General features: G+C 61.5%; 210 protein-coding genes and 1 tRNA gene (2 of these 211 running past the window's edge). 134 read left to right on the top strand and 77 right to left on the bottom strand.

Features of this window, described 5'->3' with window-relative positions:
* A protein-coding gene (locus tag QCE79_RS23945; RefSeq protein ID WP_250494370.1) for an ROK family transcriptional regulator crosses the window boundary here: on the bottom strand, positions 1-824 show its 5' portion. The gene continues 418 nt to the left of window position 1, outside the view; only the first 824 of its 1,242 coding nucleotides appear in the window; its start codon is at positions 822-824; its stop codon lies off the left edge, out of view.
* 328 nt (positions 825-1,152) lie between these two features.
* On the opposite strand from QCE79_RS23945, the gene QCE79_RS23940 reads away from it, so the two are divergent.
* On the top strand, positions 1,153-1,659 hold the full coding sequence (locus QCE79_RS23940; RefSeq protein WP_309848233.1) for a GAF domain-containing protein: 507 nt from the start codon (positions 1,153-1,155) through the stop codon (positions 1,657-1,659).
* A gap of 309 nt (positions 1,660-1,968) precedes the next feature.
* Positions 1,969-2,952 (top strand): substrate-binding domain-containing protein, encoded by a 984-nt coding sequence (locus tag QCE79_RS23935; protein WP_309848232.1) that lies wholly within the window; start codon positions 1,969-1,971, stop codon positions 2,950-2,952.
* Between the two features lie 79 nt (positions 2,953-3,031).
* On the opposite strand, the gene QCE79_RS23930 is transcribed toward QCE79_RS23935, so the two are convergent.
* Positions 3,032-4,219: a fumarylacetoacetate hydrolase family protein gene (locus QCE79_RS23930; RefSeq protein WP_250468881.1), complete on the bottom strand. Its 1,188-nt coding sequence runs from the start codon at positions 4,217-4,219 to the stop codon at positions 3,032-3,034.
* A gap of 147 nt (positions 4,220-4,366) precedes the next feature.
* Here QCE79_RS23930 and QCE79_RS23925 point away from each other — a divergent pair, with 147 nt between their 5' ends.
* On the top strand, positions 4,367-5,113 hold the full coding sequence (locus QCE79_RS23925; protein WP_309848231.1) for an IclR family transcriptional regulator: 747 nt from the start codon (positions 4,367-4,369) through the stop codon (positions 5,111-5,113).
* Here the strand turns inward: QCE79_RS23925 and QCE79_RS23920 are convergent.
* Positions 5,080-5,613, bottom strand: a complete 534-nt coding sequence (locus QCE79_RS23920) for a universal stress protein (RefSeq protein ID WP_309848230.1) — start codon at positions 5,611-5,613, stop codon at positions 5,080-5,082. The two genes, QCE79_RS23925 and QCE79_RS23920, sit on opposite strands and share 34 nt — an antisense overlap.
* A 340-nt stretch (positions 5,614-5,953) precedes the next feature.
* On the opposite strand from QCE79_RS23920, the gene QCE79_RS23915 reads away from it, so the two are divergent.
* The 3 genes from QCE79_RS23915 to QCE79_RS23905 are packed head-to-tail and all read left to right on the top strand — an operon-like array spanning position 5,954 to position 10,293.
* Positions 5,954-7,141: an HlyD family secretion protein gene (locus tag QCE79_RS23915; RefSeq protein WP_309848229.1), complete on the top strand. Its 1,188-nt coding sequence runs from the start codon at positions 5,954-5,956 to the stop codon at positions 7,139-7,141.
* A 10-nt stretch (positions 7,142-7,151) separates the two neighbouring features.
* Entirely contained in the window at positions 7,152-8,735 is a 1,584-nt protein-coding gene (locus tag QCE79_RS23910; RefSeq protein WP_244829902.1) for a DHA2 family efflux MFS transporter permease subunit, read from the top strand.
* Positions 8,719-10,293, top strand: coding sequence for an efflux transporter outer membrane subunit (locus QCE79_RS23905; RefSeq protein ID WP_309848228.1), 1,575 nt, complete (start codon positions 8,719-8,721; stop codon positions 10,291-10,293). The genes QCE79_RS23910 and QCE79_RS23905 overlap by 17 nt, the downstream gene beginning before the upstream one ends.
* Positions 10,294-10,303: 10 nt before the next feature.
* Here QCE79_RS23905 and QCE79_RS23900 read toward each other — a convergent pair whose 3' ends face one another.
* Positions 10,304-10,546 carry a hypothetical protein gene (locus QCE79_RS23900; protein ID WP_250510831.1) on the bottom strand — a complete coding sequence of 81 codons (243 nt, stop codon included), beginning with the start codon at positions 10,544-10,546 and terminating at the stop codon, positions 10,304-10,306.
* A 228-nt stretch (positions 10,547-10,774) separates the two neighbouring features.
* Between QCE79_RS23900 and QCE79_RS23895 the strand changes: the two genes are divergently transcribed.
* A complete protein-coding gene (locus tag QCE79_RS23895) occupies positions 10,775-11,212 on the top strand; it encodes a response regulator (protein ID WP_309848227.1) in 438 nt (145 codons plus the stop codon).
* A 6-nt stretch (positions 11,213-11,218) separates the two neighbouring features.
* Here QCE79_RS23895 and QCE79_RS23890 read toward each other — a convergent pair whose 3' ends face one another.
* The 3 genes from QCE79_RS23890 to QCE79_RS23880 all read right to left on the bottom strand — a co-directional run bounded on the left by QCE79_RS23890 (position 11,219) and on the right by QCE79_RS23880 (position 13,152).
* Positions 11,219-11,629 carry a hypothetical protein gene (locus QCE79_RS23890; RefSeq protein ID WP_244829906.1) on the bottom strand — a complete coding sequence of 137 codons (411 nt, stop codon included), beginning with the start codon at positions 11,627-11,629 and terminating at the stop codon, positions 11,219-11,221.
* Positions 11,630-11,807: 178 nt separating this feature from the next.
* Entirely contained in the window at positions 11,808-12,218 is a 411-nt protein-coding gene (locus tag QCE79_RS23885; RefSeq protein WP_250468861.1) for a hypothetical protein, read from the bottom strand.
* A 541-nt stretch (positions 12,219-12,759) separates the two neighbouring features.
* Positions 12,760-13,152, bottom strand: coding sequence for a hypothetical protein (locus QCE79_RS23880; RefSeq protein ID WP_244829908.1), 393 nt, complete (start codon positions 13,150-13,152; stop codon positions 12,760-12,762).
* 493 nt (positions 13,153-13,645) lie between these two features.
* Here QCE79_RS23880 and QCE79_RS23875 point away from each other — a divergent pair, with 493 nt between their 5' ends.
* Entirely contained in the window at positions 13,646-14,983 is a 1,338-nt protein-coding gene (locus tag QCE79_RS23875; protein WP_250494359.1) for an AarF/UbiB family protein, read from the top strand.
* A 417-nt stretch (positions 14,984-15,400) separates the two neighbouring features.
* Entirely contained in the window at positions 15,401-20,428 is a 5,028-nt protein-coding gene (locus QCE79_RS23870; RefSeq protein WP_309848226.1) for an autotransporter outer membrane beta-barrel domain-containing protein, read from the top strand.
* Positions 20,429-20,439: 11 nt separating this feature from the next.
* On the opposite strand, the gene QCE79_RS23865 is transcribed toward QCE79_RS23870, so the two are convergent.
* The 8 genes from QCE79_RS23865 to cyoA all read right to left on the bottom strand — a co-directional run bounded on the left by QCE79_RS23865 (position 20,440) and on the right by cyoA (position 28,033).
* Complete coding sequence (locus QCE79_RS23865) at positions 20,440-21,249, bottom strand: IclR family transcriptional regulator (RefSeq protein WP_250510827.1); 810 nt, start codon at positions 21,247-21,249, stop codon at positions 20,440-20,442.
* 68 nt (positions 21,250-21,317) lie between these two features.
* Positions 21,318-22,046: an SDR family NAD(P)-dependent oxidoreductase gene (locus QCE79_RS23860; protein WP_250510826.1), complete on the bottom strand. Its 729-nt coding sequence runs from the start codon at positions 22,044-22,046 to the stop codon at positions 21,318-21,320.
* A gap of 15 nt (positions 22,047-22,061) precedes the next feature.
* On the bottom strand, positions 22,062-23,363 hold the full coding sequence (locus QCE79_RS23855; protein WP_250528023.1) for an MFS transporter: 1,302 nt from the start codon (positions 23,361-23,363) through the stop codon (positions 22,062-22,064).
* 109 nt (positions 23,364-23,472) lie between these two features.
* Positions 23,473-24,000 carry a 2,4'-dihydroxyacetophenone dioxygenase family protein gene (locus tag QCE79_RS23850; RefSeq protein ID WP_244829914.1) on the bottom strand — a complete coding sequence of 176 codons (528 nt, stop codon included), beginning with the start codon at positions 23,998-24,000 and terminating at the stop codon, positions 23,473-23,475.
* Between the two features lie 188 nt (positions 24,001-24,188).
* A complete protein-coding gene (gene cyoD / locus QCE79_RS23845) occupies positions 24,189-24,521 on the bottom strand; it encodes a cytochrome o ubiquinol oxidase subunit IV (protein WP_250468828.1) in 333 nt (110 codons plus the stop codon).
* Complete coding sequence (gene cyoC, locus QCE79_RS23840; protein WP_244829916.1) at positions 24,521-25,129, bottom strand: cytochrome o ubiquinol oxidase subunit III; 609 nt, start codon at positions 25,127-25,129, stop codon at positions 24,521-24,523. The genes cyoD and cyoC overlap by 1 nt, the downstream gene beginning before the upstream one ends.
* Positions 25,130-27,145 carry a cytochrome o ubiquinol oxidase subunit I gene (gene cyoB / locus QCE79_RS23835; protein WP_309848225.1) on the bottom strand — a complete coding sequence of 672 codons (2,016 nt, stop codon included), beginning with the start codon at positions 27,143-27,145 and terminating at the stop codon, positions 25,130-25,132.
* 3 nt (positions 27,146-27,148) lie between these two features.
* The gene (gene cyoA / locus QCE79_RS23830; protein ID WP_244829918.1) at positions 27,149-28,033 is read right to left on the bottom strand and encodes a ubiquinol oxidase subunit II; all 885 of its coding nucleotides are present in this window, start codon (positions 28,031-28,033) and stop codon (positions 27,149-27,151) included.
* A gap of 555 nt (positions 28,034-28,588) precedes the next feature.
* Here cyoA and QCE79_RS23825 point away from each other — a divergent pair.
* The 3 genes from QCE79_RS23825 (at position 28,589) to QCE79_RS23815 (ending at position 30,672) form a co-directional block, all read left to right on the top strand.
* Positions 28,589-29,794, top strand: coding sequence for a nitronate monooxygenase family protein (locus tag QCE79_RS23825; RefSeq protein WP_309848224.1), 1,206 nt, complete (start codon positions 28,589-28,591; stop codon positions 29,792-29,794).
* Positions 29,795-29,910: 116 nt separating this feature from the next.
* Positions 29,911-30,123, top strand: coding sequence for a DUF3079 domain-containing protein (locus tag QCE79_RS23820; protein ID WP_309848223.1), 213 nt, complete (start codon positions 29,911-29,913; stop codon positions 30,121-30,123).
* Between the two features lie 117 nt (positions 30,124-30,240).
* Positions 30,241-30,672, top strand: coding sequence for a hypothetical protein (locus QCE79_RS23815; protein ID WP_244829921.1), 432 nt, complete (start codon positions 30,241-30,243; stop codon positions 30,670-30,672).
* A 30-nt stretch (positions 30,673-30,702) separates the two neighbouring features.
* Here the strand turns inward: QCE79_RS23815 and QCE79_RS23810 are convergent, their stop codons facing one another.
* Positions 30,703-31,005 (bottom strand): hypothetical protein, encoded by a 303-nt coding sequence (locus QCE79_RS23810; RefSeq protein ID WP_244829922.1) that lies wholly within the window; start codon positions 31,003-31,005, stop codon positions 30,703-30,705.
* A 140-nt stretch (positions 31,006-31,145) separates the two neighbouring features.
* Here QCE79_RS23810 and QCE79_RS23805 point away from each other — a divergent pair, with 140 nt between their 5' ends.
* Positions 31,146-31,466: an HNH endonuclease gene (locus QCE79_RS23805; RefSeq protein ID WP_244829923.1), complete on the top strand. Its 321-nt coding sequence runs from the start codon at positions 31,146-31,148 to the stop codon at positions 31,464-31,466.
* Between the two features lie 17 nt (positions 31,467-31,483).
* On the opposite strand, the gene QCE79_RS23800 is transcribed toward QCE79_RS23805, so the two are convergent.
* Positions 31,484-31,762 (bottom strand): hypothetical protein, encoded by a 279-nt coding sequence (locus QCE79_RS23800; RefSeq protein WP_244829924.1) that lies wholly within the window; start codon positions 31,760-31,762, stop codon positions 31,484-31,486.
* Positions 31,763-32,175: 413 nt separating this feature from the next.
* Between QCE79_RS23800 and QCE79_RS23795 the strand changes: the two genes are divergently transcribed.
* Positions 32,176-33,234, top strand: a complete 1,059-nt coding sequence (locus QCE79_RS23795) for an NAD(P)-dependent alcohol dehydrogenase (RefSeq protein WP_244829925.1) — start codon at positions 32,176-32,178, stop codon at positions 33,232-33,234.
* A 56-nt stretch (positions 33,235-33,290) separates the two neighbouring features.
* Here QCE79_RS23795 and tssE read toward each other — a convergent pair whose 3' ends face one another.
* The 6 genes from tssE to tssK form a co-directional block, all read right to left on the bottom strand.
* Positions 33,291-33,716, bottom strand: coding sequence for a type VI secretion system baseplate subunit TssE (tssE, locus tag QCE79_RS23790; RefSeq protein WP_244831024.1), 426 nt, complete (start codon positions 33,714-33,716; stop codon positions 33,291-33,293).
* Between the two features lie 10 nt (positions 33,717-33,726).
* Positions 33,727-36,402 carry a type VI secretion system ATPase TssH gene (gene tssH / locus QCE79_RS23785; protein ID WP_309848222.1) on the bottom strand — a complete coding sequence of 892 codons (2,676 nt, stop codon included), beginning with the start codon at positions 36,400-36,402 and terminating at the stop codon, positions 33,727-33,729.
* A gap of 119 nt (positions 36,403-36,521) precedes the next feature.
* Positions 36,522-37,007, bottom strand: a complete 486-nt coding sequence (locus QCE79_RS23780; protein ID WP_244829927.1) for an Hcp family type VI secretion system effector — start codon at positions 37,005-37,007, stop codon at positions 36,522-36,524.
* Positions 37,008-37,100: 93 nt separating this feature from the next.
* Positions 37,101-38,774 (bottom strand): OmpA family protein, encoded by a 1,674-nt coding sequence (locus tag QCE79_RS23775; RefSeq protein ID WP_309848273.1) that lies wholly within the window; start codon positions 38,772-38,774, stop codon positions 37,101-37,103.
* A 5-nt stretch (positions 38,775-38,779) separates the two neighbouring features.
* A complete protein-coding gene (locus tag QCE79_RS23770; RefSeq protein WP_250468808.1) occupies positions 38,780-39,508 on the bottom strand; it encodes a DotU family type IV/VI secretion system protein in 729 nt (242 codons plus the stop codon).
* Positions 39,505-40,857, bottom strand: coding sequence for a type VI secretion system baseplate subunit TssK (tssK, locus tag QCE79_RS23765; RefSeq protein WP_250468806.1), 1,353 nt, complete (start codon positions 40,855-40,857; stop codon positions 39,505-39,507). The genes QCE79_RS23770 and tssK overlap by 4 nt, the downstream gene beginning before the upstream one ends.
* Positions 40,858-41,384: 527 nt before the next feature.
* Here tssK and tssB point away from each other — a divergent pair.
* The 13 genes from tssB to QCE79_RS23700 all read left to right on the top strand — a co-directional run bounded on the left by tssB (position 41,385) and on the right by QCE79_RS23700 (position 55,225).
* A complete protein-coding gene (tssB, locus tag QCE79_RS23760; protein WP_250468804.1) occupies positions 41,385-41,897 on the top strand; it encodes a type VI secretion system contractile sheath small subunit in 513 nt (170 codons plus the stop codon).
* 46 nt (positions 41,898-41,943) lie between these two features.
* Positions 41,944-43,497, top strand: a complete 1,554-nt coding sequence (gene tssC / locus QCE79_RS23755; RefSeq protein ID WP_250468795.1) for a type VI secretion system contractile sheath large subunit — start codon at positions 41,944-41,946, stop codon at positions 43,495-43,497.
* Between the two features lie 109 nt (positions 43,498-43,606).
* Complete coding sequence (locus QCE79_RS23750) at positions 43,607-45,949, top strand: type VI secretion system Vgr family protein (RefSeq protein ID WP_250468793.1); 2,343 nt, start codon at positions 43,607-43,609, stop codon at positions 45,947-45,949.
* Positions 45,950-46,146: 197 nt separating this feature from the next.
* Positions 46,147-47,175: a hypothetical protein gene (locus tag QCE79_RS23745; protein WP_309848221.1), complete on the top strand. Its 1,029-nt coding sequence runs from the start codon at positions 46,147-46,149 to the stop codon at positions 47,173-47,175.
* A 9-nt stretch (positions 47,176-47,184) separates the two neighbouring features.
* Positions 47,185-48,837: a hypothetical protein gene (locus tag QCE79_RS23740; protein ID WP_309848220.1), complete on the top strand. Its 1,653-nt coding sequence runs from the start codon at positions 47,185-47,187 to the stop codon at positions 48,835-48,837.
* 407 nt (positions 48,838-49,244) lie between these two features.
* Positions 49,245-49,796, top strand: a complete 552-nt coding sequence (locus tag QCE79_RS23735) for a hypothetical protein (RefSeq protein WP_309848219.1) — start codon at positions 49,245-49,247, stop codon at positions 49,794-49,796.
* A gap of 255 nt (positions 49,797-50,051) precedes the next feature.
* A complete protein-coding gene (locus QCE79_RS23730; RefSeq protein ID WP_309848218.1) occupies positions 50,052-50,408 on the top strand; it encodes a hypothetical protein in 357 nt (118 codons plus the stop codon).
* Positions 50,402-51,415 carry a hypothetical protein gene (locus QCE79_RS23725; RefSeq protein WP_309848217.1) on the top strand — a complete coding sequence of 338 codons (1,014 nt, stop codon included), beginning with the start codon at positions 50,402-50,404 and terminating at the stop codon, positions 51,413-51,415. Before QCE79_RS23730 ends, QCE79_RS23725 begins: the two co-directional genes overlap by 7 nt.
* A 183-nt stretch (positions 51,416-51,598) precedes the next feature.
* Positions 51,599-52,078 (top strand): hypothetical protein, encoded by a 480-nt coding sequence (locus QCE79_RS23720; RefSeq protein ID WP_309848216.1) that lies wholly within the window; start codon positions 51,599-51,601, stop codon positions 52,076-52,078.
* A 427-nt stretch (positions 52,079-52,505) separates the two neighbouring features.
* Positions 52,506-53,078, top strand: coding sequence for a hypothetical protein (locus tag QCE79_RS23715; RefSeq protein WP_309848215.1), 573 nt, complete (start codon positions 52,506-52,508; stop codon positions 53,076-53,078).
* 420 nt (positions 53,079-53,498) lie between these two features.
* Positions 53,499-53,636 carry a hypothetical protein gene (locus tag QCE79_RS23710; RefSeq protein WP_309848214.1) on the top strand — a complete coding sequence of 46 codons (138 nt, stop codon included), beginning with the start codon at positions 53,499-53,501 and terminating at the stop codon, positions 53,634-53,636.
* A gap of 92 nt (positions 53,637-53,728) precedes the next feature.
* Entirely contained in the window at positions 53,729-53,986 is a 258-nt protein-coding gene (locus QCE79_RS23705) for a PAAR domain-containing protein (protein WP_309848213.1), read from the top strand.
* 3 nt (positions 53,987-53,989) lie between these two features.
* The gene (locus QCE79_RS23700) at positions 53,990-55,225 is read left to right on the top strand and encodes a hypothetical protein (RefSeq protein WP_309848212.1); all 1,236 of its coding nucleotides are present in this window, start codon (positions 53,990-53,992) and stop codon (positions 55,223-55,225) included.
* A gap of 51 nt (positions 55,226-55,276) precedes the next feature.
* On the opposite strand, the gene QCE79_RS23695 is transcribed toward QCE79_RS23700, so the two are convergent.
* Complete coding sequence (locus tag QCE79_RS23695; RefSeq protein WP_250468767.1) at positions 55,277-55,456, bottom strand: hypothetical protein; 180 nt, start codon at positions 55,454-55,456, stop codon at positions 55,277-55,279.
* A 949-nt stretch (positions 55,457-56,405) separates the two neighbouring features.
* On the opposite strand from QCE79_RS23695, the gene QCE79_RS23690 reads away from it, so the two are divergent.
* The 11 genes from QCE79_RS23690 (at position 56,406) to QCE79_RS23640 (ending at position 76,415) form a co-directional block, all read left to right on the top strand.
* Positions 56,406-58,742 (top strand): ImcF-related family protein, encoded by a 2,337-nt coding sequence (locus tag QCE79_RS23690; RefSeq protein ID WP_250468765.1) that lies wholly within the window; start codon positions 56,406-56,408, stop codon positions 58,740-58,742.
* Positions 58,742-60,322, top strand: a complete 1,581-nt coding sequence (tssA, locus tag QCE79_RS23685; protein ID WP_250468763.1) for a type VI secretion system protein TssA — start codon at positions 58,742-58,744, stop codon at positions 60,320-60,322. The genes QCE79_RS23690 and tssA overlap by 1 nt, the downstream gene beginning before the upstream one ends.
* 8 nt (positions 60,323-60,330) lie before the next feature.
* Positions 60,331-62,178, top strand: a complete 1,848-nt coding sequence (tssF, locus tag QCE79_RS23680; RefSeq protein ID WP_250468755.1) for a type VI secretion system baseplate subunit TssF — start codon at positions 60,331-60,333, stop codon at positions 62,176-62,178.
* Positions 62,142-63,284, top strand: coding sequence for a type VI secretion system baseplate subunit TssG (gene tssG, locus QCE79_RS23675; RefSeq protein WP_309848211.1), 1,143 nt, complete (start codon positions 62,142-62,144; stop codon positions 63,282-63,284). Before tssF ends, tssG begins: the two co-directional genes overlap by 37 nt.
* Positions 63,285-63,305: 21 nt before the next feature.
* Positions 63,306-63,836 (top strand): type VI secretion system lipoprotein TssJ, encoded by a 531-nt coding sequence (tssJ, locus tag QCE79_RS23670; protein ID WP_309848210.1) that lies wholly within the window; start codon positions 63,306-63,308, stop codon positions 63,834-63,836.
* 466 nt (positions 63,837-64,302) lie between these two features.
* On the top strand, positions 64,303-65,502 hold the full coding sequence (gene wecB / locus QCE79_RS23665; RefSeq protein WP_309848209.1) for a non-hydrolyzing UDP-N-acetylglucosamine 2-epimerase: 1,200 nt from the start codon (positions 64,303-64,305) through the stop codon (positions 65,500-65,502).
* Positions 65,503-65,694: 192 nt separating this feature from the next.
* Complete coding sequence (locus QCE79_RS23660; protein WP_309848208.1) at positions 65,695-67,920, top strand: cellulose biosynthesis cyclic di-GMP-binding regulatory protein BcsB; 2,226 nt, start codon at positions 65,695-65,697, stop codon at positions 67,918-67,920.
* Positions 67,917-70,097, top strand: coding sequence for a glycosyl transferase family protein (locus QCE79_RS23655; protein ID WP_309848207.1), 2,181 nt, complete (start codon positions 67,917-67,919; stop codon positions 70,095-70,097). The genes QCE79_RS23660 and QCE79_RS23655 overlap by 4 nt, the downstream gene beginning before the upstream one ends.
* Before the next feature lie 98 nt (positions 70,098-70,195).
* Positions 70,196-73,162 (top strand): bacteriophage N4 adsorption protein A, encoded by a 2,967-nt coding sequence (locus QCE79_RS23650; RefSeq protein ID WP_309848206.1) that lies wholly within the window; start codon positions 70,196-70,198, stop codon positions 73,160-73,162.
* A 44-nt stretch (positions 73,163-73,206) separates the two neighbouring features.
* Positions 73,207-74,265 (top strand): hypothetical protein, encoded by a 1,059-nt coding sequence (locus QCE79_RS23645; RefSeq protein WP_309848205.1) that lies wholly within the window; start codon positions 73,207-73,209, stop codon positions 74,263-74,265.
* A gap of 341 nt (positions 74,266-74,606) precedes the next feature.
* Positions 74,607-76,415, top strand: coding sequence for a tetratricopeptide repeat protein (locus QCE79_RS23640; protein ID WP_309848204.1), 1,809 nt, complete (start codon positions 74,607-74,609; stop codon positions 76,413-76,415).
* A gap of 58 nt (positions 76,416-76,473) precedes the next feature.
* Here the strand turns inward: QCE79_RS23640 and QCE79_RS23635 are convergent, their stop codons facing one another.
* Entirely contained in the window at positions 76,474-77,865 is a 1,392-nt protein-coding gene (locus QCE79_RS23635) for a PLP-dependent aminotransferase family protein (protein ID WP_250494240.1), read from the bottom strand.
* Here QCE79_RS23635 and QCE79_RS23630 point away from each other — a divergent pair.
* The 9 genes from QCE79_RS23630 to QCE79_RS23590 all read left to right on the top strand — a co-directional run bounded on the left by QCE79_RS23630 (position 77,848) and on the right by QCE79_RS23590 (position 85,072).
* Positions 77,848-78,132 (top strand): hypothetical protein, encoded by a 285-nt coding sequence (locus QCE79_RS23630; RefSeq protein WP_309848203.1) that lies wholly within the window; start codon positions 77,848-77,850, stop codon positions 78,130-78,132. The genes QCE79_RS23635 and QCE79_RS23630 overlap by 18 nt on opposite strands.
* Before the next feature lie 103 nt (positions 78,133-78,235).
* Positions 78,236-78,718 (top strand): MSMEG_0572/Sll0783 family nitrogen starvation response protein, encoded by a 483-nt coding sequence (locus QCE79_RS23625; RefSeq protein WP_244829948.1) that lies wholly within the window; start codon positions 78,236-78,238, stop codon positions 78,716-78,718.
* Positions 78,719-78,723: 5 nt separating this feature from the next.
* Entirely contained in the window at positions 78,724-79,728 is a 1,005-nt protein-coding gene (locus QCE79_RS23620) for a Nit6803 family nitrilase (RefSeq protein WP_309848202.1), read from the top strand.
* Positions 79,721-80,791, top strand: a complete 1,071-nt coding sequence (locus QCE79_RS23615) for an MSMEG_0568 family radical SAM protein (RefSeq protein WP_309848272.1) — start codon at positions 79,721-79,723, stop codon at positions 80,789-80,791. Before QCE79_RS23620 ends, QCE79_RS23615 begins: the two co-directional genes overlap by 8 nt.
* A gap of 2 nt (positions 80,792-80,793) precedes the next feature.
* Positions 80,794-81,345, top strand: a complete 552-nt coding sequence (locus QCE79_RS23610) for an MSMEG_0567/Sll0786 family nitrogen starvation N-acetyltransferase (RefSeq protein ID WP_244829951.1) — start codon at positions 80,794-80,796, stop codon at positions 81,343-81,345.
* A complete protein-coding gene (locus tag QCE79_RS23605) occupies positions 81,342-82,313 on the top strand; it encodes a sll0787 family AIR synthase-like protein (protein ID WP_309848201.1) in 972 nt (323 codons plus the stop codon). Before QCE79_RS23610 ends, QCE79_RS23605 begins: the two co-directional genes overlap by 4 nt.
* Entirely contained in the window at positions 82,310-83,467 is a 1,158-nt protein-coding gene (locus tag QCE79_RS23600; RefSeq protein ID WP_309848200.1) for an MSMEG_0565 family glycosyltransferase, read from the top strand. Before QCE79_RS23605 ends, QCE79_RS23600 begins: the two co-directional genes overlap by 4 nt.
* Before the next feature lie 12 nt (positions 83,468-83,479).
* The gene (locus QCE79_RS23595; RefSeq protein WP_250468704.1) at positions 83,480-83,764 is read left to right on the top strand and encodes an MSMEG_0570 family nitrogen starvation response protein; all 285 of its coding nucleotides are present in this window, start codon (positions 83,480-83,482) and stop codon (positions 83,762-83,764) included.
* Between the two features lie 27 nt (positions 83,765-83,791).
* A complete protein-coding gene (locus QCE79_RS23590) occupies positions 83,792-85,072 on the top strand; it encodes an MSMEG_0569 family flavin-dependent oxidoreductase (RefSeq protein WP_309848199.1) in 1,281 nt (426 codons plus the stop codon).
* A 63-nt stretch (positions 85,073-85,135) separates the two neighbouring features.
* On the opposite strand, the gene QCE79_RS23585 is transcribed toward QCE79_RS23590, so the two are convergent.
* Positions 85,136-85,417: a hypothetical protein gene (locus QCE79_RS23585; RefSeq protein ID WP_250494233.1), complete on the bottom strand. Its 282-nt coding sequence runs from the start codon at positions 85,415-85,417 to the stop codon at positions 85,136-85,138.
* Between the two features lie 159 nt (positions 85,418-85,576).
* On the opposite strand from QCE79_RS23585, the gene QCE79_RS23580 reads away from it, so the two are divergent.
* On the top strand, positions 85,577-86,215 hold the full coding sequence (locus QCE79_RS23580) for a TetR/AcrR family transcriptional regulator (RefSeq protein ID WP_244829957.1): 639 nt from the start codon (positions 85,577-85,579) through the stop codon (positions 86,213-86,215).
* Positions 86,212-87,030, top strand: a complete 819-nt coding sequence (locus QCE79_RS23575; protein WP_309848198.1) for an AraC family transcriptional regulator — start codon at positions 86,212-86,214, stop codon at positions 87,028-87,030. The genes QCE79_RS23580 and QCE79_RS23575 overlap by 4 nt, the downstream gene beginning before the upstream one ends.
* Positions 87,031-87,042: 12 nt before the next feature.
* Here QCE79_RS23575 and QCE79_RS23570 read toward each other — a convergent pair whose 3' ends face one another.
* Positions 87,043-87,486, bottom strand: a complete 444-nt coding sequence (locus tag QCE79_RS23570) for a DUF2000 domain-containing protein (protein WP_244829959.1) — start codon at positions 87,484-87,486, stop codon at positions 87,043-87,045.
* A gap of 277 nt (positions 87,487-87,763) precedes the next feature.
* Here QCE79_RS23570 and QCE79_RS23565 point away from each other — a divergent pair, with 277 nt between their 5' ends.
* The 6 genes from QCE79_RS23565 to QCE79_RS23540 all read left to right on the top strand — a co-directional run bounded on the left by QCE79_RS23565 (position 87,764) and on the right by QCE79_RS23540 (position 92,765).
* Entirely contained in the window at positions 87,764-88,534 is a 771-nt protein-coding gene (locus QCE79_RS23565) for a flagellar brake protein (RefSeq protein WP_250468695.1), read from the top strand.
* A 76-nt stretch (positions 88,535-88,610) separates the two neighbouring features.
* A complete protein-coding gene (locus tag QCE79_RS23560; RefSeq protein ID WP_244829961.1) occupies positions 88,611-88,952 on the top strand; it encodes a hypothetical protein in 342 nt (113 codons plus the stop codon).
* Between the two features lie 53 nt (positions 88,953-89,005).
* On the top strand, positions 89,006-89,479 hold the full coding sequence (locus QCE79_RS23555) for a hypothetical protein (RefSeq protein ID WP_250494231.1): 474 nt from the start codon (positions 89,006-89,008) through the stop codon (positions 89,477-89,479).
* A 6-nt stretch (positions 89,480-89,485) separates the two neighbouring features.
* Positions 89,486-90,151 (top strand): MarC family protein, encoded by a 666-nt coding sequence (locus QCE79_RS23550; RefSeq protein ID WP_244829963.1) that lies wholly within the window; start codon positions 89,486-89,488, stop codon positions 90,149-90,151.
* Positions 90,152-90,271: 120 nt separating this feature from the next.
* Positions 90,272-92,026, top strand: coding sequence for an L-arabinonate dehydratase (gene araD, locus QCE79_RS23545; RefSeq protein WP_309848197.1), 1,755 nt, complete (start codon positions 90,272-90,274; stop codon positions 92,024-92,026).
* 4 nt (positions 92,027-92,030) lie between these two features.
* Positions 92,031-92,765 carry a ribonuclease activity regulator RraA gene (locus QCE79_RS23540; RefSeq protein WP_250527994.1) on the top strand — a complete coding sequence of 245 codons (735 nt, stop codon included), beginning with the start codon at positions 92,031-92,033 and terminating at the stop codon, positions 92,763-92,765.
* 3 nt (positions 92,766-92,768) lie between these two features.
* Here QCE79_RS23540 and nudC read toward each other — a convergent pair whose 3' ends face one another.
* On the bottom strand, positions 92,769-93,695 hold the full coding sequence (gene nudC, locus QCE79_RS23535) for an NAD(+) diphosphatase (RefSeq protein WP_250510798.1): 927 nt from the start codon (positions 93,693-93,695) through the stop codon (positions 92,769-92,771).
* Between the two features lie 215 nt (positions 93,696-93,910).
* Here nudC and QCE79_RS23530 point away from each other — a divergent pair, with 215 nt between their 5' ends.
* Complete coding sequence (locus QCE79_RS23530; protein WP_244829967.1) at positions 93,911-94,243, top strand: hypothetical protein; 333 nt, start codon at positions 93,911-93,913, stop codon at positions 94,241-94,243.
* A 27-nt stretch (positions 94,244-94,270) separates the two neighbouring features.
* On the opposite strand, the gene QCE79_RS23525 is transcribed toward QCE79_RS23530, so the two are convergent.
* A complete protein-coding gene (locus QCE79_RS23525; RefSeq protein WP_309848196.1) occupies positions 94,271-94,768 on the bottom strand; it encodes a response regulator transcription factor in 498 nt (165 codons plus the stop codon).
* A 201-nt stretch (positions 94,769-94,969) separates the two neighbouring features.
* On the opposite strand from QCE79_RS23525, the gene QCE79_RS23520 reads away from it, so the two are divergent.
* Together QCE79_RS23520 and QCE79_RS23515 are read left to right on the top strand one after the other, a co-directional pair.
* Entirely contained in the window at positions 94,970-95,629 is a 660-nt protein-coding gene (locus tag QCE79_RS23520; RefSeq protein WP_244829969.1) for a glutathione S-transferase family protein, read from the top strand.
* A gap of 23 nt (positions 95,630-95,652) precedes the next feature.
* Entirely contained in the window at positions 95,653-96,363 is a 711-nt protein-coding gene (locus QCE79_RS23515) for a DUF899 family protein (protein ID WP_250494226.1), read from the top strand.
* A gap of 79 nt (positions 96,364-96,442) precedes the next feature.
* On the opposite strand, the gene QCE79_RS23510 is transcribed toward QCE79_RS23515, so the two are convergent.
* Positions 96,443-97,582, bottom strand: coding sequence for an acyltransferase (locus tag QCE79_RS23510; RefSeq protein ID WP_309848195.1), 1,140 nt, complete (start codon positions 97,580-97,582; stop codon positions 96,443-96,445).
* Between the two features lie 62 nt (positions 97,583-97,644).
* Between QCE79_RS23510 and QCE79_RS23505 the strand changes: the two genes are divergently transcribed.
* Together QCE79_RS23505 and QCE79_RS23500 are read left to right on the top strand one after the other, a co-directional pair.
* A complete protein-coding gene (locus QCE79_RS23505) occupies positions 97,645-98,961 on the top strand; it encodes an acyltransferase (protein WP_309848194.1) in 1,317 nt (438 codons plus the stop codon).
* Between the two features lie 416 nt (positions 98,962-99,377).
* The gene (locus tag QCE79_RS23500) at positions 99,378-100,235 is read left to right on the top strand and encodes a transposase (RefSeq protein WP_250494223.1); all 858 of its coding nucleotides are present in this window, start codon (positions 99,378-99,380) and stop codon (positions 100,233-100,235) included.
* Between the two features lie 57 nt (positions 100,236-100,292).
* Here QCE79_RS23500 and QCE79_RS23495 read toward each other — a convergent pair whose 3' ends face one another.
* Positions 100,293-101,798: a mannose-1-phosphate guanylyltransferase/mannose-6-phosphate isomerase gene (locus QCE79_RS23495; RefSeq protein WP_309848193.1), complete on the bottom strand. Its 1,506-nt coding sequence runs from the start codon at positions 101,796-101,798 to the stop codon at positions 100,293-100,295.
* Positions 101,799-102,183: 385 nt separating this feature from the next.
* On the opposite strand from QCE79_RS23495, the gene QCE79_RS23490 reads away from it, so the two are divergent.
* Genes QCE79_RS23490 through QCE79_RS23445 form a run of 10 tightly spaced genes read left to right on the top strand, consistent with a single transcriptional unit; the run spans position 102,184 to position 114,967 of the window.
* Positions 102,184-103,575, top strand: a complete 1,392-nt coding sequence (locus QCE79_RS23490) for an undecaprenyl-phosphate glucose phosphotransferase (RefSeq protein ID WP_309848192.1) — start codon at positions 102,184-102,186, stop codon at positions 103,573-103,575.
* Positions 103,576-103,631: 56 nt separating this feature from the next.
* Positions 103,632-105,029: a UDP-glucose/GDP-mannose dehydrogenase family protein gene (locus QCE79_RS23485; protein ID WP_250468654.1), complete on the top strand. Its 1,398-nt coding sequence runs from the start codon at positions 103,632-103,634 to the stop codon at positions 105,027-105,029.
* Positions 105,030-105,038: 9 nt separating this feature from the next.
* Positions 105,039-105,482, top strand: coding sequence for a low molecular weight protein-tyrosine-phosphatase (locus tag QCE79_RS23480; protein ID WP_309848191.1), 444 nt, complete (start codon positions 105,039-105,041; stop codon positions 105,480-105,482).
* Positions 105,461-106,657: a polysaccharide biosynthesis/export family protein gene (locus QCE79_RS23475; RefSeq protein ID WP_404989402.1), complete on the top strand. Its 1,197-nt coding sequence runs from the start codon at positions 105,461-105,463 to the stop codon at positions 106,655-106,657. The genes QCE79_RS23480 and QCE79_RS23475 overlap by 22 nt, the downstream gene beginning before the upstream one ends.
* Before the next feature lie 32 nt (positions 106,658-106,689).
* Entirely contained in the window at positions 106,690-108,921 is a 2,232-nt protein-coding gene (locus tag QCE79_RS23470) for a polysaccharide biosynthesis tyrosine autokinase (protein WP_404989410.1), read from the top strand.
* Between the two features lie 29 nt (positions 108,922-108,950).
* Complete coding sequence (locus QCE79_RS23465) at positions 108,951-109,922, top strand: glycosyltransferase (RefSeq protein WP_309848270.1); 972 nt, start codon at positions 108,951-108,953, stop codon at positions 109,920-109,922.
* Positions 109,919-111,046 carry a glycosyltransferase gene (locus tag QCE79_RS23460; RefSeq protein ID WP_309848190.1) on the top strand — a complete coding sequence of 376 codons (1,128 nt, stop codon included), beginning with the start codon at positions 109,919-109,921 and terminating at the stop codon, positions 111,044-111,046. Before QCE79_RS23465 ends, QCE79_RS23460 begins: the two co-directional genes overlap by 4 nt.
* A 4-nt stretch (positions 111,047-111,050) precedes the next feature.
* Entirely contained in the window at positions 111,051-112,565 is a 1,515-nt protein-coding gene (locus tag QCE79_RS23455; RefSeq protein ID WP_309848189.1) for a glucose-6-phosphate isomerase, read from the top strand.
* Positions 112,562-113,740: a glycosyltransferase family 4 protein gene (locus QCE79_RS23450; RefSeq protein ID WP_309848188.1), complete on the top strand. Its 1,179-nt coding sequence runs from the start codon at positions 112,562-112,564 to the stop codon at positions 113,738-113,740. The genes QCE79_RS23455 and QCE79_RS23450 overlap by 4 nt, the downstream gene beginning before the upstream one ends.
* A gap of 60 nt (positions 113,741-113,800) precedes the next feature.
* Positions 113,801-114,967: a glycosyltransferase family 4 protein gene (locus QCE79_RS23445; RefSeq protein ID WP_250468645.1), complete on the top strand. Its 1,167-nt coding sequence runs from the start codon at positions 113,801-113,803 to the stop codon at positions 114,965-114,967.
* Between the two features lie 63 nt (positions 114,968-115,030).
* On the opposite strand, the gene QCE79_RS23440 is transcribed toward QCE79_RS23445, so the two are convergent.
* Positions 115,031-115,948 carry a GDP-mannose 4,6-dehydratase gene (locus tag QCE79_RS23440; protein WP_309848187.1) on the bottom strand — a complete coding sequence of 306 codons (918 nt, stop codon included), beginning with the start codon at positions 115,946-115,948 and terminating at the stop codon, positions 115,031-115,033.
* Between the two features lie 6 nt (positions 115,949-115,954).
* Positions 115,955-116,998 (bottom strand): GDP-mannose 4,6-dehydratase, encoded by a 1,044-nt coding sequence (gene gmd, locus QCE79_RS23435; RefSeq protein ID WP_244829983.1) that lies wholly within the window; start codon positions 116,996-116,998, stop codon positions 115,955-115,957.
* A 280-nt stretch (positions 116,999-117,278) separates the two neighbouring features.
* On the opposite strand from gmd, the gene QCE79_RS23430 reads away from it, so the two are divergent.
* The 3 genes from QCE79_RS23430 to QCE79_RS23420 are packed head-to-tail and all read left to right on the top strand — an operon-like array spanning position 117,279 to position 123,463.
* Positions 117,279-119,474 carry a hypothetical protein gene (locus QCE79_RS23430; protein WP_404989401.1) on the top strand — a complete coding sequence of 732 codons (2,196 nt, stop codon included), beginning with the start codon at positions 117,279-117,281 and terminating at the stop codon, positions 119,472-119,474.
* A gap of 15 nt (positions 119,475-119,489) precedes the next feature.
* Positions 119,490-121,001 carry an oligosaccharide flippase family protein gene (locus QCE79_RS23425; protein ID WP_309848186.1) on the top strand — a complete coding sequence of 504 codons (1,512 nt, stop codon included), beginning with the start codon at positions 119,490-119,492 and terminating at the stop codon, positions 120,999-121,001.
* A 23-nt stretch (positions 121,002-121,024) separates the two neighbouring features.
* Positions 121,025-123,463 (top strand): glycosyltransferase family 4 protein, encoded by a 2,439-nt coding sequence (locus tag QCE79_RS23420; protein ID WP_404989409.1) that lies wholly within the window; start codon positions 121,025-121,027, stop codon positions 123,461-123,463.
* Between the two features lie 57 nt (positions 123,464-123,520).
* Here QCE79_RS23420 and QCE79_RS23415 read toward each other — a convergent pair whose 3' ends face one another.
* Positions 123,521-124,657: an acyltransferase gene (locus tag QCE79_RS23415; RefSeq protein WP_309848268.1), complete on the bottom strand. Its 1,137-nt coding sequence runs from the start codon at positions 124,655-124,657 to the stop codon at positions 123,521-123,523.
* A gap of 217 nt (positions 124,658-124,874) precedes the next feature.
* On the opposite strand from QCE79_RS23415, the gene QCE79_RS23410 reads away from it, so the two are divergent.
* The 4 genes from QCE79_RS23410 to QCE79_RS23395 all read left to right on the top strand — a co-directional run bounded on the left by QCE79_RS23410 (position 124,875) and on the right by QCE79_RS23395 (position 127,858).
* Positions 124,875-125,027 (top strand): hypothetical protein, encoded by a 153-nt coding sequence (locus QCE79_RS23410; protein WP_244829986.1) that lies wholly within the window; start codon positions 124,875-124,877, stop codon positions 125,025-125,027.
* Positions 125,028-125,127: 100 nt separating this feature from the next.
* The gene (gene galU / locus QCE79_RS23405) at positions 125,128-126,060 is read left to right on the top strand and encodes a UTP--glucose-1-phosphate uridylyltransferase GalU (protein ID WP_244829987.1); all 933 of its coding nucleotides are present in this window, start codon (positions 125,128-125,130) and stop codon (positions 126,058-126,060) included.
* Between the two features lie 156 nt (positions 126,061-126,216).
* Positions 126,217-126,747 (top strand): septal ring lytic transglycosylase RlpA family protein, encoded by a 531-nt coding sequence (locus QCE79_RS23400; RefSeq protein WP_250527982.1) that lies wholly within the window; start codon positions 126,217-126,219, stop codon positions 126,745-126,747.
* Between the two features lie 49 nt (positions 126,748-126,796).
* On the top strand, positions 126,797-127,858 hold the full coding sequence (locus QCE79_RS23395) for a phytoene/squalene synthase family protein (protein WP_309848184.1): 1,062 nt from the start codon (positions 126,797-126,799) through the stop codon (positions 127,856-127,858).
* On the opposite strand, the gene QCE79_RS23390 is transcribed toward QCE79_RS23395, so the two are convergent.
* Positions 127,836-128,687, bottom strand: a complete 852-nt coding sequence (locus QCE79_RS23390) for a LysR substrate-binding domain-containing protein (RefSeq protein ID WP_250468621.1) — start codon at positions 128,685-128,687, stop codon at positions 127,836-127,838. The genes QCE79_RS23395 and QCE79_RS23390 overlap by 23 nt on opposite strands.
* A gap of 106 nt (positions 128,688-128,793) precedes the next feature.
* Here QCE79_RS23390 and QCE79_RS23385 point away from each other — a divergent pair, with 106 nt between their 5' ends.
* The 3 genes from QCE79_RS23385 to QCE79_RS23375 all read left to right on the top strand — a co-directional run bounded on the left by QCE79_RS23385 (position 128,794) and on the right by QCE79_RS23375 (position 131,364).
* Positions 128,794-129,663: an alpha/beta hydrolase gene (locus tag QCE79_RS23385; RefSeq protein WP_309848183.1), complete on the top strand. Its 870-nt coding sequence runs from the start codon at positions 128,794-128,796 to the stop codon at positions 129,661-129,663.
* A 204-nt stretch (positions 129,664-129,867) separates the two neighbouring features.
* A complete protein-coding gene (locus QCE79_RS23380; protein WP_309848267.1) occupies positions 129,868-130,278 on the top strand; it encodes a hypothetical protein in 411 nt (136 codons plus the stop codon).
* A gap of 189 nt (positions 130,279-130,467) precedes the next feature.
* Positions 130,468-131,364, top strand: a complete 897-nt coding sequence (locus tag QCE79_RS23375) for a fructose bisphosphate aldolase (protein WP_244829993.1) — start codon at positions 130,468-130,470, stop codon at positions 131,362-131,364.
* A 45-nt stretch (positions 131,365-131,409) separates the two neighbouring features.
* On the opposite strand, the gene QCE79_RS23370 is transcribed toward QCE79_RS23375, so the two are convergent.
* Positions 131,410-132,648 carry an FAD-dependent oxidoreductase gene (locus QCE79_RS23370; RefSeq protein ID WP_309848182.1) on the bottom strand — a complete coding sequence of 413 codons (1,239 nt, stop codon included), beginning with the start codon at positions 132,646-132,648 and terminating at the stop codon, positions 131,410-131,412.
* Positions 132,649-132,928: 280 nt separating this feature from the next.
* Between QCE79_RS23370 and QCE79_RS23365 the strand changes: the two genes are divergently transcribed.
* Entirely contained in the window at positions 132,929-133,228 is a 300-nt protein-coding gene (locus QCE79_RS23365) for a DUF4148 domain-containing protein (RefSeq protein WP_309848181.1), read from the top strand.
* An 82-nt stretch (positions 133,229-133,310) separates the two neighbouring features.
* Here the strand turns inward: QCE79_RS23365 and QCE79_RS23360 are convergent, their stop codons facing one another.
* Positions 133,311-134,252, bottom strand: a complete 942-nt coding sequence (locus tag QCE79_RS23360; RefSeq protein ID WP_244829996.1) for a LysR family transcriptional regulator — start codon at positions 134,250-134,252, stop codon at positions 133,311-133,313.
* A 108-nt stretch (positions 134,253-134,360) separates the two neighbouring features.
* On the opposite strand from QCE79_RS23360, the gene QCE79_RS23355 reads away from it, so the two are divergent.
* The 9 genes from QCE79_RS23355 (at position 134,361) to QCE79_RS23315 (ending at position 145,682) form a co-directional block, all read left to right on the top strand.
* Positions 134,361-135,872 (top strand): CoA-acylating methylmalonate-semialdehyde dehydrogenase, encoded by a 1,512-nt coding sequence (locus tag QCE79_RS23355; RefSeq protein ID WP_309848180.1) that lies wholly within the window; start codon positions 134,361-134,363, stop codon positions 135,870-135,872.
* A 137-nt stretch (positions 135,873-136,009) separates the two neighbouring features.
* Positions 136,010-137,101, top strand: a complete 1,092-nt coding sequence (locus QCE79_RS23350) for a nitronate monooxygenase (protein ID WP_309848179.1) — start codon at positions 136,010-136,012, stop codon at positions 137,099-137,101.
* A gap of 148 nt (positions 137,102-137,249) precedes the next feature.
* Positions 137,250-138,185, top strand: coding sequence for a TauD/TfdA family dioxygenase (locus QCE79_RS23345; RefSeq protein ID WP_309848178.1), 936 nt, complete (start codon positions 137,250-137,252; stop codon positions 138,183-138,185).
* A gap of 64 nt (positions 138,186-138,249) precedes the next feature.
* Entirely contained in the window at positions 138,250-139,311 is a 1,062-nt protein-coding gene (locus tag QCE79_RS23340; protein ID WP_309848177.1) for an ABC transporter substrate-binding protein, read from the top strand.
* Positions 139,312-139,340: 29 nt separating this feature from the next.
* Positions 139,341-140,171 carry an ABC transporter permease gene (locus tag QCE79_RS23335; protein ID WP_309848176.1) on the top strand — a complete coding sequence of 277 codons (831 nt, stop codon included), beginning with the start codon at positions 139,341-139,343 and terminating at the stop codon, positions 140,169-140,171.
* Positions 140,172-140,180: 9 nt separating this feature from the next.
* Positions 140,181-140,972 carry an ABC transporter permease subunit gene (locus tag QCE79_RS23330; RefSeq protein ID WP_309848175.1) on the top strand — a complete coding sequence of 264 codons (792 nt, stop codon included), beginning with the start codon at positions 140,181-140,183 and terminating at the stop codon, positions 140,970-140,972.
* A 20-nt stretch (positions 140,973-140,992) separates the two neighbouring features.
* Entirely contained in the window at positions 140,993-141,760 is a 768-nt protein-coding gene (locus QCE79_RS23325) for an ABC transporter ATP-binding protein (RefSeq protein WP_309848266.1), read from the top strand.
* 392 nt (positions 141,761-142,152) lie between these two features.
* Entirely contained in the window at positions 142,153-145,293 is a 3,141-nt protein-coding gene (locus QCE79_RS23320) for a CheR family methyltransferase (protein ID WP_250468603.1), read from the top strand.
* A gap of 11 nt (positions 145,294-145,304) precedes the next feature.
* Complete coding sequence (locus tag QCE79_RS23315; protein ID WP_309848174.1) at positions 145,305-145,682, top strand: response regulator; 378 nt, start codon at positions 145,305-145,307, stop codon at positions 145,680-145,682.
* 10 nt (positions 145,683-145,692) lie between these two features.
* Here the strand turns inward: QCE79_RS23315 and QCE79_RS23310 are convergent, their stop codons facing one another.
* From QCE79_RS23310 to QCE79_RS23300, 3 genes are all read right to left on the bottom strand, one after another.
* A complete protein-coding gene (locus tag QCE79_RS23310; RefSeq protein ID WP_309848173.1) occupies positions 145,693-146,457 on the bottom strand; it encodes an enoyl-CoA hydratase in 765 nt (254 codons plus the stop codon).
* Complete coding sequence (locus tag QCE79_RS23305; RefSeq protein ID WP_309848172.1) at positions 146,454-147,629, bottom strand: CoA transferase; 1,176 nt, start codon at positions 147,627-147,629, stop codon at positions 146,454-146,456. Before QCE79_RS23305 ends, QCE79_RS23310 begins: the two co-directional genes overlap by 4 nt.
* A gap of 146 nt (positions 147,630-147,775) precedes the next feature.
* Entirely contained in the window at positions 147,776-148,666 is an 891-nt protein-coding gene (locus QCE79_RS23300; protein ID WP_309848171.1) for a LysR family transcriptional regulator, read from the bottom strand.
* Positions 148,667-148,904: 238 nt separating this feature from the next.
* On the opposite strand from QCE79_RS23300, the gene kdgT reads away from it, so the two are divergent.
* Complete coding sequence (gene kdgT, locus QCE79_RS23295; RefSeq protein WP_244830008.1) at positions 148,905-149,921, top strand: 2-keto-3-deoxygluconate transporter; 1,017 nt, start codon at positions 148,905-148,907, stop codon at positions 149,919-149,921.
* 21 nt (positions 149,922-149,942) lie between these two features.
* On the opposite strand, the gene QCE79_RS23290 is transcribed toward kdgT, so the two are convergent.
* The 4 genes from QCE79_RS23290 to QCE79_RS23275 all read right to left on the bottom strand — a co-directional run bounded on the left by QCE79_RS23290 (position 149,943) and on the right by QCE79_RS23275 (position 152,296).
* Positions 149,943-150,176: a hypothetical protein gene (locus tag QCE79_RS23290; protein WP_244830009.1), complete on the bottom strand. Its 234-nt coding sequence runs from the start codon at positions 150,174-150,176 to the stop codon at positions 149,943-149,945.
* 122 nt (positions 150,177-150,298) lie between these two features.
* On the bottom strand, positions 150,299-150,517 hold the full coding sequence (locus QCE79_RS23285) for a hypothetical protein (RefSeq protein ID WP_244830010.1): 219 nt from the start codon (positions 150,515-150,517) through the stop codon (positions 150,299-150,301).
* Positions 150,518-150,875: 358 nt separating this feature from the next.
* Positions 150,876-151,562, bottom strand: coding sequence for a type 1 glutamine amidotransferase domain-containing protein (locus QCE79_RS23280; RefSeq protein WP_309848170.1), 687 nt, complete (start codon positions 151,560-151,562; stop codon positions 150,876-150,878).
* A gap of 128 nt (positions 151,563-151,690) precedes the next feature.
* Positions 151,691-152,296: a TetR/AcrR family transcriptional regulator gene (locus QCE79_RS23275; RefSeq protein WP_309848169.1), complete on the bottom strand. Its 606-nt coding sequence runs from the start codon at positions 152,294-152,296 to the stop codon at positions 151,691-151,693.
* A gap of 251 nt (positions 152,297-152,547) precedes the next feature.
* Between QCE79_RS23275 and flgM the strand changes: the two genes are divergently transcribed.
* Positions 152,548-152,853: a flagellar biosynthesis anti-sigma factor FlgM gene (gene flgM, locus QCE79_RS23270; protein WP_309848168.1), complete on the top strand. Its 306-nt coding sequence runs from the start codon at positions 152,548-152,550 to the stop codon at positions 152,851-152,853.
* Positions 152,854-153,205: 352 nt separating this feature from the next.
* Here the strand turns inward: flgM and QCE79_RS23265 are convergent, their stop codons facing one another.
* A complete protein-coding gene (locus QCE79_RS23265; RefSeq protein ID WP_250468590.1) occupies positions 153,206-153,982 on the bottom strand; it encodes an EAL domain-containing protein in 777 nt (258 codons plus the stop codon).
* Positions 153,983-154,071: 89 nt separating this feature from the next.
* On the bottom strand, positions 154,072-155,004 hold the full coding sequence (gcvA, locus tag QCE79_RS23260) for a transcriptional regulator GcvA (RefSeq protein ID WP_309848167.1): 933 nt from the start codon (positions 155,002-155,004) through the stop codon (positions 154,072-154,074).
* A 108-nt stretch (positions 155,005-155,112) separates the two neighbouring features.
* Here gcvA and QCE79_RS23255 point away from each other — a divergent pair, with 108 nt between their 5' ends.
* From QCE79_RS23255 to QCE79_RS23225, 7 genes are all read left to right on the top strand, one after another.
* Positions 155,113-156,318 carry an MFS transporter gene (locus QCE79_RS23255; RefSeq protein WP_309848166.1) on the top strand — a complete coding sequence of 402 codons (1,206 nt, stop codon included), beginning with the start codon at positions 155,113-155,115 and terminating at the stop codon, positions 156,316-156,318.
* Positions 156,319-156,622: 304 nt separating this feature from the next.
* Entirely contained in the window at positions 156,623-157,924 is a 1,302-nt protein-coding gene (locus QCE79_RS23250; protein ID WP_309848165.1) for a gallate dioxygenase, read from the top strand.
* Between the two features lie 30 nt (positions 157,925-157,954).
* Positions 157,955-159,307 carry an aromatic acid/H+ symport family MFS transporter gene (locus QCE79_RS23245; protein WP_250468578.1) on the top strand — a complete coding sequence of 451 codons (1,353 nt, stop codon included), beginning with the start codon at positions 157,955-157,957 and terminating at the stop codon, positions 159,305-159,307.
* Between the two features lie 15 nt (positions 159,308-159,322).
* Positions 159,323-160,348 carry an amidohydrolase family protein gene (locus QCE79_RS23240; protein ID WP_244830019.1) on the top strand — a complete coding sequence of 342 codons (1,026 nt, stop codon included), beginning with the start codon at positions 159,323-159,325 and terminating at the stop codon, positions 160,346-160,348.
* A 2-nt stretch (positions 160,349-160,350) separates the two neighbouring features.
* Positions 160,351-161,034, top strand: coding sequence for a 4-carboxy-4-hydroxy-2-oxoadipate aldolase/oxaloacetate decarboxylase (gene ligK, locus QCE79_RS23235; protein WP_244830020.1), 684 nt, complete (start codon positions 160,351-160,353; stop codon positions 161,032-161,034).
* Position 161,035: 1 nt separating this feature from the next.
* Positions 161,036-161,728: a substrate-binding domain-containing protein gene (locus QCE79_RS23230; RefSeq protein ID WP_309848164.1), complete on the top strand. Its 693-nt coding sequence runs from the start codon at positions 161,036-161,038 to the stop codon at positions 161,726-161,728.
* Positions 161,725-162,114 carry a hypothetical protein gene (locus QCE79_RS23225; protein WP_244830023.1) on the top strand — a complete coding sequence of 130 codons (390 nt, stop codon included), beginning with the start codon at positions 161,725-161,727 and terminating at the stop codon, positions 162,112-162,114. The genes QCE79_RS23230 and QCE79_RS23225 overlap by 4 nt, the downstream gene beginning before the upstream one ends.
* Positions 162,115-162,142: 28 nt before the next feature.
* On the opposite strand, the gene QCE79_RS23220 is transcribed toward QCE79_RS23225, so the two are convergent.
* From QCE79_RS23220 to QCE79_RS23200, 5 genes are read right to left on the bottom strand one after another with little or no spacing between them, the layout of a single operon-like run.
* A complete protein-coding gene (locus QCE79_RS23220) occupies positions 162,143-163,063 on the bottom strand; it encodes a dihydrodipicolinate synthase family protein (RefSeq protein ID WP_309848163.1) in 921 nt (306 codons plus the stop codon).
* A 19-nt stretch (positions 163,064-163,082) separates the two neighbouring features.
* Positions 163,083-164,039, bottom strand: a complete 957-nt coding sequence (locus QCE79_RS23215) for an amidohydrolase family protein (RefSeq protein ID WP_309848162.1) — start codon at positions 164,037-164,039, stop codon at positions 163,083-163,085.
* Between the two features lie 6 nt (positions 164,040-164,045).
* On the bottom strand, positions 164,046-165,047 hold the full coding sequence (locus QCE79_RS23210) for a 4-hydroxythreonine-4-phosphate dehydrogenase PdxA (RefSeq protein ID WP_309848161.1): 1,002 nt from the start codon (positions 165,045-165,047) through the stop codon (positions 164,046-164,048).
* Between the two features lie 22 nt (positions 165,048-165,069).
* Positions 165,070-166,356, bottom strand: coding sequence for an MFS transporter (locus QCE79_RS23205; RefSeq protein ID WP_309848160.1), 1,287 nt, complete (start codon positions 166,354-166,356; stop codon positions 165,070-165,072).
* 53 nt (positions 166,357-166,409) lie between these two features.
* Positions 166,410-167,585, bottom strand: a complete 1,176-nt coding sequence (locus tag QCE79_RS23200) for an L-rhamnonate dehydratase (RefSeq protein ID WP_309848159.1) — start codon at positions 167,583-167,585, stop codon at positions 166,410-166,412.
* A 169-nt stretch (positions 167,586-167,754) separates the two neighbouring features.
* Here QCE79_RS23200 and QCE79_RS23195 point away from each other — a divergent pair, with 169 nt between their 5' ends.
* Positions 167,755-168,678, top strand: coding sequence for a LysR family transcriptional regulator (locus tag QCE79_RS23195; protein ID WP_309848158.1), 924 nt, complete (start codon positions 167,755-167,757; stop codon positions 168,676-168,678).
* 58 nt (positions 168,679-168,736) lie between these two features.
* Here QCE79_RS23195 and QCE79_RS23190 read toward each other — a convergent pair whose 3' ends face one another.
* The 4 genes from QCE79_RS23190 to QCE79_RS23175 form a co-directional block, all read right to left on the bottom strand.
* Positions 168,737-170,053, bottom strand: coding sequence for an MFS transporter (locus QCE79_RS23190; protein ID WP_250494183.1), 1,317 nt, complete (start codon positions 170,051-170,053; stop codon positions 168,737-168,739).
* 225 nt (positions 170,054-170,278) lie between these two features.
* Positions 170,279-171,835, bottom strand: coding sequence for a methyl-accepting chemotaxis protein (locus QCE79_RS23185; RefSeq protein ID WP_284503442.1), 1,557 nt, complete (start codon positions 171,833-171,835; stop codon positions 170,279-170,281).
* A gap of 190 nt (positions 171,836-172,025) precedes the next feature.
* A complete protein-coding gene (locus tag QCE79_RS23180) occupies positions 172,026-173,000 on the bottom strand; it encodes a glycosyltransferase family 2 protein (RefSeq protein ID WP_244830034.1) in 975 nt (324 codons plus the stop codon).
* Between the two features lie 244 nt (positions 173,001-173,244).
* The gene (locus QCE79_RS23175; protein ID WP_309848265.1) at positions 173,245-174,006 is read right to left on the bottom strand and encodes a DUF899 domain-containing protein; all 762 of its coding nucleotides are present in this window, start codon (positions 174,004-174,006) and stop codon (positions 173,245-173,247) included.
* Positions 174,007-174,107: 101 nt separating this feature from the next.
* Between QCE79_RS23175 and QCE79_RS23170 the strand changes: the two genes are divergently transcribed.
* The 5 genes from QCE79_RS23170 (at position 174,108) to QCE79_RS23150 (ending at position 180,968) form a co-directional block, all read left to right on the top strand.
* Positions 174,108-175,328: a helix-turn-helix domain-containing protein gene (locus tag QCE79_RS23170; RefSeq protein ID WP_309848157.1), complete on the top strand. Its 1,221-nt coding sequence runs from the start codon at positions 174,108-174,110 to the stop codon at positions 175,326-175,328.
* Between the two features lie 39 nt (positions 175,329-175,367).
* Positions 175,368-176,006, top strand: a complete 639-nt coding sequence (locus QCE79_RS23165) for a DUF5074 domain-containing protein (RefSeq protein ID WP_244830040.1) — start codon at positions 175,368-175,370, stop codon at positions 176,004-176,006.
* A 160-nt stretch (positions 176,007-176,166) separates the two neighbouring features.
* On the top strand, positions 176,167-178,284 hold the full coding sequence (locus tag QCE79_RS23160; protein ID WP_250527957.1) for a hybrid sensor histidine kinase/response regulator: 2,118 nt from the start codon (positions 176,167-176,169) through the stop codon (positions 178,282-178,284).
* A 141-nt stretch (positions 178,285-178,425) separates the two neighbouring features.
* Positions 178,426-180,660 (top strand): EAL domain-containing protein, encoded by a 2,235-nt coding sequence (locus QCE79_RS23155; protein WP_309848156.1) that lies wholly within the window; start codon positions 178,426-178,428, stop codon positions 180,658-180,660.
* 89 nt (positions 180,661-180,749) lie between these two features.
* Positions 180,750-180,968, top strand: a complete 219-nt coding sequence (locus QCE79_RS23150; protein ID WP_244830044.1) for a hypothetical protein — start codon at positions 180,750-180,752, stop codon at positions 180,966-180,968.
* Positions 180,969-181,042: 74 nt separating this feature from the next.
* Here the strand turns inward: QCE79_RS23150 and QCE79_RS23145 are convergent.
* Positions 181,043-181,119: transfer RNA gene (locus tag QCE79_RS23145), tRNA-Val, on the bottom strand.
* A gap of 180 nt (positions 181,120-181,299) precedes the next feature.
* Here QCE79_RS23145 and QCE79_RS23140 point away from each other — a divergent pair.
* The 4 genes from QCE79_RS23140 (at position 181,300) to QCE79_RS23125 (ending at position 184,520) form a co-directional block, all read left to right on the top strand.
* Positions 181,300-181,698 carry a VOC family protein gene (locus QCE79_RS23140; RefSeq protein ID WP_244830045.1) on the top strand — a complete coding sequence of 133 codons (399 nt, stop codon included), beginning with the start codon at positions 181,300-181,302 and terminating at the stop codon, positions 181,696-181,698.
* A 62-nt stretch (positions 181,699-181,760) separates the two neighbouring features.
* Positions 181,761-182,408, top strand: coding sequence for a twin-arginine translocation signal domain-containing protein (locus QCE79_RS23135; protein WP_244830046.1), 648 nt, complete (start codon positions 181,761-181,763; stop codon positions 182,406-182,408).
* An 81-nt stretch (positions 182,409-182,489) separates the two neighbouring features.
* The gene (locus QCE79_RS23130; protein WP_309848155.1) at positions 182,490-184,073 is read left to right on the top strand and encodes a GMC family oxidoreductase; all 1,584 of its coding nucleotides are present in this window, start codon (positions 182,490-182,492) and stop codon (positions 184,071-184,073) included.
* Positions 184,074-184,172: 99 nt separating this feature from the next.
* Complete coding sequence (locus QCE79_RS23125) at positions 184,173-184,520, top strand: ribbon-helix-helix domain-containing protein (protein ID WP_250468531.1); 348 nt, start codon at positions 184,173-184,175, stop codon at positions 184,518-184,520.
* Positions 184,521-184,559: 39 nt separating this feature from the next.
* On the opposite strand, the gene QCE79_RS23120 is transcribed toward QCE79_RS23125, so the two are convergent.
* Positions 184,560-184,760 carry a hypothetical protein gene (locus QCE79_RS23120; protein ID WP_244830052.1) on the bottom strand — a complete coding sequence of 67 codons (201 nt, stop codon included), beginning with the start codon at positions 184,758-184,760 and terminating at the stop codon, positions 184,560-184,562.
* 352 nt (positions 184,761-185,112) lie between these two features.
* Here QCE79_RS23120 and QCE79_RS23115 point away from each other — a divergent pair, with 352 nt between their 5' ends.
* From QCE79_RS23115 to QCE79_RS23095, 5 genes are all read left to right on the top strand, one after another.
* On the top strand, positions 185,113-185,730 hold the full coding sequence (locus tag QCE79_RS23115; protein WP_244830053.1) for a curli production assembly/transport protein CsgE: 618 nt from the start codon (positions 185,113-185,115) through the stop codon (positions 185,728-185,730).
* 33 nt (positions 185,731-185,763) lie between these two features.
* Positions 185,764-186,204, top strand: coding sequence for a curli assembly protein CsgF (locus QCE79_RS23110; protein ID WP_250510755.1), 441 nt, complete (start codon positions 185,764-185,766; stop codon positions 186,202-186,204).
* Positions 186,205-186,218: 14 nt separating this feature from the next.
* On the top strand, positions 186,219-187,157 hold the full coding sequence (locus tag QCE79_RS23105) for a CsgG/HfaB family protein (protein ID WP_244830057.1): 939 nt from the start codon (positions 186,219-186,221) through the stop codon (positions 187,155-187,157).
* Positions 187,158-187,181: 24 nt separating this feature from the next.
* Positions 187,182-187,712 carry a hypothetical protein gene (locus QCE79_RS23100; protein WP_309848154.1) on the top strand — a complete coding sequence of 177 codons (531 nt, stop codon included), beginning with the start codon at positions 187,182-187,184 and terminating at the stop codon, positions 187,710-187,712.
* A 166-nt stretch (positions 187,713-187,878) separates the two neighbouring features.
* Positions 187,879-189,153, top strand: coding sequence for a hypothetical protein (locus QCE79_RS23095; RefSeq protein WP_250468526.1), 1,275 nt, complete (start codon positions 187,879-187,881; stop codon positions 189,151-189,153).
* Between the two features lie 76 nt (positions 189,154-189,229).
* Here QCE79_RS23095 and QCE79_RS23090 read toward each other — a convergent pair whose 3' ends face one another.
* Positions 189,230-191,251: a glycosyl hydrolase family 28 protein gene (locus QCE79_RS23090; protein WP_309848153.1), complete on the bottom strand. Its 2,022-nt coding sequence runs from the start codon at positions 191,249-191,251 to the stop codon at positions 189,230-189,232.
* Positions 191,252-191,518: 267 nt separating this feature from the next.
* Complete coding sequence (locus QCE79_RS23085; protein WP_244830063.1) at positions 191,519-192,154, bottom strand: TetR/AcrR family transcriptional regulator; 636 nt, start codon at positions 192,152-192,154, stop codon at positions 191,519-191,521.
* A 151-nt stretch (positions 192,155-192,305) separates the two neighbouring features.
* Here QCE79_RS23085 and QCE79_RS23080 point away from each other — a divergent pair, with 151 nt between their 5' ends.
* Positions 192,306-193,424 carry a porin gene (locus QCE79_RS23080; RefSeq protein ID WP_255784700.1) on the top strand — a complete coding sequence of 373 codons (1,119 nt, stop codon included), beginning with the start codon at positions 192,306-192,308 and terminating at the stop codon, positions 193,422-193,424.
* 1 nt (position 193,425) lies between these two features.
* Here the strand turns inward: QCE79_RS23080 and QCE79_RS23075 are convergent, their stop codons facing one another.
* Positions 193,426-194,172 carry an NAD(P)H-binding protein gene (locus QCE79_RS23075; RefSeq protein ID WP_309848152.1) on the bottom strand — a complete coding sequence of 249 codons (747 nt, stop codon included), beginning with the start codon at positions 194,170-194,172 and terminating at the stop codon, positions 193,426-193,428.
* Between the two features lie 117 nt (positions 194,173-194,289).
* Between QCE79_RS23075 and QCE79_RS23070 the strand changes: the two genes are divergently transcribed.
* On the top strand, positions 194,290-195,726 hold the full coding sequence (locus tag QCE79_RS23070) for a PLP-dependent aminotransferase family protein (RefSeq protein ID WP_309848151.1): 1,437 nt from the start codon (positions 194,290-194,292) through the stop codon (positions 195,724-195,726).
* Between the two features lie 18 nt (positions 195,727-195,744).
* Here QCE79_RS23070 and QCE79_RS23065 read toward each other — a convergent pair whose 3' ends face one another.
* The 6 genes from QCE79_RS23065 to QCE79_RS23040 all read right to left on the bottom strand — a co-directional run bounded on the left by QCE79_RS23065 (position 195,745) and on the right by QCE79_RS23040 (position 200,510).
* On the bottom strand, positions 195,745-196,362 hold the full coding sequence (locus QCE79_RS23065) for an NAD(P)H-dependent oxidoreductase (RefSeq protein WP_309848150.1): 618 nt from the start codon (positions 196,360-196,362) through the stop codon (positions 195,745-195,747).
* Positions 196,359-196,817: a GNAT family N-acetyltransferase gene (locus QCE79_RS23060; RefSeq protein ID WP_250494166.1), complete on the bottom strand. Its 459-nt coding sequence runs from the start codon at positions 196,815-196,817 to the stop codon at positions 196,359-196,361. The genes QCE79_RS23065 and QCE79_RS23060 overlap by 4 nt, the downstream gene beginning before the upstream one ends.
* Positions 196,818-196,909: 92 nt before the next feature.
* Entirely contained in the window at positions 196,910-197,761 is an 852-nt protein-coding gene (locus QCE79_RS23055; RefSeq protein WP_309848149.1) for a sugar phosphate isomerase/epimerase family protein, read from the bottom strand.
* A gap of 4 nt (positions 197,762-197,765) precedes the next feature.
* Positions 197,766-198,929, bottom strand: a complete 1,164-nt coding sequence (locus QCE79_RS23050) for a dihydrodipicolinate synthase family protein (RefSeq protein ID WP_309848148.1) — start codon at positions 198,927-198,929, stop codon at positions 197,766-197,768.
* 8 nt (positions 198,930-198,937) lie between these two features.
* A complete protein-coding gene (locus QCE79_RS23045) occupies positions 198,938-199,717 on the bottom strand; it encodes a 3-ketoacyl-ACP reductase (RefSeq protein ID WP_309848147.1) in 780 nt (259 codons plus the stop codon).
* 127 nt (positions 199,718-199,844) lie between these two features.
* Entirely contained in the window at positions 199,845-200,510 is a 666-nt protein-coding gene (locus QCE79_RS23040) for a TetR/AcrR family transcriptional regulator (RefSeq protein WP_244830074.1), read from the bottom strand.
* A gap of 196 nt (positions 200,511-200,706) precedes the next feature.
* On the opposite strand from QCE79_RS23040, the gene QCE79_RS23035 reads away from it, so the two are divergent.
* The 5 genes from QCE79_RS23035 to QCE79_RS23015 all read left to right on the top strand — a co-directional run bounded on the left by QCE79_RS23035 (position 200,707) and on the right by QCE79_RS23015 (position 205,315).
* On the top strand, positions 200,707-202,227 hold the full coding sequence (locus QCE79_RS23035; protein WP_309848146.1) for a CoA-transferase: 1,521 nt from the start codon (positions 200,707-200,709) through the stop codon (positions 202,225-202,227).
* Entirely contained in the window at positions 202,224-203,024 is an 801-nt protein-coding gene (locus QCE79_RS23030; RefSeq protein ID WP_309848145.1) for an enoyl-CoA hydratase/isomerase family protein, read from the top strand. The genes QCE79_RS23035 and QCE79_RS23030 overlap by 4 nt, the downstream gene beginning before the upstream one ends.
* Positions 203,025-203,095: 71 nt before the next feature.
* A complete protein-coding gene (locus tag QCE79_RS23025) occupies positions 203,096-204,394 on the top strand; it encodes an MFS transporter (protein WP_309848144.1) in 1,299 nt (432 codons plus the stop codon).
* A 48-nt stretch (positions 204,395-204,442) separates the two neighbouring features.
* Complete coding sequence (locus QCE79_RS23020) at positions 204,443-204,937, top strand: MOSC domain-containing protein (protein WP_309848143.1); 495 nt, start codon at positions 204,443-204,445, stop codon at positions 204,935-204,937.
* Between the two features lie 45 nt (positions 204,938-204,982).
* Positions 204,983-205,315 carry a DUF2322 family protein gene (locus QCE79_RS23015; RefSeq protein WP_309848142.1) on the top strand — a complete coding sequence of 111 codons (333 nt, stop codon included), beginning with the start codon at positions 204,983-204,985 and terminating at the stop codon, positions 205,313-205,315.
* 20 nt (positions 205,316-205,335) lie between these two features.
* Here QCE79_RS23015 and QCE79_RS23010 read toward each other — a convergent pair whose 3' ends face one another.
* The 3 genes from QCE79_RS23010 to kdgD all read right to left on the bottom strand — a co-directional run bounded on the left by QCE79_RS23010 (position 205,336) and on the right by kdgD (position 209,667).
* Complete coding sequence (locus QCE79_RS23010) at positions 205,336-206,691, bottom strand: hypothetical protein (protein WP_309848141.1); 1,356 nt, start codon at positions 206,689-206,691, stop codon at positions 205,336-205,338.
* A 603-nt stretch (positions 206,692-207,294) separates the two neighbouring features.
* Positions 207,295-208,659 (bottom strand): MFS transporter, encoded by a 1,365-nt coding sequence (locus QCE79_RS23005; RefSeq protein ID WP_309848140.1) that lies wholly within the window; start codon positions 208,657-208,659, stop codon positions 207,295-207,297.
* 90 nt (positions 208,660-208,749) lie between these two features.
* Complete coding sequence (kdgD, locus tag QCE79_RS23000; protein ID WP_309848139.1) at positions 208,750-209,667, bottom strand: 5-dehydro-4-deoxyglucarate dehydratase; 918 nt, start codon at positions 209,665-209,667, stop codon at positions 208,750-208,752.
* 194 nt (positions 209,668-209,861) lie between these two features.
* Between kdgD and garD the strand changes: the two genes are divergently transcribed.
* From garD to QCE79_RS22980, 4 genes are all read left to right on the top strand, one after another.
* Positions 209,862-211,454 (top strand): galactarate dehydratase, encoded by a 1,593-nt coding sequence (gene garD / locus QCE79_RS22995; protein ID WP_309848138.1) that lies wholly within the window; start codon positions 209,862-209,864, stop codon positions 211,452-211,454.
* A gap of 174 nt (positions 211,455-211,628) precedes the next feature.
* Positions 211,629-212,330, top strand: coding sequence for an ABC transporter ATP-binding protein (locus QCE79_RS22990; protein ID WP_309848137.1), 702 nt, complete (start codon positions 211,629-211,631; stop codon positions 212,328-212,330).
* A complete protein-coding gene (locus QCE79_RS22985) occupies positions 212,327-214,894 on the top strand; it encodes an FtsX-like permease family protein (protein ID WP_309848136.1) in 2,568 nt (855 codons plus the stop codon). Before QCE79_RS22990 ends, QCE79_RS22985 begins: the two co-directional genes overlap by 4 nt.
* The gene (locus QCE79_RS22980) at positions 214,894-216,075 is read left to right on the top strand and encodes a lipocalin-like domain-containing protein (RefSeq protein WP_309848135.1); all 1,182 of its coding nucleotides are present in this window, start codon (positions 214,894-214,896) and stop codon (positions 216,073-216,075) included. Before QCE79_RS22985 ends, QCE79_RS22980 begins: the two co-directional genes overlap by 1 nt.
* Before the next feature lie 6 nt (positions 216,076-216,081).
* Here QCE79_RS22980 and QCE79_RS22975 read toward each other — a convergent pair whose 3' ends face one another.
* Complete coding sequence (locus QCE79_RS22975; protein WP_309848134.1) at positions 216,082-216,816, bottom strand: DUF4148 domain-containing protein; 735 nt, start codon at positions 216,814-216,816, stop codon at positions 216,082-216,084.
* Between the two features lie 198 nt (positions 216,817-217,014).
* Positions 217,015-217,671, bottom strand: a complete 657-nt coding sequence (gene bluB, locus QCE79_RS22970) for a 5,6-dimethylbenzimidazole synthase (RefSeq protein ID WP_250494152.1) — start codon at positions 217,669-217,671, stop codon at positions 217,015-217,017.
* 248 nt (positions 217,672-217,919) lie between these two features.
* Here bluB and QCE79_RS22965 point away from each other — a divergent pair, with 248 nt between their 5' ends.
* From QCE79_RS22965 to QCE79_RS22955, 3 genes are all read left to right on the top strand, one after another.
* On the top strand, positions 217,920-219,143 hold the full coding sequence (locus QCE79_RS22965; protein ID WP_309848133.1) for a PepSY-associated TM helix domain-containing protein: 1,224 nt from the start codon (positions 217,920-217,922) through the stop codon (positions 219,141-219,143).
* Between the two features lie 172 nt (positions 219,144-219,315).
* Entirely contained in the window at positions 219,316-219,729 is a 414-nt protein-coding gene (locus QCE79_RS22960; protein WP_244830100.1) for a DUF1801 domain-containing protein, read from the top strand.
* Between the two features lie 113 nt (positions 219,730-219,842).
* Complete coding sequence (locus QCE79_RS22955; RefSeq protein ID WP_309848132.1) at positions 219,843-220,706, top strand: NmrA family NAD(P)-binding protein; 864 nt, start codon at positions 219,843-219,845, stop codon at positions 220,704-220,706.
* A 4-nt stretch (positions 220,707-220,710) separates the two neighbouring features.
* Here QCE79_RS22955 and QCE79_RS22950 read toward each other — a convergent pair whose 3' ends face one another.
* The 3 genes from QCE79_RS22950 to QCE79_RS22940 all read right to left on the bottom strand — a co-directional run bounded on the left by QCE79_RS22950 (position 220,711) and on the right by QCE79_RS22940 (position 222,455).
* Positions 220,711-221,088: a DUF1090 domain-containing protein gene (locus tag QCE79_RS22950; protein ID WP_250468453.1), complete on the bottom strand. Its 378-nt coding sequence runs from the start codon at positions 221,086-221,088 to the stop codon at positions 220,711-220,713.
* A 183-nt stretch (positions 221,089-221,271) separates the two neighbouring features.
* Positions 221,272-221,913, bottom strand: a complete 642-nt coding sequence (locus QCE79_RS22945) for a DUF1109 domain-containing protein (protein ID WP_250494149.1) — start codon at positions 221,911-221,913, stop codon at positions 221,272-221,274.
* Complete coding sequence (locus tag QCE79_RS22940; RefSeq protein WP_250469490.1) at positions 221,910-222,455, bottom strand: sigma-70 family RNA polymerase sigma factor; 546 nt, start codon at positions 222,453-222,455, stop codon at positions 221,910-221,912. The genes QCE79_RS22945 and QCE79_RS22940 overlap by 4 nt, the downstream gene beginning before the upstream one ends.
* 322 nt (positions 222,456-222,777) lie before the next feature.
* On the opposite strand from QCE79_RS22940, the gene QCE79_RS22935 reads away from it, so the two are divergent.
* From QCE79_RS22935 to QCE79_RS22925, 3 genes are all read left to right on the top strand, one after another.
* On the top strand, positions 222,778-223,392 hold the full coding sequence (locus tag QCE79_RS22935) for a cytochrome b/b6 domain-containing protein (RefSeq protein ID WP_244830104.1): 615 nt from the start codon (positions 222,778-222,780) through the stop codon (positions 223,390-223,392).
* A 19-nt stretch (positions 223,393-223,411) separates the two neighbouring features.
* Positions 223,412-224,188: a molybdopterin-dependent oxidoreductase gene (locus QCE79_RS22930; protein WP_244830105.1), complete on the top strand. Its 777-nt coding sequence runs from the start codon at positions 223,412-223,414 to the stop codon at positions 224,186-224,188.
* A gap of 70 nt (positions 224,189-224,258) precedes the next feature.
* The gene (locus tag QCE79_RS22925) at positions 224,259-224,492 is read left to right on the top strand and encodes a pentapeptide MXKDX repeat protein (RefSeq protein ID WP_309848131.1); all 234 of its coding nucleotides are present in this window, start codon (positions 224,259-224,261) and stop codon (positions 224,490-224,492) included.
* A gap of 94 nt (positions 224,493-224,586) precedes the next feature.
* On the opposite strand, the gene QCE79_RS22920 is transcribed toward QCE79_RS22925, so the two are convergent.
* Entirely contained in the window at positions 224,587-225,699 is a 1,113-nt protein-coding gene (locus QCE79_RS22920) for an MBL fold metallo-hydrolase (RefSeq protein ID WP_309848130.1), read from the bottom strand.
* A gap of 95 nt (positions 225,700-225,794) precedes the next feature.
* On the opposite strand from QCE79_RS22920, the gene QCE79_RS22915 reads away from it, so the two are divergent.
* Both QCE79_RS22915 and QCE79_RS22910 read left to right on the top strand, forming a co-directional pair.
* On the top strand, positions 225,795-226,433 hold the full coding sequence (locus tag QCE79_RS22915; protein ID WP_309848129.1) for a TetR/AcrR family transcriptional regulator: 639 nt from the start codon (positions 225,795-225,797) through the stop codon (positions 226,431-226,433).
* 34 nt (positions 226,434-226,467) lie between these two features.
* Positions 226,468-227,208 (top strand): beta-ketoacyl-ACP reductase, encoded by a 741-nt coding sequence (locus QCE79_RS22910; RefSeq protein WP_309848128.1) that lies wholly within the window; start codon positions 226,468-226,470, stop codon positions 227,206-227,208.
* Positions 227,209-227,218: 10 nt separating this feature from the next.
* Here QCE79_RS22910 and QCE79_RS22905 read toward each other — a convergent pair whose 3' ends face one another.
* Positions 227,219-228,628 (bottom strand): DUF308 domain-containing protein, encoded by a 1,410-nt coding sequence (locus QCE79_RS22905; protein ID WP_309848127.1) that lies wholly within the window; start codon positions 228,626-228,628, stop codon positions 227,219-227,221.
* Positions 228,629-228,741: 113 nt separating this feature from the next.
* Positions 228,742-229,614 carry a GNAT family N-acetyltransferase gene (locus QCE79_RS22900; RefSeq protein ID WP_309848126.1) on the bottom strand — a complete coding sequence of 291 codons (873 nt, stop codon included), beginning with the start codon at positions 229,612-229,614 and terminating at the stop codon, positions 228,742-228,744.
* Positions 229,615-229,851: 237 nt separating this feature from the next.
* Between QCE79_RS22900 and QCE79_RS22895 the strand changes: the two genes are divergently transcribed.
* A protein-coding gene (locus QCE79_RS22895; protein WP_250510729.1) for an aldehyde dehydrogenase crosses the window boundary here: on the top strand, positions 229,852-230,686 show its 5' portion. 644 nt of this gene lie beyond the right edge of the window; 835 of the gene's 1,479 nt are visible here — the first part of the coding sequence; its start codon is at positions 229,852-229,854; its stop codon lies beyond the right edge, outside the window.

Here is a 230,686-nt window from a genome sequence, read left to right as displayed (position 1 = left end):
GCGCGCGACAGCAAAATGTCCCACTGCCCAGCGGGTTGCGGGGCGGAGGGCAGGCGGCTTGGCGGCACGGGAATCACGCCGATATCGCCCGCGTTGCCGGATGCGCCGCGCAGACAATCGCCGTCGATGGCGATGCCGCCGCCAATCGCCGAGCCCAGGAACAGGTAGATGAAGTCGTCGCACGTGCGGCCGTGACCGTAGAACAGTTCGGCGGTGGCGGCGGCGTTGCCGTCGTTTTCGCTGAAGACGGGCAGGTTGAGCGCGCGCGAGAGGGCGTCGGGAAAATCGGTTTCGTCCCAGGCGCGGAAGTTTTCGGCGGGCAGGCCGAGTTCGCGCAGCCAGCTGCCGAGATTGAACGGCTGCGCGATGCCGATGCCCGCGAGCCGTTCACGTTCGGACGCGCTAAGCAGCGCGAGCATCCGTTCGACATCGCGCCGCACGATTTCGAGCACGACCGACGGATGCGGCAGCACCATGTCGATGGCGCTGCGCCCGAGCACGTCGCCCGCGAAATTGACGAGCACCGTCTCGATGCCGGTGCGGTCCAGCCGCACGCCGATACCGAACGCGCCGCGCGGATCGAGCCGGATGAGCGCGGCCGGCTGACCGCGCTGGCCTTCGATCCGGCGTCCGGTGTACTCGATGAGCCCGGCCTTGCCGAGCGATTCGATGATGCTGCCAACCGCCGTGCTCGTCAGATTCGCGTGACGCGCGAGATCGGCCTTCGATGCGGGCTCGGTGCGCCGCAGCGCCTGCAACAGCAGGCGTTCGTTGTAGCGCCGGACGTTCGCGGAGTTGCTGCCTCTGCCGCTTGCTGGTTTCACGCGCCTGTCTCCTGTCGAGTCAGCGCATGAAGCGCCGCTCGTTGTCTCGTGTCGCCCTCATGCGGGGCATTAATTAAATCAAGTTGATTTATTTAAAGACGGCGGCGCGTTCTTGTAAAGAGAGGGAATTCCCCAAGCCTGCTTTTAAGCAGCGAATGAAAACCATCCGTGGCATGCAATGCAAGCAACGCTCCCGACGAATGTGCGCCTTTCACACTAGGCGATAGACCCTTCAGTTCCAAGTTTCGGGCGTCCGTGCCTTTGCCTGCGTGGCGATGAGCGTTGTGCTATCGTCGGCGACACTTTTCGACATTGCGGTTGCGCCATCATGTTTTCGATCTCTCAGTCGGCCCACGCGAGTAAAACTGCCCAGTACGACGATCTGCTTCAACAGGTGCGCTCGCTGCTGGCGGACGAAAGCGATTTCATCGCCAACGCGGCGAACTTTTCGGCGCTGGTTTTTCACTCGCTGCCTGATCTGAACTGGGCGGGCTTTTATCTTTTCGACGGCGCCGAGCTCGTCGTCGGGCCGTTTCAAGGCAAGCCGGCGTGCGTGCGAATTGCGCTTGGACGCGGCGTGTGCGGCACGGCGGCACGCGACCGGCGCACGCAAGTCGTGCCGGATGTCGAGGCGTTTCCGGGTCATATCGCGTGCGACTCGGCGTCGCGTTCGGAGATCGTCGTGCCGCTCGTCGATGCCGCTGGCGCTCTGATAGGCGTATGGGATGTGGATAGCCCGGTTCCCGGCCGCTTCGACGATGAAGACGCCACGGGCATGGAAGCGCTGTGCACGGCGTTCGTAGCGATTGCGTGGAGCAAGCGCGCGAAGAGCTGATGGCCGTTTCTTTGAAGCGCGCGGTTTTGCAATCGGCGCGGTATGCGCTTGCAGTTCCCGTTTAGCTCGACGCGAGACACGCTCCGGTCGAGATCACGCGGTAGCTCGCTGGACGCTTGCGGCTCTACTCCGCTCAACGCATCTCACGCAGTGGGAGCGATCACGCAATAGTTCGCTGGGCGTGCGCGGCATCACTCCGCTCAACGCAATCCATCCGTCGAACGTGGCCACGCGGTAGTTCGCTGCGTTTCGGCAAGCGTCTTCCCCGCCTGCGGCTACAATGGGGCGACCTTAACGCCCTCCATTCCGATGCCGAGCCTTGCCCGCCGCCGTCTGCTTGCCGCGTGCGCCCTGAGCGCGAGCGGCCTGGTACGTGCTCGCGATGCGCGCGCCGCCGATGGCCGCGCTACCATCGCGCTCGTGATGAAGTCGGTGAACGATCCTTTCGTCGTGTCCATGATCGACGGCGCAAACAACTACCAGCGCCATTTCGCGTCGCAACTGGATCTGATCGCGCGCGGCACGCAGGGCGACAACGACGTCGCCGCGCAAATTCAAATCGTCGAGTCTTTGATCGATGCGAAGGTTCAGGCCATCGTGATCGCGCCGACGGATTCGAAAGCGCTGCTTCCCTCGGCCACGAAGGCGATACGCGCGGGCATCATCGTGATCGCCATCGACAACGCATTCGACGACGACGCCGACGACCCGGCGTTCACCATTCCCTTCGTTGGTCCGGACAGCCGCCGGGGCGCGCGGCTCGTCGGCAATTATCTCGGCTCGAAGCTGAAAGCAGGCGATGAAGTCGGCATCATCGGAGGACCGGCGAACGACCGCAACGCGCAGCAGCGCGCCATCGGCTTCAGGGATGCGATGAACGCGGCGAACGTGCGCGTCGCGGCCGCCGACGCGGGCGACTGGAGTCTCGCGAGCGGCAAGTCCATTGCGCTGCAGATGCTCTACACGCGCCCGACCTTGCGCGGCATGTTGTGCGCGAACGATACCCTCGCGATGGGCGCGATCGATGCCATCCGCATCGCCGGGAAAAAAGGCCGCGTGCTGGTCACGGGCTATAACAACATCGACGCTGTGCAACCGATGGTGGAAGACGGGCGCCTGCTTGCGACGGTCGAGCAGTTCGGTGCGCGTCAGGCGGTATTCGGCGTGGATGTCGCGGTGAAGGCGCTACTGGAGAAACGGCGACAGCGGGATTTGTCGCCGTACATGGAGACGCCGGTGCAGGTGGTGGCGAAGGGGATGAAGCGCCCGCCGAGGCTGGGCGCTTCTTCGTAATGCCTGCTGTCGCTCGATGACCTGCGCGTCGCCAGATGGGCCATGCGCGCAGGCTGAAGTTCAGCCGATCCTCTAACGCTCAACCCGCCGCCCCACCCAACAACCCACGCGCCGCCAGACTCCGATACAACGCCCGCACCCCAAACGTCCAGGGCTCGACTTCCGTCGAAAGCTGCACCGTGTTCACGAGTGCGCCCAGACTCGGCGTGGCAATCGTCACCACGTCGCCGAGATGATGCGTAAAGCCGCCGCCCGGCGTGTCGCGGTCCTTGATCGGCGAAAACATCGTCCCGAGGAACAGCATGAAGCCGTCCGGGTATTGGTGATGCGCGCCATGCGTCTGCTTGACGAGGTCGGCGGGATCGCGGCTGATCTCGCTCATATGGCTCACGCCTTCGAGCACGAAATCGTCGTCCGCGCCTTCGATGCGCAGCGACAAAGTCGTGCCGCGCACCGTGTCCAACGTGAAGCGCTCGTCGAACAGGCGCACGAACGGGCCGATCGCGCACGAAGCGTTATTGTCCTTCGCCTTGCCGAGCAACAACGCGCTACGGCCTTCGATATCGCGCAGATTCACGTCGTTGCCAAGCGTGGCGCCAACGATCTCTCCGCGCGCGTTCACCGCCAGCACGATCTCCGGCTCCGGGTTGTTCCATTGCGATGTCGGATAAAGCCCCACGTCCGCGCCAAAGCCCACCGACGACATCGGCTGCGACTTTGAAAACACTTCCGCGTCCGGCCCAATGCCGACTTCCATGTATTGAGACCACGCGCCGCGCCGCTCCAGCTCCGCCTTCAACTTGGCCGCGCTCTCCGAACCGGGCTTGATCTTCGAAAGATCCGCGCCGATCAACTTGTTGATGGTCTCGCGAACTTCCTTCGCCTTCGTCGCATCGCCGCCCGCCTGTTCCTCGATCACGCGTTCCAGCAAGCTCACCGCAAAGGTGACGCCGCACGCCTTCACCGCCTGCACGTCGCAGGGCGCGAGCAGGCGTGGACTGTCGGTTGCGGCATCGAGCGTGGCTTGCAGCAAATCTTCCACGGTGCCGAGGCGTTCGCCTTCAGCCGTGCGCGCGATGTTCACGGCGTCGGGATTGTCGAAGAGATCGGCTGTGGTCGGCGCGGCGCGCGTAATGTCGAACACTTCGCCCCGGCGCACGGCAACGACCGCTGGGCCGTTCACCGGCGCGGGACGCCATACGCGGCCGATCAGCAAGGCATCGGCAAAGTCTTCGGGCAGATACGCGGAAAGGGAAACGGGCTGCATGAGTGGGATCACCGTGCACGGGAAAAGGGAAAACGATCGTAGCCCGCAGGTGCGTTAGTGTCCATTGGGTTGCATGTTTATCCAACCTGTTGGAATATGCGCGGTCTCAATCTCGCTTCCGATTTAGTAATAACCGCGACCATCGACATGGATAAAGCCTACGACGTGCCCGCCCTGCGCCGCGCGAGCGACATTCTTCAGACGCTCGCCGACGCCTCCAAGCCCGTGCGCGCCGCCACGCTCGCCGAAACCACCGGGTTGTCGCGCAGCACGCTCTATCTGCTGCTGGAGACGCTTGCGCGCATGCAGTGGGTCGAAAAGCGCGACGATGGCTACGTGGTCGGCGTCGGCCTGTTCGAGCTCGGCAACGCGTACGTGCGTCACGACAAGCTGCAGGCGGCGTTTCGCGAGGGCGCGGGCGCGTTCATCAACACGCATAACGAGGTCGTGCAGCTTGCCGTGCTGGATGGCGTGCAGGTTGTGTATGTCGCGCGCGAGGACGCGCATCGGCCGGTGCGGCTCGTATCGGATCTCGGTTCGCGGCTGCCCGCGCATTGCTGCGCGCTCGGCAAGGCGCTGCTGGCCGGTCTCACAGACGATGCCATCAGCGAACGCCTGCCCGAGCGTCTCGAAGCGGTAACGCCGCGCACCATCACGCGGCGCGCGGCGCTGTTGCGCGAGCTCGCGTCCATTCGCACGAGCGGTCTCGCGCTCGAACGCGAGGAAGTGACGGAAGGGCTTGCGTGTTTCGCGGCTTATGTCGGCATGACGCCGGCGGGCAAGCGCGTGGCGGTATCGACGAGCGTGCCCATCGGAAGGCTCGATGCAAAGCGCGAAAAGCAGATTTCGATGGGCATCGTTCAGCTTGCGGCGTTGTTGCGCGGGGCGCTGTGAGCTTGTGTGAAGCGGGCTTCGATCGCCTGCATTTCGCCCGTATCGAACACGTGCCTCACGCCATGCGATGCAATCAGAACGTCGCATGCCGTATGCGTGCAGATCACGTCGCGCATGCGCGCTTCGCCAAATCTCCAGCCGGTTTCCGCTTCGCCGCCTAAAACGATGAGGTCTGCGCCGATCTCGCTTGCGACATCGGCAACTGCCTCGCCGATGCTCACGCCATGCGGCGGCAGCGTGATGCTACGCGCGACGCCATCGATGCCCGCGCGCTCGATCATCCGGGCGCTATAGCGCGTGACGGCGCGCGCGTGATCGTCGATGACCGCGGCGGTCTCCGTGAAATTGCACTCGGCGGTGACGACGGCCCACCACGGCGTCTGATCGACCACATGCAGCGCGGTGAGGCGCGCGTTGCAGTCGCGGGCGCGCGAGATGGCAGTGGTCAGGGCGCTTTCGCTGAGGCTCGTGCTGACCGCGACGAGAATGTGCTTGTACATGATGGCCTCCGTTGCAGGGTTTCGATTCGATGAAACGCATGATCGGCGCACAGAGTTAGGAGCGAATGAGCGGCGTGGAAACTTCTACAACGCGCATTTAAAATGCTTCCGGCCGTCGCACTTACGCGGCAAGCGCAAATTCATGCCAACCCGCCCGCACGTTCGCGCCAGGCCGACAAATGCCATCGCGGAACACGATTTGCTTGCTGCCTGCCCTCGGATGATTCCGCTCGGGCGCCCCGCATACGCGGCGTCGATTGCGCGTGGTCCATCCGCAGGTCCAGAACCCGAGGTTCCACCCGGCGCATCGTCCGGGTTTCAACCTGACAAGTGAGCGGCGATGCCAGATCAACACGACTCCGAAGCCCAAGACGACGACCGCGACGACGACCGCAAGCGCGACGACGACGGCGAGAAAGAAAAAGACAGCAAGGAAAGCAAGGACGGTAAAGACGGTAAAGACGGTAAGGACGATAAGGGCGAAAAGAAGGGGCCTGGCAAGAAACCCCTGATCATCCTTGGCGTCGTCGTGGTCGTGCTGGCTATCGGCGCCTTCGTCTGGTGGTTCATGACGCGCAACGAGATCAGCACGGACGACGCCTACACGGATGGCGACGCCGTGACCATCGCGCCGAAGGTGTCGGGCTACGTCGTGACGATGAACATCGACGACAACCGCTTCGTGCATAAGGACGATCTGCTCATCAAGATCGATCCGCGCGACTATCAGGCGCAACTCGATCAAGCCAACGCGCAGCTCGGGCTTGCCCAGGCGCAGTTGCATGCGCAGGAAACGCAGCTCGAAGTGGCGCGTGTGCAGTATCCGGCGCAGCTCGCGCAGGCACAGGCGCAGGAGCAGAACGCGCGGGCGAATCTCGCGCAGGCGAGCGCGGCGTATCAGCGTCAGCAATCAGTCGATATCCGCGCGACGTCGCAGCAAAACATCGATACCGCGACCGCGCAGCAAAAAAGCGCTGCGGCGAACGTCGCGCAGGCGCGTGCGCAAGTGCGCACGGCGAGCCTCGTGCCGCAACAAATAGCCACCGTGATCGCGGCCGTCGAAGAGAAGCGCCAGCAAGTGCGTCAGGCACAGGCGCAAGTCGAAGCCGCGCAACTGAATCTCTCGTACACGGAACTGCGCGCGCCCGCCGACGGCTGGATCACGCGGCGCAACGTGCAATACGGCACCTTCCTGCAAGCTGGAACGTCGATTCTCACGCTCGTCACCACGCGCGTCTGGGTCACGGCGAACTTCAAGGAGTCGCAACTCGACCGCATGCGTCCCGGCGACAAGGTGAAGCTCGAAGTCGATGCCTATCCGGGCCTCGACCTGCACGGTCACGTCGACAGCGTTCAACTCGGCAGCGGCTCGCGTTTCTCCGCGTTCCCGGCGGAGAACGCCACGGGCAACTTCGTGAAGATCGTGCAGCGCGTGCCCGTGAAAATCATCATCGACGATGGCATGAAGCCGGGCACGTCGCTGCCGCTCGGGCTGTCGGTCGTGCCGACCGTGATGCTCACGCACTGAGAACTGAGCCATGAGCGATACCGCCGCGCACGATCACAGCAACTGGAAGCCGAAGTCGAACCCGTGGCTGATCGCCGTCGTGGTGACGCTCGCGGCATTCATGGAAGTGCTCGATACGACCATCGTCAACGTCGCGCTGCCGCACATCTCCGGCACCATGTCCGCGAGCTACGACGAAGCCACGTGGACGCTCACGTCCTATCTCGTCGCGAACGGCATCGTGCTGCCGCTGTCCGCCTACTTCTCGAAGATCCTCGGGCGCAAGCGCTACTTCCTGATCTGCATCGCGGCGTTCACCGTGTGTTCGTTTCTGTGCGGCATCGCGACGAATCTCGGGCAGCTCATCATCTTCCGCATTCTGCAGGGCTTCTTCGGCGGCGGTTTGCAGCCGAGCCAGCAGTCGATCATTCTCGATACCTTCCCGCCCGAGCAGCGCGGCCGCGCGTTTTCGATCTCGGCGGTGGCGATCGTCGTGGCGCCCGTTCTCGGGCCGACGCTCGGCGGCTGGATCACCGACAACTTCACCTGGCGCTGGGTCTTTCTGCTCAACGTGCCGGTTGGCGTGCTGACGACCATCGCGGTCATGCAGTTCGTCGAAGATCCGCCGTGGGAAAAGAAGCAGAGCCACAAGGACGTGGGTATCGACGGCGTGGGCATCGGCCTGATCGCGCTCGGACTCGGCTGTCTGCAAGTGTTTCTCGATCGCGGCGAGGACGACGACTGGTTCCATTCGAACTTCATCATCACGTTCGCGGTGCTGGCGGCGGTCGGCATCGTCGGTGCGACATTCTGGCTGTTGTACGCGAAGCGACCCGTGGTCGATCTGCGCGTGCTCAAAGACCGCAACTTCGCGCTGGGGTCGGCGGCCATCGTCGGCTTCGCGTCGGTGCTGTATGGCAGCGCGGTGCTGATACCGCAACTCGCGCAGCAGCAGCTCGGTTACACGGCCACGCTTGCCGGTCTCGTGCTGTCGCCGGGCGCGTTGTTGATCGTGTTCCTGATACCAGTCGTCAGCAAGCTGATGAGCTACGTGCAGACGCGTTATCTGGTCGGCTTCGGCTTCTTTCTGATGGGCGTCGCGCTGCTCTACTCGCATCGACTGGTGCCGAACATCGACTATAGAACGTTGACGATGATGCGCAGCGCGCAGTCGGCCGCCATCGGTTTTCTGTTCGTGCCGGTGACGACGCTCGCCTATCTCTCGCTGCCGAAGTCGATGAACAACGACGCCTCCGCGCTCTTCACCATGTTTCGCAACGTGGCGGGTTCCATCGGCATCTCGCTTGCGACCGCGATGATCCGCGAGCGCACGCAGGCGAACATGGCGCATATGGTCGAGCATCTGACGCCGCTCAACCAGCCGTACAACGACGCGGTGCAGCGCATTGCGCGCACGCTGATGGACACGGGCCAGACCATGTCGCAGGCGATGACGGCCGCAACGGGTCAAATGTACAAGACGCTCGTTTCGCAAGCGACGATCCTCGCCTATCTCGATGTCTTCGCCGCATGCGCGATCTTTTCGTTCATGTTCATTCCGCTCACGTTTTTCTTCTCGCCGGTGAAAGCTGCTGGCGGTGCGGGAGGCCATTGAGATGAAGCCGCGTCTTTCCATTCTGATGCTCGCCTTGCTGACGAGCGCGTGTACCGTCGGACCCGATTACAAGGCGCCGAGCGCCGATGTCCCCGAGGTCTGGAGCGACACGCAGCGCTCGCAGAATCCGCAGAACGATGCGCGCGTGCCGCATGCGGATGCGCCATCGGTCGTGCAGACTGCCGCCGATCCCGATCCGCGCTGGTGGAAGCAGTTCGACGATCCGATGCTCGACTCGCTGATCGACCGCGCGGCGGCGGGCAACCTGAATTTGCAGCAAGCCGTGTTGCGGATAGCGCAGGCGCGCGAACAGAGCGTGTCGGCAGCGGCGCAGGGTTTGCCGCAGGTCAATGCGAGCGCCAGCGTGATGCGCGAGCAGCTCGGGCTCAAGGGCATCCTCCAGTCGCAAGGCGTCTATAACCAGATCGATCAGCTTGGCGCGCAAGGCGCGACGCTGCGTCAGGGTCTCGATTCGGCCACCGGGCCGGCGACGATCTATCAAGATGGCTTCGATGCATCGTGGGAACTCGATCTCTTCGGGCGCGTGCGACGTTCGGTGGAATCCGCCAATGCGCAGGCCGAGGCAGAGATGGAAAGCCGCAACGACGCGCTCGTCTCGCTCGAATCGGAAGTGGCGCGCACATATGCGCAGTTGCGCGGCGCACAGTCCATCAAGCAAATCACGCTCGCCGAGATCGACGCGGAGCAGCAAATTCTCGATCTCACGCGCGAGCAGGCGCGCGTGGGCCTGACGAGCCAGCAGGACGTGCAAAGCGCGAGTGCGCAAGTCGGCACGCTGCAGGCGCAACTGCCGACGCTCGACGCGCAAATCGCACAGGCGCTGAATGGGCTCGCCGTGCTGATAGGCAGTCCGCCCGGTACGCTCGATGCCGAGTTGTCCGATGCGCGCGCCGTGCCGCCCGTTCCACCGATGGTGCCGATCGGGCTTCCCTCGACGCTCGCGCGGCGTCGCCCCGACATCCGTCGCGCCGAAGCGCAGTTGCATGCCGCGACCGCGGAGGTAGGCGTGGCCGTCGCGCAGTTGTATCCGGATATCTCGCTGACGGGTCAGGTCGGCACGCGCGCGTTGAAGGCGAACTATCTCGCACGCTGGTCGAGTCTGTTCTGGTCGGTCGGGCCGAGTATCTCGCTGCCGATCTTCGAAGGCGGGGCGCTGCGCGCCAACATACGCATTTCGAAGGCCGAGGCCGCGCAAGCGGGGCTGGCTTATCGGCAGACCGTGCTCAATGCGTTGCAGGACGTGGATAACGCGCTGGTTTCGTATCGCACGGAACAGGACCGGCGTGCGGCGCTCGTGCGGACTGTCGATGCCAATGAGATCAGCCTGCAACTCGCGACCGATGCTTATCGCAAGGGCATCACCGCATTCGTTACGGTGCTCGACGCGGAGCGTCAGCTTGCGCAGACCCGTGAGCAGCTTGCGCAATCGACGGTGAATGTGACGACCGATCTCATCGCGGTCTATAAGTCACTGGGCGGCGGATGGCAGGACGACGATCCGAACGTGGCCCAGGCGCAGAAGGACGCACGTTCGTAACGCGCAAGGCTTAGCGTCGACGTTTCTTCCATGCGTAATCGGCGGGTGGATCGGCGACTCCGGCTTTGCCAACGGACTGCGGATTCTCGCTGCACAAAGTAACGAACGCGATGTCCTCGCCTTGCGCCTGTCGGCGGCGAAGTGCTTCGGCGTATTGCAGCGCATCCGCGAGCGCGGTGGGATCGAACCTTCGGTGTTCGGCCTGGGGCGTTGCCTCGTTCAATGTGCCGCTCAGCCAGTAGACGACGAACATCGTGTGAACCTCGGGTTGTGCGGCGACGTCATCGACGCGCCAATGTCGGGAGCGAAGGCGTCACGGCGGTGCAAAAAACGCTCGACGTGTCGCCTGACGGCGCGTGTCATTAGCATCGGGTATTCCCCGAGTGTAATCGCCGTGAGCCATATGCTGCCTGAGGACAGCCAACTGCTCCAAACAGGGAACGCGGGTTGCTTTCGTCCTTGCTTCCCTGAGGGCAACGACATGCAACGACTTGACCGTCTCACCGATGAAGCCGTTTGGCAGATGCCTGAACGCTCGGCCGACAGCGGCGAACCACGCGTGCTGATTGCCGACGACGACATGAACGCGACACGCGCCATTTGTCTCGCGCTCGAGGACGCCGATTTGACCGTGCGCGCCGCCCATACCGGGCTCGACGCCGTGACGGCCGTGCGCAAGTGGCGTCCTGGCGTAGTGCTGCTCGATCTGATGATGCCGCTCGGCGATGGCTGGGAAGTCGCCGAAGTCATCCGCGCTGCCGATCCCGCCATGCTGCTGATTGCGCACACGAGCCGCACGAGCCTGGAAGATCAAATGCGCGCGCGGCTGAAGGGCTTCAATGGATACTTCGTCAAGCCGACCGAACTCGATCGGCTGATCGCCGTGCTGCATGAGTATTATTCGATGCGCCAGGCATGAGCCTCTTCAATGCTCCAGAACCGTGTTGCGCAGTGCGTCCTGCCGCAGGCGCTTCGTTGCGATGCCCGAAGATTTGATCGGCCGTTCCACGGTCTCGGTCTGACGCGCCGGCAAGGTCCGTTGCAATCCCGCGCTATACCCTTTTCTGAAGGCACGGCGGTACGTCCTGCGATACGCTTCATCGGATGAAAACTCGCCTGCGTGGTCGCCGAGCGCAGCGGTCAGCGCGAGTTGCTCGTGCGTGAGCGTGCGCAAAAGCGCCATGAGCGACCGCTGTGTGGAACTGTCGGCGGCCGCGACGCTATCGGCGAGCGCGGCAATGGCCTGCGCGATATGGTTGCAGCGCTGTTCTATCGATTCCGAATGGCCGATGACGGGATGCCCGTCATTGTCGACCGTGACCTTTACTTCATCCATCGTTTGTTCCTTTACCTTGAAACTCGGGCTGAGCACGCCGATGCAGTGCGACGCGGCATGCCGTTCGAGCACGGCAAGGAAGCATTCCTCAAGGGTGATCGACTGCCGCGGGCGAGCGCGCGAGTGTGCCCGAGTTGCCCCTGCGCCGCAACCTGACGCTGTCGAGGCTCGCGGCGACTCACAGGTTCGCGCTCTTGCGCTGCAATCCATCGAGTTCGATGCTCAGTCTGTCGATGTCGCGCTGCACGTGCTGTTTGAGCACGTCTTCCCAGTACTGACAATAGCCGGCCCAGAAGGGCATCTGGGTTTTGGCGCAGGCATCCGCCGGTAGCGGATGCGGTAACAGACGGCTCAGACGTCCGATTTCCTCGTGCTTCCAGCGAAGCAGCGTGCGTCTCGAACCGCGTTGCGGCGGACACAATTCGTCCATGCGCGCCACCGCGAACCACAGACCTTCGGCGGGACGCGAGGCCATCTTGGTGAGGATGGATGTGTTGGGACGCGGCCCATGGTCGTGACAGATTACGGCACCGATCTGCCCGAGGATATACATGGCTTGCTCGACTGGTTGTTCGGCCTGGTTCTGCATGGCGCCTCTGTCTTTTGTGCGGATGGGAATGATATTGCTGGCGCTCAAAAGTGCCTCTCAGCATGATTTTTCGATGAAGTACGCGGCTTCGTCGTTCTTTATATTGCTAACGTGTTGCTAGCAGGGATTACGATACCGTATCGAAATTTATGTGCAGCATGTGCCGACAAAATAATACAAAGTAACGGTGCGCTGAAAACGGACGCGAAAATGAAAAAAGCCCCTGCTGGCTTAGGGCAGGGGCTCGGGTACTGCTGACTTTCTCGTACTGCGTTTTGCTACGGGTGCTGCTTTGCTTCTGATACTGCTTCACTTTCTCGTACGGCGGATACTGCGGGTGCTTCAGATGCTACTGGTACTGCGTTGCTACAGTTACTGCTCACTTCTCGTACTGCTGCTGCTTTACTTCCGACACTACTCGACTACCGCGTACTGCGGATGCGACCGGTGCTTCAAAATGCTAGTACCGGTTCACATCCGATGCCACCTCAACTGCTTCAACGATCCATCCTTCCATTTGCAACAGGACAACACTGCCTTATTAATGCCGAACTTCTTCGAAAGCCGGCATTGAAATGTGCGGGTAGTCCGTCGATTCGACCGGCGGCGGTTCAGCGATTTCCGCTTGTTGCTGACGACTGCGATGCTCGAGCGCCGCATTCACGCCCTTCTCGTAATAAACCTGCGCCGTGTGTTTTTCGAGCGCCTCGACGAGCGGCATTTGTTCTTCCGCAAGCGAGTGCATGAGATGCAGAAGATCGCGCTGCATGACGTCCGAAAACATTGCGAATTGCTCGTAGGCACCGGGCGCGGCAATCATCTCGACCAGCGATGCAAGCAAACGCACGCGGCTCTTGCAGTGCTCGCTGATAGGTGTCGAATGGGAAACAATCGTGTTGCCTTGCGCATCTACCGTGACTTGAGGGGCTTTCATCGCTGACCTTGTTTGCTTGGGATGAGTGTCATTAAACTCGATCGGGCTTAAGAATCTAATGAGACACATCCGAGTATCCGAATCGCTCGATGCAACGGAGCGAATTGTCGAAAGAGCGGGTGAAACATGCGCGATCCGGCTTCGACCAACGGACTGCTCATGATGTCGCCGTCGCTTCGACGCGTTCGACGAGGTTCGCGAATCCCTCGTACTAAATAAAATTAGCACATGAAAAACGGGACGGTAAGAAGCTGGCCATCGACTTTCGAGGCGACTAGCAACAAAGCCAAGCACACGCACGGCTGGCTGAAACGTGTTACACATGGAAGACAAAACGCGTTTCAAAAGCCTGCACCGAGGCATGTCTATTGCACGTTTGCGAACTTAAACCTTACTCAGCGAGCCCGACTCTGCCATGCGACGACTCGCCACCCTTTGGCGCCTAGGCCGTGCATTCATACGGGAAAGTCACCATAGCGAGGATGGTGCCTCGATGCAGCGCGTCGCCCGCTTCTTCGCGCTACATGGAGCGCGTGCCGCGCCGCTCGCGTCGAGCTTGCCCGTGCTGCGGCAGTTGCCGCGCGTCCTGAACGCGACGTCCGGCGCGCTCGCACGTCATCCCGCGCTGGCGGAAACGGCGGTGCGCGTTGCGCTGACCGAAATGGACGGGCTTTTCACGCCGTACGATGCCACGCAGTTCCGCGATGTGTCCGCCGCCGCTTTGCGCGCGCAAGGCGTTGCGCTGACGCAGGTGAGCGCCGCGCCGCTGCGCTCGGGCATCGCGGAGCAGACGCATGCGGCGCGCATCGGCGAAATGGCGGTGCGCGTAACGCTCCTGCGTCCGGATGCACGCCAGGAACTCGCGGATGATCTCGATCTCGCGCTCGCCGCCGCGCGTTTTGCGGAACGCCGTTCGGCCAAGGCGCGCGACATGCATCCGTCCGAATGGGTGCGTCGCGTCACCGAAACCGTCGACGCAATGATCGACCTACGCCAGCGCGCCGCCGACCAGAGCTTTTTGCGCTACCGGTTGCGTGACGATAACCGGCTCGCCGTGCCGGAAGTGCTCTGGGACTTTTGCAACGACGCCGTTCTGACCACGCGTTCCATCGCGACCATTTCTCTTTCGGACGCGCAAGCGCTCGCGCGTCACGGACTGGATCAGGCCGATCTCATTGCGACCCTCATCGAAGCGTTCTTCGAAATGGCGCTCGGCGCGGGCCTCTATCACGCCGGACTCGATGCCGCCGGCGCACGGGTGAGCATCGACACCGACACATTCGGCCAGATCGTCCTCGAAGCCGACAATCCGACGATGTTTTTCGCCGCGCACGAACGCGAGTTCATCGTCGGCGTGTCGGATGCGCTATTGCAAGGCGATCACAAGGCGGCTGCGCGCGTGCATCTGGAGCACGGACGGCCGGACACGCACTCCATCCATCACGAAGTACGTGTCGAGGCCACGTATCGGCGCGAGGCGGAACGTTTCTCCACGAAGCACACGCGGCATGGTGTGGGCGTGGCACATTTATTCGATGCCATCGGCAAGGCGCCCGTCGAGCACATGTACAGCGCGGCGCACGGGCGCATCGCGTCGCGGGCGATGCTGCTGTCGCGGACGATGGAAGCGGTCGAGCACATGGCGCATGACGTTGCGCCCGACATCGACGTGTGGAAGATCGCGCGCAAGGTCATCGCTCGGCTGGCGCGCGATCAGTTCGGCTGCCATAGTCTCGCGACGCGGCTCGCGCACGAAGCCACTCATTGGCCGCATATGCTGCCGCGTTTGCCCCGGCTTATCGCGCAGCGGGCGGGTGCGGAGCAGCGGTGAGCGAAGCAATTCGCGTGGCGCATGCGCGGGCCAGGCTGACGGTCATCGCAGGCTCGCGCGTATCGGCACGGTGTCGCTTTTCATCGAAACGGTCGGAGTGATTCGATCTACAGGCGTTCCGAGTATGCATGGCAAACATGACATCGAACGGTAAGACGTCTGCGATCATTAACAAAATAAGCGAAGCTAATTTCATAAGTGATCCTAGGTAACGAGAATTTTATCGGGAACTGTGTCCTAGAATGACACGGGTCGCTTACACCCCGGTAAAGCACCGGAGATTCGTAACGATAAGCCGAAGTATTACTTGTACAAACGCCGGCATGAACACGACGCACCGGGGCGAGGCCGATTCGCATGAAAACACGTCGCGCTCGAACACGTCATTGCGCATCGTTCAACACGAGACTGCGTCCATTGGCGGCCGCCGCCCTGATTGGGTTCGCGGCGCCCTCCCAAGCGGGACAGGTTGCGTCGAGCACGACGGGCGCTGTCTTATCGGATGACAGCTCTTATGTGGTTCCTCCGGGCACGACTATCACAACGCAGTCCGAGAACGCAATCGATGTCACGGCCATCGCGCCTGTCACGTTCAACAACGCGGGAGTCATCGTCAGTGCGGTCGACAACCAGGCGGCCGCGATCAAATTCTATGTGCCCGCCACGCTCACCAATAACGCGGGCGGCGCGCTGCTCGGCAATACGTTCGGCGTGCTTTTCGACGGCGGCGGAAATTCCAACGATCTGATCAACCGTGGCGACATAAGCGCACGAACCAGTCACGGTGTCGCGTATATCGACGCGTCGGGTGGGACGTTCGACAACTTCGGCACGATCAATGGCGCGGTCGCCGGGCCCATCAAGCAAACGCCCAATGGCGTCTATATCGGCTCGACCGGAACGGTGATCATCAACAATCACGCGAAGGCATCGATTGCTTCCGGCGTGGGCGATGCGACCTATGGCGACGGAATATTCGTCGAGACAGGCTCGGTCGTCATCAACAACGACGGATCGATAACCGGTTATCAGGCTGGCGTGGTCAACACGGGAACGCTTCCAATGTCGGTCGTGAACAGCTCGACCGGAAGCATCCAGAGCACCGTTGGCGCAGGTGTTCAACTTCAACAGGACAGCACGCTCGTCAATAACGGCAAAATCGCGAGTGCGGGATCGGCGGCGATTCTTCTCGTCGGTTCGAACAATCGCGTGACGCTGGGAACGGGGTCGTCGCTGCAAGGCGCGAATGACAATATCCTCGACATCGAAGGATTGGGAAACACGCTCGCGTTGACCGGCTCGGCCGTGCAGTCCGGGAACATCGCGACGGGCCGCGGGCCGGGATTGAGCCAGCTCACCTCCGGCGTGAAGAGCGTCTGGACGCTGACCGGCAACATCGCGATAGGTGGCACGACGCCGGACGCGCTCAACGTGATCGGCGATCTGACGCTCGGCGGCACGCTCACGCAGCATGGCGGGGCAAGCACGGTGCAGAACAGCGGCAGCCTCACGATCGGTACTGGCAGCGCGGGCGGCTCGCTCGACGGCGACGTCGTGAACAACGGCATGCTGCGCTTCAATCGCAATACGGTGGCGACATTCGCGGGGCAGATCGTCGGCAACGGCACACTCATTCAGGCTGGCAGTGGCGCCACTCACCTGACGAAAGCCGGCTCTAGCCAAGGCACGGTGGTTGTCGAAGCGGGCACGCTCGGCTTCGACCATCCGGGTGCCTTCAACGCCGGCGTATACACCACGCGCGTCGGTGGGACGACAAGCATCTCGGACAAGTCGAGTCTGCAAATCGCCACGAACTTCACGCAGGAAGTAGGCTCGGCGCTGAACGTGGGCATAGGAAAGGTGCAGCCGATCATCACGGCCAGCACGGCGACACTCAGGGGCGCGCTGACCGTGAGCGGTTTCGGAGCCGACGCGCCCAATACGGCCAGCGCGCTTACGAGCACGCAATTCAACATCATTCGGACGACAGGCGGGATCTCGGGCGATTTCGCCAGCGTCGGCTTCTCGGGCACGCAAGGCCCCGCCGATTACCTGACGCTCACCGGCGCGAAAAGCCCCGATGGCCTGAACTATAACGTTGGCTTCGGCCTGACGTGGCGCGCACCGGCCGCTATCGCCAACGGCACCTTCACTCTCGCCGATGCCGCGAGTACCTTCAACCTCGACGTGCCGCTGGCTGACCGGGTCGGTGTCTTCGCGAGCGGCTGGGACGGCCGCACCTTGACGAAGACAGGTCCGGGCCTGTTGATCGTATCGGCGCCGCTAATCCACACCGGCGGCACGCTGATCGACGGCGGCACGCTGAGAACCGATGTGACGGACTCGCTCGCGACCAGCAGCAATGTCAACATCGCGAGCGGCGCCACGCTCGACATGAACGGCTTCGCGCAGCAAATCAACCAGTTGAGCGGCGCGGGCGCAGTCGCGCTCGGCGGTGCGGCACTCACCGCCGTCAATCTCGCCGATACCGCTTTCAGCGGCACGATCGGCGGTAGCGGAAGCGTGGTGAAAACCGGCCCGGCGACCCTGAGCCTAAGTGGCGCGAGCACGTATAGCGGCGGCACGACCATCGCTACGGGCAAGCTGATCGCGGCAACCGGGACCGCGCTCGGCGCAGGCGCGGTGACGAATAACGCCATCCTGCAACTGGATTTCGCCAACGACGCCCTGATGCTCAACACACTGAGCGGCTCAGGCGCGCTCTTGAAAACGGGCGTCGGCGCGGCGAATCTCGCCGCCTCCGGTTCGACGCAAGGCGCGGTCAGCGTCGAAGCCGGCACATTACGGCTTTTGCAAACTGGCGCGTTCACGACTGCGGCCGACTGGACGACCGCGTCCGGCGCGACCACCGCGCTGTCGAGCCGCAGCCAGCTCGAAGTCGGCCGCGCCTTCACCATGACCGGCACACTGTCCAGCATTGCGGGGGTTGCCGAACCGGTGATCTCGGCGAGCACGGCATCGATCGGTCCTGGCGCGATCTTCAACCTCGCGGGTTACACGGCAGCGCCCGCGACGAGCGCCGCGCAACTGGCAGCGGGCGCATTCACGGAAATCCACGCGACCACGCCCGGCGGGCTTAGTGGAACGTTCGCATCGACGCGCATCGGCGGCACGGCCAGTTCCGTCGATTTCCTGACGCTCTCGTCCGCTTATACCGCCCAGAACTACAACGTGGGCGTCGGGCTCACGTGGTATGCCGCGCACGGGACGACGCCCGCGACGGCGAACGGCGTCTTCACGCTCGTGCAACCCGGCGATTCGTTCGACATGGACGTCGTTCTCGCCAATGAGACGGCCAATCAGACGACGGGCTGGGATGGCAAGACGCTCACCAAGGCAGGCGCGGGCACGTTGCAATTGTCAAAGGCGAACACGTACACCGGCGCGACGCTGATCGAGGGCGGGACGCTGCAAGCCGGAGCGGAGAATGTCATCGCGCCGAGTTCGCGCGTGATGTTGTCGCCGGGCACGACATTCGATTTGAACGGTTTCAATCAGCAGGTCACGAGCCTCGCAGGCGCGGGCAACGTCTCGCTCGGCACGGCAACGCTCACGGCAAATTACAGTACGAACACCGTGTTCGACGGTGTCATCAGCGGCTCGGGCGGCTTCACGAAAACCGGTGCCGGCCGGTTGATTCTGAGCGCGGACCACACTTACACGGCGCCGACCACCATTGACGCGGGCGTGCTACAGCTCGGAACGGGCGGCGCGTCGGGCAGCGTCGCGGGCGATATCGTCAACAACGGCGCGCTGGTGTTCAATCGCAGCGATCGCTACGTCTATGGCCACTCGATCAGCGGAACCGGCGCGTTGACGCAGCAAGGTTCTGGCGCGCTATTGCTGCCGGGCAGCCAGACATACAGCGGGACCACTCAAGTGAATTCGGGCGCGCTCATCCTGACCGACAACGCGCAATTGCCGAACACGCCCCAAGTATCGGTGGCGCAGGGCGCGACATTCGGCGGTTATGGCGGCGTGGGCGGCGCGGTGGTGAACAACGGATTGCTCGCGGTCGCGGATGCAGCGCCCGGTTTCGCGAATGCCGCGGCTGGCGCGTTCAGTATCGGCGGAACGTTGACGAACAACGGCGAAATCCGCATGAGCAGCCCGACGCCCACGAGTACGTTGACGGTCGCGGGCAACTACATCGGCAACAACGGATTGCTGACGTTGAGCACGGCGCTGGGCAGCGACGGTTCCGCGACAGATCGCCTGATCGTGCATGGCGACAGTGCCGGTCAGACCGCCGTGAAAGTGCGGAACGCAGGCGGCGCGGGGGCGATAACGAGCAACGGAATCCGCATCGTTCAGGTGGATGGTCAGTCGAACGGCCAGTTCACGCTCGATGGCCGCGTCGTCGCGGGTCCATACGAATACAACCTGTACAAAGGCGGCGCGAGTACACCCGCCGATGGCAACTGGTATTTGCGAACCTTGACGGACGGACCGTCGCCTACACCGACACCCGCGCCACGACCCGAACCGGGCGGCTATCTTGGCAATCAGGCAGCGGCGCGCGACATGTTCGTCATGACCTTGCACGACCGCGCGGGCTTCCCCGATCCCTTCGCCGTGGATGGCATGAGCGGCAACGAATCGACGGCCTGGGTGCGCACTCGCGCCGCGCACACCGACGGCAACGCGGCCGGCGGGCGGCTTGCCGAATCCACCGACACCGCGCTCTTTCAGGCGGGCATCGACTTGCTGCATCGCATGTCGAACGCGCAGCATTGGCAGGCGGGCATCATGGCGGGTTATGGTTCGTCGACAACCGATGCCACCGCGCGTAACAATCCCGCCACCGCGCGAGGCAATGTGAACGGCGCGAGCGCCGGCGTCTACGCGACCTGGCGCGCGAATGCGCTTTCGCCTGTCGGACCTTACGTGGATACGTGGCTGCAATATGCGCACTTCGACAACACGGTCAAGGGCGCGCAACTGAATGGCGAGAGCTACGCGAGCCATACGTGGGGCGGATCGGTCGAAGGCGGATGGGCGTTCGCGGTAGGTCAGACGTCGAGCGGCCCGGTGCTGATCGAGCCGCAAGCGCAAGTCATCTATTCGAACTATGCCGCCGACGATCACGTAGAGTCTGGGGGCACGATCGTCCATGGCGGCAATATCAATGCACTGACGACGCGCGTGGGCATGCGCGTTTTTCACGCGCCGGGATCGGCCGCGGCGCCGGGCTGGCTGCCGTATCTCGAAGTCAACTGGTGGCACGACACGAGCGGCAATTCCATCGCCTTCAATCAGATCGTGGTGTCGCAGGACGGCCCGAGAAATCGCCTCGAAGTAAAGGTCGGCGCGCAGGCGCAACTCGCGCGGAACTGGCGTCTGTGGGGCAACCTCGGCTACCAGCAAGGCGACGGCGGTTATCGCAGCTACCAAGGTTTGCTGGGCGCGCGGTACATCTGGTGAGCACGCGCGCGTCAGCGCGTACCCGGACTCATGCGCTCCCCGATCGCGCGGCACGCGGCCTTGAGCGGTTCGATATAAGTTTCGACAGGCGTCGCGCTCTTTCTGAACAGCGGAATGCTCACGCTTACGCAGCCGAGCGTCGTGCCGTTCGCCCCGACGATCGCGCTGCCATAACAAAAAATCTGCGCTTCGTTTTCCTCGCGGTCTTCCGCATAGCCGCGCGCGTGGCAGGCATCGAGTTCCGCATCGAGCGCGCGACGCTCGGTGATCGTATTCGACGTAAAGCGCTCGAACACCATGCCTTGCAACAACGCATCGCGCTCGGCACGACCGAGCGTCGACAGATACGCCTTGCCCACCGAACTCGAATAGAGCGTGACGCGCGTGCCGATGCGCGAAGCCATGCGCACCGCATGAGGACTTTCGAGCTTTTCGATATACACCATCTCCGCGCCGCTGCGCACGGCGAGATGCACGGTTTCCTGCGTACTGTCGCGCAGCGCCTGCAACGCGTCGGTGGCGGCGATGCGCAGATCGGAGCGCTCCCAGCTTCGGCTCGCAAGCGACATCAGACGCGGGCCGAGCGCATAACTTCCACCACGTGCGCTCTCGACCGCGAGCCCTTCGGCAATTAGCGCGCCGACGATGCGATACACCGTCGGACGCGGATAACCCGATCCCGCCGTGAGGCTGGCGACGGTCGGCGGTTCGTCGGCATCGGCGATGAGTTGCAGCACCACCATGAACTTCGAGAACGCGGCGGTGCCGTTGGCTTTCGCCGCGTCGAAGGAGGAGGAAGAGGAGTCGGAGGCTGCGGACATTTTTGGAAACCTGAGTGCGACGGCGCGCCGAGTATATCGGCACGCCGCGTGATCCGTCGATTGGCGCGTCAGGCGATCAGATAGCCGCCATCAACCGGCACGACCGTTCCCGTCATGAACGACGCCGCCGGCGACGCCAGAAACGCCACCACGCGCGCGACATCCTCCGGCAAGCCCCAGCGCTTCATGGGCGTGCGCTCGAGAATGGCTTGCGAGCGGCCGTCGTCCTCCTGCAGCGCCTGCGTAAGCGGCGTGGCAATCCAGCCGGGCGCGACCGCGTTCACGCGAATGCCTTCTGCCGCGTAAGCAATCGCGAGCGACTTCGTCAACTGCGCGACGCCGCCCTTGCTCGCGCTGTACGCGGGCACGAGACCGCCGCCGAAGAACGTCAGCATCGACGCCGTGTTGACGATCGATCCCCGGCTTTTCGCGAGTAACGGTCGCGCCGCCGAGCACATCCGCATGGTGCCGTTGAGATTCACGGCGATCACGCGCTCGAAGGTTTCGATGTCGTGCTCGTCGCCACGCTTGATCATGCCTGCGCAGTTGACGAGCACGTAGAGCGAATCGAGACGCGCGAAAAGATCGGCGGTGCTGGCGGCATCGGCGACATCGAGCGCGGCGACTTCGATTCCCGCGCCGAGCGCGTCCTTCTGCGCTGCCGTCGGCGCGATACCCGCCGCGATGACGCGCGCGCCGAGCGTCGCGAATTCCTGCGCGATGCCCGCGCCGATACCTTGCGTGCCGCCCGTCACGACGACGGTCTTGCCTTTGTACAGATCAGGTTGAAAGGTCATGAGTAGCTTGAATGGTCAGACGACGGGAACGGCGGCGGCTTTCGCCTCGGAATCCTGAATCGGCGAGCGCACGACGAACATGTACACGAGCGCGGCGGCGAACGCCACGCCCGCGCTGATCAGGAACGCGTTGACGAACGAATGCGTCTTGTCGACCACGAGCCCGGTAATGAACGGCGCGAACGAACCGCCGAAGTAACCGCCGAAGTTCTGGATGCTCCCGAGCGAGGCCACCATATGACGCGGAGCCGCGACCGAGACGAGCGCCCACGCCGCGCCGCTCGCCATGTTGACGAAGAACATTGCCGCCGACAAATACACGATAGCGAGCGTGAGATTCGGCGTGAACGCGGCCGGCACCGTGAAGAGCGCGCCGCCGATGAGACCCGAGCAGATCGGCCACTTGCGGCTGCGAATGGGTGCGACGCCGCGCGCCATCAGACCATCGGCGATAAAGCCCGACGACAGCATGCCGAGCGTGCCGGCAAGATAGGGGATGGTCACGACCCAGCCGGTCTTCGCAATCGTCAGATGGCGCTCGTGTTCGAGATACGCCGGCAGCCACGTGAGATACAGCCACACCATATAGATCACGCCCATGAAGCCGAAGATCATGCCCCAGGTCGTCGCCTTGCCGAAGAGACCGCGCCATTCCGCGAACGTCATATTGCGTTCGGCGCGCTGTGCGGGTTCGCCTTCGGTCAGATGCGCGACTTCCTGCGCATCGAGCGTGATGTCCTTGCGGTTCCGATACACCACATACCAGCCCACCGACACCATGATGCCGAGTACGCCCATGATGACGAACATGTTGCGCCAGCCGAAGTTGAGCAGCAGCACGGTGAGAATGGGCGGAGCGAGCGCCGGGCCAATGGTTGACGACGTCACGAAGATGCCGGTCGGCTTGCCGCGTTCGCGCTGCGCGAACCATTCGCTGACGACCTTGGCGCCCGCCGGAAATTGAGGCGCCTCGCCGATGCCGAGCGCGATGCGGGCCGCGAGAAACTGATGCAGCGTCGTGACGAGGCCGCCGAACAACTGCGCCACCGACCACACGAACATGCCGAGCCCGAGCATGATGCGCGCGCCGAAGCGATCGAGCATCACCCCGATGGGCAACTGCGAAAACGCGTACGCGAACGAGAATGCTGAGAGCAGCAAGCCCATCTGCGAAGCGGACAGGCCCAGCTCCTGTGTGACCGAATGATTCGCGATGGAAAGCGTGCTGCGGTCGAGATAGTTCACGATCCCGGCAAGCGTCAGGAACGTGAGCGCGACCCACTGTATGCGCTTCAGGCGCGGCGATTTACTCTGCATGTTGTCTCCTCCGAAAGCCTTGTTTTTATGCTTCGGTTCGGTTGGCGAAAGGTGCTGCGGGAATTGCGTTGCTTCAGACCGTGCTTCAAGCCGTTGCTTCAAGCGTTATTCAGCGAATGAACTGATCGGCGAAATCCGCGCCCAGTCCAACGGCTTCGTAATGCTTGCGGCACATGTCCACCTTCGTGAACACGTCTTCATAACCGGTGTAGTTGCCGTATGGATCGCAATAGAACATCACGCCGTTCACCTGGAAGTAGGTGATCATTTCCTCGACGTCTTCGGGCACGTAAAGCGTGTGCGTTTCGCCGGGCGGCTCGAACACGTAGCTGCCTTCTGTTGCAACCCAGTCATGCTCCAGATAGCGCCAGCGCCCCTTGAGCACCATGCCATGCACGGCTTGCGGATGACGGTGACGCGACAGCACGCCCGACTTGCGCACGCGCAGCAGGTTCATCCAGTAACCGGTCGACACATTGAGGCACAGCGGACGAAACCAGACGTTCTCGGCTTGCGGGACCCACTCGCGCTCGTCGGTTGGAATCGCGTGACTCACGACGATTTCCTTCTGCGCTTCCTTGGGATTGGGATATTGATACGGCGTGAGGGCATCCGCCGAATTCTTGGGCGCGGGCATTCGCGTCTCCTTGTCCATATTGTGGATGATTAAGCCAAATTATGGACAGATATTCACGCGGCTGCGACAAATTGTCAAGATCATCACGCGCTTAAAAATAGGGATTCGCACCGACGAAAAAAAAGCGGACCTGCGAGGCAGGTCCGCTTTGACGCAGCAATACGGTTCCTTGGGAAGGACCGATGGGCTTAACGCGCCATCATCAGCATGTGGACGTTATGCATGACCCATACCGTTCCGACGACAACGACGAGTGACATCAGAATCGTATAGGCGAACGACAAGGCGTGCCAGCGCTGGCCCTTCGATGCGTTCACGTGCAGGAAGAAAACCACGTGGACGATCATCTGCACGGCGGCCAGCACTGCAAGCGCCGTGATCGCGCGCTCGCCGCTGAACGTGCCCGACATCACGAGCCAGAACGACGCCAAGGTCAGCACGACCGCCAGCACGAAGCCGATCAGATAGCCACGCACGCTGACATGCGGGATATCGCCATGTGTTGAATGCGTATGTGCCATTAGACGAGGCTCGCAAGGTAGACGAAGGAGAACACGCAAATCCAGACGATGTCCAGGAAGTGCCAGAAAAGGCTCAGACAGGCGAGCCGGCGCAGTTCGCGTTCGCCCATGCCCGGCTTGGCGATCATCTGCACCGCAAGCACGATCAGCCAGATCATGCCGAGGGTGACGTGCAGACCATGCGTGCCGACGAGCGTGAAGAACGACGACCAGAACGCGCTGCGCTGAGGGCTGGCGCCTTCGGCGATCAGATGCGCGAACTCGTGCAGTTCCAGCCACAGGAAGCCCGCGCCCAGCAGAAACGTGACGATGAGCCACGCGAGCACGGCACCCGTCTTCTTGCGTTGCGCAAAAATCATCGCGAAGCCGAACGTCAGACTGCTCGTGAGCAGCAGCGCGGTTTCGATCGCGACATCGTTGAGATTGAAGAGATCCTTTGCCGTCGGGCCGCCCGCGAACTGATGCCCCATCATCGCGAAGGTCGCGAAAAGGGAGGCGAACAGCACGCAGTCGGTCATCAGGTAGGCCCAGAAGCCGAACACGGAATGCGACGAGTGTTCGTGCTCATGGTCATGCGCGTGATGCGCGGATAGTGTCGATTGCGACATTTACAGCACCTCCAGTTCCAGGTCGCGCGCGACGCCGGTCTTTGCAGGCGACTTCGGCGGACGGTTCCGCTCTTCGGTCGCCTTGACGGTCGCGGCGGGGATCATGTAGCCAGCGTTCGCACGGAAGCTGTAGCCGATGACGGTCGCGGCAATGCCGACCAGACCGACGATAGCCATCCACCAGATATGCCAAATGGCGGCAAAGCCGAGCACCAGCGCGAACACGCCGACGACAAGACCCGCGCTCGTGTTCGACGGCATGTGGATGGCGCGGTACGGTCCCTGATCGGCCATGCTGCGGCCGGTTTCCTTCATGTCGGCGAACTCGTCGAGTTCACGCACGGCTGGAATATGCGCGAAGTTGTAGACCGGCGGCGGCGAGCTGATCGCCCATTCGAGCGTGCGGCCGTTCCACGGGTCGCCCGTGACATCGCGATACGCCGGCTGGTTGCGGCGAATCACGCTGACTACGATCTGCGCGACCTGGAAGGCCACGCCCAACGCGATGATGCCGACGCCCGCAGCCGCGACCATCAGATACGGCTGCCATGCGGGGTTGTCGTAGTGGTTGATACGGCGCGTCATGCCCATGAAGCCGAGGATGTAGATGGGCACGAACGCCACGAAGAAGCCCACGAACCAGCAAATGAAGGCGTTGCGGCCGAGCCTTTCGTCCAGCTTGAAGCCGAACACTTTGGGCCACCAGTACTGCACGCCGGCAAAGTAGCCGAACACCACGCCGCCGATGATCGCGTTATGGAAGTGCGCGATCAGGAAGAGGCTGTTGTGCAGCACGAAGTCCGCGCCGGGAATGGCCAGCATGACGCCCGTCATGCCGCCGAGCGTGAACGTGATGATGAAGCCGATGGTCCACAACACGGGCGTCGTGAACTGGATGCGGCCACGGTACATCGTGAACAGCCAGTTGAAGATCTTCACGCCGGTCGGGATGGAGATGATCATCGTCATGATGCCGAAGAAGGCATTGACGTTGGCGCCCGAACCCATGGTGAAGAAGTGGTGCAGCCACACAAGGAACGACAGCACCATGATGCAGCACGTCGCGTAGACCATCGTCTTGTAGCCGAACAGCGGCTTCTTCGAGAACGTCGAGACCACTTCCGAATAAATGCCGAAAGCCGGCAGAATCAGAATGTAGACCTCGGGGTGTCCCCAAGCCCAGATCAGGTTCAGATACACCATCGGGTTGCCGCCGCCGTCGTTCGTGAAGAAGTGCATGCCGAGGTAGCGGTCGAGACCGAGCAGCGCGAGCGCGACGGTCAGGATCGGGAACGTCGCCATGATCAGCACGTTCGAGCAGAACGCCGTCCATGTGAACACCGGCAGCTTCATCCACGTCATGCCGGGTGCGCGCATCTTCACGATGGTGACGAAGAAGTTCACGCCCGTCAGCAACGTGCCGACGCCGGAAATCTGCAAGGCCCAGATGTAGTAATCGACCCCGACGCCCGGACTGAATTGCGTCTCGGAGAGCGGCGGATACGCGAGCCAGCCCGTCTTCGAAAACTCGCCGATGAAGAGCGAGAGATTGATCAGGACAGCGGCCACGGCCGTCATCCAGAACGACAACGAGTTGATGAACGGAAACGCCACGTCGCGCGCGCCGATCTGCAAAGGCACCACGAGGTTGAAGAATGCGACCAGCAGCGCCATGGCCATGAAGAAGATCATGATGGTGCCGTGGGCCGAGAAAATCTGGTCGTAGTGATGCGGCGGGAAGATACCGGGATTATTCAACGCGATGGCTTGCTGCACGCGCATCATGATGGCGTCCGCGAAGCCGCGCACCAGCATGAGACCCGCCACGACGAGATACATGACGCCAATGCGCTTGTGATCCGTCGACGTCAGGTACTCGTTCCAGAGCCAGGCCCATTTGCCGAATTTAGTGAGAAGGGCGGCCGCACCGATCACCATGATCGCCATGAGGACCGTCGCCCCCATGATGATGGGTTCGTGGTACGGGATCGCCTCGAGCGTTAATTTGCCAAACATGGCTTACCCCTTGGTTACGCAGTTTTCACCGTTGACATCGAAACGGCCGTTGTTGTACTTGCCGACGATGTTGTTGAAGAGCTTGGGATCGACGGTGGAGAAGTACTTCACCGGATCTTTCTCGCTCGGTTTCGCGACGCCGGCGTAGACGTCCATGTCCAGACGCGCGGGCGCGGTCTTGACCTTCTTCTGCCATGCATCGAAATCGGCCGAAGACATGGCGAGCGCGCGGAACTTCATGTCGGAGAAGCCCTGGCCGCTGTAGTTCGCGGAGATGCCCGCATAGTCGCCCACGTGATCCGCTTGCAGATGCAGCTTCGTCTGCATGCCGGCCATTGCGTAGATCTGGCCGCCGAGTTGCGGGATGAAGAACGAGTTCATCACCGAATCCGACGTGATGCGGAAGTTCACCGGCGTGCCAACGGGAATGGCCAACTGGTTCACCGACGCAATGCCGAGATCCGGATAGATGAAGAGCCACTTCCAGTCGAGCGCGACGACTTCTACGTTGATCGGCTTGACATCCGATTGAAGCGGCTTGTACGGATCGAGTTCATGCGTGGTTTTCCACGTCAAAATGCCGAGGTACAGGATGATGACAGCGGGAATCGCCCAGACGACGATTTCGATTGCCGTGGAGTGCGTCCATTTGGGCGCGTAGGTAGCGTTCTTATTCGACGCGCGATAGCGCCACGCGAAGAACAGGGTCATCAAAATGACCGGGATGACGACGAGAAGCATGGTGTAAGTCGAAAGAGCGATCAACGAAGCTTCCGCTTTGCCGATGCTGCCCTTCGAGTCCAACACTTCCAGCTTGCATCCCGAGAGACAGAGACTGGCCACCCCCGCTAACAGTGGCGCTGCTAAACGTTTGGTTTTCTCATTCATTGCATTCGCTGGTTTCTTTGATCGAAGCGTTCTGGAAGAACGCCGTGCACGGCGTTGCGCCGCGCCACGATGATGCCATGCAGCATTGAGCACGAAAACGCTAATCTATGGAAAAGCGTTTCATTTGAAGTGCGTGCGACGCTGTGTCACGCGAACGCTTATTGCCCGCTTAATTTGTGACGAATTTATATGTCTTGAAGGCTTGATTTTTCGCAAGCGAAGCGCTTGTTTTAGCGGCTTTTATTGCTTTTGAGCGGTCTTGTCCAAGGCCTAAGCAAAACGAATTAACCAGACGGTGTGCCATGCTGACAGACGATTGGCAATCGTGTGTCAAATCATGTTGCAAGAAGTGATGGTACCGGTTGGGATGAGTAGAAAAGCGGTCTCGCAGACGCGCAACCTCGCGCACACCCGATCCAAAGAAAGGCCTCGTGTGACATTCGTCAACATCAGCGCGTGACATGCGATTGTCGAGCGAGAAAGCTGCCCATACCATCGGGTGCAAGCGCAGGTGGAATCGAATCACGCAGCACATTTCATTCGGGCAGTCCAATCATGAATCGACATCAAGCTGAAAACGGCGCGTCGCGCGCTTCCTCACATCTGTTTGCACCGCTCGTCATTCGCGGTCGCACGCTCTTGCCTATCGTGCAGGGCGGCATGGGCGTTGGCGTGTCGGCGCATCGGCTGGCGGGCAGCGTCGCGAGAGAGGGCGCGCTCGGCACGATTGCGAGCATCGACCTGCGGCATCATCATGAGGATCTGCTCGCGATGTGCCGCACCGATCCGTCGCGCGATACGCTCGAACGCGTCAATCTCATCGCGCTGGAACGCGAGATTCAGGCCGCGCGTGAACTGTCGCAAGGGCGCGGCATGATCGCGGTCAACGTCATGAAAGCCGTGCGCGCGCACGCCGACTACGTGCGCGTCGCGTGCGAGCAAGGCGCGGGCGCAATCGTCATGGGCGCGGGCTTGCCGCTCGACCTGCCCGATCTCACGCAAGGCCACGACATTGCGCTCATTCCCATACTTTCGGACAGTCGCGGCGTCGCGCTCGTGCTGAAGAAGTGGATGAAGAAAGGCCGCCTGCCCGACGCGATCGTGATCGAACATCCCGCGCATGCGGGCGGACATCTCGGCGTCAACGACGTCGCCGACATGCACAACGAGCGCTTCGGCTTCGAACGTGTACTCGGCGAATTGCAGACCGTGTTCGAATCGCTCGGGCTGAACCGAGGCGACGTGCCGGTGATCGTCGCGGGCGGCATCAACAGTCATGAAGCGGTGAGCAAGTGGCTGGCGGCGGGCGCGAATGGCGTGCAGATTGGAACGCCCTTTGCCGTCACCAAGGAAGGCGACGCGCATCCCGAGTTCAAGCGCGTGCTCACCGAAGCGACGCCGGAAGACATCGTGGAGTTCATCAGCGTGACGGGTTTGCCCGCGCGTGCGGTCAAGACGCCGTGGCTCATGCGCTATTTGCGCAACGAGGAACGCATCCGCATTAAGATCGGCGCGCGTGAGCAGACATGTCCGTCGGCGCTCGAATGTTTGAGCGCATGCGGTTTGCGTGATGGCATCGAGAAGTTCGGGCACTTCTGTATCGATACCCGGCTCGCGGCGGCTTTGCGTGGCGATGTCAACAACGGCCTCTTCTTCCGTGGACGTGAAACCTTGCCATTCGGTCCGGCCATTCGCAGCGTGCGCGACTTGATCGAGCTTCTTCTGACCGGAGCGACGAAGCCGTTACTGAGCCTCCGATAAATTCCGCCGAAACGATGTTCTTCGCGCCGCGCAACGAAGCTCGGCCCTGCTCCTATTGATGCGCGCGGGGCTTTCGACCTAACCTGCGTGACCATTGCAACAGGAGCATGTCGACCATGGCGAAGCGATTTCCCCTTCACCCCAGCCACCCGGAGCGTAACTGCTGGGGCTGCGACCATTACTGCTCCGAGAAAGCGATGCGCTGCGGCAATGGCTCGAACCGCACGCAGCATCCGGCCGAATTGCTCGGAGACAACTGGTACGAGTTCGGCGACTGGGATCTCGGCGTGCTCGAAAACGCTACTTCCGTGGCGCCATCCGCCAAGTAACGCGTTCTCGAAATAGATCAATCGACGCGGCGACCAGCGCTTTAGAACTAATCCGAACCTCAGGCGCAGGCTGCATCCCTAGAATTCGGGCATCTCATAAACACAGCGATGCCCGACATGTCCACGAAGCTCGAATTCGAATCTCCCGAAGGCCGTCTTTCCCTGTCTATCGACGATGTCGAATTCATGGCTTACGGTGCCGGTGAACTCGCCATGCGCTCGATGCGCGAGCTCGTCGAACGCATGCGCCGCATGGGGCTTGGCGCAATTGCCGAAGCACATGCACGCGTGCAGGCGCAGAGCAAGGTGACGATCATGGAATTGCGCGAGATGCGCGAGGACGCGGAAGCCATCCTTCTGCTGGGAAGCCAGGGTGAGACGATAGACGACACCATCACGCCGCGGCTCGACGCATTGCGTCAAACGATCGCGCAGACGCAGGTGGACATGCGTGCAAGCGTGGACCGTCTCGCGGCGCTCGCCGTCTCGTGCCACGAAGCGCTGATGCGTATTCCCGGCTACCGTCCGCCTTCGGGACCGCGCGGCTGAGCCGATCTTATCGAAAGTCTGTCGCGAAGCTCAACTGCCTGAATACTTCCGCAACAGCGCATTCACGTCGATGCGCTGACCTTGCAGCAGCATGATGCGCGCATGCAGCACGAGGTTTTCGAGCACGAGCAGCGCGGTGGTGAGCATGTAGGTGAGGCTGACATCGCCGGGATTGAGGCCGCTGTCTTGCAGACCGCGATGCCGTTCCAGAAGCGAAGTCAACACGAGACGGCGCAGTTCCGGTTCGCCGAACGGCAGGTCGCCGTAATCGACCGGATCTTCTTGTTCCAGTTCTTCGAGCAGGCCGGCCAATTCGTTGATGGTCACTTCCATGGCTTCTCCGACGTCGACTTGCGTGAGCGGTGAGCTAGCAGTTCCATGGTGCCACGTCCGGCCAGAAAACAAAACAGCCTCGGCGTACACTCGAAACGATCAGTTCCAACGCAACGACGCAGCGCCAGAAAAGGAGCCGAATGGCAAAGCCCGCGCCCGAACCGTGGTATCGGCCGTTACCGGAAGAAACGTGCGCGCTATGCGGGCGGCCCGTGCCCGCGTCCGAGCGCGACCTGCATCATCTCGTGCCGAAGTCGCAGGGCGGACGGCAGACGGCGGTGCTGCATCGCATCTGTCATCGGCAACTGCATGCGCTCTTTACCGAGAAGGAACTCGCGCAACGATTCGCCACCATCGACGCGCTCATGCAGGACGAAGCAGTGCGCAGCTTCGTCGACTGGGTGCGCACCAAGCCGAATAGTTTTTATCAGCGCACTCGACGCTCGGCGCGCAAGCGGTGACGCGGACCGCGTCTGCGTCATTGCGCCATCGAGACATCCGCGCGCAGCGCCGACATCCCGAAGCGCTGCATGATGTAACTCTCGACGACCAGTTGCAGGTCGCGCTCGCGCGGCCGCGTGCCCCAGCGGCTGTTCCCGGCCACCGATGCGATGGTGAACCACGAATGCGGCGGAAATAGTTCCACGCGCAATAGCCCGCGCTCCAGTATTCTCAACCGCCCCGTGTCGACGTGAAACTCGGCGCTTATCGTGCCGCTCTGCGTGTCGATGCTCGCTGTTACCGCCTTCGAATTCATGGTCTCGCTCTCGTGTGATATCGATTCGATGCCGGCGCCCCGACGCCAGCTACTCCGTTGCTTTCGGAAGCGCCCCGAACGTTCCTTGGCTTCCGCGCTTACCCAAACCTTAGATCTGCAACTTTTGCACGCATAGTCCCGCTTGCGCAGGGAGACGGACGGGGGAGGTCCCCATCGGTCGTGCAGAAAGATGCTTATAGGCATACAGTACTGAAGTTGCGATTTGCCGCCGAAACATCGGCGCGATCGGCAAGATCACCGCAACACGTTTGCGACAGCGCGGCGAACGTTCGTTGTCGCACATAAAAAAACGATGCGCGCTCTCGCGCGCACTTCCGTTTCGACCGTGTCCCTGAGGTGTCGCAAGGACGCGGTTCCTGTCATAAGCCTGAAACTCAAGAGGGAAAACAATCATGCGCAAGGCGTATTCCTATGCAGCATCCGCCGCCGACAAACCGCTCGGCCCGCTTGAAATCGAGCGTCGCGATGTCGGCCCGAACGATGTCCGCATCGACGTGCTGTTTTGCGGCGTCTGCCACTCGGACCTGCACATGGCGCGCAACGAGTGGGGCGGCACGAACTATCCGGTCGTGCCGGGCCATGAGATTGTCGGGCGCGTGGCGGAAGTCGGCGCCGAGGTGACGAAGTTCAAGGTGGGCGATCTGGCGGGCGTCGGCTGCATGGTCGATTCTTGCCGCGTGTGCCCGTCTTGCAAGGAAGGCGAGGAGCAGTTCTGCGAGAGCCCGGAAAGCTTCGTGCAGACGTACAACTCGCCCGACAAGAAGTCGGGCGGCGTGACGTACGGCGGCTATTCGACCTCGATGGTCGTCGACGAAGCCTTCACGTTGAAGGTGCCTGACAACCTCGACCCGGCGGCCGTCGCACCGTTGCTGTGCGCGGGCATCACCACGTACTCGCCGTTACGTCACTGGAACGTGCAGCCGGGCGACAAGGTGGGCGTCGTCGGACTGGGCGGCTTGGGCCATATGGGCGTGAAGCTGGCGGCGGCGATGGGCGCGCATGTCGTCTTGTTCACGACATCACCGGGCAAGATCGAGGATGCGAAGCGTCTCGGCGCGAACGAGGTGGTGATCTCGAAAGACCCGGAGCAGATGGCGGCGCACGCCAACAGCTTCGATTTCATTTTGAACACGGTGGCGGCATCGCACGATCTCGACCAGTTCATGGTCTTGCTCAAGCGTGATGGCACGATGACGCTGGTTGGCGTGCCGGAGCATCCGCATCCTTCGCCGGCTGTGTTCAACCTGATCTTCAAGCGCCGGTCGATTGCAGGTTCGCTGATCGGCGGTATTGCGGAGACGCAGGAGATGCTGGATTTCTGCGGCAAGCACGGGATCACGTCCGACATCGAGATGATTCGCATGGATCAGATCAACGACGCTTACGAGCGTATGTTGAAGAGCGATGTGAAGTATCGGTTCGTGGTGGATATGGGGACGTTGGCGCAGTAGGGGAGTTATTTGGTGAGTGAAGGAGAGCCCGCGTGAGCGGGCTTGTTCCGTGGTGTTTAGCGACCTTCGCGAACGCGACGTTCCAGGCGGAATACGCCCGGCGGGACGAAGTACGTGCCAAAGCGCACGAGCCCTGTCTTTTTCAAATGACAGGTCATTTCGAAGCTTACCTGCAAGCCGGGGTCGTCGTTTTGCAAGATGCCGATATCGATAGAGCGAATCCGCGGCTCATACTTCAAAAGCGTTGCTTCCATTTGCTGCTTGAGCGCGTGTGACGAGCCGGGCAACTCCTTATAAACATTGGTCAGATCCGGCAGACCGTAGTCTGGTAGATGCTTCAGTGCGCCCGCACGCGTATTGAGAATACGCCGCACGTTTTGCTGCACGCTCAAGGCTTCGAGCGTGCGGTCGTCGAAATGGTCGATCGACTCCCCGTCAATCTGACCGAGGAGCATGTCGTAGAGCGATGGGCCGGCCGCCATGACGCAGCGCTCAGCCGTGTGCAGCGGCAACTTCGCCGCGATCGACGAATTCGATCGTCAGATTGCCTCCTTCGGAACTTGCAAGGCGAACCTCGGCCGGCGTGGTGCCGGTGGCCATGCGTGTCAGAAGTTCGCGCGAAACGGTCGGCAGGATGCGCTGATCGAGGAACGTGTCGACATTGCGCGCGCCGGATTCGCGGGCGAGGCACAGTTCTGCGAGCGAGGCGATGAGCGTGTCGTCGCAAACGAGATTGACGTCATGCTGCTTTTGCAAGCGGTCCGAAATCTTGCCGAGTTTCAGCCGAACAATCTGCGCCAGAGCGTCGGCGGCCAATGGCCGGTAGACGAGCGTCTGGAAGCGCGCGAGCAACGCAGGTTGAAAATGCTTGACGAGCGGCTCGTGGATCGCATCGAGGAGCGCCGCCTGGGCAATGTCCGGATTGTCCGTCGTCACTTCGTCGATCTGCGCGCTGCCAAGATTCGACGTCATCAAAATCACGCAGTTGCGGAAGTCGATTTCGCGACCTTCGCCATCGCGCATGGTGCCGCGGTCGAACACCTGATAGAAGATATCGAGCACGTCGCGATGCGCCTTCTCCACTTCATCGAGCAATACGACGCTATAAGGGCGTTGCCGCACCGCTTCGGTGAGAATACCGCCGCGTCCGTAACCGACGTAACCTGGTGGCGAACCCTTCAGCTGCGAGACCGTGTGCGCCTCCTGATACTCCGACATATTGATCGTCGTAAGGGCGGCCTCGCCGCCAAAGAGGACATCGGCAAGCGCGAGCGCGGTTTCGGTCTTGCCGACACCCGAAGGTCCTGTCAGCAGGAACACGCCGAGCGGCGCGTGCTCGCTCTTGAGTCCCGCCTTCGCCGTGCGCAGGCTTTGCGCAAGTGTGCCGAGCGCGTCGTTTTGCGCAACCACGCGTGCGGCCATGCGCTCCTCCAGCGCGAGCAGGCTCAGAAGCTCGTCTTCGACCAGACTGCCCACCGGCACACCTGTCCACTCCGCGACGACGCGGGCAATGGCTTGGGCGTCGACATCGGCGAAGATGAGCGGAGTCTTGCCTTGCGCGTCGGCGAGCGCGTGGCGGGCTTGCGACAAGACATCGGCATGCGGCTTAGTGCTGCCGTCGCCCCGCTGTTCCAGCAGACTCTGCACGAGCGTCAGTTCTCGTTCATAACGCGCTTGCAGGTCACTCGCTTCTTGCTTCGCGTGCATGATCGATACATCGAGTGCCGCGCGACGGGCCGCCACGTCGGCAACACCGGCGCGCTCGTCGGCATCGAGCGTCGCGCACTCGAGTTCCAGCGCAGCCACTGCCGCTCGCGCGCGTTGCAGTTCGGCTGGCGGCGAATCGAGTCCCATGCGAACTCGTGCGGCTGCGGTGTCGATGAGATCGACGGCCTTGTCCGGCAACTGCCGCGACGGAATGTAACGGCGCGACAGCTTGACGGCGGCGACGAGTGCCTCGTCGCGAATATGCACGTGGTGATGCCGTGCGTAACGCGTGGCAAGGCCGCGCAACATGAGACATGCGGCATCGTCGCCGGGTTCTTCGACCTTGACGAGCTGGAAGCGCCTTTCGAGCGCTGCATCGCGTTCGAAATACTCCTTGTATTCGGCCCAGGTCGTTGCTGCAATCGTGCGCAGTTCGCCACGCGCGAGCGCCGGCTTGAGCAGGTTCGCGGCGTCCGATCCGCCTGCTGAATTGCCCGCGCCGATCAATGTATGCGCTTCGTCGATGAACAGTAGAACCGGCGTGCTCGATGCGCGCACTTCGTCGATCACGTTCTTCAGACGCTGCTCGAATTCGCCCTTCACGCCAGCGCCCGCCTGCAGCAGGCCGAGGTCGAGCGTGAGAATGCGTACGTGGCGCAGGATTGCGGGCAAGCTGCCGTCGATGACACGAAGGGCCAGCCCTTCGACGATCGCGGTCTTGCCTACGCCCGGATCGCCGACGAGGATCGGGTTGTTCTTGCGACGGCGCACGAGCACGTCGATCATTTGTTGAATCTCGCGATCCCGTCCGAACACGGGGTCGATGTCGCCACGGCGGGCCTTTTCTGTCAGATCGATAGCAAAGCGCGCAAGGGCTTCGCCTTCGGTCGAGCGTGGCGGCGCGGGTGTAGCAGATGACGTATTTTCTTCGGATGCCGACGCTGCCTGTTCGCGCGCCTCGTCTTCCGCTTCCGGTTCCTCGACGCGGTTTTCGCACGACAAACGGCCAAGACGCGGCAGCAACCGCTCGATCTGCATGCTGGACAGCGACAGCAGCGGCCAAGCGTCTTTCGTACGCAGCACGTGCGGCGCGTCGATGATCGCCCGCAGCAAGTGCGCCGAGCGAATCTTGCCGTCGATATCCTCGCGTGACGCCAAGGTCCACGCGTCTTGCAGCACGCTCGCGAGCTGAATTGAAATCGAAGGCATGCCCCGCAGATTGCGTGGCAGCCGATCGATGGCCGCGAGCAGTGCGTTCCACACCGCATCGATATCGATATCGTAGTGTTTGAGGATCGCCGGAATGTCCCCGTCATCGGCCTCGATCAGCTTCAAAAGCCAGTGCTCGACCGTGATTTCGTCGGATAGACGCGTTTGGCAAAGGCTCGCGGCCGCTTCAAGCGTACGTGAGCAGTGCGGGTTGAGCCGGCGAAGCAATTGCGTGGAATCTCGGGATGTCATAACGGGAAAGCGAAGAGAACCGAAGGAGGCGAAATATGAAAAATCGCCGGCCCATTCGATATGGACCGGCGACGGACCCGATCAGCGGATCAGATCCGTTTGCAACTCAAGCGCCTGAATTACGAGCGCTCGTTCCACGTGTCAGCGTGAATGATGTTGCCGTCCTTGTACGCCCACGTGATTTTCTCGTAGCGCAGTTCCACCTGTTCGAGGTGGTTGTGCTTTTCGTAGTCGGGAACCTTGATGTCGTGCATCTTCGGTCGCACAGCGACGACCTTGACGTTCTCGAGCTTGGTGTTGAAGTATTCCTTCTCCTTGCCCGCGTCGTCGATCTTGTACCACTTCATCTCGACCGACTTCAGCGTCTGACCGCTCGTCACAGCCTTGTACAGATAAGGCGTCGACGCGTCCGTTTCCTTCGTGAAGGTGATCGGCGCGTGCACGCGCGTGCCGGTCAGCTTGCCGGTGTTGCCATCGGTCGGGATGTGGATGCCGTGATCGAAAGCGACGACTTCGACGCTGCCTTCACGATCTTGCACGGTAACGGAACCCTTGATGTCGGCGCCACCGTCATCCTTGAGCCACATGTATGCGGGAATTGCCATTTACTGCTCCTTCTTAGTACAACAAAACGTGCTCGGGAGAGCGTTCTCCCGGGCCTCAAGATCCCAAGGCCGTAGCCCCGGGGATTCTAAAATCTACTTGTTCGTATCAGGCACAAGCGTAATTTCCATGCGTCGATTCTTCGCACGCCCTTCTGGCGTGTTGTTATCGGCAATCGGGCGCGTGTCGCCGTATCCTTGCGTAGCGAACTGCGTGGCGGAGATACCCGACGCGTCGATTAACCAGTCACGTAACGCCGCTGCACGCGCCATGGAAAGTGTCAGGTTGCTACGCGGATTGCCTGCGTTATCCGTGTGTCCCGCGACCAGAACACGCTTGTCCGGATGCGCCTTGATCATCTCGACGGCGTCGACCAATGCCCGATTCGAACCAGGCTTAAGCATTGCCTTGCCGCTATCGAACAACGACATACTGTCGAGTGTCACGACCGCAGGCGGCGGTTCAGGTGGCTGATATGCGGCGATCGCGGTATTGAGCGAAGGCATGAGCGGCGCACCGTGATATTCGCCGAGCGACAGCCGCAATGGGACACCCGAACGCCCGTAACGATCGAGTTCGTCGCGATCGGCGATAAGCGCGTGCAGCGCGTCGCGGCGACCGGCATCGTGCTCGGGCGCGATGCCCGCATAGCGCTCCATATGTCCGCCGATACGTGTCAGCAACGCGGCGTTGTTCCGGCCTGCGCCCCAAAATGCGACGGCCAGCGCGAGCGCGCACATTGCGCCGACATGCGCGAGTGCTACGTGCCGCGGCGACGCTCTCACGCGCTGCGACATAGCCGCGATCAACGGCTGTGGCAGAGGCCACGGCGCAGGCGAGCCCGCGACGACCGCCGGTATAACGCGCGTCTGCATCTGGACGTCGCGCTCCCACGGTTTATCGGCATTGCTTGCAGGACCGCAGTCGATCCACCCGGCGCCGTGAAGCGCCCACGGGGCTGCCGGCTGACGGGAATCGGCTAGTGTGTCGAATATCACGCGCTGGGTCCATCCGATAATCGAAGCCAGTCCGGCAACGCTTGCGGCAGCATATGGGTCTGTTGCGTGCCGGCGTGCATCCGTTTCGGAACTCTCGATTACCGCATCGAAGCGCTTCATGTCGGTGAGCGGCGTTCCGCTTGAGATCCCGTGCCACTGCGCGGCGTCGAGCGCATCGGTCGGCGCGTTTCTGACCAGCCGTTGATACACGGCGACATAGCCGGGCAACGGTGCACCGATCATGCGAGAGGCATCGGCGACTGCCTGACGGACGATCCGCAGCGACTGTGACAGCGCGTCAGCGTCGGCATGCAGCGCAGGCGCCACGCTCAGCACGATGCCGTCAGGTGCGTGACCGTCGCGCCATTGCCGCATGGCGAGCGCGAGGCGCGGCAGATCCTGGATACGATCCGCACGTACCCAGATGGCTCCCTCTCCGACATGAACAAGACGTTCCCTGCTGCTCTCATGATTGAAGATCGATGGCAGGGCGTCACCCGTCACCAGGACGAGCGGCATGCGCGTGCGAAGCCTGAGTGGTACCTCCGCCGTGGCGGAGCCGAGCGCCGTCAAAACGTGTTCACTGGCCTGACGCGCTCGTGTCTGTTGATGCGTGCTCAAACCGATGGCGAGTAATGCCGCCAGCACGACGACGGCAGTCAATGACCAGGCGAGCGTCGTCGTCACCGGCATGACGAGCCAAAGCACGGCGAGCATCAGCGCTGCGGCGATACCGACTACTGTGCGAAAGGGATACCCCAGCCGTTGCATTGAATTCACCGCTTGATGCCCGACGGAATCGTGCTAACCAGTTGAGCATCGAGCGCCACGTGCCACGCAAACCAGACAGCCAGCGCAACTACGGCGCACAATCCGGCGATACCCCAAGGCGACAGGCGCTGAAACCAGCTACCGAGGCGGCGTCCGCCATGTTCGATCAGAAACACAGGCTGTTGAGACGGGCGTAACTGCTCAATTTGCGCATTGAGGCTAGTAATGAGCGCGTTGCGTTTTGTCTCGTCCTCTAACGCATAACGACCCCGAAAGCCAAGACCGAGGATTGCTGCATAGCATTCGAGCAAGTCGACACTCGGCGCCGCTTCGCGCATGCGAATTGCCATTCGCTCGAATACGTATTCGCCAGCGTTATGGTGCTGCAGACGCTCGACTTGAATGGGTTCCGCGATCCACTTGTTCTTATTCACAGGATCGAGATGACGCAAGGCGGTTTCGTCAAGCAGTGCGCAAAGCGCGACGATTGCGTCGTCGCCTACGTCGTGCGAATACCCATGCTGCGTAAGCGCCGTCTCAAACGCTTCGACAAGTTCCTTGCAACGGTGGCGGAGCAGTTCGAAGTCACTGGCTTTGCCACCGGCCGATAGTGTGGTAACGAGAAGAGCTGACGCGCGTAGCAAGCCTGTCAGACCCGCAGCCGGCTCGATGGTCGGCTTCGTCGACCGAAGCAACGTGTCGCCGCGCGCCGGCGAAAAAGTAAGCGTCGTCATGCGCGTAGCACCGCGTAGAGTTCAAGCGCCGCATCTGGCACGGATGAGGGCAAGTAGATCTGGCACGCGCGGGCAGCCAGCAATCGGGCGTGCGCGGGGCTCGCGGCGTCCAGCGCGAAATAGTGATTGTCGAGGCGGACCGGAATAGCCGACGGCACCCGTTGCACAGGCTTGAGTGCGATGCCCGCAAGCGCGGAATTGACGATGTGTTCGACATCGTCGGGCGCGCCGATCTTGCACAAGCGCGGGATGCGTTCGACGAGCTCGAACGCCGGGAGTGATGAGTTAACGGACAGATACCAGTCCGCTGCATCCGATGCGATACGTTCGTCCATAATCTTGCCTGACCATGTCGTCGCATTGTCACGAGACAGCCCGATCGACACCACGCGCGACGGGATGATTGCATCGAGCAATTGGCGAATCAACGCTTCCAGCTCCGTGAAGACTTCATCGGCGCGTGCGTGATCGTAGAGAGGGATGTCGGTAAGCTGAGATCCGGTCGAAAACGTCATCAGCGCGCTCGCTAGTTCGGCGATGATCGCGTACAGCCGCTCAGGAGGCTGATTTGGATTCGATGCAAGAAAGCGCAGCTTCGGCCACGCTGCATGTATGCAATGCAGCAGCCAGAACAGCTGTACGTCGGCCACGCCGTATTCCGTCACCTGATCGACCCGCTCACTACGACGCGCACCGAGCGCGAGACTTTTTGCCAGCAGAATGTCGGTCAGGCGATTGATGCGCTCCATGTGCAGAGCATGAGCGCCCAACGTCAGACACGGTGGCACGTATTGCGAGACTAGCTGAAACTGTCCGCTGGTTGAACGCGACAGGCGTGCGATGGCGCATACCGTGTCGTCGGCGTGTGGTTCGAAGTCGAACAGCAGCCTAAGGGCATGGCGTTCGGCCGCGATCTCCGCTTCATCCGAGCCATTGAGATCGACGACTTTCACGAACTCACGATAGGAGCGGCGCGGACGAGTCAACGCTGTCTCATCCATGCGGCAGTTGCTGCCGTTTGCATCGGGAAGCGCGAGCGCGGCCAGCACAGTAACGCTTTGCCGATTAGCACCGACGCCTTCGAGCAGATCGCGCGCCGGAGGCAGCGCCTGAGCAAGCGTCGTGTCGATGGGAGTGCCATCCGGAAAACGCAACTTGAGTCGAGTCAGTTTGAATCGCCCGGACGCGAGCGCGTCTTCATCTACCTCGACGGCCAGGGTGCCCCATGGTTGAGCCAGCGCGGCCGTCGCGACTTGCCTCAAGGCGAACTCGTTCCAACGGTCCTGTTGCTGAAAATGCTGTTGCGTGAGGATCAGGCCTTCATGCCAAAGCGGTTTTTCGATCCGCATGTCTTTCTTCTCTAGCTATTGTTGCCATCAGTTGAGAATTCTATCTCTCACCACTTAGTTCGTATAGCTGATAACTAAAACGAAGCGACGAATCATATCTGCTAACGAGGACATTCTGTGTACCGTTTCGCCGGAGACGCGAAACATTTATTTCGAGATATGAAGCGCGTCCAGTGCGCGACGTGGAAATTGTCAAATGGTGTTGCATTTGAGTTGAGGGACCGACGAATCTCACTTCCGTCGATTTACACGAGTAGTACTAAGTCTTTGAAGGGACAAAGATTAAGGCCTTGCATAAAGCTTCGTTGCCTAACTATTAGTCACGCCGTACGATCATTGGCAGTTGATGTGGAACCTGTTCTAATAGTGCCCCAATGAGAATCACAATCAAGTGAACAGATCCATGAGCGTGCTCGAGAGTCGCGCCTTCAAGTAGTGCGGTTCGTTGTCGCAACGAATCTTCTTCGAGAGGTTCCTGCGTGTTCGCAGATCGAGTGGCGCTTATGGCTAATCAATAAGGACTATTTATGGACAGCTTCCAGCGCGAAATCCCGAAGAGCCGGGTTTCGATCACCCTCGACCTGCATACCGGCGGCGCGCAAAAGAAAATTGAGTTGCCGCTGAAGCTACTCGTTGCAGGCGATTTCAGCGCGGGACGAGAGCAAGCGCCGCTCGCCGAACGAAAGAAAGTCAACATCGACAAGGACAACTTCGACGCGGTGCTTGCTGATTACGCGCCAGACCTAAAGTTCGGTGCGGACAATACGCTCGCGAACGACGGCTCTGAGTTGCCGGTGAACCTGTCGTTCCGTTCGATGAAGGACTTCGAGCCGGAACAGGTGGCGCGTCAGATTCCGGAACTTCAGGCACTTCTGGCCGTGCGCAATTTGCTGCGCGATCTGAAGTCGAATTTGTTGGACAACAGCACCTTCCGCCGCGAGTTCGAAAAGATTCTGAAGAACAAGGAAATGTCGGACAAGCTGCGCGGCGAGCTATCGCAAATCGCCACGGCTGCCACGCAGCCCGAAGGCAACGCTTAACGCGCCCTCGACATCTCTCGAAAAGCACCGTAGACAGGACAAGAAAATGAGCAAGAATCCCGCACGCCAGAGCGCCGCGGCAGAGACCGTCGTGCTTGACGCACCTCGTGACGCGCATGGCGACAGCGTCTATGCATCGCTTTGCGACAAGATCAATCTTACGCCGGTTGCGCAGGCTCGGCCGCTGGAAGCGTTTCGTGACAACGACACATTGTCGGAAGCGTCTGCCGACGAACGTCTCGCACGCGGCATGGGCGCGTTCCTCGAACTCGTGGCGCAAAGCAGCAAGCCGGTGGATCGCCTGGACAAGTCGCTGCTAGATTTCTTTATCGGTCAGCTCGACCGTCAGATCAGCAAGCAACTCGACGCAGTGATGCACAACCCCGAGTTTCAGGCGCTCGAAGGCCGCTGGCGCGGTCTGAAGATGCTCGTGAGCCGAACGGACTTTCGGAAGAATGCCCGTATCGAGGTGCTGGACGTGTCGAAGGACGCGCTTAGCCGCGACTTCGAGGACGCGCCGGAGCTGATCCAGAGCGGCCTGTATCGACTGACGTACATCGAAGAATACGACACGCCGGGTGGCCAGCCTATCAGCGCGATGGTCAGCGACTTCGAATTCGCCAACTCGCCGGTGGACGTTGCGCTTCTGCGCAATATCTCGAAGGTCGCGGCAGCGGCTCATATGCCTTTCATCGGCTCGGTTGGCGCGCAGTTCTTCGGCAAGAAGTCGATGGAAGAAGTCGCGGCTATCCAGGACATCGGAAACTTCTTTGATCGCGCTGAATACGTCAAATGGAAGAGCTTCCGCGACACCGATGACTCGCGCTATGTGGGTCTGGTCATGCCGCGCGTGCTTGGCCGTTTGCCGTACGGCAAGGACACCACGCCCGTCCGCGCATTCAACTATGAAGAGCAGGTCAAGGGTCCTGACCATGACCGTTATCTGTGGGTGAATGCGTCGTTTGCGTTTGCGGCGAACATGACGCGTAGCTTCGTGAACAACGGTTGGTGTGTGCAGATTCGTGGTCCGCAAGCGGGCGGAAAGGTGGAAGATCTGCCGGTTCATCTGTATGACCTTGGCACCGGTGTGCAGCCGAAGATCCCGACCGAAGTGCTGATTCCCGAAACGCGCGAATTCGAATTCGCCAACCTCGGGTTCATTCCCTTGTCGTTCTATAAGAACCACGACTTTGCGTGCTTCTTCTCGGCTAACTCGGCACAGAAGCCGGCGCTTTACGAAACAAAGGAAGCCACCGCGAATAGTCGCATTAACTCGCGCTTGCCATACATCTTCCTGCTCTCGCGGATTGCGCATTATCTGAAGCTGATTCAGCGCGAAAACATCGGTACGACCAAGGATCGTCGTCTTCTTGAGCTCGAGCTGAACAACTGGATCAAGAGTCTCGTCACCGAAATGAAGGACCCCGGCGACGAGTTGCAAGCGTCGCATCCGTTGCGCGAGGCGAAGGTGATGGTCGAGGATATCGAAGACAATCCCGGCTTCTTCCGCATCAAGCTCTTTATCGTGCCGCACTTCCAGGTGGAGGGCATGGATATTGGGTTGTCGCTGGTTTCGCAGATGCCTAAGGCGAAGAGTTGATTTGACGTGCTTACGCGGTAGTTTTTAGCGTGAATTGCCGAGGCGGTTTTGATTTTAATTGCCTCGGCGTCGTTTAACGACGTGGCGTTCGTTCCGTAGAGGTTTAAGAATGTCGATGGTCTTGCCGTCTCAGGCGTACGTGTTGACGATAGCGCCGCACCCTGCGCCGATTTCCGTCCTTAAATTTAGCGCTCAAAGCGCTATCAGCGATCTATACCGCTGCCAGATTGAATTCACGAGTCCTTCGGCCGAAATACGGATGAATCAAGTCGTGGGGCGACCTGCCCGATTCTCGATCGAACCGATCGATCCGGATATGGCGCGCCTTCAGCGAATGTTCGGCGACCGTGCGAAGGAATTCAGCACCATGGCGCCGGCCTATACGACGCACGGCATTATCACGCGCTTTGAACAGCTTGGCACATCGGCGGATGAAACGCGCTATCGCGTCGTACTTGAACCGAAGATTTCAGACCTTGCTCGCGGGCTTAAGAGTCGGCTCTTTCAGAAGCAGTCCGTCGTGGAAATCATAACGGATACCCTTCGCCATTATGGCTACCGTCTGGGTGTCGACTTCGATTTTTTCAGGCTACGCAGTACGTACAAGCGTCACGAATACATCACGCAGTATTACGAGACAACTTTTGCGTTCATTCAGCGCCTCTGTGCGGAAGCCGGAATGTGGTTCCGTTTTGAACAAAAACGGGATAGGTCGGTCATCATCTTCGGCGACGATCTGGACGCCTATGCGCGCAAGCAGCGCGTCGTTCCATATCGGACGCATGCGGGGCTGGAGAGCGCGGGTTCCGAATCCATCCGCACGCTCAGGCTCATCACGCAGCGAGTTCCGGAAGCGGTGCAGCTTAACGATTACAACCATCGTCAGGCGGATGTGAATCTGCTGATTCAGGAGAACGCCGCGCGCGGTGACGAGACGACGAACGCGGTGGATAGTCGTTGGGGCGAGCATTACGAGACGCTGGATGAGGGGCAGCAGATTGCGAAACTGCGACACGAGGCGCATCTTGCCACGCAGGTCAGCTATCGAGGGAGGGGAAATCCGTTTTCTCTCGAAGTAGGCGAGGTAATGCGGCTCGACGTAAATCCCCAAGATGCGCAACACGGTTTGTTCATTACGTCGGTGCGTTGTGGCGGTGGTCGCGGTGCGTCGTACTGGAATGCCTTCACGGCGATTCCGTCGGATCGAGTTTGGCGAACGAGTGTCGACTCCGTCAAGCGACCGAAGATCGAGGGCATTCTTCCAGCCCGAGTCGATTCCCCGGGAAAATATAAATATGCGTATCTGACAGAGAAGGGCGAGTACGTCGTCAAGATGCCGTTCGACTTGGATGCATGGAGTCCAGGCGGAGCGAGCAGGCCGGTGCGCATGGCCAAGCCATATAGCGGTGGAGATTACGGTCATCACTTTCCGTTGATCGACGGGACAGAAATAGCGCTGGATTTCACTGCTGGCGATCCGAATCGGCCGGTCATCATTGGCGCGATGCACGACAGCCTGCATCCTGACTTAGTCAATAACCTCAATCACACGCGCAACTTGATTCGCACGGCAGCGAACAATGAAATGCGCATGGAGGATCGCGAGGGCCTCGAACATATCCACTTGACCACGCCGCTTCAGACTTCCGAGCTGAATCTGGGGCATATGGTCGATCAGGATCGCAAGGAGCGAGGTAAAGGTGCGGAGGTGCGCACGGATGAGCATGTGGCCATAAGAGGCGGGAAGGGCGTCTTGTTGTCCGCAGAGGCTCAGCCCAATGCGACGGGTCAGCAGCTAGCCATGCAGGATGCTGACACTACTCTGGACCAAGCGAAGACTCTCTTGCGCTCGCTCAACGATTCGGCCGCAGCGGCTAAGGCGTGGCTCGCCGAAGTCGATCAGCAGCGCACGCTCGTCGAAGAGAAGCTCACGAAGCTAGGGAAACCAGTGCTCGTTGCGACCGCGCCGGACGGGCTTGGCATTGCCAGCGGACAGCAATTGCAGGTCGCATCGCGCAAACAAATGTTTGTGACATCGGGCGAAGGGATCGACTTTGGCGCGTTGAAGCGGATCACAGCATCGGCTGGAGAGGCAATCTCGCTTTTTGCGGCAAAACTTGGCATTCGCTTCTTCGCTGCGAGCGGCAAGGTGCAGATTCAGGCACAGGGTGACGCGATGGAATTGCTCGCGTTGAAAGGAATGTTAATCAGTTCGTCGGATGCCGATGTGACAATCACCGGAAAGAGAGGCGTGACCATTGGTGATGGCTCCGGTGCTTATATCAAGCTGTCTGGTGGAAAGATCACATTGGGCAGTCCCTCTGGCGAGATCGAGTTGAAAGGGAATCTTCTCGTTGGCGACGCTGACGGGGGAAGCTTCACTTTTCCGGCGTGGTCTGGCACGCCTGTGCAAGACGTTAAGAACCCGATCTCTTTCGGCTTTTCTGAGTAAGCATCGATATGGCAAATTCATCAAGAGCGGCACAACCGGCCTCTGCGCCTGCGCCTGCGCCTGCGTCCGCACCTGCTTCTGCACCTCGCGCCGCCTCAAGCGCTCCGGCGAACGCTCCTGCTGCAAGAGCGCCGAGCGCTCCACGCTCCGCGCCGCCTGATACCAAGGTCAAACAAATATCGTTTGGGTTCCCTTTTTTGAAGAAGGGACAACGCCCTGCAGACGCGGCGGCAAAGTTCACCGACGAGCACGAGATCTATCAAATGCTCGCCAATAAGGAACCTTCAGGGAGCTATCTCGTAAGCAAGAGCGGAATGTGGCATGGCGGGATACACATCACGGATGCGGGCGCGGGTACGCAGCTGGATCTCAACCAAGGGGTTCGATGCATCGCGGATGGCCATGTCATCGCCTACCGCGTCAATCGCGCTTATCCGGTCAGCCAGGTTCCGGCTTCCAGCAATCAGCCGGCCTCTCAGGCCTTATACAGCACCGGGTTTGCCTTGGTGCGGCATACGATGGAGTTCCCAAAGGGAAAGACTTTCACGTTCTATAGCGTGTACATGCACCTTCAGGCTTACGACGACTACGAACGGGATGTGGGGAAAAGCAAACCGTCGTACTGGTCTACGCAATTCAAGGTGACCGAGCACGCTCGGGATAAACCTGAGGTCAGTAGAACTGGGTCGGCTGCTGACCCGGGTCAGCAGGGTTTGACGGTACGCGCGACGCCGCGAGGAGGCCAACGAGGAGGTCATGCTATGGCCATACTTCCGCAGGGCGCATGCGTCAGTATCGGAGAACAACAGCACGGCTGGGGAAAGATCACCGACGTACATGGCGCGCAGTTGTATGCACCGCAAGCGGGTGGGGTTCCGCCGTCAACAGCCGTGGGCGGATGGATTTTTCTTGGCAACGAAAACGGCGGTCCGCTGGTACAAGCGTTCATGCCCGACGACACCTTCGATCGCGTCGTGGTTACTGCGTCGACCTTGGATAGCGCGGGCGACTCGAGTGCTCAAGGTATTCCCATCAAGGCTGGTGACTTGATTGGACATCTGGGACGTTACGACTCGCTGAACGCAGGTTCGTCGGCCACGCGCATGGCACACATCGAGGCGTTTTGCGACGACAGCGTGCAGACGTTCATCGACCAGTCCCGAACGTGGATCGGAGCGCATGGCGCGCATAAGGACGACTGGACTCCGCTGGGCTTGTCTGCATAACCGACCATCTTGCGTATCGACACCCAAACTAAGCTATTCCACGATGCCGAGCGCGAAGGTGCGAGCGCGCCCATGACCGGAGTTGTGCAGCGTTGGTCGCTCGGGGAACTCGCACGTGACAGAAATAAGCAGCATGTTGAACAGAACGCTGATCGCACCGGACGCAAGGTGAACTGGTGGCGTGTCGGAAGTGCGGATCCACGGGGGCAAGCCATAGAAGGATGGGTGCGGGAGGAGGCGTTCGCGGGCGGTAGGGTGACGCGTGAATTTGCTCAGACGTGGGTGGACTTTTCTTGCATCGACGATGCGCACGACCCCGCGCACTCAATGTTTGCGACTACGCAAGCTTGGGTGGATTATGCCGGTCATGCGAACGTGCCAGACGCGAAATCCCTGACTAAGCTGAGTCCAATGATGAGGACCATCTACCGTGTGTTGTTTCCACAGGGAGATGGGAGTGGCGCTGCGGACGATATGTGCGTGTCTTATGCGGGGGAGTCGGGGCACTATCCGTGGTTGATGCAGCGGGCCTCACGGTTGATTGTGAAGCACGAGAGTGAGTGGGCTAATCCGGATAAGTGGAAGCAGCTCTATGCGGAGATCGAAAGGGTCGCGGGACGGACACCGCAGTATGACGAAGAACAGAAGCGAATTGAGAAGCTCGTTTGGTGGGATGAGGTGAAGGCAAAAGTGTCAGGCTTTCCTGGGTCAGATGTGTTTCATATCAATCCGATTGGGTTGGTGGCGAATTTTGAAGCGTCAAACGGTTGTTCATGTGGCTGCTGTTATGTCGACAAATTCAAAGTTTCGCGGTGGTCTGGTCAGACCGTGCACTACGGACCCGTCTATTGGGGGGGAGTAAGCTTAGAAGCATCGCCCGCGATGCGGTGCCTTCTTTCGAATGGGCAGATGACGCAAAGCGAACACAGAATTTTAGTGGCTATGTCTAAAAACGAAGGGAAGATGGATTCGGTTCAAGCGTACGATAGCGAGATCTTCACCGCCGGAGCTTGTCAAAAAACCGTAAATATCCGGGGGGCTGGGGAATTTCCAATTCAAGTTGCCGAATTTAAACAAGAAAACGGGGCCGCTTATAAACGCTTATTCGCCGATTGCGGTTGGAGCGTTGAAGATACTGGATCTAAATCGCCCATTGCCACTATGTTTTATAGTGATGAATCTTTAACCGGCGGCACGCCTATTACCGGACGTGAACTTTATAGCCTCGTTAGGACTGGCTGTAACGCGAAAGCCTTTGGTCATGTCGTATCTAATAAGCCGTTAGCATCCATCGTAAACGCAGTGATTGATAACGAATTCCAGGAGAAACAAGTAAAGGATTTCGTGCGCCGACTTAGGTTAGTAATTTCTATAATTCCTACGGGGTTCACTTCTACAATTGGAGACTTTTGTCGAAACGATCTAGGGCGGGCGTTAGCCTTAGACCAACATGTGAATCGGCCTGGCAATGTTGCCGACGATTTTGGAAGGGCTCTCACGGACTTCTTTCATGCTAATCCATCGGTTGCGAACGATCCCGCGAAGTGGGGTGTGCAGCATACGGCACACGAGGCAGCGTTGACTGCGGCTTACGCCGCACGAAGGCGAATGAATGACAACAATACTCGTTACGCATCATTAAGTGGAGCGCTGTCCCAATGAGATTAAGTACTCACTCTTTCTTGGCCTTATTGTTCGTTTCATGCGCATTATTTGTGACGCGTAGTTTCGCAAATGTTAGCGCAGACGTCACCGCCCAATTGCCAGGTGGTCAAGTGTTGCAATTTAGCGATCATCTATCCGGTACTAATGAGCTACGTTTTGGATCAGGGTGGGCGCGCGCTCGGCTCAAACTGAAAACAGGCGACTGGCTGCGGTTCCTTCCAGACGAATCATTAAGCATCAATGGCGGCGTTGTCTTCAATGGCGTAAGCGGGCGAAGCTCATCTTTTAGCGGGCGTTATTTGGTGCTCCCACTAGTTAGACAGGGAATGCTCGAAAGTGCAGGCAAGGAGCCACGTATAGTGGGAAATCAATATTGCCCCGTCGTAGACACGTCTTCCGGATGCATGATTAGCTTCGAAACTGGAGCTATCTGCTCGGGAGCCTGGTCGCAGCAAAAAGACGCTTGGATTGAGCAGGGGCGCGACCGTTCGGGCGAGATGTTGCAGGGGCAGGAAGATCTTGCTAATCAACTATGGACCGATTTTCGAAAATCGCCAAAATCAGGAACATTGCGCGATCGCGTGGTCGATGCATTGGGTATCGAGAATTTAATCTCGTGTGACTCCCCCAGTAATACTAATCGACACACTTACAGGCAGATAGCCGCGGCACTCAGACGCGAGGGTGCAGCGTCTGATGCAAGATACATTGAAAATAAGCTTGCTAAAGTATCGAATGAAAGAGAAAGTGAGTTAGCTCTTGATACCAGGGTCCGGATCAAATCTTGGCTGTATGATTCTCCTGACGCATTAGCAAGAACAACCGCATATCTAGTTCCGGGCGACAGGGTAAAAGTGCTCGGGGTTAGCAAAGACGGATGGGTTAAGACAGAATACACACAGGCTAATGGCAAGAAAATAAAAAAATGGATACTTAAGTCAACTCTCGACGAATGACAATTTGAAGGGAAGTCTTCTTTAGGATGGTAAATTCGCGTTTATAATTTTCTCTTAATTTTTTGGAACTCGTAACGCAATTCCAATCCTCCAAATTGCAAAAGGACAGTAATTGGAAGATTAAAACCAACCCGAACGGCGAAAGTGACGTGGTCCCAGCAGGCAAGCGCTTAGGCACCCCCGAAAGCGGCGGTTCCCCTTGCACCCAGAGCGCCGCTCGTCCTGTAGGTGCTCGCACTGTATATTGACGCAACCGTGGCGCCTTCTTTTTGGCGAAAAAGCCATAAGACAGAGACGGTCCGGTTCTGGCTCTGCGCCGTCGGTTATGTTCAAGTGACCTGGGCGAATAATTACAGCGCCACAGGTCAGTCACTTGGCATTGATTTAGTTAACGATCCCGATCGAATGCTAGAGCCCGAGGTCGCAGCCTGGGCGACAGTGTATGGAATGGACACTGGGCTTTTCACTGGAAAGAAACTGTCAAACTATATCAACGACGAACACGTGGACTTCGTGAACGCACGGAAGATTATCAATGGCTTAGATCAAGCCGAAACGATCGCAGGACTTGCCATTCGCTTAAAGTCAATTCTGGAACTGTCGAAATGTTAAAACTTTTGTGCCTGTTTTTGTTTGCTAATTTTTATTCTCCGCTAATATCGGCGCAAATTTTTGACTTATCCGACCAAAAGGCAAGTAACACCTTGCAGCTTAAAATCGAGCGAGAAGGCGAAAGAAATGTTGTTCAGTTGTACAACGGTGAAATGCCGCTAAGGCGTTACGAAAATCTTCTGGAAAGCCAGCATACCCTGGATTCCAATTTGGTGCACCTTGTCGGTGGAGGCGTAGCGTTAGAGATTAATTCTGAAGGCTCGCGGAGAAAGTATCACGTGATAGTGCCAATCGACGTGAGTGGCGGCGCCTTATACACAGATTGTGCGTTTAAAAGCGTCTACGACGCAGTAGATCAAACTAGACTAGTGGGGACCCTCTGCAAGAAGACTCCTTTGGAAAAGTTCGTCGTAGATGAAACTGTGAACGACGTTGGACTGCTTTCATTCGTCGACGATTCGACGAGCCAAGTTACTCGAACTAATGGGTGTACGCAGGCTAAAAGCCTCAAATTTGCGCACCATAGCATTTTTCTATGTAGCCGCAACGATCCCGAATCAGGCAGTCGATCAATTCACATAACCGATGTCGAGGGCAAATCATTAATATCCCTCGTGGGGTTCGATTTTATTCCGGGACCGGGTGATCGATTTGCTCTAGTTGCGAACGCTGAGGCCAATGCCATCGTCTTTCGTGGCAGACTCTCTTGCCTGGCTAGGTCCAAATCAAAAGGCGAGCCGCAAAAAGGGCACTCGCTCATCGGGGGTAAATATAGATTTAGTTATTCGATTTCGGTCGAAGATCTGTGTTTAGAGGGGGCTTATACGTATTCGAACGCATCCGCTGCGATGAGGCTGAATGGGTCGAATTCAGGACATAAAACCTATCTGCTTGAAACAGACAAAGGCGCGAATGTGACCGGCTTGTTCATCCTAAAAGCCTTGAAGCCAAAATTGATCGGCGAGTGGATTTCCGTACCTCCAAAATCGCCTCTTACTGTGGATTAACCTAAAGAATGGTCATTCTATTAGGATTTTGATCTTACAACGATGGTAGCCGTAGGATGGCGTGTAATATTATTGCGTTATAAAAAAGTTCGTGCATTGCCTTCGGGCTTGAATTGTGAATTAACTAACCAAGACTGGCTCGTAGGCTGAGTCGCTACAATCTAACGATCGCGTATAAACAAAATGCTCAGCTTCCAAAAAATTATGATTGCACTCGCGATCAGCTCCAGTACATTAAATGTTGCACACGCAGAATTGACGCTTTGTAAGGATTTTGAGGAAGTGTATTTCAGTTGTCATGCCAGCGGAAAAATAATTTCCCTTTGTGCATCTGGTAATATCTCGCCGAATAACGGCTATGTACAATACCGCATCGGAACGAAAGAGAAGATCGAACTCCAATATCCAGAACGGAGCCTTCCGCCACATAATAGATTCAGTATTAGTGATGTTTCCGCAGCCAATGCAAGCTCAACACACATTAAGTTTCGACGCGGTGCCTATAACTACGTAGTGTACGCAAGCGCACTCGGCGGAGTTTATGTGAAACGAGGCGACAAACTTTTATCAAACAGAGTCTGTGAGCCAGGAATTTACCAAAGGTTCAATTCGCGAGCTTTCAGAGGCATCGGGACGGTGGCCCCGATTGATGGCATCGACTAACGGAAGACTGTAGCTAATACCGCAAAAAGCAGTGTTATGGCGGACTACCACTTAGAGTGGGTAGAGTACCACGCAGACTTTTGCATCTGAAGCCACAAAATAGCGGCATGTTGGCCGCGATGTTATCAACGCGGTCAAGGAGATGTCAGCGATCTAAAGGATTTTCGCAAACGGTGTAAGTTTATTGAAGTCGCGCGATGCCATAGATTTCATCTTTTGCTTTGATGCATGTCAGTGCGAGAGTTTCGTAGAACCGATAGGATAGCCTCGTTATTCCTCGAAATAAGGGCGCAGAACATTTAAATCTGTGAAGTGGAGAGAAGCAACCTGCGAGTGCTTGATTTTTGTTGTTCTACTTTCGGTCATGAATACGCCGGCTTACGCGCGCGAAAACGTACTTCGAGATGATTTCGAGAGGATTGGCGTTGTGAGTACATTGACATCTGAAAACGATCACGACAAGCTAAAAATCAGCTATCGTGCGACAGATGGGGCTGTCCATTTATATAATGTGGATAAATTCGATTCATGTAGCTCGATGGCAGTTTACAAGGTTCCAAGTGCGTATTCCATAGCCATTGACGGCAGCTGTTCGAGTCAAGGGGGACAGATTTTTACGAACATTTATGAATGGGATAGTTCGTTCGGGAATTGGTGCTTACGACGAGAAGTAACAGGAGAAAAGCCCTACCTAAACTCTGGCGAAGTAGCCTCAAAAGAATATGTTGCGCGTGTGGAAGGCTGCTTTGCGCCAGGCGATCTAAGACCTCCTCGATATACGCCTTCAACCCAGTCGAGGAAAGCGGTGATTTCGCAGCTTCGTTATTTTCGGACCATTATAAAAGATGAGGCGGCTATTAAAGAATTCATCAGATTATTTCCGTTTTATAGCGTCGAAGAGCTAGTGCCGTATATTAATGTAAATACTGTGCAGGATATAATTGATATTGCTTTCAATCTTCAAAGTATGATCGATCTTACGAGGCAATACCGTTGCTAGAGCACATAGTGAGTGCATTCCCGGAACGATTTGTTGCCAAGCTTAACCTTGCTGACGCCTACTGGACGAACGGATTTGAGAGTAGGGCCATACCGCTTTATGTGGCTTACGAGGCCAGAATGAACTCACTCGGCTTAACTAAGAACATTCCATCGCGAGTAAAGAATCGACAGGCTGCAAAGGAAAATTAGACATATACACGCCGGATTGAATGTTGAGGCTTGAGTCGCAACTTAGGCGACGGTGTTTGGGAGATGTCCATCACATCCTTGACGAATACTCTGAGTTTGCAAGCGATGAAAGATTTTCGGTAACTAAGTCAAATTGGTGATTCTTAAAATGGTGTTTCCGCATAGGTCTCTGTTTTTTTTGGAGCTCGTAACGGAAGTCCAATCCTTCGAATCGCAAAAGGGCCGCTAATTGGAAGACAAGACCAACCCGAACGGCGAATTGCACGCGCCTGCAAGGCGAAGCTGGACCGCAATGGGTGATGACCGCACCAGCGCCGTGTACGACGAGTCGCTACGGGTGGTTCCTTATCTGCAAAACCAAGCGTGACGTGGTCCCAGCAGGCCAAGCGCTTAGGCACCCACAACCCAGGCTTCTAGATTGAACCGATTTCCGTTGGCGCGAAGCAAAACAAAACCATCATGAAAAACCTAGCATACGAAGGCGATGTAACCAGCCACGGCGGCAAGATCCTCAGCGGCTCCAACCGCATTAAAGTCAAAGGTCGACGTGCTGCCCGCATCGGAGACTTTGTCTCTTGCCCAATCCGTGGCGACAACCGGATCGTCGAAGGAAGCAAGCGGATAAAAGATGGCATCGCCTCACTCTCCCGTGATGGAGACCACACGGAATGTGGCGCGTACTTGATTGCATCCCCGCTCGGTGCTTCCGTCGAGTAGACGATGCCAATCGATTTCGAAAGAATTCCACCGAAAGCGGCGGTTCCGCTTGCACCTAGAGCGTCGCTCGTCCTTTGGGGTTCGTTGTTGGTGCTTGCACTGTGCATTGGCGCAACCATGGTGATTTCTCTTTGGCGAGAGAGCCATAAGACAGATACGGCCTGGTTCTGGCTCTGCGCCGTCGGATACCCCGTTCTGATTTGGGCCTTCTCGCTCTTTTCAACTTTGGCATACAGTTCCGCGGCGCGAGCATCAGCGCTTGCCAATAATCGAGTCAGCGAAGATGCAGAAGCAGCATGTCACGCTGCCGCCAGTAAGCCATTGACCGTTTATGGCTATTCCTGGCACTACTCTTCGGACAAGAAGGAAAACAGTCTCCAGAGCATCGTCGATGGAAAAGTTCGTTCAGAGTTGCGTCTGAGCGCTGCCGAGAGAGATAGAGAAGTCTTGGCGCGCTGGATAGACGTGCCCGGCGAGCCTTTTTATCCGAGCAACGAACTGGGGGAGCACACTCGTCATCTGGCTGTGTGCGAATGGCTGATCGACCAAATGCTCAGCGATCTAGAGTTGCCGTTGTCAGCTCTACCGGGAAAAAGCACGCTTCACGTACATCTCTGCTTGCACTCCAATCTCAAGACGCAGCCTGTGATTGATCGAATTTGCGCGTTGCTGAAAAAGCTTGGAAAGTTCGATCTCCGGATCAGTTGCGAAGACGTTTTTGCGCTCTTCACCACCGACGCGTGGCTGGATCAGAAAGACGAAAATACCTTTCATCTCGTCATTGCAATCGAACTTCGCAATGCCATAAGCAACGTGCTTGGCGGGGGAGTCGCCGAAGTAGGGGTTGCCGTGTTGCTTGGCTATGTCTCCAAGCCTGAGGCTGGCGGTCAGCCGGCAGTGCACCTGCACCGGCCGGTCAAGTCAGGCGTCGATAAGATCGCGGACGCGATTGGCCTTGCAAGCCGTTGGTCCGGGGCAAGTGTGCAGGAATTGAGCACTGTCTGGATTGCTGGCTTGCAAGAAGATGATGTGGGCCTTGTTCGTCGGTCAGCGAAGCTCGATGAGCAAACCCAATTGATCTCGATCGAGTCGTCGATCGGCGACTGCTCGGCTGCTAGCGGTTGGCTCGCGCTTGCGCTAGCTGCAGCAAGCGCAGGCGCGAGCCCCAACCCTCATTTGATTTTGGCACGGGAAGACGACGAAATGACCGCTCTGATTTGCAGGAAAGAACGTGACTAAACAAAGAGAAAGACCGCTGGCGCTTTTAATTGCTATCGCTATTTTCATCGTCTATCTGGCGTTGGCGGTTGGCTTGGCGGTAAAGGGCTCAAGCATTGGTTTGTCAGGAGACAAGCTGCTCATCGTTGAACTTTCGTTGTTTTGTGTGCTCTTGATATTGATTTTGCTGAGCAAGTTCTTCGAGGCAATCTTGCTGTTGATTGCATCGCTAAGGGCCACACGATGGTTCATGCGGTACGACGCGGAAAAAGCAAGTCCACCCGGTGGCACGGCTGACAACTTGCGCTCGCAAGACTCGGCCGGCAGCGCGAAGGCATTACAGACCGCGCTGGTTCATCGCTTCGGGTTGAGGTGGAGACACCGGGCTCGGTGGATACTCGTAGCCGGCGAGCGCTCGGTCGTGGATCGCATCGCGCCAGGACTTTCCACCAGCGGCTGGCAGATGATTCAAGGCGCCGTGTTGCTCCATGGATGCCATGACGACGGTCAACCCGACGTGGAATGGTTAAGAAAACTTCGGCGGTTACGTCGTCACCGCCCTGTGGACGCAGTGGTTGCTTGCACTGAAGTGCTCGGCCCGGCAAGGACGCCCTTCGATGCAGAGGGCATGGCGCAGCGCCTCGTGCTTCAGGCTCGAACGTTGTGCTGGTCGGCGCCTGTCTATCTTGTCGATGCCGTCAGGTGTACCGGGAATATTTCCGCGTACGACGCATCGATTGGCGTGACGTGGTCGGATCGTCGCTCGAACTCGGCAGAACTTGAAACCACTCTAACGAATCTCGCCGGCAGTCTTGCAGGCAACGGGGTTGCACGCCTTGCTCGCGACCCGCTCGATCGGGCTGCGGCGGAGATGTCGCAACACATAGAGCGGTTTCGTGCCGCGTTACGTGTCCTCCTCGACACGGTTGGAACGTCGGGATTCTGGCGCAGTGATGTACACGGTTTGCTGTTTGCCCCGATTTGTGTTGAACAGGTCGAGGACGCAGATCGCGAAGTGAGCGAACAAGCTTTTGCATTGCCGTCTTATGACGCTCTTTGGAAATCCGTCTTAACGCACAGTCGCGCTATCTATGGCCGCCGTGTGGGCGTGTCGTTATCGAGCGCGGCGGCATATGGCGTCATCGTTGTCCTGGGCATATTTGTCGCCGGCACGTTGCTTTCAGGCTTCGTCAATCGTTCAATGGTCCGAACTGATGCAGGCACGCTGGAAAGTCTGTCATCCGCGAAAGATCCCGAGCAACGACTGCAGGCGTTAAACGCGCTCGACAAACAACTCGACACGCTCGAAATCCGCAGCAAGGAAGGCGCGCCGCTTTACACCCGCTTCGGTCTGAACCACGACGCCGCCCTATACCAGCGCCTCTGGCCGGCTTACCTCAACGCCGCCTCACGCGTCCTGATCGTTCCCATCAAAGCCAAACTCGAAAACCGCCTGAGCCAACTTGCCTCGCTATCGGATGCCGAAATCGCCAGTGGCGGCAACGCACAAGTTCAGGCAGCCTATGACACGCTAAAAACATATCTCATGCTCGCCAACCCCGAGCACGCCGACGCAACCTTCCTTACGACGCAGCTACTAGCCACCAACGAACCCGCGCGCCAGCAAAATGCGACGCTCACGCAAGGCGCGTGGGAGGACCTGCGCCAGCACGCAATTGCATTCTATGCAAGCCACTTAAAGCACGGGGCGTCGCCGGCCTTGACGCCCGACGCGGCACTGATAGCGTCGGCGCGTCAGACGATCATTGGCGTGCGCGGAATCCAGAATTCGACGGATGCGATCTACCAGCAGATCATCGATGAAACCAAGCCCAAATATCCGCCGCTGACATTGGCCGGCATCCTCGGGGATCATCCTAGTCGCGGCCTCTTCGGCACGAGCGCCACGGTCCCGGGCGTTTTCACGCGCGCCGCTTGGGAAGAACGCATTCCCAAAGCGATCGACGAGGCGAGCGAACATCACACCGTCGCAGGCGATTGGGTGCTCTCAGACGCGAAAGCCGACAATACATCGCCGTCGGCACTGAAGGCCGAACTTCGCCAACGCTACTTCGACGACTACTTCCGCGCCTGGGCGCAATTTCTCAACGGTATTCGCTGGCAGGATGCATCGTCGCTTTCCGGCACGGTCGATCAACTGACACTGCTCGGCGACCCGCAACGCTCGCCGCTCGTCGCGTTGATGGACGCAATCGTCTATCAGGCCGGCGCGGGCGCATCGACGCAAACGTTGTCGGACAGTCTGATCACGAAGGCACAGCAACTCGTGGGCGCCGACGAGAAAGATCCATCGAAGCGCGCTCAAGCTAGGATCACCCCGCTCGCCGAAGCTTTCGGCCCCGTCCTGCGCCTGACCGGAAGCGATCTCGTAGCCGCTGCGTCCGTGAATGGGAAAGGCGTGCCGCAACCTGTCGGCGACCTCAGTCTGCCGCGCTATCTCGAACGCGTCACCGCCATGCGCCTGAGAACGCAGCAGATGATGTCCAGTCCCGACCCGGACGCCATGTCGCGCGCCGCGGCGCAAGCGATGCTGCAAGGAAAGACTTCGGATATTGCTGACAGCCGCGACTACGCAAGCCGTGTGTCCGCGAGCCTCGGCGAGCGCTGGGCCGGTTTCGGCAAACTCTTTGAAGCTCCCTTCGACCAGACGTGGCAGGTTGTCGTGCGCCCCGCGTCCGCAAGTCTGAATGACATCTGGCGCACGGCCATTCTCGCGGACTGGAATCGCAACTTCGCATCCCGCTATCCGTTCGCGGATTCTGACAACGATGCATCGTTGCCCGATCTTGCGCGCTTCCTGCGGCTCGACAATGGCGTGATTGCGCAGTTCGTCGCGACGCAACTTGCAGGCATCATCGAACGGCAGGGCGATCACTGGGCCGCGGCGCAGGGCGCGAATCAGGGCGCGCTTACGCTCGATCCCGCGTTCCTTATCGCGCTCAACAAGCTCACGCGCGTCTCGACCGTGATGTTTCCATCCGGCGATGCACACGTCCGCTTCGATCTCCGTGGTGTACCAACTCCCGGCGTCACCGAAATGACGTTCGTGCTTGCGGGCCGCACGTTCAAGTACTTCAATCAGCAAGAAGAATGGATGCCCTTCGAATGGCCGGGCCAGTCGCTGGAGAACGTCACGCATCTGGAATGGGAAACGGCGCAAGGCGGCCTGCGCTCGGCCCTCGATGCCCAAGGCCGTTTCGGCGTGATACGCCTGCTCGAGCGTGCGAAGGTTACGCAACAGGACAGCGCGCGCTACTTGCTTTCCTGGACACCCGATCAAAGTCAGGCGCTGCCGCTTTCGGTGCAGATGCGCGCGGAAGGCGGCGCGGGTCCGCTCGATGTACTTGTGTTACGACACTTCGCCTTGCCAGAGCGCGTCTTCCTGGTCAATAACCCCGCGAAGACGAAGGCGACGTCGGCGGCCTCGAACCCTCCGCCGCTGCCTCCCGGAGCGTTCACTGCGGCGAATCAGTTGGGCATTCCCTTGCCGCAAGGCGCAACCACAGAGATGCATTGATGTTTGCTGGTCTTTTTAAAACGCTTTTCCCTTCGCGCGATGCTGCCCAATTTGCTCGCGCTCGCCTCGACACTTGGGAGGCTTGGCTCGCGCCGCTTCCCGGAGATGCAGGCGTCGGTCGAGATCCCGGTTACGAAGACGCCTTTTTCAGCTTGAAGGATGAAGCAGGAAAACTTTCGGGCATCGACGATTCGTTGATTGTCCGCTCGTGCGAGCAAATCACGAAAGAAGTCGGCAAGGATCTGCGTGTCGCGGGCCATTACGCTTTTGCGCGATTGCGTCAGGACGGACCTGAAGGCTTCGTCGATGGTCTCGAACTCGCTGCTGCCATGATCGACCGCTTCGGCGATGCCATCTTGCCTTTGCGTCCCGAAGCCAGGAAGGGCGCGCTCGAAATGCTCGCTACGACACGCACGCTGGACTTGCTCGACAGCCGGGACGCTTTCGATCCTGGTGATGTGGAACGCGCGGTCGCCGCGCTCGATGCGATCGTCGGAAAGACACTCACATGGCCGGAAGCGGCGCGGCCCAACTTGCAGATGCTCGCCTCTCGCTTCCAACGCAAGGACGACGGCATACAAAGCGCCGAGCCGAGCACGACCGCGCCGATTCCGTCGGCTCCGGCGCTTGCCGGTAGCGCCCCGATCGCATCGCAGCGCGAATTGCTCGATCAGGCTCGCACCATGGCTGTATGGTTGCGCGATCAGGAAAACGGCTATCTGCCTTCTGCGCGACTCGTGCGCAGTATCCGTTGGGATACGCTTCACGAAGTCCCGCCCGCGGATGCCGGCGCTCGAACCCGGCTCGCCGCGCCACGCGGCGAATTGCGTCAGCAGTTCAAGCGCCTCGTGCTGCAAAAGCAATGGAACGAGTTGCTGGAACGCGTCGAAGCGGCGTTCATGGAAGGGGTCAATCACCTCTGGTTCGATCTGCAACATTTTCAGCACGTTGCGCTCGATAACGTAGGCACGCCTTATGATGCATGGCGCGATTTGCTGCGCGCGGATTTCGCGCTCTTTCTCGAACGTCTTCCCGGCATCGAGCGGCTTGCCTTCAATGACGGTACACCTTTCGCCGATGATGTCACGCTCGAGTGGATCGCGCGTCACGCCGTCGTGCGCGATCTTGACGCAGGCGAGAGTATCGCGGCGTTGCCGGTGTCGGCAAATGCCGCGGAAGGTGCGGCCGGAGACTGGCCCGAGATCGAAGCACAGGCGCGTGATTTGTCCGCGCGCGATGGTATTGAAGCTGCATTTATCTGGCTCGATGCGCTGCCGGGCATGAAGACAGACAAGCATCGCTATCTGCAGCGCCTGATGATGGCGCGTCTGGCCGAGCAGGCCGGCCGCGCGGATACCGCACTCTCACTTCTCGCGGAACTCGATGCCGCCACGCGCACCTTGCCTCTCGCACGCTGGGAGCCGGCGCTCGCTTTTGAGGTCAAGCAGCAATTGATGCGTGCATTGAAGACGATGAGCGTCCGCAAGGACGCCGACAAGACAACGCTGACCAACCGTATCGGCGAACTGCGTAGTGAACTGATCGTGCTGGACCCGGCGCGTGCGCTCACGCTGTCATGAAAACATAGATGAACGACGAATCGACACAAGACCCCAATCAGGACCTCTCGCGCGGCGATCCGGTCCTGCGCTACTACGAAGCAGAAATGCGTTATCTGCGCGAGTCTGGGCGCGAGTTCGCACGGGCGCATCCTGATCGCGCGCGCATGCTCAATCTCGATCGCGTGGGTGATCGCGACCCCTACGTCGAACGTCTTTATGAAGGTTTTGCGTTTCTCACGGGCCGGCTTCGGCAGAAACTCGACGACGAACTGCCGGAGCTGACAGAAGGCATCGTAAGCCTGCTCTGGCCGCACTACTTGCGGATGATCCCATCGCTGTCCGTCGTGGAACTCTTGCCGCAAGGCGAGCGGATGCAGAAAACCGCATACGTCCCGGCAGGCGTCGCGGTGCGCTCCGCGCCGATTTCCGTGCCGACGGATTCAGGCACAACCGCTGCGCCTCGGACGGTGCAATGCCTCTACCGCACGACGCAGCCCGTCGCCATGCAGCCGTTGCGCCTCTTGCAGGCAGGCCCCGCGGTGCGGCACGACGGCCGTTCGGTCATTCGGATAGCCTTTGAACTGGATAACTCGGCGCGCCGCACGGAAACCGATCTCTCGCGCCTGCGACTACACCTGAGCGCGGATCAGCCGACGGCGTTTGCCATGCACCTTGCGCTGACCCGTCAGGTCGACGTCATCGAATGGCGCATCCCGGAGGTTCGTAACGGCGAGGCCCTGCCGTGCAAAGGCGTGAGCATCGAACCGGCAGGGTTCTCTCCTGAAGAACGGTTGTGGCCTAAGTCGGATGCTGCATTTTCGGGCTATCAGCTGCTGCTCGAATATTTCACGTTCCGCGAGAAGTTTCTGTTCGTCGATCTTTGCGGGCTCGACATCGACATGCTTCCGGTGGGCGCGACGCGCTTCGAGTTCGAAATTGTGTTGAAGCATGCATATCCGTCGGATCAGCGTTTCAACAAAGACAATTTGCGCCTCTTCTGCACGCCGGTCATCAACCTGTTCAGCCTCGACGCCGAGCCGGTGGTAATCAATCATCACGAGACGGAGTATCGCGTGGTGCCCGCGGGGCATCAGGGCGGGCACGTCGAAACCTATTCGGTCGATGCCGCCGAATCTTTCGATCACGAAACCGCCGAGCGCTTCGAATATGTTCCCTTCGCGACGTTTCGACATCGCGGAGGCATGTTGCGGCACGAGTCGCCCGAACGATACTTCCATACACGCGTGCGGCCGGGTATGGACGGTCTACACGAGACGTGGGTGATTCTTGGCGGACATGCATGGGATTCGATGCAGACGCTGCCAGAGGAAAGCATATCGCTACGCGTGACCGGCACCAACGGAATGTTGCCGCGTAAGGGTTTGCGCGAAGCGCGCATCGACGAGCTCGCGCTCAGCACGCCAAACGTGGGCGGCGTGCGTAATCTCGTCGCGCCGACGCTGCCGCTTTATCCGCCCACCGGCGACCGGTTTCAGTGGCGCGTGTTGTCACATCTCGCGCCAAATTTTCTATCGATGCTCAACGCCGAGGTCTTGCGCGGCGCGCTCGCACTTTATGACTGGACCAACGACGAACTCAATCGGCGGCGGCTCGCCGGCATTCTGCACGTCTCGGAGCAACTGCTGGAGGAGATTTCCGGCGGCGCTGTGGAGCGCGGCGTGCTGATCGAAGTGACGCTCGACTCGCAGGCGTTCTCGGGCGAAGGCGACGTGATGCTGTTCGCCGAACTGCTGCATCGCTTCTTCGAACTGTATGCCGAAATCAATCTCTTCACGAAGCTCGCCATCGTGAGTCTGCCGTCGCAGGCTCGCATCGAATGGCCGCGCAGCAAGACGCGGCGTGCTCCGCTATGACGGCGCGCGATCTATCGGGGGTCGAACCGTTCGTCGCCGCGTTGCTCGCGCGCGCGCCACGAATGAGCTTCATGCAACTGTGCCGTCTTTTTGAGGCGAGCGAGCCGAACAGGCCGGGTTTCGGCGAGCGTGACACGCCCGAACACGAACCCGTGCGCTTCAGGCCGCGCCCGCGCATGGGCTTTCCCGCAGGCGAAATGGCGAGTGTCGAATTCGCGGACGAGGGCGATGCCCTGCTTGCGCCTACCGTGCGCACTACGTTCATGGGTCTGTACGGCGTCGATGCGACGATGCCGACGCATTATCTCGACGATATCGTCCAGCGCGAGGAGGGGCACGAAGCAGTCGAAGCGTTTCTCGACCAATTCAATCATCGGCTGGCGACGCTGCTTTATCGGGCGTGGAAGAAGTATCGCTATCCGGAAAGTTTTTGCCACGGCGGTACGGACCAGCACTCGCAAAAGCTTTTGTGTCTTGCTGGTTTCGGCTGGGGCAACAAGCCCGCGCGCGCCGGTTTGCCAGAGTCGCGCATGCTCGCCTTGCTAAGTCTGATGGTTCAACGTACTCGCACGCCGGAGGGTCTGGCTGGCGTCATTGCGCTTGGTGCGCCCGGCGTGGAGGTCAGGGTCGATGAGTTCTGGCCGGTTGCGAAGCGCACGGAACAGGGTTCGCCGCTAAGCGCGAAAGACGTGGGTGCCGCAAGCGCCGGCAGCAAGCGACGTGGCCTCGGCGGAGGTTATGTGCTCGGCAAGCGAATTACCTATCGAAGCCGTGCGGTGCGTGTGACGATGCGTCCGCGCGACGCCGAGCAGGCCAACGATCTCCTGCCCGGTGGGTGGCTGCATCGCGATCTGATGGCACTGGTGCGTCTCTATATCGGCGTCAAGGCCGATGTGCATTTGCGCGTGCAGATGTCCTCGCGTTTCGTTCCGACACCGGCGGTTGGCGTCCTGCTGGGCGCGCGCGCCCCGCGGCTCGGCTGGACCGTGGTGCTGCCCTCCGAGGCGGAACGCGACATCGAGATATCGCTCGGTGTATGCGAGGCGCTTCCTGCTCCCGGCATCAATCCTTATCTCAAGCCACATGTCAGCCCGCACGCGGCGTGACTTCAATAGCAGAAGGCAATCATGTTGAAACGATTTAGCGCAGCAAGCGTCGCCGCGACGCTGCTGCTTTCGGGATGCGGCGCTTGGCAAACCGTTTCCGATACCTCGGTCGACGCTTATAACGCAGTCTTCCACAAACGGGTGAAAGTGCTCGACGTAGATCTGACCGCGCGCGCCGGGCTGAATCAGGACGCGGCGGGTCGTTCGACTTCAGTGGCGGTACGCATTTATCAACTGAAGGACCGCAAGCTATTCGACAGCGCGGCCTATGGCGATCTCATTCGTGACGACAAAACCATGCTCGCGCAAGATCTCCAGGCAAGCCTAGGCGTGGTGGTCAACCCAGCTGCATCGGCGAGTCTTTCACAGCCATTGGAAAAGGAAACGGCATACATAGCGATCGCCGCTTTCTATCGCGATCCGCCTGCGAACGGAAGCTGGAAGCAGGTCGTCGAGGCGAAAAAGCTGTCCGCCGATGCTCCGCTCAAACTCGAGCTATCGGATCGGCAAGTAACGGAGCTCACCGATACTAAGGCAAGCGGCAAGAAATAGACTTGCGCACCGGGGCACTGATTCAGTTCGACGGACATCTCGCTCGCGAACCGCGTTCCTCACTACGGGCAACGTCCGCCCGCTATCCATGCTCACGGGAGTCTGCATGGCGGGCTGCGCAGCGAATGATAGAAGACGGCTGTGTCGCGGCAATAGCATTCGCTCCCAGGCAAGTGCCCGACGTCCCTCGCCCTCGACGCTCATGGGAAATCCATGAGTTCGGTACTACTGGATATCGGCGTGGATTGATCGTATAAAACGGCCGTGCGCATAGGGCGGCTGCGCGCTTCGAAGTGTGGGAAAAAACTAACCGTTCCGGTAAAAACCACCGTCCAAGCCTTGACAAAACATGGCCACGCAAGGGCAGAAAGCTCTGGTTAGACTTTTTTACACTTTAGTTGGCAGAAGGTTTCTAAACGTCTGAATACAATCGAAATTGTTAAAGATTGTGTAGCCGTCGGGACCAATGACAACGAAGCGAACAACGATACTGTCCATTTTTGGGACGCGCCCCGAAGCCATCAAGATGGCGCCGCTCGTCAAGGCGCTGGAAGCGGAGCCGGGCGTTCGGTCCATCGTGTGCGTAACCGGTCAGCATCGCTCGATGCTGCAACAGGCGCTGGATCTCTTCGATATCGCTCCGCAATACGACCTCGCGGTCATGTCCGAGAACCAGAGTTTGAACGGGCTGGCCGCGCGGCTGATCGGCGCGATCGATAACGTCATCGAAGAAGAAAAGCCGTGCCGCATTCTCGTGCACGGCGACACCACCACGGCAACGGCAGGCGCGCTCGCGGCGTTTCATCGGCGCGTGCCGGTGGCGCACGTCGAAGCAGGCTTGCGTACCGGCGACATGACGCGGCCCTGGCCGGAAGAAATGAACCGCCGCGTGGTCGATGTCATGAGCGACCTCATGTTCGTGCCGACGCAGCGCTCGGAACAGAACATCGCGCGCGAGACGCTGCAAGGCCGCTCGATCATCACGGGCAACACGGTGATCGACGCGCTTCTGTCAGTGACGAAGCGCATCGACTCGAACGCCACGCTGCGAGCCTCGCTCGATGCTCGCTTCCCGTATCTCGACGATTCGAAACAACTCGTGCTCGTGACCGGTCATCGGCGCGAAAGCTTCAGCCAGGGTCTGCGCGACATCTGCGCGGCGCTCGGCGAGATCGCCCGGCGTGACGATGTTCAGATCGTCTATCCGGTGCATCTGAATCCGAACGTGCAGGCCACGGTGATCAGCGCGCTCGGCGCCTCGCCGAACGTGTTCCTCATTCAGCCGCAGAACTACATGGGCTTCGTGCGTCTCCTGCAGCGCGCGTCCATCGTATTGACTGACTCGGGCGGCGTGCAGGAAGAAGCGCCCGCGCTCGGCAAGCCGGTGCTCGTGATGCGCGATGTCACCGAGCGCCCCGAAGCCGTGCAGGCCGGCACCGCGCGGCTCGTCGGCACGGATCGCCATGCAATCGTTTGCGCTGTGTCGCTGCTTCTCGACGATGAAAGCGCCCGCGCCGCCTTCGCCCGCAGCGTGAACCCCTATGGCGACGGCCATGCCTCGTCGCGCATCGTCTCGGCGTTGCTGGACCGTCCTTTCGAGGAGTTTCGCCCCGACTTGCGCGTGTCCGAGGAGCAGCATCGTCTGATGCGCGCGGCGGTTGCGTAGTGCGGCAGTGCGCGCATCGCGCGAAGCGCCGCAAGGCCGCGAAGCGAACGATGCGGATATCGAACGAAATAACTGCCAGCTTGGGCGTTGCACCAAAAAGACCATCGCAATCTCGCGCGTTCGCGCTCTCGAGCCTCATCGGGCGACAGAGCGGCTGTGCGTGAGAATGCGCCAAAATTCGAGCCATTCGCCTTGATCAACGACATCATCAAACCGCGCCGATTGCGCGTCGCACTCGCTTTGACCGCCGCATGGGCGGCCTTTTTCATGGCGCTTCCGTGCGCGGCGCTCGCCGCCGCCGGCGATCTTGCAAGCACGTTCGCGCATCTCGGGCTCAACGGCCGCGAAGCGCGCACGGTGACACTGCGCGAGCTAGGGCTCTTGCAAGACGTCACGCTGAGCGCACCCGACACGCGCCAGGAGTTCTATCTCCCCGTTCCCGCCGATGTCCCGCTCAGCGACGCCACGCTGCAACTCGACGGCGGCTACGTACGCGGCGACGGCGGACGCGTGACGATGCTGCTCTCGCTCGACGGCTCGCCCGTGCTCTCGCGCGCCTTCACGCAGGACGCGGGCAACGTCGCGGTGAACATCGGCGTGGACGGTGCGCCGCGTTCGGCCGGTTTCGTGCGGCTCGGGCTCGGCTTCGCCTCGGTGATCAACCAGAACGTGTGCACGGACCAGACCGCGATCGGCAACGTGCTGCGCGTGCGTCCGGAAACGCGTCTGACCTTCAGCTTCGATCCCGCCGATATTCGCGATCTGCGCACGGCGTGGAGCGCGCTGCCTTACGCGCCGGTGCTCGCGGTGTCGTCGCCAAAACTCGCCAGCGACGCCTACGACACGGCCTGGCGCACCGATGCGCTCCTGCAACGCGACGGCAAGCGCCCGCTCGTGCAGGCGCTGCCAGCCGTGGGCGATACGGCCGACCTGACCGGCATCGACGTGCCCGCGGCTTTGCGCGCGATTCCCGCGTTCAGCGCGCTGGCCTCGGGCGGCAAGCATGCAATAAGCGATGACGCCGAACTCGGCGCGCTCGTCGCGCTCGGAGCGCGCGCGGCGTTCGGTCCGGACGTGATCGTGGCGGATGACGGCATGAGAAAGCGCATCGTCGACGCGCTCGATGCGTTGCGCGCGCAAGTCGCCACCGCTTCCGCCGATGCCGTGCCCGCCTTCGACGAATGGCGCGCCCGCACGATGAACACGCTGACCGCGCCGCTCGCGCCGGGCGAGGTGCGCATTGCACATGTCGGCGGACGCGCGGTGATCGTGGTCGGCGACACGCGCGGCATCGGCGCGCTGGCGGCAAGCTGGCGGCCCATCGATGTATCGAACCGGCTGATCGTGCATTCGATCGATGCCGACCAGCGCGTGCGCGGCGACAACATCGCGCTTTCGGAGCTCGGCGGCGATCCGCGCAGCATCGACGTGCAGACCAACGCGTCGTGGTCCGCGCGCTTCGACCTCGCCGCGGCTTCGGGCAACGGCCGTCTGCCGCAGAACGTGGTGCTCGACCTCGCGGCATCGCCGACACTCTCCAACGGCGGCGCGACCGCGACGGTGTATTTTAACGACGTGATGATCGGCGCGCGCCTCTTGAACGTGGATGGCGTGCGTCAACGCATCATCGTGCCGATTCCGCGCTATGCGCTTGCACGCACCAACGAATTGCGCGTGAGCTTTCGCCGTCAACCGGATGCGGGCTGTCAGGCGCGCCAGGCCTACCCGGTCGCCGTGTTGCCGACGAGCCATCTGCAACTCGGCAACTCCACGCTCGACAACACCTTCGCGGGCATGGCGGCGCGCTTTGCATCGGCGGCGACGGTTTACGTGCCGCACGCCTGGCTCGACGATGCGTTGAACAGCGTGCCGCGTCTCGCTTATCTGACAGGCGCGGCGGGCGTCGCTCCCGTGCAGGCGAAGTTCGCCGTGAGCGAGTCGGGCGCGACCGTGCATCCGGATGGCGCGTTCCTCGCCGCCGATGTTCCGCTTGCCGACGAGCACAATCCCGCCGTCTATTCGGCCGACAGGCTCTCGCTGAAGTCCGCTTCGGGCGACATGCTGCTCGACATGTCGGGCCTTTCGCGTGTCGCGGTGGTGAGCGTGGCGAGCTCAAACGGACAAAGCGGCGTGGTCTATCGCTCGGCGGGCGCCATGCCCGTACTCAGCGACAAGCTGCAACTCTCGCGCGGCGACATTGCCGTGGTGGACGGCAGCGGCGTCCTCAAGCAGTTCGATACCGTGAATCCCGATGAACTCGTCGATGAACCGGCGGGCAGCTCCGACTGGATCACGCGGCACTGGGCGCGCTGGGGCATTCCGGCCGTGCTCGTGGTGTTGTTGCTGGTGCTGATCGCGCTGGCGGGTCAGGCGCGCCGCAGGCATCTGCGCCGGCAGAAGAAGGACAACGGCGCGTGATCCTGGAAACGATCAGGTGGTACGGCCAGATACTCGTCGCCGAGTACTACCAGACACTTGAATACGTCGCGGCGGTGGTGGCGACGATCATCCTGCTGTCGAGTCTCGATGATCTCTTCATCGATATCTGGTTCTGGACCCGCAAGTTCTGGCGGCGCGTGACGGTGGAACGCCGTTACGCGCCGCTCACCGTCGAGCAGCTTTACGCGCGCGACGAGCAGCCGATCGCCATCATGGTGCCCGCCTGGCAGGAGCACGATGTCATCGCGCCGATGATCGAAGACCTCGTGCGCGTGCTCGATTACCGCAGCTATACGATTTTCGTCGGCACCTATCAGAACGATCCGGCGACGATCCGCGAAGTGGAACGCATGCGGCATCGCTACAAGCATTTGCATCGCGTGGAAGTGCCGCACGACGGGCCGACCTGCAAGGCCGACTGTCTCAACTGGCTCGTGCAGGCGATTCTGCGCTACGAGTTCGAGGCGGGCGTGGAGTTCGCGGGGATCGTCATGCACGATAGCGAGGACGTGCTGCATCCCATCGAACTCAGGTTCTTCAACTATCTGCTGCCGCGTAAAGACATGATTCAGTTGCCGGTGGCATCGCTCGAACGCAACTGGTTCGAACTGGTCGCGGGCACGTACATGGACGAGTTCGCGGAATGGCACGCAAAGGATCTGGTCGTGCGCGAAAGTCTCGCGGGTGCGGTGCCCTCCGCCGGCGTGGGCACGTGCTTCTCGCGCCGCGCGATGCTCGCGCTCGTTCGGCAGACCGAGAGTCAGCCGTTCAATACCGAGAGCCTCACCGAAGACTACGATATCGGCGCGCGCATTCTCAAGATGGGCATGCAGTCCATCTTTCCGCTGTTTCCGGTGCAGTTCACGTCGCGCCGCAAGGTGTGGTTCGGCCTGGGTCCCGAGCGCGAGATCACGACCACCATGCCGCTATGCGTGCGCGAATTTTTCCCCGACACGTTTCGCACCGCGTACCGGCAGCGGGCGCGCTGGACGCTCGGCATCGGCTTGCAAGGTTGGGCGCTGACAGGCTGGAGCGGCACGCTCGCCAACCGCTATCTCTTGCTGCGCGACCGCAAGGGCGTGGTGACGGCGTTCGTCGGCATGCTGGCCTATCTGCTTGCCGTGCAGTTCATGCTGTTCGCGAGCGCTTCGTACTTCGGCTTTACGAATGATTTCTTTCCGTCACCGTTCATCGATTCCGGCTGGCTGCAGGCGCTGCTCGCCGCGAACTTCGTCGCGCTCTTGCTGCGCGTCACGCAGCGCATCATCTTCACGACGCGGCTTTACGGCTGGGAGCACGGCATTCTGGCGGTGCCGCGCATGGTGATCGGCAACGTGGTCAACTTCATGGCGGTGTCGCGCGCGTGGCGCCTTTTTATCGTGCATGTGGTGACGGGAAGGCGGCTCGCGTGGGACAAGACGATGCACGATTTCCCGAGCGTGGATGGCTTGCGCAGCACGCGTCAGGACCTCGGCGACTTGCTGGTGTCGTGGCAGGCGATCGACCCCGAACGGCTCGAACAGGCGAAGCAGACGGACCATGCGCGCGAAGCGCCGCTCGGACGCGTGCTCGTCACGCGCGGCTGGCTCGACGAGGAGACGCTCGCGGAAGCAATCGCGTTTCAGGCGGACTTGCCGCGTGGAAGGTTCGACGTGGCTCGCATGCAGAACGAGCCGGGCGTCGCGGTGCCGCCGGAAACGCTCGTGCGCCTGCGCGCCATGCCCCAGGGCGCCGACGCGAACGGCAACGCGATCTTCGTGAGCGCCAGTCTGCTCGATGACGCGGCGCTCGCCGAATTGCGCGAAGCGACCGGCTGCGCGGTATCGATCAACGTGGTGCGCGAAAGCGAGATCGCGGCAGGCTTGCGGATGTTGCGCGATGTGGGCGTGTCGGCGCTTTCCGGCGACGAGCAGACGGCCGCGAAGGCGGTGAACGACGAGGCTGCGCGCGGCGTGCCCTTGCTTGGCGACATCATGATCGAGATGGGCCTCGTCACGCGCCGCGCGTTCGAAACGGCGTTGCAGAATTATCGGCCGGAGCGGCATGGACGTATCGGCGATTACATGGTCGCCGAGCGCGTGATTACGAGCGAAGCGCTCGCTTCGGCGGTGGGCGAGCAACGGCGCCGGTATGCGAAGCGGGCGGGTGGGCAATGAAGCGCTATCGTGCGCGCCTGCGTGGCGAAGAATCGGCTTTGCGGGAAAGAATCGATTCGGTTGCGAGAAAGCATGGGGCTCGATTGCACACCGGAACGATGCCCGATCGTCAGGTGCCGAACGCGCGCCGGATGACGCCGCCGGCAACGCGCGCGACATCCCGCGTCGCTCGCGTCATGTTCTGGACCGCCGCGATGATGTGCGCGAGCGGTCACGCACACGCCGATGAAACCTTGCCCTTGCAATTGAGCGGCGCGCCGTATCGCATTGCGCGCGACGCTTACGCGGCGTTCGGCGAACATCGATATGCCGATGCCACCGCGTCGGCGCGCGAGGCGATTCGGCAGCGGCCGGATGTCGTGGGTTTGCGCGTGCTGCTGGCCAATTCGCTGGCGGCGCGTGGCCGTCTGAAAGAAGCGAGCCACGAACTGTCCGATGCGATCGCGCAACTCGGACCCGTGCCCGCATTGATCTCGCGCCGCCGGCAGATCGATACGTCGATCGCGGGCGGTGGCGAAGGGCATCCGGGCGGTGGCGGCGCCGGCGATCTGCAAGGTCCGGCGCTCGTGGCCGCGCGCGCGGCGTATCGCGATTTCGGCAAGAAGGATTACGCGGCGGCCGCGCGCGAGAGCCGTGAAGCCGTGCGTCTCGCGCCGCAAGTCGAGCGCTTGCGCTATCTGCTCGTCGATTCGCTCGCCGCTTCCGGCGACGATCCCGCCGCCTACGCCGCCGCCGACGATGCCGCGCGTCGCTTCGGCGAGAACAACGAATTGCGCACGCGGCGGCGTTATATCGGCGATCGGCTGGCGCCGGTGGAATCGAAGGCGGCGTATGCGGCGCGTGCGAATGGCGATCTCGTCGAAGTGGAAAGCCATGCGCGCAAGGCGGTGGCGTTCGCGCCGTCGCGGATGGAGTTTCGCACGCAGTTGCTCGAAACCCTCTTCGCGCGTGGCGATCTGGCGGGCGTGGAAGCGGCGGCGAGCGATTGCATCGCGATCGATCGCAACGACGCGCTCTGGTGGACCTTGCGCGGCTATGCGCGTGCGGCGCGCGGCGCGAATGCGGACGCGGATTTCGCGCACGCGTTGGCGGTGGCGCCGGAGTCGTTGTCGCAGGCGGGGGATACGCGGGCGAACGTTGGGGCGCAGGCGGATGATGAGAACGATGGTGGCGCGATGAGCGTTGCTTCCTCGGCATTGCGGAATCAGCGCCAAAGTGACGCTGCCAGTGCAAAGACAAGCGCCGACCCCTCAGACCCAAGCAGCGCGATGCTCGCTGGTTCGGCGGCAGTGCGCCATCGACAACGCGGCAGCGAAGCTACGGATGCAAACGTGAACGCCGACACGCAAGGCAGCGCCATGCGCGCCGACCCCACGGGCATCGAACTGGAACGCGTGTTGATCGCCGAAGGCGACGCGCGCCGCGCCGAAGCCGCGGCTTCCGGCGAAAACGTGATGTTCGACGAAGCCGATGCGCGCCGCGCCAATCCGTCAATTGCGGGCGTAACGCAGTCGCGCGGCAACCAAGCCACGAACGACGTGGCCTCGACGAGCGGCGAAGCCGCTTCCGCAGCCGAACGTCGATATCGCGATGCCCGTGTGGCACGCACGATCATCGCCGATGTGCGGCTCGCGCAGAACCGTCCGCAAGCCGCGCTCGACGCGCTGCCGTCCGTATCGCAACGAAACGCCGCCGCGCTCGACGATGCCGACGCCGCCATCGCTCTACGCCGTCAGCGCGCAAAGACGATGCTGCAAATGGCCGCCGCCGCGCAGAACGACATCGACCCGCGTGCGCGGCCGACCTTCGATTGCCGCGAAGACCGCTACGGCGCATCGTGCGATGTCTACGCCCACGACCCCGCGCTCGCCGACACGCGCGCCGCACGCTTGGCCGAACGCGATGGCAAGCATGGCGAGGCCATCGACCACTGGCGCGATGCGATCGCCGCCGTACCCGACGATCCGCAATTGCGCATCGCGCTGATCGATGCGCTCGCGGCGGCGGGAAAAGCGCGCGAGGCATCGAAGGAAGCGCGCGCGGCTATCGACGCCAATCTGCTCGATTCGATGAGCGACCTGCAGGCGGCCTTCATCGCGTCGCGGGCGGGCGAGCGGCAGCTTGCGCTGGACCGTTTCGCACGCGCTGAACGAAGCGGGACACTGCCACCGGGCGCGCAAGCCGATGCGGGTTATGCCGCGCTTTCGATGCATCGCAACGAGGAAGGCGCGCGCTATCTCGAACGCGCGATGGATCGCACCGCGAGCGCGCCTCACGCAGACGACGCGCTCCCGCCGCAAGCCGTGTACGACGCGCGCGCGGCCCACGCCGAAGCCACCCGCGACTGGGGCTTCAGCATGAACGTGAACTATCGCGGCAGCGGCGCGCAGCAGGGCTTTGCGTTCAACCCGACGCCCGGCCTGTCGAGCAACTGGCAAGCGGGCGCGGAGGCGTACTGGCGCCCGTTCGGCAGCCTCGGCGACCGCATGTTCGAAGTCTATGCGCGCGGTTACGAGAACTTCGGCGTGCAGGGTAGCGGACCGTCGGGGGCATCGACGTTGCAGGCCGCGTTGGGTGCGCGCGTGAAGCCGTTTGCATCGGTGAATGCGATCTTCGCCATCGAAAAGATCTTGCCGATAGGCTCGGACGTGCGCTCCGACTGGCTCGCGCGCGCGGCCTATTCGACCGGTTTCGGGGACACGCGCCGCCTCGACGTGCCGAGTTGGTGGACCGGCACGTTCTACGGCGAGGCGGGCCATTACCTTGTGAATCCGTCGACGTATGCGACCGCGAACGCGCGACTCGGACGCACGTATCGTATCGATTCGATCAGCCCGCGCCTCACCGTGTTTCCGCATGCGGTGGTCGGCGTGGACTACGATTCTGCAATCGATCGCAGCGTGCCGGTGGGCATCGGCGCGGGCGTGGCGGCGCGTTACTGGTTCCGTGGCGATGGTTACGATACGACGCGCTCGTTCGTCGATATATCGGTGCAATATCGCGTGCGCGTGGCGGGCGACGATCGCGCGAAGGGCGTGTTCTTCGGTGCGGTATTCTCGTACTGATGGCGCTCATGCTGCCGATGGGTTGGATGCAGTGCAGGTCTTGCATGTACGAGGTTTATGACATGTTCGCGGGTCATGCGTTTGCACGGCGATTACGCGCTTCGTTGTTCGCGGGGCGCAGTGCGCGCGGCGCTCGGTCGCTTGCTTCGTCGCGTGTAAGTGCGGGCGGCGGCGTCGATCAGTCGCCTGGATTGGGCTCGCAGGCAGATGCAACCGCAAGCGCGTTGCCCGCGCGGACTTCGCGCGCCGTTATCCGTGTGATGACGACGGCGTGCGTGTTCGCATCGATATGCTTCGCGAGCGCGGCGCCGGCGCAACCGCCGCGCATCGTCTCAGGCATCGTCTGGCAGCCGGACAACACGTTTTACGATCCGCACGGCGACTGGGACAAGCTTGGCGCGCACGAACTGATCGTCCAATGGACGGCGGTCGATGGCATCTCCTTCGTGCCCGGCGCGGGCTTTCGGCCGGCGCCGCGCATGCCGGACTGGGAGCGCATTGGACGTGAGCCTTGGGCACGCGATGTGATCATCGGCTTGTCGGGACGTTTCAGCGAAGCGGTGGCGCGTGCGAATGCGGCGCAGCTTTCCATCGAGTCGATGCGTCTGGCGGATGTCGTCTTGCCGGTGCACGTGACGGGCTACTACTTTCCCGTCGAGATCGATCCGACCTGGCAGGATGCGAGCGCGCTGCGCACCTTGCTCGATGCGTTGCCCCGGCCACTCTGGATCAGCGTCTACGATCGCGCGAACGTGGGTGGGAATGCGATCGCCGAATGGCTCGATGGCTGGCTGCCGCGCGATGTCGGTGTGCTCTTGCAGGACGGATGCGGCGTCTATGCGCGCGAACCGCGAGTAGCGCGGCAATATGCGGATCAGCTTGCGGCGCGCCTGGGGCGCCATCGCGTGAGAATAATCGCGGAGGCGTTTCGACCGAATGTCGGTGGCGGATTCCGCTCCGCAACGGTCGATGAATTGAAGCCGCAGATCGATGCTTATCGCGGATATAAAACCTATCTTTTCGATGGGCCGCATTATGTGTCGAACGAGCTCGTACAGGGATTGGTGCAGGCGTATTCTGTTAGGAGCTATGGGGCGCGATAGAGGTTTTTTGAATATTTTGTGTTCATGGTTCCGCTTTGTAGGTGGTAGGCGTCAAATCTCGAGTAACGCGCAAATCAATCCAGGCAATTCTTTATCTTTCATGACCTATTGGATAGCCCGCTGCCGCCACGTCGCAGAGGCTTTGAATTATTACGTCTGGTATGAACGACTCAGCGACTGATCCATAAGTTTCGTGACGGACTACCTTAGCGTTTCAAATCAGTGAAACCACAACTAAGGAAGTCGTCGTTACAAAAAGAAAGCAGGATCAGCCGCGTGGACTTATCCCATTTGCAATGGCGCGGAAATAGAAGGCCTGCAACGTATAGATGGATTCAAAAATGAGTACGCAAGATGCAACGGTAACGCAAACCGAAAAGGCGTTTCGAGAAGCACTAGCCTTACGTCCAGATTCTCCTGCCGCACATAACAACTTCGGCGTCTTTCTCATGCAGGTCGGGCGTTTGGCGGAATCAGAAGTCATATTACGCAGGGCCATTGAACTTCGACCCGATTCTGCGGATATCGCGCTCAATCTCGGCGCCGTCCTGTTCCAGCTCAAACGCATTGCCGACGCTGAGCCGCTGGTTCGCCGCGCGTTGACACTTCGCCCAGGCTTTGCAATGGCAAGTCATGTGCTCGGCTGCATATTGCGAGATAGTGGCCGTGCCGATCTCGCTGAAATTGCTTTTCACGACGTCATCGCCCTTCAGCCGCAACATTTCGACGCACATATCAGTCTTGGAGCAATAGCGCGATCGCGTGGCCGTCTCACAGAGGCTGAAGAGATAAGCAGACGAGCTATCGAGATTCGCCCGACGGCGACCGAGGCACACTGCCTACTCGGCGACGTGATGTTCAACGCCGGCCGCGACGATGAAGCTCTTGCTTCGTACCGGCAAGTTTTGGCTCTCGATCCAACTAACGGCTTTGGGCATTGCGGGGTAGCGCTTGTGCAGCAGCGGCGTGGCGAGTGGGCCGAAGCCGAACTGTGCCTTCGCCGAGCGATATCTCTGCAACCCGAATCGTTCGAAGCCCGTCTAAATCTGAGTGCCTTGCTCACCGATTTCAACCGACTACAGGAGGCGGAAGCCTGGTTGCGCGAGGCGATTGCCCTGCGTCCGCAGAGTGCGGGGGCTAAGGTTGGTCTTGGCATCCTGCTGTTGAGAATGGGTCGATATGAAGAAGGGTGGGAATTTTTCGAAGAAAGGAACTCCGACTCGTTTGACTACGCCACTTTTGGCTTGATAGAACGGAAGGCAAGGGCGGTGTCGATTGTCGCGTGGCAAGGCGAGTCCCTTCAGGACAAGTCTTTACTAGTTGTTTTCGAGCAGGGCCTCGGTGATGCAATTCAGTTCGTGCGTTTCATGCCGCTCCTCAAAACGGCGGGCGTCGCTCGATTGACAGTGGCCTGTAATCACGGGCTTTTCGCATTGTTTCAGGGCGTCGAAGGTATCGATTCCATCATCGATATCGGTGTGCAACCCGGCGCAGCCGATTACGACCGCTGGTGCTTCTCGATGAGTGTTCCGGGGCTCATGCATATGACGCTACATGGCATTCCTTGGCGGGCGCCGTACGTTAAGCTGCCAAGTGAGCGTCTCGAAGCTTGGGCCAAGCGCATGAGCGGGTTGAGTGCGCGACGATCCTTGAAAGTTGGGCTTACCTGGGCGGGTTCGCCCGCGCTTGGCAATTTCAGGAGCGGTCCCGATCAAACGAAACTCGATGCTTTGCGATCGCTACACTTTCGGAACCTCCTTCCGCTGCTGGGTAACCCCAGCGTGACTTTCTTCAGCTTGCAGCACGGCAAACCCCGAACGCAGCTTGCCGAGGTTTCACCGCATGGCGAAGTCATCGACCTGATGAACGACGCCAACGACTTGGTCGATACGGCGTGCATCATCGAGCAGTTGGATCTGGTGATCAGCGTCGATACATCCGTCGCCCATCTGACAGGTGCGCTTGGAAAGCCGGTATGGATATTGAATCGATTCTCGGGTGACTGGCGTTGGCTCGATGATCGCGAAGACTCGCCCTGGTATCCGTCTGCGCGGTTGTTTCGGCAGAAGCGGCGTGGCGATTGGGATGAAGTGATAGAGCGCGTCCGAGACAGTCTGATCAAGCTCGCAATGGCTTCGGTCACGAGCTAATCGACAAGCCCTGCGCCATGGGGGCGGCGGCTCATATGCGTGGCTTCGTCAACACCCCTCAAAGCATCGGCATATGCAAATGATGCGGATCGGCCAGCATATCGGCCACCCGCTTCAAAGCCTCCCTGCAATCCTCGCGATTCTGCGGTCCACCCAGACACAAGCGCAACGCATTAGGCGGATTGCCATCCGTTGAAAACGCCGCGCCCGCAACGGCTCCGATCCCCTGATTACGCAACTGCAACGCCAATTCCGAAGCGCTCCAGTCACACAAGTCGGGCACGGGCAACCAGAGATGAAAGCCATGCGGATGCGCGCTATACGGAAAGTCGCGCAACGCCTGCGCCGCAATCGCCTGCCGCGCGATCGATTCCTCGCGCATGGCATCGAGCACGTCGGCGGCGGTGCCGTCGTTGATCCAGTGCGTCGCCAGCAGCACCGTATATGGGCTCGGCATCACCGTCGTCGCGCGCAACGCGCCAGCGATACGCTGCGTCTGCCGTGGCGTCGGCGCCTTGAGATACGCCACGCGCAAGCCCGCACCGAAGGTCTTCGATAAGCCCGTGACGTGATAAGTCAGCTCGGGCGCGAGCGCGGCAAGCGGCGCGGGCGCATCGAGCGGCAACATGCCGTACGGTTCATCCTCGATGATCGGCACGTTATAGCGCATGGCGACATCCGCCAATGCCTCGCGTCGTTGCGCGCTGATGGTCAACGTACTCGGGTTCTGCAAGGTCGGATTGCAGTAGAAGCCGCCTGGCTTCTCCGTCTTGCAAAGCGCTTCGAACGCATGCGGCAGCGGCCCCTCGTCGTCGCGCGGCAACGCCTGCAAGCGAACCCCGAGTTGCGATGCGATAGCCTTGATGCCAGGATACGCCAGCGTATCGAGACAGATCATCTCGCCCGGTCGCGCAAGCTGCGAAACAAGCGCCACCAACGCGCTATGAATGCCGGGACAGACGAGCACCGTATCGTCCTCGCAATCGGGCAGTCGCATGCGCAGCCACGCACGGCCCGCCGCGCGATCCGCCGCCGTCCCGCCGAAGTCCTGATAGCGCAACAACTGCCACGGGTCCGCACTCTGCATCAGACTGGCCGCCGATGCCCGCAAGCGCGCCGTCAACCCAGGCGGCTCGGGCGGCATGTTCATCGACATCTCGACGCTGCTGCCGCCCGCCAGCGGCAAGGTCTGCGTTCGGCCGCGCACGAAGGTGCCGCTGCCCGCGCGCAGATCCAGCAACCCGCGTTTGCGTGCTTCCGCATAAGCGCGCGCCACGGTCGTGTAGTTGAGGTTCAGGACGTCGGCGAGATCGCGCAGTCCCGGCAGACGATCGCGCGGACGCAAGCGACCGCTCGCGAGATCTTCCTCGATGAGATCGGGAATCGTCAGATAAGCAGGCTTGCGGCTCTCTTCGAGCTTCCTGATCCAGTGATGCGCGGGCTGATTCATAGGCGCGATCTCCCTTGTGTGCATGCGATCAGCCAAGCATGCCGCATCAAAAAAGATCGCATAAGCCTGGGCAAGTTGATTGCATTGATCGCATCGATGCACGGCTTCGGTGTCGCGCGCACCAGCGCCATGCGTGTCTGCGCCGAATTCGTGCGCGCGATCTTCATTGATCGCATCGACAATACGTCGCGAAGCGTTACCCATCATGGCGCGCGAAAATTTTTTCGGCGCGCATCGCCGCAGCGCTTTTTATTGATCGCGAAGTGATTGCATTTCGCGGGCCAATCATTGGCATATCCGTTGCGTTTGTAGGCTCGCCGTCGCGACAACTCGATGCGCGCCATATCAGACACCACCATCGGAGAATGCCATGCCCGCAGTCACGCAACCGCTTCACAAGAACGGCGATTATCTGGTCGACTACGAAGAGAAGGTCTTCGAGGATGTCAAAGCCGAGCCCGGCGAAAAAGCGCTCGTCACGTTTCATACGGTCGCGTTCGAAGGCTCGATCGGCTTCGTGAATCTGCTGCAGGCAACGCGTCTGCAACGCAAGGGTTTCGATACTTCCGTGCTGCTCTACGGCCCCGGCGTCACGCTCGGTCTGCAACGCGGCTTTCCCACGCTTGGCGACGAAGCCTTCCCCGGTCATCTCAACTTCAACAAGCAACTACAGAAGTTCATGGCCGAAGGCGGCAAGGTCTATGCATGCCGATTCGCGTTGCAAGCGCTGTATGGGCACGGCGAAGCGTCGTTGATCGAAGGCATCCGGCCGATCAGTCCGCTCGATGTCCTCGACATCCAGCTGCTCCATCGAAAGGATAACGCGCTGATCATTCATACGTGGACCGTCTGACGATCATGGCCGCACAGAGCGCAAAACGCATCGTCCGCGCGGCGGCCGTGCAGATCACGCCCGACTTCGAGCGGCCCGACGGAACGCTCGACAAGGTGTGCACGGCTATCGACGAAGCCGCCGCGAAAGGCGTGCAGTTGATCGTGTTCCCCGAAACCTTCGTGCCGTACTACCCGTACTTCTCGTTCGTGCGCGCGCCGATTGCCATGGGCGCCGATCACATGAAGCTTTACGAACAGGCGGTCGTGGTGCCGGGACCGGTCACGCATGCAGTCGCCGAACGCGCGCGGCTCGGCAATATCGTGGTCGTGCTCGGCGTGAACGAACGCGATCACGGCAGCCTCTACAACGCGCAACTCATCTTCGATACCGACGGCAAGCTGTTGCTCAAGCGCCGCAAGATCACGCCGACGTATCACGAACGCATGGTCTGGGGACAGGGCGATGCAGCGGGTCTCAAGGTCGTGGATACGAGCATTGGACGTGTCGGTGCGCTTGCTTGCTGGGAGCACTACAACCCGCTCGCGCGCTATGCGTTGATGACCCAGCACGAAGAGATCCACTGCAGTCAGTTTCCCGGCTCGCTCGTCGGGCCGATCTTCGCGGATCAGATCGAAGTGACGATCCGTCATCACGCGCTGGAGTCCGGCTGCTTCGTCGTCAACGCGACGGGCTGGCTCACCGAGGCGCAGATCGAAGCCATCACGCCCGATCCGAATCTGCAGCGCGCGCTGCGTGGCGGCTGCAACACCGCGATTGTTTCGCCCGAAGGCCAGCACGTGGTCGAGCCGTTGCGCGAAGGCGAGGGCATGGTCATCGCCGATTTGGACATGTCGCTCATCACCAAGCGCAAACGCATGATGGATTCGGTCGGCCATTACGCGCGACCCGAGTTGCTGAGTCTTGCGATTAACGACCGTCCCGCCATGCCCGTCATGCCATTCACCGGAGCCTCATACGATGAGCGCCAGAGAGAACCTGCCAGCGTCGAGCCGGCAATTGATGACTGAGCTTCAGTCGGCGGGCCTGCGGCTCGTCGATCCGCGCGCCGGCGTTTCGAGCCGGCGCGGCGGCGCGGGGCCATCGGATCATAAGGCCGTCACCGTCGATGGCGTGACGATCATGGTGCCCGTGCATACGAGCACCGCGTGGAACTCGCCCTTCGTCGCGGGCGAAGCGGACGCGAACGGCACGAGCGCGTTGATGCGCAATGCGATCCCTATCGCGAGCATCAGCTTCCCCAAAGCGCCGCGTTTCTATGCGATGCAGACGCTCGACGGCGTGCCGTACTCGCACATCGCCACCTTGCACAGCAAGGACGTGCTCGCGACGACGGTGCTGCAAACCTGCATCCACTATGAAAGCCGCCGCAAGTCGTGCAAGTTCTGCGCGATCGGGCAATCGCTCGCGGCGGGGCGCACCATCGCGCACAAGACGCCCGAGCAGCTTGCCGAAGTGGCGCGCGCGGCGGTTCTGCTCGATGGCGTGAAGCATATGGTCCTCACGACCGGCACGCCGCCCACGCCGGATCGCGGCGCAAAAGTGCTGTGCGACAGCGCGTTCGCCATCAAGGCCGCCGTCGATCTGCCGATTCAGGCGCAGTGCGAACCGCCCGATGACGACCGCTGGTTCGAGCGCATGAAGGCAAGCGGCATCGATACGCTCGGCATGCATCTCGAAGCGGTGACGCCCGCCGTGCGCGATCGCATCATGCCGGGCAAGGCCAGCGTGCCGATGTCGCGTTACGTGGAAGCGTTCAAGGCAGCCGTCGCCGTCTTCGGACGCGGACAGGTCAGCACGTACATTCTCGCCGGCCTCGGCGATAGCGCGCAGTCGATCATCGACATGTCGCGCGAGTTGATTGCGCTCGGCGTGTATCCGTTCGTCGTGCCGTTCGTGCCGATCAGCGGCACGCCGCTCGAAGACCATCCCGCGCCGGAGCCGGAATTCATGCGTTCGGTGCTGGCGCCCATCGGCTCGATGCTCGCCGAAGCACAGATGCGCTCGACCGATATCAAGGCCGGCTGCGGCAAGTGCGGCGCGTGTTCGTCGCTTTCATCGTACGAGGTGTGATCATGTTCGTCGAAGCCGATGTGCCCGATCTCGATTACTCGCCGGTCGAATATCGCGTGAAGTGGGCGACGCTGTCGTGGGAAGCGAGCGAAGCCTACAAGCTGCGGCGCGCGGTGTTCTGCATGGAGCAAGGAATATTCATCGGCGATGACCGCGACGCTATCGACGAACGCGCGCAACTGCTCGTCGCGCTGAGTTGCGTGGCGGGCATGCCGGAACAGGTCGTCGGCACGGTGCGCATCCACGAGGAAGAGCCCGGCGTGTGGTTCGGCTCGCGCCTTGCCGTGCACGCTGCGTTTCGCTCGCACGCGAAGATCGGCGCGACCTTGATCCGGCTTGCGGTATCGAGCGCGCATGCGTTGGGCTGCGAGACGTTTCTCGCGCACGTGCAGTCGCAGAACGCGCCGCTCTTTGCGCGCCTGCGCTGGGATTCGCTGAAGGAGGAAGCCATTTTCGGGCGCCCGCATCATCTGATGCAGGCGCAACTCGATGCGTATCCGCCGTGCGTCACGCCGCAAAGCGGCTTCGTCGCGCTGGCCCGCAAGCCGTCATGAGCACGTTGTCCGCACTGGTCGAGCGTTTGCGCGAGAGCCGCGGCTTTCGCCACAAGCGCGATATCGCGGATGTCGTGAGCCGCTTGCCCGACAACCGTATCGATCTTTCGCAAGCGGTTGCAATCGGCGACGACTGCGCGGCCATTCGCGATGGCGACGGCTTTCTGCTCTTCGCCATCGAAGGCATGGTCAGTGACTTCGTGCGCGCCATGCCGTGGTTCGCGGGCTATAGCGCGGTCATGGTCAACGTGAGCGATATCTACGCGATGGGCGGCCGCCCGCTCGCCGTAGTCGATGCGTTATGGAACGCGAACATCGAGGACGCCTCCGAAGTGCTCGCGGGCATGACGGCTGCATCGGCGACGTACGGCGTGCCTGTCGTCGGCGGACATAGCAACGTGCAGAGCGACGGCGCGCAACTCGCGGTGGCCATTCTCGGCCGCGCCCGCAAGCTCTTGACGAGTTTCGATGCACGACCCGGCGACGCGCTTCTCATGGCCGTCGATCTGCGCGGCAAGTATGAAGACCCGTATCCGTTCTGGAATGCGTCGACCGATGCGCCGCAAGGCCGTGCGCGCGACGACTTCGAGATACTGCCCGCGCTCGCCGAAGACGGACTCTGCGATGCAGCCAAGGACATCAGCATGGCGGGCGCGCTCGGCACCGCGCTCATGCTGCTCGAATGTTCGAAGGCGGGCGCGCGTATCGATCTCGATGCCATCCCGCGTCCCGCTGACGCCGACCTCGAACGCTGGCTCACCGCCTTTCCGAGCTTCGGCTTCGTGCTGTCGGTGCGCCCCGAACATGCCGATGCCGTGCGCGCGCGTTTCGAAGCCCGTTCGCTGGCGTGCGCCGCGATCGGCTCGGTGGATGCGTCGCGCGAAGTGGTCGTCGAACGTGGCGGGGAAAGCGCGCTGTTATGGAATCTGCGCGAAGAAGGCTTCATTTGCGCGAGGAGTGCGACATGATGCGCATAGGCTTGCTCACGCATTCGGTGAATCCGCGCGGGGGTGTCGTGCATAGCCTCGAACTCGCGCGTGCGCTCCACGAAAGCGGCCACCTCGTGACGATCTTTGCGCCCGCGCGTGAAGGCGAATCCATGTTCCGCGCATCGCCGTGCCGCGTGGTGCTGGCGCGCGTGGCCGGAACGCGCGATGGTCTCGTCGCAATGGTCGATGAGCGCATCCGCGCGCTGAAACATGCGCTGATCGAAGAAGGCGCGGAGAGCTTCGATGTTCTCCATGCGCAAGACAGCATTGGCGGCAATGCGCTCGCCGAGCTTAAAGCGGAAGGCTGCATCAAGGGATTCGTGCGTACCGTTCATCATCTCGACAATTTCGACGATGCGCGTCTTTCGCACTGGCAACGTCGCGCGTGGCAAGACGCCGACGCCGTGCTCTGCGTCAGCGATGCATGGACGCGCACGATGTACGACACGCATGGCGTGCATGCGCGCACGGTGAGAAACGGCATCGACAGAACGCGTTATGCGGCGCGCGCGGACCGACAGCGCGACGAGTTACGCAAGCGCTTCGCGATAGGCGCGGGGCCGGTCGTGCTGGCTGTGGGCGGCATAGAGGCGCGCAAGAACACGCTCATGCTGCTCGAAGCGTTTGCGCTGCTGCGTGCGCAACGGCCATCGGCGCAACTGGTGCTTGCCGGCGGCGCGAGCCTGCTCGACCACGACGCCTACACGCGCCGCTTTCTTGCGCGTGCGGCCGAGCTCCGCCTCGATCACACGCAAGTGATCCTTACCGGTCCCTTGCCCGACGATCAGATGCCCGCGCTGTTCAGCATCGCCGATGTCGTCGCCATGATCTCGCTACGCGAAGGCTTCGGCCTGGTCGTACTCGAAGCGCTGGCGAGCGCCAAACCCGTCATGGTCTCGCATATCGAACCCTTCACCGACTATCTCGACGATCGAACCTGCATCTTTACCGATCCACATGACGCCGCTTCGATTGCCAAGGCGCTTGCAAAAGCAATGGACGGTGCACACGACATCGATTTCGATCAAGCCGTGCCGGCCTTGCTCGACCGCTACACATGGCAGGCGAGCGCTGCGCATCATCTCGACATCTACGGCAAGTGGCTGCAAAGCCTGCCGCTCACGACCGTCTAAAGGAACGCCACCATGCCTGTCATGCACTTTCGAATTCGCTGGCCCGATGGCGTCGAAGCGAACTGTTATTCGCCGTCCACGGTTGTCGGCGAATTCTTCACACCGGGCAACACCTATCCCGTCGATGACTTCGTCGCGCGCTCACGCGAGGCGCTGACGATAGGCTCCGAGCGCGTGCGCGAGAAGTACGGCTTCGCGTGCTCGGCCGCGATGGATCAACTTGCGCAGATCGAAGCCGACGCGGGCCGCTTCGATGCAAGACCCGGCGCGCTCGTCACCGTGCTCGCGCTCGATTGAAGTCCTTGGATCAAAGGGAATCGGAACATGTCGAACGTCACTTCCACAGAGACGCACTACAGCGTGATCGTCGTTGGCGGCGGGCAGGCCGGGCTGTCGGTCAGCTACTTTCTGCAGCAGGCGAACATCGATCATCTCGTGATCGAGAAAGCGACCGTCACGCATACCTGGCGCACGCAGCGCTGGGATACCTTCTGCCTCGTCACGCCGAACTGGCAATGCGCGTTGCCGGGCTACCCGTACACCGGCGCGGACCCGCATGGCTTCATGAAGAAGGATGAGATCATCGACTATCTCGATGGCTTCATCGCGAAGGTCAATGCACCCGTGCTCGAGCAGACCGCCGTGTTACGCGTGCAACGTGATGCAGCGGGCCGCTATGCCGTGAAGACCACGCAGGGCGAGTTCACGGCGGATCAGATCGTGGTGGCATCGGGCGGCTATCACACGCCTATCGTCCCGCGCATGGCCGAACGCTTGCCGCAGGAGATCGCGCAGGTGCAGTCGTCGGAATATCGCAATGCGGATCAGTTGCCACCGGGCGCGGTGCTCGTCGTCGGATCGGGCCAGTCGGGCGCGCAGATCGCGGAGGACTTGCATCTCTCGGGACGCAAGGTGCATCTCGCCGTGGGCGAAGCGCCGCGTTGCGCGCGGTTTTATCGCGGACGCGACGTGGTCGACTGGCTCGCGGACATGCGCTACTACGAAATGCCCGTGACGGATCATCCGTTGCGCGAAGGCGTGCGCGACAACACCAATCACTACGTGACGGGACGCGACGGCGGCCGCGACATCGACCTGCGCCGCTTTGCACAGGAAGGCATGGAATTGTTCGGGCGGCTGCAGGATCTCCGCGATGGCAAGCTGCGTTTTGCGCCCAACCTGCGCGCGAATCTCGACGAAGCCGACGATATCTACAACCGCATCAACATGAGTATCGATGGCTTCATCGACAAGCATGGCATCGACGCACCCGCAGGCGAACGCTACGAACCCATGTGGCAGCCGCAAGACGAGCGCACCGAGCTTGCGTTGACGGACAGCGGGATCACGTCGGTGGTGTGGTGCATCGGCTTCACGCCGGACTTCAGCTGGCTCGATGCGCCGGTCTTCAACGGACGCGGCTACCCGACGCACCGGCGCGGCGTGACAGCCACGCCCGGCATCTACTTCGTGGGTTTGCCGTGGTTGCATACATGGGGCTCGGGCCGCTTTTCGGGCGTCGCGCGCGACGCGCAATTTATCGTCGATGCGATCTGTGCCGAACGGGCCGCCACGGTCGATCAGATATCGATCGCGTGCGCCTGATGCTCGACGCGAGTGAAACGGCCCGCGCTAAAACGAACAACGAAGCGGGCCTTGGCCACACATTTACTTCACCGATGCAGCGCTATTGAGCTGTGCATAGTCGGCGGGCATGGCGCCGGACGTCAGCACGGTGGCAGGCAGATGCTGCGTGTCTTCCGCCGATACGGCGCCGACGAACTTCCAGCCGGCCGGCATCTTCACGAACGTGTAGCCCGTGGGTTGATCCACGAACACCGAATAAACCGGACTCGCTTGCGACACGACAGGCGCGGCGGTTTGCGCAAACGAAGCCAGCGGCGTGGCCAGAACGAACGCGGCGGCCAGGGCGGTAATAGATGATTTCATGTTGATGCTCCAGAAAACTGAATTGTGTAATGATCGACACACATATTAAAACACTGGTCCGTGCAAAGGTCCAGATATTTTGTTACGATCAACACAGAATTCAGAATTCCATGGAACGCACCAATCGCGTGCCACGTCGTTCATAAAAACGGAGACGACATGACGCTGCATCGAGATGAAGTCTTGGAGACGGTTCACAAGACGCGTGGCCGACCGCGCGCCTTCGACCGCGACGCCGCCCTCAGGCGCGCAATGGAAGTGTTCTGGGCCAAGGGTTTCGACACCTGTTCCATGGCCGATCTCGTCGATGCCATGGGCATCAACTCGCCGAGCCTTTATGCCGCGTTCGGCAGCAAGGAAGACTTGTACCGCGAGGCGATCGCGCTCTATTCCGCCGCGGAAGGTGGCGCGGCGGTGCGCCAGTTGCGCGCGCACGAGTCCGCGCGCGACGGTTTGCGCGCCATGTTCCGCACGAGCATCGAGCTTTTCACGAGCGGGACGGGGCCACGCGGCTGCATGATCTTTCTGGGCGGCATGTCGGTGGCGCCGGAGCACGGCGAGTTGCGCGACGAGTTGCGCAAGATTCGCCGTCAGGTGGCAAGCGCCATCGCCGCGCGGCTCAACGATGCGCGCAAACACGGCGAGCTCCATGCCAACGCGGACATCCATGCGCTCGCTGCGCTTTGCATGACGCTCTTCGCGGGCTTGTCCATCGAGGCGCAGGATGGCGTGCGTCGCAACGCGCTGTACGCCGCGATCGATCAGTTCATCGCGAGCTTGCCGTTCGAATCGAAATGAAAGCGCCGCTCAAGGCCGACACGCACATCTGGCGCGCGCCGGAACTCGGCGCGGAACTGCTGCGCGGCCGCTTTGCCGATTTCTCGTACGACGTCCATGCGCACGACACCGCCTGTTTCGCGCTGCTAACGGGCGGCGCCATCCGCATCCGCATGCGCGGCACGGAGTTCGTGGCGCGACGTGGCGACCTCTACGCCATCGACGCCGATGAACCGCACGCGGGCTGGCCCGTCGACGAAGCCGGCTGGACGCAGCGCACACTCTATGTCGATGTCGCGCATCTGCGTGCGCTCGCGGGCGACGAACGTATGCGCGGCGGAGGGCTGATCGGCCCGATCATTCGCGATCCGGCATTGTGCGCGGCGCTTCACGATGTGCACCGGTCATCGGAAGAGCAGGGACCGTCGCTGTATCGCGACGAGCGGTATTTGCAGTTCGCGGCGCGTCTCACCGGCCGGCATATGACGGATCGCACGAAGGACGCAAAAGCGCCGTGCGAACCGCGCGCCGTGGCGGCCGCGCGCGGGTTTATCGACGAACGTCTGGGCGAGCAGGTGCATCTGGAAGATATCGCGGAGGCGGCGAATTTGCCGCCCTATCGCTTGTTTCGCGCCTTCAGTCGTGAAACCGGCATGACGCCGCACGAGTATCAGCGGCAGGCGCGCGTGCGCGTCGCCATGGCGTTGATCCGCGATGGCGGCGCGTTGAGCGATATCGCGGCCGCGACCGGTTTCGCGGATCAGGCGCATCTCACGCGCACTTTCCGCCGCATGCTTGGTGTCACGCCAGGCGCATACAAGACGGCGACGCGTTGAATCGAAGCAAGTTTATTTAAGCAGGCCGAGATTCGCGACCGCTTTGCTGACGGGCTTCTTGTCGCCGATCAGCGCGAGACCGACATAGCGCAAGGCCTCGGTTTCCACGCTGGCGACGGCATCGCGGAAGGCGTCGTAGTCGGTCGTTTGCTGGCCTTGCACGGGAAACGTCACGACATCGCACGATGCGGCCGCGGCCTTCGCGCGCAACGCCGATAACGTGTCCTGATCTGCCGCCAGCACTGCAATGCCGATGGGAATCAGCCCCGGATGCGCGTGCCCAGAGGCATCGACGAGCGGCGCGCCGACGAGCGACGGATGCCGCTGCCCCACCGTCAGCGCCAGCACCGCCGCCGCGTTCGCCGCCCGGCCGGGTGGCAGTTCGCTATCCACCACGATCACGCAGCGTTGCGGCCGCGCGCTTGGTTCATGTTGTTCCGGTGATGCGCTCGTCATAAGGGCTGTCCGTTTCGGTTCGAAGTGACGCATTGTGAAAGCGCTGGCGGCTTGTCGTCTTGAATCCTGTTGCACGCATGTTGCAACGCTGGCGCGTCGGCGCAGGCATTCTGAAAGCCTCGAACCCTTTCCTGCCGGGCAAAACGCTGAAATAACACGAAAACCTAGTCGTAACCCGCGTTATGAAGCGTTTGCTTTTCGTGCAAACTGCGCATATTCGAGACGTAGCTCGCATTGTTCGTCGTTCCTGCTGGAAACCTCAATCGACCCGACCGCCATGCTCGCTGAAACGCAGTCGCAGACTGCCCCGCCCATTACCGACATCGAACAACTCGCGGAAGACTACGCGCGCTTTGCCCGCCGTACGCCTTCCGAAATGGGCATTTGTCTGCGTTCGCTCCTGCAGCGGCGCGACATGCTGACAGTGGCGAGCGCGCACGGCCAGATCGTCACGCAACTGCTGGAAGTGGACCCGCGCGAAGGGCGTATCGTGTTCGACTGGGGCGGCGTGGAGTCGGACAATCGCGCATTGCTCGCAGCGCCGCAGTTGTACTTCAAGGGCGCGCCGGAAGGCGTACGCGTCGAGTTCACGACGGGCCCGGCTCAAGCGGTGAGCTTCGAGGGACGACAAGCGTTCGAAGTATCGTTCCCGGAAGCCGTCTATCACGTGCAGCGCCGCGAGTACTTCCGCGTGCCGGCGCCCATTCTCGATCCCTTCTTCGCCAAGGGCACTTATCCGGACGGTGACCCGTTCCACTGCGAAGTGCACGACATTTCGCTCGGCGGCGTCGCGCTGCGCATGGATACGCCGCGCCTCGCGGAAACGGAGATCGGCACGCTCTTCACCGATGTCCTTCTGAACCTCGGTGCGGGCGGCTCGCTTTCGGTGGATCTCGCGCTCGTCTCGCCGCGCAGTATCACAACGCCGCGTGGCGACGTGCGCTATGTCGTCGGCTTTCGCTTCACGCGGCTTTCGGGCTCGGCGGAAAGCGTGTTGCAGCGACTCATCACGCGCATCGAGGCGAAGCGGCGCAGCCTGTCGGCGTGAGCGCGGACAGAGGAAACGAGGCGCGTGGAGTAGAATTCGGGCCTCATTCCAGCAGTTAAGACGACGCATGTTGACTATGTTGCCCAGAGCCTGGCGCGGAGAAGAACGCTTCTGGAAAGTCTGGTGGCTACTGGGTCTGCCCTTGCATCTCGCATGGTGGGCGCTCTATCTCTACCTGCTGTCGAGCGGCCTCGCTCCCGAAACGTTCCTGTTGCTCACCATCTGGTTCTGGCCCGGCACGCTCGCGTTATTCGCGGCGGGTTCGGTACTCTATTTGGCGTGGTGCGCGGTGGCGTGGCGTTGTTCCGGCAATGTCGATAACCGCTTCTGGACAATCCTCGCGCGCGTGCTGATCGGCGTGGGGCTGGGCTCGTTTCTGACCGAATGGCTGTTGATTCTCGGCGCGCCGCTTGCCTGAGCGCGACGCCTGGCGCGATGCTTCGCGGTTTCTTTGACACGGAGTGCCTTTGCATGCCGCTTCGATCGATGTTCCGTTTCCTGAGCGCTTGCTGCGCCGCCGCCGCGTTGTGCGGCGCGCTGCCACCGGCGGCCAACGCGCAGACCGATCAGGATGTCGATGCCCGCATCGACACGCTCTTCGGCGCCCACGAGACATATCGCGCGTTCTTCGACAAGCTCAAGCAGGCCGTCGCGGCCGGCGACAAGAACGCGGTCGCGGGCATGATCCACTATCCGATCGCGGTGCATCGCAACAGCAATGGCGACAACGCCTTGCTGCGTAACAAGCGCGAGTTCGTGGCGGCCTACGCGGGTATCTTCACGCCAGAACTCGTCGATACCGTCGCGCATCAGCAATACGCCAAGCTCTTCGTGCGCGACCAAGGCGCGATGATCGGCGACGGCGAAATCTGGTTCAGCGGCGTGTGCCGTGACGACGCCTGCAAGGACTCGGACGTTCGGATCACGGCGTTCAATCTGGAGTGAGCGGACATGTTCACGGAGTTCGCGAAGACCGTGCTCGTGATCGTCGCGGGCCTTTTTCCGATCATCAATCCGCCCGCGGTCGCACTCGTCGTGCTGAGCATGCTGCCGCATCTGGCCGATGCCGAACGCAGCGAACTCGCGCGGCGCATCTGCATCAATAGCTTCGCCATCCTGGTCGTGTCGCTGCTGGTCGGTGCTTATGTGCTCAACTTCTTCGGCATCTCCATTCCGGTGCTGCGCGTGGCGGGCGGTATCGTCGTGGCCATGGCGGGGTGGGGATTGCTCCAGGCGCCCGACGACGACACAACGACCGAACCCGCGCCCACGCCGCGTAGCGGTGCTTCGCTGCGCGCCAAGGCGTTCTATCCGCTGACTTTGCCGATCACCGTCGGACCGGGTGCCATCGCTGTCGCCATCGCGCTCGGAACCGGGTCGCCGCGTGAAGGGTTGCAGCCGGTGCATCTGATCGGCGTGATCGTCGGTCTCGTGCTCGTCTGCGCGAGCATCTACTTGTGCGTGCGCTTTGCCGGGCATCTGGAAAGGCTGCTCGGCACGGTCGGCACGCAGGTCGCCATGCGGCTTTTCGCGTTCGTCATCTTCTGCATCGGCGTGCAGATTCTCTGGCTCGGGCTCTCCGATCTCATTGCGTCGGTGCGGCTCAGTATCAAATGAATCGTAAACCCTAGGCGACGCGTCTTCGATGCGAGCGCTAGGATGCGGTTCGATTCTATGGTAGCGATACCATCGCACTGAAAGACCGGACGACGAACCGGCCGCTTAAGGAGACACGGTTTGACCTCATCCCGCAAGACGCCCGAACAGTTGCGCAGCCACCGCTGGTACGGCGTGAACGACCTGCGCTCCTTCGGTCACCGTTCGCGCACGGCGCAGATGGGCTATCACTCGTCCGATTACATGGGCAAGCCGGTCATCGCCATTGTGAATACATGGAGCGAGATCAATTCGTGCCACACGCACTTCAAGCAGCGCGTCGAGGAAGTGAAGCGCGGCGTCTGGCAGGCGGGCGGCTTTCCCGTCGAAATGCCGGTGATGACGCTCGCCGAGCCGTTCCAGAAGCCGACGACCATGCTCTACCGCAATTTTCTCGCGATGGAAGTCGAGGAACTGCTGCGGTCATATCCGTTCGATGGCTGCGTGCTCATGGGCGGCTGCGACAAGACCACGCCTGGCCTGCTGATGGGCGCGATCAGCATGAATCTGCCTTCCATCTTCCTGCCCGCCGGCCCGATGCTGCGCGGCAACTGGAACGGCCGCACGCTCGGCAGCGGGTCGGACACGTGGAAGTACTGGGCCGAACTGCGTGCGGGCAAGATCACGGAAGACGAGTGGAAGGGCGTGGAGAGCGGCATTGCGCGCTCGCCGGGCCATTGCATGACGATGGGCACCGCCTCGACCATGACGAGCGCCGCCGAAGCGCTCGGCCTCACGCTGCCGGGCTTCGCTTCGATCCCCGCCGTGGATTCGCGGCACGCGCAGTTCGCATCGCTGACGGGGCAACGCATCGTCGAAATGGTGTGGACCGATCTCAAGCCGCTCGACATCCTCACGCCGAAGTCGTTCGATAACGCCATCACCACCGTGCTCGCGATGTCCGGCTCGACCAACGCCATCGTGCATCTCGTGGCCGTCGCGCGCCGCGCGGGCGTGCCGCTCACGACCGCGCGTTTCGATGAGTTGTCGCGCATCACGCCCGTCATCGCGAATCTGCGTCCGGCCGGCAAATATCTGATGGAGGACTTCTTCTATGCCGGCGGTCTGCGCGCATTGCTCGCGGAACTTGGCGATCTAATCGATGGCTCGCAACTAACTGTCAATGCTGCGACCCTTGGCGAAAATATTGAGGGTGCCGAAATTTTCGACGATGACGTCATTCGCCGGCGAAGCAACCCGCTCGTGCCAAACGATGGCCTCGCCGTGCTAACCGGCAACCTTGCGCCCGATGGCGCCGTCATCAAGCCGGCTGCGATGGAAGCGCATCTGTTGCGGCATCGCGGCCCGGCGGTCGTGTTCAGGGATTACGCCGACATGGCCGCGCGCATCGACGATGAAGCACTCGACATCACCGCCGATTCCGTGATCGTGCTGCAGCACGCAGGACCGGTCGGCGCGCCCGGCATGCCGGAGTGGGGCCAGTTGCCGATTCCGCAAAAGCTCCTCAAGCAAGGCGTGCGCGACATGGTGCGCATCTCGGATGCGCGCATGAGCGGCACGAGCTACGGCGCGTGCGTGCTGCACGTGGCGCCGGAATCGTTCGTCGGCGGACCGCTTGCGCTGGTCGAGGATGGCGATGTCATCGAACTCGACGTGCACGCGCGCAAGCTTCATCTCGACGTAAGCGACGCGGAACTCGCCGCGCGCAAGGCGGCTTGGGTCAAGCCGAAACGCCCGTTCGAGCGCGGCTTTGGCGTGATGCATCAACTGCACGTCACCCAGGCGAACAAGGGTTGCGACTTCGACTTTCTCGAAGAACCCTTGGCCGATGACTCTGCTGAAATGAAATCGCACGACGATCCGGAAATTCACTGACACCATGACCATTCAAGACATCGACGTCGCCGACGAGACCATCGAGCAACTGCGCCACGTCAGCACCGCGACGCTCACCACGCAGCTTTTCAAGCGCGGCTTGCGCAACGTGTTTCTGCAAGGCGTCGCGCCGCTCGTCAAGCCCGCTAATGGCGCGCCGAACCTCGTCGGCCCCGCGTTCACGTTGCGCAATATTCCGGCGCGTGAGGATATCGATCACGTCGGCGTGTTTCAGGACCCCGATCATCCGCAGCGCAAGGCCGTCGAAACGGCGCCGCCTGGCAGCGTGCTCGTGCAGGATTGCCGCGGCGACCGCACGGTGGCGTCGACGGGATCGATATTGACCACGCGTCTCAAGGTGCGCGGCGTCGCGGGCATGGTCTCGGACGGTTGCGTGCGCGACAGCGGCACGATCGGCGATATCGGCTTGCCGTTGTTCTGCGCGGGCGCGAGCGCGCCGCTCAATCTCGCGAAGCATCACGCGGTCGATATGAACGTGCCGATTGCATGCGGCGGCGTGGCGGTGTATCCGGGCGATATCGTCGTCGGCGACGTGGATGGCGTCGTCATCGTGCCGCGTCACATGGCGTCCGAGGTCGCAAGGGACGCGGCCGAGCAGGAGTTGCTGGAAGAGTTCATCGCGAAGCGCGTGGCGGACGGCGCGATCTTGCGCGGCATGTATCCGCCGAACGAAGAAACGCTCGCCGCCTACGCGCAATGGCGCAAGACACGCGGCTGATTTTTATTCTTCCGCGAACGCCTTCAGCAAATGATGCGCGATGGCAAACGGCTTCGGCGCGGACAAGCCTTGCGCGTGGGAGCCATCGAGCATCGACGCTACTTCCTCGCGTGAGAACCAGCGCGCATCTTCGAGCTCGTTGTAGTCGATCGTGATGTCGGTTTCGACCGCGCGTGCGAAGCAGCCGATCATCAGCGACGATGGAAACGGCCACGGTTGCGAAGCGTAGTAGCGCACGTCGGCCGAGCGGATGCCCGCTTCCTCCAGCACTTCCCGGTAAACCGCATGCTCGAACGTCTCGCCCGGCTCGACGAAGCCCGCAAGCGCCGAGTACATGCCGGGCGCGAACTGCTTTTGCCGCCCGAGCAGGCAGCGCTCGCCATCGGTGACGAGCATGATGACGACCGGATCGACGCGCGGAAAATGCTGTGCGTGGCAATTCGGACAAAGGCGTCGCCAGCCCGCGCCGGCGGCATCCGTGGCGTGGCCGCAGTTCGCGCAAAAGCGGTGCCGCCGATGCCAGTCGAGCATCGAACGCGCTTCGCCGAGCGCACTGACGAGCGACGGTTCGACAAGACCTTGCATTGCGATGGGCCGCAACTCCACCGCTTCGACGGGCGACGCGTCGAGCGCATTCGCAATACTCTCGGCGCTGCCTTCGAGCGCGTGCGCGAAGAGCGCTCGGCCATCCGCTTCGCGACCGAGCAGCACAGTTTGCAGCGGCGCGCCGAATTTCGCGGCTTCGTCTGCATCGAACAAAGGATCGTGACCGTGCGCGCGCTTGAAGAGCGGCACATCGTTCACGAAGAGCAGAAAGCGCGTGGACGTCTGATCGCGCAGACCGGCGACGAAGCTGTCGTCGTCGCGCTTTTCGGAGACGCGGTCGAGCGGAGCAAGCGTGAAACCGATGGCGTGGGGCGGCGTGGGCATGGTGTTTTTATCGATGAGCGGGATGCGTGTCATCCGCGCGTACTGGGGATATTCGTTCAGTCGGACATCGTAGCGAAGTTGGCGGGTTCTTGCTGATGGGCAATTGCTTGACGGCAGGCTTACAGTTATCGCGCGGTTTTAGGATTTATCCCGTGGCGGCCGCCAAGCCCAGACTCCTAGAGTTCAGCTCCAACTCAACTAAAAGGGGAAGACTCATGGAGCCAAACATATCCGTGTCGATCGACGAGAAAGGGCAGCCCGTCATCACGCACGGCATGCCGCTTGCCGATTACTGCGTGCAGCGCGCGCAGACGTTGCGCGCGATGGTCCAGGTGGTATGCGGCGCGAAGCGCCCAGGAGAGGACGCGGGCGTCGTGTCCGCCGCGCTCATCAAGCCTCTGATGCAGTTGATCCGCACTCAGGTCGACGAGCTCGAACCGCTTTTCAGGGCGCTCGATCAGCGCGCGTACGAGAAGGGTTTCGATGACGGCAAGGAAGTCGGTTACCCCAGGCGCGCGCTGGTGGAACTGGACAAACAGAAGGTCTAGCAATGGCGCGGGGCACGCGCCCCGCGTTCAACTTGCGACTGTTTTGACGGACACGCGCACGTCGCGATACGACGGATTGATATCGAAGCTGCGCGCGGTGTTGCAGTACGCCGCGATACGGCGGGAAACAATGCCCGTTGCCCCTGACAACGCGCGCCGACAAACGCGCTCCATTTCGCGCAACTCGTCGCACTTGCTGACGATACCCGCCGCGCCCGCCTCTTGCATCGCGAAGAGCGTACTCGGCTCGGTTTCCTGCGTAAAAGCAACCACGGGTACATCGGGGAAACGCTCGCGCACCATGCGCAGCAGCGGAAACTCGCCGCCTGGCGCGCCTTCGAACGCACAATCCATCACGATGAGATCGCCGCCCGTCCTTTCGAGCTTCGTGAACAACTGCGCGGCGTTGCGCGCCGTTGCCGCCACCCGATAACGCCCGCGCGCCTCGAACCAACTTTGCAGGCCCAGCAGCACGACGGGCTGGTCGTCCGCTATCACGATATTTATCTTATAGATGGGCGTCATGCAGAGTTTCGCGGGTTTCGCTGGTGCTTCGGGTCTCGCACCTTAACAAAGGACGGCACGTCAGCGCTGCATCGCACAACAAAATTTTTTTAATTCCGCATGATCCGCTGTCGATTTTCAACGTGGCCGCGCGTCGTGCAGATAAGGGCCAAAGTCGCGACGGTTTTTTGCTTCTTTCGGCTCATTACAGGAGGTTTGTCGATGAGTCTGATTCTGTACGCGCATCCGTTTTCCTCGTATTGTCAGAAGGTGCTGACCGCGCTGTACGAGAACGCGACGCCGTTCGAATGGCGCGCGCTTTCGCCGCAAACGCCCGAGGCGATGCGGGAACTGACGGAGTTGTGGCCGATAAAGCGCTTTCCCGTGCTCGTCGACAACGGCCGTTCCGTGATCGAGGCGAGCGTGATCATCGAGTATCTCGGGTTGTTTCATCCCGGCCCGGTGCGCTTGATTCCGGAAGATCCGCGCGCCGCGCTGGAAGTGCGCTTTCTCGACCGCTTCTTTGACAACTACGTGTCCACGCCGCAGCAGAAGATCGTGTTCGATTGCATGCGCGCGGATGGCGAGCACGACCCGCACGGTGTCGCCGATGCCCGCGCGATGCTCGACACGTCCTACGCCTGGCTCGACCGCCTGATGGCCAAACGCGAATGGGCGGCGGGCGATGCCTTCACTCTCGCCGATTGCGGCGCGGCGCCGTTTCTGTTTTACGCGGACTGGACGCATCGCATCGATGAGCGGTACGCGAACGTCATCGCGTATCGAAAGCGTTTGCTCGCGCGGCCTTCGTTCGCGCGTGCGGTGGATGAAGCGCGGCCGTATCGCGCGTTCTTTCCGCCGGGCGCGCCGGATCGCGATTAAGCCTTCATGACAGGAGACGAAACATGAATACGCTCGTTCCCGCAGCAGAACTGGCCCAACGCGCCACCATGACTTTTCCGAACGAAAGCGCGGAGTATCGGCAGGCGCGTATTGCGTTGCTTGCCGAGGAAATCGAACTGAGGCGACATATCGAGCGAGTTGCGGAGATGCGGCGCGCGCTGCCGCCTGGCGGTATCGTCAAGGGCGATTATCACTTCGATGGCGAGCGCGGCGCGGTCGATATCGACGGGCTCTTCGGCGACAAGAACACGCTCGTCACGTATAGCTACATGTTCGGGCCGGAGCGCAAGCGGCCGTGCCCGATGTGTACGTCGCTGCTATCGGCGTGGGAAGGGGAGGCGGCGGACATTGGACAGCGCGTGGCGCTGGCGGTCATCGCGCGCTCGCCGCTCGAACGGCTGGTCGCGTTCAAGCAAGAGCGCGGCTGGCGCGATCTCGCCTTGTTCTCGGATACGAATGGCAATTTCAGCCGCGACTATCACGGCGTTTCGAAAGACGGCGGCGACGAACCGGCCATCAATGTCTTCACGCGGCGCGACGGCGTGATTCGCCATTTCTGGAGCGGCGAGATGGATTTCGCCACGGCCGATCCCGGCGAGGACCCGCGCGGCGCGCCCGATCCAATGCCGCTCTGGACCGTGCTCGACATGACGCCGGAAGGGCGCGGAACGGACTGGTATCCGAAGCTGGAGTATGGGGCGAAGAGTGAGTAAGGTGCTTAACCATCGCAATTGCAAGCACCTGCAAGTACGTGTCAGCGACACGCCGCACACGGTCAATGGCGCATGCAAACTACTTCGGCCCCTGCGTGCCGAGCGCATCGCCATGCGTCATGCCGGCCTGCCGGCTTCTGCCCACCCGCGCCGCGAAGCGATCCTTGATGCGCAGGAACGGCACTTCGACCAGAAAGTAGCTCAAACTCGCGGCGACGAGCGCACCGATTACGCAGCCCGGAAAGCCGAATGCAACCGGCGAATGCGAATGCATGAATAGCTGCTGCCATAAGTAAAGGCTGAACGAGATCGTGCCGACATAAACGAACGGCGCGGTACGCAGCAAGCGCGAGAACCAAAAGCCCTTTTGCGATACCAACACGATGATGACGAAGCCGACCATCGCGGCTTCGAGCGTCGTGCCATAGGTGGCGCGCCATAAGCCGCCGAGTTTGTCCTGCACGGGAGGCACGACGAACATCAGAAGCGCGATCAGCACGCTGGGAATGACCGAGCCTAACGGCAGCGACGCGACCTTTTGCGCGAGACGGTCCTTATTCATCGCGACATAGCAGCCGATGAGAATTGGATCGATACCGGTATGCAGCATCATGCTGAGTTGCCCGCGAAGGCTCGGCGCCGCAAAATAAGTGGCTATTCTCACGAGTGGCACGAAGAAGATCAATCCGACGAGTACGCGTTGATTGCCGCGCTTCAGGATGTAAAAGAGAAGCGGCGGCCAAAACCAGTAAAACTGCTCTTCGAGCGCGAGCGTCCAGAAGTGCCCGAGATACCAAGCGCCTTCGACGTGAGCCGCGTTCACGTTCGCAAGGCCCGCGACGCCGGCATAGTTCCAGAGATGCAATGCAGCCAAAGCAACTTGCCGATGATCGACATCGACGAGACCGGCAGCCGCCAGCATCGACACGATCATGAGATAGACATAGAACGCGGGCCAGATGCGCAGCGCGCGCTTTGCGTAAAACGGCGAGAGGCGAATGGTGCCGGTTGCTTGCCACTCGGCTTGCAGAATGCCTGTAATCAAAAAACCGCTCAGCACGAAGAACATCAGCACGCCGAGCCTGCCATCCGATATCAGGCGCAGCGGCGCATAGACGCCTTTGAAACCGCCATCGTGCATATGCTGCGCGTGTCCGATGACGACCATCATCACCGCAATACAGCGCAAGCCTGTCAGCTCCTGGACATGCTTCTTCATCGCTATTCCTTAAGGAAGTCATGATCGGCGGCTAGTCGTTTAATCGCACGCGCTCGAGCTCGATGGTCGATCTAAAAAATTGGCAAGAAATAGCTCGGCTTGTTAGGAAATATTTCCGGTGCGCGGTAGCGGCAACTTTAGCGGCTTCAGCCCAAGGCTCAAGCACACAAGAAAAGTACAAAGGGATTTTTTTATTTTTATCCCTTCTATTCTTAGGCTGCCACCTATCTACCAGACAAGATCGTGCAAAGATGAACGAGAAAATTCGCGGCTTCGACGGCCTGCGCGGCATCGCCGTGTTCCTGGTGTTTCTTCATCACAAGGCAATGGCCGAAGGAACCGGCTTGGGCCATCTGGGCGTATGGATATTTTTTGCGCTAAGCGGATTTTTGATCACCGACATATTGACGACACAGCGACGGTATATCGATGCAGGCACGAGTACGTTCGGCGCGGAGTTGAAACGCTTTCTGTATCGGCGGACGTTGCGCATTTTCCCGATCTACTATCTGCTGCTCGCCACGCTCGCGGTGCTGATGACCATGGGTTTCGCCGGCCCCGAGTTGGCGGGCGGCATGCCGTATCACTTCGTCTATTTGTCGAACTTCTGGATTGCGGATGTGCTGCACGCGTGGCCGGGCCGTTATTCACACTTATGGAGCCTCTCGATCGAGGAGCAGTTTTATATCGTCTTCGCGCCACTGTTGCTTGGCCTTCGGGCAGATTGGCACGGGCGCATATGCTGGCTGGTGCTTGCGCTTGGGGTGGGCTCGCTCTTTACCATGAAGGCGCTGCACGACTCACCGATTGCGATTTATACGCATCCGCTAACCAATTTTTGGTTGCTTGCGCTTGGGGGTATAGGAGCCGCGTTCGTCAAGCGCAGTCGCTTGCGCGCGCCGCTTTACGCGGTCGTCATTATCTCTACGGTGATCGCGCTCTTGTGTTTTCAGGAACCCGAGTGGGAGCGCTTGGCCAATCCCTATTCATACACCGCGCTGTATGTTCTCTATGGCGCATGTATCGCAATGCTCGTTTGCGCGATAGCATGTAGCGCAAGCGGTCCGCTCTTGCGCGTGCTTGAGTGGGCGCCATTGGCGGCGCTAGGAAAGATTAGCTATGGATTTTATCTTTACCACGGCTTCATTCCCGACTTCTACAAGAGCGCGAGCGTCAAGGCGTTGTTTGGCGCGTCGGGTGTTCCATGGTGGGCGCGTTTTCTTTGCGTACTTGCGTCGTTTGCGCTGACGTGGAGTTTGGCGCGGCTTTCGTGGCGTTTTATCGAAGCACCGATTTTACGGCTCAAGAATCGGCGCTTTATGCGGGTGTCAGTGCAAGGTCCGGCCAATGCCGAATTAAGCGGCGGGGAAGCACGCTGAAGCACTTGAGCACCAAGGTTTTTTTAGCGCTTCACAAAGATTATTTTTTGCGCTAAAGAATGCCGTCCTGCCGCGCTAGCCCATGCTTTAGGTCTTAGTGAAAAAACTGCTAAGTTTCGCTCAAAAAGTCTTGTGTTGTCATATTCGGACAAACCATAGTAATGGTATGCTTCCTGCACATATTCTTCATACACGAGCTGGACTACGCGTCGTGCGCCGGTTTGGTTAAATTGCTGCACCAAGAGCGAAAACCGAATCGGACGAATGCACCATTTTGTTGTTCGAGCAAACGTTTGCGAGTACCTCGAGATCCTTCGTTCGCGTGCTGACAAAGCCGGGGTTTGTGCTTCGTCGTCAGTGCTTGACCAGTACGCAGACCGATATCCGCAGCGCAGTCGACTGCATGGAGCAAAGCAATGTTTTTTAGCGAACTCAGCAATGAAGAGTGGGTATTGGTCTCCCAAATCATAGGAGAGAGCGAAGTCCGCGAGCATAGGCGCGGGCGTCCCAAAGCCCATCCACGTACAGTAGTCAATGCCGTGTTGTGGATTCTCACCACAGGCGAAACCTGGTCCAGATTGCCAAGCCATTACCCAACGGTTCCAACCTGCCGGCGCCGTTTCGTCGAATGGCAACTGAACGGCATTCTCATCGAGATCGTCAAGGTACTGGCGAACGCGGGCCGTTCTTTCGCCTATGTACCGCGTCAGCCGGTCACCGAAGCGGCGCCGCGTCCTGCGCCCGTGGCGTACGAATGTGACCGTCTGCGCGGTGTGTTTTGGCAGAACCCGGAGTCGTGGCAAACGCCGGGCGCCTTGCCGTTCAACAGTCTCGCGAGCACGCCAAGGCGTCTGCCGGAAGCGCGCGACGTGGCGCAAGCCAATGCGTCCGTGCTGACGGTCAGGCGCATGCGCGCATCGCGTCCCGCGCGGCCGTACGAGGCGCCGTTGCCCTTCGAACCGGCGTGTCCGCCTGTCGTCGATGCGCGCGGCTACAACATCTATCCCATCGCGCGGCCGGTGTCCGGCAACATGTTTCGCGGCTGGGCGGAAATCGTGAAAGACGGGCGGCGTATCGAGCGTTCCGGTTTGATCGGGCCGCGCTTCGCTTCGTCGGATGAAGCGCGCACGTATGCGCTCGAATGGGCGCGGCGCTGGATCGCGGCCGAAGCCACGCGCGGCGATACACCCGATGAAGTGGACATGGAATCCGCTCAAGTCATGCAGCCTGAAGAGCGACCGGTCGAGCGCATGACGCTCGAGATGCGCGACTAAAAATACGAACGCGCGGACCAGTTTCTCAAGGCTGGCCCGCGCGCTCTTGCTTAAAGCTTAATTTCTGCCGTAAGTATCTTCGAATCGCACGATGTCGTCTTCGCCGAGATAAGTCCCCGACTGCACCTCGATGATTTCAAGCGGCATCTTCCCCGGATTTTCCAGCCTGTGTTGAATGCCGATAGGGATATACGTCGACTCGTTCTCGGCCAGAATGAACGTTTCCGTTCCCCGTGTGACGAGCGCCGTTCCCCGCACCACGACCCAATGCTCGGCGCGATGATGATGCATCTGCAATGAGAGGCGCGCGCCCGGTTTGACGACAATGCGCTTGACCTGGAAGCGGTCGCCCTGATCGACCGAATCGTAATGTCCCCACGGCCGGTGCACCTTGCGATGATCCGCAGCCTCCGTGCCGCGCTCGGACTTGATGCGCCCGACGATTGCCTTAACGTCTTGCGCGCAAGATTTATCGGCAACGAGGATTGCATCGGCCGTTTCGACCACCACGAGATTTTGCGTTCCCACGCACGCAATCAGCCGCCCTTCGGAATGCGCATAAGTCGATGAAGCGCCCTGGAACATCACGCGTCCGCGCGCGACATTCGAGGAATCGTCCTTAGGCAATATGTTCCAGATCGCATCCCATGAGCCGACATCGGACCAGCCCGCGTCGAGCGGCACGACAGCACCCGTGAAGGCCTCCGTGGCGCGTTCACCCGCAAGTTGCTCCATCACCGCATAGTCGATCGAATCCGACGGCGACGCCGCGAACGAATCGCGATCCAGCCGGAAGAACTCGCCATCGTCGCTGCCTTTATCGAATGCCGCGACGCACGCTGCATGCATAGCCGGCTGATAGTGTTCGATAGCTGCAACCCAAGTCGATGCGCGCACGATAAAAATGCCGGCATTCCAGCCATATTCGCCCGATTCCAGATACTGACGCGCGAGTTCGAGATGCGGCTTTTCGACGAAGCGCTCCAGCTTCCACGCGCCGCACGGCAGAGCTTCACCGCTCTTGATGTAGCCGTAGCCCGTTTCCGCATGCGAAGGCACGACACTCAAGGTGACGATCGCCCCTTGCTCCGCGCATTGCGCGCCGGTCGCAATCGCTCGATGAAACTCGTCCTGATTTGCAACCACATGATCGGCGGGCATGACGACGAGCACCGCATCTTCGCCTGCGCGTAACGCATGAATGGCCGCTGCAGTCAGCGCGGGCGCCGTGTTGCGCGGCACGGGTTCGAGCACGAGCCGCGCGCGCCGGCCTTGGCCGCGCAGTTGTTCAGCCGTCGTGAAGCGATGCTCCTCATTGCACACGATGATGGCATCCGCCACGCGCAACGTCTTCTCCGCGGACACCGAGCCAAGACCATCGAGCCGATTGGCAGTGGCTTGCAGCAACGACTGCTCGCCAATGAGACCGATGAGCTGCTTGGGAAAATGTTCGCGCGACATTGGCCAAAGACGCGTGCCCGAACCACCTGCAAGGATCACGGGTTGAATGGCTAGGCGCGTGTCTGCGGCGACCGTGGCGAGCACGGTATCTGAAGCGTTCATGAAAAGCCTCCTGGCGTTAATCGCCTGATTCGGTAAGGCAATTTTTAGCACGCAGCAAAAGAGACGTTAAAACAAAAAAATCATGACGCGGCGCTGCATTTATTCATTGAAAGCAACCGCGACTGTCATGCGTTCGAGTGCCCGAATATTTTTTGCTAAGCGAGCCGATGCCCTGCAAAGCCCCGTCCAGCAAGGGGGTCTTGAGCAAATAATTCTAAAAAAATCAGGCTGAACACGCAGACATATTTTCGCGGTTGCGGCGCCTTAATTATTCCGATTCCATATGCCTGAACAGCGGATGGACAAGAGCACCCAAGCAATTTGCTGGCGACTCCATCCGCGACAAGACGAATATGCGGGCGATCTTTCTTCCAGGGGTAAAGCGATGCTGAGCGTGCTATCGAGAGTCGTCGACATTGCCATGGCGGTGCTGGGCGCAGCGCTCGGCGCGTCGCTCTATGCGGGCACTTTCGTATGGGTCGACGACGTGGAAGGCACCATGCTCGCGTTTTCATGCGTGCTGATGGTGATGACGTTTCCGTCTCTCGGCATCTATCAATCATGGCGCGGCAAGCCGTTCTATGACCTGCTGCTGCGCGTGATCGCGGCGTGGATTCTGGTCGAAAGCGCGGGCGTGCTGCTCACCTTCAGCATTCATCGCGCGGAGTCGCTGTCGCGCTTGTGGCTGATTTACTGGGCTGCGTCGACCATCGGTTTGTTGATCGTCACCAAGACCGTGATTTATACGGCGCTCAGGTTTATCCGCCGCGAAGGCTTCAATCAGAAGACGGTGGCTATCGTCGGCTCGGCGCCTTATGCGAAGTTCCTGATTGGCCAGATGCGCAATCGTCCCGAAGCGGGCTTTAGCCCCGTGCTCGTCTTCGACTTGCAACTCGACGCAAACGATTCACCCATGCAAGGCGATGCCTTCAAGGGCGTGCCTATCGAACGCGATCTCGCGGAATTGACTAAGCGTGTGCGCGGCCGTGCGATTCGCGAACTATGGCTTGCCTTGCCGATTTCCGAAGAGCAGACCATTCACCGCCTCGTGAACGAGTTTCGCGACGACTTCGTGAACGTGCGCTTCATTCCGGATGTCCGCAGCCTCTCGTTCTTCAGCAACGCGGTGGTGGATTTGCTCGGCGTGCCCGCGATCAACCTGGCGGCATCGCCGATCACGGATGTGAAAGTGCTTCCCAAGCTCGTCTTCGATCGCGTCTTCGCCGCTCTGGTGCTACTTGGCATGGCGCCGTTGCTCGTGGTGATCGCGTTGATGGTGAAGCTCTCGTCGCCTGGACCGGTGTTTTTCAAGCAAAAGCGCAAGGGGATCGACGGATACGAGTTCGAGATCTACAAGTTTCGTTCGATGAAGGTACACACCGAAGCAAGCGGGCAAATAACGCAAGCGCGTCGCGGCGACAAGCGCGTGACGAAGGTCGGGGCGTTCCTGCGGCGCACGAGTCTGGATGAGCTTCCGCAGTTCATCAACGTGCTGCGCGGCGAGATGTCGGTGGTCGGGCCGCGGCCGCACGCGCTCGAACACGACGATATCTACAAGGACCTCGTCAAAGGCTACATGCATCGCTACCGCATCAAGCCGGGCATCACGGGATGGGCGCAAGTGAACGGCTATCGCGGCGAGACGGATCGCATCGAAAAGATGTCGGGACGCGTAAAGCTGGATCTCTACTACATGCAGCACTGGACCTTCGGACTCGACATGAAGATCGTCGCGCTGACGCTGTGGAAGGGCTTTGCAGGCGCAAACGCGTATTGATCGGCAGACAAAGTAGTTAGCGATGCAACGATATTTTCACTACCTGGAGCAGGACCATGAAACTGACGATCATCGGCAGCGGCTACGTGGGGCTCGTAACCGGCGCATGCCTCGCGGACATCGGCAATGAAGTACTGTGTCTCGACGTCGATCGACGCAAGATCGCCATTCTCAACAGCGGCGGAATTCCGATCCACGAGCCGGGACTCAAGGAAGTGATCGATCGCAATCGCGAAGCGGGGCGGCTCTCGTTTTCGTCAAATGTGCAGCAGGCGGTCGAACATGGCGAGATGCTGTTTATCGCGGTGGGTACGCCATCCGACGAAGACGGCTCCGCCGATTTGCAATACGTGCTCGGCGCCGCGCGCGATATCGGCCGCTATATGAACGGCTTCAAGGTCGTCGTCGATAAATCCACCGTTCCGGTTGGCACCGCTCGACGCGTGAAGGCTGCGATAGAAACCGAGTTGGCCGGACGCGGCGTCGATCACATGTTCTCGGTGGTCTCGAACCCCGAGTTCCTCAAGGAAGGCGCGGCGATAGAAGACTTCACGCGGCCCGACCGCATCGTGATTGGTTGCGACGACGACGTGCCCGGCGAGCGCGCCCGCGATCGCATGAAGCGCCTCTATGCGCCATTCAACCGCAATCACGAACGCACGCTCTACATGGACGTGCAGTCGGCGGAATTCACGAAGTATGCGGCCAACGCAATGCTCGCCACGCGCATCTCTTTCATGAACGAGCTCGCGAATTTCGCGGACCGTGTGGGCGCCGATATCGAAGCGGTGCGGCGCGGCATCGGTTCGGACCCGCGTATCGGTTATGACTTTCTGTACGCGGGCTGCGGCTATGGCGGTTCGTGCTTTCCGAAGGACGTGCGTTCGCTGATCCAGACCGCGACGGAATTCGGCCATGAGATGAGCATTCTCAAGGCGGTCTCGAACGTCAACGAGGCGCAGAAAGATACGCTCACGCGCAAGATCGTCGAACGTTTCGGCGACGATCTCACGGGACGCACCATCGCGCTTTGGGGACTTGCGTTCAAGCCCAATACCGACGACATGCGCGATGCGCCGAGCCGCGTGCTGGCCGCTGCGTTGCTCGAACGCGGCGCATCCATCGTGGCTTACGATCCCGTCGCCGTGGATGAGGCGCGCCGCGTCTTTGCCATCGACCTGCACGACAAGCCCGATGCGCTCGGACGTCTCACGTATGCGAACAATCACAAGCAAGCGCTCGACGGCGCAGATGCACTCGTGATCGTCACCGAATGGAAAGTCTTCAAGAGCCCCGATTTCGACGCGATCAAGCGGCGTCTCAAGACACCCGTGATCTTCGATGGCCGCAATCTTTACGAGCCGGAAACCCTCCAGGAAATGGGCATCGAGTATCACGCGATCGGGCGCGGCGTGCGCCACGTCGAACGTGACGTGACGGCGAGCGTGGCCTAGAGCGCGCGCATGTTCGGAAGCGTATTGATCGTCTGTCACGCCAACATCTGCAGAAGCCCCGCCGCCGAAGCGCTCTTTCGTGCGCATCTCGCGCGGCGCGGTGGCCGTCCGATCGAGTTTCGTTCGGCGGGTCTCTATGCGCATGAAGGCGACGACATCGACCCGACCATGCAGCGTCTGCTCGCCGAACTCGGGCTGGATTCGTCGGGGCATCGCTCGCGCCGCTTCAATCGTCAAATGGCGCGCGATGCCGAATTGATCCTCGTGCCCGAGCGCAAACAGATCGATGCGATTTCACAACTCGCGCCCACGACGCGCGGCAAGGTGCATCTCTTAGGCAAGTGGGAAGACTCGGAGGTGACAGACCCGTATGGCGGCCATGAAGCCGCTTATCGGGAGAGTGTCGGACTCATCGAACGTCTGGTCCTTGGATGGCTAAACAAAATATGCTGATTTCGCGCTTGTCTAAGTACTCGATTTTGCTGACGACCTTTTTGTCGGCCTTGATTGCCGGATGTGCCGCCACACCGGGAAACTTCCTGAACACATCGCGTCTGCAGGACAACGACCCCACGCCGACCGCGACCTATCCCGTGCGTCTGATCACGGCGCAAGTCGTCGCAGAGGAAATGACCGCGCCTGAAGTCGCGCAACCCTTGCCGCCCGCGCGCTTCGCCGACGAATCGCAATACGTTTATCGCGTGGCGCCGCAGGACATTCTAGGCGTAACGCTCTGGGATCACCCCGAACTGACGACGCCGCAAGGCAGCACCCTGTCGATGGGCGGCAACACCACGCAAACCGTCGCGGGCGCGCTGGCGCAGCCTTATACGCAGGCTTTGCCGGGACAGGCCGACCCATACGGTCAGACGGTCTCCGCGGACGGCTACATCTTCTTTCCGTTCATCGGCAAGACGCGTGTGGCGGGCAAGACCGTCGGCGAGATTCGCGACGAACTCGCGGCCAAGCTCTCGCCGTATATCAAGAACCCGCAGCTCGATGTGCGCGTGCTGGCCTATCGCAGTCAAAAGATCGCGGTGACGGGCGAAGTGAAGACGCCGGGTCCGCTCGCCGTGAGCGATGTACCGCTCACGCTCGTCGATGCCATCACGCGTTCTGGCGGCACGACGACAGAAGCCGACCTGCAGCGCGTGCGCCTCACGCGCGGCGGCAAGCTCTATGTACTCGATGCAAACGGCATGCTCGATCGCGGCGATGTCTCGCAGAACGTCATGCTGCAATCGGGCGACATCCTCAACATCCCGGACCGCTACGACAGCCGCATCTTCGTGATGGGTGAAGTGAAGACGCCGATGCCGGTGAACATGGTGCGCGGCCGTGCATCGATTGCGGATGCGCTCACGCAAGCGGGCGGCGTGCTCGATACCGACGCCAACGTGCGCCAGATTTATGTCGTGCGCGGCGTGCGTGCGAATCCTTCGCAGCCGGACATCTATCGCCTGGACATGTCGCAACCGGATTCGCTCTTGCTGTCGACGCAATTTCAGCTTCGTCCGCAAGACCTGTACTATGTAGGCACGGCTGGAGCTGTGCAGTTCACTCGCCTGATCACTCCCGTGGTGCCGCCGCTGCAGACGATCTTCTACCTGAAGCAACTGACGCGCTGAGCGTTTCAACCATTACCCGTGGCGGGAGCCGAATCGTGGATATGCAAGCTCATCCTTATTTGCAAAAGCCGGATGAAGAGGACGTGGTCCTCGGCAATCTGATCCAGGCCGTGATCGACGATATCTGGTGGCTGATCGGCGTCGCTGCTTTCGTCATCGCGGCGGCGGCCGTGTACTGCTATCTCGCGCGGCCCATCTACTCCGCCGACGCGCACGTGCGCGTCGAGACCAACGACAACACGTCGCAAGCGCTGACGCAGACGCAGACGGGTCAGGCCATCAACAGCGGATCGAGCGCGCTGCCGACGGATGCGGAAATAGAGATCATCAAGAGCCGTGGCGTGGTCGCGCCGGTGGTCGATCAATGCAAGCTGAACTTCGCGGTATCGCCCATGACGATGCCGTTTTTCGGCAGCATCGCGGCGCGGTTCGCGACGCCCGGCCAGCCCGCGAAACCTTGGTTCGGCATGACGAAATACGCGTGGGGCGGCGAGGTGATCGACGTCGATTCCGTCGATGTCGAACCGCGCTACGAAGGCAAGGACCTGATCCTCACCGCACTCGGCGATGAACGTTTTTCGCTCGTCGATCCGGACGGTCATGCGCTCTTGCAAGGCAGGGCCGGCGCAAGCGCAAGCGGCAATGGCGTGACGCTGCTGGTGACGAAGCTCGTGGCGCGCCCCGGCACGCAGTTCAAGGTAATGCGCGCGAACGACCTGAGCGCCATCGGCGCGTTTCAATCGGGTATCACGGTGACGGAGCAAGGCAAGCAGACCGGCGTGATTCAAATATCGCTCGAAAATCAGAATCCGGACAAGGCGGCGGAAATCGCCAATGCGCTGGCGCAGTCTTATCTGCGTCAGCATATCGAGAGCAAGCAGGCCGACGCCAGCAAGATGCTCGAATTCCTGCGCAGCGAAGAGCCGCGTCTGAAGTCCGATCTTCAGCGCGCGGAAGCGGCTTTGACCGAGTATCAAAGGCAAGCGGGCGTCATCAACGCAAGCGACGAAGCCAAGGTCTATCTCGAAGGCAGCATCAACTATGAAGCGCAGATTTCCGCGCTACGTTTGCAGATTTCGTCGCTCGAGCAGCGTTACGGTAACGCGCATCCCGCATTGCAGACCGCGCGCGATCAGCTCTCGCAACTCGAAGTGCAACGCGAACGTTATGCATCGCGTTTTCGCGATCTGCCGCAATCCGAAGTGAAGGCGGTCGCCTTGCAGCGCGATGCAAAAGTGGCCGAAGACATCTACGTGCTGCTGCTCAATCGCGTGCAGGAATTGTCCGTGCAGCGCGCGGGAACGGGCGGCAACGTGCATATCGTGGATGCCGCGCTGCGTCCGGGCGATCCCGTCAAGCCGAAGAAAGTACTCATCATGTCGGCGGCCGTGATTCTCGGCTTGATCCTCGGCACGGGTTTCGTGTTTGCGCGGCGCGCGATCTTCAAGGGCATCGACGATCCGGAAAGACTCGAACGTGTCGCTGCATTGCCTATCTTCGGCCTCGTGCCGCAAAGCGCGGAACAGATCAAGTTCGATACCGACGCGCGCCGCTATCAGAACCGTGGCGATCGTCTGCGCGAGACGCCGATCCTCGCGACCATGCGTCCGAACGATGTCACCGTCGAGATCATGCGCAGCCTGCGCACGTCGATTCAATTCGCGTTGATGGAATCGCGCAATCGCGTCGTCATGTTCACGGGGCCAGCAGCAGGCGTCGGCAAGAGCTTTCTGGCGGTGAATCTTGCCGTGCTGCTCGCGGCGACCGGCAAGAAAGTCTTGCTGATCGACGCCGACATGCGACGCGGCAAGCTCGAACGTTCCTTCGACGGCGAACGCGTGCCGGGTCTTGCCGAGTTGCTTGCGGGGAACATCGGGCTCGAAGAAGCGATACGCACGACGCGCATTCCATCGCTCGGGTTTCTTGCCGCAGGCAAGCGTCCGGAGAATCCTTCGGAGCTATTGATGTCGCCGCGTCTTCAGCAGTATCTCGATGGCCTGAGCCGCGCGTACGACGCAATCATCGTCGATACGCCGCCGGTGCTCGCAGTCACGGATGCGCTGATCGTCGGCAAGCTCGCGGGCGCCAACTTCCTCGTGCTGCGCTCCGGCGCACATAACGAAGCGGAGATCAGCGAAGCCACGCGCCGTTTGCGCACGGCGGGCATCGCGGTGCAGGGCGCGATTCTCAATGGCACGCCATTGCGGGCACGCGGCTACGGGCGCTCGCATTACGCGAGCACGGAAGAATATTTGAGCGCATGAAGTCGATTCGAGAGGAACGAGCCATGACTCTGAAAGTTTCCGTGCTGGTGCCGACTTATCGGCGTCCGGCGGACCTCAAGCGCTGTCTTGCCGCATTGCGCGCGCAGACGCATCTGCCCGATGAAGTGCTGGTCATTGCGCGTCCGGAAGACGATGCGACCGCGCGACGTCTCGCCATCGAGATGAAAAGCGCGAACGGCTTTACGTTGCGCGTGATCGATACCGGCGCGGGTGGCCAGGTCGCGGCACTCAATCGCGGGCTGGAGGCCGCGCAGGGCGACATCATCGCCATCACGGACGACGATGCGGCGCCGCGCCCCGACTGGACCGCGCGCATCGTCACGGCATTCGCGCGCGATACGCGGCTCGGCGCAATCGGCGGACGCGACTGGGTCCACGAGAAAGGCCGCGTGCTGGATGCGTCGCGCGAGGAGGTGGGCGTGATCCGGCGCACGGGGCGCATTGTCGGCAATCATCATCTCGGCGTGGGCGCGGCGCGCCGTGTACGCATGCTGAAGGGCGCGAACATGAGCTATCGGCGCGTGGCCGTGGCGATGCTGCGCTTCGATACGCGTTTGCGCGGCGCGGGCGCGCAAGTGCATAACGACATGGCCTTCAGCATGAGCGTGGAGCGCGCGGGATGGCATGTGATGTACGACCCGCTGATCGCGGTGGATCACTTCCCGGCAGAACGTTTCGACGATGACCGCCGCGACGCGCAAACGCTCAACGCATTAGAGGACGCGGCCTACAACTTCCATCTGATCCTGAGCGAACAACTGGCATCGTTCGATCGCGAGGTCGCGTGGCTTTGGTATGCGTTGATCGGTACGCGCGTGTATCCGGGTGCGCTGCACGCGCTTGCTGCCGCGCGTTTCGGATTGCCGCGCGCATGGCAACGCTGGCGCGCGGTTCGACGAGGCGCATATGAAGCGCGCCGCGATGCACGACATTCGCGCGATGACGCCACGCAATCCATTCACGCCGCGAGGACGCTATGACTCACGTGCACGTGCATCTCTTTCATGGCGCGGACCCACGGCACTACCGTTCCGGCGACAAGATCGGCTGCCTCTACGGCTATCACCATGCCGAATCGCCGGAGTTCGTGCTTTCCTATTCACGCGATGCCGCCGAAGGTAAGCCGATGCGCATCTTGCGGCGCGCGCTGAAGGCGATCGTAGGGTTCGACTTCATTCATACGTGGCGCAATCGCGATGACATCTTGTCCTCGGATGTCGTATGGACGCATACGGAGCACGAGCATCTTTCGGTCGCGCTGTTGCTGCTTCTCAAAGGCCGGCGCAAGGAGTCGCCAGGCTCGCCGCTCTTGCTCGCGCAGTCGATCTGGTTGCTCGACAAGTGGGCGGGTTATGGCGCGTTACGTCGCTGGGTGTATCGCAAGCTGATCGACCGGGCCGATATTCTCACCACGCATTCCAGCGTGAATGCAGCGCTGGTGCGCGAATACTTCGACCGTGAAGCAACCCAAGTCTTCTATGGTCTGAACATGCAGGACTTCACGGTGCAAGCGCCGCGCGAATGGACGCCGCACGCGCCGGTGCGCATCGGCGCAATTGGCAATGACCGTGACCGCGACTGGCCGACGCTTGCCGCCGCGTTTCGCAACGACGCGCGTTATGAAGTGCGAATTGCAACGCGTCGCCGGGTGCCGGCGGCCTTACGTGCATCGAATGTTCATGTTGCGCCTGCAATCGGTCTCAAGGCGGCGCGCGAGGTCTACGATTGGGCCGACGTGATCGTCGTGCCATTGCGCGCGAATACGCATGCCTCGGGGCTGACGGTGCTGCTCGAAGCCATCGCGCTTGGCAAGCCCGTGATCGTCACCGATGTCGGTGGCCTGCGCGACTACTTCGGCGCAGGACATGTCGCCTATGTGCCCGCGCACGATTCCGCCGCCATGCGCCGCGCGCTCGATGACATGCGCTCGAACCCGGCGCTTGCGCTTCATCGCGCACAAGCGGCGCTGCGGCATTTCATCGAGCAGGACTACACCACGCGGGAATTCGCGCTGCAGCACGTGAGGATTACGCGCGAGGCGCTGCGTCCTTCGTTCGGACGCAACATGCATACGCGTTCACAACCGACGCACCGCACGAGTTGATGCGATGACCGCGCCCACGCTTCCTCATTCCCCGCGCGCGCCACGCAATCTCGCCGGTCGCATCGGCAAGGTGCGCGAGGACTCGACGCACACGCGCAAGGGCGCACCGGAGTGGACCGCGCAAGCCATCGTCTGGGGCTTGACGACGCTGCTCGTGCTCGCCAAGCAAGGCACCGTGCTCACGCTCGCCTTCCCGTTGATGGCCACGCTTGCCGCGCTATGGCTCTACTTCAAGAGCCCGGCGCGTTATGTGGGTTTCATGTGGTGGGTCTGGTTTCTGAGCCCCGAAGTGCGGCGTCTCGCGGACTGGGGCAAGGGCGGCTTCACGCCGACTAGTCTCATTCAGATTGCGCCACTCGTCGTCACGATGATCTGCGGCATCACGCTCTTGCGGCAATATCGCGTGCTTGCGCAACGGCGCGGCCTGCCGGTGCTGCTGATGCTGCTCGGTATTGCGTATGCGTATCTCATCGGCGTGGCCGCGAGCGGGCCGATGGCCGCCACTTACGACCTCGCGAACTGGCTTTATCCGGTGCTGATCGGCTTTCACATTCTCGTGAATGCGCACGAGTATCCGAAGTATCGCAAGGTCATGCTCGATACGTTCGTGTGGGGCCTCTTCATCATGGGCGCATACGGCATCGTGCAATTCTTCGTCATGCCGCCGTGGGACGCCATGTGGATGATCGGCTCGCAGATGAACTCGCAAGGCGAGCCGGTGCCGCTCGGCGTGCGTGTATTCAGCACGATGAACTCGTCAGGGCCATTTGCGCTCGTGGTCATGGCCGCGCTGACCTTCGTGATGGCGGGCACGCAGCGCATCAAATGGATTGCTGGCGGTCTCGGCTTCGTATCGTTCGGTCTTTCGCTCGTGCGCTCGGCGTGGGGCGGATGGATCATCTCGATGGTGTTGCAGCTCATCAAGGCAAGCAACCGCGTGCGCTTACGGATACTGCTTGGCGCTATCGTGCTCGTCGGAATCTCGATCCCTTTGATGACCGTCGGGCCGATTGCCGACCGTCTGGGCACGCGTCTGCAGACCATGACCAACCTGAGCGACGACAGCAGCTACGCGGCACGCAACGAGTTCTATGCGAACTTCATGGTCACCGCCTTCACCGATGTCACCGGCGAAGGTTTTGGCGCTACCGGAACCTCGACGAAACTCGCGAGCGCAAACGGTGATCTTGGCAAATACGGCAGCTTCGATAGCGGCCTCATGAACGTGCCGTTCGTGCTCGGCTGGCCCGGCGGATTGATGTATGTCGCGGGCGTGGGCCTCTTGCTCGTGCGTGCGTTACGCGCTTCATTTTCCCTGCGCGACGACAAGTTCGCGCAAGCGTGCCTGAGTCTTTCATTTTCGATGGTCGGCATTCTCGTGTTCGCGAACACCTTCGTCAGTACGGGCGGATCGTTGCTGTTCATGAGCCTCTTTTCGATCATCGCCGCGCGCCATCATGCCAAGCTCACGCGCCGGCGCGCCACGTTTTCTCCTTCCATCACGAGGTCAAGCCGATGAAGATCGCGATCGTCACGCACGTCGTGCGTCATAACGACGGCCAGGGGCGCGTCAACTACGAGATTGCACGCGCGGCGCTCGCGGAAGGGCATGACGTGACGCTGATTGCGTCGCATGTCGCGCCCGAACTGCTGCAAAACCCGCGATTGCGCTGGGTGCGCGTGACAGCGGGCCGCTACTGGCCGACGCGGCTGCTCAAGCAACAGGTCTTCGCCATCAAGAGCGCCTGGTGGTTGCGCACGCATCGCGATGAATACGATGTCCTGCACGTGAATGGCTTCATCACGTGGGCGAAGGCCGACGTGAACACCGCGCACTTCGTGCATGGCGGCTGGACGCGTAGCCCGTATTATCCGTTTCGCTTGAGCGGAGGTGTCTGGTCGGCGTATCAGGTGATCTATAGCCGCATGAATGCGTGGCTCGAAGGATGGGCTTATCGACGCTCGCGTGTGATCGCGGCGGTATCGGAGAAAGTGGCCGAGGAGATACGCGCGGGCGGTATAGAGCGAAATCGTGTCGAAGTGGTTTATAACGGCGTGGACACCGCCGCGTTCTCGCATGCGAGCAAGAACCGCGCGATGTTCAGTCTCCCCGATGACGCATGCCTGTTGCTCTTCGTCGGCGACTTGCGCACGCCGCGCAAAAACCTTCAAACGGTGCTGCAAGCGCTGGTGGGTCTGCCGCGTAGCGTGCAGCTCGTCGTGGCGGGTTATCTGCCGGGCAGTCCTTATCCGGAGCAGGCGCGCATTCTCGGCATTGCGGACCGCGTGCATTTTCTCGGGCTCGTCAAGGACATGCCGACCTTGATGCATTCTGTCGATGTCTTTGTGTTTCCCTCGCGTTATGAAGCCATGAGTCTTTCGCTGCTCGAAGCGCTTGCAGCGGGTCTTCCCGTGGTGACGGCGCAAACGGCTGGTGGCGCGGAGATCATAGGCGACACGTGCGGCATCGTGCTCGACGATCCCGACGATGAACTGGCACTCGCACGCGCCATCGATACGTTGGCGCATTCGCCCGCACGTCGCGCCGAAATGGGCGAAGCGGCGACGCAACTCGCGACCAATTTCAACTGGGCGCGCATGGCGCGTCGTTACCTCGACCTTTATCGCAGCTTCGCGCAGCGTGAGCGTTCACCCGCCCCGCTTGCTGCAACCTCCGCGCAAACAGGCGTCTGACCGCTCAACCCGAGATTATCCCGAGCTTATCCCGAGACTAACCCGACCTTGGACCCACACATGAGCACGCACACTATCAAGTCCCTGCAAATCGGTATGCATTGGTTCCCCGAGCGCGCGGGCGGACTCGATCGCATGTATTACACGCTGGTCGGTGCGCTGCCCGCAGCGGGCGTCGAAGTGCGCGGCGTGGTCGCGGGCTCGCCTCGAGTGGCTGTCGATACGGGCGGCGCGATTCGCGGCTTCGGTCCCGCCGCGCAGTCGTTGCCGCGACGCCTGATGAATGCGCGCAACGCATTGCGCGATACCTTGAAGAGTGAGCGTCCCGATGTCGTCTCCTCGCACTTCGCGCTTTATACGTTTCCTGGTCTCGATGTGACGCGCGGCATCGCGCAGGTATCGCATTTTCAGGGGCCTTGGGCGGATGAGAGTCATGTGGAAGGCGCCGACTCGTTCGGGCAGCGCGCGAAGTTCATGCTGGAGCGGCGCGTGTATGCGCGTTCTTCGCGGCTGATCGTCTTGTCGGAAGCGTTCGGGCAGATTTTGAGCACGCGCTATGGCGTGCCGGAAGAGCGCATTCGCGTGGTGCCGGGCTGCGTGGACGTTGCGCAATTCGACCTTAAGATGACGCGCACCGAAGCGCGCAGGCGTCTGCAATTGCCGGTGGGAAGACCGATCGTGCTCGCGGTGCGGCGGCTCGTGCGGCGCATGGGACTCGAATCGCTGATCGACGCGATGACGCGCGTGAAAGCGAAGATCCCCGATGTGCTACTGCTGATCGCGGGCAAAGGCCGGCTTGCGGATGAGTTGCAGCAGCGTATCGATGCAGCGGGCTTACAGGATAACGTGCGCCTGCTCGGCTTCGTGCCCGATGAGCAGCTCGCCGCGCTTTATCGTTCCGCCGATGTGAGTATCGTGCCGACAGTCGCGCTGGAAGGCTTTGGCTTGATTACCGTGGAATCCCTGGCTTCGGGAACGCCGGTGCTGGTTACGCCGGTTGGTGGCTTGCCAGAAGCGGTACGTGGACTATCCGAGGACCTCGTGCTGGCATCAACCGGCGCGGATGCTATCGCCGATGGACTGATCGCCGCGTTCGATGGATCGCTCGATCTCCCGAACGAGGCGGATTGCAGGCGTTACGCGTGGGAACATTTCGATCGCGGCGTGATTGCGCGGCGCGTGGCTGCGGTTTATGAGGAAGCGATTGAAGCGGGACCGGTGCATTGAAAAACGATAAAGCGCTTCCGCGGATAACCGCCGAAGCGCTTTTAATCGACGCTCAAGCGCAAATCAGACCGCTACTCGCGCGCTCATATACTCGTACATCCACTCCAACGTGCGATCGATCGGTGTAGCCGGCACTTGCCCGATCACCCGCCGCAACTTGCGATTGGACCCGACGAGCCGCGCGATCTCATTGCGTCTCAAGAAACGCGGATCGACGAATACATCGATCTTGTAGCCGGCTATGCGCGCAAGCATTTCAAGCACCTCGCCAAGCGAATGACTACGCCCGGAGCAGATATTGAACGTCTCACCCGCAGGCGCCGCTTCGAGCAATTTCGCATAGGCGGCCACCACGTCCCGTACATCGGAGAAGTCGCGCGACACATTCAGATTGCCGAGCGAGATGCGCGCTTCATGCCGTGCGTAGTGCCCGACGATCTTCGGCAACACATAGTCTTCGCTTTGCCCCACGCCCGTATAGTTGAACGGCCGCACGAAGAAGATCGGCAACCGGTCCATCCATAGCCGCGATGCCTGTTCCATAGCGAGCTTGCTGACCGCATAGTCGTTGGCGGGCTTGATATCGACATCTTCATCGATCACTTCCACCGCTGCGTTGCCATACACATTGGCCGTGCTTGCAAGCAAGACCGCGCGCGGCTTGCGGTCGAGCGCGGCGAGCGCGGCAAGCAGGTTACGCGTGCCGACGATATTCACGAGATAAGTCGTGCTCGGCGTGTTGCCCGTGACATGCGCCGCGCCCGCCAGGTGCACGACGACATCGGGCCGCGCATCGGCGACGAATGACTTGAGGGCGTCAGCGTCGAGCAGATCGACGGGCAGGCCGACGACATTGGGGACATCGGCTTCCGGCGAAGCGGACGTGGTGCCCCAGACGTCGTAGCCTGCGTTCATCAAATGCGCCGCCATGTGGCGGCCCGTGAAGCCGGAGAGCCCGGTTATGAGTGCGCGACGAGGCATGGGCGTTCAGAAGGTAGGCTGCAATTCGTTACGCTTCAGGTCCGCTTCCACCATCATCTGGCAGAGCGCTTCGAGCGTGGTCGTGGGATGCCAGCCCAGCTTTTCGCGTGCCTTGTCCGCGCTGCCAATCAACAAATCCACTTCCGCCGGACGATAGAACTTCGGGTTCACGCGCACCAGCGTGCGTCCCGTCGATATGTCGATACCGCGTTCGCGCTCGCCTTTACCGGCCCATTCAAGTTGATAACCCGCTGCGGCAAATGCCATGCGCACGAAGTCGCGTACCGTCTCCGTGCGATTGGTGGCGAGCACATAAGTATCGGGCTCGCTCGCCTGCAGCATGCGCCACATGCCTTCCACGTATTCGGCGGCAAAGCCCCAGTCGCGCTTTGCGTCGAGATTGCCAAGCTCGAGCAACTCTTCCTTGCCGAGCTTTATTTTTGCAACCGTATCCGTGATCTTGCGCGTGACGAATTCACGGCCACGCAACGGCGATTCGTGATTGAACAAGATGCCGCTGCATCCGAAGATGTTGTACGACTCGCGATAATTGATCGTCGTCCAATGAGCGAACAGCTTGGCCACACCATATGGGCTACGCGGATAAAAGGGCGTCTCCTCCGATTGCGGAATCGCCTGCACCTTGCCGAACATCTCCGATGTCGATGCCTGGTAATAGCGGATCGTCGGATCGATCACGCGCACGGCTTCGAGCAGATTAAGTGCGCCTAAGCCCGTGACGCCCGCGGTCGTCGAAGGCTGATCGAAGGAGACGCCCACGAAGCTTTGCGCCGCGAGGTTATAGAGCTCGCTTGCTTCGGCGGATTCGAGCAGACGCAGGTTCGAACCGAGATCGGTCAGATCGTGCTCAACCAGCTTGAGCTTCGGATGCCGGTCTATACCGAGTTCCGCGATTCGCCAGAAATTCACCGAGCTCGTGCGCCGATACGTACCGACCACTTCGTAACCCTTGTCGAGCAGCAGCTTGGCAAGATACGCGCCGTCCTGCCCCGATACTCCGGTGATGATCGCCTTGTTCTGCGTGGCCATGGTGTTACCTCTTCGGTGATGTCATGAGGCGATTCTAGGCAAAAGAAATCGGAAAAAAACCTTTAGCAATTTTTAATGAGCGCGCTATTCGGCGCTTAGGAAAAGACGTTTCTTAAGCCATGCGAACGCCATTTAGCAGACGAATATTTTTCGTTTTTTTAGCTTTATTTGGCCTCTAACCTGCAAAGCGTCGGACCGCGACTCTTCTCGTTGATGCGACCAGACGACGTCCCGATGCATCGAGCGCACCGGCGTGCACGCAGTTTTATCGGAGGCCCCGTTGCGGCGTAATTCGTTCTTCACTTCCGTTTGCAAGCTGATCTGTTTGCCGCTCGCGTGCGTGGCGGCTGGCGCATTCGCGACGCCGCCCGTGCTCGATGCAAAGACATCGTGGATAGGCAATACGTCGGGCTTTGGCGACGGCACATGGACGCAGATCAACATCACGGCGATTGCCGTTGCGCCCGATGGCCGCGTGTTCACCAATGCGCCGTGGGACGAAAGCGGCGCGGAAGCGAGCGTGTATCGCGATGGCCGCATGTCGAGTTACGCCGGCGGCACGCATGGATGGGGCGCTTCCGGCGGCAATGCCGTTGCAGTGAATTCGCGCTATGTATTTGTCGCCGTCGGCGTAAGTAACGAACGAGGCCGGCTCGTCAAGCAAGGCGTGTGGCCGCCTGCGGGCAAGCAGTGGTGGGGCGTATCGCGTCGCGATATCAACGACGTCAAGCGTCCCGTGCCTTTCGGTGCGAGTGCATTGGACGAAAAGGACCCGCGCGCCACGCTGGCGCGCAGCTTCCTCACGATCAACGAGTCGAACGACGCACGACAGGACGTAAGCGGTCTTGCTGCAAGCGAAACAAGGCTTTATGTGGCGAACACGGCGCTGAATCGCATCGAAGTCTATGACGCGCAGTCGATGCAAAAAGAAGCGCAATGGAGCGCGCCGCAGCCGGGGAAAATCGCGCTGTCGGCGGATGGTTCCTTATGGGCGATCGTGGAGAGCAATGGCGATCATCCGCGCATCGCGCATTACGCCGCATCGGGCGCGGTATTGGACGATGCGCCGCGCTTGAATGCCGATAGCAGCGCGGTGGATATCGCCATCGACAGAGAAGGGCGTCTGCTTTTAGCCGATAACGGGCCGCGTCAGCAAGTGTTGTTCTTTTTGCGCAAGGCGAATGCTTATCTCGAAGCTGGCGCGTTGGGCGAGCGCGGCGGCATCTTCTCCGGCGTTGCGGGAACGCCGGGCCCGCGTCGCTTCAATGGCCTGACAGGCGTGGGTGTCGATGCCGCTGGCAACGTCTATGTATCGACGAACGGAATAGGGCCACGCACAGGTTCGACGGGCGCCGGTCTTGGCGCGACGCTGGAAAGCTATGCCGCCAATGGCGCGTTGCGTTGGCAGACGCAAGGGCTTCTTTTCGTCGATGGCGCGTGGATCGATCCGGGCCGCCCCAATAGCGTCTTTACCGGCAACAAGCGGTTCGAGCTGGATCTGTCAAAGCCTGCGGGACAGGACTGGAAATACGCGGGCTTTCTGTCGGGCCGCTTCAAGTATCCCGACGATCCGGTGTTCCACGTCGATCAATGGCCGGGCATGCCTATCGCAAGAAAACTCGATGGCCGCACGTTCCTGTATCTGACCGACATGTATGCGGATCGCATGAAGATCTATCGCTTCGATGCGAAGCATGACGGCGAGCTGGCAATTCCCTCGGGCTTTATCGCGGGAAGACCACGCCCCGTGCAGAACGTGCCGAACCGCCCCGAAGGCGGCGAGTGGATTTGGCGCGATAGCAATGGCAACGGCCGCTTCGACGAAAGCGAATTCAAGCGTAATCCGGGCACTGCGCGCATGACTGGCGGCTGGGGCTGGTGGGTCGATATCAAAGGCGACATCTGGCGCACGAGCGACGTGAAGGGCATTTATCGCCTGCGCTATGGCGGCCTCGACAAGCAAGGCAATCCTGTCTACGACTACGAAAACATCGAGACGTACCCCGTTCCCGCGCCGTTCACCGAATTGCGCCGCGCGATCTACGACGCGGCAAGCGACACGCTCTATGTCACCGGTTATACAGCGGACGCGCCTTACGACAAGCGCTATTGGAAAGAGGTCGGCAAGCGCCTCGTGCGCTACGACCACTGGTCCGACGGCCCGCATCAACGCTATGCAATCGACTTGCCGTGGGATACGCAGAAGAAGCCGCTATCGACCGTGATTGGTGTGACCGTCGAAGGGCAATACGTGTTCGCGGTCGAGCCTGTTGGCGACGTGCACGTGTTCGACAAGGACTCCGGCAAAGAGGTAGGCGTAATCAAGCCGGGGGCGGAAGTCGGTCATGCGTCGGGCTGGGTGGACGTACCCAATGGCGTGAGCGCCTATAAGCGCGGCGATGGCGAGTACCTGGTGTTCGTCGAGGAAGACGCACGAGGCAAGGTGATGATGTACCTCTGGAAACCCGGCACATGAATTCGCGAGGAACCGATGGAAAAGAGCATGGTCAGAAACGTCGGCATCAACTTCGTCGGGTTGATCCTGCCGACATTCGTATCGCTTGCAACGGTGCCTGCCTATATCCACCTCGTAGGCGTGGAGCGTTATGGCGTGATCAGTCTCGTATGGACGCTGATCGGCTACTTCGGGATTCTCGATCTCGGCATGAGCATGGCCGCGCAACATCAGATAGCGAAAGCGCATTCGGCCGGGGATATGGCACAGCGCGCGCAGGTCTTCTCGAGCGCGGTGTGGCTCAACTTCGCGACGGGCGTCGCAGGCGGCCTCGCCATCTACTTCGGCGCGTTTCTCTATACGGCGTATGTGGCGCACTCCGCACCGGCCTTGCAGCATGAGGTTTATCGCGCGTTGCCGTGGCTCGCGCTCGCCATTCCCATTGCCAATGTGTCGTGGGTTTTTGCTGGCGCGATCAACGCGATGGAACGCTTCGGCATCTATAACGCCAATCAGACCTTCGGCACTTTCCTGTTCCAGTTGCTGCCGCTCGGTGCTGCGTGGTTCATCGCGGCCAATCTGCAAACGGTGCTGGCTGCCGCGGTCGTCGCGAGATTGCTTGCGGCCATTCTGCTTGGAAGAGCGAGTCTGAAGCTGCTGGCGATACGCCGCATCGATTGGCCGAAGCGTGCCGTTACGGGCGGACTCTTCCGCTTCGGCGGCTGGATGCTGGTCTCAACGATGACCTCCATGCTCACCGATTCGCTCGATCGCGTTCTGCTCGGCGCGCATCTCGGCGCGCGTTTCGTCACGTATTACACGGTGCCGCAGAACCTCGTCACGCGTCTCAACATGCTGCCCAACGCGATGGTGCGCACGCTGTTTCCGCGCCTTTCATCGATCGATCGCAGCGACGCCGGCAAGATGGCCGCGACATCGCTCGAATTCCTCAATGGCGTATTTACGCCGCTCGCGATCTTCGCGATGCTCGTGCTCGAACCGTTCCTGCATGTGTGGATCGGCGCTGACCTCGCCATCGCAAGCGCGCCGGTAGGCCGCATTCTCGTGATCGGTGTATGGCTCGTCGGTCAGGCGAGCGTCACGCGCATCCTCATTCAGTCGCAGATCAACCCCGCTTCGGCTGCACGTGCAGGACTCTTCCAGTTGCCGTTCTTCGTGGCGCTTCTATGGTTCGGCATCCAACGATACGGGCCCGTTGGCGCCGCAAGCGTGGTTGCCCTGCGAGCGCTTGCGGACTACGCGGTGCTCTTGTGGCTGACCCGTGTGCGCGCAACCCCGATTGCGCTCGACATGCTTGCCCATCTCGCGTTTCTGCTCGCGGGGCTGGTGCTTGGCTATCTGATCGATGCCATGGCGCATCCGCTCTATGCAATATCCGCTGCCGCCTTGCTCGCACTCGTCGATGCGGGATGGTCCGTGGTGACGCGGCCGGCCTTGCGTGCGCTTTTGCTTGCAGTGTTACGCAAGGCCGGCGCGCGTTTCGGAAGACGCAATCATTTACCGTTGAAGGCGAGGAGTGACGCATGAAAACAAATATCGAAGACGCGTTCATGGGGAGCGCGAAAGCGCGTCATTTCCTGCACGAGCCGGCGCCAGCCATGACGTCGGTGCCGCGTCGCGAGCGCAGTATCGCGCGTGCGAACGGTGTACCGCGTATCGCTATCGTGCATGACTGGCTCGTGACCTACGCTGGCGCGGAGCGTGTGCTGGAACAGATGATCGCGTGCTTTCCGGACGCGGATATTTTCAGCGTCGTCGACTTCCTCGAAGACAGAGCGTTCTTGCGCGGCAAGCAGGCGAAGACCTCGTTCATCCAGAAGTTGCCATTCGCGAAGAAGCGCTATCGCGCATATTTGCCGCTCATGCCGCTCGCGATAGAACAGCTTGACGTGTCCGGCTACGACCTCATTCTGTCGAGCAGCCATGCGGTAGCGAAGGGTGTGTTGACAGGACCCGATCAGGTGCACGTCAGTTACGTGCATTCGCCCATACGCTACGCATGGGACCTGCAACATCAGTATCTCAAGCAGTCGAATCTCACTGCGGGCATGAAGTCGCTGATCGCACGCATGGCGCTGCATTACATGCGCAGCTGGGACATACGTACCTCGAATTCGGTGAATCATTTCATCGCTAATTCGGCTTTCATTGCGCGGCGAATCCACAAGGTTTATCGGCGTTCGTCGCAAGTGATCTTTCCTCCTGTCGATGTCGCCGCGTTCGACGTGTGCGAGGAAAAGGACGATTTTTATTTAACGGCGTCGCGCATGGTGCCGTATAAGAAGATCGATCTGATCGTCGAGGCGTTCGCGCAGATGCCTGAGCGCAAGCTCGTCGTGATCGGCGAGGGCCCGGACATGGCGAAGATCCGTGCGAAGGCTACGCCCAACGTGCGCATCATGGGGTATCAGCCGTTCTCCGTGCTGCACGAAAAGATGCGCCGCGCGAAAGCGTTCGTCTTCGCGGCGGAAGAAGACTTCGGCATCTCGGTGGTCGAAGCGCAAGCGTGCGGCACGCCAGTGATTGCCTACGGCAAGGGCGGCGCATTGGAAACCGTGCGCGATGCGTCGGAGGCCGAGCCCACGGGCATGTTCTTTCAGGAGCAGTCGGCGGACGCCATCGTGGATGCTGTCGAGGCCTTCGAAGACGGCACGGTGACGTTCAAGCCAGCCGACTGTCGCAAGAACGCAGAGCGCTTTTCCAACGCGCGTTTCAGGGAACAGTTCCATGCGCATGTCGCACGCGTGGCGCCGCGCTTCATTCTTCCTCCGCTGCCGGCAGAGCCCGAGGTTCAGGTCGAAGAAAAGAGCGATTTGCGCGTGCTTGCCGTGGATCAAAGCGGCTCGCTCGGCGGCGCGGAACTCTCCATGCTCGAAGTGGTGAAGAACATGCGTGGCGACGTGCAGACGGTTCTTTTCGACGATGGTCCGTTTCGCATTGCGCTGGAAGCGGTCGGCATCAAGGTAGACGTGCTCGACGGCAAAGCGCTCGGCAATGTTCGCAAGGACGGCATGACGCGTCCCGGCGCGGGCGTGGTGGGCGGCGTCGTCAAGCTCCTGCGCGGCACGCTCGAAAAGTCGCGCAATGCCGATGTCATCTACGTCAACACGCAGCGCGCGATGGTGATCGGCGCCATCGCCGGCCTGATCTCGCGGCGCCCCGTGGTGTGGCATCTGCGCGATATCGTGAGCGAGGACCACTTCGGGCGCACGCAGCTTTCCATCATCAAGTGGTGCACCAAGCTCATGCTCGAACATGTCATTGCCAATTCGACGGCATCGGCGGCCGCGGTCACGGCGCTCACGCGTTTGCGCGAGGAGCGGCTCGATGTCGTGTTCAACGGCATATCGGCGGAGCCTTTCACTAGCATCGAAACGGTGGCGCAGCATGAGTTGCGAGCACGGTTCGGCTTGCCGCAAGATGCGTTTCTCGTCGGATGCTTTAGCCGTCTTGCACGCTGGAAGGGTCAGCATGTACTGCTCGAAGCGTTGCGCGAATGCACGGACATGCATGCCGTTCTGGTTGGCGCGGCGCTTTTTGGAGAACACGAGTACGAGGCCGAGCTGCGTGCTTTCGTACTCGAACACGGGCTTGCGGACCGCGTGCATTTTCTCGGCTTTCAGGATGACATTGCCGCGTGCATGAAAGCGGTCGATGTGGTCACGCATACGTCGATCATGCCGGAGCCGTTTGGCCGCGTGATCATCGAAGGCATGTTGTCGAAACGGCCCGTTGTTGCGACGCGTGCGGGCGGCGTGACGGATATCGTCGACGATGGCGAGAACGGCCTGCTCTGCGCTCCCGGCGATGCCGCCGAACTGGCGCGCATACTGGATCGCCTCAAGGACGATTCACCGCTTCGCGACCGTCTGACCGAAAGCGGCTTCGTACACGCAACGAAAAGATTCGGGACCGAGCGATATGTCGAGAGCGTCGAGAGAATCCTCGGAGACGTGGCGGCAAAGGCGAAGAAGCGCGAGCGTAGCTGAGGTACTCGAACTTCGATCAAGCCGCCTTTCGAGGCGGCTTTTTTTATTGGCGCTTTATCAACGCGCAATGCGAACGCGTGTCTTCGCAGGTTTCAATCTTGCGGCCCAGGCCATGGCGGGTCGCTCGACAAGCGCATAGAACGCTGCGGCAACCACAACGGCAATGGCGGTAAAAGCAAACGAGGCCCAGATGCCCGTTTGCAAGACCGAATGAAAAAGCACGGACCCAAGCAGCACGAAAATGGGCAGATGCACGACGTAAAGCGAGAAGCTGAACTCGCCGAGCACGGAAAACACGCGCACTGGGCCGCCTTCACGCATGGGCCGATCTAGCGCGCCAAACAAATAAACGGCAAACGCCAGCGCCCAAAGCTGAAACGCCAGATATTGCGCAAGCCCGAAGGCAGCGCATCCGCATAGCGCGATGCCAACCGCCACGACTCCCGAGCGCCTCGGTGCGCGCACGTTGCGCGCTTTCGCTTCGGCGATCCACGCCCCGAGCATCCATGAAAGCCAGTAGGACGTGAAGATCACGATCTGCTGGCGCTCGAAGACGAGCGCCGACACGATGTTGACGACAGCGACAAGGGCGACTACCGCCGGCATTCCGATTCGCCTCCGCAATGCAATCACGAGTGGATATGCGAGGTAGAACTGCACCTCGACAGAGAGCGTCCATAAGGCGCCATTGGAGCCGAACGTCTTGCCCGCGATTCCCTGCAAGGAAAAGAGATTGACGAGGAAAGCATGAAGATCGAAGGGATTGATCTTGCGGCTTACCGGCTCAAAGCCGACGCTAAGCGAATCCAGCACGAACGTCAGGACCAGCGCGGCAATCAGAACCGGATAGATCCGCACGAACCGCCGTAGCAGAAAATTCAAGCCGTCGAACGGCGCGCGCGGGTCGGCATTCAGGCGCCGCGCCATCGCGCGATGAATGCAATAGCCGCTGATGATGAAGAAAATCGGCACACCGGCCGATCCCCAGGCGACAGGGAACGTGAGGTAACTGACGACCGCGTTGAGGTCGAACGCGGGCGAAGCGCGATGAAACTGCTGCATGCCGACCCACGTAACCTGCCTGCAATGAAAGTACGCGACCAGCAACGCGGCGACACCACGCCATGCGTTGATCGCGACGTCTTTATCGTCGGCGATAGCGTTCGAATTGCGCGCGGAAGTGCGCAGCGCCATGTCGCTTTCGTCGAAGGCCGGGGAGTCGCTCATCGCTAAACCTTAAGGAGCCGAAGGGATCGGCCCATGTTAGAGCAGCAAGAAATCCGTGCCTAAGCAAAAAATTCGGCGCATTTCTTAAGAAAACAGGCAGCGTAACGGCTTAAAGCGGGCGAATTATTTATCGATTTTTTTCTGCTACGGTGAGCCCTCATCTACAGGCGAATGGGTGTCGATCATGGATATGCATGCAGTCGCCGGCATAGCCGTGCTGCTGGTACTCGTGGCGGCGTCTGCGTACCGCGACGCGTTGCGCAACGACCCTCTCGATCCCTTCCGCAAGAAGGGCTCCAACAATGCGCAGGCATCGCAGATGGAGGAAGCGGAGTAACGCGCGCAACGCCAAAAGCCTGCCGCAAGTGCGGGCGAATTCACAAGAAAAACAGCGCGGGGACAACATCAATTTCCGGTTTCGATCTGGAGGAGCAGTCATGCTTAAAGTGACCAAGGCCGTATTTCCAGTCGCAGGTCTCGGCACACGTTTTTTGCCAGCCACCAAGGCGAGTCCGAAGGAAATGCTGCCAGTGGTCGATAAGCCGCTCATTCAATACGCGGTGGAAGAAGCCATTGCTGCGGGCATGACGGAGATGATCTTCGTCACGGGTCGGGGCAAGCGCGCAATCGAGGATCACTTCGACAAATCATATGAGCTCGAAGCGGAACTGGAAGCGCGCAACAAGGCGGTTCTGCTCGATGCGGTACGCAGCATCAAGCCCGCCAACGTGGATTGTTTCTACGTGCGCCAGCCGGCCGCGCTGGGCTTGGGTCATGCGGTGCTATGCGCGGAACGGCTCGTCGGCGGTGAACCGTTCGCCGTCATTCTGGCCGACGATCTGCTGCACGGCGCCGAGCCTGTCATGAAGCAACTCGTCGATGTATTCGACCACTATCACAGTTCGGTGATCGGTGTGGAACGCATCGCGCGCGAGGAAAGCGCATCGTATGGAGTGATCGAAGGCCGCGAATGGGAAGAGGACGTCATCAAGTTGTCGGGTGTCGTCGAGAAGCCGCAGCCCGCGCTTGCGCCTTCCAATCTCGGCGTGGTCGGGCGTTACGTGCTGATGCCGAGCATCTTCGATCATCTGCGCAAGACGAAGCCCAATGCGGGCGGCGAGATTCAGCTAACCGATGCCATCGGCTCCTTGCTCGCGGTCGAACAGGTGCTGGCGTATCGCTACTACGGCACGCGTTTCGACTGCGGCAGCAAGCTCGGGTATCTCAAGGCGACGGTACAACTGGCCTTGCAACATCCTGAAGTGCGCGGAGACTTTGAGGCGTATCTGCGTGCGGCGGTATGGGCGCTCATGCCGCAAACAAAGGACGAACCGATGACGCATGCGGAATCGCTACAGGATTCGCTGTGATTGGAAATAGTTCGAATGACGAATCATGATCATCGTAAGGCAAACGTAGTCCTGTAAAGAAGCGTCATATCCAAGGAAGGCAGGTCAACGCTAAAAAGCAGAGGGCGTTAAGGGCGATCCGATCCACGAATCGGTAACTCATGGAGTAGATCGCCCATGCAGGTCCGCGCATTTCATGCGCGCCGGCTATTGGCCTGGATCGTGTCCATCGGCGCTTGCGTGTTGCTGTGCGGATGGACTTCACATCGGCCAGTCAAGCCAGCACGCAAGCATCATGCTTTACACAAGGCCGTGTCGCACACGAAGCACGTGCACGCCAAGAAGGCATATGCCTTCCAGATCGGCATGGCCAGCTATTACGCCGACGCCTTCCAAGGCCGCCCCACCGCGAGCGGCGAGGCTTACGACATGAACGCGCTCACGGCCGCGCATCTCACGCTGCCGCTCGGCACTTACGTGCGCGTCAGCAATGCCGCGAAGACGCGGTCGGTCGTCGTGCGCATCAACGACCGCGGCCCCTACCAGAAGGGCCGCGTGATCGATCTTTCGTTTGCGGCGGCGGTATTGCTCGGCCTGCAACACGCGGGCACGGCGCAAGTGGTGATCGAGCGTGTATCGGCGCATGATGCCGTCGCCATTCCCGTGCATCATCGCGCAAAGAGGCGAAGGCACAAGCGGCACCGTTGAGCCGGATACAATGCGCTCTCGCCTGCTTGAGCGCTCTCTGATCCCACTCATGAATCAATCGACCCGGGCAGTCCTCCTCGGCCCGCTTCTCAAGAGCGTTTCGCGCTCGTTCTATCTGACGCTGCGGATTCTTCCGGCGGGCATGCGCGACCCCGTCGCGCTGGCGTATCTGCTTGCGCGCGCCGCCGATACCATCGCGGATACGTCGCTCATCGCGCCGCAACTTCGTCTGGAATTGCTGCTGTCGTTGCGCGCGCAAGTCAACGGCGCACCGGACGATGGCGCGCTGGCTCGCATAGCCGGCGAAGTAGCGGGCCAGCAAGCGCAAGCGGATGAACGCGCGCTGCTCGAATCGCTCGGCGGAGCGCTTGCCATCCTGCCGCAATTGAGCAAGGCCGACCGCGATGCCGTGCGCGATATCGTGACCACGCTCACAACGGGCATGGAGTTCGACCTGCGCACGTTCCCCGATGAAACCTCTGGCGAGATCGCGGCGCTCGGTGAATTCGACGAACTGGACCGCTACACCTATCTCGTCGCGGGCTGCGTGGGCGAGTTCTGGACGAAGATGACCTACGCGCATATGCCGGGCACGCTCAAGGCCGCGCCGGATATCATGCTCGCGCGCGGCGTGCGCTTCGGCAAGGCGCTGCAGATGACCAACGTGCTGCGCGATTGCGCGCGCGATCTGCGTATCGGGCGTTGCTATGTGCCTTCGTCGATGCTGGCGCGTCATGGCATCGCGCCACGAGAACTGCTCGCGCCCGATGCGTCCGATAAAGCGCGTCCCGTGCAGGACGAGTTGTTGCAAACCACCATCGCGCTCTATCGCGACGCGCTGGCCTACACGATGGCGATTCCATCGAGCGCCATTCGGCTACGGCTCGCGTGCCTGTGGCCGATCATGATCGGGCTGGAAACGCTGGTGTTGCTGGCGCGTAACGACGCATGGCTCGACCCGGTGCGCATTACCAAGGTGCGCCGCAACGATGTCTATCGCATCATGGCGGCGTCGATGCCGCTGGTTGCATCGAATAGGCTTCTGAAGGCGTGGGCCGAACGCAGGATCAGCGCCATCCAAGCCGCACTCAACGGCGCAACTCGGCCATGATGCGTTCGGCCAGGAAGTCGCAAGGCGGCCGTTTGGATGCCGCGCTGCGCGCCAGCACCACTTCGAGCGCGGCGATTTCCGGCAGCCCTTGCGCCTGACCGAGTAGCGTGAAATGCGCGGGGACAGCGCACTTGGCAAGCGGCGTGACGGCAAGACCGGCTTCGGCCATCGTCAGGAGACCGAGCAGACTCGGGCTCTCGTACGACGTGCGATAGCCGATACGCGCGCGTTCCAGGCTGCGTATGGCGTTCTCGCGCGCCACGCTGCCCGGCAGGAACACGGCAATGGGCAAGGGACGTTCGCGCCAGATTTCCGTGGCGCCGGGCGCGGCGGCCCAAACCATCGGCTCGTGACGCAGGAATTCGCCGCTCAGACCTTTCACGCGCGTGGCGCAGACGAGATCGACCGAGCCGTCTTTCAGCATCGGCGCAAGCGCCACGCTCGGCAAGCCGACCACCTGAATCTCGACCTTGGGAAAGGTCGCCGAAAACTTCTTGAGGATGGGCGGAAACAGCGACGACGCGTAGTCGTCCGGTACGCCGATCACCACGCGCCCCGTCACGTCCGGCCGCACGACGGCGGCCCATGCTTCATCGCGCAAGGCGAGCATGCGGCGCGCGTAGGTCAGTAACACTTCGCCGTCTTGCGTGGGCGTCACGCTGCGCGGTTTGCGCACGAACAGCGCCTTGCCAAGCGCGGTTTCGAGCGTCTTGATCTGCATGCTGACGGCCGATTGCGAGCGATGCACGAGTTCCGCCGCGCGGCTGATGTTGCCCGTGTCCGCGACGGCGACGATCATGGCAAGGACATCGAGGTCGAGTGCTTTCATGCCTGTGTATGACGACTTGGTATCAGAAAATCTGAACGATGTTATCAATATTATGCGATTTTCTTTTAAATTGGCGGACGGCATAGTGCGGGAAAGGAGCGAATCAATGAACGCCCGTACCGATCCCGCCGTACTGTCCGCCTTGCAAGCCTTGCCGGAAGCGTCTTTTGCGACGACCGCGTCCGGCATTTCCGTGCCTTACGTGGATTGCGGCGAAGGCGAGCCGCTCCTGTTCTTGCATGGTTCGCTCTGCGATTACCGCTACTGGAGCGCGCAGATTCTGCCGCTTGCCAGGCAGTTTCGTTGCATCGCGCCGAGTCTCAGTCACTACTGGCCCGCCGTCGATGCCTTCGTGCAGGGCGAATTCAGCTGGGAAGCGCATGTCGCGGAGATGGCGGAATTTATCGAGGCGCTCGACATTGCACCCGTGCATCTGATTGGGCATTCGCGCGGCGGGTGCGTCGCGTTTCATCTCGCAAAGGAATATCCGCGTCTCGTGAAGACGCTCACGCTCGCGGACCCGGGCGGACCGCTCCAGGTTTCGCCGCAGCCTGCGGCCGCCAGCTTGCCGCCCGCGACCAACGCGTTGCGCACGCGCGTGGCGGAACTCATCGAGATGGGCGAAATCGAGCCGGGGCTGGAACTGTTCGTCGATTCGGTCAGCATGCCGAGCTTCTGGCAAAAGAGCACACCGGCTTTTCGACGGATGGCGATAGACAACGCGCTTACGGTGCCGAAGCAACTTCGCGATCCCTTGCCCGCTTATACCCGCGACGCCGCGCGCGATATCAAGTGCCGCACTTTGCTGATAGACGGACAAAAGAGCCCGCGCATGTTCCGCAATAACGTCGACAAGCTGGCGGAATGGATTGAATTCGCGGATCGGCAAACTATTGCCGGGGCATCGCACGGAATGAACGTGGCAAGCCCGGCCGCATTTAATCGCGCTATACAGGCGTTTGCCGGTGCCTGGTAATTTCCTTAGCGATTCTTTAGCAAGAACGCTCGTTCGCTCGAAAGTCACGCTAAAGAATATCTTTGGCTATTGCTAAGGAAGTAACGGAAGGCAAGCACTTATCGTCCGACTTTTTGTCTGCTTGTTGTGGCGGGACAACGCAAACGCGCGGGTCTCGGGCTAACATCATTGCCACCTCATCGCCAAGAAGAGGCCAATGTGAGTATGGGCCAAGACGATCTCGAAGTATGGAAGCGCCAGCGCACCCAGCAATTGGCGTTCGAACTGGCCGATAGCGGTCAATACGAGAATTTCGCCGATATCGCTTATGCGCTGCAATTCGAGCGCGGTCTCGCGACGGCGCAAGCACTCATCGAAAATCCGGAAATGCGTCGCTTGCTCAACGTGCATTGCGCAAATGCGCGTGAAGCGCTCTTGAACGTCAAAGCGCCAGCGCCTGAAAAATTACAGGCGCAATCTCAGCCGGTTTTAGAAACGCCCGAATTACCCACCCTCGAAATCATGGCGGCGCAAGGCGCGCCATCGTTCCTGCGCCGCGCTGCATTCATGCTCGGGCGAAGCGCACGCGCGGTCGAACCCGTGAACGCCGGGGACTTCAACTCCGCTGCGCCTTGAGCAGATCGAGCCGCAAAAGCCCTGCCGCGTCGCCTTTTCTCTCCTCGATTTGAGTGTGTGGCAGGGGAAATGGCGGATATGCACAGTCAAGTCGCGCCTCAAAACCATTACACTTACCGTAGTGGAACCAGAAGCCCGGGCCGTGCTCGCGCGCGTTCCGGTGTTTGAACTTTGAGGAGGGAAATGTTCGTGGCTAACGAAAAGATGCTGTCGCAAATGGCGGAGAAGCAAGGTTTTATCGCCGCCTTGGATCAAAGCGGCGGTTCGACGCCGGGCGCGCTCAAGCAGTACGGCATTGCAGAAGACGCCTACAACGGCGACGCCGAGATGTTCAAGCTGATGCATGAAATGCGCGTGCGCATCATCACCGCGCCGTCATTCACGGGAGAAAAGGTCATTGGCGCCATTCTCTTCGAAGCCACCATGGACGGTCAGGCAAATGGCAAGTCCGTGCCTGCGTTCCTGTGGGAAGACCGTGGCGTGGTGCCGTTCCTCAAGGTCGACAAGGGCCTCGAAGCGGAAGCCGACGGCGTGCAGGTCATGAAGCCGAACCCCGGCCTCGACGCGCTGCTGGAACGCGCCGTCAAGCTCGGCATCTTCGGCACGAAGATGCGTTCGGTCATCAAGGACGCGAACGAAAAGGGCATCGCCGCAGTCGTGAAGCAGCAATTCGAAGTGGGCAATCAGATCATCGGACACGGTCTCGTGCCCATTCTCGAACCCGAAGTGTCCATCAAGAGCACGGACAAGAAGGGTGCGGAAAAAATTCTGCGCGACGAATTGCTGAAAGGTCTCGACGCGCTGCCGGAATCCAGTCAGGTGATGATCAAGCTGACCATCCCCGATGAAGTGGACTTCTACGCGCCGCTGATCGAGCATCCGCGTGTCGTGCGCGTGGTGGCGCTTTCGGGCGGCTATACGCGCACCGACGCATGCCAGCGTCTGGCGAAGAACCACGGCATGATCGCGAGCTTCTCGCGCGCGCTTATCAACGAACTGAAGAAGTCGATGAGCGACGAAGAGTTCAACGCGACGCTCGGCGAGTCCATCGACGAGATCTACGAAGCATCGGTCGACAAGGTTTGACGCTTCAGTGGCGATGAGGCGTGGTGTCTGCCCTCATCGCCACGATCATGAATCGGCGCGTGTCGTCGGTGGCGGCGTTTGCACGATAGGCGCGGCAGCCCGGAACAACTCTTCGCGGCAGCCGCTCCTCGGCGGATAGATCCGCTCCCCGTTGATCGTGCGCTTGGTCGCCTTGGCGGCCTCGCCTTCCGACACCAGCTTGCGTTCCCATCCCTCCGTATAGACCGCGCCCCACGGGCCCAGGTCGCAGACCGTCGTGTACCAGTCGATCTGCAACGGCAGCATCTCTTCTCCGTATAAATCGCAGACGGCGTTATTGCCGGCGTAGCGGCCCATCGGCCGGCCATGCTGACACGACATGACCGAAGGCCGTTTGCCGTCGATCAGCACGCGTGCGCAATCGCCCGCCGCAAATACGCCGGGAACGCCCGTGACGCGGAGATAGGCATCGACGGGCACGCGGCCCATGGAATCGAGTCCGACGGGAAGCTGGCTCGCTAATGCGTTGGCGCGCATGCCGCCGCACCAGACCACGGTGCATGCCTGGATGTAATCGGCATTGACGCCGTCCGAAAGCGAAGCGCCGTGTCCGTCGAGTTCTTCCAGCGATACGCCTGGCCTAAGCTCGACGTCGAGCGAGGTCATGGCCTGAACGACGACGCTTTGCGCGCCGCCCATCGATTGCGCGATTTTCGGCGATCGATCCGCGAGCACCACGCGCACCTTGTCGCGATCCGCTTCGCCCACGATCTCACGCAGGCGGCCGGGCAATTCCGCCGCGAGTTCGATTCCCGTGAGGCCTGCGCCGATCACGACAGCCGTATAGCGTCCGGGCGAGTCGGGCAATGCGGGCAGGGTGGACAGATGCGCCTGGAGCTTGCAGGCGCCCGCATAGGTATCGACGTCGAACGAGTGGCGATCCAGCCCGGGAATTTCCGGGCGTACCAGTTCGCTGCCTACCGCGAGGATGAGCCGGTCGTATTCCAGCGAACCTTCTCCGTCTTCCCGCGTGAACATGACGCGCCGATTCGCGCTATCGACCGTGTGCGCGGTCGCCTGGACGAAGCGCACGCCGGTCGGACCGAACACGCCGTCGAGCGGCACGAGCGTGGGATCGAGCGGTTGCTCGTAGTTGCGCACGCGCACGCTGTGATAAGGCTGCGGATTGAGGACGACCACTTCGGCCTGATCCGCTGGTTGCTGCAATTCATCGAGTTTGCGCGCGGCGGCGAGCGCGCTCCATAGTCCGGCAAAACCCGCCCCAACGACCACGATTCGCTTCAAGGCATTGCCTCCTTCGCAAACCGAACGTTCGATCCATTTGGCATGATGTGTCGTGGACAACGTCCTGCTTACTTTATAGGCGATGCGCTAAGCAATTTCCCGTCGATGCTAAAGAACTGGAGTTTTCAGGCCTGGATTAGTCGCGATTTCACCAAAACTGATTTCGTGGATTAAGTATTTACCCTTAGCGAAGCACTCACTAAACTCTCTTCAACGGTCGCACACGAGCAAATGCCAAGTGAGCGACAGCCCCAAAAACCTAAGCTGGAGGGTATCAATCATGAACAAGCTCATTGGAATCGCAGCAGTTGCCGTCGCTTTCGCCGCACCGGTTGCTTCTTTCGCACAATCGAACCAACCGCTTACGCGCGCTGAAGTTCGCGAACAGATCGTTCAGTTGGAAAAGGCCGGTTATAACCCCGGCTTCGTGAGCGACTCGCACTATCCGTCGGACATTCAAGCTGCTGAAGCGCGCGTTGCGGGTCAAGGCAACTCGTTTGGCGGTGCGACTGAAGGCTCGGTGCAAGCCGGCTCGCGTGCGGTGCAAGCCGACGTGTTCCCGACGTTTGCGCATCACTAAGCAACAGGTAGTCTCGCTATAAATAAAGCGCTCGCAATTGCGGGCGCTTTTTCTTTGGCTAAAGCAAGCGCTAAAGAAAACGCTAAAGCGGAAAGCCGCCCGCAAAGGTCTCACGCAAATAGCCGATGAAAAGCGCGACCGCACGCGGCACATGAGGCGCATAAGGACGCACGACATAAAGCTGATCGGCGAATGTGCCCACGCAGCGCCAGTCCGGCAGCAACACCACAAGCTTTCCCGCCTGCACCGCGGCTTGCGCGCTGAAGTCGGGCAACAGCGCGATACCCAGATCGTCGAGCGCGGCATCGCGCAGCACTTCGCTATTGTTCGCGGAGAATGGCCCGTTGACCGCAAGCGTATGAGGCCCGGCCGCCGTCTTGCGCGCGCCCTTACGCACGAACGACCACACGCCCGATGTCTGCGCGCGCGGATAAAACAGGCAGTCGTGCACCGCGAGATCGGCGGGCGTCGCGGGCATGCCGCGCCGTTTGAGATATGCATGTGTCGCCACGATCACCGAATGGGTATCGCACAACTTCCACGCGACATGCGTTTCCGGCGCTTGCGCGCTGTGCCGGATGGCGAGATCGAAGCCCTCCGTCGCAATGGAACTCAACCTGTCCGATGCTTCCAGTTGCACGCGCACTTCCGGATGCGCATGCAGAAAGCCCGCTAAACGCGGCACCAATTGCTGACGCGCGAACGCCATTGGCGCGGTGACGCGGATCAAGCCGCGCGCCACGCCCGCCATTTCCCTCACGCTCGAAAAGCTCGCGGCGATATGCTCGTACTGCGTGCGTGTATCGTCGACGAGGCGCCGTCCTGCCTCCGTGAAGCGCACGCTGCGCGTGGTGCGCGTGACAAGCGGCACGCCTGCCGCGCGCTCCAGTTCGGCAATACGCTGACTCATTGCGGCTTTGCTCACGTTGAGCCGCGCCGCCGCCGCCGTGTAGCTGCCCTGCTCGGCGAGCACCGTGAGCCAATGCAGATGCGTCCAGAGCCCTTCGACTTTTTGTGCGTCCATGCGCGGGGATTGTTTGCCGTTATGAACAATGAGTTCAATCATAACGCGTTCGCGGCGCACGATTCCGTCCTACACTCTTGGCATTGACACTTCTGGACAGGAGACGAAATGCAAGCGTATAACGACACCGCCGACGTGGTTCACTTCATTCATGGCGAACGCGTGAATGGCTCGGGCGCCCGCTCGCAGCCCATTTTCAATCCCGCGACGGGCGAGCGTCCGCGCAAGCTCGTGCTCGGCGAAGTCGCCGATGTCGATGCCGCCGTCGAGAGCGCGAAAGCCGCGTTCCCCGCATGGCGCGATACGCCGCCCATTCGGCGCGCGCGCGTCATGCTGAAGTTCCTCGAACTCATGAACCTGCGTCGCGATGAACTCGCGGCGATCATCACCGCCGAGCACGGCAAGGTCTTTACCGACGCGCAGGGCGAAGTGTCACGCGGTATCGACGTAATCGAATTCGCTTGCGGCATTCCGCAATTGCTGAAGGGCGATTACACGGAACAAGTTTCCACCGGCATGGATAACTGGACGACGCGTCAGCCGCTCGGCGTCGTCGCGGGCATCACGCCGTTTAACTTCCCTTGCATGGTGCCGTGCTGGATGTTCCCCGTGGCCATTGCAAGCGGCAACGCGTTCATCCTGAAGCCGAGCGAGCGCGATCCGTCCGCGTCGCTTTTCATGGCTAATCTGCTGAAGGAAGCGGCTCTGCCGGATGGCATTTTCAATGTGGTGCAAGGCGACAAGGTCGTGGTCGATGCATTGCTCGAACATCCCGATGTGCGCGCGATCAGCTTCGTCGGTTCGACGCCCATCGCCAACTATATCTACGAGACCGGCGCGAAGCACGGCAAGCGTGTGCAGGCGCTCGGCGGCGCAAAAAATCACATGGTCGTGATGCCGGATGCCGATCTCGATCAGGCTATCGATGCGCTCATCGGCGCGGGCTATGGCTCGGCGGGCGAGCGCTGCATGGCGGTATCGGTCGCGGTGCTGGTGGGCGACGTGGCGGACAAGATCGTGCCGCGCCTCGCCGAACGTGCGCAGCAGCTCGTCATCAAGAACGGCATGGAGCTGGATGCCGAAATGGGGCCGATCGTCACGCGCGCCGCGCTGGAACGTATCGAAGGTTATATCTCGCTGGGCGTGGATGAAGGCGCGAAACTCGTCGTCGATGGACGCGGCCACAAGGTTCCCGGTCACGAAGACGGCTTCTTCACGGGCGGCACGCTGTTCGACCATGTAACGCCGAACATGCGCATCTACAAGGAAGAAATCTTCGGGCCGGTGCTTTCATGCGTGCGCGTGAAGGACTTCGGCGAAGCCGTGGAACTCGTCAATGCGCACGAGTTCGGCAACGGCGTCGCCTGCTACACGCGCGATGGTCACGTTGCGCGCGAGTTCGGCCGACGCATCGAAGTGGGCATGGTCGGCATCAACGTACCCATTCCCGTTCCGATGGCATGGCATGGCTTCGGCGGCTGGAAGCGCAGTCTCTTCGGCGACATGCACGCTTATGGCGAAGAAGGCGTGCGCTTCTATACGAAACAAAAGTCCATCATGCAACGCTGGCCGGAAAGCACGGAAAAGGGCGCGGAATTCGTGATGCCGACCGCGAAGTAAGGCATACGCAGCACAGGTAGTCGTCGCCCGCTTGGCTTCCGTGCAGGAAGGAGCGGGCGATTTGTTATCTGGCCTCGCAGCCTTGCGTGCGGTTTCATCGTCGAGAAGCTCGAGGCCACTATCGAGAGGACATGGTCATGAGCAGGAGCAACGCTTTATTGCCGTTACTCGGCATCAACAAGCCCATCATTCAAGCGCCGATGGCCGGTGTCACGACGCCTGCTCTCGCGGCGGCGGTATCGAATGCGGGCGGACTGGGGTCGCTCGGCGTGGGCGCGATGAACGCCGAAGCGGCGCGCAAGGTCATTCGCGAGACGCGCGCGCTGACCGACAAGCCGTTCAACGTCAACGTGTTCTGTCATAGCCCGGCTAAAGCCGACGCCGCTCTGGAAAGCACGTGGATCGAATGGCTCGCGCCCGTCTTCGCGCGATACGGCGCCACGCCGCCCGCGCGGCTCAGCGAAATCTACACGAGCTTTGTCGTCGATGAAGCCATGCTCAAGGTCTTCGTCGAAGAAAAGCCGGCTATCGTGAGCTTTCACTTCGGCCTGCCTTCGAAGGACTATATCGATGCCCTCCGTAACGCGGGCATCAAACTGATTGCATCTGCAACTAATGTGAGTGAAGCGGAGCAAATCGCAAAAGCGGGTATCGATGCGATCGTCGCGCAAGGCATCGAAGCAGGCGGGCATCGCGGTATCTTCGACGGCGAAGCCGACGACGATTATCTTGGCACCTTCGCGCTCACGCGTTTGCTCGTGCGCAAGTTCGACGTACCGGTGATCGCGGCGGGCGGCATCATGGATGGCGCGGGAGTCGCCGCCGCGCTCGCGCTCGGCGCGCAGGCGGCGCAGCTTGGCACGGCTTTCGTTCCGACCACCGAGTCCGCAATCGATGCTGGATATCGTCGCGCGCTTCTGAGCGATGCCGCGAATCGCACCACGCTTACCGCCGCGATATCGGGCCGCCCGGCGCGCAGTCTCGTCAACAAGTTCACGGAACTCGGGCGTGAGGCAAACGCACCGAACAACCCCGCGTATCCCGTGACTTACGACGCGGGCAAGGCGCTGCATGCGGCGGCCAAGGCACGAGGCGAGTTCGGCTATGGCGCGCAATGGGGCGGGCAGGCGGCCGCACTAGCGCGCGAAATGTCCGCCGCGGAATTGATGGCGCGGCTCGAAGCGGAACTCGATGAAACGATCGAATCCTTACAGCGTTATTCGCGTTGAATAGCGGATTCGAGCAAAGCGTCATCACCTCGGCGCTGTAAAGCTTAGTCGAAACGCTTCGTTGGTCTGATGGGCAGTCGATGCTTCAATGTTTCGGTCGCGTTCTTTCGCGGCTTGCCCACGATATCCGAAACCAACGGAGCAACCGATGTCCGATTCCGCTACGCTCGACCACGATTCCGTCCGTCAGCCCGCCGCCACGCAGGAGCCTTTGCAGGTCCGTCCCATAGGCGGCCGCATTGGCGCCGAAGTGCGCGGCGTGACGCTCTCAGGCGATCTCGACAATACCGCCATCACTCGCATCAACGACGCGCTGCTCAAGCACAAGGTGCTGTTCTTTCGCGGCCAGTCGCATCTGGACGACGCTTCGCAGGAAGCGTTCGCCGCGCGTTTTGGCGACACCGTGGCGCATCCCACGGTGCCTTCGAAGGAAGGCACGAGCCGTCTGCTCGAACTCGATTCGAAGCACGGCACGCGCGCGAATTCATGGCATACGGATGTCACTTTCGTCGATGCTTATCCGAAGATTTCCATCCTGCGCGGCGTGGTGATCCCGCCCGCCGGCGGCGATACCGTGTGGGGCAACACCGCCACCGCCTACAGCAACCTGCCGCAGCCCTTGCGCGATCTCGCCGACAACCTCTGGGCGTTGCATTCGAACGCCTACGACTACGCAGCCACGCGCAACGCGCCCGACACCGAGACGGAGCGCGAGTACCGCAAGCAGTTCACCTCCACGCTCTACGAGACGGAACATCCCGTGGTGCGCGTGCATCCGGAAACGGGTGAACGCACGCTCGTGCTGGGTCACTTCGTGCAGCGCTTCGTCGGGCTGTCGCAGCGCGATTCGGACCGACTGCTCGAAATCTTCCACGATCACATTCAGCGCCTCGAGAACACGGTGCGCTGGCGCTGGACCCAAGGCGATGTCGCGATCTGGGACAACCGCGCGACGCAGCACTACGCGGTGGCGGATTACGGCGATGACCACCGCGTCGTGCGTCGCGCGACCGTTCACGGCGACGTGCCCGTTTCCATCGACGGCAAAAAGAGCCGCACCGTCAAGCGCGAAGCACGCGCCTGAATGCCCTCACTGGCGATGACGAGGGTCATCGCCAGTCGATCATCGAATAACGCCGAAGGACAAAATGACAACGAGATTCGCGCGCTTCGCGGGCGCTCTTTTGTGCGCCGCATTCGCTTCCATCTCGCACGCCGCGGCGCCGGAAACGGTGCGCATCGGCGTCGCGCAGCAGGGCGCGGGCGACCCGCCCACGTTCGGCGGCTCGCCTGCCGCCACCGCGCAATTGCAGCATCGTGTCGAGGATGCATTGCAGGGCGATCACATCAAGGTCGAGTGGATCTTCTTCAAGGGCGCGGGTCCGGCCGTGAACGAGGCGCTCGCCAACAAGCAGATCGACTTCGCGTATCAGGGTGACTTGCCCGCCGTGCTCGGACGCGCGAACGGCCTGAAGACGCACTTGCTGCTCGAATCGAATGTGCGCGCGGGCGTGTACGTCGCGGTGCCGCCGGACTCCGACATCAAGTCGGTGAAAGACCTCAAGGGCAAGCGCGTGGCGATTTTTCGGGGCACGAATCTGCAGCTCGTGGCGGATAACGTGCTCAAGGAAAACGGCCTGACCGAACGCGATCTGCGCGTCATCAATCTCGATACGGCCGCGGCGCAGGCAGCGCTTGCGTCGAAGGGCGTCGATGCCGTGTTTCTCGACTACTCGCTCTTCAAGTTGCAGCGCCAGGGTCTCGCGAAGATCGTTTATGCGTCGCGCGATGGCGGCATGCAACTGACGCGGCAAGCGCATCTGCTCGTACTCGACGACTTCGAAAGCGCGCATCCCGACGTGGTGCAAAAGGTCGTGACTTCGGTGGTGCAGGCCGCGCAATGGTCGTCCGACGAAGGCAATCGCAATGCGCTCTTCACGTTGTGGTCGAAGAGCGGCGTGCCGTCGGAGTCGTGGGCATCGGAGTATGCGAATCAGCCTTTGAAGGACCGCAATTCGCCGCTCATCGATTCATTCGTGCAGGCACGCTATCAGTCCGTCGCCGATGATGCCTTGCGGCTGAACCTCATTCGCCAACCTGTCAGTGTGAACGGCTGGTTCGAGCCGAAGTATCTCGATCAGGCGCTCAAGTCGCTCAAGCTCGAAAGCTACTGGCCGCGCTTTGATGCGTCGGGCAAGCCGGTCGCCTGACCCGCTTCTTTCTTAACGGAGAACTTCCGATGGCGAATGCTCTCTCGCGTGTGCTGGTGCCGGCGGCACGCCGCAACGCTTCGGTCGCGCGCGCATCCGGCGGCACGGCGCGTTCGCTTGGCTGGGCCGTATTGCCGTGGCTTCTGCCGCTCGCCTGCGCGTTGCTATGGGTGCTGGGCTCGCGTCTTGGATGGATCTCCGCGCAGGTTCTGCCGCCGCCCTCGCTGGTCTTCGATACCCTTACCGCGCTCATCAAGAGCGGCGAACTATGGATGCACTTGGGCGCGAGCATGTCGCGCGCGGCTGTCGGCTTTGGCGGCGGCGTGGTGCTCGGCATTCTGCTAGGCGGCGTGCTCGGCCTGTCGCGCACGGTCGAGGCGTATGTGCTGCCGAGCTTCAACGCGATCGTGCAGGTGCCCGTGCTCGGCTGGCTGCCGTTTCTGATGATCGTGGTGGGCATCGGTGAGCCGTTGAAGTATCTGCTCATCGGTCATGCCGCGCTCGTGCCGGTGACCCTGAGCACCTTGCAGGGCTTTCGCAGCACGCCGCCCGAGTTGCGTGAGGTCGCGGCGGTGTATCGCTATACGCGCTGGCAAACCATTTTGCGTCTGGTCTTGCCCTCGTCGGTGCCGATGATCGGCACGGGCATTCGCCTCGCCTTCACCAAAGCATGGCTGACGCTCGTGGTCGTGGAACTCGTGGCATCGTCGGAAGGGCTCGGCTATCTGATCGTGTACGGACGCCAGCTCTTTCAGCTCGATCTGGTGCTGGCTTCGGTCTTGATCGTGGGCGCGGTCGGCTATGTCGCCGATCGCTTGTTGACCGCGCTCGAGCGCAAGTTGCAGCGCGGCGCGGTCTAGGAGCGGACGATGTCATCGATAGAACTCGAAGCAGTCCCGCGTGTCGCCGTGCCGAAGCGCTGGCGCGGCTTCGTGCTGCCGCTCGCGGCTCTGGCGATATGGTGGCTCGTTTCGCGCGATGCCAAGCCCGCCCACGGCATGATGGTGTCGCCCGCGCAAGTGCTGCATGTCGCGTGGGAACAGTTGCGCAGCGGCGCGCTGGCGCGTGCGTTGTCGGCGTCGCTTGCCCGGGAGTTGACGGGCTTTGTGATCGGCACTTCGCTCGGGCTCGCACTCGGCGCGTTGCTGGGTGTGTCGAAGCTCGCGAATCGCGCCATTGCGCCGAGCTTCAACACCTTCAAGCAAGTGTCGCTGTTCGCGTGGATTCCGCTCATCTCCGTGTGGTTCGGTCTCGGCGATGTCGCGAAGGTCGTGTTCCTGTCGCTCGCCGCGCTGGTTCCGGTCGTGATGCATACGAGCGACGGCATCCGCGCCGTGCCGCCGCGTTTTCTCGAAGTGGCGCGCGCGTATCGCTATGGCAAGTTGCAGACGCTCGCGTTCGTGGTGCTGCCGGCCGCGCTGCCTTCGATCTTCACGGGCATCTATCTCGCGCTCATCTATTCGTGGCTCGCGACGCTCGGTGCGGAGTATCTGCTCGTCGCGGGAAGCGGGATCGGCAATACGCTCGTGGATGGCAGCGAACAGTTTCGGATGGATCTCGTCGTATTCGGCGTGATCGTCGTGGGAATAACGGGGTGGGCGCTCAACGCGCTCGCGCGTGCGGTGCAGCGGCGCTGGTTCAGCGAAGCGCGCGCGGCTTGAGGAGAATGACGATGGCAGCGATACCAACGATGGCAACGGACACGAGCGGCCTCGCGCTGCGGCGGGTGAGCAAGCGTTATGAAGGCGATGCAGGTGCGCCCGTGCTGGATCGTATCGACCTCTCGATCCGAAGCGGCGAGTTCGTGAGTATCGTCGGGGCGAGCGGTTGCGGGAAGTCGACGCTCTTGCGGTTGATCGCAGGCCTCGATGCGTCGTACGAAGGCGAAATCGAATTCGGCGGCGAGCGCGTGGTCTCGACGGATCTTTCGCGCGGCATCGTGTTTCAGGATCATCGTCTGTTTCCATGGCTGAACGTCGAACAGAACGTCGCGGTGGCCTTGCGCAACGCGCCTTTGAGCAAGCACGAGAAAGCGCGTGCGGTAGCCGAGCATGTGGCGCTCGTCGGCCTCGAGGGGTGCGAGGGACATTATCCGCATCAGCTCTCGGGCGGCATGGCGCAGCGTGTCGCCATTGCGCGAGGGCTCGTCAACCGGCCGCGTTTGCTCTTGCTCGATGAACCGTTCGGCGCACTCGATGCGCTCACGCGCGCACGGCTCCAGGACGAACTGCAACGCATCTGGGCGCAGGAGCGCATCACGATGGTCCTCGTCACGCATGACGTCGAGGAGGCGGTGCTGCTCTCGGATCGCATCGTGGTGATGGAAGCGCGTCCGGGACGTATCGGCGAAATCGTCGATGTCGACCTGCCGCGTCCGCGCAAGCGCGGCAGTCTCGATGTCGTCGCGCTCAGGGACGGTATTCTCGAAGGGTTCTTTCACGAAGCGTAGAAGCGCTGCCAGACAGCGCTCGTCGCCGTCGCCATCGCCATCGCCGTGAAATAAAAATCGAACGGATTCGACGGCCAGTCAAGGCTTATATTCGTGAAGCGGCCCGCGCGGGCCGTTTATGTTCAACACTCTGGCTGACCGCTCGCGTCACGCCATACATGTCTGCCCGCCTTGCATGCACGCTTCGACGCCCGTTGCGCGCGCGGTAATATAGACTGATACCTTTGTTCTTCGAGGCGGTCCATGACCAGCAAGCACGCAATCGACGTCCGTCTTACGGAACATCTCGCGGTTTTCGTCAGGGCGCGCTCAGGCCTTGCTCGCGAAGCCGGACTTCTCCCGGAGGCAAGGCGCCTGGACCGCAGCGACAATGCGCCGATGCGGGAGAAGTCATGACACCGGCAACCGACTTCCCCATTGTCGGCGTCGGCGCGTCCGCTGGCGGCGTCGAGGCGCTGGAAGGCTTCTTTCGCGGCATGCCGGAAAAGCCAGGCCTCGCTTGCGTGATCATCACGCACCTGAGCCCGGACCGTATCAGCTTGTTGCCGGAGATTGTTTCGCGTTTTACGCCAATGCAGGTACACGCGATTGCCGAAGGCGAGCCGATCGAGATCGATAGCGTCTATCTCTTGCCGCGCGATGCCATCGTCAGCGTCTCGAACCGAACCTTGCACGTGCAGTCACTGGACAAGCCGCGTCGCGAGCGCAAGCCGATCGACCATTTCCTAAGCACGCTCGCGCTCGATATCGGCGAACTCTCGGCAGGCGTCATTCTCTCGGGCGGCGATTCGGACGGCACGCTCGGCATCAAGGCCATAAAGGAGCGGGGCGGACTGACGCTCGCACAGGTTGCGGACGGCTTCGGACCGCATCACCCGGACATGCCCAATAGCGCCATTGCCACTGGCCTGGTCGATTTCGCCGTGCCGGTCGACCAAATGGGCGCGAAGCTCGCGAGCTTTGCCGCCGGCGCCTTCAGGCTCGATTCCGTCGTGGAAGAGCCCGAAGTCGAAGCCGCCGCGAAAGCATTCGACGAGGCGCGAGAAGCCATTTACGGCATCTTGCGCGATAACGTCGGACACGACTTCAGCGGCTACAAGGTCAAGACTTTTTCGCGGCGGGTGCAGCGGCGCATGCAGGTCCGGGCGATGGCAACTCCGGAGAGTTATGTAGCGCGGCTCGCGGCCGATCCGCAGGAAGTGACGGCACTGTTTCGCGATCTCTTGATCAACGTCACGAGCTTTTTCCGCGATGAGCACGCGTTCGAGAGTCTCGCCACACTCGTCCTGCCGAAGCTTTTCGAAGGCCGCACCGCCGAGGATGTCGTGCGTGTCTGGGTGCCGGGCTGCGCCACGGGCGAGGAAGTGTATTCCATCGCCATGCTGATGTCCGAACAGATCGCAGGTGTCGAGAAGGCGCCGCGCATCCAGATCTTCGCCACCGATATCGACGACGGAGCGCTCACGGTGGCGCGTGCGGCGCGCTATCCGCTGGCGTTGCTCGACAATGTATCGCAAGAGCGGCGCGACCGTTTCTTCGTGCCGGACGGCAGCAGCTTCGTGGTGGCCAAGGAAGTGCGCGAACTGTGCATCTTTTCACCGCACAGCGTCATTCGCGATCCGCCTTTCTCACGCATCGATCTCGTGTCGTGCCGCAATCTCCTCATCTACTTCGGGATCGAGGTCCAGAATCAGGTCATTCCGACCTTCCACTATGCGCTGCGCCCGGACGGTTTTCTGTTCCTCGGCCCGTCGGAAAACGTGAGCCAGTTCGACGAGTTGTTCGTTCCGCTCGACAAGAAGCATAGGCTTTTCAAGCGCCGCGCCGATGTCGTGTCGCAAGTGCGCCTGCCGCTCGCGGTATCCGCGCTGACTATCGGCCATCTGTCCGCGTTGACGCCAAGCCGTCCGCCCCTGGGCGGCGCCGCGCTGCGCCTGGCTGTCGACGGTCATATGATCGACCGCTTCACGCCGCCGCACGTGCTCGTGACGCGCGATGGCGATGTCGTCTACTACTCGGGCCGCACCGGCAAATATCTCGAGGCAGCGCCCGGCATGCCGACGCGCCAGCTATTCGCAATGGCGCGCAAGGGGCTGGGCCTCGACTTGCGCTCGGTGTTTCGCGAAGCGGTCGACTCGGGCCGCACGATCGCGCGAGAGGGGGTGGTGGTCGAAGGCGAGGACGGCCGTGTACAGGTGATCAATCTGACCATCGAGCCGCTCGTCCAGCAAGCGCCGGGTGAGCGCATGTATCTCGTCGTGTTCCAGGACCAAGGGCCCGTGCTCACGCGCGAAGAGGCGCTTGCGCGCGCCGAGGCCATGCACGACGGCACCGCGGAGCAAATCGAAAAGGAACTACGGGATACCCGTGAACGCCTGCAATCGATGATAGAGGAATACGAGACCGCGCTCGAAGAACTCAAGTCGTCGAACGAAGAGTTGGTTTCGGTCAACGAGGAACTGCAATCGTCGAACGAAGAGCTGGAGGCGTCCAAGGAAGAGCTCGTCTCGCTCAACGAGGAGTTGCACACCGTCAATCTGGAACTGAATGGCAAGATCGACGCGCTCGACCGCTCGAACAGCGATCTTCACAACCTGTTCGAAAGCACGTCGGTCGCCACCGTGTTTCTCGACCGGCAATTTTCCATTCGCTCGTTTACCCCGGCAATGGCCGATATCTTCCATATCCGTCCGGTCGATCGCGGGCGTCCCATTTCGGAGCTCGTCAGCCGTCTCGACCTTCCGGGGCTGGAAGAAGGCATCCGTGAGGTATTCAGGAGTCAGGAAACACGCGAACAGCAGGTCAGCAGCAAGGATGGGCTGAATCATTTCCTCGTGCGTCTCGCACCTTATCTCAACGGCGATCGCAAGATCGACGGTGTGGTCATTGCTTTCGTCGATATCACGGGAATGGTTCATGCTGAAGGTAGACAGGACGTTTTGATTGCGGAACTGCAACACAGGACGCGAAATCTGTTGTCGGTGATTCAGTCGATCGCGCAACAGACGCTCTCGGGCGACGAAGCGCTCGACACGTTCACGAGTCGCCTCGCCGCGCTTGGCAGGCTGCAGGGCTTGATCGGCGAAGCGAACGGGCATCTGATCAATTTGGGTGACATCGTTCGCCTTGAATTCGAGGCGCTCGGTGTCGGCAGCAGCGACAGGGTCTCGGTGAGTGGACCGGTCGTGCCGCTCGGCTTTCGCAACGTTCAGACGATCGCGCTCGTGCTTCACGAACTCGCGACCAACGCGCTCAAGTACGGCGCGTTGAAGCATAAAGGCGCACGGCTCGTCGTCAGCTGGATTGTCGAGAAAAGAGAGTCCGGGCCGGAATGGCTCGTTCTGGACTGGATCGAAAGCGGTGTGCGCATCACGCCCGAGGACAAGAAAATCGGCTTCGGCCGGCAACTCATCGAGAAAGCGCTTCGTTTCACGCTACACGCTCGCACCGAGCTCGACTTCAACTGGGATGGGGTTTCGTGTCATATCGAGATCCCGCTGCGACCAGCGCATATGCACGGCAGCAGTCCCTAGGGGGTCCGAAAATGGCAGTAGTCGGGACACCGCTCGAAGGTTTGAGCATCTTGGTCGTGGAAGACGATTACCTGGTGGCGCTCGCGCTGTCCGCGTTGCTCGAAATTGCAGGGGCAATCGTCGTCGGGCCGGTGGCGTGGGCGCAGGACGCGCTGGCGGTCCTCGACGACGACGAACATTACATCGACGTTGCCATTCTCGACATCGACCTCAACGGCGAGAAATCATACGCCGTAGCGGATGAACTGACGTTGCGTGAGATCCGCTTCATCTTTGCAACGGGGTACGGTGTCGATTCGATCGATATCGCCTACCGGCATCATCCGCGTTGTCAAAAACCCTTCGATCATCAAACGCTCTTCAACACGCTCGCACTGAGCGGGCGTTGAAGAATCGCGCTCACCGTTTCGGCTTGCCCGAAGTGAATGCTGTCACCGCATCACGAAAAGCCGCGCTTCCATAGACTTCCTCGATGATGTCTTCGTCCGCGAAGCTCTGGTCGATCACGATGCGCCGTAGGCTCTCCTTTACCGCCTTCTGCGTGATTGGCGACAACGCCATGAGCCGCTCGGCAAGCGCATGCGCGCTGGCATCGAGCGCGTCTTTCGTCACCACCGAATATACGTAGCCGCACGCCAGGACCTCGTTCGCTGCGAGAAAGTCGGCGAGCATCAGCATGCGCTTGACGCGCGGCACGCCGAAAGCCGCATGTAGCCGCGCGATATTGCGCGACGAAAGCGTGTTCGAGAGCGTCTTGGCAATCGGTGCGCCGAACCGGGAGTTTTCGCTGCACACGCGAAAGTCGCAGGCCGTGGCGAGCGCGAGACCACCGCCGACCGCCCAGCCATCGATCACGGCGAGCGTGGGAAGCGCGATGCGCTCGACTGTATCGATCACGCGCTCGACCAGCGCTTCGTAGGCCACGCCATCGCGTCCGCCGCGAAAGTCCTTGAAGTACTCGATATCCGTTCCCGCGATAAACGACTTGCCGCCCGCGCCGCGAAAGAGAATGCAGCGCACGTCACTATTGCGCTGACATTCGTCGATACGCGCGAGCAGCGCTTCGTACATGGGAATCGACATGGCGTTGTGACGCTCGGGCCGGTCGATGACGATCTCCGCCGCGCCCGATGCATGCAGCGTAAGCCGGACATGTTCGCTCATGGCTTCATTCCACTGGTTCCGTTGATCTCCGCGAGGATCTCTTCGTTATGTTCGCCGAGCAGGGGCGGATGGCGGCGCACGGTCTGCGGCGTCCCGAGCAGCTTGACCGGAAAGCCGATGTTCTTCACCTTGCCTTCGTGCGGATGATCGATTTCCATTGCCATGCGGCGATGCGTGGCATGTTCGCTCTCGAATGCTTCCGGATAAGTCAGGATAGGGCCGGCTGGAATGCCGGCCGCGAGCAGGGTATCGACCCATTCCGCGCTGTCGCGCTTGGCGAACTCCTCTTCGAGCACTTGGATCATGGCCTCGCGGTTTTTCAGGCGCAGCGAGACGTTCGCATAGTCGGCGTGGTCGATCAGATCGGGCCGCTCTAACAACCCGCACAGCTTCGTCCACAGCTTCTGGTTAGTCGCGCCCATCACGAAGTAGCCATCGCGCGCCTTCACGGCCTGATACGGCGCGCTCATCTTGTTGCTGGTGCCAAGCGGTGTCGGCGGCACGCCCGTGCCCCAGTATTCCGACATGTCCCAGATCGAGAAGGCCATGACGGAATCGAAGAGAGAAGCGTCGATATGCTGACCGACGCCCGATTTTTGCGCGCCGATATAAGCCGACAACAGCCCCGACACCGCAAAGAGCGCGCAGCCGATATCCGCCACCGGCACGCCCGCCTTGACCGGCTTGCCGCCGGGATATCCCGTCACGCTCATGACGCCGGACATGGCCTGAGCCATCAGATCGAAGCCGGGCCGCGTGGACCACGGGCCGCTTTGCCCGAAGCCCGAGATGCTCACATAAACGATCTTCGGGTTGATCTCCCGGATCGACTCGTAATCGATACGAAGCCGCTGCACCACGCCTGGCCGATAGTTCTCGACGATCACATCGGCAGTTTTCGCGAGCTTGTAGAAGAGCTCGCGGCCTTCGTCGCTCTTCAGGTCCAGCGTCACCGAACGCTTGTTGCGGTTCATGTTGAGAAAGCCCATGCTGTCGGGCCCTTTCATCTTGAAACCCATCGCGCCGCGCGTCTGATCGCCTTCGGGCGGTTCCACCTTGATGACATCCGCGCCCATGTCGGCGAGCAGCATGCAGGCGAACGGTCCTGCCATGACCTGGCTTACGTCGAGCACGCGGATTCCGTCCAGGGGGAGAGGTTTTGTCTGGGTCATGTCGATTGGTTCGGTGGAGAAGGGCTTCGACCTGCGGCGCGGGTCATGCCTTCACTTTCGACCACCGCTTGCAATGCCGCAAGGCTTGCGCGGGCAAGGCTGGTTTCGCAATTCGCGAAAGCCTCGAGCGTGCTTACTCGTTCAGACTAGTCGCGTGCGTCGAGCAACTCGGCCACGACGCGTTGAAGCGTCTGTTCCTGAGCGTGACCTTCGACGCAAGAAAGCACGTAGCTGCGCTTATGCCAGTCGCCTGCAATCTCCTGCGACGCAATCGCGCGTTCCGGGTGAAAGCTGCGCAGCACAGCCGCGGGCATGAGGCCGACGCCCAAGCCCTGACGCACCATCACGAGCATGGTGTCGAAGCCGCTCACGGCGTAATTGTTCGCGAAAAGTCGTCCCCGGCTCTGATGTGCGCGTTGCAGCGCGGACAGAATGGCGGAGCCTTTGCCGAGACTGATCACGGGCAAGTCCATGATCTCGTCGATACCGAGCGGCGCATCGTCGAACTGAAAATGTTCGGTGCTATACACAAGTTCGAGCCGGTCTTCGCGATACGGCACGCGGTCGAGGTCGAGAAAGCCGCTCTTCTTTTCGTAGATGCCGATATCGATGACCTTGTCGCGCAACAACTGCTGAACGATCTTGCTGTTCTCCTCCTGAACCATGAGCGAGATGCCGGGATGCTTGCGCTGAATCCCGGCTATGGCGCCCGCCAGAAACTGCATGACCACCGCCTTCGGCGCACCGATGATGATGCGCCCGTGGCGCCCTTCCTTGAGCGCGCGCGCATCGCCTTCGAGACGGACGATCAGATTGTCGATCTGGCGGATGTAGAGCAGCAGCTTCGCGCCCGGCTCGGTAAGCTGCACACCGTGCGGAACGCGCGTGAAGAGCTTCGCGCCGAGTTGCGCTTCGAGGTCCGATACGCGCCGCGAGGCGGCGGCCACCGCGAGACTGAGCTTGTCCGCGGCGCGCGAGATGCTGCCTTCGTCCGCGATGGCGAGAACCAGACGGATGGTGGTCGTATCGAATTTCACTAAGGCTCCGTTTTGTCGTGCTCGCGAATGTGAAGTGTCCGCGAAGGCCCACCGGACAGGCAAACCCGGTAACTCTGCCCGCGCACGGGTAAACGATTAACCCGCCTCCCGGCTTTGCATTCAGCGAATATAAAACAGCGATGCTATATTGCGCCGAACCGATGCGGCCGAGCTTAAAGCGGCGCATTGCACTGGGTAGACAGCCCGCCATCCGGACGCCAAAGTCCACGGAGGAGACATGAATATAAAGAAAGCGATTGACCGCATTCCAGGCGGTCTCATGCTCGTGCCCTTGCTGCTCGGCGCCTGCGTCCATACTTTCGCGCCGGGCGCGGGCAAGTACTTCGGCTCGTTCACGAACGGGTTGATCACGGGCACCGTGCCGATTCTCGCGGTGTGGTTCTTCTGCATGGGCGCGACCATCGACCTGCGCGCGACCGGCACCGTGCTGCGCAAGTCGGGCACCTTGCTCGTGACCAAGATGGCGGTTGCGTGGATCGCGACCATCGTCGCCGCGCACTTCATTCCCATCGATGGCGTCAAGGCCGGTCTCTTCGCGGGCCTGTCCGTGCTCGCCATCACCACGTCGATGGACATGACCAACGGCGGACTCTACGCCGCCGTGATGCAGCAGTACGGCAGCCGCGAGGAAGCGGGCGCGTTCGTGCTGATGTCGGTGGAATCCGGGCCGCTCGTCAGCATGCTGATTCTTGGCGCGACGGGCGTCGCGTTCTTCGAGCCACGCCTTTTCGTCGGCGCGGTGCTGCCGTTTCTGATTGGCTTCGCGCTCGGCAATTTGGACAGCGACCTGCGCGAACTGTTCGGCCGCTGCGTGCATCCGCTGATCCCGTTCTTCGGCTTCGCGCTCGGCAATGGCATCGACCTGCACGTGATCGCGACGAGCGGCTTGCCGGGGGTTGCGCTTGGGTTGGGCGTGATCGTCGTGACGGGCATTCCGCTGATTCTCGCGGATCGCTGGATTGCGGGCGGCAATGGCGCGGCGGGACTCGCGGCTTCATCGACGGCGGGCGCGGCGGTGGCGAATCCGGCGATCATCGGCGAGATGATTCCGCGCTTCAAGCCGCTCGTGCCGGCGGCCACCGCGATGGTCGCGACCGCCTGTCTCGTGACGGCCATTCTCGTGCCGATTCTGACCGCGCTCTGGGTGCGCCGGCATCGGGCGCGTCATGGCCTTGAAGAACAACGTGTGGAAGAACCGGTGCGGCCGCTCGGCGAGCGCGACGTGCACGTGTGATTTCGTGCGGCCGACGAGCCGTCAGGATGGCTCGTCGCTCACGAACAGCATCGAGATATAAAGAATGGTCGAAACGGCGATAAGGCCAACGCCCGTGAACACCTTGGTGCGATTGAATTCGAGCCCGCCGTCGATGGCGATACCAATGCCGAGCACCGAGCCTAGCGTCCCGAAGGCCGCGAGCGCGACATGCGCCTTGCTCAAAAAGAGACGCCGGCGTTTTCTGCCGGCTTCGCTGAAGGGTCCTCGTCGCATCGCTTCTCCATCGGCCATGTAGCCGCGCCGTTATTTGCGTTCCGGATGAAGCAGCAATATCACAAAAATAAAACGTGCTTCGCGAAAGAAAATCGGCGAAGCACGTTCGTATCGACGATGCGTCACTCGACGCTTTCCCAGTGCTCCGGCTCGCCCTTGTCCGTGATACGCACCTTCGCCAGCAAGGGCGTATAGCCGCGCAGCCTGATTTCGCTGACCGCGAGCTTTTCCGAACTGAACACCTGCTCGGTGATCTTCGTGCCGTCGGGATACTCGAGTGTGTATCCATCGATCGGGCCCCATCGGCCCTTGGGCAAGGGTTCAACGTAGATTTGCATCATGATGACTCCGGCTTTGTAGGAAGCGTCGGGCAAGCGCCGTGACTGCGGCTGCCTCTTATATAAGAGCGTAGCCGTTAAGCGTGGCGCTGCATCGAGGAAAATGACGGCTAAATTTGCGCGTTGAATCAGAGGGTTGGAGAGAAAATTCCGCGATGAGAAACGCACCGGGGCGATGTGCAACGCGTGCATGCTGCCACGCAGCAGGATTTCTCACGACACGCGGGCCGGTTTCGTGATGTGGGATCGATGAGTTCACGCGCCGGGCAATTTGCCCGTGCATCGCGAGTCCTGGCACGAGCGTGAGTTCCCTGACGCGCGGCCGTCCAATGGCCGCGCGCGCCGGTAACGTCAACGTCGGTTATTGCGCGAGCGCCGGGTGCTTCATCAACGTCGCCGCAGCGGACGACGATGAAGCCGGGTTCTGCCCGGTAATCAAAAGGCCATCGGTGACGACATAAGGTGCCCAGTCTTCGAGCTTCGAATAGATGCCGCCCTTCGCCTTGAGTTCGTCTTCAACGAGGAACGGCACGACATCGGTCAGTCCGACCGCGGCTTCCTCGGAGTTGGTGAAGCCCGTGACTCGTTTGCCTTCGACAAGCGGTGCGCCCTCCGGCGTGCGGACATGGCGCAGCACGCCAGGTGCGTGGCAGACCAGCGCGACAGGCTTGCCAGCGGCCAAGAAGGCTTCGATCAGGGCGATCGAGTTTTTGTCTTCGGCCAGGTCCCAGAGCGGACCATGACCGCCCGGATAAAACACGGTATCGAAATCGGCTTGCGAGACGAGATCGAGCTTTACCGTGCTGGCAAGCTGCGCGGTAGCCTGCGAATCGGCTTCGAAACGATGTGTCATCTCGGTCTGATTGGCCGGCTCGTTGCTCTTCGGGTCGAGCGGCGGTTGACCACCTTCAGGCGATGCCAGCACGATTTCCGCGCCCGCATCCTTGAAGGCGTAGTAGGGTGCGGCCAGCTCTTCGAGCCAGAAACCCGTCTTGCGGCCCGTGTTGCCGAGTTGGTCATGCGAGGTCAGAACCATGAGCACTTTCATGTTGCATCTCCGTGGGTGAGTAAGGCGAAACCGTAAAGAAGGTTGATGGTGTTAGTAGACCAGTCGTCTAGTAAATGCTTCAAAAAAAGCACCTCTAAAGAAGTGCTGGCACCTCGCTCCCTGCTTCGTCAGGGAGCAAGTCGCAAGATCTGCTGCGTTGTCGTCGTCGCCACTTCAAACGGCTGCGTGTTGCGAACAATCTTCACCATGATGCTGGCGCCGAGCCACAGTTGATACAAGCTCTGCGCAACGCTTTGCGGATCACTTTCGATCGAAAGCGAGCCTTCCGCCACACCGATTTCGATTGCACTTGCAAGACGGCGAACGATCCCTGCCGTGCCGCGCTTCAACGTGGCGCGCATGGCCTCCGACATGTCCGCCACTTCGGCGCCGAGCTTGACCGCGAGACATTTGCCCTGGCAATCGAAGAAGGACTGGGTTTCTTGCCAGATGCTCCAGTAGTTCGTCAGCCGCTGCGCCATGCTCAGTCCGGGCTGCGCTAGCGTCTGGTCGAGGTCGTTCAGATAGTCCTCGAAATAGCTTTCCAGGAGCGCCACGCCGAACGCATCCTTGGAGCCAAAATAATGATAGAACGAGCCCTTCGGCACGCCGGCTTCCGTGAGAATCTCATTCAGGCCGACGGCGGAAAAGCCTTTGGCGCCGATCAACCGTTGACCGACGGCAATGATGTTTTCGCGGACGTCGACGGTTTCTGATGTGTTTGCGGTAGGCATAGGTGGACTTTAGCGTGAAGTAGACCAGTCGTCTAGTTCTTTAGGAAATTTCTTGCCCCTCGCGGACGCCATGTTCGGTCTATGTGCGATTCCTCACACTTTGTTTCAATTTGTTGCAAATAGGCGGGAGGCTTACTGGATAAGGCTTTGCGGGCTGGACGAGGTTGCGAGGGTGTCGGCAGGCCGCCGGGCTTGGTAAAGATTTCAAGCCCCACTCCGTTAAAGAACTCAACAGACAAGGAGCCAAAGCCATGAAGATCGAATCGAACAACACGCCCGCCGCACTCCAATCCGACACCTTTCGCGTAGCAAGCAAACGCGATGTGCAGGCTACGGGCGGCGTGCAGCAAACCAGCGCGACCAACGCAACCAGCTCGAAAGTGACGTTGTCCTCGTTGTCGTCGATGCAAGTCACGGGCGGCGCGGACATCGACGCGGCGAAGGTCGAATCGATCAAGGCGGCTCTGCGTGATGGAACCTACAAGATCGACTCGGGCAAGATTGCGAGCGGCATGTTGAGCACCGCAGGCGATTTGCTCAAGACGACGATGCGTTGATGGGTGGTTAAGCGGAAATGGAGCGCGGACGGCGTAGCGCGAAGCGTCGGGGGACAAAACCAAATGCCCCGTTCAAATGGCATGGCCGATTCTGCAGATTCGTAGTCGAGCGGACCGACGCGTTGCGAGCCCGACACCAATCACTCGCCTGGCGGCCCATACATCTTCGGATTTCTGTGCGGCGCCTCGACACGCTCTGAATGTGAATGATCAGTCGATGCCGGAGCTTGGGTGGCCGACCCTTCGGCTCCAACGCTATTCTCTGGCGATGCCGGCGCACCAGGCACCGCGCATCCCGCCAAAACGATTAGCAACGTCCCAAGCACGGCTTTCAACATTTTGGCACCCTGCATTAACGCACATTGGCAATCGCAGGCATCTCTTTAAACGAGGGCTTGGCGAACAAATAGCCTTGCATCAGGCTCACGCCGGCTGCTTCCAGAAAATCGCGCTCGCCTTGCGTCTCGATGCCTTCCGCGATCACGCGAATTCCCAGATCACTGCAAATCTTCAAGACGCCGGCAACGATCCGCTGACGCACGGTGTCGGTGTCGATGTCGCGCACCAATGCCATGTCGAGCTTGATCAAGTCCGGCTGAAAGTCGGCGAGCAGTGTGAGCCCTGAATAACCCGCGCCGAAATCGTCGATCGCGGTCTGAAAGCCGAACGATTTATACGCGCGGAAAATCTGCACCAGATGCGAACGGCTAATGATGTTTTCACCTTCGATGGTTTCGAAGATGATCTTATTCACCGGGAAGCCGTGTTTTTCGGCGGCCTCGAAGGTACTGCGAATGCATGCCGCAGGCTGATAGACCGCGTTCGGCATGAAGTTGATCGACAGAAAGCTGTCCATGCCCATGCTTGCCGCCTGCTCGATTGCAGTCGTGCGGCAACGTTGATCGAAGTTATAACGGTTCGAGTCGTCGACCTGCGACAACACCGAACCCGCCGATTCGCCATTCGGCCCGCGTACGAGCGCCTCGTAGGCATAGGGACTGCCCGACCGCACGTCGACGATAGGCTGAAACGCAAAGGCCATTTCGATCTGCGCCACTTCGGGGCTATTGCAGCCACCGCAGCGAACGGGGCCGTTTGCCGGCTGTCCCGCCTCGTGAATTTTGATCATGTTTCGTTCGTCTGAAAAGTTGGTCTTTGAAGCGACAGCTTGCCATCTCGCGCCGGCCTTCAATATATCGGACGATGGGACGCGCTTCTTTAACTTCCGGCACCTCCCGCGCTCGCCATGATCCACTTCTCGAAGGAAACCACGGCGTCATCCCCGACGCGGTCTGCGTTGATCACCAGTGTGTAATCGGACGCGCGCCACGCCGGCGCCGCGATCGGGCATACGAGTCGGCCTTCGGCGATATCGCGTCCGATCAGCGGCAACGACGCGAGCGCCACGCCGAGCCCCTCCGCTGCAGCAGCGAGTTGCAGATATGTGTGCTCGAACTCGACGTGCCGGGCCGCGCGCAAGTCCGCCGCGCCCGCCTCCTTGAGCCACGACGACCAACTCGTGCGCGTGCTGGCGGAATGCAGCAGCGCGTGATGACGCAGATCCGCGACGCTTGCTATGGGACGCTGACGCAGCAGCGCGGGGCTGCACACCGGCAAGCGCACATCGGCCATCAACGAGCGCGATACGACGCCCGCGCCTTGTTCGTGACCCGAGCGTATGCCGATATCGAAGGCATCGCCGATATACCGCAACTTGCGCGACGTGGTCGACAACCTGACGTCGATATCGGGAAAGCGCGCCTGAAAATCGGCGAGACGCGGCAGCAGCCAGCACAACGCGAAGCTCGCCAGCGCGTTCACGCGCACGACGCCGGACGCGCGGCGCGTGAATTCGTCGTGCCTGAGGCGCGCTGCCCCGCGTGTGAGACGTTCGAACGCGCTGCTCACGTCGTTGAGGAGTGCCGCGCCTTCATCGGTAAGTTGAACGCCGCGCGCGCGCCGCTCGAACAACGGCACGCCGAACCAGTCTTCGAGCAGCCGTATTTGCTTGCCGACCGCCCAATGAGTGACATGCAGGTCGGCCGCCGCCGCGGCGAAGCTTCCATGCCGGGCGACCGCTTCGAAATTGCGCAACGCATTGAGCGGCGGCAGCCTGTCCCGGTCCTGCGCCAGATTTGCTGGTTCGTCCATGGCGTGACTTTATCTCTCCATTGACGCGATCTTACGTCAATTGAAGGCGCCTTCCTCGAGTCATAAAATTGTCTTTTAGGCCTCGTCACGCCGTCGTCCGGGACACTCATGCGCTTTATTCCGTTTTCCTTGCCGTCTCTGCTTAAAACCGACCGGACCGCGCTTCTACCTTCGCGCGTGCTTTGGCTGTCCTGCGTCGCACACGCGCTGCACGACGGTTACACGGACATGATCTACGCGTTGCTGCCGGTGTGGCAGGCGGACTTCGGTCTGGGGTATGGCGCGCTCGCCATGCTGCGCGGCGTCTATGCCGGAACCATGGCGAGTCTCCAGATACCGGCCGGGCGTCTGGCGCAAAGGCTTGGCAGCCGGGCGACGCTTGCGCTCGGCACGTTGCTCGCAGCCGGTGGCTACGCGCTCGCGGGTATGTCGGGAAGCCTGCTCGGTTTGTGCGTGGCGTTGGCGGTATCGGGAAGCGGGTCGAGCACGCAGCATCCCATTGCATCGGGCGCGGTGTCGCGCGTCTATGGCCGCCGCGCGCGCGGCCCCTTGAGCGTCTACAACTTCTCCGGCGATCTCGGCAAATCGGCATTGCCGGCCGCAATCTCTCTTCTCGTTACGCTGATGCCCTGGCGTCACGCGCTCTGGATCATGTCGGTCCTGGGTTGCGTCGTCGCTGTATCCATTGCACTTTTCTTCCCTGTCGTACCGAGAAGCACGCCGGCCGCCGATGCGCAATCCAGCGGCAACTGCGGCGGCTCAGGACGAGGATTTTCGATGCTGCTCTCGATAGGCGTGCTCGACACCAGCGTCCGCATGGGCCTGCTGACGTTCCTGCCGTTCTTGCTGAAAGAGAAGGGCATCTCTCAACCGATGCTGGGCACGGCGCTCGCGCTGGTTTTCATCGGCGGCGCGGCCGGCAAGTTCGCCTGCGGATGGCTCGGCGCGCGGCTGGGCGTGATCGGCACCGTGCTCGCAACCGAGGGCGGCACGGCGGCCTGCATCGTCGCGGTGATGCTCTGCCCGCTGAGCGTCGCGATGGTCTTGTTGCCGCTCCTCGGCGTGATGCTCAATGGCACCTCGTCCGTGCTCTACGGCACCGTGCCGGAACTGGCGCCACTCGACGGAGCCGAGCGGGCCTTTGCGCTTTTCTATACCGGCACCATTGCGTCGGGCGCGATCTCGCCGGTCATCTACGGTTTCCTCGGCGACCGGATCGGCGTGCACGGCGCCACGCTTGCCACGGCTCTCACGGCCACCGCCATTTTCCCGCTGGCCATCGCACTGCGCTCGCGCCTCGCGCACGAGGCCTAGATCGCGCATGTTCGTGCCAATCCGTCCGCGAACATGCGGGCGGTCGGGCGACCTTGCGTCTTCCTTCTTCGCGCATCAGTTTTATTTATCGGACGCCGCATCACGCAGCCGGCCGATCGCTCGCCAAACCCCAGCAAGCAAAGGCATCGAACGCCGTCGGACGTATCGAATCGCGCCCATCTTCATGGTTTACGCGCAGTTTCCCGCGCAACCGCCAGCCGCTATCTTCCATTCAGTTTTCCGCACCAGACACCGCTGCCGATGGACGCGTAACGCGTCGCCCGGCACCCGAAGGAGCATCACAATGGCTCGCATCATCGGCGGCATTGCTGCCTCGCATACCCCGACCATCGGTTTCGCGTTCGACAAGAACAAGCGCGACGACCCGGTATGGGCTCCCATCTTCGAAAACTTCGCGCCGCTCGCCACATGGCTCGAAGAGAAGCGCCCCGATGTGGTCGTGACGATCTACAACGACCACATCACGTCGTTTTTTTTCGATCACTACTCGGCCTTCGCGCTCGGCGTCGGTCCGGAATGGCGCGTCGCGGACGAGGGCGGCGGCGCGCGCGATCTGCCGCCGATCAAGGGGCATCCCGCGCTCGCGGCGCACATCGGCAACTCGCTCGTGACCGACGAGTTCGATATGTCGTTCTTCCAGAACAAGCCGCTCGATCACGGCTGTTTCTCACCGCTCTCGATGCTTACCCCGCACAAGCCCGACTGGCCGATGCAACTGATTCCGCTGCAAATGGGCGTGCTGCAACTGCCCGTGCCGAGCGCGCGGCGTTTCTACAAGCTCGGTCAGGCGCTGCGCCGCGCCATCGAAAGTTATCCGGAAGACCTCAAGGTCGCGATCATCGCGACGGGCGGCCTGTCGCATCAGGTTCACGGCGAACGCGCGGGCTTCAACAACACGGAATGGGATCACCGCTTCCTCGATCTCTTCGAGCGCGACCCCGAGCAACTCGCCGACATGACGCTCGCCGAATACGCGGAACTCGGCGGCTTCGAAGGCGCTGAAGTGATCATGTGGCTGACCATGCGCGGCGCGCTGTCGAACAACGTTGTGTGCAAGCACCGCAGCTACTACCTTCCGTCGATGGCCGGTATCGCGACCGCCATCTACGAAGGCGAGGACAGCGAGACGAAGCCCGCGATACTCGAACGTCATCGCCAGAAGATGGCCGTGCAACTCACCGATGTCGAGAAGCTGCAAGGCACGTATCCGTTCAGCATCGAAACGGCGGTGCGGGCTTATCGCATCAACGACTATCTGCATCGCATGGTCGAGCCCGCGCATCGCGAGGCGTTCAAGGCCGACGAGGAAGCGAGCTACGAATCAGCGGGTCTGAGCGAACAGGAGCGCGATCTTCTGCGCCGCCGCGACTGGCGCGGTCTTCTTCACTACGGCGTGATCTTTTTCATGCTCGAAAAACTGGGCGCGGTGACGGGCATCGCGAACCTGCATATCTATGCGGCGATGCGCGGCGAAACGCTCGAGGAATTCCAGAAGACGCGCAATGCGCCCGGCGCGCTCTACTCGGTGGCGGGCAAGGGCGCGGGCAATCTCGCCTGGGACAAAGAAGAGAAGAACAAGGCTTGACGGCCAAAACGATGCAACACGGAGACGAACATGAACAGCGGTAAAACCATCGACATCAAGGGCTTCATCGACGCGCGGCCCATCTCGGCGTACCAGTGGTTGCTGGTCGCGCTGTGCTTTCTCGTCGTCGCGGCCGACGGCATGGACGTCGCCATCATGGGTTTCGTGGCGCCCTCGATCATCGGCGACTGGCACATCTCGCGGCCCGCGTTCGGACTCGTGATGAGCGCCGCGCCCATCGGACTCGTGATCGGCGCGTTGACGGCGGGACCGGCTTCGGACCGCATCGGCCGCAAGTGGGTTCTGATCACCTCGGTGTTCCTGTTCGGCGTCTTTACCATCGCGACGGCGTTCACCAATTCGCCCTCGTCGATGGCGCTCCTGCGCTTGCTGACCGGTATCGGTCTTGGCGCGGCCATGCCCAACACCACGACGCTGCTCTCCGAATACGCGCCGCAGCGCAAGCGCTCGCTGCTCATCACCATCATGTTCACGGGCTTCAACCTCGGCTCCGCGCTGATCGGCTTCGTCGCCGGCTGGCTGATTCCCGAGCACGGCTGGCGCTCGGTGCTGATCTTCGGCGGCGCGTTGCCGCTCGTGTTGATTCCGCTGCAAATCTGGCTGCTGCCCGAATCGGCGCGTCTCATGTCGGTGCGCGGCGCGACCTCGCAACGGATCGGCGCGGTGCTCGGACGTGTCTGCGGCGAGCGCTTCAAGGGCGATGAAGTCTTCGTATCGACGGAACCGCCGCTGCCGACCAAGAAGCCTATCGGCGTGCTGTTCTCGCAAGGCTATGGTTTCATGACCGCCGCGTTGTGGGTCACGTACTTCATGGGCCTGCTCGTGATCTATCTGCTGACCGGCTGGCTGCCCACCTTGATGAAGGATGCGGGCCTCACGGTTTCCGCCGCCGCCAACATCACGGCGATGTTCCAGATCGGCGGCACCATCGGCGCGATCATCGTCGGCTTCATCATGGACAAGACGCGGCCCGCGCCTGTCATCAGCGCGGCGTATCTCGGCGGCGCGGTGTGCGTGCTGGGGCTTGCGTGGATCGGCGCGTTGTCGTCGTCGCTCGCCGTGCTCGTGTTCGCCGCGGGCTTTTGCATGAGCGGCGCGCAGACCGGCCTCAACGCCTTCGCGCCGGGACGCTATCCGACCGTGGCGCGCGCCACCGGCGTGAGCTGGATGCTCGGCATGGGACGCTTCGGCAGCATCTTCGGTTCGGCCATCGGCGGCGCGCTGCTCGGTCTGGGCTGGCAGTTCGGCGCGATCCTCGCGATGCTCGCCGTGCCCGCCACGCTTGCCGCCGTCGCCATCCTCGTCGCGCAGAAAACGCGCGCCGGCGAACCCGCGCCGCAAACGAACGCCGCTGCACACTAGTTTTCTGGAGCAAGGATGATCATCGACATTCACGGCCACTACACCACCGCGCCCAAGGCGCTGGAAGCGTGGCGCAACCGGCAGATTGCCGGCATCAACAATCCTTCGGAGAGGCCGGCGGTTTCCGAACTGCGTATCAGCGACGACGAATTGCGCGAGTCGATCGAGAGCAATCAGCTTCGCCTGATGCGCGAACGCGGGCTCGACCTCACCATCTTCAGTCCGCGTGCGAGTTTCATGGCGCATCATATCGGCGACTTCGACGTGTCGAGCACATGGGCCGCGATATGCAACGAGCTGTGCTTTCGCGTGAGCGAGTTGTTCCCCGATCACTTCGTCCCCGCCGCGATGCTGCCGCAAAGCCCTGGCGTCGATGTGGCGACGTGCATTCCCGAACTCGTGAAGTGCGTCGAGCAATACGGCAATGTCGCCATCAATCTGAACCCGGACCCGTCCGGCGGTCACTGGACGAGCCCGCCGCTGTCCCACCGTTATTGGTATCCCATCTACGAGAAGATGGTCGAGTACGATATTCCCGCGATGGTCCACGTGAGCACGAGTTGCAACGCGTGCTTTCACACGACCGGCGCGCATTATCTGAACGCGGACACGACCGCCTTCATGCAGTGCCTGACCTCGGACCTGTTCCGCGACTTTCCGAGCCTGCGTTTCGTGATTCCGCACGGCGGCGGCGCGGTGCCTTATCACTGGGGTCGTTTTCGCGGGCTGGCGCAGGAATTGAAAAAGCCGCTGCTCGAAGACCATTTGCTGAAGAACATTTTTTTCGATACCTGCGTGTATCACCAGCCGGGCATCGACCTGCTGACGCGCGTGATTCCCGTCGACAACATCCTCTTCGCGAGCGAGATGATAGGCGCGGTGCGCGGCATCGACCCGCAAACGGGACAGTATTTCGACGATACGAAGCGCTATGTCGAAGCCGCGCAGATCGAACCCGAAGCGCGCTACAAGATCTACGAAGGCAACGCGCGCCGTGTGTATCCGCGCCTCGATACGGCGCTCAAGTCAAAGGGACGTTGAACATGGTCGAACTCGGAGTGGTTTATCGCAACATCGATCGCGCGGACGCAGAGGCCGCGACCAAACTCGGCGCGCTCGGCTCGGCGACCGTGCATGAAGCCATGGGGCGCGTCGGTCTCTTGAAGCCGTACATGCGGCCCATCTATGCGGGCGCTCAGGTGAGCGGCACGGCGGTGACGGTCCTTCTGCAACCCGGCGACAACTGGATGCTGCACGTCGCCGCCGAACAGATTCAGCCCGGCGATATCGTCGTGGCCGCCTGCACCACCGACAACACCGACGGCTTCTTCGGCGACTTGCTCGCGACGAGTTTCAAGGCGCGCGGTGCGCGTGCGCTCGTCATCGACGGCGGCGTGCGCGACGTGCGTGTGCTGACCGAAATGAACTTTCCCGTGTGGAGCCGCGCGATCTCGTCGAAGGGAACGGTCAAGGCGACGCTCGGCTCGGTCAACATTCCGGTGGTCTGCGCGGGCGCATGGGTTACTCCCGGCGATGTGATCGTCGCCGATGACGATGGCGTGGTCGTGGTGCCGGCTGCATCGGCGAGACAGGTGCTCGACAAGGCGAGCGCGCGCGAGGCGCTGGAAGAAGAGAAGCGCGACAAGCTCGCGAGCGGCGTGCTGGGTCTCGACATGTACAACATGCGCGAGCCGCTGCAACGCGCGGGCCTGCGCTACATCGACTGATATGGCAACGACGATCACCGGCATCTCGTCGATGGCGACGAAGCATCTGCTAGCCGATCTCGCCCATGCTTATGCAAGCGCATTCGCGCAGCCGGTCGCGATCGAATCGACGGGCGGCGTGGCGGCGTTGCGGCGTATCGAGGAAGGCGAGGCGTTCGATATCGTCGTGCTGGCCGCGAACGCCATCGAGCGTCTTGCCGAAGCGGGACGTATCGATCCGGCGAGCCGCGTGGATATCGCGCGTTCGGGCGTGGCCGTCGCGGTGAAGGCGGGCGCGCCGCATCCTTCCATCGACGACGAAAGCGCCGTGCGTCACGCAGTGTTGGCCGCGCGCAGTATCGGCTATTCGACCGGGCCGAGCGGCGCGTATCTCATGCGGCTGTTCGAGCGCTGGGGCGTGCTTCAGGAGGTGTCGTCGCGTATCGTGCAGGCGCCGCCCGGCGTGGCCGTGGGCGGACTTATCGCGCAAGGAGAAGTGGAGCTGGGCTTTCAGCAGATGAGCGAGCTGATCGGCGTCGCGGGCATCGACGTAGTGGGTCCGTTGCCCGCGGACATTCAGACGCTCACGGTATTTCAGGGCGCCGTGTGCACGGCCGCGCGCGAACCCGTGCTCGCGCGCTCCCTTCTTGCTTACCTGAGTTCTCCGGAAGCCGGCGCTGTCATGCAACGTCATGGCATGGAACCCGTTCGATGAGCACGCGCCTGAGCGAACGATGCAGACTTGCACTCTTTCGCCTGGCGTTGTCGGCGCCAGGCGGCGTCACCGTGTTTTTGATGGCCGATGGACGAGAGAGCGCCTTGCGCATCGCGCGCGCGGCCGTCTCCATTCTTCGCGAAGTGCCGGTGCATGAAGTGCGCGTACGCGAATCGCTGTCGTTTCGCGAGCTGCTTCGCGCGGGCGTCAGCGACGACCCCGATCTGCGCGTGTTCGAAGCATCGTCGAAAGACGGCAAGGTGCAAGCCTGGATCGAGCCGCCAATCTTCTTTACCGACGACGCCACCTTGCTCGGGAAGTGGGCCGAGCTGCATGCGGATCTCGCGACGGAGACCGCACGGCAGCTCATTGACCGCGCAAAGTAGGGGCGGACTTCAGGCCATTAAAGCGGCGTCAGTGCCCCCAGCGCAGCACCAGCGGGTCGAGCTTTCGCGCCACCTTGAGCAAGCCTTCGCGCACTTTAGGATGCATCGGCGCAAGCGGATGCCTCACCGCGTCCGAGCCGATCACGCCGCCTTCCTTCATCAGCGTCTTGCATGCGGCAAGCCCGCACTGACGGTTCTCGTAATTGATGAGCGGAAGCCATTGCTGATACAACTCGGCGGCTTCGTCGGTGTTGCCGGCAGCGTAGGCATCGACGATCTTGCGGATGCCGTCGGGGTAGCCGCCGCCCGTCATCGCGCCGGTCGCGCCTGCATCGAAATCGGGGATCAGCGTGATCGCTTCTTCGCCATCCCACGGGCCGACGATGGCATCGCCGCCGAGTTCGATCAGCTCGCGCAGTTTCGACGCAGCCTGCGCCGTTTCGATCTTGAAGTACGACACGTTTTCGACTTCACGCGCGAGCTTCGCGAGAAAGGGCGCGGACAGCGGCGTGCCCGCGACGGGCGCATCCTGAATCATGATCGGAATGTCGATGGCGTCCGACACCTTCGCGTAGAAATCCTGAATGCCGCGCTCGCTCACGCGGATAGTCGCGCCGTGATAAGGCGGCATGACCATGACCATGGCCGCGCCCGCGTCCTGCGCCGCGCGGCTGCGTTCGGCGCAAACGCGCGAGCTGAAATGCGTCGTCGTGACGATCACCGGCACGCGGCCCGCGACATGTTCCAGCACGGTGCGCTGCACGGCATCGCGCTCTGCGTCCGTCAGCGCGAACTGCTCCGAGAAGTTCGCGAGAATGCACAAGCCGTTCGAACCGGCATCGATCATGAAGTCGATGGCGCGCTTCTGGCCTTCGAGATCGAGCTTGCCTGCGTCGTCGAAGATGGTAGGCGCGACGGGGAACACGCCGCAATAAAGGGGAGCTGCCATTGATTGTTGTCTCCTGGATTTAGATGCGATAGAGGGCGCTGGCATTGTCGTGGAAAAGGGCCAGTCTTTCCGCGGGCGTTCGGTGCGCGACCATCGCCTTGAAGCCGCCGAAAAGATTGTCCAGCGAAACGACGAGGCTATCCACCGGAAAATTACTCGCGAACATGCAGCGCTCGACGCCGAAGCTCGCGATGGCCTCGCGCACCACCGGCCCGTTGCGCTCCACGCTCCAGTTTATCCCCGCTTCGCCGATGCCGGATATCTTGAGCCACACATTGGGCCAGCGCGCGAGCGTATCGAGCGCGGCGCGCCATGCGCGCAACGCCTCCTCGCTGCGATCGGCCGGTAAGCCCGTGTGATTCACGATGATCTTCACGTCGGGAAAGTCGCGCGCAAGTTCGGCCGCTTCCGCGAAATGCCACCACGGAGCCTGCAGTTCGAACATCAGATCATATGCCGCGAGCAGCGCGTAACCACGCCGCCACCGCTCGCAGCGCATGGAACCCGCTGCCGAGAAATCCGCGCGATGCTCCGCGCGCGGCACGGTCTTGGGCTTATGACGCACGCTGCGCACGAGCGGCAAGCCACGATATCCATCAAGCACCGCGCGCACGTCTTCGCGATCCAGCCAGATTTGTCCGGCCATTGCATTGGGCAGGCCGGTGCGCGCATTGAGCGCGCTCGCCCAGCGCGCTTCGCCGAGCGGATCGCGCGCGTCCCATTCGCCTTCCATCATCACCGTCTTGACCACGCGATGACTCGCCGCCTGCGCAAAGTAATCGTCGGGCAGGAAGTCATGGCAGATGGCCGCGTAATCGCCATAACGAAACGGAATGCGCGGCAGATCGCGCAGCCACGGATGATAGTTGTTCGCGAGGTCCCAGAAATGATGATGCGCATCGACGACAGGCAGGTCGGCATCGTCGCCGCTTTGCAGGAAGCGCTCGCGCAAGGCATCGATATGGGCGTGCATCATGGGCTCTTAGCTCACGCGGTCTTGTGCCATGCGCACGAGAATATCGAAGGCCTTCTGTGTAGCGCCGACATCGGCGGAACCCTTGCCGTGGATATCGAACGCGGTGCCGTGCGCGGGCGTCGCGATCGGCACCGGCAAGCCGCCGTGCACCGTGACGCCGCGCCAGAAGCCCATGAGCTTCATCGCGATCTGGCCTTGGTCGTGATACATGGTGACGACGCCATCGAAGACCTTTTGGTCGCGTGCACGCACGAAGATGGTGTCGGCGGGAAAGGGGCCTTGCGCGTCGTAGCCGAGCGCGCGTGCATGCTCCACGGCCGGCGTGATGACATCGATCTCTTCGCGGCCGAATGCGCCGTTGTCGCCGTTATGCGGATTGAAGCCGCAGACCGCGATGCGCGGCGCTGCGATGCCCGCGCGTTTGAGTCCGTCGTGAATCAACTGCACCGCGCCGACTATGCGTTCGTCAGAAAGCCGCGCGCTCACGTCCTTCAATGCAATGTGGGACGTGACGCGCGAGGTCCACAGTTCATCGAGCACGTTGAATTCGCAAAACGCGCCGGCATAGTCGAGCTGATGCGCGAACCATTCCATCTCGTCGTTCGTGTCCATGCCCGCCATGTGCAGCGAGGTCTTGTTGACGGGCGCGAACAACATGGCGTTGGTGCGGTTCGCGCGCGTCAGTTGCAGGGCTTGTTTGAACGCTTCCAGGCTGTAGCGTCCGCCGCGTTCCGTGGATACGGCGGGCTCGTAAGGCGCGTCGTCGGGCAGGCGGAAGTCGATGAGCGAAGGCACGTCGGTACCGCGCGCGGCGGCGGCTTCATCGTTCACCACGGTGTAATCGAAACGTTGCCGCGCGATCTCCATGCCGCGATCGAGTTCGCGCCGGTCGCCGATGATGAGCAGATCGGCACGCTTGCGATTTTCCGGCCGTGCAACGAGGCGCGCGATGAGTTCGGGGCCGATGCCGGCGGGGTCGCCGAGAAGGACAGCAATGCGAGGTTTCATGACGGATCAACCTTTGGGTTTTTTAGCGGGTACGGCGCAGATCGATGGCGATCGAGCCGAAGATATACACCAGCGCGCAGGCACTGTAGAAATGCAGCACCGTATCGAACGAACCGGTTCGCTGCAGGATGAAACCGGTGATGAGCGGAACCGAGATGCCGCCGACGCTGCCCGCGCAGTTTATGCATGCACCGAGCAGACCGACGCGCCCCGGCGTCGCGAGCAACGAAGGCAGGCTCCAGTAGAGACTACCCCACATCAGCAAGAACGACGCCGCGCACAGCACCGCGACCGCGCTCACCGGCGACTGAATGGTCGGCAGCGCGGCGAATACGGCAAGCGTCGTGATGCCCGACAGCGCGATCATGCTCTTGACCACCTTGCCGCGCGAGAAGCCGTGCGTGCAAAGTGCATCGCAGAGAAAGCCGCCCGACAGCGAGCCCAAAGCGCCGGAAAAGAAGATGAAGAACGTGGCCGCGCCGATCTGCGAAAGACTCAAGCCGCGCGCTTGCGTCAGATAGCTCGGTCCCCACGTGATGAGCCCGAAGAAGATCATCGCCCAGCTCATGCGGCCGACGCACATGGCGATGGTCGAGCGCAGCGGCAAGGGTTCCTCGGCGATGACGCTCGCGGCGACCGGGGCCGCGCCGTCACGAATTCGCGCGAGTTCCGCGCCATTCACGAAGGGATGCTTCGCGGGATCGTCGCGCAGATAGCGCCATGCGAGCCAGCCCGCCGCGATGGTCGCGATGCCCGCCACGACGAACGCCATGCGCCACGAGCCGAACGCGAGGATGAGATTGGAGATTGCAAGCCCGCCGATGGCCGCGCCCAATGGCGAGCCCGCATCCATCAATACGGCGCCGCGACCGCGCTCTTTCTTCGAGAGCCACAATGCATTGAGCTTGCTGCCGGCGGGAAAGAGCGGTGCTTCGGCGCCGCCCAGACCCACACGCAGAAACAGCATCGACAGACCGCCGCCGGCAGCGCCCATCAAGGTCTGGAAAATGCCCCACAACACCGTCGCGCCCGCGATGATCTTGCGCGGACCGTAGCGGTCGATGAGCCATCCGCCCGGTATCTGCAACAGCGCATACGACCAGAAGAAGCTCGACAGGATCAGCCCCTGCATGGCGGGCGAGAGCGCGTATTCCTTGGCGATGGTGGGCATCGCGATGGAAAGCGAGATGCGATCGACGAGATTGATCAGCGTGATGAGAAACACCACGCCAAAGATGCGCCAGCGCACGCTCGTCGCGCGCTCCGACGTAACCGCGTCGAGCGCGGGCGCTTCTATTCTGCTTTCCATTGCGTGTCTCCAATCCTTGATGTCGAGGGCTGCATTGGCCCGTCGTTCATGCGTTATTCGATGATGTTGAAGTCATCCAGATACTTGTCCGAGAGCGTGATGCCGAGGCCCGGCGTCTCATCGGAGAGTTGCAGATAGCCGTTCTCCGGTTGCGGTTCACCGTCGAAGATGTAGTAGAAAAGCTCGTTGCCCACTTCCACGTCGTAGACCGGGAAGAACTCGGACATGGGGCTCGCCACGCTCGACATGGTGAGGTGATAGTTGTGCATCTGTCCGGCATGCGGAATGACCGGCACGGACCACGCCTCGGCCATTGCGTTGATCTTGCGCGCCGCCGTGATGCCGCCCACGCGATTCGTGTCGTACTGAATGACGTCCACGGCGCGGCGTTCGAGCAGGTCCTTGAAGCCGTAGATGGTGAACTCGTGTTCGCCGCCCGAGATCGGGATGACGTTCGTCTTCTTCAGTTCCTGATAGCCCTCGATATCGTCGCCGATGACCGGTTCTTCCAGCCAGCGCGGATTGAATTCGGCCAGGCGCGGCAACATTCTGCGTGCGTATTCGAGCGTCCAGCCCATATAGCATTCGACCATGATGTCGATGTCGTCGCCCGCGAGTTCACGCAAGAGACGCAACTGTTCGACGTTCTTCGCCATGCCGCTCGGGCCGTCTTTCGGGCCGTAGCCGAAGCGCATCTTCATCGCGGTAAAGCCGTCGTCGAGATAGCTCTTTGCTTCGGCGAGAAACACGTCGCGGTCGTCGTTGTTGTAGAGCTTCGAGGCATAGCACCAGATCTTTTCCTTGGTACGTCCGCCGAGCAGTTTGAAGACGGGCTTCTTCACCGCCTTGCCCATGATGTCCCACAAGGCGATATCGACAGCCGAGATCGCCGCCATGCCAATACCCTTGCGCCCCCAGGCAAGCGTGCGCCGATACATCTTCTGCCAGATGTATTCGTGATCGAACGGGTCTTCGCCAATGGCGATAGGCGCGAGATATTCGTCGACGATCTGCTTGGCCACGCGCGGCGCAAGCGCGCAATTGCCGATGCCGATGGTGCCGTCGTCGCACTCCACTTCGACCACGAGCCATTGGTGAAAGCGGAACGAGCCCATGGCGTCGCCGCGTTCGTAGAGAATGTCCACGGCATTCGTGCAGAAGTGCGCTTGCGGCGGCACGACCTTGCCTTTCCATTCGAATACGCGTGCACGGATATGCTTGATCTTCATCGCGAATGTCTCCTTCTTGTTTGATGGAAGGCCGCGCGAGGAAGGGTTTGCGCGGCTGTTTCGGGTGACGCTAGTGTGCGAAACTGCGCGATAACTGACTATTGAATAATTTGCATCGGGTTATTTCCTGCGGTTATCGCGGGAAAGCGCTCACAGGGTTATCGCCGACATGATTGCGCCTGCCAATACCATCCGCAAACGCCTGCGCTTGCGTCATCTTCAACTGATGATGGCGCTCTCCGAAACAGAGTCTCTGCGCAGCGCCGCCGACGAACTCGCCATGACGCAGCCCGCCGCGACCAAGGCGTTGAAGGAACTGGAGGACACCATGGGCGCGTCGCTGTTCGTGCGGCATGCGCGCGGCATGCAGGCCACGGTATATGGCGAAGCGGTCATGCGCTATGCGCGCGTGGTGTTCGAAGACCTCGACGAGTTGCGCGAAGAACTCGCGGCCATCGAAGCGGGGGATATCGGCAAGGTGCGGATTGGCGCGGTCATGGCGCCCGCGCCCGAGCTGTTGACGAAAGTGATCGTACAGTTGAAGGACGCGCATCCGCGTCTGCATATCACCGTGCAGATCGATACCAGCGATGTGCTCGTGCAAGCCTTGCAGCAGGACCAACTCGATATCGTGGTCGGGCGCATTCCCTACGGGTTTCCCGCCAACGACTTGAGTTTCGAAACGCTTGCCGAAGAGGCATTGTCGATTGTCGCGCGGCCCGGGCATCCGGTGTTCGAATCGACCGGGCGCCCGAAACTGGATGAGCTCGCGGGGTATGCGTGGATCGTGCAGCCGCATCCGAGCCCGATGCGCGAGATCATCGATCAGACTTTCAGGGAGTCACGCGTCGCACCGCCGGTGAGCACCGTCGAGACGTCTTCCATTCTCACGACGCTTTCGCTGTTGCGCGATTCCGATATGTTGGCGGTGCTGCCGAGTTCGGTTGCCGACTACTACGCTTCGCTCGATACCATCGCTTCCATTGCCACGCCGCTGCGTGGACGGCTCGCGCCTTATGGGTTGATCCTGCGCAGTAACCGGCGCATCAGTCCGGCTACGCAACTGGTCATCGAGGCGATTCGGGCAGCCTAGTTAGGGCGACGGCGCGGCCGCGTCATGCGTGTCGAGCGCGAGACGCCGTCGCCGTCCGTCATCGGCGATCCGCGAATGCCAGTTTCCCTTCGGCATCGCGCAACGAGGAATCGGCATCGTTCGCCGGATCGAGTTCGATATCGGGTCGCATGAAGAACGTCATCACGATACCCACCGCAAGCAGTCCCAGCGAGCCGCCGAACGGCAAGGTCCAGCTTCCGGTGCGATCCACGATGAAGCCGAACACGATCGGCGAGAAGATGCCCGCAATGGCCGATCCCGCATTGACGAGCCCGCTCGCAATCCCGACGTGCTTGGGCGTGATGTCCATCGGCACGGCCCAGATGGGACCGATGGTCATTTCGAGGAAGAAGAACGACAGACTCATGCAGCCTGCCATGACCGGCAAGGACTTCACCACCATGACGGGTGCGAGAAAGATCAACGCGCCGAGAAATGCGACGATGATCATGTTGCGCCGCGCGGCGACCACGTTGCCGGTGCGTTTGAGAATGCGGTCGGAGATCACGCCGCCCGCTGTATTGCCCACGACGCCCGAGAGAAACACGCCCGCTGAAAAAAGCGCCGAGCTCTTGAGATCGAGGCCGCGTCCGTGCATGAAGAACGTCGGCAGCCACGTGAAGAAGAGCCAGCCTGTCCAGCCGTAGCAGAAGTAGACCATCATGGTCGGCCCGATGCGCTTGATGAGACGTCCCCACGGCGTCGGCTCGCGGGTCTTCTCCACGGCCACCTTATTCTCGGGCGGCAGCTCGGCGATCTCCTCGGCCGTGATGTGTCGATGCTTGCGCGGGTTATCGGCGAAGTACCACGCGTAGACCAGCACCCAGACCGCGGTCAGCGCGCCCACCAGAATGAACGATGCACGCCACGACGCAAAGGCGACGAGAATCGCGATCAGCGGCGGCGTCAGCGCATTGCCCAAGCGCGAGAACGAATGCGTGAGCCCTTGCACGAAGCCGCGCTTTTGCGCCGGATACCAGTTGACCAGCGCGCGGGCCTGCGCCGGAAGCGCCGCGCCCTCGCCGACACCGAGCAGCATGCGCGCGCAGAAAAGCGATACGACGCCGCCCGCGAAGCCCGTCGCGACCGTGGCGACGATCCAGATCGACGCGCACAGCACGAGCGTGGTCTTCGCGCCGAAGCGATCGCTTACCCATCCGCCGATCACCTGGCAGATCGCATAGGTGTAGGCGAAGGCGCCGAACACGAAGCCGATATCGGTATTGCTGAGATGAAGATCATCGCGAATCAGGCCTGCCGCGGCGGACAGGTTGACGCGATCGAGATACATGATGAAAGACATCGCGCACATGAGCGCGAGGACCGACCGGGTGACCTTGGGTCGATGGAACATAGCGTGTCTCCTCCGAGGCTTGTGCGCTTCATGCGCGCTCTTATCGAGGGCGAATCGTGTATCGATCCGACGTCCGAAGTCTGGAGAAAACAGCGATAGCCGTCTATTGAATTTGCCTTATGAGGCGATTACCACAGGTTATGTCCTTGAAAGCGGCTTCGAAAAAATGCAGCGGCCCGCGCTTCCTTGAGAAGACGCGGGCCGTCAGGGTGAACCAGTAGACGATCAAGCGGCGATGCGTGCGCCTTCGTCATGAAGACGGAAGATTTCGACTGCGGTACGCAACGCGCCCGCCTGATCTTCGAGCGACTGCGCCGCTGCCGCCGCTTCCTCGACGAGCGCCGCGTTCTGCTGCGTCACTTCGTCCATTTGCGTCACGGCGCGCGCCACTTGTTCGATACCGCTCGATTGTTCTTCCGATGCCGCCGCGATCTCGCCCATGATGTCGGTCACGCGTTGCACGGCGTTGCTGATGTCGTTCATCGTGCGGCCGGCTTCATCGACGAGCGCCGCGCCGGATTGCACGCGTTCGACGGAGGTATCGATCAGTTCCTTGATCTCCTTCGCCGCCGCCGACGAGCGTTGCGCGAGCGAGCGCACTTCGCCTGCCACGACCGCGAAGCCGCGTCCTTCTTCACCTGCACGCGCCGCTTCCACGGCTGCGTTGAGCGCGAGAATGTTGGTCTGGAACGCGATGCCTTCGATGATCGCGATGATGTCCGCGATTTTCGTCGAGCTCTGGTTGATCTCGCCCATCGTGGTCACCACTTGCGACACCACATGGCTGCCCTTGCCCGCGATCTCCGATGCATTGGCGGCCAGCACGCTCGCCTGGCGCGCGTTGTCGGCGTTCTGTTTGACCGTGCCCGTGAGCTCATCCATGCTCGACGCGGTTTCCTGCAATGCCGACGCCTGTTCCTCGGTGCGCGAGGACAAGTCCACGTTGCCCGCCGCAATCTGCTTGGTCGCGGATGCAATCGATTCGCTACCCGAGCGCACCGAACGCACGGTTTCGACGAGGCTCGCCTGCATGGTCGAAAGCCCGCGCAGCAACTGGCCCATTTCGTCGTTCGAGGTGATGCGCACATCGCGGCGCAGGTCGCCTGCGGCAATGGCGCCGAACTGTTCGAGCGCGGCGTCGAGCGGGCGCGCAATGCGCTGGCGCAGCGAGAACCACGAATACGACGATGCAGCGAGCCCGATCACGATCGCGATGATCGACACCATGCGGAACATGGCGAAGGTCGCCTGGCTCGCGTCGTAGTCGCTTTGCGCCTGGTCGAACTGCAGCTTGCGCAACTCGACGCCGGTCTTCGCGAAGTCGTTGAACGCGGCCTGCATCGTGGCGGCGTCGGCGGTGACTTTCGCCTGGTCCTTCGCGCGCACGTCGGCATAGCCTTCGTCGAGAAGCTTCTGCATTTGCAGACGCTGCTCGTTGAATTTGTCCGCGAGCTGCTTTTCGCCGGGAGCCTGGGGCAGGGCGGCGTACTTCGTCCATGCGTCGTCGGAAGTCTTGCGCATCAGCGCGCCCCGGCCGATGGCCTCGTCCGCCGCGTTCGTGCCGATGTTCAGCGCCGCGCGATCGAAGCTCAGACGTTCGCGCGCCATGAACATTTCCGCATTGCCGACCGACACCGCGCTCGGCATTTCATTCGTGAAGAGGTCGTGGGTCGTCTCGTTGGACTTGCTCATGCCGACGAGTCCGACCAGCCCGATGCCGATGAGCAGCATGCTCAGCAGAGTCATGGCGAGGGCGAGGCGGCCCTTGATTGTGGAAAACATATTCGTCCCAAAGGTGGCTGCATCTTGTTCGCGCGCCGGCACGCGAGGATGCTCTCGCCTGCCACGCGGCCAGTGAAATGTCACCGGCCGCCTGTATAACGACCGCAACGCGATGGCCTTTAGGGAAACGGTTACCGATAACTGCGCGGCTTTGAGATCGACCGTGCGAAAACCTCGGACATTCAGCGCATCAGGGAAAACGCGGCGTGCCTGAACGCTGCCGGCTACGCATGGCGACGAGCGCGCGCACGATCAGCAAGAGGTGATAGTAGAGCCTGAGACTTGCGCCATACGTATAGGCATCGGGATGTTCGAAGGCGACGCGCAGCGCGGCGAGCGGCGCATCGTGCCGCGCGTGCAGCGAAACGACGATCGGTGCCAACCGGCGCAACGCGATGCCGCGCGCCGCTTCGAGCGATGGATCGAGCGTCATCGCCGAAACGAACTGGTAGGCGCTAAACGCTGCCGCGCTGACCGAACGGCGCGTGCTGCGCGACACGGAAGCCGTCGTCTTGCGATAGTACGAAACGTATTCGTGCAGATAGTAGACATGCTTGGCCGCCAGACACAACTGCGCGCCGAACACGTAATCGCAGCACGCGCCGACTTCCTCGCGATACCCCACTGCCCGCACGAGCGCCGCGAGCGCCATCCAGCCATTGTTGGGGAACATTTGCACAAGACCGGTTCGTCCTGGCAGCGGCTGCATGCCCTGCGCGCGCCGTTTTCGATGGAACGCCGCATTGAGCGCCGCGCTTTTATGGACATCGACGCGACCTTCGGCATCGACCTCGTATTGATCGCCGAACGCGACTTGCAGATGCGGATACGTCGCCCAAAGCGCCGCGAGCCGCGCGACGGCGTCGTGCACGAGATAGTCGTCGTCGTGGATCAGCATGACGAGCGCGCCCGTCGCACGCTCGAAGAGGCTCGACACATTGCGTGCTTGCCCGAGCGGCACGTCGTTGCGTACATATCGCACGCGCGCGTCGTGCGCGTAGCACGCGGCGATGAGCTGCTGCGTGAGATCGTCACGCGAGTCGTCCCCGATCAATATTTCGATGTGCGGATACTTCTGCGCGAGGCAGGAGTCGAGGCACTGCACGATCAGTTCGGGCCGGTTGCAAGTGGGCAGGCAAATGGAGACCGTCAGCGCGTTTTTCATCTTCTTCTCGCTTCGTCGTTTGTTTATATCGGCGATTTTGTCGGCGATTTTCAGCGGCCGCTTCACAATGCGAAATCTTTCGCATCGTTAGCAAGGTAGAAGAAAGAGGAAGAAAAATAATCCGAAAAAAATGGGTAATTAATACGGCGTTTGCGGCTCGGGTTCGTACGCCATACCGATTTACGCGATTCGCGCGATTTATGCGTGCATCGCTCTGCCTAACTGGCGCGATTGCCCCGCGCCTTCAGCCCGGATATTCGTCGTGACGCTTCCACCAATTGCCGGTTTCGTTGCGGCCTTTCGGCGCGCGATCGAGCCACTGATACATGCCCCAGAGACTGTCGAGACCTCGCGAGTAGGCCGAGTACGTGTGATAGACGTCGCGGTCCTGCATCGCGAAGACGCTCAAGCCTGGTCTGTCGAGCGAATACGCGGGCGCGGTCGTGCCGACATCGGCGGCGCCTTGCTTGACGGTTTCGGGCGGGTCTTTCTGATCCATCGCGTGGCGATTTTTCGCATAGTTGTATTCGATGCTGCCGTCGCGCTGCTGCTCTTCGGTGAACGACACGTTGAAGTCGAAGTTGAAGTCGCCATCGTGCGCGGAGGCCCATGGAAAGTGCCATCCCATGCGCTTCTTGTAGGCCGCGAGCTTCTCGATGGGCGCACGGGACACGCACCACAGCGCGACATCGTGATGCGCGAGATGAATGGCGAAACCGTCGAAGCCATCCGCGATCGCGGAGCAAGACGGGCAGCCCGCCTTCCAGTCCGGCCCGAACATGAAGTGATAAACGAGCAGCTGCGAGCGGCCGCCGAACAGGTCCGCCAGCGTGGCGCTTCCTGTTTCCGTATCGAAGCGATAAGTCTTGTCGATGCGAACCCACGGCAACGCCTGACGTGCCGCGGCGAGTTCATCGCTTTGCCGGGTGAGTTCCTTTTCGCGCGAAAGAAGGCTCAAGCGTGCGGCCAGCCAGTCGTCGCGCGTTCCTGTCGTATGACTCGTCATCATGCTTGTCTCCCGAGTGAGGTTTCGAAATGCACGGTGTTAGATTAGTACCGGACGCACACCTGAGGGGAGTGACAATTGTGGCGGGAATCTGACGCGACATGGATTCGCTGATCAACGCGGCGGCGCGCGCGCTCGCGGCCGGCGACCCCCTTGGCGCGCTCAATCGTGTTGCATTGCGCGACGACGCCGCCGCGCTCGCACTGCGTGGCATCGCCATGGCGCAACTCGGCGAGTTCGCGCGCGCGAAGACCTTGCTGCGCAGCGCGGCGCGTCGATTCGGCGCGAAGGAAGCGGTTGCGCGTTCGCGATGCGTGGTCGCCGAAGCGGAGATCGCGTTGGCATCGCGCGATCTTGCGTGGCCGCAGAAAGCGCTCGATGCCGCGCGCGTCACTCTCGAAGCGCATGGCGACCACGTCAACGCGGTCCATGCGCGCATTTTGGCGGTGCGCAGGCTCGCGTTGCTCGGCCGGTTGGACGATGCTCGGCTCTTGCTCGCATCGCTCGACGCCTTAAGTCTTCCGCCGGCATCGGAGGCCGCGCGCGAACTCATTGCGGCGGCAATCGCGATACGGCGTGTGGAGACGCAGCCTGCGCGCGAAGCGTTGACGCGCGCGCGAGAGGCGGCGCATCGGTCGGGTATCGCCGCGCTCGAAGCCGAAGCGGAAAGCGCGGCGAGCGTGCTCGATGCGCCAGCGGCCAGGCGTATCGCACAAGGCGAAGCGCGGCTCCTGCGGCTCGATGAAGTGGAGGCGCTGTTTGCATCGGCTGCGTTCATCGTGGATGCGTGTCGCAATGTCGTGCGCGAAGGCGGCGTGACCATTGCGCTCGCCACGCGTCCGGTGCTTTTCACGCTGGCGCGCGCGCTTGCTGAAGCATGGCCGGACGATGTGCCGCGCGACACGCTCATCGTGCGGGCGTTTCGCATGAAGCATGCGGACGACACGCATCGGGCGCGCTTGCGGGTCGAGATCGGGCGCTTGAGGACGATGCTGCAATCGCTCGCAACGGTGAGCGCGACGCCGCGCGGCTTCACGCTGACGCCGCGTCGGGCAGATGAAGTCGTCGTTCTGGCGCAGCCGACGGAAGACGCCTACGCGACGCTGCTAGCCGTTCTCGCCGATGGTCAAACGTGGTCCAGTTCGGCGCTTGCGTTGGCGCTTGGATCGAGCCAGCGCACGGTACAGCGCGCGCTTACGACGCTCGCGGCGGCGGGCAAGGTTCAGGCATACGGACAAGGACGCGCGCGCCGCTGGATGACCGCACCCCTGCCCGGTTTCACGACGGCCTTGTTACTCCCTGCTGGTTTGGCCTACGACTAGCATGAAGTCTCGATCAACCAGTGAGCAGAGGAAGGCGACATGAAACGCGCAAAGGCGGAGATCATCCGCGAATACGGACCTTTTCCCGAAGTGGAAGGCGTGCACGGCGTGAGCTGGGACGGACAGCAAGTCTGGTTCGCCTCGGGCGATGCCCTCAACGCGCTCGACCCCGAAAGCGGCAAGACCCGACGCAAGCTCGCGGTCGCGGCGCACGCGGGCACTGCCTTCGATGGCGAGCATCTGTATCAGATTGCCGAGGACCGCATTCAAAAGGTCGATCCAAAAACCGGCGAGGTCGTCTCGACCATTCCCGCTCCCGGCGGTGGCGCGGATTCCGGTCTCGCGTGGGCGGAAGGCACGCTCTGGGTCGGACAATATCGCGAGCGCAAGATTCATCAAGTCGATCCGGGCGATGGCAAAATTCTACGCACCATCGATTCCGATCGCTTCGTCACGGGCGTCACCTGGGTCGATGGCGAACTCTGGCACGCCACGTGGGAAAGCGACGCGAGCGAACTGCGACGCATCGACCCGGCCACCGGCGAAGTCTTCGAGCGGCTCGACATGCCGGAAGGCGTGGGCGTCTCGGGACTCGAATCGGACGGCGGCGAGCGCTTTTTTTGCGGCGGCGGGCGCACAGGCAAGATAAGAGCCGTGAAAAAGCCGAAGCCAGAATGATGCACCGGCGCTGTGCCGAAACCGCCAAGCCTCGAGTCGAAGACCAGGCATCCCCCTTGCGAACACGCTACTCCGACATTTCGCGCGCCGCGAATTAGCTTTACTCTGTCGGATTGGTGCGCGCCCTTCGCGCATCGTTCAAAGGAAAAGGATTCCCCATTTGGATTCGACTTTTTTCGGTCGCCCTCAACTCGATTCATGGGTCGGCGAAACGGCGCGCTTCATACGCGATTTCGACTGGCGCAAAACGCCGTTGGGCCCGATCAACGACTGGCCGCCGGTCTTGCGGTCGGTCGTGCAGGTCATGCTGCCCAACGCATTGCCGATGGCCCTGCTTTGGGGCGACGAAGGCACGCTCGTCTACAACGAAGCCTATGCGAAGTTCTCGGGTGTGCGGCATCCGGGCATCCTCGGCATGGCTATCGAGAAGGCATGGCCCGAGGCGGCGGATTTCAACCGTAACGTGATCGATTCGGGCATGCGCGGCGAGTCGCTGACTTACCGCGACACGCGCTTCGTGCTGGCGCGCGAGCACGATCCCGTCGAAACATGGCTCGATCTGCACTACAGCCCGGTTGCATCGGATGAAGGCGTGCCGGTGGGCGTGCTTGCAGTCGTCGTCGAGACAACCGAGCGCGTGCTGCTCGAACGCAATCGCAGTGCGGCCGAAGCGGCGTTTCGCGGAACCAACGAGCGGCTGCAACTCGCGTTGAATTCGGGCGCCGTGCGCGGCACCTTCGTGTGGGAAATCACGCAAAACCGCGTGAAGGGCGACGAACGTTTCGCGCGCACTTTTCTCTTCTCGCTTCAGGAAGTGGAAACCGGCTTGCCGATCGAGGCGGCGCTCGAGATCATCCATCCGGACGACCGCGGACGCGTGACTTCGCTGATCGCCGCGACCTTGCGCGATGGCGCGCCGTATCGCGCCGAATATCGCATCCGCACGCCGGACGAGGGCTGGATCTGGATTCTCGCGTCCGGCCGCTGCGAATACGATGAAGCCGGAGCGCCGCAGCGGTTTCCCGGCGTGATCGTCGATATCAACGACCGCAAGATCGCCGAAGAAAGCCTCAAGGAATTGACGCGCGGTCTCGAAGACAAGATTTCCGAAGCCGTGGCGGCGCGCACCGCGGTCGAGGCGCAATTGCGTCAAAGCCTGAAGATGGAAGCACTCGGCGCGATGACGGGCGGCGTCGCGCACGACTTCAACAACACTCTGCAGGCCATCAGCGGAAATTTGCAATTGATGCAGTATCTGCCGCCAACCGACCCGCGCGTGCCCGAACGCGTTCAGGCTGCGCTGGACGCCGTGCAGCGCGGCGCGACGCTCGCCTCGCAACTGCTGTCGTTCGCGCGGCGGCAGCCGCTCTCGCCGGTGGTCATCAATCCGCAGCGGCTTTTTGCCGAGTTGCGCGAACTTCTGCAGCACGCGGTGGGCGCGTCGGTGGTGATCGGCGCCGCGTTGCCGGAACAGGCGTGGAATTTCTGCGTCGACCGCAATCAGTTGGAGAACGCCCTCCTCAATCTCGCGATCAACGCGCGCGACGCCATTAGCGGCGATGGCCGGCTCACGCTCACGTGTTCGAACGAGTCGCTGGATCACGCCGCGTGCGAGGGCAACGACCTGCGTCCCGGCGAGTACGTGCGTCTTTCCGTATCCGATACGGGCACGGGCATGCCGCCCGATGTCCTCGAACGCGCCTTCGAGCCGTTCTTCACCACCAAGCCGGAAGGACACGGCACGGGGCTCGGCTTGTCGATGGTGTTCGGCTTCGTCAAGCAGTCGGGCGGCCATATCCATGTGTCGAGCACGGTGGATGTCGGCACGACGGTGGAGATCTACTTTCCGCGCAGTTACGACGACGAGACCTCGTCGGCCGAAGCGGGCAGCATTCCCACGCACACGGGCAGCGCAACCGTGCTCGTCGTCGACGACGACGTCGCCGTGCTCTCCTCGACGGTCGCGATTCTCGAAGCCATGCATTACACCGTGCTCAAGGCCGCAAGCGGCGACGCGGCGATGAGCGTGCTGGAAAGCGGCATCGGCGTGGACGTGATCCTGACCGACGTGGTGATGCCAGGCAAGGTGAAATGCGCCGATCTCGCCGAATGGGCGTTCGCCCAGCCGCAGCCGGTGCCGGTGATCTACGCGTCCGGCTATACCCGCGACATCATCTCGCGCGACGGCGTGCTGCGGCCCAACGTGACGCTGCTGAACAAGCCTTATCGGGCGGAGCAACTGGCGAAGGAAATTGCGTCGGTGTTGAAACGCGAGTGAGCGCGCTTTTTATCCCATCTAAAGTATTTACCGATCCCGCCGTTATGCATCAGTAAGATAAACCAAAAGCAACAGCAACAGCGGACGGGGTCGAAGGTGCAGGGCAGAGCGTCTGATTTTCTCGGGATCATCGGCGAAAGCGTGGCCGGCGAATCTCACTATGTCGAATGCACACGGCGCCTGGACGGCTTTGGAGCCGCGTTCTTCGGCGTCTTGCTGGTCGCCGCGGTGACGCCTTTCATTCCGCTGCCGTGGAACCTGCTGCTCGCGGCCATCGCCATCGCGGCGGTCGCCGTGATCCAGCAGATGCAGCGCGCGCACCGGCAGATCTTCGTCGCGCGTCAGCTCTCGAATGGTCTTCTCTCCATCGCGGACGACTGCATCAAGCTTTTGAGTCCGGAAGGCAAGGTCGTCTGCATCTCCGAAGTCGGCCAGCGCCTGATCGAAGCGCGCGCCGCCGACGATGTCGTCGGCATCGACTGGCTCGCGCTCTGGGACGGCCCCGACGCGCGCCGCGCTTTCGAACGCGCCAAGGCCGGCGAATCCACGTCCTTTACCGGCGCGTGCTGCACCATGCGCGGCAATCTGCGCTGGTGGACTTCCACTTTCGCGCCGGTCTACGGCGAGTTCGGCAAGCTGATAGCGGTACTTTGCAAGTCGCGCGACATCACGGCGGAGCGCACGCTCATTGATGAGTTGCGGGGCAAGGCGCGCGTGCAGAAGGACATGGAAGATCACGTCGATGCCGTGTTCTGGACCGCGAGCCACGACTTCCGCGAACTGCTGCATGTGAGTTCGGCATTCGAGCGCATGTGGGAAATGCCCGTGTCCGCGCTCGAAGCGGACGAGACCGCATGGTCGCAGCGCGTGCATCCCGAGGATATCGCCGGGCTGCGCACGCAGATGCGCGCCGCCGTCAACACGGCCATGCCCGCGCAAAGCTATTTCCGTTTGCGCTTGCCGGAGGAACGCACGCGCTGGGTTCGCGCGGATATCTATCCCGTCAGCGAAGACGGCGCGGTGTCGCGCGTGGTGAGCGTTTGCGTCGATGCCACCGAGGAGCGCAACCGGCTTCAGCAATTGCATCGCCTGGCGAACATCGACAGCCTCACGGGTCTTCATAATCGCAACGCGATTGTCGAGGCGCTCGACGCGCGCTGCGCATCGGGCGAGCCGTTCGCTTATCTCTTCGTCGATATCGACCGCTTCAAGTCCATCAACGACACCGCCGGCCACACCGCCGGCGACACCGTGCTCAAAGCCCTGGCCTCGCGCATTCAGGAAGCGCTGCCGCCCGATGCAATCGTCGCGCGGCCGGGCGGCGACGAGTTCACCGTGATCCTGCCGGGCGCGTTCGATCACGAACAAATCGCGCGGGCGTGCCGACGGCTTGCCATTGCGTGTCATCGCCCGATAGCGATGGATTGCAAGAGCATCGCGATGACCTGTTCGATCGGCGTGGCGCTCTTTCCCGAGCACGGCAGTTCGCCCGAGTCGCTCTTCATCAGCGCCGACATGGCCATGTACGCGGCCAAACGCGCGGGCCGCAACACGTTCCGCGTGTTCGGCGAGCGCGAGAAGGACGAACTGGCGCGCGCGCATCTCGAATCCGAACTGTTGAACGCGATTCGCCAGAACCAGTTCCTGCTGCATTTCCAGCCGCAATATCGCGTGGATTCCGGCACGCTCGTGGGCGTGGAGGCGCTGTTGCGCTGGAATCATCCGCTGCTCGGTCTGCTCGGTCCGGGCGCGTTCGTGCCGATGCTCGAAGAGAGCGGCTTGATCGTCGAAGCGGGGCACTGGATCATTCGCGAAGCCGTGCAGGCGGCGTCCCGACTCTCGCATGCAATGCCCGCCGTGCATTCGATGGCGGTGAACGTATCGCCGAAACAGTTTCGCGATCCGCGTCTCGTCTCCGTGCTTAGGCACGCGATCAAGCGATGCTGTATCGACCCGAACAACATCACGCTGGAAATCACGGAGTCGGCGCTGATCGAAAACGTCGACGATGCACAGGACGTGCTGTCGAAAGTGCGCGAGATGGGCGTGCGGATTGCCATCGACGATTTCGGCACCGGCTATTCGAGTCTCAACTATCTGACGCGTTTCAGGCCCGACGTGCTGAAGCTCGACAAGTCTTTCGTCGATAACATCGCCACCGACGAGATGATGCGCATCGTGGTGGAAGGCGTGATCGAGCTCGCGCATAAGCTCGGTGTGACGGTCGTCGCGGAAGGCGTGGAAACGGCAGAGCAGCTGGACTGTCTGCGCGAGGCGGGTTGCGACAAGGTGCAGGGCTATTTGCTGAGCCGGCCGGTCCCGCTCGACTCGCTGCTCAAGACAGTCACGAAAGTGCAGCGGCTGGCAGCGGGCTGACGCTGCGGCCTGCTTGTCGGCACGGCTCGCAGGCGGGTATACAATCGACTTGTTTATCTGTCGCGCGTTCGAATGCGCCTGCCGCCATCATGGAAACTCCATCGACCAAGGAAACGCCCAAGAAGCGGATGTCTCCCGTCATGCTCAACGTGCTGACCGCGCTCGTTGGCATCGGCACGCTTGGCGTGGGTATCGGCTGGCTGATCTATAGCTGGGTCGTGGATCTGGAAGTGCCTTACTTCGCCATTCCGCTCGTGCTCACCGTGCCGGTGATCGCCGCTGTCGCGTTCCGTAACTGCTGGGACTGAAAACACTCGATTTGATCGACAAAAAACGCCGCGTTCTTATACGCGGCGTTTTTTTCTTGATGCAATGCATTCGTTGGTAGGCTCGATTGGATTCGAACCAACGACCCCCACCATGTCAAGGTGGTGCTCTAACCAACTGAGCTACGAGCCTGTGGAGCGGCGGATTATAGAGAGCGGCATCGCAATGCACAAGAGCGCACGCAAAAATTTTTGCGGCGGCGCGGCAGGCTTTCAATTCGCCTCTCAGGGCAAGTCCCGAGTCGGCTATTTAGCCGGGCATTACCTTGACCCCAAGCGTCTCCCTAAACTTGCGTCACAAGGAGGAGACGCCATGTCAAAGTTGATCCACACGATGATTCGTGTGCAGGACCTCGACCGCTCGCTGCGCTTTTACCAGAACGCGCTGAATCTCGAGACGGCGCACCGGCTGGACTTCCCGGACTTCACGCTCGTCTATTTGCGTAACGACGAAACCGACGCTGAAATCGAACTTACGTGGAACAAGGGACGCGCCGAGCCCTACACCCATGGCGATGGCTACGGACACGTCGCCGTGAGTGTCGCGGATGCCAAGGCCGAGCGTGAGCGTCTCATCGAACTGGGCATGACGCCCAACGACCTGCGCGAATTCCGCGACGACGACGGCGCGCTCATCGCCCGTTACTTCTTCATTCAGGACCCGGACGGATACAAGATCGAAGTGTTGGAGCGGCACGGCCATTATCAGTAACACGATTTCGAGCAGCGCATACACATAAATAAGCTGTTGCAGTACCCCACAAGGAGATAGACATGCGAGACACGATCATTCCGATCGTCGCGCCGCGGCGGGCGGGCGACGTCATCGAGGCGGGCGTGCGGCACTCGGAAACGCAAGCCGCGCCGCCTAAAATTGCGTTGACACGACGCGAATTCCTGCGCGGTTCGGGCGTGCTGGTCGGCACGCTCGCCGTAACCTCGGTGTTCGCGAGCCTGGCGCCAAGCCGCGTGTGGGCGCTCGAACTGCAAGGGTTCGACACGCATCAGGGCGAAGTGTTGCTTGCGTTCACGCGCCAGGTGTTTCCGCATCCCACGCTGGACAACGCCGTGTATGCGCTCGTCGTCAAAGACCTCGACGCGAAGGCCAAGGCCGATCCGGCCGTGCGTCAACAACTCGCCGATGGCATCGGCAAGCTCGATGCCGGCGCCGGTTCCGACTGGACCAAACGCGCCGCGGCGGACCAGGCAAAGGATGTCGCGGCGCTTGCCGGCACACCGTTCTTCGAAACCATTCGCAGCACCGCGGTCGTCTCGCTCTACAGCAACGCGATGGCGTATGCGCACTTCGGCTATGGGGCATCGAAGGGAGACGGAGGCTATCTCTATCAGGGCTTCAACAATCTGTCATGGCTGCCGGACCCGCCGGTCGCCGCAAGCGGACCGATTCCGAAAGACGGCTGATTGCGCGCGGATCGAAACGACATCGGGCGAGCAGGCAGCAGCGCCGACTCTCGCGATACAGCGGACACAGCGGAGACAGACATGTACGCAGGCAACAAGGTGCAGTTCAAGCAGAGCGACGACCACGTGGTCGTCATCATCGGTTCGGGCGCGGGCGGCGGGACGCTCGCCAACGAACTTGCGCAGAAAGGGATCGACGTGGTGGTGTTGGAAGCGGGCGGCTCGCATACGCAAAGCGATTTTGCGACGGAGGAATGGAACGCGTTCCAAATGCTGTCGTGGCTCGACAAGCGCACGACGTCCGGGTCGTGGCGCGTGGCGAAGGACTTCCCGAATCTGCCCGCATGGATCTGCAAGACGGTGGGCGGCACCACCGTGCACTGGGCGGGCGCGAGCCTGCGCATCCAGCCGTGGGAGTTCAAGGCGAAGTCCACGTATGGCGATATCAAGGACGCGAACCTGCTCGACTGGCCCGTCACGCGCGACGAGCTGAACCCGTACTACGACCGCGCAGAGAAGAAGCTGGGTGTCACGCGCACCAACGGTTTCCCCGGACTGCCCGGCAACAACAACTTCAAGGTGATGTCGGCGGGCGCGGAGAAGGTCGGATACAAGGAATGCAACACCGGCCACATGGCGATCAACAGCACCGTGCGCGACGACCGCGCGCATTGCTTCCAGCGTGGCTTCTGCTTTCAAGGCTGCCGCATGGGCGCGAAGTGGTCGACGCTCTATACCGAACTGCCGCGCGCGCAGGCCACGGGGCACATGGAGTTGCGCACGCAGGCGCACGTGGTGCGCATTGAACACGATGCGCGCGGCAAGGCGAGCGGCGTCGTCTACTACGACGCGAGCGGCAAGCTGCAACGTCAGAAAGCGCGCGTCGTCGCGGTGGCGGGCAATTCCATCGAGACGCCGCGCCTCTTGCTGAACTCGCAATCGAGCAAGTTTCCGGACGGGCTCGCGAACGGCTCGGGACAGGTGGGCCGCAACTATATGCGCCACACGACGGGTTCGGTCTACGGCGTGTTCGAAGACAAGGTCGAGATGTTCAAGGGCACGACGATGGCGGGCATCATCGAGGATGAAGCCGTGTTCGATCCCAAGCGCGGTTTCGCGGGTGGCTACCATCTGGAAACGGTGTCGCTCGGTCTGCCGTTTTATGCTGCTTTCGTGGATCCGGGCGCGTGGGGTCCGAGCTTCGCGCAGACCATGGATCAGTACGCTTACACAGCCGGCATGTGGATCGTCGGCGAGGACATGCCGCGCGAGACGAATCGAGTGACGCTCAATTCGGACGTGAAGGATCAATACGGCCAGCCGGTGGCGAACGTCCATTTCGACGATCATCCGAACGACCAGGCAATGCGCGAGCATGCCTACAAGCAGGGCAGCGCCGTGTACGAGGCGGCCGGCGCGAAGATGACGTATCGCGTGCCGCCGTATCCATCGACGCACAATCTCGGCACGGCCCGTATGAGCGCGCGTGCCGAGGACGGCGTGTGCAACAAGCATGGCCAGACCCACGAGGTTGCGAACCTGTATATCTCCGACGGCAGCCAGTTCACGACGGGGGCGGCGGAAAATCCGACGCTCACCATCGTGACGCTCGCGATCCGGCAGGCGGATTACATCGCGGGACAGATGAACGCGCGCCATGTTTGAACGGATGCGCTAACGCCTGCCGTGCTTCCGGGTCCGACTCGATTGCTGGACGAGTCGCCCGGGAGTAGGGTTGACCGGCAATCACGGGAGGGCTTTCTCATGTGCGGGGTCTATATCAACGCCGATCCGATTCTGTATGAATCGCGCACGCGCTCGCTGCGCATTCACGGAGTGATCACCACGGTCAGGCTGGAGAATCTGTTCTGGGATGTGCTGCAGGAAATCGCGGAGCGCGAAAATCTGACGACGAGTCAGTTCGCGGTGAAGCTCTACGACGAGTTGATCGCACTGCGTGGCGAGATGCCAACCAACTTCGCCTCATTCTTGCGCGTGTGCTGCCTGCGGTATCTGTCGATTCGCGAAGCGAAGAAGGCGCCAGCTGAAAGCGAAGCGCGCGTGGGCAATGCGTTGAATGATTCGGGGTTGAGGGTGTTGAAGGCGCGGTAGCGGCTAGCGCCGCCGCCAGTCCAGACAGCGCTGAACCCTTCAATTACAAGTCCCATCGATATACTCGAACCCCGAAGCGATTGCAAACCTGATCGCTTCTTCCACGCAATCGAATTCCCCTGGCAGTTGCACCGAGCGCTCGCGGCCGTCCACGTCCTGAATGCGCGCCATCGCGGCAAACGCATCTCCATGCCGGACTGCCGCCGGCGTGACCAACATATCTCTGTAGCTGAAAACCATCGTTATCTCTTGTCGCAATCAATTCTGTCAGCGGCGCTGCCTGTGGAAAACCCTGATTCGGCACGCTCTGCACCGATTAACGGCATCGGCAAACGTTTCTTTACAGTGATTTTCAACTGGCTTTGAGTGGCCTTTCCAACACGTTTTCATTTCTTGCGACTTTCCTCAGTCGAATGTGGCGACGACAACATAAAAGCCGTCGCGTCTCGATCAGAATCGGTTCCGTCTTACGAATAAAAACAAACGCTTCAAGGCAGCACCATAGCGGCCAGAGGCTTACGGGGAAGTCATGCAGCGAGATAAAAACAATTCGCTAGAGAAGGGTTTTAAAACCCTCCGGCGAACGACCGCAGTGTGCATCACGTTTTGGGGAAGTATCACGGGCGCTCACGCGCAGGACGCGGAAGCGCCGGCCATCGCCACGCATGTGACGACCTCGGCGCAAGCTCAGCCGCTCATTTCGCTGCCGAGCACGCCGACGCCCAGCCCGCTGAACCGCGGCACCGCGCTGCCCGCCGCCAATGGCGCGCCTCTCAGCTCGCGCGGCACGGTGAATGGTTCGTCATCGCTCGACAAGGGCGATACCCTCGCCGATACCCCGCGTGCCCGCGGCGCCGACGTCAACGGTCAGAAGCCGCTCGACGATGCGCTCGGCGGCGTCGTCACCACCGACACCGTGACGCTTGCCGGCCAGGACTTCTACAACTGGTTCGCGCAGGCATGGGGCGCGATTCCCCTCTCCGAGCGCTACATCGTCTCGGTGCACGAGCGGCCCTCGGCGCGCTACGGCAGCCTCGTGTGGGTCGAGTTCGGGCAACGCCGCGTGTTCCAGGCGTTCCTGCCGATCGCTCGCTCCAATGTGAAGCCGGTGGCGGAAAACGCGGCGCAGATCGCGTTTCAGAACGTCATGCAGGCCGACATATCGCGCCTCTTGTTCCGCGACGCCGACATGGCGACGGACGAACTCTAAAAAAAGCAACACGGCCAATTACGGGGATTCACGATGAAGATCACTGCGCCCGCAAAACGCGCGATGCTCGCCTGCGCGCTCTCGATGACGCTCGCCGCCGCACACGCCACCTCGCTCGTCTATGAACCGGTCAATCCGAACTTCGGCGGCAACCCGCTGAACGGCACGAACCTGCTCAACGAAGCGAACGCCCAGAACAAGTACAAGGACCCGTCGCTGTCGGATCTCGGCACGAGCAGCCAGTCCACGCTCGACCAGTTCAACACGCAACTTCAGCAGGCGATCCTGTCGCGCGTCGCATCGTCGATTTCGAGCTCGATCGTCGGCACCGACGGCACCTTGCATCCGGGCACGATCAACACGGGCAATTTCTCGATTGCGATCACGCAAGTCACGGGCGGCAATCTGCAAGTGACGACCACGGACAAGACCACGGGCGCATCGACGACCTTCGTCGTTGGCAACGGACAGTGAGCTCGAACATCGTCATGAATAAGAACAACTTCAAATTTTCCGCGATGCGCGCCGCGCTCGGCGCCGCCGTCATCGGCTCGATGCTGCTCACCGGTTGCGTCACCGCGCCGATGCCCTCGGCGGGAAACGCAACCCTCACGCCGCCGACGCGCGTGACCCGCGATCTCACGCATCTGCCACCGCCGAAGGGACGCATCGTCGCGGCCGTGTATGGCTTTCGCGATCTGACGGGCCAATACAAGCCGTCGCCGGACAGTTCGTTTTCCTCGCAAGTGACACAAGGCGGCGCGTCGTTCCTCGTGAAAGCCATGCGCGATTCCGGCTGGTTCACGCCGGTCGAACGCGAGAATCTCCAGGACCTGCTCACCGAACGCAAGATCATGCGGGCGCTCGAAACGCCCGACGACAAGAACCGCGCGATTCCGCAGATAGGGTCGCTGGCGCCGGCGAGCATCGTGCTGGAAGGCGGCATCGTCGGCTACGACTCGAACATTCGCACGGGCGGCGCGGGCGTCGCGTATCTGGGGATTTCGGCGTCGCAGCAGTATCGCGTGGATCAGGTGACGGTGAACCTGCGTGCCGTGGATATTCGCAACGGCACCATTCTCAACAGCGTCTCGACCACCAAGACCATCTATTCGATTCAGGTCGATACGGGCGTGTACCGCTTCATCGGCTTCAAGGATCTGTTGCAGGCCGAACTCGGCATGACGCGCAACGAGCCGCAACAGTTGTGCGTGAACGAAGCGATCGAATCGGCGCTCGTGCATCTGATCGTGCAAGGCGTGGCTAATCAGTCGTGGTCGCTCAAGGACACGAAGGACTGGTATGACCCGACCATGCAGCGCTACTTGCAGGAAAACCAGGGCTATGCCGCGACGATGGAGCAGATCAATCCCGCGTATAGCCCCGAGAAGATCGATCCGCCGAGCGCATCGGCGGCCAAGAGCTAAGGCACATTGATGGAGGAGACTGAAATGAAGTCAATGCGTTCCTTGACACGCGCCCCGAAAATCGCGCTGCTTGCGGCGTGCGGCGCGGTCGTGAGTGCATCGCTCGCGGTGTTCGCGGCGGACCTCTCGCCGATCTCGGACTTCGGTCCTTCGGAGCCGGGCTTCGGCGGGCAGACGGCGCGTGTCAATCAGGCGGGCGCGGGCAATCGCATCGTCGGCCTGCAGGCAGGACAGAACGTGCTGCTCGCCAATCAGGCGGGCGTGGCGAACGCCGCCGCGACGGCGCAGGCAGGCACCGACAATTGGACGGCGCTTTCGCAGTCGGGCAGCGGCAACCAGTACGCCGGTTATCAGGCCGGAACGAACAACCGCTCGGTCACGGTGCAGAGCGGCAGCGGTAATGCAGCAGCGGTCACGCAGATCGGTTCCTCGATGTCTTCGCAGGTGACGCAGTACGGCGCCGGCAACGAGGTTTCCATCCTGCAAAGCCGCAACGGCGCAGGCGTGTCTGTGACGCAGACGGGCGGCGCGAGGGCTTCGGTCCTCATGAAGTAGGTGCCTGAACGCCATGGTCGAGTGCCAGGGTGAGAGGAGACCGCGGTAACGCAGTAAGGTGTGATGCAGGAGAGTAGGTGGAGTCGTGCCGGCTGACGGTAGGGGCCGTCAGCCGTTAGGGTGACTAATCGAAGTACTCAAAATATCAAATCAACGAGGCATAAAAATGAAAGTCAAGGCATCTATCATCGCTATGGGTCTGGCAGCACTGGCATCGACGGCAGCTTTCGCCGACAACTCGTCGGTAGGCGAAAAAGCCTTCGTGACGCAGATCGGCGCCGGCAACACGGCTACCGTGACGCAGACGGCATCGAGCAACGACACGGTCAATGTTCTGCAAAGCGCGAACAACGCGCAAGCTACTGTCACGTCGTCGAACGGCTCGAACAACGACACCGACATCAAGCAACTGAGCGGCGCGGCGAACTCGAAGCTCGGCGCGACGGTCACGCAAGACGGCGCACACAGCGAAACCACCCGCATCTCGCAGAACGGCACGAACTCGACGGCCAACGTGACGCAAACCAACGCGTCGCAAGACAAGGACACCGTCAACCAATACGGCGCCAACAGCAAGTCGACGATCTCGCAAACGGGCGGCGGCTCGAACACCGTCACCATCAATCAAGGTTCGACGCAGTACGGCAAGATCGACGGCGGCGAAGCCACCGTGACGCAGTCGGCCACGATCGGCAACACGGTGAAGATTTCGCAAGACCGTGACCACGGCAAGGCCGTGGTGCAAACCACGGGCGGCGGCTACAACGACACGACCGTGACGCAAACGGGCGGCGTGACCGACACGTCGGTTCAGCAAAACAACGAATACGCCGACACGGTCAAGATCACGCAGAACGGCGCGGAAATCGCCAACGTCTCGTCGACCAACGGTGGCAACAACCACACGACCATCGACCAGAGCGGCGCCAACTTGCCGAACCTTGCAAGCGTGCATCAGATCAACGCGCAAAACGAGACGACCAACATCGTTCAGTCGGGCGCCGCGTTCAACACCGCTTACGTCGATCAACTGTACGCTTCGAACGACCACGCGACCGTCGTCCAGACCGGCAGCAACAACACGGCTTCGGTTGCACAGCGCTTCGGCGGCGGCAACACGGCAAGCTCGCTGCAACTCGGCTCGTCGAACAAGGCCGATCTGACGCAGGACAGCGCGGGTGAATCGAACATCGTGTCGTCGCAAATCGGCGATCTGAACACGGCGAAGGCTTCGCAGTCGGGCTCGTATGAAGACTTGCTGCTGACGCAAGCGGGCTTCGGCAACGTCGCGACCTCGTCGCAAACGGGCGCCAACAACGTCGGCGTGATCACGCAGATTGGCCTGGGCAACAACGCATCGGTGACGCAAGCTGGCTACGGCAACACGGCTGTCGTGACGCAAACGGGCACGGGCAACAAGGCGACCATCGCACAGAAGTAAGCATCGCGGTTCTTGCAGTACCTTGCGGGCGGCTCATGCGGGAGCCGCCCGTTTTTTATTTGCGTGTCTTATTGCGTTACGCGCCTTGCCCCGGGAAAGGCACGAAGGCGGCGCTGCAATCGACCGGGCCTGACGTGCCCGTGTTGGTCGAACGCGTGACCGTCACGCTGCCGGTGGTCTGAAAGGGCAGATTCGTTCCATCCGCGCCAATGGCGATAAGCGCATCCGACACGGCGAAGCCAGCCGGCGCCATATCCGCGATAACGTTGTTGAGCGAAATCACGAGCGGATTCACGACCGGCGGATTCGGCACACCCGCCGTGCCGCCGGACCATCCTGAGCCTTGCATGATGGGACTTGCCGAATTGAAGCCCTGAAACGTATAGCTCGATGCATTCACGATACGCACGCCATCGAGCGCGATGCCCTGCATGTTCGGATAAAGGCCGCCATTCTTCGTCGCGCTGTAATACGGCGAGAAGATGAGTGCCTGCGGGTTGCCGTCCGGCGACGACGAAGGCGTGCGGATGCAAATGTTCGAATAGCGGATGTTCGAGATCAGTCCGCTGCGGCTCCAGTCCGACTTGATGCGCAGGCCGTTATCCGCGCCGTCGATCGCGAGATCGTAGACATTGACGTTGCTCACGCTCGGCAAGACGCCGTTCACCGCGACGACATCCGGATTGGCCGCGCCGTTGTCGGTGCCAGCGGTTTCGCTGCCGATCGACATGCCGTGGCCTTCGTAGAAGTGACTATGCGCAACGGTGAGGTTATAGGTCCGGCCGTTGACCGTGCCCGTGCCGCCTTTGATCGCCATGTTGTCATCGCCGGTGCGGATGAACGAATAGGCGATCAGGATGTTGCTCGCGTCCCCCGCGAGCCTGCCGGGATTGCCCGCATTGCTCGTGATGACGCCCGAACTGCCGGGATCGATGCCGTCGGTGTTCTTCGCCGTGGCGGGGCTATACGGCATGCCGAGATAGTTCGTCATGGCTTCATAGGCGGCCGTCGGCGTGTAGATCTTGACGGCCCATGCCGTGAAGCCGTCGATGCCGCTCGGCACCACATGGAACTTCGGCGCATTCTGCAACGTCACGCGGTACAACGTGAAATTGCGCCCGTTGCTGATCTGGACGAGGCGCGGATTGTTCTGCGCCTGATTCAGCACCTTGTTGGCCTTCCAGCCGATGTCCCACCAGCTCATGGCGGTGCCGTCGGGGCGTTTGAGCAGATTCGGGTCGTTCGGCACGCTGCTCACGAGGGGACTGCCGCCGCGCCCGTCGATGACACCGTCGCCCATCACCGCGACATTGGCGACCTTGCTCGCGTTGATGAGCGCGAGACAGCCGTTGTCGCTCGCGGTGATGACGCCGCAACTCGCCGTCCCCTTGGTCTTGTCGTACTGACGCGGGTCGCGCGACGCGAAGAGCGTGACGCCCTGATCGATCCACAAGGTGATGCCGGTCGGCATGGTCAGCGCGCCTGCGAGAAACGCGTTCGCGCCGCCCGATCCGGCCATCAGATGCACGGCCTTGTTGGTCGCGAGACTCGTGCTCGACTTGTTCGCGCAGTCGTTGAGCGCGGCCTGAATGCGCGCGGTGTCGGGCGCAGTGTCGGTGGCGTCGGCGCTATCGGGCAGGAGGCCGTTTGGCAGCGCGGAGAGCGTGGCGGGCAGTTCCTTGCAGACTTGCGCGGCGGTGGGCAACGACGGTTCGGGCGGCAATGCGGCGTCGTAGAGCGTCGTGCCGACCTTGAAGCCTGCGGGCGGCGTGACGACGGCTGGGTCACTGGCGGGCGCGGCATCGGACGCGGTTTGCGCAGGCGTGGCGTCGGAGGCAGTTGGCGCCGGTGTAGCGGTCGATGCAGGAATAGCTGCCGATGCAGGCGCAGCGGACGAAGCCGCTGAAGCCGCCGAAGCCGCCGAAGCCGCCGGTGCTTCGCCGTTATTCTCGACCGCCGCGTTTATCGGCGTGGACGAAGAGCCGCCGCAAGCGCCGAGCGCGAACACCGTCGTAACCGATAAAAGCCACGCGGCCGCGATCCGCGACGGACTGCTCTTGGTTTCTCTCTTTGAACTGCTGTGGATGCAATTTCTCATGCTTGGGTCAAAGCCTCGTTGTTTGAATACGTCATCCGAGGGAGAACGCTGCCTGATGTCATCCGATAAGGCGTCGCAATCCTCTCATGTGGTCGTACAACTTCGAGGAGAATCTTAGCGATCCGAATCAAGAGAGATACTTGGGTTTGTCCCTTAAGCCATTTATAAGAAAAACATAAGAATCGCCGGCGAATTTGTCTTCGAAATTGCCGGTTGAATCGGTTTCAACGTAAGCGCGTCCTGGCTGGCGGGTACGGAGAAGACCCGTCAACTGCTAGAAGGCATTAAAAACCGGTCGACGATATCCACGATCTGCGCGCGCTTCGCCACGAGAAAGGCTTCGGCTTTCATGTCGATATCGAACAGCGTGCCGAAGGTGTGCTGATTCGCGATGCAGAAAAAAGCCAGGCTGCTGATGGTCATGTGCACGTCCTTCGCGCTGACATCGCGGCGAAATACGCCTTGCTCGCGGCCGCGTTCGAGGATGGCGTCGAGCAGGCGAATGATGCCCTGATTGCTTTCGCGCACCACGCCCGATTTCGCGAGGAATGCGCCGCCTTCTATGTTCTCGCTTGCCACGAGCCGCACGAAGCTCGGATGGCTCACGTAATAATCGAACGTGAAGGCGCAGATTTGCGCGAGCGCTTCGCGTGGCGGCATGTTGGCGTCGCCGAGCGCTTCTTCCTCGCGACGGATGCGCTGATACGCCGCTTCGAGCGTCGCGATATACAGTTTCTCTTTTGAATCGAAGTAATAAAAGACGAGCCGCTTGGTGAGTCCGACGCTTTGCGCGACGTCTTCCACGCGCGTGGAGGCGAAACCGTTTTGAGCGAACGCTTCGGCGGCGGCTTCGAGCAAGGCCGCTTTCGTGCGTTCGGCGTCGCGTTGTTTAGGCTTGATCATGCGGCGAGGCTTCGAGTCGGTGAGAGACGCGATTGTATGCTTAACATGTTCCATCGCCGTCATTCGTGAAGACTTCGCGAGTTGGTGCTATGTTGCTGCCGGAGATACTTCCGTCAATAAGATTGCGCCAGTCAAAGGAGTGCAACACATCATGAGACATCGTTTGATCAAAGCGGCAAGTATCCTGTTCTTATCGACAGGTTTTGCGTCGGGCGCGTATGCGCAATCCACGGTCACCATGTATGGCCGTCTCGATGGCGGCATCGAATATCTGAACCACGTGGCGAACGGTCAAGGCGGCACGTCCTCGCGCTGGAGCGCCGAAGGCGGCGACTGGGGCACGAGCATGTTCGGGCTGAAAGGTATCGAAAATCTGGGCGGCGGCACGTCGGCCATCTTCACGCTCGAAACCGCCTTGCAGATCATGAACGGCACAACGGGCGGCGGACGCATGTGGTCGCGGCGCGCTTATGTGGGACTGACTTCGAAAGAGTGGGGGCAATTGCAGGCCGGCCGTAATCTTTTCATCGATAGCGACGGCGTCTGGGAATTCGATCCCTTCGTGCAGCAGGCGGTGTCGTCGGCATCGCTCGTGAGAGGACGCAACTGGCAGCAAAGCAGCAATAACGTCGAATATCACAGCCCGGTGTTTCATGGCCTCGACGTGCAGGGGCAGTATGCGTTCGGCAATCAGCCGGGCGCGTTCAACAAGGGCGCGACGGGCGAGTTCGGCCGCTCGGACGGCATCATGCTTACCTATCATTCGTCGATGCTCGACGTGCGCGGCATCTACGATGAACTGCGCAGCGTGGATGGCCGGCTCGACAACATCTTCCAGGCGTCGCGCGAATACTTTGTCGGTGCAAACGTGAAGGTCGACAAGTTCAAGCTGCAGGCCGCGTACACGCACTACGCCGCGCCGGATTCGCCCGCAGGCGTGGCGGATAGCGCCGATCACTACTGGCTCGGTGCGACTTACCAGTGGACGCCGCAATGGGCCGTGACGGCCGCGGGCTTTTACATTCACGTGGGCGACGGCACGGGCGATACGGCGCACGATCCAGCCAGTCACGCGACGCTCTATGCGCTCGGCACGACCTACAACTTCACCAAGCGCACGTTCGTCTATGGCACGGTAGCCTACGTGCGCAACAGCGCGAACGGCACGTTTTCGGTGTTCGCCACGCCGCGCGACACGACGCCCAGCACGAGCCCGCTCGCGGGAGAATCGCAAACGGGTGCGTATGTCGGCTTGATGCACATCTTCTGATTCAGGCTTCGCGGCGCAACCAGTCTGCAAGACGCGTGCGACCCAGACGCGCATCGGCGAGCGGCACGAGCGAATTTTCTTCGAGCGTGCCGCCGAAGTACGTGGCGTTTGTATCGACGACGACATCGCGCGTGTCACTCACCGCCTGCAGATAGCGCGATATCAATTCGTTCATGGGCGCGCGCTCCGGTCCAGCTATATCGAGCACGCCATTCAGCGGCGCGGTCAGCGCGATATCCGCGACGATGGCGGCCACGTCGTCCGCTGCAATCGGCTGAAATCGATGCGGCGAGAGACGCGTTTGGTCATCGCTCGTACAGACATCGGCGATGCCTTGCAGAAACTCGAAGAACTGCGTCGCGCGCACGATGGTGTAAGGCAAACCCGATTCGCGAACCAGCTTTTCCTGCTCGTCCTTTGCGCGAAAATAGCCGTTGTCCGGCATGCGATCCGTGCCGACAATCGACAACGCCACATGATGTTTCACGCCAGCGGCGTGTCCGGCTTCGATCAGGTTCATGGTCGACGTGCGGAAGAACGCCATCACGTCATCGGGCGCCCATGAAGGCGCGTTCGTTACGTCGATAACCGTGTGCGCGCCCGTCAACGCTTCCTTCAAGCCTTCGCCCGTGACGGCATTCACACCGCTGCGCGACGATGCGGCCAGTACATCGTGACCCTGTGCGCGCAGAATGGCGACTGCCTTCGCACCGATGAGCCCCGTTCCGCCAATAACGACAATCTTCATGTCCAGCCTCTTCAAGTGGATGAATGGTTGAAGCCATTGTGCAAGAATGATGGCTCACCCAGAAGGGACAAGATTCACAAGATTGACTAGGCCATAGGATGCGTCATGGCGTGGAACATGGAAATCGATCGGCGCGAGGAATTGCCGATCTATCTGCAGATTTGCGAGCGATTCAAGTCGGCTATCGCGGCGGGGCATTTGCGGCCCGGCGACCGCGTGCCCGCCTTGCGAGGCCTGGCGACGCAGCTCAACACCGCGCGCGGCACGGTGGAGTTGGCCTACAGCATCCTCGTCAACGAAGGCTATCTGCACATGCGCGGCGCGGCGGGTACGTTCGTATCGTCGTCGTTGCCTCCGTCGGCGACCGCCGCGCGATCGCGCAAGAGCCGTGACCGCGCGCTTGCGCCCGCGCAGCCTCCGCGTGCGGATGACATCGGCAACGACGCGAAGCCGCTACGCCCCGGCCTGCCCGCGCTCGATGCCTTTCCGCGCAAGGTCTGGAGCAGGCTCGTGGCGTATCGCGCGAGAAGCGGCGATGTCGCCGCGCTCACCTATCCGGAACCAGCGGGCTATGGACCGTTGCGCGAGCACATTGCAACGTATGTCGGCTTGTCGCGCGGTGTGGAATGCTCGCCGGAACAGGTGTTCGTGACCAACGGCTATCGCGCGACGCTCGAACTCATCTTGCGCGGCCTCGCTCGACCGGGCGACAGCGCGTGGTTCGAGGAACCGGGCTATCTGCTCGCGCGTAACTTTCTTATCGAAGCGGGACTGCGGCTCGTGCCGGTACGGGTCGATGACGAAGGTCTCGATGTCGAACGCGGCGTGGCGCTCGCGCCGAATGCGCGCTTTGCGTTCGTCACGCCGTCGCATCAGAGTCCGCTTGGCGTCACGCTTTCGCTCGCGCGGCGCATGAAGCTGCTCGACTGGGCGAATCGCGCGGGAAGCTGGATCGTGGAAGATGATTACGACAGCGAGTTTCGCTACGTCGGGCGTCCGTTGCCGGCGTTGAAGAGCCTCGACCGGGATGATCGCGTGATTTATTGCGGCACCTTCAGCAAGGTGCTGTTTCCCGGCTTGCGGCTTTCGTATGTGGTGGTGCCCGAGCGGGCCGTCGCGCGCTTCGGGCAATTGACGAGGAGCACCAACGCAGGCTCGCCGTATCTATTGCAGGCGGCCGTGGCGGACTTTATCGCGCAAGGGCATTTCGCGCGGCATCTCAAGCGCATGCGTGCGTTGTACGACGAGCGTCGCACCTTGCTTGCCGATGCGCTCGTGCAGGCGTTCGGTGCGAGGCTGAGCGTGGAGTTGCCCGCTGGCGGCATGCATCTGGTGGCCATCTTCAATGCGGGCCGCGACGGTCCCGTGGATGATCTCGCTGTCGCCGCGCGCGCCCGCGAGGCAGGGTTCGCGGTGATCGGTTTATCGGCGTGGTATCTGGGCAAACGCACGAAGCGCACGTTGAGTGGCCTCGTGCTCGGCTTTGCCAATGTCGGCACCGCAGCGGAAGCGTCGCGTCTTGCGCGCATGCTGAGGCGCGCGTTCGATGGTTAAGGCGCGATTAGAGCGCGATTAGAGCGCGACGGAATCGCTCGAAGCGAAGAGCGCATGATGCGCGAGCCTGGCGCGTGCAACACGCAACGCGTCCTCGACTGCGGCGTCTTCCATGACGAGCCCCTGCAGCAACAAAAACTGCACGCTGTGAATGCCGATGGAACCCAGCGCATATCGCAGATACGGCGTCAGAAAGTCCGGCTGACGCGCGCGTTCCCCTGTATGAAAACCGCCGGACCCGACGATCACGAACGTGGGCCGGTCGCGCATCAAGCCGATCTTGCCTTCGAGCGTGGCCGCGAACGTGCGATGAATGCGCAACACATAGTCGATCCATAGTTTCAACGCGGCGGGAACGGTGAAGTTATGCATCGGCGTGTTGATGATGAGCGCATCGGTCGCTTCTATCTCGCCGACCAGCGTTTCGGAGAGATCGAACGCGCTGGCATCGGGCGTGCGCGAGGTAACGTTGCCGGCATAATCGCGTGTGATGGGCGCAAGAGGATGCGCCGTCAGATCGCGTTCGATCACTTCGACGATATTGGTGCTGCGCAGACGCTCGATCATCTCCATGGCGAGTCGATGGCCGTGGCTGTTCTCGCCATGCGGGCTGGCGTTGAGCAGAAGAAGTCTCATCGCGTCTGCTCCGTCGTGTCGTTCAGCGTCTCGACGAAATGCATGCCTCGCGCGAGCAAGCCATTGCGGTAGTAGAAGCGCTGCGCAAGCGCCATATGCAGGCCTGTGTCGAGCACGAAGTGGGCGCAATCGGATTCGCGCGCGATGTTGCGCACGGCATCGAGCAGGCTTGCGCCGATGCCGCTACGTTGCAACTCGTTCGTGACGACGAGATCGTCCACGTAGACGAAGCGTCCATAGATCAGATTCATCTGCGTGCGATAACCCGCGAGTCCGAGGACCGTGTCCGCGTCGGACGCGGCGATCAAACGGTAGCCTTGTTCATGCTGTGCTCGCAGTTGCGTGCAGAAAGCCGTGGCATCCGTCAGATGCGGACGCAGTTGCTTCATCACCGAGAAAGCGCGCGTCCAGTCGGCGGGCGTATCGAGATGGCGTATGACGATCCTTGGGTTCATGCGTGTTTCTCCTTGAGGCATGAACCGTACGATACATTCTCGATGACCCAGCGACGAGAGCCAAGAAAGCGCAAACAAACTAGGCCAAGATTTCAGCACACACTCGGCAGACGCTGCGCGCAAACGTCGAGCACATCGGCGGGATCGCGGCGCCACCAGTTGTCCTTCGAAAAAATCTCCACTTCGATCAAACCGTCATAGCCCGCGCGTTCGACTGCGGCCCGCAGCGCCGCGAGTTCGATCACGCCGTCGCCCATCATGCCGCGATCGAGCAACATGTCGCGCGTGTCACGCAACCAGTCGCATACGTGAAACGCACGAATCCTCTTGTCGCGTCCCGCCGCGCCTATCGATTCGACGAGCGCCGGGTCCCACCAGCAATGGTAGGCATCGACAGCGATGCCGAGAAAGCCATCCGCATGAGGATCGATGTCCGTGCATATCGCCAGCGCTTGCGCGATCGTGTTGATGGCCGAACGTTCTGCCGCGTACATGGGATGCAGCGGTTCGAGCGCAAGCGGCACGCCGCAGTCACGTGCGGTTTCATGCAATAAGCCGATGCCTTCCGCTATCTGCTCGCGCGCGCCGCGCAGGTCGCGACTGTCATGGGGCAGCGCGCCCACGACCATGACAAAGGCGCGTGCGTCAAGAATCGCTGCATCGCGCAGAGCCGCGCGGTTTGCTGCAATGTTCGCGTCGAACCCGGCACGCGTCGTCGCCGGAATGTAAGTCGAGCGGCAATAGCCCGTCACCGTGAGTCCGTGCGTGCGAATCTGCCGTGCAATCTGCTTGACATCTGCTTGTTCCACCTCATGCCGCCACGGCGCAATGCCGCCGAATCCCGCACGCGTGATACGGTCGATGGTCACGTCGAGCGGCTCGCGATGGCCAAGCGTCGCCGTGTTGATCGAGCATAGATCGAGTCTTCCTTGCAGGCTGCGCATGATGTCAGGCGCCGCAACCGAGGGCCGATAAAACCGCGCGCGCTCGCACAATCGCTTGCTCGGGATCGCGCAGTAGGCCAGCGCGATCGGCAAGACGCAATACATCGGCGAGATACACGGGCGGCCGCATGCCGTGATGCCCGCCGAGCATGAAGAAGTGATCCTGAAAGCCGTTCAGATACGCGAGAAACACGACGCCCGTCTTGTAATACTGCGTCGGCGCACGAAAAACATGGCGCGATAGCGGCACGGTCGGCGCGAGCAACGCGTGATAACGCGCGTGATCGTTGACGGCGAGCGCGGCGAGCGCCTGCGAAGCGGCGGGCGCAATGGCATCGAAAATGCCGAGCAGCGCATGCGAATGCCCGACCTCGTCGCCTTCTATCAGGCCGGGATAGTTGAAGTCGTCGCCGGTGTACATCTTCACGCCATGCGGAAGGCGGCGCCGGAACGCGATCTCCTTCGCGTCGTCGAGCAGGGAAATCTTGATGCCGTCGATCTTCGCCGCGTTCTCGCCGATGATGTCACGACACGTCCGCGCCGCGCTCTCGTAGTCTGGCGCGCCCCAATAACCCGCGAGTTCCGGGTCGAACATGTCGCCGAGCCAGTGCAGGATGACGGGCTCATTGCACATCGACAGGACTTCACGATAGACGCGCCGGTAATCGTCGCCATTTCGCGCCACCCGTGCGAGCGCGCGGCTTGCCATCAGGATGACGCGGCCGCCTGCGTGCTGGATGGCTTCGAGTTGTTCGGCGTAGGCGCGGATCACGTCGTCGCAAGAGCCGACTGTATGCGGCGCGACGTGGTCGGTGCCGCAGCCCGAAGCGATCGAAGCGCCGGGCATGTCACGCGTATCCGCTATCGTGCGCGTGATCAGCTCGAGCGCGCTCTTCCACGGCAGGCCCATGCCGCGCTGCGCGGTGTCCATCGCTTCGGCGATACCGAGCCCTTGCCCGATCAGATAGCGCCGATACTCGAGCGTGCGTGCCCAGTCGATCGCAACGGGTTCGTGAAGCTCGCCGCTCTTGCGTGGATCGGCGACGACATGTGCCGCCGAGTATGCGACGCGATTGAACGGCGCATCGGGTTGGCGCGGCACGAGCGGCGTGCCAATCAGACGATAGGTTTCTAGTGTGCCGCGTTCGGTTGGAAGCGTGATCTGCATGCGTATGCTCAGTATTTGTGAACGAGAAGACCGCCGTCGATGCGAATCGACTGGCCGATGCTGTAGGGCAAGCCGCCCGTGGCGAGCGTTCGCACGGCGGTAGCCACTTCTTGCGGCGTGCCCCAGCGCTTGATCGCGGTGAGACCGTGTTCCATTTGCACGTCGTAGCGCGCTTTCGAGGGCGCCGTCATCTCGGTTTCGATGAAACCCGGCTGCACTTCGTAGACGCCCACGCCGAAGTCCGCGAGCCGTAGCGAGAAGAGCGTCGTTGCCATGGAGAGACCGGCCTTGGACACGCAATACTCGCCGCGCTGCACGGAGGCCGCGACGGCATTCGACGAAGTAATGGTGATGATCGAAGGTGGATAGTTCGCCCCAGGCGCAGCGGTATTGCGCGCGATGCGCCGCCCGAACGCCTGCATCAGAAAAAACGTGCCGCGCGTGTTCACCTGGAGGCACCGGTCATAACTCTCCGGCGATACATCGAGCAAATCGCCGCGCGACATCACCGAGACGCCCGCATTGTTGACGAGACACGTCACCGGTCCCAGACGTTCTTCGATTGCGCCGAAAAGGCTTTCGTGTTGCGCGATGTCGGCGAGATCGGAGAGTTGCACCGCGCATCGTGCGCCGCGTGTGGTGACGGCGTCGCGGGCATCGTCGAGTTCGGCGGATGCGGCGATATCCGTGATGGCGATATCGAAACCGACGCTTGCGAGTTCCAGCGCGATCGCGCAGCCAATGCCGCGACGCGCGCCGGTGACGAGCGCAACGGGACGTTCGTTCATTGCCCTTTCCCTCCATGATTTATAAGTAACGATACGGTTCGTTATTTATAAAATCAAGCGATATCGAGCCGAAGAGGGTTTTTACCTAGCAGGAGAGCGGCGGCAGAGAAAGGCCGCCGAAATGCGGTCAGCGCGGACGCAGCAGGCTGAGCACGGTATCGATATTGAATTCGAGCCGTTCGCGCAGCGCCTCTTTCGAGACGAAATCGAAGCCGAAGATGACTTCGCCGGTGAAGCGGTTGGTGAGGTAGTAGTAGCCGATGGCCGCGAGCGTCAGATGCAACTGGCGCGCGTCGATGCCGCTGCGGAAGTCGCCGGCCGCGACGCCACGGTCGAGAATCGACTGCAGCATGTCGATGAAACCGCCGTGCAGTTCGCGAAAACGCAGCGACTTCTTCACATGCCGCGCGCGATGCAGATTCTCGCTGTTCACGAGCGCCATGAACTCGGGATGCTTGAGGTAATACTCCCAGGTGAACGTCATGAGCGCGCGGATGGCCTCGGCGGGCGGCAAGTGGCCGAGTTCCAGCTTGCGCTCCGCGTCGCGAATATCGGACCACGCGTCTTCCAGCACCGCCTGAAAGAGTTCGTCCTTGCCCTTGAAGTATTCGTAAATCATGCGCTTGTTGACGCCCGCCTTTTCGGCGATCGAATCGATGCGCGCGCCACCCAGCCCGACTTTCGCGAATTCCGCCTTGGCCGCGGCCAGGATCTTCGTCTGCGTCTGGATTGGATCGCGCGTGCGTTTGGTTTTCTTCGGCGCGTCCGGCGCTTCGGCGGTCGTTATCGGCATTGCCCCGTCTCATTCGTGTTCGAAGCCTGAACGTTAGCCGACGCCGCCGGCACTGGCAATGCGCGCACTGTCGACGTGATCATCGTAAACCCCACTTTGTTCATCGAGCGCTTGAAGCCGATCCGAGCGTGTGCCAACATCTTCTTTAAGTAACGAACCAGTTCGTTTTTAGTGAATCAGAGCGAGGTAATTCAAATTGGATAAATGGATTCACGCCGAGGCCGTCGCGAACGCGATCCCCGACGGCGCGACGATTGCAATCACCGGTTCCGGCGGCGGCTTGCTGGAACCGGACGCCGTGCTCGCCGCCATCGAAACGCGTTTTCTGACGACGGGGCATCCATGTGACTTGACGGTGGTTCACGCGCTCGGCGTCGGCGACGGGCGCGGCAGCGGTCTGGGCCGTTTTGCGCACGAAGGCATGGTCAGGCGCGTGATCGGCGGACATTGGGTCTGGTCGCCGGCCATGCAGCAACTCGCCGAGAGCGGCCGTATCGAGGCGTACAGCTTTCCGGGCGGCGTGATTGCCACGCTGTTTCGCGAGATCGGGGCGAAGCGTCCTGGCGTGCTGACGCGCGTCGGCTTGCGCACGTTCGTCGATCCGCGCTTCGGCGGCGGCAAGCTCAACGATCAAACGCATGAGGATCTCGTCGAACTCGTGACGCTGGGCGGCGAAGAGTATTTGCGCTACAAGCCGTTTCGCATCGACTGGGCCATCGTCATGGCGTCTTCCGCCGATGACAGCGGCAACCTCACCACGCGCCACGAACCCGCCGACCTCGATATCTACGCGGTCGCGCTCGCCGCGCACAACAGCGGCGGCACGGTCGTCGCGCAGGTGAAGACGCGTTCGCAAGACTACGTGCCCGCGCGGCTCGTGCGCGTTCCCGGCGTGATGGTCGACCGGATCGTCGAGACGCCCGCGCAACGTCAATGTGCGATCAGCGACTACGACGCGGCGTTGAGCGGCGAAGCGCTCTTGGAAGCGCACTCTTCGAACGATGAGGCGGCTTATCCCGAAGGCATGCGCCTGATCGTCGCCGAGCGCGCGGCGCGGGAACTTGGCGTGGACCAGTCGGTGAACTTCGGCTTCGGCTTTCCGGGCGCGATTCCCGCCGTGCTCGCAAGACAGGGGCGCGTCAACGACTACTGGGGATCGGTGGAGCAGGGCGTGCATCGCGGCGTAATGCTCGACGGCGCCATGTTCGGCACGGCGCGAAATGCCGATGCCATTCTCCCGAGCGTCGATCAGTTCGACTTTTACAGCGGCGGCGGTATCGACGTGACCTTCCTCGGCATGGGCGAGTTCGACGAAGAAGGCAACGTCAACGTGTCGAAGCTCGGCAGCACGGTGGTCGGCCCGGGCGGATTCATGGACATTGCACAGGGCGCGAAGAAGATCGTCTTCTGCGGCGCATTCGAGGCGAAAGGTCTCGAAGTGAAGCAGCACGCCGACAGCCTCGAAATAGTCACGCCCGGTTCGGTGCCCAAGGCCGTGAAGCGCGTGCGCCATGTCACGTTCAGCGGCGTGCAGGCGCGTCTCGAAGGCAAGGAAGTCCTCTACGTGACCGAGCGCGCCGTGTTTCGGCTCGATGCGCTCGGTGTGCGGCTCATCGAAGTGGCGAAGGGTATTGACGTGCGCCGCGACGTGCTCGCGCGCATGGCGTTCGAGCCGCTCGTCGACGAGCATTTGCTCGAAGCGGAGTCGGCTGCATGAAAACCAATCTGAACGAGGAGACAGGCATGCAATCGGAGTCCGGCATTCGCTTTGCCGTCGAGGGCGGCATCGCGGTCATCACGCTCGAACGCGTGGCGCGTCATAACGCGCTGACGCTTCACATGCTCGACGATATCGCGCGCGCCGTGAAAGAAGTCGAACGCAACGATGACGTGCGCGTCTTGCGCTTCGAAACCGCGAGTCCGCGCTTCTTTTCGAGCGGCGCGGATATCAACGAGTGGGGCGACATCGATCCCCAGAAGATGGGCACGCGCTTCATACGCGAGGGAAATCGCGTGTTTCGTGGCATCGCGGAACTGGATATTCCGACCATCGCGGTGCTCTCGGCCAGTGCGCTTGGCGGCGGACTGGAACTCGCGCTTGCATGCGATCTGCGCTATGCGAGCGTCGATGCGAAGCTCGGTTTTCCCGAGGCTTCCGTCGGCGCGATTCCCGGCTGGATGGGCTGCGCGCGTCTCGCGGAACTCGTGGGCACGGTACGCGCGCGTGAACTGATTCTGCTTGGCGAACCTATCGATGCCGCGCGCGCGGTGGCATGGGGAATCGTCAACGAAGCCTTGCCCGCGGATACCTTGCGCGTACGTGTCGATGCCGTGAGCGCGTTGCTCGTCGGCCGGTCGCGGACCTCGCTGTCGGTTGGAAAGCGGCTGCTTCGACTAGTCGAAACGGGCCAGGCAGAAATCGCGCACGAACTGGCGGCTTCGGTATGCAAGGCATCGCCGGATGCGCTCGAAGGAGTGGCGGCTTTTCGCGAGAAACGCAGCGCGAGATTTTAGTGCCTCTCGGCGCAGTCATCGTGGGCCAGATAATTACTTAGTAAACCGTATGAAGTGGAGAGAGACAAGACATGGACCGTTCCAGTTACCGCTGGCGCATCTGCGCGCTGCTGTTTTTTGCGACCACCATCAACTATTTGGACCGGCAAGTGCTCGGTCTGCTCAAACCCGCGCTCGCGGTGCAGTTCAGTTGGACGGAGACGCAATATAGCTACATCGTCGTCATTTTCACCGCTTGCTATGCAGTGGGCATGCTGCTGTCGGGAAAGCTCGTCGATCGCGTCGGCGTGAAAATCGGCTATGGCGTGTGCGTGTTGTTGTGGAGCATCGCGGCGTGCGGACACGCGCTCGTGCGCAGCACCTTCGGCTTCGGCGTGATGCGAGCCTTGCTCGGCTTATCGGAATCGGGCAGCTTTCCATGCGCGGTAAAGAGCGTATCCGAATGGTTCCCGCGCAAGGAACAGGCGTTCGCGGTCGGCATTCTGACTTCGGGCACGAGCATCGGCGCGGTGGTGGCGCCGGCGACCGTGCCTTGGCTCGCGGCCGTGTACGGATGGGAAGCGGCTTTCTTCGTCACCGGCCTGACCGGTTTCGTGTGGCTCGGCTTCTGGTACTTCATGTATCAGGCGCCTTTGAAACACAAGAAGGTGTCGCGGGAAGAACTTCGCCTGATCGACGATGGCGCTTCCACCCACGCCGCGCCGCAACCGCGCATCAGCTGGTTCGCGCTCTTGAAGTTGCGGCCGACATGGGCGTTCTTCGTCGGTAAATTGCTGACGGATCCCATCTGGTGGTTCATGCTGTTCTGGCTGCCTTCGTACTTCAATTCGCGCTTCAATCTCGACTTGAAGAACCTCGGGCTGCCGCTCGTGATCGTGTATGTCGCGACGTCCATCGGCAGCGTGGGTGGCGGGTGGGTATCGTCGAAACTGATTGCGCGCGGCTGGAGCGTTTCGAAGGCGCGTGGCACGACCATGTTCGGCCTCGCGCTGCTCGTCACGCCAATTGCATTTGCGCCGTGGATCGACAACATGTGGGCGATGGTCGGTTTGCTCAGTCTCGCGGCGGCGGCGCACCAGGGCTGGTCGGCGAATCTTTTCACTACCGCGTCCGACATGTTCCCGAAGCAACTGGTCGGCTCCGTGGTCGGCATTGGCGGATTGGCGGGTGCCTTGGGCGCGACGCTCTTTCCGCTTTTCGTGGGCGCGGTGCTCGACCACTTCAAGTTGCTCGGCAACATCGGCGCCGGTTACAACGTCATCTTCGTGATCTGCGGCAGCGCTTATCTCATTGCGTGGCTCTTGATGCGCGTGATTCGCGCGTCCAGGACGGTGACCGATGTCGACGGCCTGCAGGCCGACGCGAGTTGAAGGCAAACGATAGAATCCTACGCATCGCCGTGCGCTTCCATCGTCCTCATGCCGCTCAATCCTGCTTCGCCGCTCGCCCGTCTCATGTTCGCGCCCGTGCTGCCCGGCGGAATAGTATGGATAGGCTTGCGCACGGCGCGGCGCGCGCCCATGCAACAGGTCGAGAGCACGACGGCGCTGACAGGCGGCGGCCTTGACGGCGACCACTACAGCCGCAAGCAGGGCAACCGGCAAGTGACGCTGATACAGCTCGAAAGCATGCGTGCCATAGCGAGTCATCTTGGCCGCGACGAAGTCTCGCCATTCGATCTGCGACGCAATATCGTCACGTCGGGCATCAATCTGCATGCGCTGAAGGACCGTCGGTTTCGTATCGGCGATGCGGTGCTCGAAGCGAGCGGCGAATGTCATCCCTGTTCGCGGATGGAAGAGACTTTCGGCGTCGGCGGCTATAACGCCGTGCGCGGCTTCGGCGGAATCACGGCACGCGTGATCGAAGGCGGAGCGATCGCGCTTGGCGATGTGATCGTGCCTTTGACTTAAGATAGCGCGCTTCCGAACGTCCATTATCGAACAGGAGCGTCAAGCGTGATCGAGCCGAAGAGCTTATTCAAGGACAACCTGGCGCAATTGCCGGGCATCGATGGTATCGGGCGTATCGATCTGATCGATAGCCGAGGCGCGGTGGTGTCGAGCATCGAAAACAAGCCGGGCAAGCAGGGCTCGCTCGCGGTGTATCACTATCTCAAGCAGGCCTTCGGCACGCTCGATGTCGAGGCCGCCGAGTATGGCCTCGCTCTTTTCGCCGAACATACGACCGATGCGCGCAGCCGTCCGGGCGCGCATCCGAATGTGGATCGACTGGTCGAGATTGCAAATGGCGGCGAACCGTTGCGTATTGAAGTGATCGCCGCCGCGTAAGCGAACGGGCCTGGAAACTCTCAAAGAAGCGGTGGCGGAAGAATGACGCCGCTTGGCATCGTGACTCGCGTGGGCCCAATGACGCTATTGAAAATCAGGTCGCCGTTCGGCAGGAATTCGATCAGCGCATAAAGTCCATTACCCAATATGCCCGGGCCGAAAATCGTTCTATGGACGGTTACGCCCGTCGACCAGTCCAGTCCGGTCACTTCCCAGCCGGTGCTTTGATAGTAGCCGTTCACGAAGACGATGTGCGAGGTTGAGCTAATACCCGGCACCATGGTGTTGGACGAAACATCGGCGCGAGCCCAGGTCGAAGACCACGCATGTGTCTGCGGGTTCCAGGCAAAGCGCTCGACGCCGACGGGCGATGGCACCAGTGGGCCGCGTGCCAGAAAACCATCCACGGCGATATTGCCCGAGCCCGTTGAACCATCAGCCGACGAGACGTTGTTCACGACGAAAGCGCCGTAGCCATCCACGGCGACCGATTGGTCGGTTTGAATCTCATAGGCGGCGGGCAGGCCGCAATTGACTTGTATCGTGCCGGCGATTCGATCCGTGAAGCCGGGCGGAATGGCGTCCCGCCAGAACGCCATCAGGCTCATACGCTTCAATCCGTCAGTGATAACGACCAGCTTGTCGGTATCGGTGTTGAAACCCATGAGCGTGGGCGTGCTGCCCGAGCCAGAGCCAAAGAGCGTCGGATACGTATCGCCCGTGGGATAAGGCGACGACCATGCGCCATCCGCGGAGCTTTGCGAAAGCGTCGTCCCGGTCCACACGACTTTGCGCATGAGCTTGTCGGTGACGATGTAAATGCCGTTGTTTTCATCGACCGCAGCGGAATTGCTGATGCTCTCGTCGCTATTGAATTGCACGGTATGCGTGGGTCCGGTGAAAGAACGCGAGACTATGGTTGCCGAATGCGTGCCGAGCACGACCAAATTGCCGTCGTAAGTCATGACAATGCCGGCAATCTGTTCGTCGCTCTGCAGAAAGGTCGTTGCATCCAGCGTGCGGATGATCTGGATGCCGAGCGCCGGCAGCGTTGGCGAAAGCAGCGCGAACGCATAGACCTTCTTCCCGTAATTCACATAGAGAACGTTGTCGAGATCGACAACGTTATAGGCCGAGGAAAGTCCGCCCGCGAGCGGAAGACTCGTCGTGATCTGGTTGACGATGCTTTGCGCCTGCTGCAGTGTCGCGACAGGGGCCGTGAGCAAGCCGTTCAGCGTACTCGACAAGGTCTGGGTAAGTCCTGGCAAAAAAGCCCGCGCCACGGCTTTGAAGCTGCCGCCGGCAGTCGAAATATAGCTCACGCCCGTCGTCGATACACCCCACATGTAATTCGGCGAGGTCGAGGCCAGCGTCATGATGTTGATGGGTCCTGCCGGGACTTGCGGTACTTGTAATAGTGGTACCGGGAGCAAGGCGGAAACGTTGCGTGTACCCGTCGGCGCCGGATAGGGGAAGGCGTCGGTCTGGGCCGAATCGAAATGCGTGACGGCGTATTTGGGTGCGGAAAGATAAGGATTGGGGACCGGATCTGCGGCGCGCGCGGGCAGCAATGTGAACGACGCTGCTATCAAGACAAGCAGCGAACATATTGCTTGAATAAGCTGTTTTTTATTCACGAAGATATCCTAAATATCATTGAATGAAACGATGGGATGTCGCTTAAGTTCGCATTGCGTTACGACGCTCAACGAGTGCGATATTCGTTTATCTGGAAGTTTTCAAAAACGGCTGTGATCAAGCTAAAAGGCGGACGGATAACCCAGGAGCCGCGGCCGGATTTCAACAAGCACTCTAGAATATGGCCGGCGCTTTTTCCAATGATTTGATTAGCCGAGGATCGTCGAGAACGAGACGATGGAGATAATCGCAAGCGCAATTAAAGATGTTGCACGAAATGAAACAGCCCGATCGTTTTTAGCGACCGGGCTGCTATTTTTTCCATCAAGTCAGATGGAAAGTCAAACCGGCCTTAACTCCACCCGCTTGATGTCCTTGACGATCACGAGATAGGCAAACACCGTGATCAGCGCATTGACGCCGACGAACGCCAGCGCGCCGTTGAACGAGCCGGTCCGCGCGAGGATATAGCCGATCACGATCGGCGTGACGATGCCCGCCGCATTGCCGAACATATTGAAGATCGAACCCGACAAGCCGATGGCTTCCTTCGGCGCCGTATCCGCGACCACCGCCCAGCCCAACGCGCCGATGCCCTTGCCGAAGAACGCGAGCGACATCAACGCCACGACGAGCCAGTCCGCATCCACGTAGTTGCAGCCGATGATGCACGACGACAGCAACATGCCGGCGACGATCGGCAGCTTGCGCGCGAACGTGACCGAACGCCCGTGGCGGATCAGCGAGTCGGACAGCACGCCGCCCAGCACGCCGCCGAGAAAGCCGCAGATTGCAGGCAGCGAGGCGATCAGGCCCGCTTGCAGAATCGTCATGTGACGCGCCTGCACGAGATAGATGGGAAACCACGTCAGGAAGAAGTACGTCAGCACGTTGATGCAGAACTGCGCGAGATACACGCCGAGCAGCATGCGGTTCGTGAGCAACTGGCGCACGGCGCTCCAGCCCAAAGCGTTGCCACCGCCGTTGCCACCGTTGCCGCCGACGCGCCCACGCCGATGCCCGCGCACGAGGCCGCCGCCTTCCTCGATGTAATCGAGTTCCTGCTTGTTGATGCCCGGATGATCGGCGGGATTCTTCATGACAGCGAGCCATGTCAGCGCAAGCAGCAAGCCGGCGATACCCATGACGATATACACGTGATGCCAGCCGAAAGCGTGCGTGAGCCAGGCCATCAACGGCGTGAACACGACAGCGGCGAAATACTGCGCCGCATTGAAAATGGCCGATGCCGTGCCGCGTTCGCTCGTCGGAAACCAGCTTGCGACCACTTTGGCGTTGGCGGGGAAGGCGGGCGCTTCGGCCGCGCCCATCATGAAGCGCAGCACGAACAATGCGGTCACGGCGGTGGCGGCGCTGCCGAGCAGGCCGATCGAGCTTTGCAGCAGCGTAAACAGCGACCACAGAAAGATACTCGCCGCATACACGCGCCGCGCGCCGAAGCGGTCGAGCAGCCAGCCTGCGGGAAGCTGCGAGAGCACATACGCCCAACTGAAGGCCGAGAAGATATACCCCATGCGGATGGCGTCGAAACCGAACTCGGCGCGCATCGCGGAGCCGGTGACCGACAAGGTCGCGCGATCCGCATAGTTGAAGGTCGTGATCACGAAGATCAGCAACAGAATCACGTAACGCACTTTCGTGCGCTTCATGGCGTCGGCCGGAGCAGCAGCGCGGCTCATCGACATGGCAATCTCCTTTTGGTTACGGCAAAAAAAACGCGCGGCGCTCGTTGATGACGGCGCCGCGCGTTTTTGTGTCTCCTGCCTGTCGTACTCTTACTGTGCGCCGAGCTTCTTGATCAGCACGTCGAGCTGGGCGACTTCTTCCTCGGTCAGGTCGGTGAGCGGTGCGCGCACCGGGCCCGCGTCGTGACCGACTAGCTTCGCGCCCGCCTTGACGATGCTCACCGCATAGCCCGCACGGCGATTGCGGATGGCAACGTACGGCAGGAAGAAGTCGTCGATCAGCTTGCCGACGGTTTCGTGGTCGTCCGCCGCGATGGCGCGATAGAAGTCCATCGCGGTCTTCGGAATGAAGTTGAACACGGCCGACGAATACACCGGCACGCCGAGCGCCTTGTAGGCGGCGGCGTAGACTTCCGCGGTCGGCAGGCCGCCGAGGTACGAGAAGCGGTCGCCCAGACGGCGGCGGATGGTGACCATGGGCTCGATCTCGCCCACGCCGTCCTTGAAGCCGATCAGGTTCGGGCAGCGGTCGGCCAGACGTTCGAGCATGTCGGCGTTGAGCTTGGAGTTGGCGCGGTTATAGATGATGACGCCCATCTTCGGCACGGCCTTGCAGACTTCTTCGGCGTGAGCCGCGATACCTTCTTGCGACGCTTCGGTCAGATAATGCGGCATCAGCAAAATGCCCTGCGCGCCGTTCTTCTCGGCTTCCTGCGCAAACGCGATGGCCGTGCGCGTCGGGCCGCCCGCGCCGGCGAGAATGGGCACCTTGCCACGGCACACTTCGGTGGCCGTCTTCACGATCTGCGAATATTCGGGTTGCGTCAGCGAAAAGAACTCACCCGTGCCGCCCGCCACGAACAGCGCCGATGCGCCGTAGGGCGCGAGCCATTCGAGGCGTTCGGCGTAAGTATCCGCGCGGAAATTGCCTTGGCTGTCGAAGTCGGTCACGGGAAAAGAAAGCAGGCCTTCGGAAACGATTTGCTTGAGTTCTTGCGGTGTCGTCATGGTGTTATCTCGGTGGGCAGCGTCCGGCGGTTGCAGCGCTTATAGGTTATCGTACAACATGGGGTGACGTCGTACAACCGAAAGTGAATGAATTCGCCGCTATTCGGGGTAAACACCGACCAAAAGACAGCGGCTATGTTGTAGGATGACATAACTCTAGCCGGCAGAAGTTTTCGCGCCAAGGATCATCAAGAATGAATCAGTCCCCGCTCTATATTCGCGTGCACCCGGACGATAACGTCGCGATCGTCGTCAACGACGGCGGTCTGGGCGAAGGCGCCACGTTCGCCGACGGCCTCGTGCTGCGCGAGCGCGTGCCGCAAGGCCACAAGGTCGCGCTGGCCGATCTGCAGGAAGGCGACGCCGTCATCCGCTATAACGTCGTGATCGGCTATGCGAACAAGCCGCTGCCAAAGGGAAGCTGGATCAACGAGCACGTGCTGCGCATGCCCACGCCGCCCGAGTTGCACGATCTGCCGATCGCGACCATCAGGGCGCCGGACAACTCGCCGCTCGAAGGCTTCACGTTCGAGGGATATCGCAATGCGGACGGCTCGGTCGGCTCGCGCAACATCCTCGCCATCACGACGACCGTGCAGTGCGTGGCCGACGTCGTGCAGCACGCGGTGACGCGCATCAAGACGGAACTGCTGCCGCAATACCCCAATGTCGACGACGTCGTGAGCCTCGGCCATACGTACGGCTGCGGCGTCGCCATCGACGCGCCCGACGCCATGGTGCCTATCCGCACGGTGCGCAATATCGCGCTGAATCCGAACTTCGGCGGCGAAGTGATGATGGTGAGTCTCGGCTGCGAGAAGCTGCAGCCCGAGCGCCTGATGCCGCCTGGCACCATTCCTATTGCGGCGGCATCGGTGGAAGTGGACGACGTTGCCGATATCGGCGATCTCACGGCGGACGAGAACGGCGGCGCGGTCGTGCTGCAGGACGAATCGCACGTCGGCTTCGAGTCGATGATCGATTCCATCATGCGCATGGCCGACTCGCACCTGAAACGCCTCAACAATCGTCGCCGCGAGACGTGTCCGGCGGCGGACCTCGTGATCGGCGTGCAGTGCGGCGGCAGCGACGCCTTCTCCGGTCTGACGGCGAATCCGGCAGTCGGTTTCGCGACCGACCTGCTGGTGCGTGCAGGCGCGACCGTCATGTTCTCGGAAGTAACCGAAGTGCGCGATGGCGTCGCCCAGTTGACGGCGCGCGCCGCGAACGGCGAAGTGGCGGCGGCGATCATCCGCGAGATGCAGTGGTACGACGATTATCTGAAGCGCGGCGGCGCGGATCGCAGCGCGAACACCACGCCGGGCAACAAGAAGGGCGGGCTGTCGAATATCGTCGAGAAGGCGATGGGGTCCATCGTCAAGTCGGGTAGTTCGACCATTTCGGGCGTGCTTTCGCCGGGCGAAAAGGTCAAGCAGAAGGGCTTGATCTACGCGGCGACGCCCGCGAGCGACTTCATCTGCGGCACGCTGCAACTGGCTGCGGGTATCAACCTGCATGTGTTCACCACCGGACGCGGCACGCCGTACAGCCTGGCCGAAGTACCGGTCATCAAGGTCGCGACGCGTTCGGATCTGGCGCGGCGCTGGCACGATCTAATGGATATCAACGCGGGCACCATCGCGACGGGCGAAGCGACGATTGCGGACGTGGGCTGGGAGTTGTTCCGTCTCATGCTCGATGTCGCGAGCGGAAAGAAGCAGACGCGCGCCGAGAAACTGAAACTGCATAACGCGCTGGTTCTATTCAATCCGGCGCCGGTGACCTGATTTTTTATCGCTGTTCGCTGGAGCGATGCGCCCCGTCACCGGCATGGCTGGTGAACGGGGCGCAGTCGTTTGTGGTCGTGAGCGCGTCGAGGCGAGCGCTGCCGTCGCTGCTTGCCGCGATGGCTCCGGGTACACTACTTGCCCCTTGAAACGACCGTCCCACGCCTGGCCCTCATGCCCTCCATCGCCCCCGCACTCGAATGCCGCCGCCTCAGCAAGTCCTACGGCAACGGCCGCATCGTGCTCGCGGGCCTCGACTTCATCCTCGAATCGGGCGAGTTCGTCGCGATCATGGGCGACTCGGGCGTCGGCAAGTCCACTTTGCTGAATCTGATCGCCGGTCTCGATACCGCCGACAGCGGCGACGTACTGATCGATGGCGCGCCGATGTCCACCCAAAGCGACGATGCCGCCACGCGCACGCGCCGCGAGAAGCTCGGCTTCGTCTTTCAGGCGTTTCACGTGCTGCCGCATCTCACGCTCGCGCAAAACGTCGCCGTGCCGCTGCTGCTCAACGCCATGCCGCCCGCGCCCGCGAACGCGATGCTCGCCGCTGTCGGTCTCGCGGGCCGCGACGATGATTTGCCGCGACAGTTGTCCGGCGGCGAGTTGCAGCGCGTGGCGATTGCGCGCGCGTTGGTGCATCGGCCGCGCCTCATTCTCGCCGATGAACCCACCGGCAATCTCGATCCGCAAACGGCGCACGAAATCCTCGCGCTCTTGCGCCACGAAACGAAATCGACGAGCGCCGCGACCATCATGGTCACGCATTCCGAAGCGGCCGCCGCGGTTGCCGATCGCGTGCTCGTGCTCGCGGACGGCACCTTGCACGAGGCGGAATCGCTCGCGGCGTTCAACGCAGCGCGCGTCCAATGACGGCGCTCGCCGCCGCGCCCCGCACGCTCACGCGCTGGCTGCTCGGCGCGCAATGGCGCAGTCATCGCGGCCGCGCGCTGGTCGCCATACTCACTATCGCGCTTGGCGTCGGGCTCGGCTACGCGGTGCAACTCATCAACAGCGCCGCGTTCAACGAGTTTTCCGCCGCCGCGCGCAGTCTGTCCGGCCAGGCGGACTTGCAGTTACGCGGCGCACAGCCGTTCGTCGATGAAAACATCTATCCGCAACTCGCCGCGCACGAAGGCGTGGTCATGGCGAGTCCCGTGCTCGAAGTCGATGCCGCCGTGCCCGGCCGCGATGCGCCGCTCAAGGTGCTTGGCATCGACGTGTTCCGCGCCAAGCGCGTCGCGCCGGACCTCACGGGCGTGCCGTCCGCCGACGCGCCGTTCGACGTGCTGTCGGGCGATGCCATCTTTCTGTCGACCGCCGCATTGCAATGGCTCGGCGCGCGCGCCGGCGGCAAGGTTGCGTTGTTGAGCGGGACCGAGAAGGTGCCGTTGCGGGTGGCGGGCGGAATCGCGCGGGCATTGCCGGGACAGCGCATCGCGGTGATGGACATTGCGGCCGTGCAGACGCGCTTCCATATGACGGGCAAGCTGTCGCGCGTCGATCTGCAACTCGCGCGCGGTGTCGATCGCGACGCCTTCCAGCGCGAGCTGCAGCAGTCGCTCGGAGCGCGTTTTGTCGTCGGACAGACGCGCGATGTCGAAAGCCGCACCGACCGGCTTTCGCGCGCGTATCGCATCAACATGAACGTGCTGGCGCTCGTCGCGCTTTTTACCGGCGCGTTTCTGGTGTTTTCGACGCAAGCGGCGGGCGTCGTGCGCCGCCGCGCGCAATTCGCGATGTTGCGCGTGCTCGGCATGACGCGCAGGCAACTCGTGCGGCAGATCATGCTCGAAGGCGCATTGCTGGGCGTGGTGGGCGCGATCATCGGCATTGCGCTGGGTTATGCGGTGGCGGCGGTGGCGCTGCGCTTTTTCGGCAGCGATCTGGGCGGCGGCTACTTTCCGGGCGTGCAGCCGCGAGTCGGTTTCGAACCGCTTGCGACGGCCATCTTTCTTGCGCTCGGGATTGGCGTGGCGCTGGCGGGGACGCTCGTTCCCGCGCTCGAAGCGGCGCGCGCGCGGCCCGCGCCCGCGCTCAAGGCGGGCAGCGAGGAAGCCGCGCTCACGCCGCTGCGCAAGCCGTGGCCGGCGTTGATCTGTCTTGCGCTCGGCGTGGTGCTGACGCAAGTGCCGCCTGTCGTCGATGCCCCCATCGCCGGTTATCTCGCCGTCGCGTTTCTGCTCGTCGGTGGCATCGCGCTCATGCCGCGTCTGACGGCCATCGTGTTTCGCGCGGCGAGCGTCGGGTATGCATCGCAAAAGAATAAGGCGCCGCGCGCGCGCGGCACGATCGCCACGCTCGCGCTCGCGCGGCTTGCGAATGCGCCCGGTCAAGCGTCGATTGCCATGGGCGGCGTGCTGTCGAGCTTCACGCTGATCGTCGCGATGGCGATCATGGTGGCGAGCTTTCGCGTGTCGGTGGAAGAATGGCTCATGCATCTGCTCTCCGCCGATCTCTACGTGCGCATGGCGTCGAGCGGCGATACGGGCGGCTTGCGTCCGGCCGAGCAGGCGCAACTCGCGGCGACAAAGGGCATCGAACACACGGCGTTTTTGCGCACCTCGCAGGTGACGCTCGATTCGGCGAAGCCGCCTATCGTGCTGATTGCACGCGAAATCGATGCCGCCGATCCGGGCGCCACGTTGCAGATGACGGGTTCCGTGCTGCCGCCTTCGTTGTGGCAACCGAACGAGACGCCGGTATGGGCGTCGGAGGCGACGGTCGATCTTTATGGCTATCGGGTCGGCGAGCGCATTGCGTTGCCGGTCGGCGCGGCGAAGGAGCGCTTCGTCATCGCGGGCATCTGGCGCGACTACGTGCGGCAGACGGGCGCGTTGCAGATCCGGCTCGCCGATTACCGCCGCATCACGGGCGACACCACCGCGACCGACGCCGGCATCACGCTGTCGAAGGGCGTGCCGGCCGCACAGGTGATCGACGCGCTAAAGCGCTTGCCGTTCGGCGCCGCGCTCGAATTTTCGCAGCCGGGCGACATCCGCGCGCGCACGCTCACCATCTTCGACCGGAGTTTCGCGGTGACTTATTTGCTGGAAGGCGTGGCTATCGTGATCGGCCTGTTCGGCGTGGGCGCGACGTTTTCGGTGCAGACACTTGCGCGCGCTCGCGAGTTCGGCATGCTGCGGCATGTCGGCGTCACGCGCGGGCAGATCCTGGCGCTGCTTGCAAGCGAAGGTGGCTTGCTTACCTTGCTCGGTATTGCGATGGGTTGCGTGCTTGGGTTCGCGATCAGTTTGATCCTCGTGTTCATCGTCAATCCACAGTCGTTTCACTGGACGATGTCACTGCATGTGCCCTGGTCAATGATCGCGATCATCGGCTGCGTGATGCTCGCTTCTTCATGCGCGACGGCGGTGCTGGCGGGAAGACGCGCGGTGTCCATCGATGCCGTGCGCGCGGTGCGGGAGGATTGGTGATGCGTGCGTCTTTGCTTTCGACGATGATGCTTTTGGCGACCGTCGCCGGCGCGGCAGATGCGGCAGGCGCGGCAGATGCGGCAGATGCGGCGAAAGCGGCAAGCACCACGGAGACGTCCGACACAGCCAGCTCCACCGACCGGCAATTTGCATCCGTCAGCCCCGGCCACTCCATCCAATGGCCCCAAGACACCGGCTCCCACCCGGCTTACCGCACCGAATGGTGGTACGCAACCGGCTGGCTCGAAACACTCGATCACAAGCCGATGGGCTTCCAGATCACCTTCTTCCGTTCGAAGACCGGCAAGGGCGCGCCAACGAGTGCTTTCGATCCATCGCAACTCATCATCGCGCATGCCGCCCTGAGCGATCCCGCGCACGGCCGCCTCGTGCACGATCAGAACGTCGCGCGACAAGGCTTCGATCTCGCCTACGCGAAAAACGGCAACACCGACGTCAAGCTCGATTCATGGCGCATGACGCGCGCAGCGGACGGCCGCTACACCGTCAGCGCCGATGCCGCCGGCTTCGCATTGCACCTCGTCTTCGCGCCGACGCAGCCGCCGATGCTGCAAGGCGATGCGGGCTACTCGCAGAAGGGCCCGCTTCCCGCGCAGGCGAGCTACTACTACAGCGAGCCGCAATTGAGCGTGAGCGGAAGCGTCACGCGGCCGTCGGCATCCGAGAAAAAAGGCGATACGGTCGCCGTCACCGGCAAGGCCTGGCTCGATCACGAATGGTCGAGCACGCTGCTTTCGTCGGATGCATCCGGCTGGGACTGGCTCGGCGCGAATCTCGACGACGGCTCCGCACTCATGGCCTTCAAGGTGCGCAGCCGCGACGGCCACGCGATCTGGGCGCATGCCGCATTACGCGATGCCGCCGGACACGCGACGCAATACGGCCCCGCCGATGTCGACTTCACGCCGCAACGTCAATGGCGCTCGCCGCGCACGGGCACGACGTATCCGGTGGCGATGAGAGTGCGCGTCGGTGCGTTGCAATGGCAGCTCGCGCCGCTCATCGACGATCAGGAACTCGACTCGCGCGATTCCACCGGCGCGCTTTACTGGGAGGGCGCGGTAACGCTGACAGGGACGGGTTCCGCGCCCGCTCAACGGGGGCGCGGCTATCTCGAACTGACGGGTTATGCGAAGGCCATCGAAGTCGACAAGCGCTGACGCCGGTTACGGCGCCGTCGCGCTCGGCGTGCCGCCGGGACCGTAAGGATCGGGATTGCCGAAGCGAGGCAAGTTGCCGTTCATGCGCGCCCGGCGCAACTCGTCCTGCACTTCGGCGCGCGTTTTCGGCGCCTGAGTCGATACGACGTAAGCCGGCGCCGCGTTAGCAACCGGGCTTGGTTTCGCGGCTACTGGGATGGGCGCATCGGTGGCCGGAGCGCGCGCGGGTTTATCGAGCGTATTCGCGGCCGCGGATTCGAGCGGCGCGCGTTGCACGGGCGGCACAGGCGCGCGCACCGCCGCGGCTTCAGGCGGCGCCACGCGGGTTTGCGCGACGGCATGGTTACCGCGATGCTTTTCGCGCGCAGTCTTTCTGGTTTCCAATGCCCGCTTCTGTGCGCGATGCACGCGCGCCGGTTCTGCCTGTGCAACCGGCCTGGGCGCGGGTTCATCGCGTGTAATTTCGGCTGCGGTTGCCGTTGCGGTCGCGGTTGCCGTTGCGGTCGCGGTCGCGGTTTCGGTCTGGGGACGCGCATCGGCGACGGCTACGACAGGCGCCTTTGCAGGCTCCGGCGTTTCCTCGCGCACGCTGCCGCGCACGACTGCGCCGCGGTCGCGCGACATCATGTTCGTCCTGTCGTCGCTGCGTCGGTCCTGCTTGGGCAGCAGGTTGACGGCCAGCAAGGACAGCACGATGACACCCGCGCCAATAAACGTAATGCGGTCTGCGTAGCGGAGCATGAGAGCGTGATCCTCCTTGAATCGTCTGGCGAATATGGCGGACAGCGTGCATCGGACCACCGCGTATCAGATTGGTACGCGCGATGCCGTCCGACGGATGCGCCAATCGTTCGCCAATCGCCGCCAAACTCACTCGATTGATGTGAAGGATCACCGCGCCGCCGCGTCACTTGTAGTGCGCAACGCGCGGTCCAGGCATCAGCTTTGATCCGATGCCGCCGGCCAGCGGTTCTCGAACACGCATTCCTTGCGGGTACGGCGCTTGGCCCAGCCTTCGGTTTCGAGCATGGGTTCGTCGTAAAAGCGCTCGACATGTCCCAAGCAGAGAATCGCGACTGGCTGCGCGCCTTCCGGCATGCCGAGCAGGTCGGCGACGTCGTCGGGATCGAATATGGAGACCCATCCCATGCCGATGCCTTCCACGCGCGCCGCAAGCCACATGTTCTGGATGGCGCACGCCACCGACGCGAGATCCATCTGCGGCAAGGTGCGCCGGCCGAAGACGTGCGCCTCGCGTCCGTCCATGAGCGCCATCACGATGATTTCCGCGCACTCGCGCATGCCTTCCACCTTGAGCGCCATGAAAGCTTCGCGACGCTCGCCGAGGGCATCGGCGGTGGCGACACGTTCCCGTTCGACGATAGCGTGAAGCGCTTCGCGCGTTGCATCGCATGTGATGCGCAGCATGCGCCAAGGCTGCATGAAGCCGACGCTCGGCGCACACAGCGCGGCATCGACGATACGCTTCAACGCGTCTTGCGCGACCGGTTCGCGCGTGAAATGGCGCATGTCGCGCCGTTCGTGGATTGCGCGATAAACGGCATCGCGCGCGGCTTCGTCGAAAGGCTCGTTCATTGAGAAATGCGCTGGAAAGTGGGTTCGTGCTGCGCGGATTCTAGTTCATGCGGGTGCGCTCGCGCTGTTCGTGCTGCATGGCCGATGTCCCCATCAAGTGCAAACAAGCCCATGCTGAATGCAACAACAGCTTACAAAAACCTTGATCGATACCCTGCGCGACCCGTAGAATGCGAACCATTCTTATTTGACGAGCGTCGCTGGCATGTTGGCAATTGCGTTGAATGATCTTCCGAAGGCGTGCTGACGTGCGGCCCGTTCTGGTTCGGCTCCATCGATGGCTCGGCGTCGCGACAGCGCTCTTCTTGTTCGTGTCCGGTCTCACGGGCGCGGTGATCGCGTGGGATCACGAAATCGACGCGTGGCTCAATCCGGCGTTGTTTTACGCGCGCACGGAAGGCGCCGCGTTGCCGGCGCTCGAACTCGCGCATAAGGTCGAAGCCGCCGATCCGCGCGTTCAGGTGACGTATCTGCAACTCGGCGCCGAACCCGGCCACACGCTGCAGATGCTCGTCACGCCGCGCACGAACCCGGCAACGGGTGCGCCATTCAATGTCGATTACAGTCAGGTCGCGGTCGATCCGGCAACGGGCGTCATCCAGGGCAAGCGGCTGTGGGGCGCGGTGTCGCTGGCGCGCATCGATCTGATGCCGTTCCTCTACAAACTGCATTACACGCTGCATCTGCCGGTGCTCGGCGGCATCGATACGGGAACGTGGCTGCTCGGTATCGTCGGGATTTTGTGGTTCTTCGACAGCGGCATCGCGCTCGTGCTGTCGTTTCCGAGCGTCAAGGCATGGCGCAAGTCCTTCGCGTTTCGCTTTAGGCGCGGCGGTTATGCGCTCACGTTCGATCTGCATCGGTCGGGCGGCGTCTGGATCTGGGGCTTGCTGCTGATGGTCGCTGTCACTTCGATATCGATGAATCTCGGCGATCCGGTCGTGCGTCCGCTCGTCTCGCGCCTCTCGCCGCTCGCGCCAACCATGTTCGATAACCCGGAACTCACGCGCGCGGCGCCCAAGGGCAGCACGCCGCTGCCGGCCGAAAGCGTCCTCGCGACCGCCGTCGCGGATGCAAAGCGCCTCGATATCGCCGCACCGCCCGGCGCGCTGTATTACCTTCCGGCGATGCAAGCTTACGGCGTCGGCTTCTTCGCTCCGGGCAACGATCACGGCGACGGCGGTCTCGGCAACGCCTGGCTTTACTACAACGGCTACACCGGCAAGCTCGCCGGATCGTCGATTCCCGGACGCGGGTCGGCCGGCGACATCTTCATGCAGGCGCAGTTTCCGTTGCATTCGGGACGCATCATTGGCGTGACCGGACGCGTGCTCATCAGCTGCGTCGGCGTCATGGTGGCGATTCTCAGCGCGACTGGCCTGATGATCTGGCTGCGCAAACGCACGGCGCGCTCGCGTTCGGCGGCGTCGGCACGCGAACGCGTCGCACGCGGCCAGTCGGTTTCGTCCTGATTTGCTGGGCGGCATCGGCGGGTGCTTCGTGCATGACCTGAGAGTGGAAGACGCCTCTGCGAGTCGAAAGACCGCCGAGGCGTTTTTTTGTGGCGCGTGCGCGGATTCGCGGGACGGCGAGACCCTGTGCAGTACCATCACTCGGTGCATGAAAAGAAGACATGGAGCACTCATGAATGCATCGGAACAGATCGACGAATTGATCGCGGGAATCACCGACTGGCGCGGCGAGACGTTCGCGGACATTCGCCGCGTGGTTCTCTCGGCGGACCCGCGCATCATCGAGGAATGGAAGTGGATGGGCAGCCCGGTCTGGTCGTGCGACGGCATGATCGCGGTGGCCAACGCGCACAAGGGTAAGGTGAAGCTGACCTTCGCGCACGGCGCGGGTATTGCCGATCCGGACCAGCTCTTCAACGCGGGCCTCGAAGGAAACGCGCGACGCGCCATCGACTATCTCGAAGGCGACAAGGTCGATGCCCGCGCTTTGAAGGCGCTCGTGCGCGCGGCTATCGCTTATAACCAGACCAAGCTCAAGAAGAACGCGCCTGCGCGCAAGCGGGTGAAGGCGGGTAGCGAAGGCTGAACGGCGGACATAACGCGGCGTCATCAATCCAATAACCTCAAAGCCATTTTTAGCATCGAATACGCGCTCTACCATTCGACTCATCGTTTCATAACGAACACGGAGAGTCGATCATGTACGTCATCACGGGAATCAGCGGAAAGGTAGGCGGCGCGCTCGCCAAGGCATTGCTCGACGCGGGTCAGACGGTCCGCGCGGTCGTGCGCGATGCAAAGAAGGGCGACGCGTGGAAGGCGCGCGGCTGCGAGGTAGCGCTCGCCGACATGACGGATGCGCGAGCGCTCGCGCATGCGTTCGAAGGCGCGACGGGCGTGTTCATTCTTCCGCCCTCGGATTTCGATCCGGCGCCCGGCTTTGCGAGCGCGCGCGAAGTGATCGATGCGATCGTCGCCGCTATCGCGCTAGCGAAGCCGAAGAAGATCGTTTGTCTGTCGACCATCGGTGCGCAGGCGAAAGAAAGCAATCTGCTCTCGCAACGCACGCTGATGGAAGAAGCGTTGAGCAAACAGCCGATTCCCGTGACCTTTCTGCGTCCGGGCTGGTTCATGGAAAACAGCGAATGGGACGTCGATACGGCGCGCAACGAGGGCATCGTCCATTCGTTCCTGCAGCCGCTCGATCGCGCCATCCCGATGATTGCCACGGAAGACGTCGGCCGCACCGCCGCCGCCTTGCTCCAAGAGGAATGGAGTGGTGTGCGGTATGTCGAACTCGAAGGCCCGCAACGCGTCAGCCCAAACGATATCGCAGCGGCGTTCGCGCAGACGCTCGGTAAGCCGGTGCGCGCGCAAGCCGTGCCGCGCGAACAGTGGGAAGCGTTATTCGTGAGTCAGGGCATGCGGCATCCCACGCCGCGCATGCGCATGCTCGACGGCTTCAACGAAGGCTGGATCGACTTCGAAGGCCCGGTGGAGCGTGTCCGCAAGGGCTCGGTCTCGCTGCTGGCGGTGATCGGGAAACTCGTTTCCTCGCGCTAAGGTTTCAAGGCGCCGCTTCGGTCTGCGCACGCGCGAGTTCCGCGTGCGCTTCGTCCACCTTGCGCTGGCGCTCCGCGATCTTCTTCGCGCTCTTGCCTTCGGTCTTCGCTTTCTGCAGATCGTGCTCGCGTTCGGCGAGCTTCTTTTGCGCGGATGCGACCTTGCGCTGGCTCTCGTTGCGTAAGGACGCTTCCGTGCAATTGGCGTTCAGTTTGCCAAGTGCGGTTTCCAGGCCATCGATACGACTCGCATTGCCATGCGCACGCGCATAGGTAATTTCCTCTTCGATTGAGGCGCGCTTCGAGTCGCAACTGGTCTGTGCGGAACAGAAAAGCGGCATGGCCGCCATTGCCAGACATGCCGCCTTGAACGCCGTTTTCATAGTCGATCCTCGCGATGAATGGTCCGTCAGCATAGCGTAAAGCGCTTGACCCATTTGCCTGCTTGCACCGACTTGCCGGTTGCGGATCTTTCGATCGAAACGAAAGATGGCTTGGAATGACCGGCGCTTCATTCACGCACGCGCGAAAGCACGGCGAGCGCGGCGAGCAAGCCCGACGTCTTATCACCAACGCAGCAAGCGCGGCCCGAGCCATGCGCCGATAGCGGCAGGCATGAGCATGCCGATGGCATACCACACGCTCCAGAACGCGGGGCTCATCTCCGGGCAATGCAGGCAATACGCCAGCGTGGCGAGCGAGCTTGCGAGTAAGCCCGCGACCGCGCCAGCGAGCCGCAAACGTGTGGGTGCAAGCCCCTTGACGGCCCAAAACACGGCCGGAAACGTCGGCAACGATAGCAGCGTGATATTGAACGGACAACTGCGCCACGAATGCCCAAGAACGAGCGGCGCGCGGTCCACGGGAAGCGCGGCCGCGAGGACGAACGCCCCGGCGACCCACACGACGACGAAAGGCAGCACCACGAGCGCCCACGCATGACCCGCGCGCGCACCCGGCCTGCCGAGCCGCGTCACGGCGAGCAACGCGCCGATGCCGACGCACGAGGGAAATGCGATCTTCGCCCAGAACATCGCGGTGCCCGCGACGCTGCGCAAGTCGGGCCGCATTCCATAGACCATCAGCATCAACACGACGGAGCCGAGCACACCGAGCGGCAACGCCTCGCCGAAGCGTCGTGCAATGGCCGCGCGATCGACGCGCGTTGCGCCATTCGAGAGGAGATCGATCAGGTCATCGGTTTTCATCGGATCCCCCGGATGCGCGCGGCAAGTGCCTTCAGGCCGCGATGCACGCCCACCTTCACCGCCGACTCGGACAGCCCCGTGATGCGCGCCGTTTCGGTGACGGAAAGGCCTTCGAGCTTGACATGAACGATAGGCAAGCGCTGCTTGTCAGGAAGATGTTCGAGTAACTTGCCGATGTCGTGACGAGCGCGCGCGGGTTCGTCGTCGCTGAGCGCGAAGAGGTCGGTATGGTCGTCGAGCGGGTCGTTCAGCGATTCGTGACGCGAGCGCGAGCGGAAGAAGTCGGTCAGCTTGTAGCGGGCAATGGCATGCACCCACGCCGTGAGCGGTTCGTCCGGCCGATACGTATGCCGCGCATTGTGCACGGCGAGCAGGATTTCCTGCACGAGGTCTTCGACATCTTCGCGATGCTGCGGAATACGTTTGCGCAGATAAGCCCGCAAATGCCGCGTCAGCGCCTGCAGGAATTCGCGGTAGGCAGTCTGCTCGCCGTCCAGGCCGAGCACGAACAGAGCCTTCAGGCGGTGTTCCGCGTCATGCAAGATGGGTCCTGTGTTGACGAGGCGACGAATGGGCGATTCCGCATTGCGCTGCGTGGCCGCGCGGTCACGTTCACGTTCTGAATCGGTCGATCCAGAATAGCCGAATCCAAGATGCGTCGCAACATTGGCGCTGATTGCGTGCAACGTGCCGTCGGTGTTCATCGTCATCGTCGTGTAGTGGAAGGGTCGACCTGGGTAGTTCGTTGCAAAGCGTCCCGTGGTTACAGTTTCTTTGCATCGATAAAAATAAGGTGTCGCTGTAACCGGCGGCGCGTTGGCAACGAATTACTCGGAACACAACCGCGTGGCGCCCCGAACGATCATGCAAACCACTCTTGTCGATCAGCCTTCTGAACTCGTGCATCCGCTCTGGCTGCGCGTCTCGCACTGGCTCAATGCCTTTGCCGCTTTCATCATGCTGTTCTCGGGATGGCGCATCTACGACGCATCGCCCGTCTTTCCCGGCTTCGTCATTCCGCCATCGATCACCCTTGGCGGCTGGCTCGGTGGCGCGTTGCAATGGCATTTCGCGGCAATGTGGCTGCTGTTCTTCAACGGCATCTTCTATCTGATACTCAATCTCGCGAGCGGCCGTTTCCTCGCCAGGTTCTTCCCAGTGTCGCCACGCGCCGTATGGCGTGACCTGGTCGCGGCGCTTACCGGCAAGCTCTCGCATGGCGACTTGCGCCAGTACAACGCGGTGCAGAAGCTCGCGTATCTCGTCGTCGTGATCGATCTGATGGTGCTCGTGCTCTCAGGGCTCGCGATATGGAAGTCGGTGCAGTTTCCGCTGCTGCGCGAACTCATGGGCGGCTATGACCGGGCGCGCGTCGTCCATTTCTGCGCGATGGCGGTGATGGCGGCGTTCATCGTCGTCCATGTGGCGATGGTCGCACTCGTGCCGCGTTCGCTTCTGACCATGCTGCGCGGCCGTTGAACCGATACGAGACTCCACGATGAAACCCAAGGACAGAAGCATCATGACGCTCGATCGCGCATCGATTCTCGCGGATGCGCGGCGCGAACTCGATATGCCGTCGCGGCGTCTTTTCGGCAAGCGCCTGTTGTCGCTCGGCGGACTGGCGATGCTCACCGGCTGCTCCATCACCGACGACGACTCGGTGAACACATTTTTGACTGCGGTATCGCGGCTCAACGACCGCGTGCAAGGCGCGCTATTCGATCCCGCGCGGCTCGCACCGACCTACACGGAAGCGCAAATCACGCGGCCGTTTCCATTCAACGCGTTCTACGGAATCGACGACGTACCGAGCGTGAATGGCAGCGACTATCGGCTGAAGGTGAGCGGGCTCGTGGCGGGGCAGCGCGTATGGACTTTGCCGCAGCTTTACGCGCTGCCGCATGCCGAACAGATCACGCGTCATATCTGCGTGGAAGGCTGGAGCGCCGTAGGACGTTGGGGCGGCACGCCGTTCTCGGAGTTCCTGCGTCGCGCCGGCGCGGATACGACGGCGAAGTACGTCGGTTTTCGTTGCGCGGACGACTACTACGAGAGCATCGACATGCCGACGGCGCTGCATCCGCAGACACTGCTCACTTTCGATTACGACGGCGAACGCTTGCCGGCGAAATACGGTTATCCGATGAAGCTTCGCATGCCGACCAAGCTCGGCTACAAGAACCCGAAGCATATCGTCGAGATCTTCGTCACGAACACGTATCCCGGCGGCTATTGGGTCGACCAGGGCTACAACTGGTTCGGCGGTTCATGATCGCCGCTCGTTGAAATCCGGCTTTGGCCGGAGCAGAAGACTCAACCTCACTCACTCAAGGAGAAGTAGCATGAAGAAATTGATGACGGCAGTTTTCACCGCGGTCCTTTCAATCGGCACGACGGCCGCCTACGCGCAGGCAAGCGATACGATGGCGCAGGGCTCGATGAGCAAGGACAGCATGTCTCACGATCCCATGAGCAAGGACGCGATGTCGCATGACTCGATGGGCAAGGGCGACAAGATGAAGAAGCACGACAAGATGAGCAAGGATCACGCGGCTTCGGGCGCGATGGCGCAGTAAGCGCAAAGGCCGGGAGTGATATCCCGGCCTTATTCCTTTTAGGACAGATGCGCTTCAACGCCATGCGAAGCGACAACCGCTGCGGCAACGAGCATCACGAAGACTCACGTCCCGCGCACCACCGCCATCCTGTCTTCACCGTCTCGACTTCCGGCACTTCGCGCCACCATTTCTCACCGCGATGCGGCTCGACCAGATTCAGCCGCTCGCCCATGCGCGGCGTCGCCAGCGCGATACCCCGTGCAAGCGCGAGCCCAGTCACGCGCTCGAACGGTTCCTGCCAGCGATGCATCGCCAGATCGAACGTGCCGTTGTGAATGGGCACGAGCCAGCGGCCGCGCAAGTCCACGTGCGCCTGGACGGTCTCCTCGGGCTGCATGTGCACGTAGGGCCATTGCGCATCGTAGGCGCCGGTTTCGATGAACGCGACATCGAACGGTCCGAGCCGCTCGCCGATGGTCCGAAATCCTTCGAAATAGCCGGTATCGCCGCTGAAGAACACGCGCAAGGCGTCATCGACGATCACCCACGACGCCCACAAAGTGCTGTTGCCATCGAAGAGACTGCGGCCGGAAAAGTGCTGAGCGGGCGTCGCGGTGAATGCGAGGCCGTCTAGCTCCACGCTTTGCCACCAGTCGAGCTGGCGCACCTTGCTCGCGTCGATGCCCCATTCGATCAGCCTGTCGCCCACGCCGAGCGGCGTCAGAAACACGTCCGTCGTCGCGGCGAGCGCAAGCACGGTCTCGCGGTCGAGATGGTCGTAGTGATCGTGTGAAAGGATCACGCCGCGCAACGGCGGCAGGTCGGCAAGCGCGATGGGCGGCGCATGAAAACGCTTCGGCCCGACATTGCGGAACGGCGATGCGCGCTCGCCGAACACCGGATCGGTCAGCCAGAACTCGCCGCGCAGTTTGAAGAGCAGCGTGGAGTGGCCAAGGCGAAAGAGGCTGCGGTCCGGCGCGGCATCGAGTTGCGCGCGCGTCAGTGTCAGCACGGCCGGCGGCTCTACGGGCGCGGTGCCGCGCGGCTTGTTGACGATCATGTTCCACATGATGCGCAAGGTCTTGCCCATGCCCTCGGCCGGACGCGGCTTGACATTGCGAAAGCGCTCGCCGTCATGCTGCGGCGACGTATGCGACAGTTCGCGTCCGCGCCTGGCTGCGGTGAGTCCGAGCGCGCGGCTGATCGAGGCGGTAATCGACGTCATGGCAAATGGCATCCGGTTGGTGCAGCAGGAAAGTAGACTGCCCAGTGTAGTTTATTTTCGAGATGAAAGTAAACCGCTCAGTGTAAAATTGCCTGATGGAATCGAACGCTGACCAACCTCGTCTGACCGACCGCAAACGCGCCGCCATCGTGAACGCGGCGGTGGAGGAATTCATCGCCTCGGGTTATGACGCCACGAGCATGGACCGCATCGCGGCGCGCGCGGGGGTATCGAAGAGAACGGTGTACAACCATTTCGACGGCAAGGACGCGCTGTTCGCGGCGATCCTCCATCAGTTGTGGACCGCAAGCCAGTCCGACGACGCTCCTGCCTACGACCCTCGATCGCCGTTGCGTGCGCAGTTGCTCGACCTGCTTGCGCGCAAGTTGAATCTGTTGAACGACGCCGCGTTTTTATCGCTTGCGCGAGTGGCGATTGCGGAGGGCATTCATTCGCCCGAGCGCGCGCGGGAAATGGTCGGCAAGCTTGGCGAGCGCGAGGAAGACTTGACGCGATGGATACGCGCCGCCGCCGCCGATGGCCGCCTGAATGTGGCGTCGGACCCGGCGTTCGCGGCGCAGCAGTTGCATGGCATCGTCAAGGGATTCGCGTTCTGGCCGCAGGTCACGATGGGTCAATCGCCCTTGTCCAAGCGCGAGCAGAAGCGGGTGGCGGAAGCGGCGGTGGATCTCTTTCTGGCGGGGTATGGCGTGCCCGATTCACCGTCGAAATAACTCCAGTTTTTCCCTTAAAACAAGGTTCGAACGAATGAGACTGAAAGGAAAAGTAGTGATCATCACGGGCGCGGCGCAGGGCATCGGCGCGGCCACGGCACTCAAGTTCGCGCAGGAAGGCGCGATCGTCGCGGCATGTGACCGCAACGCGGAAGCGCTGGGAGCGGTGGTCGAAGCGTGTCGGCAAGCGGGCGCCGAAGCGAGCGCATTTTGCGTCGATATGTCGGATCGCGAGCGCGTCGACGAGATGGTGGCGACGGTGCGCGACCGCTATAAGCGCATCGACGTGCTCGTGAACAATGCGGGCATCACGCGTGACGCACGCCTGCAGAAAATGACGCTCAAGCAATTCGACGATGTCATCGACGTGAATCTGCGCGCCGTCTTCCACGCGAGCCAGGCCGTGGCCGATGGCATGATCGCGCAAGGTTCGGGCGTGATCCTGAATGCGAGTTCGGTGGTCGGCATCTACGGCAATTTCGGGCAGACCAGTTACGCGGCGGCCAAGTTCGGCGTGATCGGATTCACGAAAACGTGGAGCCGTGAACTCGGGCCGAAGGGCATCCGCGTGAATGCGGTTGCACCCGGTTTCGTCGATACCCCGATTCTCGCGACCATCCCCGCCGAAGTGCTAGAAAAGATGCGCGCCGATGTGCCGCTCGGCCGTCTCGGCAAGCCCGAGGAAGTCGCGAATGTCTATGCGTTCCTCGCAAGCGACGAAGCCAGTTACGTCAACGGCGCGGTGATCGAGGTAGCGGGCGGCATGACGCTTTGAAGGTTGGCGTTCAGCCCGGTTCCTTCACTTGCCCGGCTTGCGCGGTGGCGTCTTGCGCCGCCTCTTCTTCCGCACGCCAGCGCTGACGCGATCGATACATCGTCGCCAGCGCAATGCGCGCCATCTTCACCCAGCCCGAACGGCGCGGATCGGCCAGCATGCTGAGCGCGCGCGCGTAGTCGAGCGTCAGGCCCGGCGTCCACGCCATGGTCGCCGCGCGCTTGCGCACTTGCGCCGCCACCCATAGCTCGGGCGTCGTCATGATGCGCACGAGCGGATTCCACCCGCCGCGCTTGCCCCACACACGCGCCGATGCGCCTTCGATGGCCGCTTCGAGCGCGCGCGCCACGGTGCTCGAACAGTTGCGATACGTGAGGTTGTAGGTCGTGTCGCGCTGATATTCCTGCCAGAAGCGCGCGAGCCTTTCAGGATCGTAATTGCGGATGCGTACCTGTTGCGTCGACGGGCACCATGCTTTCGATTCGGTCGCGTAGTCGGGTTGAAACATGCCGGGCACATCGTTATCGCGGGTCGCACGCAAGAGGCGCGAGAACTCGTCCGGCGAGCGGTCTATCTCCACCGCCGGATACAGGCTGATATACACGCCCTCGGGCGTTTCGAGCGCGGCATGGCCGGTCGAGATGGTGCCGTTGCGGTCGACGGCGGCAATGTACCGGTCGATGATCAACTGCCTGCGCGGCTGCATCTTCGCGGTGCCGACCGGCGTCCATACATGCACGGTCAAGGCGGCTTCGTCGGGTCCGGGAGGGCCGTCCCAGACGACGCCCGCGACCGGCGTGCGTGCCGCCTGCACGGACGCCTGCGATGCAGCTGCGGCGGCCGCGGCGTCATCGGCTGCGGGGTTGCGCGCGAGACGCCGCACGCGCGAGGCGAGCAGCAGCATGTTCCATCCACCGAAGAAAAGGCCAAACGCCACGCAATAAGCCACCGTGCCCGCGTAGTAATCCGGATACGGCTGGTAGAAGAAAATGGCGATGGCGATCTCGAACACGCCGCCTGCCATCGCGAGCTTCCAGCGGCGATAGCGGACCACGCGCGCGGAGACGATCTGCAACGCGCCATCCACGAGAAAGAGCGTGCCGAAGATGAGCGACAGCACGAAGTTGCCGCGCTCGCCGCCGATCAGCACGAGCAGCGCCGACAAAGAGAACGCCGCGCTCTTAACGTAGCGCAGCGTGCGTTGCCCGCCCATGCCGGTCCATGCAACCGCAAGCGTGGCGAGTCCTTCAAGCAGCAAGGCGAGCGCGAACGGGACGATGGGAAAGTACAGCGAGCCGTCGAGGGCATCGACGAAAATGACTCCGCCCAGCGCGATGCTCAGAAAGCCGAGCACCATGACTTCGCGCCAGCGCGTGCGCAGATAGTCCACGCCGAGAAGAATCATCACGAGACGAACCATGTCGAAGCTCCGTCGAACTGTTCGGTGCGTGGAGTGCGTCCATTCGCAAACGACGCGGCCACTCACTATATAAAGCATCGGACGGGGAAGCGGCAAGCTCGCGATGACAAGCCCTAGCCTAACGCCTGACTGGCGATGGCGTATTCGATCGAAGTGGCATCGACGGGCAAGGGACCATTGCGCACCACGCGCTCGATGCTGTCGACATGCGGCAAGCCGAGGCCTTCGAGCCATGTCGAAAGTCCGAGCCTCGCGGGGGTATCGACACGTACGAACATACCTGCATGCAGCGCGAGCCAATAACTGATGAGCGCTTTCGCGCGGCTTTCATTCGGCGAGTCGGGCGCGACCACCGGGCCGATCACATGACCGTCGCCGAAGCGCCGGAACAATGCGAAGCCGAGCAACTCGCCGTCGCGATCGAGCGCGATACCGCTTGCGACATCGAGCAATTGCGGCAGCACGGCGCTGCGATCCAGCCCGCTTGCACGCGAGGCGAGATCGACCAGACGCGGCGTGTCGTTCGCGCCGATGGGCCGCAGCCGCTCGCCCGGCGGCAGCGAAACGAGCGGCGGCTGAAACGCCGCGCCCTGATGCTGATGGATGGTGCCGGTCTTCTCGAAGCCGAGCGTTTCGCATAGCGCGAGCCCGGAACCGATCGCATGCATGACGACCGTGCGCGCGCCGAGTTCTCCTATGTGCCGCTCGATCAGCTCACGGCCGATGCCGAGTTGCTGATGCTCCGGCGATACGATGAACATGCCGATGGACGCGGCCTCCACACCGAACTTCCACGCGAGCGCCGTACCGACCACCGCGCCGGAAGCGTCGACGGCGGCGATGCCGCTGCTGGTCCGCGCGGCAAATCGCCAGTCGTCCGGGCGATGCCGCCACCGGACGGCGCTCGACAACGCGTGTCCTGCCGCGATGTCGTCGGGCGTGAAAGCGCGATATCGAATCGCATCGTGCTGATTAGAGTCGGGCACGCCGGCCTCCTGGTTCTGAGCGTTCTGTAGACGGTTATCGCGACTGTGACATCGCACAACGCGCATGACTAGGACGATCTTCCTATCAAGCGTTGCGCTTTTGATGCAATGCAAAACCACGGGTTAGGCGTGCAAGAACGCGCCCGATATGCTGATTGCGCAATTTTGTCAGCGAATTATGCCGGGCCTTCGGACCTAAGATTTCATACGACATCAACGCATACAAGGCCCAAGCACATGGACCGTTTCGATCCCGCCGTCATTGCCGTGCCGCGCGGCCACTTCATCGGTGGCGAGTTCGTCGATGCAGGCACCACGCGCATCGACGTCACGCGGCCTTCGGATGGCGTCGCGTACGCATCCATTCCAGTCGCCGATGCGGCCATGATCGACCACGCCGTGCAGAACGCCTACACCGCGTGGCGCACGAGCGGCTGGGCAAGCTGCGCGCCGCGCGAGCGGGCCCGCGTGCTGCGCCGTTTCGCGGATCTCGTTGCCGCCGACGCCGCCACGCTCGCGCCGCTCGAAGCGCTCGGCTCCACGCGTCCCGTGCGCGATGCATTCAACTGGGACGTGCCGTTCACCGCCGAAGGCATCCGCTTCTACGCGGAACTCGCCGACAAGATCGGCGGTGAGGTCGCGGCGACGGATCATCGGCATCTCGGCATGACCATGACCGAGCCGTATGGCGTGATCGGCGCCATCGCACCGTGGAATTTTCCGCTGGTGATGGCGTCGTGGAAGATCGCGCCGGCGCTCGCGGCCGGTAACGCGGTGGTTCTCAAGCCTTCGGAGATGACGCCGTTTTCGGTGCTGCGTCTCGCCCGGCTCGCGCTCGAAGCAGGCGTGCCGCCAGGCATCTTCAATGTCGTTCAGGGCGATGGCCGCACGACCGGCGACGCGCTCGTGCGTCATCCGCGCATCGCCAAGGTGACGTTCACGGGTTCGACACGCACGGGCGCCGCGATCATGGCCGCCTGCGCCGAGACCGGCACCAAGCCCGTGACGCTGGAACTGGGCGGCAAGAGTCCGCAGATCGTCTTCGCGGATGCCCCGCGTATCGATGAAGTCG

Source organism: Caballeronia sp. LZ003, assembly GCF_031451465.1.
Classification (GTDB): domain Bacteria; phylum Pseudomonadota; class Gammaproteobacteria; order Burkholderiales; family Burkholderiaceae; genus Caballeronia.
Note: the sequence above shows the minus strand (reverse complement) of the source record. Positions and strands in the feature narration are given on the sequence as shown.

Excerpts from the sequence above, each read along its gene's own strand:
- QCE79_RS23640 (WP_309848204.1), top strand. The coding sequence starts at position 74,607 with ATGAGTACGCAAGATGCAACGGTAACGCAAACCGAAAAGGCGTTTCGA.
- QCE79_RS23005 (WP_309848140.1), bottom strand. The coding sequence starts at position 208,659 with ATGTCGATGAGCCGCGCTGCTGCTCCGGCCGACGCCATGAAGCGCACG.
- QCE79_RS23385 (WP_309848183.1), top strand. The coding sequence starts at position 128,794 with ATGAACGCCCGTACCGATCCCGCCGTACTGTCCGCCTTGCAAGCCTTG.
- QCE79_RS23330 (WP_309848175.1), top strand. The coding sequence starts at position 140,181 with ATGTCATCGATAGAACTCGAAGCAGTCCCGCGTGTCGCCGTGCCGAAG.
- QCE79_RS23390 (WP_250468621.1), bottom strand. The coding sequence starts at position 128,687 with ATGAAAGCACTCGACCTCGATGTCCTTGCCATGATCGTCGCCGTCGCG.
- QCE79_RS23245 (WP_250468578.1), top strand. The coding sequence starts at position 157,955 with ATGAACAGCGGTAAAACCATCGACATCAAGGGCTTCATCGACGCGCGG.
- QCE79_RS23500 (WP_250494223.1), top strand. The coding sequence starts at position 99,378 with ATGTTTTTTAGCGAACTCAGCAATGAAGAGTGGGTATTGGTCTCCCAA.
- QCE79_RS23030 (WP_309848145.1), top strand. The coding sequence starts at position 202,224 with ATGAAAACCAATCTGAACGAGGAGACAGGCATGCAATCGGAGTCCGGC.
- QCE79_RS23890 (WP_244829906.1), bottom strand. The coding sequence starts at position 11,629 with ATGGATGAAGTAAAGGTCACGGTCGACAATGACGGGCATCCCGTCATC.
- QCE79_RS23180 (WP_244830034.1), bottom strand. The coding sequence starts at position 173,000 with ATGAAAAACGCGCTGACGGTCTCCATTTGCCTGCCCACTTGCAACCGG.
- QCE79_RS23400 (WP_250527982.1), top strand. The coding sequence starts at position 126,217 with ATGCAGGTCCGCGCATTTCATGCGCGCCGGCTATTGGCCTGGATCGTG.
- cyoD (WP_250468828.1), bottom strand. The coding sequence starts at position 24,521 with ATGGCACATACGCATTCAACACATGGCGATATCCCGCATGTCAGCGTG.
- QCE79_RS23705 (WP_309848213.1), top strand. The coding sequence starts at position 53,729 with ATGAAAAACCTAGCATACGAAGGCGATGTAACCAGCCACGGCGGCAAG.
- QCE79_RS23485 (WP_250468654.1), top strand. The coding sequence starts at position 103,632 with ATGAAACTGACGATCATCGGCAGCGGCTACGTGGGGCTCGTAACCGGC.
- QCE79_RS23885 (WP_250468861.1), bottom strand. The coding sequence starts at position 12,218 with ATGCAGAACCAGGCCGAACAACCAGTCGAGCAAGCCATGTATATCCTC.
- tssF (WP_250468755.1), top strand. The coding sequence starts at position 60,331 with ATGAACGACGAATCGACACAAGACCCCAATCAGGACCTCTCGCGCGGC.
- QCE79_RS23275 (WP_309848169.1), bottom strand. The coding sequence starts at position 152,296 with ATGCCTACCGCAAACACATCAGAAACCGTCGACGTCCGCGAAAACATC.
- QCE79_RS23935 (WP_309848232.1), top strand. The coding sequence starts at position 1,969 with ATGCCGAGCCTTGCCCGCCGCCGTCTGCTTGCCGCGTGCGCCCTGAGC.
- QCE79_RS23185 (WP_284503442.1), bottom strand. The coding sequence starts at position 171,835 with ATGTTTTCCACAATCAAGGGCCGCCTCGCCCTCGCCATGACTCTGCTG.
- QCE79_RS23285 (WP_244830010.1), bottom strand. The coding sequence starts at position 150,517 with ATGATGCAAATCTACGTTGAACCCTTGCCCAAGGGCCGATGGGGCCCG.
- QCE79_RS23860 (WP_250510826.1), bottom strand. The coding sequence starts at position 22,046 with ATGACCTTTCAACCTGATCTGTACAAAGGCAAGACCGTCGTCGTGACG.
- QCE79_RS22910 (WP_309848128.1), top strand. The coding sequence starts at position 226,468 with ATGAGACTGAAAGGAAAAGTAGTGATCATCACGGGCGCGGCGCAGGGC.
- QCE79_RS23345 (WP_309848178.1), top strand. The coding sequence starts at position 137,250 with ATGTCCGATTCCGCTACGCTCGACCACGATTCCGTCCGTCAGCCCGCC.
- QCE79_RS23770 (WP_250468808.1), bottom strand. The coding sequence starts at position 39,508 with ATGACGACGCTTACTTTTTCGCCGGCGCGCGGCGACACGTTGCTTCGG.
- kdgT (WP_244830008.1), top strand. The coding sequence starts at position 148,905 with ATGAATATAAAGAAAGCGATTGACCGCATTCCAGGCGGTCTCATGCTC.
- QCE79_RS23520 (WP_244829969.1), top strand. The coding sequence starts at position 94,970 with ATGAGTCTGATTCTGTACGCGCATCCGTTTTCCTCGTATTGTCAGAAG.
- QCE79_RS23425 (WP_309848186.1), top strand. The coding sequence starts at position 119,490 with ATGGAAAAGAGCATGGTCAGAAACGTCGGCATCAACTTCGTCGGGTTG.
- garD (WP_309848138.1), top strand. The coding sequence starts at position 209,862 with ATGAATCAGTCCCCGCTCTATATTCGCGTGCACCCGGACGATAACGTC.
- QCE79_RS23650 (WP_309848206.1), top strand. The coding sequence starts at position 70,196 with ATGCCCGATCGTCAGGTGCCGAACGCGCGCCGGATGACGCCGCCGGCA.
- QCE79_RS23255 (WP_309848166.1), top strand. The coding sequence starts at position 155,113 with ATGCGCTTTATTCCGTTTTCCTTGCCGTCTCTGCTTAAAACCGACCGG.
- QCE79_RS23605 (WP_309848201.1), top strand. The coding sequence starts at position 81,342 with ATGAGCACGTTGTCCGCACTGGTCGAGCGTTTGCGCGAGAGCCGCGGC.
- QCE79_RS23565 (WP_250468695.1), top strand. The coding sequence starts at position 87,764 with ATGCTCGCTGAAACGCAGTCGCAGACTGCCCCGCCCATTACCGACATC.
- QCE79_RS23800 (WP_244829924.1), bottom strand. The coding sequence starts at position 31,762 with ATGAATTCGAAGGCGGTAACAGCGAGCATCGACACGCAGAGCGGCACG.
- QCE79_RS23625 (WP_244829948.1), top strand. The coding sequence starts at position 78,236 with ATGCCCGCAGTCACGCAACCGCTTCACAAGAACGGCGATTATCTGGTC.
- QCE79_RS23150 (WP_244830044.1), top strand. The coding sequence starts at position 180,750 with ATGGAAACTCCATCGACCAAGGAAACGCCCAAGAAGCGGATGTCTCCC.
- QCE79_RS23215 (WP_309848162.1), bottom strand. The coding sequence starts at position 164,039 with ATGATGCACGCCCATATCGATGCCTTGCGCGAGCGCTTCCTGCAAAGC.
- QCE79_RS23010 (WP_309848141.1), bottom strand. The coding sequence starts at position 206,691 with ATGACGCTGGCCTCGACCTCGCCGAATTACATGTGGGGTGTATCGACG.
- QCE79_RS23615 (WP_309848272.1), top strand. The coding sequence starts at position 79,721 with ATGACTGAGCTTCAGTCGGCGGGCCTGCGGCTCGTCGATCCGCGCGCC.
- QCE79_RS23125 (WP_250468531.1), top strand. The coding sequence starts at position 184,173 with ATGTGCGGGGTCTATATCAACGCCGATCCGATTCTGTATGAATCGCGC.
- tssK (WP_250468806.1), bottom strand. The coding sequence starts at position 40,857 with ATGCGGATCGAAAAACCGCTTTGGCATGAAGGCCTGATCCTCACGCAA.
- QCE79_RS23920 (WP_309848230.1), bottom strand. The coding sequence starts at position 5,613 with ATGTACAAGCACATTCTCGTCGCGGTCAGCACGAGCCTCAGCGAAAGC.
- QCE79_RS23415 (WP_309848268.1), bottom strand. The coding sequence starts at position 124,657 with ATGGCGCTGCGCACTTCCGCGCGCAATTCGAACGCTATCGCCGACGAT.
- QCE79_RS23915 (WP_309848229.1), top strand. The coding sequence starts at position 5,954 with ATGCCAGATCAACACGACTCCGAAGCCCAAGACGACGACCGCGACGAC.
- QCE79_RS22950 (WP_250468453.1), bottom strand. The coding sequence starts at position 221,088 with ATGAAAACGGCGTTCAAGGCGGCATGTCTGGCAATGGCGGCCATGCCG.
- QCE79_RS23090 (WP_309848153.1), bottom strand. The coding sequence starts at position 191,251 with ATGAGAAATTGCATCCACAGCAGTTCAAAGAGAGAAACCAAGAGCAGT.
- QCE79_RS23490 (WP_309848192.1), top strand. The coding sequence starts at position 102,184 with ATGCTGAGCGTGCTATCGAGAGTCGTCGACATTGCCATGGCGGTGCTG.
- bluB (WP_250494152.1), bottom strand. The coding sequence starts at position 217,671 with ATGAACGAGCCTTTCGACGAAGCCGCGCGCGATGCCGTTTATCGCGCA.
- QCE79_RS23630 (WP_309848203.1), top strand. The coding sequence starts at position 77,848 with ATGCGCGGGCTGATTCATAGGCGCGATCTCCCTTGTGTGCATGCGATC.
- QCE79_RS23540 (WP_250527994.1), top strand. The coding sequence starts at position 92,031 with ATGACCATTCAAGACATCGACGTCGCCGACGAGACCATCGAGCAACTG.
- QCE79_RS23855 (WP_250528023.1), bottom strand. The coding sequence starts at position 23,363 with ATGCAGAGTAAATCGCCGCGCCTGAAGCGCATACAGTGGGTCGCGCTC.
- QCE79_RS23635 (WP_250494240.1), bottom strand. The coding sequence starts at position 77,865 with ATGAATCAGCCCGCGCATCACTGGATCAGGAAGCTCGAAGAGAGCCGC.
- QCE79_RS23900 (WP_250510831.1), bottom strand. The coding sequence starts at position 10,546 with ATGTTCGTCGTCTACTGGCTGAGCGGCACATTGAACGAGGCAACGCCC.
- QCE79_RS23560 (WP_244829961.1), top strand. The coding sequence starts at position 88,611 with ATGTTGCCCAGAGCCTGGCGCGGAGAAGAACGCTTCTGGAAAGTCTGG.
- QCE79_RS22985 (WP_309848136.1), top strand. The coding sequence starts at position 212,327 with ATGACGGCGCTCGCCGCCGCGCCCCGCACGCTCACGCGCTGGCTGCTC.
- QCE79_RS23510 (WP_309848195.1), bottom strand. The coding sequence starts at position 97,582 with ATGAAGAAGCATGTCCAGGAGCTGACAGGCTTGCGCTGTATTGCGGTG.
- QCE79_RS23085 (WP_244830063.1), bottom strand. The coding sequence starts at position 192,154 with ATGATCAAGCCTAAACAACGCGACGCCGAACGCACGAAAGCGGCCTTG.
- QCE79_RS23210 (WP_309848161.1), bottom strand. The coding sequence starts at position 165,047 with ATGAAACCTCGCATTGCTGTCCTTCTCGGCGACCCCGCCGGCATCGGC.
- QCE79_RS23445 (WP_250468645.1), top strand. The coding sequence starts at position 113,801 with ATGAGCACGCACACTATCAAGTCCCTGCAAATCGGTATGCATTGGTTC.
- QCE79_RS23825 (WP_309848224.1), top strand. The coding sequence starts at position 28,589 with ATGAATCGACATCAAGCTGAAAACGGCGCGTCGCGCGCTTCCTCACAT.
- kdgD (WP_309848139.1), bottom strand. The coding sequence starts at position 209,667 with ATGACGACACCGCAAGAACTCAAGCAAATCGTTTCCGAAGGCCTGCTT.
- QCE79_RS23420 (WP_404989409.1), top strand. The coding sequence starts at position 121,025 with ATGGGGAGCGCGAAAGCGCGTCATTTCCTGCACGAGCCGGCGCCAGCC.
- QCE79_RS23880 (WP_244829908.1), bottom strand. The coding sequence starts at position 13,152 with ATGAAAGCCCCTCAAGTCACGGTAGATGCGCAAGGCAACACGATTGTT.
- QCE79_RS23610 (WP_244829951.1), top strand. The coding sequence starts at position 80,794 with ATGTTCGTCGAAGCCGATGTGCCCGATCTCGATTACTCGCCGGTCGAA.
- QCE79_RS23065 (WP_309848150.1), bottom strand. The coding sequence starts at position 196,362 with ATGAGACTTCTTCTGCTCAACGCCAGCCCGCATGGCGAGAACAGCCAC.
- QCE79_RS23095 (WP_250468526.1), top strand. The coding sequence starts at position 187,879 with ATGAAAGTCAAGGCATCTATCATCGCTATGGGTCTGGCAGCACTGGCA.
- QCE79_RS23320 (WP_250468603.1), top strand. The coding sequence starts at position 142,153 with ATGACACCGGCAACCGACTTCCCCATTGTCGGCGTCGGCGCGTCCGCT.
- QCE79_RS23395 (WP_309848184.1), top strand. The coding sequence starts at position 126,797 with ATGAATCAATCGACCCGGGCAGTCCTCCTCGGCCCGCTTCTCAAGAGC.
- QCE79_RS23700 (WP_309848212.1), top strand. The coding sequence starts at position 53,990 with ATGCCAATCGATTTCGAAAGAATTCCACCGAAAGCGGCGGTTCCGCTT.
- QCE79_RS23570 (WP_244829959.1), bottom strand. The coding sequence starts at position 87,486 with ATGACGAGCGCATCACCGGAACAACATGAACCAAGCGCGCGGCCGCAA.
- QCE79_RS23735 (WP_309848219.1), top strand. The coding sequence starts at position 49,245 with ATGATTAGCTTCGAAACTGGAGCTATCTGCTCGGGAGCCTGGTCGCAG.
- tssG (WP_309848211.1), top strand. The coding sequence starts at position 62,142 with ATGGCCGCGCAGCAAGACGCGGCGTGCTCCGCTATGACGGCGCGCGAT.
- QCE79_RS23340 (WP_309848177.1), top strand. The coding sequence starts at position 138,250 with ATGACAACGAGATTCGCGCGCTTCGCGGGCGCTCTTTTGTGCGCCGCA.
- QCE79_RS23930 (WP_250468881.1), bottom strand. The coding sequence starts at position 4,219 with ATGCAGCCCGTTTCCCTTTCCGCGTATCTGCCCGAAGACTTTGCCGAT.
- QCE79_RS23910 (WP_244829902.1), top strand. The coding sequence starts at position 7,152 with ATGAGCGATACCGCCGCGCACGATCACAGCAACTGGAAGCCGAAGTCG.
- QCE79_RS23450 (WP_309848188.1), top strand. The coding sequence starts at position 112,562 with ATGAAGATCGCGATCGTCACGCACGTCGTGCGTCATAACGACGGCCAG.
- QCE79_RS22930 (WP_244830105.1), top strand. The coding sequence starts at position 223,412 with ATGAAACCCAAGGACAGAAGCATCATGACGCTCGATCGCGCATCGATT.
- QCE79_RS23080 (WP_255784700.1), top strand. The coding sequence starts at position 192,306 with ATGAGACATCGTTTGATCAAAGCGGCAAGTATCCTGTTCTTATCGACA.
- cyoA (WP_244829918.1), bottom strand. The coding sequence starts at position 28,033 with ATGAATGAGAAAACCAAACGTTTAGCAGCGCCACTGTTAGCGGGGGTG.
- QCE79_RS23175 (WP_309848265.1), bottom strand. The coding sequence starts at position 174,006 with ATGACGAGTCATACGACAGGAACGCGCGACGACTGGCTGGCCGCACGC.
- QCE79_RS23130 (WP_309848155.1), top strand. The coding sequence starts at position 182,490 with ATGTACGCAGGCAACAAGGTGCAGTTCAAGCAGAGCGACGACCACGTG.
- QCE79_RS23895 (WP_309848227.1), top strand. The coding sequence starts at position 10,775 with ATGCAACGACTTGACCGTCTCACCGATGAAGCCGTTTGGCAGATGCCT.
- QCE79_RS23725 (WP_309848217.1), top strand. The coding sequence starts at position 50,402 with ATGTTAAAACTTTTGTGCCTGTTTTTGTTTGCTAATTTTTATTCTCCG.
- QCE79_RS23105 (WP_244830057.1), top strand. The coding sequence starts at position 186,219 with ATGAATAAGAACAACTTCAAATTTTCCGCGATGCGCGCCGCGCTCGGC.
- QCE79_RS22990 (WP_309848137.1), top strand. The coding sequence starts at position 211,629 with ATGCCCTCCATCGCCCCCGCACTCGAATGCCGCCGCCTCAGCAAGTCC.
- QCE79_RS23925 (WP_309848231.1), top strand. The coding sequence starts at position 4,367 with ATGGATAAAGCCTACGACGTGCCCGCCCTGCGCCGCGCGAGCGACATT.
- QCE79_RS23355 (WP_309848180.1), top strand. The coding sequence starts at position 134,361 with ATGCAAGCGTATAACGACACCGCCGACGTGGTTCACTTCATTCATGGC.
- QCE79_RS23240 (WP_244830019.1), top strand. The coding sequence starts at position 159,323 with ATGATCATCGACATTCACGGCCACTACACCACCGCGCCCAAGGCGCTG.
- QCE79_RS23060 (WP_250494166.1), bottom strand. The coding sequence starts at position 196,817 with ATGAACCCAAGGATCGTCATACGCCATCTCGATACGCCCGCCGACTGG.
- QCE79_RS23140 (WP_244830045.1), top strand. The coding sequence starts at position 181,300 with ATGTCAAAGTTGATCCACACGATGATTCGTGTGCAGGACCTCGACCGC.
- QCE79_RS22925 (WP_309848131.1), top strand. The coding sequence starts at position 224,259 with ATGAAGAAATTGATGACGGCAGTTTTCACCGCGGTCCTTTCAATCGGC.
- QCE79_RS23380 (WP_309848267.1), top strand. The coding sequence starts at position 129,868 with ATGGGCCAAGACGATCTCGAAGTATGGAAGCGCCAGCGCACCCAGCAA.
- QCE79_RS23075 (WP_309848152.1), bottom strand. The coding sequence starts at position 194,172 with ATGAAGATTGTCGTTATTGGCGGAACGGGGCTCATCGGTGCGAAGGCA.
- QCE79_RS23350 (WP_309848179.1), top strand. The coding sequence starts at position 136,010 with ATGAGCAGGAGCAACGCTTTATTGCCGTTACTCGGCATCAACAAGCCC.
- QCE79_RS23305 (WP_309848172.1), bottom strand. The coding sequence starts at position 147,629 with ATGACCCAGACAAAACCTCTCCCCCTGGACGGAATCCGCGTGCTCGAC.
- QCE79_RS23315 (WP_309848174.1), top strand. The coding sequence starts at position 145,305 with ATGGCAGTAGTCGGGACACCGCTCGAAGGTTTGAGCATCTTGGTCGTG.
- QCE79_RS23050 (WP_309848148.1), bottom strand. The coding sequence starts at position 198,929 with ATGCAGATCACGCTTCCAACCGAACGCGGCACACTAGAAACCTATCGT.
- QCE79_RS23620 (WP_309848202.1), top strand. The coding sequence starts at position 78,724 with ATGGCCGCACAGAGCGCAAAACGCATCGTCCGCGCGGCGGCCGTGCAG.
- QCE79_RS23595 (WP_250468704.1), top strand. The coding sequence starts at position 83,480 with ATGCCTGTCATGCACTTTCGAATTCGCTGGCCCGATGGCGTCGAAGCG.
- QCE79_RS23810 (WP_244829922.1), bottom strand. The coding sequence starts at position 31,005 with ATGGAAGTGACCATCAACGAATTGGCCGGCCTGCTCGAAGAACTGGAA.
- QCE79_RS22955 (WP_309848132.1), top strand. The coding sequence starts at position 219,843 with ATGTACGTCATCACGGGAATCAGCGGAAAGGTAGGCGGCGCGCTCGCC.
- QCE79_RS23190 (WP_250494183.1), bottom strand. The coding sequence starts at position 170,053 with ATGTTCCATCGACCCAAGGTCACCCGGTCGGTCCTCGCGCTCATGTGC.
- QCE79_RS23440 (WP_309848187.1), bottom strand. The coding sequence starts at position 115,948 with ATGCCTCGTCGCGCACTCATAACCGGGCTCTCCGGCTTCACGGGCCGC.
- QCE79_RS23505 (WP_309848194.1), top strand. The coding sequence starts at position 97,645 with ATGGTCGATCTAAAAAATTGGCAAGAAATAGCTCGGCTTGTTAGGAAA.
- QCE79_RS23310 (WP_309848173.1), bottom strand. The coding sequence starts at position 146,457 with ATGAGCGAACATGTCCGGCTTACGCTGCATGCATCGGGCGCGGCGGAG.
- QCE79_RS23480 (WP_309848191.1), top strand. The coding sequence starts at position 105,039 with ATGTTCGGAAGCGTATTGATCGTCTGTCACGCCAACATCTGCAGAAGC.
- nudC (WP_250510798.1), bottom strand. The coding sequence starts at position 93,695 with ATGCCCACGCCGCCCCACGCCATCGGTTTCACGCTTGCTCCGCTCGAC.
- QCE79_RS23025 (WP_309848144.1), top strand. The coding sequence starts at position 203,096 with ATGGACCGTTCCAGTTACCGCTGGCGCATCTGCGCGCTGCTGTTTTTT.
- QCE79_RS23225 (WP_244830023.1), top strand. The coding sequence starts at position 161,725 with ATGAGCACGCGCCTGAGCGAACGATGCAGACTTGCACTCTTTCGCCTG.
- QCE79_RS23070 (WP_309848151.1), top strand. The coding sequence starts at position 194,290 with ATGGAAATCGATCGGCGCGAGGAATTGCCGATCTATCTGCAGATTTGC.
- QCE79_RS23940 (WP_309848233.1), top strand. The coding sequence starts at position 1,153 with ATGTTTTCGATCTCTCAGTCGGCCCACGCGAGTAAAACTGCCCAGTAC.
- galU (WP_244829987.1), top strand. The coding sequence starts at position 125,128 with ATGCTTAAAGTGACCAAGGCCGTATTTCCAGTCGCAGGTCTCGGCACA.
- QCE79_RS23280 (WP_309848170.1), bottom strand. The coding sequence starts at position 151,562 with ATGAAAGTGCTCATGGTTCTGACCTCGCATGACCAACTCGGCAACACG.
- QCE79_RS23575 (WP_309848198.1), top strand. The coding sequence starts at position 86,212 with ATGAAAGCGCCGCTCAAGGCCGACACGCACATCTGGCGCGCGCCGGAA.
- QCE79_RS23805 (WP_244829923.1), top strand. The coding sequence starts at position 31,146 with ATGGCAAAGCCCGCGCCCGAACCGTGGTATCGGCCGTTACCGGAAGAA.
- QCE79_RS23850 (WP_244829914.1), bottom strand. The coding sequence starts at position 24,000 with ATGCCCGCGCCCAAGAATTCGGCGGATGCCCTCACGCCGTATCAATAT.
- QCE79_RS23865 (WP_250510827.1), bottom strand. The coding sequence starts at position 21,249 with ATGTCCGCAGCCTCCGACTCCTCTTCCTCCTCCTTCGACGCGGCGAAA.
- QCE79_RS23460 (WP_309848190.1), top strand. The coding sequence starts at position 109,919 with ATGACTCACGTGCACGTGCATCTCTTTCATGGCGCGGACCCACGGCAC.
- QCE79_RS23775 (WP_309848273.1), bottom strand. The coding sequence starts at position 38,774 with ATGCAACGGCTGGGGTATCCCTTTCGCACAGTAGTCGGTATCGCCGCA.
- QCE79_RS23195 (WP_309848158.1), top strand. The coding sequence starts at position 167,755 with ATGATTGCGCCTGCCAATACCATCCGCAAACGCCTGCGCTTGCGTCAT.
- QCE79_RS23200 (WP_309848159.1), bottom strand. The coding sequence starts at position 167,585 with ATGAAGATCAAGCATATCCGTGCACGCGTATTCGAATGGAAAGGCAAG.
- ligK (WP_244830020.1), top strand. The coding sequence starts at position 160,351 with ATGGTCGAACTCGGAGTGGTTTATCGCAACATCGATCGCGCGGACGCA.
- tssC (WP_250468795.1), top strand. The coding sequence starts at position 41,944 with ATGAGCAAGAATCCCGCACGCCAGAGCGCCGCGGCAGAGACCGTCGTG.
- QCE79_RS23690 (WP_250468765.1), top strand. The coding sequence starts at position 56,406 with ATGGTCCGAACTGATGCAGGCACGCTGGAAAGTCTGTCATCCGCGAAA.
- wecB (WP_309848209.1), top strand. The coding sequence starts at position 64,303 with ATGACAACGAAGCGAACAACGATACTGTCCATTTTTGGGACGCGCCCC.
- QCE79_RS23220 (WP_309848163.1), bottom strand. The coding sequence starts at position 163,063 with ATGGCAGCTCCCCTTTATTGCGGCGTGTTCCCCGTCGCGCCTACCATC.
- QCE79_RS23100 (WP_309848154.1), top strand. The coding sequence starts at position 187,182 with ATGAAGTCAATGCGTTCCTTGACACGCGCCCCGAAAATCGCGCTGCTT.
- QCE79_RS22945 (WP_250494149.1), bottom strand. The coding sequence starts at position 221,913 with ATGAAAACCGATGACCTGATCGATCTCCTCTCGAATGGCGCAACGCGC.
- QCE79_RS23645 (WP_309848205.1), top strand. The coding sequence starts at position 73,207 with ATGTACGAGGTTTATGACATGTTCGCGGGTCATGCGTTTGCACGGCGA.
- QCE79_RS23515 (WP_250494226.1), top strand. The coding sequence starts at position 95,653 with ATGAATACGCTCGTTCCCGCAGCAGAACTGGCCCAACGCGCCACCATG.
- QCE79_RS23120 (WP_244830052.1), bottom strand. The coding sequence starts at position 184,760 with ATGGTTTTCAGCTACAGAGATATGTTGGTCACGCCGGCGGCAGTCCGG.
- QCE79_RS23265 (WP_250468590.1), bottom strand. The coding sequence starts at position 153,982 with ATGATCAAAATTCACGAGGCGGGACAGCCGGCAAACGGCCCCGTTCGC.
- tssJ (WP_309848210.1), top strand. The coding sequence starts at position 63,306 with ATGTTGAAACGATTTAGCGCAGCAAGCGTCGCCGCGACGCTGCTGCTT.
- QCE79_RS23040 (WP_244830074.1), bottom strand. The coding sequence starts at position 200,510 with ATGCCGATAACGACCGCCGAAGCGCCGGACGCGCCGAAGAAAACCAAA.
- QCE79_RS23410 (WP_244829986.1), top strand. The coding sequence starts at position 124,875 with ATGGATATGCATGCAGTCGCCGGCATAGCCGTGCTGCTGGTACTCGTG.
- flgM (WP_309848168.1), top strand. The coding sequence starts at position 152,548 with ATGAAGATCGAATCGAACAACACGCCCGCCGCACTCCAATCCGACACC.
- QCE79_RS22960 (WP_244830100.1), top strand. The coding sequence starts at position 219,316 with ATGAATGCATCGGAACAGATCGACGAATTGATCGCGGGAATCACCGAC.
- QCE79_RS23250 (WP_309848165.1), top strand. The coding sequence starts at position 156,623 with ATGGCTCGCATCATCGGCGGCATTGCTGCCTCGCATACCCCGACCATC.
- QCE79_RS22920 (WP_309848130.1), bottom strand. The coding sequence starts at position 225,699 with ATGACGTCGATTACCGCCTCGATCAGCCGCGCGCTCGGACTCACCGCA.
- QCE79_RS23525 (WP_309848196.1), bottom strand. The coding sequence starts at position 94,768 with ATGACGCCCATCTATAAGATAAATATCGTGATAGCGGACGACCAGCCC.
- QCE79_RS23875 (WP_250494359.1), top strand. The coding sequence starts at position 13,646 with ATGCAGCGCGTCGCCCGCTTCTTCGCGCTACATGGAGCGCGTGCCGCG.
- tssE (WP_244831024.1), bottom strand. The coding sequence starts at position 33,716 with ATGGCGGCCGGCCCATCGCTCTACGACATGCTCCTCGGTCAGATTGAC.
- QCE79_RS23135 (WP_244830046.1), top strand. The coding sequence starts at position 181,761 with ATGCGAGACACGATCATTCCGATCGTCGCGCCGCGGCGGGCGGGCGAC.
- QCE79_RS22935 (WP_244830104.1), top strand. The coding sequence starts at position 222,778 with ATGCAAACCACTCTTGTCGATCAGCCTTCTGAACTCGTGCATCCGCTC.
- QCE79_RS23580 (WP_244829957.1), top strand. The coding sequence starts at position 85,577 with ATGACGCTGCATCGAGATGAAGTCTTGGAGACGGTTCACAAGACGCGT.
- tssA (WP_250468763.1), top strand. The coding sequence starts at position 58,742 with ATGTTTGCTGGTCTTTTTAAAACGCTTTTCCCTTCGCGCGATGCTGCC.
- QCE79_RS23695 (WP_250468767.1), bottom strand. The coding sequence starts at position 55,456 with ATGAACCATCGTGTGGCCCTTAGCGATGCAATCAACAGCAAGATTGCC.
- QCE79_RS23170 (WP_309848157.1), top strand. The coding sequence starts at position 174,108 with ATGGATTCGCTGATCAACGCGGCGGCGCGCGCGCTCGCGGCCGGCGAC.
- QCE79_RS23495 (WP_309848193.1), bottom strand. The coding sequence starts at position 101,798 with ATGAACGCTTCAGATACCGTGCTCGCCACGGTCGCCGCAGACACGCGC.
- QCE79_RS23360 (WP_244829996.1), bottom strand. The coding sequence starts at position 134,252 with ATGGACGCACAAAAAGTCGAAGGGCTCTGGACGCATCTGCATTGGCTC.
- QCE79_RS23820 (WP_309848223.1), top strand. The coding sequence starts at position 29,911 with ATGGCGAAGCGATTTCCCCTTCACCCCAGCCACCCGGAGCGTAACTGC.
- QCE79_RS23795 (WP_244829925.1), top strand. The coding sequence starts at position 32,176 with ATGCGCAAGGCGTATTCCTATGCAGCATCCGCCGCCGACAAACCGCTC.
- QCE79_RS23530 (WP_244829967.1), top strand. The coding sequence starts at position 93,911 with ATGGAGCCAAACATATCCGTGTCGATCGACGAGAAAGGGCAGCCCGTC.
- cyoC (WP_244829916.1), bottom strand. The coding sequence starts at position 25,129 with ATGTCGCAATCGACACTATCCGCGCATCACGCGCATGACCATGAGCAC.
- QCE79_RS23585 (WP_250494233.1), bottom strand. The coding sequence starts at position 85,417 with ATGAAATCATCTATTACCGCCCTGGCCGCCGCGTTCGTTCTGGCCACG.
- QCE79_RS23590 (WP_309848199.1), top strand. The coding sequence starts at position 83,792 with ATGTCGAACGTCACTTCCACAGAGACGCACTACAGCGTGATCGTCGTT.
- tssH (WP_309848222.1), bottom strand. The coding sequence starts at position 36,402 with ATGACATCCCGAGATTCCACGCAATTGCTTCGCCGGCTCAACCCGCAC.
- QCE79_RS23335 (WP_309848176.1), top strand. The coding sequence starts at position 139,341 with ATGGCGAATGCTCTCTCGCGTGTGCTGGTGCCGGCGGCACGCCGCAAC.
- QCE79_RS23475 (WP_404989402.1), top strand. The coding sequence starts at position 105,461 with ATGGCTAAACAAAATATGCTGATTTCGCGCTTGTCTAAGTACTCGATT.
- QCE79_RS23720 (WP_309848216.1), top strand. The coding sequence starts at position 51,599 with ATGCTCAGCTTCCAAAAAATTATGATTGCACTCGCGATCAGCTCCAGT.
- QCE79_RS22975 (WP_309848134.1), bottom strand. The coding sequence starts at position 216,816 with ATGCTCCGCTACGCAGACCGCATTACGTTTATTGGCGCGGGTGTCATC.
- QCE79_RS23230 (WP_309848164.1), top strand. The coding sequence starts at position 161,036 with ATGGCAACGACGATCACCGGCATCTCGTCGATGGCGACGAAGCATCTG.
- QCE79_RS23045 (WP_309848147.1), bottom strand. The coding sequence starts at position 199,717 with ATGAACGAACGTCCCGTTGCGCTCGTCACCGGCGCGCGTCGCGGCATT.
- QCE79_RS22915 (WP_309848129.1), top strand. The coding sequence starts at position 225,795 with ATGGAATCGAACGCTGACCAACCTCGTCTGACCGACCGCAAACGCGCC.
- QCE79_RS23815 (WP_244829921.1), top strand. The coding sequence starts at position 30,241 with ATGTCCACGAAGCTCGAATTCGAATCTCCCGAAGGCCGTCTTTCCCTG.
- QCE79_RS23110 (WP_250510755.1), top strand. The coding sequence starts at position 185,764 with ATGAAGATCACTGCGCCCGCAAAACGCGCGATGCTCGCCTGCGCGCTC.
- QCE79_RS23205 (WP_309848160.1), bottom strand. The coding sequence starts at position 166,356 with ATGGAAAGCAGAATAGAAGCGCCCGCGCTCGACGCGGTTACGTCGGAG.
- QCE79_RS23055 (WP_309848149.1), bottom strand. The coding sequence starts at position 197,761 with ATGCGCAGCCTGCAAGGAAGACTCGATCTATGCTCGATCAACACGGCG.
- QCE79_RS23550 (WP_244829963.1), top strand. The coding sequence starts at position 89,486 with ATGTTCACGGAGTTCGCGAAGACCGTGCTCGTGATCGTCGCGGGCCTT.
- tssB (WP_250468804.1), top strand. The coding sequence starts at position 41,385 with ATGGACAGCTTCCAGCGCGAAATCCCGAAGAGCCGGGTTTCGATCACC.
- QCE79_RS23365 (WP_309848181.1), top strand. The coding sequence starts at position 132,929 with ATGAACAAGCTCATTGGAATCGCAGCAGTTGCCGTCGCTTTCGCCGCA.
- QCE79_RS23600 (WP_309848200.1), top strand. The coding sequence starts at position 82,310 with ATGATGCGCATAGGCTTGCTCACGCATTCGGTGAATCCGCGCGGGGGT.
- QCE79_RS23290 (WP_244830009.1), bottom strand. The coding sequence starts at position 150,176 with ATGCGACGAGGACCCTTCAGCGAAGCCGGCAGAAAACGCCGGCGTCTC.
- QCE79_RS23555 (WP_250494231.1), top strand. The coding sequence starts at position 89,006 with ATGCCGCTTCGATCGATGTTCCGTTTCCTGAGCGCTTGCTGCGCCGCC.
- QCE79_RS23780 (WP_244829927.1), bottom strand. The coding sequence starts at position 37,007 with ATGGCAATTCCCGCATACATGTGGCTCAAGGATGACGGTGGCGCCGAC.
- QCE79_RS22905 (WP_309848127.1), bottom strand. The coding sequence starts at position 228,628 with ATGGTTCGTCTCGTGATGATTCTTCTCGGCGTGGACTATCTGCGCACG.
- QCE79_RS23750 (WP_250468793.1), top strand. The coding sequence starts at position 43,607 with ATGTCGATGGTCTTGCCGTCTCAGGCGTACGTGTTGACGATAGCGCCG.
- QCE79_RS23165 (WP_244830040.1), top strand. The coding sequence starts at position 175,368 with ATGAAACGCGCAAAGGCGGAGATCATCCGCGAATACGGACCTTTTCCC.
- QCE79_RS23455 (WP_309848189.1), top strand. The coding sequence starts at position 111,051 with ATGACCGCGCCCACGCTTCCTCATTCCCCGCGCGCGCCACGCAATCTC.
- cyoB (WP_309848225.1), bottom strand. The coding sequence starts at position 27,145 with ATGTTTGGCAAATTAACGCTCGAGGCGATCCCGTACCACGAACCCATC.
- gmd (WP_244829983.1), bottom strand. The coding sequence starts at position 116,998 with ATGGCCACGCAGAACAAGGCGATCATCACCGGAGTATCGGGGCAGGAC.
- gcvA (WP_309848167.1), bottom strand. The coding sequence starts at position 155,004 with ATGGACGAACCAGCAAATCTGGCGCAGGACCGGGACAGGCTGCCGCCG.
- QCE79_RS23020 (WP_309848143.1), top strand. The coding sequence starts at position 204,443 with ATGCCGCTCAATCCTGCTTCGCCGCTCGCCCGTCTCATGTTCGCGCCC.
- QCE79_RS22980 (WP_309848135.1), top strand. The coding sequence starts at position 214,894 with ATGCGTGCGTCTTTGCTTTCGACGATGATGCTTTTGGCGACCGTCGCC.